This is a genomic window from Lentzea sp. NPDC051208 (assembly GCF_040682435.1).
In the GTDB taxonomy this organism is placed as follows: Bacteria; Actinomycetota; Actinomycetes; order Mycobacteriales; family Pseudonocardiaceae; genus Lentzea; species Lentzea kristufekii.
In genome coordinates this window covers 1-163,529 of record NZ_JBFBAW010000019.1, presented here as the reverse complement: position 1 = coordinate 163,529, position 163,529 = coordinate 1, and the positions used below count along the sequence as shown (strand labels likewise).

166 protein-coding genes and 1 pseudogene are annotated in these 163,529 nt (G+C 70.3%); 76 read left to right on the top strand and 91 right to left on the bottom strand.

Annotated features, from left to right (window positions below):
• Positions 1-174 precede the first annotated feature (174 nt).
• The 3 genes from AB0M48_RS36395 to AB0M48_RS36385 all read right to left on the bottom strand — a co-directional run bounded on the left by AB0M48_RS36395 (position 175) and on the right by AB0M48_RS36385 (position 2,825).
• On the bottom strand, positions 175-483 hold the full coding sequence (locus tag AB0M48_RS36395) for a DUF1540 domain-containing protein (protein ID WP_319988807.1): 309 nt from the start codon (positions 481-483) through the stop codon (positions 175-177).
• A 108-nt stretch (positions 484-591) separates the two neighbouring features.
• Positions 592-1,359, bottom strand: coding sequence for an amino acid ABC transporter ATP-binding protein (locus AB0M48_RS36390; RefSeq protein WP_363850771.1), 768 nt, complete (start codon positions 1,357-1,359; stop codon positions 592-594).
• Positions 1,356-2,825: an ABC transporter substrate-binding protein/permease gene (locus tag AB0M48_RS36385; RefSeq protein WP_363850768.1), complete on the bottom strand. Its 1,470-nt coding sequence runs from the start codon at positions 2,823-2,825 to the stop codon at positions 1,356-1,358. Before AB0M48_RS36385 ends, AB0M48_RS36390 begins: the two co-directional genes overlap by 4 nt.
• Positions 2,826-2,901: 76 nt before the next feature.
• Here AB0M48_RS36385 and AB0M48_RS36380 point away from each other — a divergent pair, with 76 nt between their 5' ends.
• A complete protein-coding gene (locus AB0M48_RS36380) occupies positions 2,902-3,672 on the top strand; it encodes an alpha/beta fold hydrolase (protein ID WP_363850765.1) in 771 nt (256 codons plus the stop codon).
• Here the strand turns inward: AB0M48_RS36380 and AB0M48_RS36375 are convergent.
• A complete protein-coding gene (locus tag AB0M48_RS36375) occupies positions 3,656-4,408 on the bottom strand; it encodes a class I SAM-dependent methyltransferase (RefSeq protein ID WP_363850762.1) in 753 nt (250 codons plus the stop codon). The two genes, AB0M48_RS36380 and AB0M48_RS36375, sit on opposite strands and share 17 nt — an antisense overlap.
• Before the next feature lie 95 nt (positions 4,409-4,503).
• Here AB0M48_RS36375 and AB0M48_RS36370 point away from each other — a divergent pair, with 95 nt between their 5' ends.
• The 5 genes from AB0M48_RS36370 to AB0M48_RS36350 all read left to right on the top strand — a co-directional run bounded on the left by AB0M48_RS36370 (position 4,504) and on the right by AB0M48_RS36350 (position 9,138).
• The gene (locus tag AB0M48_RS36370; protein ID WP_363850759.1) at positions 4,504-5,088 is read left to right on the top strand and encodes an NAD(P)-binding domain-containing protein; all 585 of its coding nucleotides are present in this window, start codon (positions 4,504-4,506) and stop codon (positions 5,086-5,088) included.
• A complete protein-coding gene (locus tag AB0M48_RS36365) occupies positions 5,085-6,104 on the top strand; it encodes an LLM class flavin-dependent oxidoreductase (protein WP_363850757.1) in 1,020 nt (339 codons plus the stop codon). The genes AB0M48_RS36370 and AB0M48_RS36365 overlap by 4 nt, the downstream gene beginning before the upstream one ends.
• A gap of 114 nt (positions 6,105-6,218) precedes the next feature.
• A complete protein-coding gene (locus tag AB0M48_RS36360; protein WP_363850754.1) occupies positions 6,219-7,010 on the top strand; it encodes a glycoside hydrolase family 20 zincin-like fold domain-containing protein in 792 nt (263 codons plus the stop codon).
• 203 nt (positions 7,011-7,213) lie between these two features.
• Positions 7,214-7,903: a response regulator transcription factor gene (locus tag AB0M48_RS36355; RefSeq protein ID WP_363850751.1), complete on the top strand. Its 690-nt coding sequence runs from the start codon at positions 7,214-7,216 to the stop codon at positions 7,901-7,903.
• On the top strand, positions 7,900-9,138 hold the full coding sequence (locus tag AB0M48_RS36350) for a HAMP domain-containing sensor histidine kinase (protein WP_363850748.1): 1,239 nt from the start codon (positions 7,900-7,902) through the stop codon (positions 9,136-9,138). The genes AB0M48_RS36355 and AB0M48_RS36350 overlap by 4 nt, the downstream gene beginning before the upstream one ends.
• Positions 9,139-9,381: 243 nt before the next feature.
• Here the strand turns inward: AB0M48_RS36350 and AB0M48_RS36345 are convergent, their stop codons facing one another.
• The 3 genes from AB0M48_RS36345 to AB0M48_RS36335 all read right to left on the bottom strand — a co-directional run bounded on the left by AB0M48_RS36345 (position 9,382) and on the right by AB0M48_RS36335 (position 12,086).
• Positions 9,382-9,771 carry a hypothetical protein gene (locus AB0M48_RS36345; RefSeq protein WP_363850745.1) on the bottom strand — a complete coding sequence of 130 codons (390 nt, stop codon included), beginning with the start codon at positions 9,769-9,771 and terminating at the stop codon, positions 9,382-9,384.
• A gap of 44 nt (positions 9,772-9,815) precedes the next feature.
• Positions 9,816-10,157: a hypothetical protein gene (locus AB0M48_RS36340; protein ID WP_363850742.1), complete on the bottom strand. Its 342-nt coding sequence runs from the start codon at positions 10,155-10,157 to the stop codon at positions 9,816-9,818.
• Positions 10,158-10,589: 432 nt separating this feature from the next.
• Positions 10,590-12,086: an aromatic amino acid ammonia-lyase gene (locus tag AB0M48_RS36335; protein ID WP_363850739.1), complete on the bottom strand. Its 1,497-nt coding sequence runs from the start codon at positions 12,084-12,086 to the stop codon at positions 10,590-10,592.
• A gap of 63 nt (positions 12,087-12,149) precedes the next feature.
• Here AB0M48_RS36335 and AB0M48_RS36330 point away from each other — a divergent pair, with 63 nt between their 5' ends.
• The 6 genes from AB0M48_RS36330 to AB0M48_RS36305 are packed head-to-tail and all read left to right on the top strand — an operon-like array spanning position 12,150 to position 20,188.
• On the top strand, positions 12,150-13,694 hold the full coding sequence (locus tag AB0M48_RS36330; protein ID WP_363850736.1) for an NAD(P)-binding domain-containing protein: 1,545 nt from the start codon (positions 12,150-12,152) through the stop codon (positions 13,692-13,694).
• Positions 13,681-15,054 (top strand): long-chain fatty acid--CoA ligase, encoded by a 1,374-nt coding sequence (locus AB0M48_RS36325; RefSeq protein ID WP_363850733.1) that lies wholly within the window; start codon positions 13,681-13,683, stop codon positions 15,052-15,054. The genes AB0M48_RS36330 and AB0M48_RS36325 overlap by 14 nt, the downstream gene beginning before the upstream one ends.
• Before the next feature lie 11 nt (positions 15,055-15,065).
• Complete coding sequence (locus AB0M48_RS36320) at positions 15,066-16,616, top strand: NAD(P)-binding domain-containing protein (protein WP_363850730.1); 1,551 nt, start codon at positions 15,066-15,068, stop codon at positions 16,614-16,616.
• Positions 16,613-17,608: an alpha-hydroxy acid oxidase gene (locus tag AB0M48_RS36315; RefSeq protein WP_363850728.1), complete on the top strand. Its 996-nt coding sequence runs from the start codon at positions 16,613-16,615 to the stop codon at positions 17,606-17,608. Before AB0M48_RS36320 ends, AB0M48_RS36315 begins: the two co-directional genes overlap by 4 nt.
• Positions 17,602-18,897: a cytochrome P450 gene (locus tag AB0M48_RS36310; protein ID WP_363850725.1), complete on the top strand. Its 1,296-nt coding sequence runs from the start codon at positions 17,602-17,604 to the stop codon at positions 18,895-18,897. The genes AB0M48_RS36315 and AB0M48_RS36310 overlap by 7 nt, the downstream gene beginning before the upstream one ends.
• A gap of 16 nt (positions 18,898-18,913) precedes the next feature.
• The gene (locus AB0M48_RS36305; RefSeq protein ID WP_363850722.1) at positions 18,914-20,188 is read left to right on the top strand and encodes a cation:proton antiporter; all 1,275 of its coding nucleotides are present in this window, start codon (positions 18,914-18,916) and stop codon (positions 20,186-20,188) included.
• Here AB0M48_RS36305 and AB0M48_RS36300 read toward each other — a convergent pair.
• The 3 genes from AB0M48_RS36300 to AB0M48_RS36290 all read right to left on the bottom strand — a co-directional run bounded on the left by AB0M48_RS36300 (position 20,163) and on the right by AB0M48_RS36290 (position 23,946).
• Positions 20,163-21,275 carry a glycosyltransferase gene (locus tag AB0M48_RS36300; RefSeq protein WP_363850720.1) on the bottom strand — a complete coding sequence of 371 codons (1,113 nt, stop codon included), beginning with the start codon at positions 21,273-21,275 and terminating at the stop codon, positions 20,163-20,165. The two genes, AB0M48_RS36305 and AB0M48_RS36300, sit on opposite strands and share 26 nt — an antisense overlap.
• A gap of 98 nt (positions 21,276-21,373) precedes the next feature.
• Positions 21,374-22,240, bottom strand: coding sequence for a hypothetical protein (locus tag AB0M48_RS36295; protein WP_363850717.1), 867 nt, complete (start codon positions 22,238-22,240; stop codon positions 21,374-21,376).
• A gap of 53 nt (positions 22,241-22,293) precedes the next feature.
• Entirely contained in the window at positions 22,294-23,946 is a 1,653-nt protein-coding gene (locus AB0M48_RS36290) for a choice-of-anchor B family protein (RefSeq protein WP_363850713.1), read from the bottom strand.
• A 132-nt stretch (positions 23,947-24,078) separates the two neighbouring features.
• Here AB0M48_RS36290 and AB0M48_RS36285 point away from each other — a divergent pair, with 132 nt between their 5' ends.
• The 3 genes from AB0M48_RS36285 to AB0M48_RS36275 all read left to right on the top strand — a co-directional run bounded on the left by AB0M48_RS36285 (position 24,079) and on the right by AB0M48_RS36275 (position 27,187).
• Positions 24,079-25,524 (top strand): phenylacetate--CoA ligase family protein, encoded by a 1,446-nt coding sequence (locus tag AB0M48_RS36285; protein ID WP_363850711.1) that lies wholly within the window; start codon positions 24,079-24,081, stop codon positions 25,522-25,524.
• Positions 25,525-25,656: 132 nt separating this feature from the next.
• Positions 25,657-26,082 (top strand): peptidase inhibitor family I36 protein, encoded by a 426-nt coding sequence (locus AB0M48_RS36280; RefSeq protein WP_363850708.1) that lies wholly within the window; start codon positions 25,657-25,659, stop codon positions 26,080-26,082.
• A gap of 199 nt (positions 26,083-26,281) precedes the next feature.
• Complete coding sequence (locus AB0M48_RS36275) at positions 26,282-27,187, top strand: helix-turn-helix domain-containing protein (protein WP_363850705.1); 906 nt, start codon at positions 26,282-26,284, stop codon at positions 27,185-27,187.
• Between the two features lie 106 nt (positions 27,188-27,293).
• Here the strand turns inward: AB0M48_RS36275 and lnt are convergent, their stop codons facing one another.
• From lnt to AB0M48_RS36250, 5 genes are all read right to left on the bottom strand, one after another.
• Positions 27,294-28,766, bottom strand: coding sequence for an apolipoprotein N-acyltransferase (lnt, locus tag AB0M48_RS36270; RefSeq protein ID WP_363850702.1), 1,473 nt, complete (start codon positions 28,764-28,766; stop codon positions 27,294-27,296).
• Positions 28,753-30,171 carry a polyprenol phosphomannose-dependent alpha 1,6 mannosyltransferase MptB gene (mptB, locus tag AB0M48_RS36265; RefSeq protein ID WP_363850699.1) on the bottom strand — a complete coding sequence of 473 codons (1,419 nt, stop codon included), beginning with the start codon at positions 30,169-30,171 and terminating at the stop codon, positions 28,753-28,755. Before mptB ends, lnt begins: the two co-directional genes overlap by 14 nt.
• Before the next feature lie 258 nt (positions 30,172-30,429).
• A complete protein-coding gene (locus AB0M48_RS36260) occupies positions 30,430-32,004 on the bottom strand; it encodes a sigma-70 family RNA polymerase sigma factor (protein WP_363850696.1) in 1,575 nt (524 codons plus the stop codon).
• A gap of 91 nt (positions 32,005-32,095) precedes the next feature.
• The gene (locus AB0M48_RS36255; protein WP_363850693.1) at positions 32,096-32,866 is read right to left on the bottom strand and encodes a glucose 1-dehydrogenase; all 771 of its coding nucleotides are present in this window, start codon (positions 32,864-32,866) and stop codon (positions 32,096-32,098) included.
• A gap of 46 nt (positions 32,867-32,912) precedes the next feature.
• Positions 32,913-33,494 carry a TetR/AcrR family transcriptional regulator gene (locus tag AB0M48_RS36250; protein WP_363850690.1) on the bottom strand — a complete coding sequence of 194 codons (582 nt, stop codon included), beginning with the start codon at positions 33,492-33,494 and terminating at the stop codon, positions 32,913-32,915.
• Positions 33,495-33,547: 53 nt separating this feature from the next.
• Here AB0M48_RS36250 and AB0M48_RS36245 point away from each other — a divergent pair, with 53 nt between their 5' ends.
• Both AB0M48_RS36245 and AB0M48_RS36240 read left to right on the top strand, forming a co-directional pair.
• Positions 33,548-34,570 carry an alpha/beta hydrolase-fold protein gene (locus tag AB0M48_RS36245; RefSeq protein ID WP_363850687.1) on the top strand — a complete coding sequence of 341 codons (1,023 nt, stop codon included), beginning with the start codon at positions 33,548-33,550 and terminating at the stop codon, positions 34,568-34,570.
• Positions 34,567-35,043 (top strand): GNAT family N-acetyltransferase, encoded by a 477-nt coding sequence (locus tag AB0M48_RS36240; protein WP_363850685.1) that lies wholly within the window; start codon positions 34,567-34,569, stop codon positions 35,041-35,043. The genes AB0M48_RS36245 and AB0M48_RS36240 overlap by 4 nt, the downstream gene beginning before the upstream one ends.
• Here AB0M48_RS36240 and AB0M48_RS36235 read toward each other — a convergent pair.
• Positions 35,036-35,875, bottom strand: coding sequence for a helix-turn-helix transcriptional regulator (locus tag AB0M48_RS36235; RefSeq protein WP_363850682.1), 840 nt, complete (start codon positions 35,873-35,875; stop codon positions 35,036-35,038). The genes AB0M48_RS36240 and AB0M48_RS36235 overlap by 8 nt on opposite strands.
• Before the next feature lie 100 nt (positions 35,876-35,975).
• On the opposite strand from AB0M48_RS36235, the gene AB0M48_RS36230 reads away from it, so the two are divergent.
• From AB0M48_RS36230 to AB0M48_RS36220, 3 genes are all read left to right on the top strand, one after another.
• A complete protein-coding gene (locus AB0M48_RS36230) occupies positions 35,976-36,740 on the top strand; it encodes an SDR family NAD(P)-dependent oxidoreductase (RefSeq protein ID WP_363850680.1) in 765 nt (254 codons plus the stop codon).
• A 46-nt stretch (positions 36,741-36,786) separates the two neighbouring features.
• Entirely contained in the window at positions 36,787-37,143 is a 357-nt protein-coding gene (locus AB0M48_RS36225; RefSeq protein WP_363850677.1) for a hypothetical protein, read from the top strand.
• A gap of 436 nt (positions 37,144-37,579) precedes the next feature.
• Complete coding sequence (locus AB0M48_RS36220) at positions 37,580-38,008, top strand: STAS domain-containing protein (protein WP_363850674.1); 429 nt, start codon at positions 37,580-37,582, stop codon at positions 38,006-38,008.
• Positions 38,009-38,453: 445 nt separating this feature from the next.
• On the opposite strand, the gene AB0M48_RS36215 is transcribed toward AB0M48_RS36220, so the two are convergent.
• The 12 genes and pseudogenes from AB0M48_RS36215 to AB0M48_RS36160 form a co-directional block, all read right to left on the bottom strand.
• Positions 38,454-38,984 (bottom strand): hypothetical protein, encoded by a 531-nt coding sequence (locus tag AB0M48_RS36215; RefSeq protein WP_363850671.1) that lies wholly within the window; start codon positions 38,982-38,984, stop codon positions 38,454-38,456.
• Positions 38,981-39,679, bottom strand: coding sequence for a hypothetical protein (locus AB0M48_RS36210; RefSeq protein WP_363850668.1), 699 nt, complete (start codon positions 39,677-39,679; stop codon positions 38,981-38,983). Before AB0M48_RS36210 ends, AB0M48_RS36215 begins: the two co-directional genes overlap by 4 nt.
• Positions 39,680-40,303: 624 nt before the next feature.
• A complete protein-coding gene (locus AB0M48_RS36205; RefSeq protein WP_363850665.1) occupies positions 40,304-40,813 on the bottom strand; it encodes a hypothetical protein in 510 nt (169 codons plus the stop codon).
• 140 nt (positions 40,814-40,953) lie between these two features.
• Positions 40,954-43,788: a helix-turn-helix domain-containing protein gene (locus AB0M48_RS36200; protein WP_363850662.1), complete on the bottom strand. Its 2,835-nt coding sequence runs from the start codon at positions 43,786-43,788 to the stop codon at positions 40,954-40,956.
• A 355-nt stretch (positions 43,789-44,143) separates the two neighbouring features.
• A complete protein-coding gene (locus AB0M48_RS36195) occupies positions 44,144-44,785 on the bottom strand; it encodes an SDR family oxidoreductase (protein WP_363850660.1) in 642 nt (213 codons plus the stop codon).
• 110 nt (positions 44,786-44,895) lie between these two features.
• Positions 44,896-44,949 (bottom strand): annotated as a pseudogene (locus tag AB0M48_RS36190) (hypothetical protein); the annotation flags it as partial.
• Positions 44,950-45,099: 150 nt separating this feature from the next.
• Complete coding sequence (locus AB0M48_RS36185) at positions 45,100-45,705, bottom strand: TetR family transcriptional regulator (protein ID WP_363850657.1); 606 nt, start codon at positions 45,703-45,705, stop codon at positions 45,100-45,102.
• Positions 45,706-45,877: 172 nt separating this feature from the next.
• A complete protein-coding gene (locus tag AB0M48_RS36180) occupies positions 45,878-47,275 on the bottom strand; it encodes a fatty acid desaturase (RefSeq protein ID WP_363850655.1) in 1,398 nt (465 codons plus the stop codon).
• A 63-nt stretch (positions 47,276-47,338) separates the two neighbouring features.
• Positions 47,339-47,635: a hypothetical protein gene (locus AB0M48_RS36175; protein WP_363850652.1), complete on the bottom strand. Its 297-nt coding sequence runs from the start codon at positions 47,633-47,635 to the stop codon at positions 47,339-47,341.
• A gap of 62 nt (positions 47,636-47,697) precedes the next feature.
• Complete coding sequence (locus tag AB0M48_RS36170) at positions 47,698-48,042, bottom strand: hypothetical protein (RefSeq protein WP_363850649.1); 345 nt, start codon at positions 48,040-48,042, stop codon at positions 47,698-47,700.
• Between the two features lie 44 nt (positions 48,043-48,086).
• Positions 48,087-50,438, bottom strand: a complete 2,352-nt coding sequence (locus AB0M48_RS36165; protein ID WP_363850646.1) for a VIT domain-containing protein — start codon at positions 50,436-50,438, stop codon at positions 48,087-48,089.
• Positions 50,435-51,001, bottom strand: coding sequence for a MerR family transcriptional regulator (locus tag AB0M48_RS36160; protein ID WP_363850643.1), 567 nt, complete (start codon positions 50,999-51,001; stop codon positions 50,435-50,437). The genes AB0M48_RS36165 and AB0M48_RS36160 overlap by 4 nt, the downstream gene beginning before the upstream one ends.
• 134 nt (positions 51,002-51,135) lie before the next feature.
• Here AB0M48_RS36160 and AB0M48_RS36155 point away from each other — a divergent pair, with 134 nt between their 5' ends.
• From AB0M48_RS36155 to AB0M48_RS36140, 4 genes are all read left to right on the top strand, one after another.
• Positions 51,136-52,119, top strand: a complete 984-nt coding sequence (locus AB0M48_RS36155; RefSeq protein ID WP_363850640.1) for a hypothetical protein — start codon at positions 51,136-51,138, stop codon at positions 52,117-52,119.
• Entirely contained in the window at positions 52,116-52,640 is a 525-nt protein-coding gene (locus AB0M48_RS36150; protein ID WP_363850638.1) for a GNAT family N-acetyltransferase, read from the top strand. Before AB0M48_RS36155 ends, AB0M48_RS36150 begins: the two co-directional genes overlap by 4 nt.
• 82 nt (positions 52,641-52,722) lie before the next feature.
• Positions 52,723-53,850: a BMP family ABC transporter substrate-binding protein gene (locus AB0M48_RS36145; protein WP_363850785.1), complete on the top strand. Its 1,128-nt coding sequence runs from the start codon at positions 52,723-52,725 to the stop codon at positions 53,848-53,850.
• 230 nt (positions 53,851-54,080) lie between these two features.
• The gene (locus tag AB0M48_RS36140; RefSeq protein ID WP_363850635.1) at positions 54,081-55,355 is read left to right on the top strand and encodes a putative glycoside hydrolase; all 1,275 of its coding nucleotides are present in this window, start codon (positions 54,081-54,083) and stop codon (positions 55,353-55,355) included.
• Between the two features lies 1 nt (position 55,356).
• Here AB0M48_RS36140 and AB0M48_RS36135 read toward each other — a convergent pair whose 3' ends face one another.
• Positions 55,357-55,953, bottom strand: coding sequence for a TetR/AcrR family transcriptional regulator (locus AB0M48_RS36135; protein ID WP_363850631.1), 597 nt, complete (start codon positions 55,951-55,953; stop codon positions 55,357-55,359).
• Positions 55,954-56,019: 66 nt separating this feature from the next.
• Here AB0M48_RS36135 and AB0M48_RS36130 point away from each other — a divergent pair, with 66 nt between their 5' ends.
• A complete protein-coding gene (locus tag AB0M48_RS36130; RefSeq protein ID WP_363850628.1) occupies positions 56,020-57,438 on the top strand; it encodes an aldehyde dehydrogenase family protein in 1,419 nt (472 codons plus the stop codon).
• 79 nt (positions 57,439-57,517) lie between these two features.
• On the top strand, positions 57,518-58,210 hold the full coding sequence (locus AB0M48_RS36125; RefSeq protein ID WP_363850625.1) for a hypothetical protein: 693 nt from the start codon (positions 57,518-57,520) through the stop codon (positions 58,208-58,210).
• Between the two features lie 140 nt (positions 58,211-58,350).
• Here AB0M48_RS36125 and AB0M48_RS36120 read toward each other — a convergent pair whose 3' ends face one another.
• The gene (locus AB0M48_RS36120) at positions 58,351-58,905 is read right to left on the bottom strand and encodes a CGNR zinc finger domain-containing protein (protein WP_363850622.1); all 555 of its coding nucleotides are present in this window, start codon (positions 58,903-58,905) and stop codon (positions 58,351-58,353) included.
• 54 nt (positions 58,906-58,959) lie between these two features.
• Between AB0M48_RS36120 and AB0M48_RS36115 the strand changes: the two genes are divergently transcribed.
• The 4 genes from AB0M48_RS36115 (at position 58,960) to AB0M48_RS36100 (ending at position 62,845) form a co-directional block, all read left to right on the top strand.
• Positions 58,960-59,931 (top strand): EamA family transporter, encoded by a 972-nt coding sequence (locus tag AB0M48_RS36115; protein WP_363850619.1) that lies wholly within the window; start codon positions 58,960-58,962, stop codon positions 59,929-59,931.
• 350 nt (positions 59,932-60,281) lie between these two features.
• Entirely contained in the window at positions 60,282-60,953 is a 672-nt protein-coding gene (locus AB0M48_RS36110) for a response regulator transcription factor (protein WP_363850616.1), read from the top strand.
• Positions 60,950-62,356 carry a HAMP domain-containing sensor histidine kinase gene (locus tag AB0M48_RS36105; protein WP_363850613.1) on the top strand — a complete coding sequence of 469 codons (1,407 nt, stop codon included), beginning with the start codon at positions 60,950-60,952 and terminating at the stop codon, positions 62,354-62,356. The genes AB0M48_RS36110 and AB0M48_RS36105 overlap by 4 nt, the downstream gene beginning before the upstream one ends.
• Before the next feature lie 27 nt (positions 62,357-62,383).
• The gene (locus AB0M48_RS36100; RefSeq protein WP_363850610.1) at positions 62,384-62,845 is read left to right on the top strand and encodes a DNA topology modulation protein FlaR; all 462 of its coding nucleotides are present in this window, start codon (positions 62,384-62,386) and stop codon (positions 62,843-62,845) included.
• A 57-nt stretch (positions 62,846-62,902) separates the two neighbouring features.
• On the opposite strand, the gene AB0M48_RS36095 is transcribed toward AB0M48_RS36100, so the two are convergent.
• The 6 genes from AB0M48_RS36095 to AB0M48_RS36070 form a co-directional block, all read right to left on the bottom strand.
• The gene (locus AB0M48_RS36095) at positions 62,903-64,573 is read right to left on the bottom strand and encodes a cellulose binding domain-containing protein (RefSeq protein WP_363850607.1); all 1,671 of its coding nucleotides are present in this window, start codon (positions 64,571-64,573) and stop codon (positions 62,903-62,905) included.
• Positions 64,573-66,834, bottom strand: coding sequence for a cellulose binding domain-containing protein (locus AB0M48_RS36090; protein ID WP_363850604.1), 2,262 nt, complete (start codon positions 66,832-66,834; stop codon positions 64,573-64,575). Before AB0M48_RS36090 ends, AB0M48_RS36095 begins: the two co-directional genes overlap by 1 nt.
• Before the next feature lie 242 nt (positions 66,835-67,076).
• Positions 67,077-68,450, bottom strand: coding sequence for an FAD-dependent oxidoreductase (locus tag AB0M48_RS36085; protein WP_363850602.1), 1,374 nt, complete (start codon positions 68,448-68,450; stop codon positions 67,077-67,079).
• A gap of 31 nt (positions 68,451-68,481) precedes the next feature.
• The gene (locus tag AB0M48_RS36080) at positions 68,482-68,670 is read right to left on the bottom strand and encodes a hypothetical protein (protein ID WP_363850600.1); all 189 of its coding nucleotides are present in this window, start codon (positions 68,668-68,670) and stop codon (positions 68,482-68,484) included.
• A 28-nt stretch (positions 68,671-68,698) separates the two neighbouring features.
• Positions 68,699-69,091, bottom strand: coding sequence for a hypothetical protein (locus AB0M48_RS36075; protein ID WP_363850597.1), 393 nt, complete (start codon positions 69,089-69,091; stop codon positions 68,699-68,701).
• A 98-nt stretch (positions 69,092-69,189) separates the two neighbouring features.
• Entirely contained in the window at positions 69,190-70,080 is an 891-nt protein-coding gene (locus AB0M48_RS36070; protein WP_363850594.1) for a DMT family transporter, read from the bottom strand.
• A gap of 77 nt (positions 70,081-70,157) precedes the next feature.
• Here AB0M48_RS36070 and AB0M48_RS36065 point away from each other — a divergent pair, with 77 nt between their 5' ends.
• The gene (locus tag AB0M48_RS36065; RefSeq protein ID WP_363850592.1) at positions 70,158-70,733 is read left to right on the top strand and encodes a helix-turn-helix domain-containing protein; all 576 of its coding nucleotides are present in this window, start codon (positions 70,158-70,160) and stop codon (positions 70,731-70,733) included.
• Between the two features lie 13 nt (positions 70,734-70,746).
• Entirely contained in the window at positions 70,747-71,502 is a 756-nt protein-coding gene (locus AB0M48_RS36060; RefSeq protein ID WP_363850589.1) for an NYN domain-containing protein, read from the top strand.
• A gap of 77 nt (positions 71,503-71,579) precedes the next feature.
• Here AB0M48_RS36060 and AB0M48_RS36055 read toward each other — a convergent pair whose 3' ends face one another.
• From AB0M48_RS36055 to modA, 9 genes are all read right to left on the bottom strand, one after another.
• Positions 71,580-72,602, bottom strand: coding sequence for an LLM class flavin-dependent oxidoreductase (locus tag AB0M48_RS36055; RefSeq protein ID WP_363850587.1), 1,023 nt, complete (start codon positions 72,600-72,602; stop codon positions 71,580-71,582).
• A gap of 58 nt (positions 72,603-72,660) precedes the next feature.
• A complete protein-coding gene (gene paaK / locus AB0M48_RS36050; protein WP_363850584.1) occupies positions 72,661-73,959 on the bottom strand; it encodes a phenylacetate--CoA ligase PaaK in 1,299 nt (432 codons plus the stop codon).
• Positions 73,960-73,986: 27 nt separating this feature from the next.
• Positions 73,987-74,763, bottom strand: coding sequence for an HD domain-containing protein (locus tag AB0M48_RS36045; RefSeq protein WP_363850581.1), 777 nt, complete (start codon positions 74,761-74,763; stop codon positions 73,987-73,989).
• A gap of 115 nt (positions 74,764-74,878) precedes the next feature.
• Entirely contained in the window at positions 74,879-75,967 is a 1,089-nt protein-coding gene (locus AB0M48_RS36040; protein WP_363850578.1) for a putative sulfate exporter family transporter, read from the bottom strand.
• Positions 75,967-76,098, bottom strand: coding sequence for a hypothetical protein (locus AB0M48_RS36035; RefSeq protein WP_363850575.1), 132 nt, complete (start codon positions 76,096-76,098; stop codon positions 75,967-75,969). Before AB0M48_RS36035 ends, AB0M48_RS36040 begins: the two co-directional genes overlap by 1 nt.
• Before the next feature lie 84 nt (positions 76,099-76,182).
• Positions 76,183-77,343, bottom strand: coding sequence for an NAD-dependent formate dehydrogenase (locus AB0M48_RS36030; RefSeq protein WP_363850572.1), 1,161 nt, complete (start codon positions 77,341-77,343; stop codon positions 76,183-76,185).
• A 109-nt stretch (positions 77,344-77,452) separates the two neighbouring features.
• The gene (locus tag AB0M48_RS36025; RefSeq protein ID WP_363850569.1) at positions 77,453-78,499 is read right to left on the bottom strand and encodes an ABC transporter ATP-binding protein; all 1,047 of its coding nucleotides are present in this window, start codon (positions 78,497-78,499) and stop codon (positions 77,453-77,455) included.
• On the bottom strand, positions 78,496-79,293 hold the full coding sequence (gene modB, locus AB0M48_RS36020) for a molybdate ABC transporter permease subunit (protein WP_363850566.1): 798 nt from the start codon (positions 79,291-79,293) through the stop codon (positions 78,496-78,498). The genes AB0M48_RS36025 and modB overlap by 4 nt, the downstream gene beginning before the upstream one ends.
• A complete protein-coding gene (gene modA / locus AB0M48_RS36015) occupies positions 79,290-80,066 on the bottom strand; it encodes a molybdate ABC transporter substrate-binding protein (protein ID WP_363850563.1) in 777 nt (258 codons plus the stop codon). Before modA ends, modB begins: the two co-directional genes overlap by 4 nt.
• Positions 80,067-80,234: 168 nt before the next feature.
• Between modA and AB0M48_RS36010 the strand changes: the two genes are divergently transcribed.
• The 4 genes from AB0M48_RS36010 (at position 80,235) to AB0M48_RS35995 (ending at position 83,589) form a co-directional block, all read left to right on the top strand.
• Positions 80,235-81,191, top strand: coding sequence for a threonine/serine dehydratase (locus AB0M48_RS36010; protein WP_363850560.1), 957 nt, complete (start codon positions 80,235-80,237; stop codon positions 81,189-81,191).
• A 135-nt stretch (positions 81,192-81,326) separates the two neighbouring features.
• The gene (locus tag AB0M48_RS36005) at positions 81,327-82,013 is read left to right on the top strand and encodes an ankyrin repeat domain-containing protein (RefSeq protein ID WP_363850557.1); all 687 of its coding nucleotides are present in this window, start codon (positions 81,327-81,329) and stop codon (positions 82,011-82,013) included.
• Positions 82,014-82,051: 38 nt separating this feature from the next.
• Positions 82,052-82,261, top strand: a complete 210-nt coding sequence (locus tag AB0M48_RS36000; protein WP_363850554.1) for a DUF2795 domain-containing protein — start codon at positions 82,052-82,054, stop codon at positions 82,259-82,261.
• Positions 82,258-83,589 (top strand): sodium:proton exchanger, encoded by a 1,332-nt coding sequence (locus AB0M48_RS35995; protein ID WP_363850551.1) that lies wholly within the window; start codon positions 82,258-82,260, stop codon positions 83,587-83,589. Before AB0M48_RS36000 ends, AB0M48_RS35995 begins: the two co-directional genes overlap by 4 nt.
• Positions 83,590-83,628: 39 nt before the next feature.
• On the opposite strand, the gene AB0M48_RS35990 is transcribed toward AB0M48_RS35995, so the two are convergent.
• Together AB0M48_RS35990 and AB0M48_RS35985 are read right to left on the bottom strand one after the other, a co-directional pair.
• Positions 83,629-84,219 (bottom strand): transglycosylase family protein, encoded by a 591-nt coding sequence (locus AB0M48_RS35990; protein ID WP_363850548.1) that lies wholly within the window; start codon positions 84,217-84,219, stop codon positions 83,629-83,631.
• Between the two features lie 270 nt (positions 84,220-84,489).
• Entirely contained in the window at positions 84,490-84,891 is a 402-nt protein-coding gene (locus AB0M48_RS35985) for a hypothetical protein (protein WP_363850545.1), read from the bottom strand.
• A gap of 115 nt (positions 84,892-85,006) precedes the next feature.
• On the opposite strand from AB0M48_RS35985, the gene AB0M48_RS35980 reads away from it, so the two are divergent.
• Entirely contained in the window at positions 85,007-85,966 is a 960-nt protein-coding gene (locus AB0M48_RS35980; RefSeq protein WP_363850542.1) for a YbdK family carboxylate-amine ligase, read from the top strand.
• A gap of 34 nt (positions 85,967-86,000) precedes the next feature.
• Positions 86,001-86,963 carry an iron-containing redox enzyme family protein gene (locus AB0M48_RS35975; RefSeq protein WP_363850539.1) on the top strand — a complete coding sequence of 321 codons (963 nt, stop codon included), beginning with the start codon at positions 86,001-86,003 and terminating at the stop codon, positions 86,961-86,963.
• Here the strand turns inward: AB0M48_RS35975 and AB0M48_RS35970 are convergent.
• Positions 86,885-87,112, bottom strand: a complete 228-nt coding sequence (locus AB0M48_RS35970; protein ID WP_363850536.1) for a CDGSH iron-sulfur domain-containing protein — start codon at positions 87,110-87,112, stop codon at positions 86,885-86,887. The two genes, AB0M48_RS35975 and AB0M48_RS35970, sit on opposite strands and share 79 nt — an antisense overlap.
• A complete protein-coding gene (locus AB0M48_RS35965) occupies positions 87,054-87,743 on the bottom strand; it encodes a HemK2/MTQ2 family protein methyltransferase (protein ID WP_363850782.1) in 690 nt (229 codons plus the stop codon). The genes AB0M48_RS35970 and AB0M48_RS35965 overlap by 59 nt, the downstream gene beginning before the upstream one ends.
• 111 nt (positions 87,744-87,854) lie before the next feature.
• Between AB0M48_RS35965 and AB0M48_RS35960 the strand changes: the two genes are divergently transcribed.
• A complete protein-coding gene (locus tag AB0M48_RS35960) occupies positions 87,855-89,045 on the top strand; it encodes a zinc-dependent alcohol dehydrogenase (protein WP_363850533.1) in 1,191 nt (396 codons plus the stop codon).
• 79 nt (positions 89,046-89,124) lie between these two features.
• Here the strand turns inward: AB0M48_RS35960 and AB0M48_RS35955 are convergent, their stop codons facing one another.
• Positions 89,125-89,568, bottom strand: coding sequence for a DUF4383 domain-containing protein (locus AB0M48_RS35955; RefSeq protein WP_363850530.1), 444 nt, complete (start codon positions 89,566-89,568; stop codon positions 89,125-89,127).
• 144 nt (positions 89,569-89,712) lie between these two features.
• Between AB0M48_RS35955 and AB0M48_RS35950 the strand changes: the two genes are divergently transcribed.
• On the top strand, positions 89,713-91,911 hold the full coding sequence (locus AB0M48_RS35950; protein WP_363850527.1) for a catalase: 2,199 nt from the start codon (positions 89,713-89,715) through the stop codon (positions 91,909-91,911).
• A complete protein-coding gene (locus tag AB0M48_RS35945; protein ID WP_363850524.1) occupies positions 91,908-92,324 on the top strand; it encodes an ankyrin repeat domain-containing protein in 417 nt (138 codons plus the stop codon). The genes AB0M48_RS35950 and AB0M48_RS35945 overlap by 4 nt, the downstream gene beginning before the upstream one ends.
• 46 nt (positions 92,325-92,370) lie before the next feature.
• Here AB0M48_RS35945 and AB0M48_RS35940 read toward each other — a convergent pair whose 3' ends face one another.
• From AB0M48_RS35940 to AB0M48_RS35900, 9 genes are all read right to left on the bottom strand, one after another.
• Positions 92,371-92,544 (bottom strand): hypothetical protein, encoded by a 174-nt coding sequence (locus AB0M48_RS35940; protein ID WP_363850521.1) that lies wholly within the window; start codon positions 92,542-92,544, stop codon positions 92,371-92,373.
• A 159-nt stretch (positions 92,545-92,703) separates the two neighbouring features.
• Entirely contained in the window at positions 92,704-93,090 is a 387-nt protein-coding gene (locus tag AB0M48_RS35935; RefSeq protein WP_363850518.1) for an ATP-binding protein, read from the bottom strand.
• Complete coding sequence (locus tag AB0M48_RS35930) at positions 93,087-94,634, bottom strand: fused response regulator/phosphatase (protein WP_363850515.1); 1,548 nt, start codon at positions 94,632-94,634, stop codon at positions 93,087-93,089. The genes AB0M48_RS35935 and AB0M48_RS35930 overlap by 4 nt, the downstream gene beginning before the upstream one ends.
• The gene (locus AB0M48_RS35925; protein ID WP_363850512.1) at positions 94,631-96,358 is read right to left on the bottom strand and encodes a hybrid sensor histidine kinase/response regulator; all 1,728 of its coding nucleotides are present in this window, start codon (positions 96,356-96,358) and stop codon (positions 94,631-94,633) included. Before AB0M48_RS35925 ends, AB0M48_RS35930 begins: the two co-directional genes overlap by 4 nt.
• Positions 96,355-97,383, bottom strand: coding sequence for an ATP-binding SpoIIE family protein phosphatase (locus tag AB0M48_RS35920; protein WP_363850780.1), 1,029 nt, complete (start codon positions 97,381-97,383; stop codon positions 96,355-96,357). Before AB0M48_RS35920 ends, AB0M48_RS35925 begins: the two co-directional genes overlap by 4 nt.
• A complete protein-coding gene (locus AB0M48_RS35915; protein ID WP_363850509.1) occupies positions 97,380-97,793 on the bottom strand; it encodes an ATP-binding protein in 414 nt (137 codons plus the stop codon). The genes AB0M48_RS35920 and AB0M48_RS35915 overlap by 4 nt, the downstream gene beginning before the upstream one ends.
• Complete coding sequence (locus tag AB0M48_RS35910; RefSeq protein ID WP_363850507.1) at positions 97,793-98,161, bottom strand: STAS domain-containing protein; 369 nt, start codon at positions 98,159-98,161, stop codon at positions 97,793-97,795. Before AB0M48_RS35910 ends, AB0M48_RS35915 begins: the two co-directional genes overlap by 1 nt.
• On the bottom strand, positions 98,161-99,012 hold the full coding sequence (locus AB0M48_RS35905; RefSeq protein WP_363850504.1) for an STAS domain-containing protein: 852 nt from the start codon (positions 99,010-99,012) through the stop codon (positions 98,161-98,163). Before AB0M48_RS35905 ends, AB0M48_RS35910 begins: the two co-directional genes overlap by 1 nt.
• Positions 99,013-99,350: 338 nt before the next feature.
• Positions 99,351-100,070: a GntR family transcriptional regulator gene (locus tag AB0M48_RS35900; protein ID WP_363850501.1), complete on the bottom strand. Its 720-nt coding sequence runs from the start codon at positions 100,068-100,070 to the stop codon at positions 99,351-99,353.
• Between the two features lie 105 nt (positions 100,071-100,175).
• Between AB0M48_RS35900 and AB0M48_RS35895 the strand changes: the two genes are divergently transcribed.
• The 5 genes from AB0M48_RS35895 to AB0M48_RS35875 all read left to right on the top strand — a co-directional run bounded on the left by AB0M48_RS35895 (position 100,176) and on the right by AB0M48_RS35875 (position 104,769).
• On the top strand, positions 100,176-101,432 hold the full coding sequence (locus AB0M48_RS35895) for an MFS transporter (protein WP_363850498.1): 1,257 nt from the start codon (positions 100,176-100,178) through the stop codon (positions 101,430-101,432).
• 19 nt (positions 101,433-101,451) lie between these two features.
• Positions 101,452-102,822, top strand: coding sequence for an acyclic terpene utilization AtuA family protein (locus AB0M48_RS35890; RefSeq protein WP_363850496.1), 1,371 nt, complete (start codon positions 101,452-101,454; stop codon positions 102,820-102,822).
• Positions 102,815-103,129, top strand: coding sequence for a DUF4387 domain-containing protein (locus AB0M48_RS35885; protein ID WP_363850494.1), 315 nt, complete (start codon positions 102,815-102,817; stop codon positions 103,127-103,129). The genes AB0M48_RS35890 and AB0M48_RS35885 overlap by 8 nt, the downstream gene beginning before the upstream one ends.
• 90 nt (positions 103,130-103,219) lie before the next feature.
• Complete coding sequence (locus tag AB0M48_RS35880) at positions 103,220-103,417, top strand: hypothetical protein (RefSeq protein WP_363850491.1); 198 nt, start codon at positions 103,220-103,222, stop codon at positions 103,415-103,417.
• A 68-nt stretch (positions 103,418-103,485) separates the two neighbouring features.
• Entirely contained in the window at positions 103,486-104,769 is a 1,284-nt protein-coding gene (locus AB0M48_RS35875) for a cation:proton antiporter (RefSeq protein WP_363850488.1), read from the top strand.
• 3 nt (positions 104,770-104,772) lie between these two features.
• On the opposite strand, the gene AB0M48_RS35870 is transcribed toward AB0M48_RS35875, so the two are convergent.
• Positions 104,773-106,002, bottom strand: coding sequence for a GAF domain-containing protein (locus tag AB0M48_RS35870; protein ID WP_363850485.1), 1,230 nt, complete (start codon positions 106,000-106,002; stop codon positions 104,773-104,775).
• A gap of 109 nt (positions 106,003-106,111) precedes the next feature.
• Complete coding sequence (locus AB0M48_RS35865) at positions 106,112-107,254, bottom strand: glutamate--cysteine ligase (RefSeq protein ID WP_363850481.1); 1,143 nt, start codon at positions 107,252-107,254, stop codon at positions 106,112-106,114.
• A 228-nt stretch (positions 107,255-107,482) separates the two neighbouring features.
• Here AB0M48_RS35865 and AB0M48_RS35860 point away from each other — a divergent pair, with 228 nt between their 5' ends.
• On the top strand, positions 107,483-108,919 hold the full coding sequence (locus AB0M48_RS35860; RefSeq protein ID WP_363850479.1) for an FAD-dependent monooxygenase: 1,437 nt from the start codon (positions 107,483-107,485) through the stop codon (positions 108,917-108,919).
• 319 nt (positions 108,920-109,238) lie between these two features.
• Positions 109,239-110,096 (top strand): GAF and ANTAR domain-containing protein, encoded by an 858-nt coding sequence (locus AB0M48_RS35855; RefSeq protein ID WP_363850476.1) that lies wholly within the window; start codon positions 109,239-109,241, stop codon positions 110,094-110,096.
• A 38-nt stretch (positions 110,097-110,134) separates the two neighbouring features.
• On the opposite strand, the gene AB0M48_RS35850 is transcribed toward AB0M48_RS35855, so the two are convergent.
• Entirely contained in the window at positions 110,135-111,124 is a 990-nt protein-coding gene (locus AB0M48_RS35850) for a hypothetical protein (protein ID WP_363850474.1), read from the bottom strand.
• A 65-nt stretch (positions 111,125-111,189) separates the two neighbouring features.
• Here AB0M48_RS35850 and AB0M48_RS35845 point away from each other — a divergent pair, with 65 nt between their 5' ends.
• The 3 genes from AB0M48_RS35845 to AB0M48_RS35835 are packed head-to-tail and all read left to right on the top strand — an operon-like array spanning position 111,190 to position 114,196.
• Entirely contained in the window at positions 111,190-111,660 is a 471-nt protein-coding gene (locus tag AB0M48_RS35845; protein ID WP_363850471.1) for a (2Fe-2S)-binding protein, read from the top strand.
• Complete coding sequence (locus AB0M48_RS35840; protein WP_363850468.1) at positions 111,657-113,684, top strand: molybdopterin cofactor-binding domain-containing protein; 2,028 nt, start codon at positions 111,657-111,659, stop codon at positions 113,682-113,684. The genes AB0M48_RS35845 and AB0M48_RS35840 overlap by 4 nt, the downstream gene beginning before the upstream one ends.
• Before the next feature lie 26 nt (positions 113,685-113,710).
• Entirely contained in the window at positions 113,711-114,196 is a 486-nt protein-coding gene (locus AB0M48_RS35835; protein WP_319986122.1) for a MarR family transcriptional regulator, read from the top strand.
• Between the two features lie 23 nt (positions 114,197-114,219).
• Here the strand turns inward: AB0M48_RS35835 and AB0M48_RS35830 are convergent, their stop codons facing one another.
• Positions 114,220-115,260, bottom strand: coding sequence for a LacI family DNA-binding transcriptional regulator (locus AB0M48_RS35830; protein ID WP_363850465.1), 1,041 nt, complete (start codon positions 115,258-115,260; stop codon positions 114,220-114,222).
• A gap of 204 nt (positions 115,261-115,464) precedes the next feature.
• Between AB0M48_RS35830 and AB0M48_RS35825 the strand changes: the two genes are divergently transcribed.
• The 4 genes from AB0M48_RS35825 to AB0M48_RS35810 are packed head-to-tail and all read left to right on the top strand — an operon-like array spanning position 115,465 to position 119,909.
• Positions 115,465-116,721: an extracellular solute-binding protein gene (locus AB0M48_RS35825; protein WP_363850462.1), complete on the top strand. Its 1,257-nt coding sequence runs from the start codon at positions 115,465-115,467 to the stop codon at positions 116,719-116,721.
• An 18-nt stretch (positions 116,722-116,739) separates the two neighbouring features.
• Positions 116,740-117,651, top strand: coding sequence for a sugar ABC transporter permease (locus AB0M48_RS35820; RefSeq protein ID WP_363850459.1), 912 nt, complete (start codon positions 116,740-116,742; stop codon positions 117,649-117,651).
• A gap of 4 nt (positions 117,652-117,655) precedes the next feature.
• The gene (locus AB0M48_RS35815; protein ID WP_363850456.1) at positions 117,656-118,543 is read left to right on the top strand and encodes a carbohydrate ABC transporter permease; all 888 of its coding nucleotides are present in this window, start codon (positions 117,656-117,658) and stop codon (positions 118,541-118,543) included.
• Positions 118,544-118,562: 19 nt separating this feature from the next.
• Positions 118,563-119,909 carry a GH1 family beta-glucosidase gene (locus tag AB0M48_RS35810; RefSeq protein WP_363850453.1) on the top strand — a complete coding sequence of 449 codons (1,347 nt, stop codon included), beginning with the start codon at positions 118,563-118,565 and terminating at the stop codon, positions 119,907-119,909.
• A gap of 52 nt (positions 119,910-119,961) precedes the next feature.
• On the opposite strand, the gene AB0M48_RS35805 is transcribed toward AB0M48_RS35810, so the two are convergent.
• From AB0M48_RS35805 to AB0M48_RS35795, 3 genes are all read right to left on the bottom strand, one after another.
• Positions 119,962-121,218: a S1 family peptidase gene (locus AB0M48_RS35805; RefSeq protein WP_363850450.1), complete on the bottom strand. Its 1,257-nt coding sequence runs from the start codon at positions 121,216-121,218 to the stop codon at positions 119,962-119,964.
• Between the two features lie 414 nt (positions 121,219-121,632).
• On the bottom strand, positions 121,633-123,096 hold the full coding sequence (gene crtI, locus AB0M48_RS35800; RefSeq protein WP_363850777.1) for a phytoene desaturase family protein: 1,464 nt from the start codon (positions 123,094-123,096) through the stop codon (positions 121,633-121,635).
• Positions 123,097-123,109: 13 nt separating this feature from the next.
• Complete coding sequence (locus AB0M48_RS35795) at positions 123,110-124,186, bottom strand: polyprenyl synthetase family protein (protein ID WP_363850448.1); 1,077 nt, start codon at positions 124,184-124,186, stop codon at positions 123,110-123,112.
• Between the two features lie 142 nt (positions 124,187-124,328).
• Between AB0M48_RS35795 and AB0M48_RS35790 the strand changes: the two genes are divergently transcribed.
• The 4 genes from AB0M48_RS35790 to AB0M48_RS35775 all read left to right on the top strand — a co-directional run bounded on the left by AB0M48_RS35790 (position 124,329) and on the right by AB0M48_RS35775 (position 127,456).
• Positions 124,329-125,255 (top strand): phytoene/squalene synthase family protein, encoded by a 927-nt coding sequence (locus tag AB0M48_RS35790; protein ID WP_363850445.1) that lies wholly within the window; start codon positions 124,329-124,331, stop codon positions 125,253-125,255.
• A 13-nt stretch (positions 125,256-125,268) separates the two neighbouring features.
• Positions 125,269-126,231 (top strand): DUF5914 domain-containing protein, encoded by a 963-nt coding sequence (locus AB0M48_RS35785; protein WP_363850442.1) that lies wholly within the window; start codon positions 125,269-125,271, stop codon positions 126,229-126,231.
• A gap of 80 nt (positions 126,232-126,311) precedes the next feature.
• Positions 126,312-126,599, top strand: a complete 288-nt coding sequence (locus tag AB0M48_RS35780; RefSeq protein ID WP_090063512.1) for a WhiB family transcriptional regulator — start codon at positions 126,312-126,314, stop codon at positions 126,597-126,599.
• Complete coding sequence (locus AB0M48_RS35775) at positions 126,596-127,456, top strand: MerR family transcriptional regulator (RefSeq protein ID WP_363850439.1); 861 nt, start codon at positions 126,596-126,598, stop codon at positions 127,454-127,456. Before AB0M48_RS35780 ends, AB0M48_RS35775 begins: the two co-directional genes overlap by 4 nt.
• On the opposite strand, the gene AB0M48_RS35770 is transcribed toward AB0M48_RS35775, so the two are convergent.
• The 7 genes from AB0M48_RS35770 to AB0M48_RS35740 all read right to left on the bottom strand — a co-directional run bounded on the left by AB0M48_RS35770 (position 127,450) and on the right by AB0M48_RS35740 (position 133,469).
• Positions 127,450-128,895: a cryptochrome/photolyase family protein gene (locus tag AB0M48_RS35770; protein ID WP_363850437.1), complete on the bottom strand. Its 1,446-nt coding sequence runs from the start codon at positions 128,893-128,895 to the stop codon at positions 127,450-127,452. The genes AB0M48_RS35775 and AB0M48_RS35770 overlap by 7 nt on opposite strands.
• Complete coding sequence (locus tag AB0M48_RS35765) at positions 128,892-130,103, bottom strand: NAD(P)/FAD-dependent oxidoreductase (protein ID WP_363850434.1); 1,212 nt, start codon at positions 130,101-130,103, stop codon at positions 128,892-128,894. The genes AB0M48_RS35770 and AB0M48_RS35765 overlap by 4 nt, the downstream gene beginning before the upstream one ends.
• Positions 130,100-131,623 (bottom strand): FAD-dependent oxidoreductase, encoded by a 1,524-nt coding sequence (locus tag AB0M48_RS35760; protein WP_363850431.1) that lies wholly within the window; start codon positions 131,621-131,623, stop codon positions 130,100-130,102. The genes AB0M48_RS35765 and AB0M48_RS35760 overlap by 4 nt, the downstream gene beginning before the upstream one ends.
• Positions 131,620-132,312 carry a class I SAM-dependent methyltransferase gene (locus AB0M48_RS35755; protein WP_363850428.1) on the bottom strand — a complete coding sequence of 231 codons (693 nt, stop codon included), beginning with the start codon at positions 132,310-132,312 and terminating at the stop codon, positions 131,620-131,622. Before AB0M48_RS35755 ends, AB0M48_RS35760 begins: the two co-directional genes overlap by 4 nt.
• Positions 132,299-132,616, bottom strand: coding sequence for a lycopene cyclase domain-containing protein (locus AB0M48_RS35750; RefSeq protein ID WP_363850426.1), 318 nt, complete (start codon positions 132,614-132,616; stop codon positions 132,299-132,301). The genes AB0M48_RS35755 and AB0M48_RS35750 overlap by 14 nt, the downstream gene beginning before the upstream one ends.
• Positions 132,609-132,935 carry a lycopene cyclase domain-containing protein gene (locus AB0M48_RS35745; protein ID WP_363850423.1) on the bottom strand — a complete coding sequence of 109 codons (327 nt, stop codon included), beginning with the start codon at positions 132,933-132,935 and terminating at the stop codon, positions 132,609-132,611. Before AB0M48_RS35745 ends, AB0M48_RS35750 begins: the two co-directional genes overlap by 8 nt.
• Before the next feature lie 72 nt (positions 132,936-133,007).
• A complete protein-coding gene (locus AB0M48_RS35740) occupies positions 133,008-133,469 on the bottom strand; it encodes a hypothetical protein (protein WP_363850421.1) in 462 nt (153 codons plus the stop codon).
• Between the two features lie 224 nt (positions 133,470-133,693).
• Here AB0M48_RS35740 and AB0M48_RS35735 point away from each other — a divergent pair, with 224 nt between their 5' ends.
• Positions 133,694-134,281, top strand: a complete 588-nt coding sequence (locus tag AB0M48_RS35735; RefSeq protein WP_363850418.1) for a histidine phosphatase family protein — start codon at positions 133,694-133,696, stop codon at positions 134,279-134,281.
• 102 nt (positions 134,282-134,383) lie between these two features.
• On the opposite strand, the gene AB0M48_RS35730 is transcribed toward AB0M48_RS35735, so the two are convergent.
• Both AB0M48_RS35730 and AB0M48_RS35725 read right to left on the bottom strand, forming a co-directional pair.
• The gene (locus AB0M48_RS35730; protein WP_363850416.1) at positions 134,384-135,823 is read right to left on the bottom strand and encodes a sialidase family protein; all 1,440 of its coding nucleotides are present in this window, start codon (positions 135,821-135,823) and stop codon (positions 134,384-134,386) included.
• Between the two features lie 231 nt (positions 135,824-136,054).
• The gene (locus tag AB0M48_RS35725; RefSeq protein WP_363850413.1) at positions 136,055-136,333 is read right to left on the bottom strand and encodes an isoamylase; all 279 of its coding nucleotides are present in this window, start codon (positions 136,331-136,333) and stop codon (positions 136,055-136,057) included.
• Positions 136,334-136,572: 239 nt separating this feature from the next.
• Between AB0M48_RS35725 and AB0M48_RS35720 the strand changes: the two genes are divergently transcribed.
• Both AB0M48_RS35720 and AB0M48_RS35715 read left to right on the top strand, forming a co-directional pair.
• A complete protein-coding gene (locus AB0M48_RS35720; protein ID WP_363850410.1) occupies positions 136,573-137,292 on the top strand; it encodes a DUF998 domain-containing protein in 720 nt (239 codons plus the stop codon).
• Between the two features lie 70 nt (positions 137,293-137,362).
• Positions 137,363-137,590: a DUF2188 domain-containing protein gene (locus tag AB0M48_RS35715; RefSeq protein ID WP_363850407.1), complete on the top strand. Its 228-nt coding sequence runs from the start codon at positions 137,363-137,365 to the stop codon at positions 137,588-137,590.
• On the opposite strand, the gene AB0M48_RS35710 is transcribed toward AB0M48_RS35715, so the two are convergent.
• On the bottom strand, positions 137,591-138,019 hold the full coding sequence (locus tag AB0M48_RS35710; RefSeq protein ID WP_363850404.1) for a helix-turn-helix transcriptional regulator: 429 nt from the start codon (positions 138,017-138,019) through the stop codon (positions 137,591-137,593). It lies immediately after the preceding gene.
• Between the two features lie 207 nt (positions 138,020-138,226).
• On the opposite strand from AB0M48_RS35710, the gene AB0M48_RS35705 reads away from it, so the two are divergent.
• The gene (locus tag AB0M48_RS35705) at positions 138,227-138,640 is read left to right on the top strand and encodes a DUF4383 domain-containing protein (protein ID WP_363850401.1); all 414 of its coding nucleotides are present in this window, start codon (positions 138,227-138,229) and stop codon (positions 138,638-138,640) included.
• Positions 138,641-138,803: 163 nt separating this feature from the next.
• Here the strand turns inward: AB0M48_RS35705 and AB0M48_RS35700 are convergent, their stop codons facing one another.
• A complete protein-coding gene (locus AB0M48_RS35700; protein WP_363850398.1) occupies positions 138,804-139,205 on the bottom strand; it encodes an ATP-binding protein in 402 nt (133 codons plus the stop codon).
• Between the two features lie 759 nt (positions 139,206-139,964).
• Between AB0M48_RS35700 and AB0M48_RS35695 the strand changes: the two genes are divergently transcribed.
• The 5 genes from AB0M48_RS35695 to AB0M48_RS35675 are packed head-to-tail and all read left to right on the top strand — an operon-like array spanning position 139,965 to position 142,840.
• Positions 139,965-140,648 carry a response regulator transcription factor gene (locus AB0M48_RS35695; RefSeq protein WP_363850395.1) on the top strand — a complete coding sequence of 228 codons (684 nt, stop codon included), beginning with the start codon at positions 139,965-139,967 and terminating at the stop codon, positions 140,646-140,648.
• The gene (locus AB0M48_RS35690) at positions 140,645-142,024 is read left to right on the top strand and encodes a HAMP domain-containing sensor histidine kinase (protein WP_363850393.1); all 1,380 of its coding nucleotides are present in this window, start codon (positions 140,645-140,647) and stop codon (positions 142,022-142,024) included. The genes AB0M48_RS35695 and AB0M48_RS35690 overlap by 4 nt, the downstream gene beginning before the upstream one ends.
• Complete coding sequence (locus tag AB0M48_RS35685) at positions 142,021-142,215, top strand: hypothetical protein (RefSeq protein WP_363850390.1); 195 nt, start codon at positions 142,021-142,023, stop codon at positions 142,213-142,215. The genes AB0M48_RS35690 and AB0M48_RS35685 overlap by 4 nt, the downstream gene beginning before the upstream one ends.
• Positions 142,212-142,556: a DUF202 domain-containing protein gene (locus AB0M48_RS35680; protein WP_363850388.1), complete on the top strand. Its 345-nt coding sequence runs from the start codon at positions 142,212-142,214 to the stop codon at positions 142,554-142,556. The genes AB0M48_RS35685 and AB0M48_RS35680 overlap by 4 nt, the downstream gene beginning before the upstream one ends.
• Positions 142,553-142,840 carry a DUF202 domain-containing protein gene (locus tag AB0M48_RS35675; protein ID WP_363850386.1) on the top strand — a complete coding sequence of 96 codons (288 nt, stop codon included), beginning with the start codon at positions 142,553-142,555 and terminating at the stop codon, positions 142,838-142,840. Before AB0M48_RS35680 ends, AB0M48_RS35675 begins: the two co-directional genes overlap by 4 nt.
• A gap of 57 nt (positions 142,841-142,897) precedes the next feature.
• Here the strand turns inward: AB0M48_RS35675 and AB0M48_RS35670 are convergent, their stop codons facing one another.
• Entirely contained in the window at positions 142,898-144,283 is a 1,386-nt protein-coding gene (locus tag AB0M48_RS35670) for an MFS transporter (protein WP_363850384.1), read from the bottom strand.
• Positions 144,284-144,410: 127 nt separating this feature from the next.
• Here AB0M48_RS35670 and AB0M48_RS35665 point away from each other — a divergent pair, with 127 nt between their 5' ends.
• Entirely contained in the window at positions 144,411-145,298 is an 888-nt protein-coding gene (locus tag AB0M48_RS35665; protein WP_363850381.1) for a LysR family transcriptional regulator, read from the top strand.
• A gap of 42 nt (positions 145,299-145,340) precedes the next feature.
• On the opposite strand, the gene AB0M48_RS35660 is transcribed toward AB0M48_RS35665, so the two are convergent.
• Complete coding sequence (locus tag AB0M48_RS35660; RefSeq protein WP_363850378.1) at positions 145,341-145,520, bottom strand: hypothetical protein; 180 nt, start codon at positions 145,518-145,520, stop codon at positions 145,341-145,343.
• A 179-nt stretch (positions 145,521-145,699) separates the two neighbouring features.
• On the opposite strand from AB0M48_RS35660, the gene AB0M48_RS35655 reads away from it, so the two are divergent.
• Positions 145,700-145,990 (top strand): hypothetical protein, encoded by a 291-nt coding sequence (locus AB0M48_RS35655; RefSeq protein ID WP_363850375.1) that lies wholly within the window; start codon positions 145,700-145,702, stop codon positions 145,988-145,990.
• A gap of 100 nt (positions 145,991-146,090) precedes the next feature.
• On the opposite strand, the gene AB0M48_RS35650 is transcribed toward AB0M48_RS35655, so the two are convergent.
• From AB0M48_RS35650 to AB0M48_RS35630, 5 genes are all read right to left on the bottom strand, one after another.
• The gene (locus AB0M48_RS35650) at positions 146,091-147,428 is read right to left on the bottom strand and encodes a PEP/pyruvate-binding domain-containing protein (protein ID WP_363850372.1); all 1,338 of its coding nucleotides are present in this window, start codon (positions 147,426-147,428) and stop codon (positions 146,091-146,093) included.
• A complete protein-coding gene (locus AB0M48_RS35645) occupies positions 147,416-148,024 on the bottom strand; it encodes a transcriptional regulator (RefSeq protein ID WP_363850369.1) in 609 nt (202 codons plus the stop codon). The genes AB0M48_RS35650 and AB0M48_RS35645 overlap by 13 nt, the downstream gene beginning before the upstream one ends.
• Positions 148,021-149,097, bottom strand: coding sequence for a TetR/AcrR family transcriptional regulator (locus AB0M48_RS35640; RefSeq protein WP_363850366.1), 1,077 nt, complete (start codon positions 149,095-149,097; stop codon positions 148,021-148,023). Before AB0M48_RS35640 ends, AB0M48_RS35645 begins: the two co-directional genes overlap by 4 nt.
• Before the next feature lie 126 nt (positions 149,098-149,223).
• Positions 149,224-149,532: a hypothetical protein gene (locus AB0M48_RS35635; protein ID WP_363850364.1), complete on the bottom strand. Its 309-nt coding sequence runs from the start codon at positions 149,530-149,532 to the stop codon at positions 149,224-149,226.
• A 45-nt stretch (positions 149,533-149,577) separates the two neighbouring features.
• The gene (locus AB0M48_RS35630; RefSeq protein WP_363850361.1) at positions 149,578-151,401 is read right to left on the bottom strand and encodes a LamG-like jellyroll fold domain-containing protein; all 1,824 of its coding nucleotides are present in this window, start codon (positions 151,399-151,401) and stop codon (positions 149,578-149,580) included.
• A gap of 361 nt (positions 151,402-151,762) precedes the next feature.
• Here AB0M48_RS35630 and AB0M48_RS35625 point away from each other — a divergent pair, with 361 nt between their 5' ends.
• Positions 151,763-153,274, top strand: coding sequence for an MFS transporter (locus AB0M48_RS35625; protein ID WP_363850359.1), 1,512 nt, complete (start codon positions 151,763-151,765; stop codon positions 153,272-153,274).
• Positions 153,261-153,878: a class I SAM-dependent methyltransferase gene (locus tag AB0M48_RS35620; protein ID WP_363850356.1), complete on the top strand. Its 618-nt coding sequence runs from the start codon at positions 153,261-153,263 to the stop codon at positions 153,876-153,878. Before AB0M48_RS35625 ends, AB0M48_RS35620 begins: the two co-directional genes overlap by 14 nt.
• A gap of 11 nt (positions 153,879-153,889) precedes the next feature.
• On the opposite strand, the gene AB0M48_RS35615 is transcribed toward AB0M48_RS35620, so the two are convergent.
• The gene (locus tag AB0M48_RS35615; RefSeq protein WP_363850774.1) at positions 153,890-154,810 is read right to left on the bottom strand and encodes an SDR family NAD(P)-dependent oxidoreductase; all 921 of its coding nucleotides are present in this window, start codon (positions 154,808-154,810) and stop codon (positions 153,890-153,892) included.
• A 95-nt stretch (positions 154,811-154,905) separates the two neighbouring features.
• On the opposite strand from AB0M48_RS35615, the gene AB0M48_RS35610 reads away from it, so the two are divergent.
• Positions 154,906-155,571 (top strand): TetR family transcriptional regulator, encoded by a 666-nt coding sequence (locus AB0M48_RS35610; protein ID WP_363850353.1) that lies wholly within the window; start codon positions 154,906-154,908, stop codon positions 155,569-155,571.
• A 9-nt stretch (positions 155,572-155,580) separates the two neighbouring features.
• On the opposite strand, the gene AB0M48_RS35605 is transcribed toward AB0M48_RS35610, so the two are convergent.
• Both AB0M48_RS35605 and AB0M48_RS35600 read right to left on the bottom strand, forming a co-directional pair.
• On the bottom strand, positions 155,581-156,525 hold the full coding sequence (locus tag AB0M48_RS35605; protein ID WP_363850349.1) for a sensor histidine kinase: 945 nt from the start codon (positions 156,523-156,525) through the stop codon (positions 155,581-155,583).
• Positions 156,522-157,439, bottom strand: coding sequence for an MEDS domain-containing protein (locus tag AB0M48_RS35600; protein WP_363850347.1), 918 nt, complete (start codon positions 157,437-157,439; stop codon positions 156,522-156,524). Before AB0M48_RS35600 ends, AB0M48_RS35605 begins: the two co-directional genes overlap by 4 nt.
• 122 nt (positions 157,440-157,561) lie before the next feature.
• On the opposite strand from AB0M48_RS35600, the gene AB0M48_RS35595 reads away from it, so the two are divergent.
• Positions 157,562-157,702 (top strand): hypothetical protein, encoded by a 141-nt coding sequence (locus tag AB0M48_RS35595; protein ID WP_363850344.1) that lies wholly within the window; start codon positions 157,562-157,564, stop codon positions 157,700-157,702.
• Positions 157,703-157,832: 130 nt separating this feature from the next.
• On the opposite strand, the gene AB0M48_RS35590 is transcribed toward AB0M48_RS35595, so the two are convergent.
• Positions 157,833-158,582 carry a class I SAM-dependent methyltransferase gene (locus AB0M48_RS35590; protein ID WP_363850341.1) on the bottom strand — a complete coding sequence of 250 codons (750 nt, stop codon included), beginning with the start codon at positions 158,580-158,582 and terminating at the stop codon, positions 157,833-157,835.
• A 138-nt stretch (positions 158,583-158,720) separates the two neighbouring features.
• Between AB0M48_RS35590 and AB0M48_RS35585 the strand changes: the two genes are divergently transcribed.
• Together AB0M48_RS35585 and AB0M48_RS35580 are read left to right on the top strand one after the other, a co-directional pair.
• On the top strand, positions 158,721-158,870 hold the full coding sequence (locus AB0M48_RS35585) for a hypothetical protein (protein ID WP_363850338.1): 150 nt from the start codon (positions 158,721-158,723) through the stop codon (positions 158,868-158,870).
• A gap of 155 nt (positions 158,871-159,025) precedes the next feature.
• The gene (locus tag AB0M48_RS35580) at positions 159,026-162,013 is read left to right on the top strand and encodes a substrate-binding domain-containing protein (protein WP_363850335.1); all 2,988 of its coding nucleotides are present in this window, start codon (positions 159,026-159,028) and stop codon (positions 162,011-162,013) included.
• Positions 162,014-162,023: 10 nt separating this feature from the next.
• On the opposite strand, the gene AB0M48_RS35575 is transcribed toward AB0M48_RS35580, so the two are convergent.
• The 3 genes from AB0M48_RS35575 to AB0M48_RS35565 all read right to left on the bottom strand — a co-directional run bounded on the left by AB0M48_RS35575 (position 162,024) and on the right by AB0M48_RS35565 (position 163,347).
• Positions 162,024-162,326: a hypothetical protein gene (locus AB0M48_RS35575; protein ID WP_363850332.1), complete on the bottom strand. Its 303-nt coding sequence runs from the start codon at positions 162,324-162,326 to the stop codon at positions 162,024-162,026.
• A 130-nt stretch (positions 162,327-162,456) separates the two neighbouring features.
• Entirely contained in the window at positions 162,457-162,693 is a 237-nt protein-coding gene (locus AB0M48_RS35570) for a hypothetical protein (protein ID WP_363850329.1), read from the bottom strand.
• Between the two features lie 252 nt (positions 162,694-162,945).
• On the bottom strand, positions 162,946-163,347 hold the full coding sequence (locus AB0M48_RS35565) for a PGPGW domain-containing protein (protein WP_363850326.1): 402 nt from the start codon (positions 163,345-163,347) through the stop codon (positions 162,946-162,948).
• Positions 163,348-163,529: the final 182 nt, after the last annotated feature.

Here is a 163,529-nt window from a genome sequence, read left to right as displayed (position 1 = left end):
AGCCGGAGCCTCGTTGCCTGTCCGGGCCACCACACCGATCACAGCCGAACCGTGATCAACACCCTCCGCCGCCCAGCCTTAAGTTCCAGGCATTGGTTGTACGGGGGCGTGGGGGAGGTGCCGCGACGGATCCTGCTGAGCGCGAATACGCCGCCAACGTTCTGTGTCACGCCACTAGCGCGGCTGGTAGGTCAGGCAGTTCGCGTGGTGGTCGCCTTCGCCCTGGCCGACTCGCACGCTCTGCGCCGTGCATTCCAGCGAGGCGTTGTGCACGCAGTCGGTGCGGGAACAGGCGCCTACCTGCGCGACGACCTTGTCCAGGCCGCCCTTCGTACCCAATGGGATGAAGGTGCCGCAGTCGGCAGCGCCGTTGTCACCGCGCACGGTGATCGCGAACGCGTGGCATCCGTCGTGGTTGTAGGAGCAGTCGTGCACGGTGCAATCGTGGACTGCGGGCATCGCCGGGTTCTCGAGGGTGGTCATGTCCGCTCCTGCCGTGGTGGGAAAGGTTCGGTAATCGCGACGATGCCACCACCGCAGGAGCCCCGCAATTCGACAGGAATTTAGGCGAGCCTATCCTCAAGAATCATTTCAGCCGTGGTCGAGAACGCGCCGCAGGAACCGCCGGGTGCGTTCTTCCCGCGGGTCGGCGATGACCTGACCAGGCGGTCCGTGCTCGACGATCACGCCTCCGTCCAGGAACAACACCTGGTCGGCGACCCGCTCGGCGAACCGGATCTCGTGCGTGACGATGACCGTGGTCCACCCTTCCGAGGCCAGGTCTTTGATCACCGCGAGCACCTCCCCCACCAGTTCCGGATCGAGCGCCGAGGTGGGTTCGTCGAACAGGACGACACGAGGTTTCAAAGCCAGTGCACGGGCAATGCCCACGCGTTGTTGCTGGCCACCGGAAAGCTGGTACGGGTACGAATCAGCTTTGTCCGAGAGGCCCACCTGGTCCAGCAGTGCGCGTGCCTCCCCCACGACCTCGTCCAGTGGGCGTTTCTGGGCGACGACCGGCCCTTCGGTGAGATTCTGCAGGACCGTGCGGTGCGGGAAGAGGTTGTGCGACTGGAAGACCATGCCGCTCTGCGCCCGCAGCCGCGCGCCTGCCGCCCGGCCTTCCTTGCCCGGTGGCAGGGCGGAGAAGTCGACCGACACGTCGTCGATGCGGACCAGGCCGCGATCCGGCGTGTCGAGGGCGTTGAGCGAGCGCAGGAGGGTGGTCTTGCCGGAGCCGGACGGGCCCAGCAGGACGGTCGAGGTGCCGCGCGGGGTGGTGAAGCCGATGCCGCGCAGGACGTCCAGGTCGCCGAAGGACTTGTGCAGCCCGGAGACCTCGATGCGGATGTCGTTCATGCGATCACGTACCTGTTCAGCCTGGTCTCCAGTCGTTTCTGCGCGGCGGACAGGGCCACGCAGACCACCCAGTAGTAGAGCCCCGCGAACGAGTACAGGGCGAGGAACTCGTTGCTCTCGGCCGCGGCCAGCTGGGACTCGCGGAAGAGCTCGGTCAGCAGCACGACCGATCCCAGCGACGTGTCCTTCAGCAACGACAGCAGCGTGTTGGACAGCGGCGGCACGGCGGTGCGGGCGGCCTGGGGCAGCACGATGCGGCGCAACGTCTGCGCGTAGCCGAAGCCGATCGTGGCCGCCGCCTCGAACTGCCCGCGCGGCACGGACAGGATCGCCGAGCGGATCACCTCGGCCGCGTAGCCGGCGACGTTCAGCGAGAACGCGACGACGGCGGCCGTGAAGGGCGGGAACTTCAGGCCTACCTGCGGCAGGCCGTAGAAGACGATGAACAGCTGCAACAGCAGCGGGGTGCCGCGGATGACCGAGATGAACGCCCGCGCGAGGCCGGACAGCACGCGGTACGGCGAGATCCGGGCCAGCGCCACCAGCAACGCGAGCGCGAGGCCGATCGCGAACGACAGCGCGGTCAGCGGGACGGTGACCTTGACCAGGCCCACGAACATCGGCCACGCCGTCGAGCGCAGGACGTCCCACGTGCTGCGCGGGCCACGTCCCTCGGACAGGTCCGCCGCGCCACCGTCCTGCACGGACACGTCGGCCTTGAAGTACTTCTGGGAGATGCCGCGCAACGTGCCGTCGGCCTTCAGGGCGTCGATCGCCTGGTTCGCCTGCGACAGCAGCGCGGCGTCGGCCTGGCGCAGGGCCAGCACCTGTTCGCTGCCCGCCTGGCCCGCGTCGCCCGCGATCTCGACGTCCTTCGAGCCGGTGGTGGCGAGGTAGTCGAGGACGGCGATGTTGTCGTTGACGATCGCGTCGACCCGGCCCTGCTGCAGCAGGGCGGCGGCTTGGGCGAAGCCTTCGACGGCCTCGACCCTCGCGCCGGCGTCGCGGGCGACCTTCGCCCAGTTGCTGGTGCTGGACTGGGCGGTGGTCCTGCCGCTGAGATCCGCGATGGACTTGATGCGGTCGTCGCCGGTGCGGCGGACGATCACACCGCGCGAGTAGGTGTAGGTACTCGACAGACCGTACTTATCGGCGCGTTCGGGGTTGCGCGACACCTGGTTCGCGACGAGGTCGATCCGTGAGGAGTCGAGGGCGGGGAAGATCGCGTCCCACTGCGTCTCGACGAACTCCAGCCGCCAGCCGGCCTTGGCGGCGATCGCCTTGACGACCTCGACGTCGTAGCCGGTCAGCTCCTGGGTCTGAGGGTCGTGGAACGAGAACGGCGGGTAGGTGCCTTCCGTGCCGACGCGGACCAGCGGCGGTTGCTCTTGTTGCGCGGACGCCGGTGCGGGGACGACGATCATCAGCAGCAGGAGCAGCACCGCGCTCCTGAACACTTGTCGCATCCGGGCAGGGTAGAGCGGACCGGGCGGGCGGTGCTGAAGATCCACTATGCGGGACGGGGCGTGCGGCATGGCAACGGTGACCACAGCGGACGGACAGCTGGTGTCCTACGTGGACCACGGCGGGGACGGTCCGGCGGTCGTGCTGCTGCACAGCTTCCTGATGGACGCGTCGATGTGGGCGCCGCAGGTCGAGGCGTTCGGTGACCGGTACCGGCTGATCGCGATCGACGAGCGCGGCCACGGTGCCACACCCGCGACCGCGCCGTTCGACCACTGGGACGTCGCCCGCGACGCGCTCGCCGTGCTCGACGAGCTGGGGATCGGCGGTGCGGCCGTCGCCGGCACCAGCCAGGGCGGGTTCGTGGCGCTGCGGATGGCGTTGCTGGCGCCGGAACGGGTGACGGCGCTCGTGCTGCTCGGGACGTCCGGCGAGACCGAGGACGAGCAGATCTCCGACGCGTACCAGCAACTCGCCGAGGTGTGGATCGCGCAGGGCCCGGACACGGTGACCGAGGCCGTCGCGAACATCTGCCTGGGCGACTACGACGCGTCCGGGTGGACGCCGAAGTGGAGCGAGGTCGAACCCGAACGGCTGCGGCTGATCATGAACGCCCTGGTCGGCCGTGAAGGCGTGCTGGACCGGATCACCGAGGTCGACGTGCCCGCGCTGGTGCTGCACGGCACCGCGGACCTCGCCTACCCCGTGGCGAAGGCCGAGGCTCTCGTCGCAGCGCTGCCCAAGGCCGAGCCGCTCGTGCTCGTCGAGGGTGGCGCGCACTTCCTGAGCCTCACGCACGCCGCGGACGTGAACCCGCACGTGGAGCGGTTCCTCAGCGCGAACCTCTGACGGCCCAGGCCTTCGCGGTCAGCTCGATCGGGCCCTGCGCCGGGAGACGGGAGCGGAGCAGTTCGCGGATGGCGTCGCGCTGCTCCGGCGGGAGCTTCGCGACGTAGGCGGGCGCGGCGCCCGTGCCGCCCAGGAACGGGTCCCAGAAGTCGGCGAAGTCGCGGAACACCGTCGGCACGACGATGCCCGTCACCTCGACGTCGCGCAGGCCGGCGCCGGTCCACAACGCGCGCAGGGGCTCGGCGCCGCTCACGGCGCTGAAGCGCAGTCCCTCGTCGTGCGCGGCCGCGGCGGGGTCGACGTCCATCGCGGCGTCCCAGAACAGCCGCATCATCTGCATGCCGCTCACGTAGTCCCACACGTACGAGCCGACGCACGGGGCCACGCGGGCGAACTCCCCCACGGCCTGGGCGGCGTCGGGCACGAACGTGAGCACGAGTCCGCTGACCACGACGTCGGCCGTGCGTTCGCCCAGGTCAGTGGCATCGCCGACGGCGAACCCGGCGTCGGGGACGCGGCTGCGGGCGCGGTCCAGAAAGCCCTTCGACGGGTCCACGCCGGTGACCGCGGCCGGACGGGTGTGCGCGAGCACGGCCTCGGTCAGCACGCCCGTGCCGCAGCCGACGTCGAGCCACGTCCGGCCGGGCGGCACGTCCAGCCAGCGCAGGAACTCCACCGCCACCAGCTGGCTCCACCGGCCGATGTACCGCTCGTACGCGTCACCCAGATCCCACACGCGTCGAAGGTAACCCAGCCGCCACCCCTGCGGAATAAACGGGGGCTGGTCCGGTTAAGCTAGGTGATACATCAACTAGCGAGGTCCGGTGTGCTGTGAAGATCGCTGTTCTCGGTGCGGGCCACGTCGGTCCCGTCATCGCCCGCCTGGCCCTGGCGGCGGGCTACGAGGTGGGCATCGCGGGCTCGGGTGACCCAGCGCGGATCGAGATGATCACCGAGTTCCTCGCCCCCGGCGCCGTCGCGCTGACGGCCGCCGACGCCGTGGCGGACGCGGACCTCGTCGTGCTGGCGATCCCGTGGCACCGCTTCCCCGCGCTCGAACCGGGGATGTTCGCGGGCAAGGTCGTCATCGACTCGATGAACCACTGGCCACCCGCCGAGGCTCCCCTGGGCACGAGCGAAGAGGTCGCGCGCCGGCTGGTCGGCGCCGACGTCGTGAAGACCCTGAACCACGTCGCCTACCAGGACATGGAACCCGCCGGTGGCCGTGCCGTCGGCATCGCCGGTGACTCGCCCGACGCCGTGCAGGCCGTCGCGGAGTTCCTGGAACGCATCGGGTTCGACCCGGTGCCGGTGGGGTCCCTGGCCGCGGGACGGCTGCTGGAACCCGGCAGCCCGGTGTTCGGCGTCGCGGCCCGCAGACAGGAATTCGAGAACTTCATCAAGGAGCAGTCATGACCACGTTCGGACTCGACACGTTCGGTGACGTCACCCAGGACGCTTCCGGCACCCCGCTCACGCACGCCCAGACGATCCGCGACGTGGTAGAGCAGGGCGTGCTCGCCGACCAGGTCGGCCTCGGCTTCTTCGGCATCGGCGAGCACCACACCCCGGACATGCCGCTGTCGGCCGCCGACGTCGTGCTGGCCTCGATCGCCGCCCGCACGTCGTCGATCCACCTCGGTTCGGCGGTGACGGTGCTCAGCTCGGACGACCCGGTGCGCGTGTACCAGCGCTTCTCGACGCTGAACGCGGTGTCGGACGGCCGCGCGGAGATCATCCTGGGCCGCGGGTCCAGTGTGGACTCGTTCCCGCTGTTCGGCTACGACCTCGCGGACTACGAGGACCTGTTCGAGGAGAAGACGCACCTGTTCGCCGAGTTGCTCAAGGGCGGCCCGATCACCTGGCAGGGCAAGACCCGTGCGGCGCTGCACGAGCAGGACGTCGTGCCCTACACCGAGCCGTTCCCGACGTGGATCGGCGTGGGCGGCAGCCCGCAGTCGGTGGTGCGCGCGGCCTCGTACGGCTTCTCGCTGATGCTCGCGATCATCGGCGGCCACCCCGGCCGGTTCGCGCCGTTCTCGGAGCTCTACAAGCACGCGCTGGAGAAGTTCGGCCGCGACCCGCTGCCGATCGGCATCCACTCCCCCGGTCACGTGGCGCCGACCGACGAGGAGGCGCGGGAGGAGTTCTGGCCGCACTACCTCGACATGATCGGCCGGCTCGGCAAGACGCGGGGGTTCGCCACGCCGACGCCGGAGTCGTACGCGCACGAGGTGGGCCCGCACGGCGCGCTGTTCGTCGGGTCGCCGGAGACGGTCGCGGAGAAGATGGCGCGCACCATGAAGAAGCTCGACGCGAGCCGGTTCGACCTCAAGTACGGGATCGGCGGGCTGTCGCACGGGTCGCTGATGCGCACGATCGAGCTGTACGGGACGAAGGTCGTCCCGTTGGTGCAGGACATGCTCTCCTGAGGTGAGCGGGGACGGTCGATGTGATCAGCGCGACAGGCACCGGAACCCCGTTCCGCGTCCGATCGCCGGAACTCAGCTGATACACCCAGCGTTAGCTCGCTGGAGAGGAAACCGGTGATTGTTCCCATGCCCACGAGCGCGCCCCGTCGCACGGGCTCGTTCGTACTGACCGAAGACGTGACCGTCCGGGTGACCGGGCAGGCGCGCACCGCGGCCGCGATGCTGCGCGAGCACGTCTTCCGGCAGACCGGCTACCTGCTGGCGGAGTCGCCCGACGGCATGCTGATGGTGTCGCACGACCCGGCCATGCGCGGGCTCGGCCCCGAGGGGTACGCGCTGCTGGTCAGCAACGACGCCATCATGCTGCGCGCGGGCACCCAGGCCGGGCTGCGGCACGGCGTGCAGACGTTCCGGCAGCTGATGACCGGCGACGGCACGGTCCGCGCGGCCGACGTGCGCGACTCCCCCGCGTTCGCGTGGCGCGGTGTGTCGAGCGCGTTGCTGGCACCGGCCGAGATGCGCAAGGCGATCGACCGGATGGCCGCCTACAAGCTCAACGTGCTGCACGTCTTCCCGGACGGAGATCCCGACGCGCTGCGCGACCTCGTCGAGTACGGTCGCGATCACGGCATCACCGTCGTGCCCGAGCTCGGTCCGGCAACGGTCGAGTTGCTGGAGCTGTTCCCGAGCCGCTGGGTGCACATCGGCACCGCCAGGCTGACGACGAAGTTCGCCGGTCTGCTCGAACGCCACGGCAAACTGCCGGTGCGCTGGCACGACGGGGACGCCGCCGTTCTCGGCCCGCACGGCAAGCTCGCCGAGGGGGACGACGGCCTGCGCGCCATCGCGACCGCGGGCTGGGTCGGCGAACTGCGCACCGCCTCGGCCGTGGCGCCCGCCTGGTAGGTCGTTCACAGTCGTCGCGTGATCGCAGGTCACGCGACGACCGCGGTTCACATGTTTATCTTTGATCAGCGGGCGCCCAGGGGCCGCTGAAGCCGCGCGACCGGCGATGTTGTGTCACAGCAGGCCTTCCGGTCACATCCGTGAACCTGTCCGTTGGCTGTTGCCCGCTGAATCGAAGCTGATCACGTGCGATCGTGGATTCCGTGCGGGCCTCTTCGAAGTCGCGGTCAGTCCAGCGGTTCCGGCTTTTGCTCGTGGACGACGACCGCGAGCTGGTGGAGTTGCTCGCCGCGGTGCTGCGCGGTGAGGGATACGACGTCGACACCGCCTTCGACGGCCAGCGCGGACTGCACCTCGCGCTCACCCGGCCCTACGACGTGGTGGTGATCGACCGCGTCCTGCCGGTCGTGGACGGGCTGGACCTGTTGTCCCGGTTGCGTTCCCGGTCCGTGCGTACGCAGGCCCTGATGCTCACCGCGATGGGGTCGGTGCACGACCGGATCGACGGCCTCGACGCCGGCGCCGACGACTACCTGGCCAAGCCGTTCGACCTGGGCGAGCTGACCGCGCGGCTGCGGGCGCTGTGCCGGCGGGCGGCGGAACTGGCCGCGGTCCTGCGCATCGGCGCCGGCCGCCTGGAGCTCGAACAACACCAGGTCGTGCTGCCCGACGGCGAGAAGGTGCCGCTCACCACCAGGGAGTTCGCGCTGCTGCGGGTCCTCGCCACACATCCGGAGACGGTGCACACGCGGGCTGCGTTGCGGCGCACGGTGTTCTGCGACGCACCCTCCCAGTCCATTGTGGACACCTACGTGCACTACCTGCGTTCGAAGGTGGGGCGTTCGGTGGTGCAGACGGTGCAGGGGATCGGCTACCGGTTGGGGGCGCTGTGAGGTCGTGGGCCGAGGCGGAGCGCGCGGAGGTCCGCCGGGCGCGGCTGAGGGTCAGCGTGCTGGTGGGCCTGGCGATCACGCTGATGATCACGTTCGTCGGCGTGATCGCCTACGTCGTCATCGCGCACGGGCAGGAAACCCAGGTGGCGCGCGAACTCCGCTACAACGTCCACTACGGCGTGCCGGGCGTCGCGCCCCGGTGCGCGTGGGTGTTCGTGCTGGAGGACGGCGTGCTGCACGAGGGTGAGCTCCAGGTGCCGGGTGGGTTCCCGCTGCGCGACGACATCGACGCCGTGCACGGCTCAGGCGTCGCCGTGTCCCGCGACGTCACCGCGAACGGCACGGAGTACCGGGTGCTCACGGCGCCGGGCGCGGACGGCACGACGGTGCAGGCGGTGTTCGACATGCGCTACCAACTCGCCGACCGCACGCACCTGTTGCAGGCGCTGGCGATCGCGCTGGCCTGCGGCCTGCTGGCGGCAGCACTGATCGGCCTCGGCATCAGCCGCCGCACGGTGGGCCCCTTGGCGGAGGCGCTGGCGAGACAACGCCGCTTCGTCACCGACGCGAGCCACGAGCTGCGCACCCCCATCGCCCGCGCCTACCTGCGCGCCCAACTGCTCGCCGCCCACCTGCCCGACGACCAGCGAACCGACCTCGACGCGCTGGCCAGGTCGATCCGCGGCCTCGCCGACGTGGTGGACGACCTGCTGGCCTCCGCGCAGCTCCCCCGGCGGCTCGACGGCAGACCCGTGGACCTGGCCGACGTGGCCGAAGCCGCCGTCGTCGGCGAGACCGAACGCGCCGCCGAGCGGCGGATCACGGTGTCGCTGGACCACCCCGGGCACCCGGTGATGGTGCAGGGCGTCGAGACCGGGCTGCGCCGGGCCGTCGACGAGCTGCTGGCCAACGCCGTCCGGCACACGCCGGAGGGCGGGCGGATCTCGGTGGGCGTGCGGAGTGGTGGTGGGACGGCCGAGCTGGTCGTGGCGGATGACGGCGAGGGGTTCGAGGCCGGGGAGGCGGAGCGGTTGTTCGAGCGGTTCCACCGGGGTGCGGGTGAGGGGCGGTTCGGGCTGGGGCTCGCGCTGGTGCGGGAGATCGTGACCGGGCACGGCGGGACGGTGGAGGCGGTGGGGCGGCCTGGGCTGGGGGCTCGGTTCACGGTGCGGATTCCGGTGGCCGGGGAGGGGGCGTTGGTGGCGCGGGAGGAGATCGCCAGCGCCTGTCCGTGAGGCCGGTGGTCACGGACGTTCGCCTGGGACCGGTGGTGTCGATCTCCTACCGAGGGACCGGGGTTCTCATGTCGGCCAGCCGGGCGTTGCTCATCCCGTAGCCGCTCTCGCGGTGATCGTGCTCGGCGCGGTCGCCGACGGCGTGACGCTGGTCGACCTCCACGACCGCATCCCGGCCCCCTGGGGACGCGTCGCCCAGGCCGAGCGGCGTTCCTCGTCACCACCGCGCGACTGGGCTCCGCCCTACCAGAGGGTCGCCGGCCCCGCGACGACCCAGCCGGCGTCGGTGGGTTTGACCCAGAAGCTCAATGCCACCTCGATCACCTCCGCGCGGTACGTGATCTCGACGTGGACCCGGTCGCCCGCGTGGTCCCCGGTGAAGTCCCCGAGATCGAGTTCGCGGAGCCAGGACAGGTCCTGCTCGGCCTCGGCGGCAAAGCTGGGAGGCGTGTCATCCGCACCGGCGCTCCGTCCGACCGAGCCCTTCCACAGTGCCTTGAGCACGTGCCGGCTCGACGAGCCGACGACGAGCTGTTCGGCCTCGGCCACCTCCCCGGCCTGGAGCAGGTCGAAGTAACGGCGGACGACCGCGTCGACGTCGGTCCTGGCGGGATGCTCCGTCCAGATCTGCACCGCGAGACGCTACAACACCGAGGGTGACCACTCGTGCAGCCGGCTCACACCCGGAGCAGGGTGTGCAGCTCGCCGAGCGGGTCGGTGGTGGCGAGCACGCGGGCGCCGTCGGGGAGCAGCAGCAGAGGGCCGTGCGAGGACCGCGCCGCGAGCAGCGCCTGCTCCCAGATCAGGACGATCTGGACGATGACCGCTTGGTAGGCGTGGTGGGCGTCGCTGTTGCGGGGCTTGCCGAACCGGCGGTAGATCTCCTTGTCGAGCACGTTCCGCCCTCGCTCGCGCCCCAGCCCGGCACCCGTGAACGTCGCCACGAACGTGCTGGCGGCGAGCGGGCGGATCGCCGCGCCGAGCAACGCTTCGACGCCGCCGACTGAAGTCTCGGTCATGAACGGCACGGTACCGACGACGTGGGGGACGTGGCGGCTGCCCGCGCAGAGTGACGTAGGCGAGATCAGAGCGTCGGCGGGTGGTGCGGGCGCTCGTGGTGGCGAGCGTGGAAGTCGGCACCACGGGAGGAGGAGTGCACCGCGATGACCACTACCCGCAAGCTCAGCGGCCGTGCCCGCAGGGCCGTGTTGCTCGTGGCACGTCCTGTCGGCAGCGGCGTGGCTCGGCTTCGGTCTCGCGCTCGGCATCCTCGCCGTGGCCATACTGTCCACAAAGGACTCCGGTGCCGCGGGCATCGCGATCCGGGCGGTGGACATGTTCGCTATCTGGCCTGTGCTCGGAGCGAGCGTCGTGTGCATGGTCTCCGGCGCGGTACTGGGCAGCGGCGACTCGGCAGCGGCAGGCCTTCGGCCACCGCCCGAGCCGCCCCCTCACCACTGCCTGCTGACCACCACCTCCGCCGCCACCCGGACGTCCGCGTCCAGCGGGCGGTCCGGGTCCACCGGCTCGATGGCCGAGGCCAGCGCGTCCAGCAACGCCGCGCACCGGGGTGCGGTCGGGCGGCGGCCGCCCACGTGCACGGCCTGGCGCAGGCCCAGGGCGAGGGAGCCGCACAGCAGGCGCAGCAGCTCCGCGAGGTCGTAGGCGCGCAGCGCTGCCTGGGTGCCGAACGGCACCACGTCCTGGTTGTGCAGGTTGGTCGGCAGGCTCTGGGTGCTGGCCGGCAGGACGCCGCGGCGGATCTCGGCGACGAAGGCGGTCGTGGCCAGTTGGACGCCCTGCAGTCCGTGTTGCCGGCCCGGGCCGGCGGCGAGCATGGGTGGGAGGCCGGTGTTGCGGGCCGGGTCGACGAGCAGGTCGAGTTGGCGTTCGGCCAGGTTGCCGAGTGAGGCCGTGACCATGGCCAGGACGTCGGCGGCGAAGGCGGCGGGCTGGCCGAAGAAGTTGCCGCCGTGGGCGATCAGGTCGTCCGCGGGGAAGAACAGCGGGTTGTCGCTGACGCCGGCCAGGTCCGAGGCCACGACGCTGTCGGCGTAGCGCAGGGCGTCCTCGGCGGCGCCGAGGAGCTGGGGTGCGCAGCGGATGCTGTACGGCTCCTGCAGGGCGCGCAGGCCACTGGGCGTGGTGCCGTCGAGCATGGAGCGCATCCGAGACGCGACGGTCACGGCTCCTGGGTGGCCGAAGGCGGAGATCAGGCGTGGGTCGGTGAAGCCGGGGTCGGCGCCGACGATGTCCACGAGCAGGCACGTCAGGTCGGCCAAAGCGACGTGCGAGGAACGCACGGACGACAGGGCGAGGGCCAACGCCGCCGTCGTGACGGAGGTGCCGTTGACCAGGGCCAGGGCGTCGCGGCCGTCCAGTTGCAACGGGGTGAGTCCGGCGGAGGCAAGGGCGTCGGCGGCGGGCCGGCGGACGCCGTCGAGGTAGGCGTGTCCCCGGCCGCGCAACGCCTGGGCGGCGTAGGCGAGCGGGATGAGGTCTCCGCTGGCACCGACGGAGCCGTAGCGCGGGATGGCCGGGACGAACGTCGTCGCGAACATCGCGGACAGGCCCTCGACGACGTGCGAGGACACGCCGGAGAGGCCCTGTGCCAGGGACCAGGTGCGCACCAGGAGTGCGGCTCTGGCGATGTCCAGGGGCAGGTCGGGGCCTTGGCCCGCGCCGAGGTGTGCGAGGGTGTTGTCGCACTGGTCGGCTTCGGTGGACCTGCCCGCGAAGCCCACCAGGGCGCCGAACCCGGTCTTGGCGCCGTACACCGGGCGCTCGTCGTCGGCCAGGACCGTGCGCAGGTAGGCGCGGCCTCGTTCGACTCGGTCGAGCACGTCGGATCCGACGAGCACGGGTAGCGGCCCGGAAGCGCGCAGCAGGTGCGGAACGGTCAGGGGTGAACCCAGGTCCACGGACGTGTCTGAGGCGGTCGCGGTCACCGCACGGACGGTAGGCAGCCGATCTCAGAAAGTTCTGAGATCGCGTGGGTAGCTTCCCCGTCCATGGCTCACGACTACCTGATCATCGGCGCGGGACCGGCCGGTTTGCAGCTCGCCGCACTGCTCGAGCGGGACGGTCGCGACTACGCCGTCCTGGAGCGCGGCAGCGGGGCCGGCACGTTCTTCACCCGCTACCCGCGGCACCGCAAGCTCATCTCCATCAACAAGGTCCACACCGGGTTCACCGACCCCGAGCAGCGGATGCGGATGGACTGGAACTCGCTGCTGCTCGACGACCCCGAGCTCCTCTTCACCCGCTACACGCCCCGGTACTTCCCGGACGCCGACGACATCGTCCGCTACTTCCAGGACTGCGCGGCGGGCCTGAAAGTCCACTACGACATCGATGTCACGAGCATCTCGCGCAACGGTGACGGGTTCGCGGCCATCGACCACACGGGACAGACCTGGCACGCGAAGAACCTCGTGATGGCCACCGGCGTCTCCCAGCTCCACGTGCCGCCGATCCCCGGCATCGAGCACGCCGAGCGCTACGACACCTTCGACACGGACCCGGAGTCGTTCACCGATCAGCGGGTGCTCGTGATCGGCAAGGGCAACTCGGGCTTCGAGACCGCCGACGCGCTGGTCGAGCACGCCGCCGTCATCCACGTCGCCGGACCGCACTCGGTGAAGCTCGCCTGGCAGACGCACTACGTCGGGCACCTGCGGGCGGTGAACAACAACTTCCTCGACACCTACCAGCTCAAGTCCGAGAACGCGGTCATCGACGGCACCGTCGAACACATCGAGCAACGGCCCGAAGGCGGCTTCCGGATCCAGTTCCGCTACGCGCGCTCGGCCGAGAGGACCCGCGAGCTGGAGTACGACCGCATCATCGCGTGCACGGGGTTCCAGTTCGACGCCTCGATCTTCGCGGAGGACTGCCGCCCGGCGCTGGTCATCAAGGACCGCTTCCCGCAGCAGACCTCGGCGTTCGAGTCGACGAACGTCCCCGGCCTGTACTTCGCCGGCACGATCACCCAGTCGCGGGACTTCAAGAAGTCGACCAGCGGGTTCATCCACGGCTTCCGCTACGGCGCCCGCGCGCTGCACCGCGTCCTGAGCGACCGCAACCACGGCACCCCGTGGCACGGCACCGATCTGGAGCTCTCACCCGAGGCGATCAGCGGGGCCGTCATCGCCAGGGTGAACACCTCGTCGTGCCTGTGGCAGCAGTTCGCGGTCATGGGCGACGTCGTGAGCGTCGACGACACCACCGCTCGGTACTCCGAGGAGGTGCCGGTCGCGTTCGTCGCGGACGGCGGCCTCGGCCCGGCCGAGCACCGGTTCGTCGCGACGCTGGAGTACGGGCCCGACCACGACACCGTCGACCCGTTCGACATCACCGTCCCCCGCGTCGCCGAGAACGACCCCGTCAACGCGGCCGGCGCGAGCTACCTGCACCCGGTGGTCCGCTACTACCGGCACGGCGTGCTCGCCGCGACGCACCACCTGGCCGAGAACCTGGAGAACCACTGGGACCTGCCGGAGGTGCACCAGCAGCCGCTCGTGCTGTTCGTGAAGGAATGCCTTGCCGGCGCGTGACACCGGGCCGTTCCCGCGGGCGGTGCTCGACGTGCTCGCCGCCGCCGCGGACCGGCCGGTGTTCGAGCACGGCACCCGCGTGGTGACCGGCGCGGAGTTGCTGGACCTGGTCGCGCGGATCGCGAACGGGTTGCGCGGCAAGGGTCTCGGCCCCGGTGACGGGGTGGCCCTGCTGCTCGGCGTGACCGTGGAGGCCTTCGCGACGATCCTGGCGGCCCACGCGGTGGGCGCGCGGGTGGCCGGGGTGCGGCCGGGGCTGACGGACGCGCAGGTCGAGCACCTGCTGAGCCTGGACATCAAGATCGTGCTCCGGGACGCCGACCTCGCCGGCCTGCTCGTCTCCTCCCCCGGTCCCCTGCGGTGCGACGGCCGTCCCGGCGACATCGCCCGGCTCATCCACACCAGCGGCAGCACGGGCGCTCCGAAGGCCTGCGCCCAGACCTACGCGTCCATGACCGACGCCTGGACCGCCCGTCCCGACGCCTGGCCTCCCGCGATCCGGGAGTTGGCGACCCGGCTCGACCGCTACCTCGTGTTCGGCTCGCTGTCGAGCCAGGTGATGTTCGAGTACGCGGTCCTCACCCTCACGGCCGGTGGCACGGTCGTCGTCGCCGACAACCCGGCCGACGCGATCACCCGGCTCAAAGCCACCGCACGCGTGATCACCGTGCCGGGCCTGGCGAAACTCGTCTCCTCCCAGAAGCGTGAACCCGCTGATCTGTCGGCGCTGCGGGCGTTGCTGGTGTCCGGCTCTCCCCTGACTCCCGATCGGCACCGCGAGGCTCTGGAGACCCTGGGACCGGTGCTGTTCCACGGTTACGGGCAGACCGAGACCGGCATGATCTCGATGGCCACGCCGGACGATCCCCCTGGCACGGTGGGAAGACCGCCGGTGGACGTGGAGATCCGCGACGGCGAGCTCTTCGTCCGCACTCCGGGCCAGGCCTGCGAGTACTGGGGCAACCCGGAGGAGTCCGCCGAAGTCTTCGTGGACGGCTGGGTCCGCACCCGCGACCTCGGCCGGTTCGACGCCTTCGGCTACCTGCGCCTGACCGGCCGGGCCCGCGACGTCGTGATCGTCAACGCGAACCTGCACTACATCGGCCCGATCGAGCAGGTGCTCGCCGAGCACCCGGACGTCGCCGAGGCCTACGTCGTCGCGGTGCCGGACGACGAGACCGGCGAGGCCGTGCACGCGTTCGTCGTACCGAAAGCCGATCGCGTTCCCGCACTCGACGAGCTCCAGGAGCTCGTGACCGAACGGCTGGGCGCGGCCTGCGCTCCCGTGCGGGTCACCGCGATCTCCGAACCACCCGTCGCTCCCAGCGGCAAACCAGACAAGCGTCAGCTGACTGCGTGAAGGAGAACGTCGTGTCCAGCGAGGTAACGACCGAATGTCTCGTGATCGGCGCCGGTCCGGCGGGACTGCAGGCTTCCTACCTGCTCAAACAGGCAGGACGCGACCACCTGGTGCTGGAGTCCGGCCAGGCCGCGGGAACGTTCTTCACCCGCTTCCCCCGGCACCGGCAGCTGATCTCCATCAACAAGATCCACACCGGCTGGGACGACCCCGAGCTGAACCTGCGCGTCGACTGGAACTCGTTGCTGTCCGACGATCCCGCGCTGCTGTTCACCGGCTACACCCCGCGCTACTTCCCGGACGCCGACGACATGGTCCGCTACCTCGGCGACTTCGCCGGCAAGTTCGACCTGCCGGTCCGCTACGACACCAAGGTCATCGAGGTGACCCGGCCGGACGACTTCGTGGTGCGCGACCAGCACGGCGGCACCTACCGCGCGAAGCGGATCATCGTGGCGACGGGCGTCTCGCAGCCGTACGTGCCGGACATCGAGGGCGTCGAGCACGCCGAGCACTACTACGACGTCTCCGTCGACCGGCAGGACTTCACGAACAAGAAGGTGCTGATCATCGGGCGCGGCAACTCGGCGTTCGAGACCGCCGACGCCCTCGTCGAGACCGCCTCGGTCATCCACGTCGCCGGGCCCGGTTCGCTGAAGCTGGCGTGGCAGACGCACTTCGTCGGCCACCTGCGAGCCGTGAACAACAACTTCCTCGACACCTACCAGCTCAAGTCGCAGAACGCCGTGCTGGACGGCCACATCGCGGGCATCCGCCGCGACGGAGACGACTACCTGGTGAAGGTCAGCTTCCAGCGGGTCGACGAGGTGATCAAGGAGATCCGCTACGACCGGGTGATCCTCGCGACCGGGTTCCGGTTCGACGCCTCGATCTTCGCACCGGAGTGCCGGCCGCAGCTGACGATCAGGTCGCGCTTCCCGGACCAGACGGCGGCGTGGGAGTCGGTGAACGTCCCGGACATGTTCTTCGCGGGCACGATCACGCAGATGCGCGACTTCAAGAAGTCGACCAGCGGGTTCATCCACGGCTTCCGCTACGGCGTGCGCGCACTGCACCGGATCGCCGAACAGCGCTACCACGGCGTGGACTGGCCCAGCCGCTCCGTCGACCCTGCGCCCGAGGCCGTCACCGAGGCGATCATCGAGCGGGTCAACCGGACCTCCGCGCTGTGGCAGCTGTTCTCGTTCCTCGCCGACGCCGTGCTGACCGGCGAGGACGGCTCGGTGCGCTACGTCGAGGAGGTGCCGGTCGCGCACCTGCACGAGGCCGTGGCACGCGGCGAGTTCGGCGACGTCGCGTCGTACCTGACGGTGACGCTGGAGTACGGCGCCGACCACGACAAGGTCAACCCGTTCGACATCACCGCGGGCCGCACCTCCCAGGACGACACCAGCGGGCTCGACGGCCGCTACCTGCACCCGGTCGTGCGGCGGTTCCGCGGCGGCGTGCTCGCCGACGAGCACCACATCACCGAGAACCTCGAGAACGAGTGGGACAGCGAGGCCGTGCACAAGGCCCCGCTGCGCGAGTACCTGCGGTGAACCCGGTGCTCGCGGAACTGCACGACAAGGCACGCGCGGTGCTCGACCCCGTTCACTACGACTTCTTCGCGGGCGGGGTCGGGGACGAGATCGTGCTCGCGGACAACGAGGCCGCGTTCCGGCGCCTCGCCCTGCTGCCGAGGGTGTTGCGGGGCAACGAGATCAGCCGGGACTTCCCCGTGTTGATCTCACCGACCGCGTTCCACAGGCTCGCCCACCCCGACGGCGAACTGGCGACCGCGCGGGCGGCGGGCGGAACGACGCTGGTGTCGAGCATGGCCTCGACCGTGCCGATCGCCGGGGTCGTGGCGGCCGCGACCGGGCCGGTGTGGTTCCAGCTCTACGTCCAGCCCGACATGGACGTCACGGAAGCCCTGGTGCGGCGGGCGGAACGGGCGGGGTGCGCGGCGTTGGTGGTGACGGTCGACTCCCCTGTCTTCGGCCGTCATCGGCGAGACATCGCGCACGGGTTCCACGACCTGCCCGCCGGGCTGGCCGCGGAGAACATGCGCGACCTGGCCGGGGTGGCTCTGCGGACCATCGAGATGTCGCCGGCGGTGTCGTGGGAGCACCTCGACCGCATCCGGGACATGACCGCGCTTCCGTTGTGGGTCAAGGGAGTCCTGCATCCGCAGGACGCGGTGCTCGCGGTCGGGCACGGCGTGGCGGGCATCGTCGTGTCCAACCACGGCGGCCGCCAGCTCGACCTCGTGCCGGCGTCGCTCGACGCGTTGCCCGCCGTGGTCGACGCGGTGGCCGGGCGGGTGCCGGTCGTGCTCGACGGCGGAGTCCGAAGTGGAGGGAACATCGCGCTGGCACTGGCGCTGGGAGCGTCGGCCGTCGGCATCGGCAGGCCCGTGCTGTGGGGACTGGCGGCGGACGGCGAGCAGGGCGTGCGGCGGGTGCTCGACGTGCTGCGCGACGAGTTCCAGCACGTCCTGGCGTTGTGCGGCGGCGAACTGACCAGGGACATGGTGGTGGCCCGGTGCTGAACTGGTTGCCCGGACGCGTGGTCGCGTTGCGCGCCAAGGTGTTCGAGAAGGTCAACGGCGACAACGCCATCACGTTCCCGAACGACCAGGTCGGCCCTGACCGCTTCCAGGAGCTCTACAGCCACCCCGCCGCGAACGGCCGCAGCAAGGGCGCCGGACTGTCGGACCTGTTCTGGTACTGGCTCTCCCCCGGCCCCGAGGTGCACCAGGAGCACCTGGAGGCCGGGCCGCGCTACGACGACGTGGCCCGCGCGACCCGCACCTTCCTCGCGGGATCGAGCGAGACGCTCTCGGCGGCCGCGACGCGCTGCACCGCCAAGGTGCTGGACGAGGTGATCACCGGCCGCGTCACCGCGGTGCGGTTGCGCGAGCTGATGATGCCGGTGTGGGCCGAGTACTTCTACGAGCTGGTGTTCGGCGAACCGTGCCCGCGCCACGCGCGCGACCTGATCGTCGCGCACGCCACCGACGTCGTAACCTCGTTGAAGTGCACCGGGTTGCGCCATCCCGCCCGCCGCGCCCGCCTCACCCGCTACCTGCGCGTCCGGCTCGCGGACGTCCGGCACCCGCTGCCCGCGACGCTGTCGGAGACCGACCAGGTGCACTACCTGCAGGGCACCTACTTCAACACCGCGGTCGTGCAGATGGCCGAGGCGATGACGCACCTGCTGCTCGCACTGGCCCAGCACCCCGAAGCGGCCCGGCGCGTCGACGACGACCGGTACTTCGCCCACGTCCTCGACGAGACCTTCCGGCTCTACCCGTTGTTCGGCATCGCCCACCGCATCACGACCGCGGACATCGAACTGGACGACCACACGTTCTTCCCCGCGGGTTCGGTGCTGTGCTTCAACTACCCCGCCTACCACGCCACCGGGTACGACCATCCCGACGTGTTCGACCCCGGCCGGTGGGAGAACACGGGGGCGCGCAACGAACACCACATCCCGTTCGGCGTCGCCGCCAACCGTCCGTGCCCGGCGTGGCGCCTGTCCCCCATCGCGATGCGCGCCTCCGCACGGGAAGTGCTGCGCCGCGTCACGCCGCACTCCTCCGTCACGCACACCCGCTCGTTGCCCAGCCGCGGGCCGTGCCTGCTCGTCCGCGACGGCCCGGTGCCCCGCTTCAGGCTTGCGGTGATGCGCGTGCGCGACCGCTGGGAGGACGTCTGGCGCAGCGTCGCCCAGCTCGTGCTCGGCACCGCGATGGTGCTGCACGCCCACCGGCTCCGGCCGGCCGGGCGCTACTTCGACACGCACGACACGCAGGGTTGCCCGGTCCGGCACTGACCCCAGGAGATCCCCGGTGAACCAGATCCACTTCGCGTTGCAGGTCTTCGCCGCGCTGGCGGTCGTGCTCGCCGCGACCACCGTCTGCGGACGGCTCGCCATGCTGGTCAAACAACCCAGGGTCGTCGGCGAGATGGTCGCCGGCGTCCTGCTCGGCCCCGCGCTGCTCGGTGCCGTCGCCCCCGGCGTGCAGGCCCAGCTCTTCCCCGCCGACGTCAAGAGCACCCTGTACGTCCTCAGCACGATCGGCCTGACGTTCTACATGTTCCTCGTCGGGTCCTCTTTGGACCACGGACTCACGACCGGTGCGAACGCGCGCAAGGCGTCCGTGCTCGCCATCTCCGGCATCGTGCCCACGTTCCTGCTCGGCGCGGTTGCGGCCCTGCTCTTCTTCGACTCGCTGAGCCCCGAGGGCTCCAGCCTGTGGGTGTTCATGCTGTTCGTCGGCGGCGCCCTGTCGATCACCGCGTTCCCGATGCTCGCGCGGATCCTGCAGGAACGCGGCATCGCCAACACCCCCATCGGCGGCCTCACCCTGGTCGCCGCCGCGATCGACGACGCGGTGGCGTGGGCGTTCCTCGCACTGATCATCGCGGTGGGCGCGTCCGGCAGCCCGTCCGGCGCGCTGCGCACGATCCTCGGCGCGGCGATCTTCGCGGTCGTGATGCTCACGCTCGGCCGCAAGTGGCTGGCCAAGCTCGGGGAACGCGCCGAACGCGACGGCAAGCTCAGCCGCGACATGGTGGCGGTGATCCTGCTGATCGTGCTGCTCGCCGGCTGGTACACCGACTACATCGGCGTCTTCTCGGTGTTCGGCGGCTTCATCACCGGCCTCGCGATGCCCAAGTCGCCGGTCGTGCGCCAGGAACTGGAGACCAAGCTCTCCGACCTCAACTCCATCCTGCTGCTGCCGGTGTTCTTCGCGTTCAGCGGCCTCAACACCCGACTGGACGGCTTCGGCTCGGGCGGCGCGCTCTGGTTCCCGCTCGCGGTGATCATGCTGGCCGCGTTCGCCGGCAAGTACCTCGGCTGCGGACTCGTGGTGCGCGCGCAGGGGTACTCGTGGCGCTACGCCTCCGCGGTCGGCGGCCTGATGAACGCCCGCGGCCTGATGATCCTGATCTTCATCAACATCGGCCTCGCCTACGACCTGGTGACACCCGAGATGTTCGCGATCCTCGTCGCAGTCGCGATCGTCACCACCGCCGCGGCGATGCCGATCTACCGCGCTTCGCTGCCCGACCACCTGGAGGCCGGGGCCGACGTCAGGACCCCGTCACCAGTTCGCTGAGCCGCCCGACGACGGCGGCCGGGGCCGGCATGTCCGCGATCTCGGCCGCCACCCTCACGGCGACCTCCCGTGCCGACGGGTCGTCGAGCAGACGGCCCGCAGCATCCGTGATGGCGTCCGCGGTGACCTCCTCGCCGACGAGCTTCGCACCCGCGCCGGTCTCGGCGAGCACGTCGGCGTTGACGAACTGGTCGGCGCCCTGCGGCAGCACCAGTTGCGGCAGACCGGCCGCGAGCGCGCCGAGGACCGTGCCCGATCCGCCGTGGTGCACCACGAGGCCGGCCTGCCGAAGCACCTTCGCCTGCGGCACGAACCCCGCGACGCGCACGTTCGCCGGAACGTCGCCCAGGAGCGCGGGATCGCCGGGACCGACCGCCACCAGGACGGTGACCGGGAGGCGGGCGAGGCCGTCGATCGCGCGCCGCAGCACGTCCGTCGCACCGGACGACATCGTGCCGAGCGTCAGGTACACCAGCGGTGCCGCCTCGATCTTCGGGAGCGGCACGTCCAGGTCGAACGCCGTCGGCCGCTGCCGCAGCACCGTCGGCAGCGCCGCGACGACCGGATCGCGCACGGTGTCCGGCCACAGGTCGATCGCGACGTCACCCATCATCAGGTCGGCGGGCGCGGTGCCGTCCCACATCCACGCCATCTCCCCCGCCGCCATCTCCTGGATCGCGGGCGGCATGGACCGGCCGATCACGTGCGACACGAACGGGATCCCGGCGTCACGAGCCGCCTTCGCGGCACCGGCGTCGCTCTGCTCGTAGACGACCAGATCAGGCTTGATCCGCGGCAGGAGTCCCCCGAGATCTCTGACCGTCGCCCGCGGCAGCACGTCCGCGAACATCGTGATCAGCAGCCGCGGCACCTCCGCGTCGCCGTGCCGCCCGCGTGCCTCCGCCTCGGCCTCCTCGATCGAGATGCCCGACGCGTGCGCCTCGAAACCCAGCCCACGCGCCTTCTCCACGAAGCTCGGACCGATCGCGAACACGACCTCGTGGCCTGCTTGTTGTGCCGCTCGGGCGAGCGGGACCAGCGGGAACAGGTGCCCGTAGGCGGGCCGGCACGAGAAGAGGATGCGCATCTCGTCCAGGCTAGCGATCTTCAGCGCTGGGAGTGGGCAGCTCCTCAACTCGGGTTAAGTTTGGTCAACACTGAAGTTATAGAAATTTGGGAGTTGACCTAGCCGACGTCCACCGTGAACGCCGCCCGGTGCAGCTTGCCGCCGTGGGAGAACTCCAGGAACAGCCGGTACTCGCCGCGGTCGGCGAAGACCGCCTGGAAGCTCAGCTCGCCGTTGTTCAGCGGGATCCCCGCCAGTTCGACGGGGTGCAGGTGCGTGGCCGACAGCAGCATGGTGTGGAAGCCGGTCATGTGGCCGTTGGCGCCGAGGTGCGGTTCCAATGAGCTGACCGGTGTGCCGTCCGGGGCGCGGATGGCCAGCCGCAGCGTCTGCGGGGTCATCGCCTTGGGCCGGGCCGGTTCGTCCACCCGCACCACGCTGTAGCCGTCGGTCGTCACCGCGCCGGCCTCGGGCGCGGGAACCGGTGCCGGTGTCGTGTCACCGGGGACGCTGAACGGCACGCCGAGCACAACGGGGTGGCGCGGGTCCGCCGTGTCGAGCGGCACGAACTCGGCGAACATCCGGTACGCACCGCCGTCGGGCAGGGAGAGCGTGGTGCGCCAGGTGTCGCCGTCCAGCACGGGGTGCAGGTGCTCGAAGACGAACATGTCCTCGCGGACGGAGAAGAAGTGCATCTGCTTGGTCTGGTTGTCCAGGAACCGGGTGACGGGCTGGCCCGCGCCGTCGAGGATCCGGAACGCCACCGGCACGGCGGTGCCGCGGGTCTCGGGCACCACGACGCGTTCGAAGCGGTAGCCGCTCTCCACATCGGACAGTCCGTCGCTGTGCGCGGCGGGGACCACGGCGCCCATGCTCTGGTGCTGCATCGGCGGTGCGGACCGGGCGAACACCATGATTCCGCCGCCTGCCACCACGGCGACGGCGAGCAGGGCGAACATCCAGTCGACCGGACTGAGCTTGCGCATGACAACTCCTCGCGGCGCGGGTGGACGGCGATGGCCGCCCACCCGCGTCAGGGTCAGAACTGAAGGCTCCACGCGTCGATGTAGCCGACGTCGGAGCTGGCGACGTCCTGCACCTTGAGCTGCCAGGAGCCGGCGGCGTCCTCGGTGCCGGCGTTCACCTCGTAGGTGGTCAGCACGTTGTCACCGGAGTCGTTGCCGGAACCCTTGAGGCGGAACGAGGTCCCGTCCGGCGCGACGAGGTCGATCACCAGGTCACCGCGGTACGGGTGCTTGATGTCCACGTTGACCTTCAACGCGGCCGGCGCCTTGCCGGGCACACCGGACACCGTCACGGACGAGGTCACCGCCGCTCCCCTGTCCGGGATCTGCACGTCGGTGGTGTTCTCGAACTTGCCACCGGCGGGCGGCGGTTCGACGGCGCCCAGGTTGGGCTTGACCACGACCAGGCCCTGCTCGATGCCGTTGACCAGGACGATGCCGCTGGCGAAGTACGGGTAGTTGCTCCACGCCCCGTTGAACTTCGCCTCGTTCGCCGCCGGGTAGATGTCGAAGAACCCGGCCTCCGTCAGCTGCGCCGAGGCGACGTTGCTGACGTCGAGGATGCGCAGCCCGGCCTGGTAGTTGGCCTGGTAGGAGTACTTGCCCTTGATGTACTGGTTGTGGTCGATCGCCGTGGCCGGCGAGTTGTAGACACCGGTGTGCACCGGGTTCGCGAGGCTCGCCAGGTCCCAGATGTAGGTCTTGGTGCGCTTGTCGGTGCCGCGCGACTCGTCCAGCTCGTCGTCGAGCAGGAAGTACCGCTGGTCCTCGGTCAGCCAGCCCTGGTGCGAGTACTGCGCGCCGGAGTAGGCCTTGCGCGCGATCTGGACCGGCTTGGACTTGTCGGTCACGTCGACGATCGTCAGCGTGTCCTCGTTGGAGTTGAAGCAGATCTCCCGGCCCCGGTAGGTCGCGTCCGGTCCGCGGTAGATCACGCACTGGTTGTCGTGCGTGTAGCCGTCCTGCGCGACGCAGCCCGCGTTCTTCGGCGACTTCGGCGTGCGGATGTCGACCATGTGCGGGCCGCCGCTGCACGTGTTGGAGCCGATCGCGTAGGCGTACCCGGTCTCCTCGTTGATGGCGATGTTGTGGGCCGGGCCGAACTCCTTGTACAGGACGTCGGCGGTGAACGTCTGCGGCGTGGTGACCGTCCGCAGGCGGGTCAGGTCGAACACCTGCATGCCGTGGCCGGTGATGAAGTCGGCGACGATGAAGGCGTGGTCCTTGTAGACCTTCATGTCGCGCCACGAGCTGCTGCCGCCGTTGGACGGCAGGTTGCCCAGGAACTTCGGCGACGTGGGCGTGCTGACGTCGACGAACGCAGTGCCGTTGGTGCGGCCGACGATCGCGTACTCCTTGCCGGAGGACGGGTCGGTCCAGCCCCAGATGTCGTTGCCGTTGCCACCGCCCATCGCGGACAGGGGGAGCACGCTGAGCAGGTCGACGTTCTTGCAGGGGTAGATGTCGGCCTTGCCGTTGACGCACGGGACGCCCGCGGCCTGGCCGGAGACGGCGTGCCGGTCGGCGGGCAGGTGGTCGGCCAGGAACGTCCTGGCGGCGGCCTGGCCTTCGGCGGTGTTGGGATCGTGGGCGGAGGCGCCCGTCATCGAGAGGGCGACCACGGAGACCGTCAAGACGGCCAGCGCCCCCATGCGCAGGGATTTCATGAAGTTGGACTCCTTTGCACCGGGAAGCAGGGGGTTCCCGGTCAACAACAGACGGTAGAAGCGGCGGGCACTCCCCGTGAACCGTCGTTCGTCTGGTCCGGGTGGAATGGATCAGATCGATACGCTCGGACCATGGACAGCAGCCGCCAGATCCGCGTGCGCCAGGCGTTCGACGACTTCTTCGCGCCGGGCGAGCCGAAGTCGGGGAGCTGGGTGCTGAACCTGTTCCAGCGGACGGCGCAGACGGTGCCCGCCTACCGGAAGCTCCTGCGGGACAACGGGATCGATCCCGCGGCGATCCGGACGTTCGAGGACTTCCAGCGGCTGCCGCTGCTCGACAAGGCCGGCTACCACGAGCGGTACCCGCTGCCGGAGCTGTGCCGCGACGGGAAACTGGAGAACTGCGACATGATCGCCGTGTCGTCGGGGTCGAGCGGCAGGCCCACGATCTGGCCGCGCGGCGTCGAGGACGAGCTGCACGTGGCACGCCGGTTCGAGCAGGTGCTCGTGGACGGATTCCACGCCGACGAGCGCAGGACGCTGGCCGTCGTGTGCTTTCCGCTCGGCACCTGGGTCGGTGGTCTGTTCACGCAGGCGTGCGTCCGGCACCTGGCGGCCAAGGGGTGCCCGATCACGGTGGTGGCGCCGGGCAACAACAAGGCCGAGATCCTGCGGGTGCTGCCCGAACTGGCGCCGCACTTCGACCAGGTCGTGCTGCTGGGCTACCCGCCGTTCGTGAAGGACGTCGTCGACACCGGGCTCGCGGAGGGCGTCGACTGGCCCGCGTACCGGATCAAGCTCGTGCTGGCCGGTGAGGTGTTCAGCGAGCAGTGGCGCGAACTGGTGTCGCGGCGCGCCGGCATCGCCGACCCTGTCACCGACATCGCTTCCCTCTACGGCACAGCGGATTCCGGTGTGCTCGGCAACGAGACCGCGCTCTCGGCGAGCATCCGCGGGTTCTTCTCCGACCACCCCGAGAAGGCCCGGGAGGTCTTCGGCGACTCGCGGCTGCCGACGCTCGTGCAGTACGACCCGGCGAGCCGGTTCTTCGAGGTGCACGACGGCACGCTGGTGTTCACCGCGGACGGCGGCATCCCGCTGATCCGCTACCGGATCGCCGACGAGGGCGGGGTTCTCGGGCACGCGGAACTGCTGGAGTACTGCTCCCGCAACGGCTTCACTCCGCCTGCGGGCCCGGAGCTGCCGTTCGTGTTCCTGTTCGGGCGGTCGCTGTTCACGGTGTCGTTCTTCGGCGCGAACGTCCATCCGGAGAACGTGACCGTCGGTTTGGAACAGCCCGGCATCAGCGACGTGGTGACGGGGAAGTTCGTGATCGAGTCGGTCGAGGACGAAGATCGCGACCGGTTGTTGCGGATCACCGTCGAGACCGCGCCGGGCGCTACGGCGGACGCGGCGGAGATCGCGGAGGCGGTCCGGGCCCAGCTGCTGCGGCTCAACAGCGAGTTCGCGCACTACGTCCCGGCCGAACGGCAGCTGCCCGAAGTCGTGCTGCGGCCGCACGGCGATCCGGAGTACTTCCCGGTGGGCGTGAAACACAGGTACACCCGACGATCCTGAAAAGCGCTATTGCGCCACGGAGCAATAGCTTTTCTCCGGTTCCCCTCCCTGCTTAAAGTGGCGCCCGGCGGAATTAACTTTGGGTTAGGGAGGAATCCTTTGAGGTTCGTTCGGCGTATTTTGCTGGCGTTGATGCCACTCGCCATGCTCTTCACCGTCGCTCTCGCGGCGCCGAGCGCGCAGGCGGAGGCTCCGGTCGCCGAGGCCGCCGCTGTGGGCGCGGCGTTCGACTCCGAGACCGGCCAGGCGCTCGCGGCCTGGGACTGCAACACCGGCAACATCTGCTTCTGGGACGGCTTCGGCGGCAAGGGCAGTCGCTGCATGTGGGACGTCGCCGACTCGGACTGGACCTCGGGCACCTACAAGTGCTCCTGGGCCACGGACCGCGAGGTCAAGTCCGTCTACAACCGCGGCACGTCCTCCGCCAAGGGCGTCCGGTTCTACCGCAACACCGGCTACAACGGCTCGATCGGCTGCACGAAGCAGGGCCAGAAGGGTGACCTCGCGGGCACCTACCAGGTCCGCTCGCACCAGTGGGTCAGCACCAGCTGCGGCTGATCTGGCCGGCTAGCACAAAACCGGACGCGGGACACTGGTCCCGCGTCCGGTTTTCGTTGCGCGATTCGGCGGAGTGACACGCCCAGTATCGTTGTGCGCGGTGACCTGGACTGGGGAGGTTGCTGTGTTGCGCATCCATTTTTCCACTGGCGATCTGGAGCGTACGCAGGTAGCGGAAAGGGTGGATCCACTCTGGGAAATGGTGTTCAGCTGGCTTCGGCTGACCGAACTGGACAGCGGATTGATGTTGCAGCCGTGGCTGCGTCAAGTCCGCCGCAACGGGGACCGGCAGGTGATCACGTCCGGCGTGCGCATGCTGTCCGTGCTCGCGCCGCTCGGGCCGTACTTCCCGGACTTCATCACACCCCCGGAGGGTGCGCAGGGTCTGGGTAGCGCGCTCGCGGCGATCCGGTCCACGCCCCGCCATCGGCTGCGAGAGGAGTTCCAGCGGCTGGAGGGGGTGCGGCCGGTTCCGGAGTGGACGCGTCCGCTGGCGGCGGGCGACGGTGAGTCCCTGATGGGCCTCACCGAGGCGCTCACCCGGTACCACCGCGAGGTGATCGAGCCGTACGGCGATCTGATCGACGAGGCGGTCGAGACCGACCGGGTGCACCGCAACGGTCTCGCCTGCGACGTCGAGGGGTTGCTGCGGGGCATGTGGCCGCTGATGAACTGGCGGGCACCGGTGCTGGAGGTCCAGTACGCGCACGACCGCGACCTGTACCTCAACGGGCGCGGGCTGCGGCTGGTGCCGTCGTACTTCTGCCGCCGCACGCCGGTCGCGTTCGCTGATCCGGGGCTGCCGCCGACCGTGGTGTACCCGTTGCACCACGACTGGACCTGGCAGCGGCAGCTCGCGAGCGGACGGCGCGAGCAGGGTGCGCTGGCGGCGTTGCTCGGCACGACTCGATCGGCGGTGCTGGCGGCCGTCGGTGCCGGGGCCACGACGACCGAGCTGGCGGAACGCCTCGGCGCGTCACCGTCGTCGGTCAGCCGGCACACGACGGTGCTGCGGGAGGCGGGACTGCTGACGACGGAGAGGCAGGGGTTGTCCGTGCTGCACCAGCGAACGCTGCTGGGATCGGCACTGCTCGGCAAGAACTGAGTTCACCGCACGCGAGACCGGAGCGCCGGAGAGGTGGTTGCGGTCGTGGGCGTGCGTTCCACCCTCCCGCGGGAGGGTGGAACGCACGCCCGTCGCGCGCGGTGGCTCAGTCCCGGGCGGCCAGTGCCCGTCGTGCTCGCTGCCGTGACCACAAGCCCGCCGCGCACGAGACGAGCGCCAAGCCCGTGAGCAGGACGTGGATCGCGCCGCCGAACCTGGTCGCGAACGTCACGTCCGTGCGCAACGGCACGGTGTCCACCATCAGGTCGTCGGTGAACATGCCGGTCGACCGCACGACGCTGCCGTCCGGCCGCACCACGGCGCTCACGCCGCTGATCGCCGCCACCACGACCGCGCGGCCGTGTTCGATCGCGCGCAGCCGGGCCATCCCGAGCTGCTGGTAGGTCATCTCGCCGCGGCCGTACCAGGCGTTGTTCGTCGGCACCACCAGGAGCTGCGCGCCGTCGGCGGCGCTCTCCCGCAGGACGTAGTCGTAGGCGACCTCGTAGCAGATGCCGACGCCCACGCGCGTGCCCGCGATGTCCAGCACGCCCGGTTCGGTGCCCGCGTCGAGATCGGGCTGGTCCGCGAACGGCGTGAAGATCCGGGCCAGTGGGCGCAGCGGGATGTGCTCGGCGAACGGGACGAGCTCCTGCTTCGCGTACGACTCCCCCGCGCCGGTCTCCGGGTCCCACGTGATGACGGAGTTCTGCCCGTTGCGCAGTGCGCTGACCAGCGTCGGCACGCCGAGGTCTGCGATGGCGGCGTCGAGGACCGGGTCGCGGTCACGGGTCCTGGTCGCGCTCTCCGGCCACACCACGAGGTCCGGCTTCGGCAGCGCGCCGCCGCGGACCAGCGCGGCCAGTTCGGCGGTCTTGCGCAGGTGGTTCTCGCGCAGGGTGGTGCCCTCGGTGAGCAGCCCGAGGCCGACGTCGGGCGCGTTGCCCTGCACGACCGCGACGGTCCGCTCGCCGGTCTGCGCCTCGATCGAGATCAACGGGCTCACGGCGAGCGCGGCGACGATCGGCACCAGCGCCCAGGCGCGCGTCCACCTCGGGAACCAGGCGGCCAGGCCGAACCCGGTGAACACCACGGCGAACGTCACCAGCGGCGCGCCTCCGAGCACGGCGAGCCGCGCGAACGGCCCGTCGACCTGGCCGAACGCGACGCGGCCCCACGGGAAGCCGTTGAACGGGATCAGCCCGCGCAGCGTCTCCTGCAGCACGAACAGCAGCGCCGCCCACACCGAAGCCGCCGGGAGCCGGGCGACCAGCGGGAACAACGCGCAGACACCGCAGATGAACAACGCCATCAACGCGCTGAGCACCAGCCACGGCCAGGGCCCGAAGTCGTTGCCCAGGAAGTGCTGGATCCACCACAGGTGCGGGAGGAAGAAGGCGAACCCGAACGCGAAGCCGAGGCCGGCGCTTCGGCGGGCGCCCGCGCCCTTCAGCACCAGCCAGAACACCACGAAGGCGGGAACCGCGAGCCACCAGAGCGTGCGCGGCGGGAAGCTCAGTGCCAGCGCGCCGCCGGCCAGCGCCGCCGCGCCGTAGCGGGCGAGGTCAGGCTTGCGCAACGGACACCCTCGCCCGGCGCAGGACGAGGTACGCGCCACCGACGAGTGCGATCCCGACGACGTAGGCGGCGACGAGCTCGGGCACGCGGCCCGCGAAGTTGCCCGCGAGCGGCGGCACCAGCAGCGCGAACACCCCGGTGAGCACGGCGACCCTGGTCCGCCACGTCCCCACCGGCAGGCACGCGGCCAGCGGCAGCACGGCCCACAACAGGTACCACGGCTGGATCACCGGCCCCAGCACCACGATCAGGCTCATCATCATTCCCAGCGACGTCACCTCGGAGATCCGCCCGCGCAGCTGGCGGCCCAACAGCACCGCCACTCCGCAGAGGATCAGCACGAGCCCCGCGATCCGTGCCGAGGAAAGCATCGCCTGCCCGGCTTGCGGGCCGAACACCGCACCCGCCAGATAGCCGGGCCAGTTCGTCGGCGCCATCCAGCTGTTGACCTTCGACGGCGTGCCGAGCGCCTGCACCCAGCCGAACCCGGACCCGCCGGCCAACGACGTCACGACCGACACCACCCCGGCGGCCGCGACCATGGCGAAGCCCGCCGTGACGAACCGCACCCAACCGCCGCCCAGCCTGCGCGCCAGTGCGGTACCGACGATCGCGAGCGCCACCAGCGCGGGCAGCTTGACCTGCGCACCCAGTCCGATGAGGACGACACCGGCCGTGTACTGCCACCACTTCAGTTCGCGCAGCGCGTGCAACGCGACGACGGTGCCGGACAGCATGAGGCCGAGCATCAGCGCGTCATTGTGGACACCGCCGATGAGATGCCACAGCACCAACGGGTTCATCACGCCCAGCCACAACGCCGTGCGCTCCTGCACACCTGCCATGGCGGCAAGCCGGGGCACCGCCCACACGACGAGCAGCAGCCCGAGCGCGGCGACCAGCCGGTACAGCCCGATGCCCAGGACGGGGTCGCCGCCGGTGACCTCGGTGATCGCCCTCTCGACGGTGGTGAACAACGGCCCGTACGGCGACGGCGTCTCGCGCCAGTAGACGCCGACGCGTGCCACGGCCTCCGCGCTCGCACCGGCCGCCGGGCTGACCATGTTCGGGTCGAGCCCGTTCGCGGCCACCTCGCCCTGGGCCAGGTAGCTGAAGACGTCGGCGCTGAACAACGGCGGCGCGGCCAGCAGCGGCGCGCACCACCAGGCCAGGGTCCGGCGCAGCCATCCGGGGTCCGGCCTGGTGCGGCCGAGCAGTGCCCACGTCAGCACGACCAGCCCGGCACCCGCGATCGCGACGCCCAGGGCCACCGCGCCGCCGGTTCTGGCGCTCACGGCCCAGGCACCGGCGGTGAGCAGGAGCGCACCGCCGAAACCCGTCCAGCGCAACAGTTCCGGGGTGTCGGTGACGACCGCGGTCGGCCAGCGATACGTGACGGTCTGCACGGGAGACACAGTGCTGGCCGGACAGATCGTCACGCGTCCGACCGTGGTCGCGTTCCCACGTACTACCTAGGGATGATCTTTTGGGTGCTGCGGGTTGACATCGGCCGGGTCGGTTCGCGGTCAGACGGGCGGATCGTGGTGCCGCCCCCGCGTCCTCATACTGGACGTATGGGGGCGTGGGGGCGGTGCCGCGAGCCGTCCTGCTGAGCGTGAACCGGGTCGCCCGATGTCAGCCCGCAGCACCCTGCGCGTCTCAAATCAACTTCCGGCGAAGTCGTGCGTCATCCACACGGTTCCCTTGGCGTCGCGGATCACGACGATGCCGATGCGGGTGGACGACTTGCTCAGGATGTTCTTGCGGTGGCCGTCGTTCGGCGGCTTCTCGTCGATCATGCCCTGGGTCAGGCCGAGCGCCATCTTGGAGATCGCCTCGACGTCGTCCTTGACCGGGCCGCCCATGCCGACGTTCTCCGCGACCGAGTTCCACTTCACGCCCGCCGCGGTGCTGCGTTCGCCGAGGCCGCTCTCGCCGGGGCACTGGTGCGACAGGCCGCAGCCGTTGCTCATCATCGCCCTGGTGTGCCGGTCGGCCGCGGTGACCAGTGCCGGGTCGACCGTCAGCGGGGCCAGGCCGACCTTCGCCCTGGTCTCGTTGATCAGCGCCAGGACGCGTTCCTCGGGCGTGGCGGCGCGGACGGGCTCCGGCGGCGCTGTCGTCGTGGTGGTCGTGGTCGCGGACGACGGTGCGCTCGACGCCGCGGACGTGGTCTCCGGCGGCTGCGACGAGGACGTGGTGGGCGCCAGTCCCTGCGTGGTGTTCGGCCCGGCCACGGCGGTAGGCGGGTCGGACGGCAGCAACACCATCGTGCCGACCACGCCGACGAGCGCGCACACGGCCGCAGCGCCCGCCACGGCGAGCACGGGCTTGCCGCTGGCGATGCCCGCGAGCTTGCCGAACACACCTGCGGGTTCGGCGAGGTGCGTGGGCACGGCGCCGAGGTCGGACTCGAACGCGACGGGGTCCGGCGTGACGTCCGTGAGCGTTTCGAGCAGCCGGGGCAGGTAGGCGGCCGGGACCACGAGCAGCGCGGCGCCGGTCAGGATGCGCTCGACCGGCATCGCGTCGTCCACGCCGCGACCGCAGCGCCCGCACTCGTCGACGTGCCGCAGGAGTCGCTTGCGCCACAACGGGTTCGGCTCGCCGTTCCAGCCCTGCGCGGCCCGGTCGAGCCCGGCGCAGCGCGGTTCCATCGTCAACGCGCGGACGAGGTGCCTGATCGTCTCCAGGCGGCCCTTCAGCCTGCTCACGCGCACCGTGACGGTGTGCGCGCCGAGGTCGAGCGCGTCGGTGACCTCGGCCCTGGTCAGCTGCCCGACGCGTTCGAGCGTCCACAGCGCCAGCAGTTCGCGGTCGCCCGGATCCAGCCAGCGCGCGGCCTCGTCGACCTCCCGGCGCTGCTGGGCGAAGTGCAACCGGGACAACGTGACCTCGACGAACTCGGCGCCCGGATCGGCCCGGTCGTACTCCTCCAGCGGGGCCGGGGCGAGGTCGCGGCGGCGGTAGTGCTCGCGGACCTGGTTGATGGTGACGGCGACCAGCCACGACCGGAACCGGTCCGGCTCCCGCAGCGCGTCGATGCCGCGGATCACGCGGACCATCGTCTCCTGCACCACGTCGTCGACGTCGGAATCGGCGTGCAGCGCCCGACCGGCGACGTTGTAGACCAGCGGCAGGCAACCCGCGACCACGGCGTCGAGCGCCGTCCGATCACCGGCCCGCGCGGCCTGCACCTGCTCCGCGTCCACCCGCCCCAGCCACTCCCGACCCGTCACTTCCGCACCCTTCGCCGACTGTCCTGTACGCCATGGGAGACCGGCGAGTCTCACCTCAGGTCACAGAAACCGGGCCGGAAGGTGACCGGGGTCACACGGCGACCACCGCCACTCCCGTGCGGCCGCCGTCGACGTCCAGCACGATGCCGTGCACGAACTCGGCTTCGTCCGAGGCCAGGTACACCGCCGCCGACGCGATCGCGTCCGGATGCCCGGAGCGACCGGCGGGCGTGCCGCGCATCATCACGCCGGCCATGCCGCGGGTCTTGTCGTCCCAGCCCGCCGAGGCGATGACGCCGGGCGAGATGGCGTTGACCCGGATGCCCCGCGGCCCGAACTCCGCCGCCCACGCCCGCGTGAGCGTCTCCATCGCGCCCTTGCTCGTGCTGTAGACCGCCCCGCTGGGAACGCCGAGCCTGGTGATCCACGAGCCCAGGTTGACGACGACGCCGCTGCCGGCGCCGATCATCGCGGGAACGAGGGCTTGCGTGAGGAAGAACGGTGCCTTCACGTTGACCCCGAAGACCCGGTCGAACGTCTCCTCGTCCGTTGCCGGGGTGGTCGAGGGCGGGTAGATGCCCGCGTTGTTCACGAGGACGTCGACGCGACCTCCCAGCAGCGCGGAGGCCTCGGCGGCGAGCGCGCGGCTCGCGGCCGGGGAGCCGTCGAGATCGGCGCGGACGAAGCCTGCCTTCCCGCCGTCCGCGCGGATCTGCTCGACCACCTCCGCTCCCCTGGTCTCGTCGCGCCCGGAAACGACGATGTGCGCTCCTTCGCGGGCGAAGGCGGCCACGATCGAGCGGCCGATGTTGCTGGTGGAACCGGTGACGAGGGCGGTCCTGCCCTCCAGTCGCTGTGTCATGTCCTCGAAGCTACGAACACTTTTTTGGACCAGCAAGTCCAGAAAACTAGCCCCGGAGGTGTTCGATCAACGTGTCGAGCGCCGCTTCGAGGTGCGCGACGCCACCGGTCGACATGAGCACCTGGACCCCGCCCTGGATGCCCGCGATGAAGGCGGCGGCGACCCGGTCGGCGTCGAGGGTCTCCCGGACCAGCCCGGCCGCCTGCATGTCGCCGATCCCCTTGCGCACGTGGGCCTGCCACCGACTCAGCAGTGCGCCGACCACCTCGTGCGCCCCCGGCGTGCCGCCGACCTGCCCCATCAGCACGCCGAGCGGGCAGTGCCGTCCCTGCGCGCGGTAGCGGGCGACCACCGAGTCGCGCCACCGTTCCCAGGCCGCCCACGACGTCAGCGCACCGAGGTGCGGCTGCTGGTCGTCGAGCACGCGGTCCGCCTCGTGGCGGGCGACGGCGAGGAAGAGCTCCTCCTTGCCGTTCGGGAAGTAGTGGAAGATCTGGCTCTTGCTCGTCCCCGTGATCGCCCGGATGTCGTCCAGCGTCACGCCCGCGGGCTCGTCACTGCGCAGGTAGGCCGCGGCGCCCTCGATGATGCGCTGCCTGGTAGCGCGCCCCTTCGTCGTCAGTGCCATGACCCGAGCGTAGGTTTTCTGGACCGGCTGGTCCACTGTGGTTGACTGGGGACATGCTGCCTTGGGAGGGACCGCTCGCCGGTCGGCTGGACCGGCACACCGTCGACTCGGCACTGCTGCGCGACAACCCGCTCGGCGATCCGCACGAGCGGCCGCTGTGGGTGTACGTGCCGCCGGGCTACGACTCGGGGACCGACCGCTACCCCACCGTCTACATGATCCAGGGCTACACCGGGCACCTGGCGATGTGGGCGAACCGGATGCCGTTCCGCCAGCCGTTCATCGAGACGGCCGACGCGGTGTTCGCGCAAGGAGCCCCTGGTTGCATCGTCGTCTACGTCGACGCGTGGACGTCGTACGGCGGGTCGCAGTTCGTCGACTCCCCTGGCACCGGCCGCTACCACTCGTACTTGTGCGACGAGATCGTCCCGTGGGTGGACGACCACTACCGCACGATCCCGGACCGCGAGTCGCGGGCGATCGCGGGCAAGTCCTCCGGCGGGTTCGGCGCGATGATCACGCCGATGCTGCGGCCCGACCTGTTCGGCGCGCTGGCCACGCACGCGGGTGACGCGCTCTACGAGCTCTGCTACCTCGCGGACTTCGGCAAGGCCGCGCGGGCGTTGCGCGGCTACGACCACGACGTCCAGCAGTGGTGGACCGACTTCCAGAGCCGTACGGCGTTCACCGAGCCCGCGGACATGGACCTGCTCGGGATTCTCGGTGTCGCCGCGTGCTTCTCGGCACGCGAGGACGGCACGCCGGAGCTGCCGTTCGACCCGGTCACCGGGGCGCCGATCCCCCAGGTGTGGCAGCGCTGGCTCGACTGGGACCCGGTGCGGATGGTGGCCGGTCACGCCGACGCGATCCGCTCGCTCAGGGCCGTGTGGATCGACGCGGGTACACGGGACGAGTACTTCCTCGACCTCGGCGCGGAGGCGTTCCGCAAGGAGATCGCCGCGGTCGGGCTTCCGGACGAGCGCGTGCACTTCGAGCTCTTCGACGCGGGACACGGCGCGATCGACTACCGGTATCCGCTGTCTTTGGCGTGGCTCGCGACTAGGCTCGCTCGATGATCAGCGAAGTGGCCCTGAGAGGCCTCGAGGACGCGGACTTGGACATATTGTTCGAGTTCATGCGCGATCCCGAAGCGGTGCGGATGGCCGCGTTCACCGCGGAGGACCCCGACGACCGCGCGGCGTTCGACGCGCACTGGCGCAAGATCCGGGACAACCCCGAGACCCTGAACCACGTCGTCCTCGGCGACGGCGTGGTGGTGGGCAGCATCGCCAGCTTCGTGATGGACGGCGACACCGAGATCACCTACTGGATCGACCGCGCGGTCTGGGGCCAGGGCGTCGCCGGACGGGCGGTGGCGTTGCTGCTGGAACGGGTGACGGTCCGGCCGCTGCACGCCCGCGTGGCCAGTGACAACGCGGCGTCGACGCGCGTGCTCACGAGGGCGGGGTTCGAGCCGGTCGGTACCGACGTCGGCTACGCGGCGGCCAGGAAGGCCGAGATCGAGGAGACGATCCTCGTCCTCAGCTGACGAACTTCTCCGTGCCCAGCACACCGAGCAGCTGCAGCTTGTCGAACGCCTCGGTGCGCGGCGGCGCGGTCAGCACCAGCAGCGCCTGCGACTGGTCCTCGGTGAACAACGCCTGGCAGTCCACCTCGATCTCGCCGAGCTGGGGGTGGATCAGCACCTTGTGGTCCTCGAACCGCTTCGCGACCTCGTGCCGTTCCCACAGCTCGGCGAACTCCGCGCTTTCCTTCTGCAGCGCGCGAACGAGCTCACCGGCCCGTGAGCGCGGGCCCATCGAGGCGTAGGCGGCGCGCAAATTCGCCACCTGCGTGCGGCCCTGCCGGTCGCGGTCGTGCTCGGGGTAGATCAGGCGCTCGTCGGGATCGGTGAACCAGCGGTAGATCCCGCTGCGGGCGTACCCGGTGAAGCGCGAGGAGTCGCCGTACAGCGCCTCGGCGAACCGGTTCTGCACCAGGATCTCGCCGAGGTTCGACAGGATCAGCGCGGGCGTGTCGTCGAGCCGGTCCAGCACCCGTTGCAACGCGGGCGCCACGTGGGTGGCGGTGGTCTGGGGCGACGGGGCGTTGCGACCGGCGACGCGGAACAGGTAGTCGCGTTCGTCGTCGGTCAGCCGCAGAGCGCGGGCCAGCGCGGCCAGCATCTGCTCACTCGGCTGCGGGCCGCGCTGCTGCTCCAGGCGCGTGTAGTAGTCGGTGGACATGGCGGCCAGTGCCGCGACCTCCTCGCGCCGCAGCCCCGGTGCCCGCCTGCGCGCACCCGCCGGCAGGCCGACGTCCTCCGGCCTGAGTTCCTCCCGGCGGCGCCGGAGGAATCCCGCGAGCTCCACCCGATCCATGACCCCAGTATCCGGGCCTGCGCGTCGTGAACCAGGGATCGCCGATCCCCCGATAAGGGCTCTCTGCCACAACGGCGGACACCGGCAGAAGCTCGATGCCATGGACATCACCGGAAACACCGTCTTCATCCCCGGAGCCACCAGCGGCATCGGCCTGGCGCTCGCCCTCGCGCTGCGGGAGCGCGGCAACACCGTGGTCGTCGGCGGCCGGCGCACCGAACTGCTCGACCGGATCGCCGCGGAGCACCCCGGTGTCGAGACCGTCCGGATCGACACCGCCGACGCCGCGAGCGTCCAGGCCGCGGCCAAGGACGTCATCGCCCGCTTCCCGTCGGTCAACGTGCTGATCACCATGGCCGGCGTCATGCGCGTCGAGGACTGGCACCGCCCCGAGTCGTTCCTGGAGTCCGCCGAGGACATCGTCACGACCAACGTCCTCGGCCCGATCCGCCTGATCGCCGCGTTCGTCGAGCACTTCCAGACGCTGCCGGACGCCACGATCATGACCGTCTCGTCCGGACTCGCCTTCGCGCCGCTGAAGATCACGCCGAGCTACAACGCGTCCAAGGCCGCGATCCACATGCTCAGCGAGACCCTGCGGCTCCAGCTCGCCGACACGTCGGTGAAGGTCGTGGAACTGGAGCCTCCGGCGGTGCAGACCGACCTGCTGCCGGGCCACGCGGAGAACGAACAGGCCATGCCGCTCGACGAGTACGTCACCGAGGTCATGAACATCATCGAGACGCAGCCCGACGCCCGCGAGATCCAGGTCGAGCGCGTGAAGTTCCTGCGCTACGGCGAGGCGCGCGGGAACTACGACCAGGTGGTCGCCGCGCTCAACGCCGAGGACCCGCACGGGAAGTGACGTCTCAGGCAGCTGCTGATCGTCAGCGCGCCGGTAGCGTGGGCTCATGCCACAGATCACCGTCGAGTACTCCGCTGAACTGAGCGAGGCGTTCGACCGCCGCGCCTTCGCCCTCGCCCTGCACCGGACCGTGGGGCCGCTGGTCAGCGCGGAGGTGGCGGCGTTCAAGACGCGGTTCCGCGAGATCGAGGAGTCCGTGATCGGCGACGGCTCGCCCGCGGCGATGATCCACATCAGGGTGGGGCTGCTGACGGGCCGGCCGGTCGAGCTCAAGCAGGAGGTCGGGCAGGTCGCCGTCGGGATCGCGCGCGATCACCTCAAGCCGGTGGAGGGGCTGCCCACCCAGGTGACGCTCGAGGTGTACGACCTGGACCGCGAGCAGTACCAGAAGTTCGTCCTATAGCACCAATGCCGCACTGACCTGCAGAAATGCAACTTTCGCAGCTCAGCGCGGCTCCGTTCGAATCCGCTGAGGAACGTACTTGCACGTTCAGCGCATGGTTCTGCTCCCTATTGCTCCCGGAACGTGCTCCCACGGCCGATGAACCCTCTGGTGGGCAACTCAACTTGGATACGTGCTGAGCTTCGCAGGTACGAGCTCGCGCTGCCTCAGCCGACCGACGAAGAAGCTCCGCGAACCAGCACATCCCCAAATGATGAAGCTGAAGCCTTTTGTTGGGGGAGGCGTCTTGCCTTACCACTGAACGAACGCGCACTGCCGCATATCGCACGCTCCGACACCACTCACTGCAAGGTGTTGAGGTGTCAGCTGCGTCCCGCACGGGTACAGACGGCAACGGGAGCGGATCCAGCGCGTGTCTGTGGGTTGAGGGAGCAGCATGCATGAAGAGGCCGAGCAGCCTTTGATCATGGTCGAGGTCACCACCGCTGAGGATGTGGTGATCGCCGTTGTGCACGGGGATGTCGACCATGACACCTTCCGAGAGATCCGGGACGCGCTGTTCACCTGCATGGCTGGCCGGGCCGCCGCGTTGGTGGTCGATCTCGACGACGTGGGATTCTTCGGCTCGATCGGCATCGCTGTGCTGCTCGAGACACGGCAACGCGCCGACCAGCTGGGCATCAGATTCGCCGTTGTGGCAGGACGGCGAACGGTGGCACGACCCATCCGGTTGACCGACACCCAGGACCTGCTATGCCTGCAGCGCACCCGAGAGCAGGCGCTGGCCGTGATACGCCGTTACCCTCGCATCACCGGCCGCCTGGACGACCCGACCGACATCGGGTTCGCGGGGGCGTGGCCGTAAGCCTCGCCACACAACCCGAATGCTAGTAGGCGACTGTCTTCCGCACTCCTGACGAACCATCTTCCGGCGACGTCGATTCGTACCGTGTCTGCCATCTTAAGACAGCCGTGAGAACGCAATGCCTTCGAAACGGAACGGCAGCCTGAGGGCAGTGCGGCGCGGTGGAGCGGTCAGGCGCGAGTCGTACTGCTGCCGATTGTCTCGATCAATGCCGATGCCGCGGTGCGGTTCTCTGGGTGCGTGCGTGGCGAGGCGGCTACCCGCCGGTGCACACGCTGACCAACCGCTGGTCGTCGAACATCGAAATCGTGGACGTGCGTCACCGACGAGTCAGGCGCCACCGTGTAGAACGTGGGCCGCGTCAACGACTACGGCACCGCGCAAGTCGCGGTGCGAGCAGTCGACGGGCTGGGTCGGCGGTGGGCCCGGCGGACTACGACGGCAGTCAGAGGAAGAAGCAGTCAAGAGGCTGGCCCTGGCGGGGAAACTCGAAGCCGCCCAACCCTGGTGGCATGTCGATGGTGCCGCGGCTGAACGCGACATGTCCTTTGCTCGGGTGGCAGAAGCTGAGGCCGCCTTGGTGGCCGATCCCGGGTTGTTCGAGTACCGAGGCGACCGCGCGCAGCTTGACTCCGGTGGGGTCGTTGCTGCGCCATTCCTCCACCATCGTGGTCGCGGAGGGAAGCGTAGGCAGGTTCGTCTGGGGAACGCTGCGGATGAACGGCGCCAGGGCTGCGTAGTCACCGGCGCACGCTGCTGCGTGCACGCCCGCGACGTCGCGGGCCTGATCAGCGGTGAACGGGTGGCCGCCGTCGTAGGCGAGGGCGGGTTGGCCGCATTGAGTTTGCGGCGCCGGTTGCGGTGGCGCTGCTCGCTCTCGGTCGCCGAGGAACAGGACGAGTGCCAGGGCGAGCGACACCACGATCGTCAGCGCGGCGAGTACCCGGTTGAGCGTTCTGTGCTGCTGCGGCCTCATCGGCACTCCAGCACTTGGTCCGTGCGGCACCGAGGCGCGTTCGCGCCGCCGACGACCCGGAACGATTTGCCGTTGTCCGGCACAGTCAGCCGGCCGGTCTGCCCGGCCGCCGACCACTCGAAGTGCACGACGAAGCTGCAGTCGCAGGACGCGGTGCGGGCGCTGAGAAGGAAGGTCTCGGCGTCGGTGCTGGTGATCTCGTACGGGAAGGAGATCGGATCGACGCGCCAGCCCTTGAGACGCGCCTGCTCTGCCGCGTCGGCACTGACCGGCTCGCCGACCGCCTTCGGCTGTGGCTTGTCCAGGTCGATCACGGCATAGCGATAGAGCTCAGTGTCAGCGCAAGGCGCGTCCAGAACGGTTCCCTGCGGCGGTGGGTTGCGGGCGATCACCTCGACGGCGATGTCGGTGATCGTCACACTGCGGTCGGCGTGCAGGCCCTGCAAGGTCACCAGGACCGGCCCATGGTTGGCGAACGCGCCATCGGCGAGGTAGTCCAAATCGGTCCACGACCGGAAAGCCTCGTCGCCACTGCGTAGCGCCCGAACCTGCTCAACGGACTTCGGGGTGAACCAGTCCGACCGGCATGGGTCGGTCACAGGCTGGACCGCCGCGAGCAGCGGACCTGTGGCATCGGCGGCGGCCGGCTGCTGCGGGTCGTCGTCATCGGCGAAGACGACCAGGGCGATCTCCAAGCCACGCACGAGGGGCTCTCACCGGTGCCACGACGGTCCCAGGCAGGTCGCGACGCTTGATCTACTGATGAAGTGTTTCTCCCGCCCCTCGCCGACATGAGGCGGTAGCGGCTTGGGCAGCAAGTTCGGGCTCGTCACCGATCGCGCACTGAGGCGGTGTGGGCCAGGACGACAGCGACCTTGTCCGGGCTGTCACGTTGCTCCACAAGCACTTCGCAGGGTCAGGACGCCACAGGCTCCGCGCGAACGCGGAGTTGCGAAACCCGTGGCCGACCTCCCCGATGGCCAGCACGTGTTTCTGACCGATGAGCAGTACCACATCGCCGGTGGCCACGCTGTCCATCCGCTTGTCATGTTTCGCCGTGACGCCCCAGAGCCGGGCGCGGCCGCTGGGATGCACGCGTTCAACCGGGCCAGAACCACCGGATCTAACAGCTCCGCGAAGCCGGAGGACCTGAACGACAATGGTGCACCACGTACTCGGTCCTCGAGCGCGAGGCGCGGCCCGAACCGGGTCTCAAGGGCGCCCAGTTCGGGCCGATACGACCCCGACACGGGTCTACGTCTGACGAGGGAGAGGTCACCGACTGGCGGGCGGCGAGGCGGACCCCCGAGAACTGCCGCTTAGTCGCGGTAGAACGTACCGACGTAATAGAACGAGCCATCGATGTTGGCCTTGAGCCAAATGACGACCTTGTTGATGCCACCCACCGGCCCTTCTTTGGAGGGATGGCCCGTGATCCTCTCGTTGTTGGCAGTTCGGGTGTCGGTGCCGAAATACCCGTTTGCCGTGTAGAAGTCGACGACGACGGTGGTGGACCCGGCATTCCTGTCGTCGAACAGGTTGACATCGACGGTGGCCGACCGATTCGACCAGTGCACCACTCCCGAGACGCAGCCGCTCTTGTTGTTGCATTCCTCGGGGAACGGGTCGGACGGGTAGGCGGCGGCAGCCGCCACGCCCGCCGTCGTGGTGACCAGCGCCGCCGTCACCGCCAGTGCCGCCCCGAGCCGCGTGAGAATCCGCATCTGTGGTCCTTTCCCGAACCCGGTGGCGGGTCCAGCCGAGTTCGCGAGCGGGGTGGTGAGCTGGAGGCCCTGTTTCGCGGTACGGCGCGTGAGGTTCTTGAACACGGTCGTCGTTCACCTTCTCTGATCGACATCTGCCCGATCAGGTCTAGGCCGTTCACGTTGTCCGGCGCCGAGCGCGCCGCTGCCGTACATCAACGACCTGACAACGACGGACCGGTGTGTGGCGGATCGAGCAGACTGATTCAGCCTGGGCACGGTGGCTGGTAGCGCAGGCCCGGGAAGTAGCGGTTCCACTCGGTCTCCGTGATGACGGTGCGGACGTCGTCGCAGGCGTGGATGACGGTCCGGTCGAGGTCGGTGTCCAGCAGCCGGGCCGTCTTGTCCCAGCCTCCGGTGAACAACGTGCGTCCGTCGGGGCTGAAGATCACTACCTCCACCGCGTCCGCGTGGCCGGAGAGGGTGACCGGACCGGTCACGTGGCGGAGGTCGGTCACGTTCCACAGGCGTACGGTGAGGTCATCTCCGGCAGTGGCCAGGGTGCGCCCGCCCGGGCTGAACGCCACCGAGTAGACGTTGTCGTTGTGGCCTTTGAGGGTGGCCAGTTCGGCCGGCCGGCGAGGGTCCGAGACGTCCCACAGCCGTGCGGTGCGGTCGTCCCCGGCAGTGGCCAGGGTGTGCCCGTCCGGGCTGAACGCCACCTCGTACACCCCGCCGTCATGGCCCGGAATGGTGGAGAGCTGCGCAGGCCGCTCCGGGTCGGTCACGTCGAACAGCCAGATGCCCACCGTGTCGCCGGCCACCGCCACGGTCCGGCCGTCGGGACTGAATCGGGCGTCGTAGAGTATGTCGACGAACCCGTCGACCACGGTGACCTGGCGTGGATTCGCGAGGTCCCACAGCCGTATCGTGCGATCCCAACTGGCCGACACCAGAGTGCGGCCGTCCGGGCTGAACGCCACTGAGTGGACGTTCTCGGTGTGGCCGGTCAGAGTGGCGATCTGCTTCGGATTCTGGAGATCGGTGATGTTCCACAACCGCACGTCGCGGTCGAATCCCGACGTCGCCAAGGTGCGTCCGTCGGGGCTGAAGGCCACCGAGTAGACCGTCTCGGTGTGACCTGTCAACGTGGCGATGTTCAACGGCTTTCGCAGGTCGGTGACGTTCCACAGTCGTACGTTGTGGTCGTCGCTGCCCGTCGCCACGGTCTTGCCGTCCGGGCTCACGGCGACCGCGATGATCTCGGCGGGGTGCCAGAGCACCGAGAGCGGCAGAGTACTGGCCAGGCCGGCCTTCGTGTGGGTGGAAGGGGCCAGTCGGTGGGCTGCCAAGGCCAGCTGAACGGCCAGTTGTGGGTTGGTCGGGTACAGCGCGGCGGCTTCACCTGCCACGACCTGGGCCCGGACGGCGTTATGTTGTTCAGTGGCCGTTCGTCGCGCGTTCCCGGCGACGATCGTGGCGGTGACGGCGACCAGGGACACCACGCTGAGCAGCACGACGAGTCTGCGGAGCCGACGGCTGCTGGTGATCTCGGCGGACCGGCTGGCTTTGAGGAAGTGCCGCTCTCGCGGTGTCAGAACGGCGTCGTTCTCCGCAGCCCAGCCCAGCGTCATCGCCAGGCGCGTGCCCCTGTACAGCGCGCCGCTGTCCTCGCCCACCGCCTCCCAGGCGTCCGTGGCGTCGGCGAGTTGACGGTGCAGGCGGAGGCTCTCCCGGTCGTCCCGCAGCCAGCCGTGCAGTCGTGGCCAGGCCCGGATCAACGCCTCGTGTGCGATCTCGACCCCGTCCCCGTCCTTGGTGAGCAGCCGCGCTGCGGTGAACGCGTCGAGCACGGCTGCGACGTCGGGAGCATCGCTGAGCTCGGAGATGTCCAGCCGTCGTTTCGTGTCCTCGGTGCCCTCGCCGAGTGCGACCAGCCTGCCGAACAACATCCTGGCCAGCTGCTGCTGCGCCTCATCCAGGCCCGTGAACACCTCTTCCGCAGTGCGGCTCAACGCGCCGTCGAGCCCGCCCGCCTGCTGAAACCCCGCGACCGAGAGGCGGTTGCCGCTGCGGCGGGTCCAGACCTCCAGCAGCACGTGTGACAACAGCGGCAGAACACCCGGCCTGCCATGCGCCTGCGTGATCAGCTCCGCCACCAGAGGGCTCTCCACGGTGCAGTTCATCCGCCTCGCCGGCGCCACGATGGCCTGGCGGAGCTCCTCCGCGCTCATCGGCCCGACGACGACCTGCCCGTCCGGCATGGCGTCGAGCAGCGCCGGATGTGCCGAGCAGTGAGCGAAGAAGTCCGACCGCATGCCGAGCAGGACGCGGCACCGGCTGCCAGGTGTGGTCGCTGCGGTGGCCAGCGCGGCGATGAACCTGGCGCGCTCGTCTTCGTCGCCGCAGAGCGTGAAGACTTCCTCGAACTGATCGATGACGATGACCGTCTCGTCGTCCGTTGACAGCTGCGACACGAACCGGTGCAGGGCTCGGTCGTCGCGCCACTCGTCCATCACCGTCCGCGCGGTCACGCCGAGTTTCGACGCGAGCACGACCGAGCACTGTTCGATCGGATGGGTCCCAGGGGTGAACAGCAGCGTTGTCTTCCCTGCAGCGGTGAGAGCTGGCACCACGCCCGCGCGCAGCACCGAAGATTTGCCCGATCCGGACGCACCGAACAGCAGCACCAGCCGTTGCCGTTTGCCGAGGACCTCGGCGACGAGCCGCTCGCGCCCGAAGAACAAATGCGTGTCATCCGGGCCGAACGCCCGCAATCCCACGTACGGTGCACCGCTGACCTTCTCGCCCGCGGATGTCATCGCGGAGTTCTCGTTGAGCTCGGCCGCGATCGCGTGCCACCGCTGTTCCCACTCGGCCTCGTCACCATCACAGGCCCGGACGAACGCCAGCGTCACCGCCAGGCTCGGCAGCTTCCGCCCGTTCGCCGCGTCCGACAGCGTGGTCGCCGAGTAGTGGGCGGTGCGGCCCATGTCCCGATAGGACGGGGTGCCCGCTTTCGCACGCAGTAGCCGCAGGTCGGCGGCGAACTCCACGAGCGACGAGCCGTCGCGGACCAGTTCACGTTCACCCCGCGGCACGGTCGATCATCCCCTCACGGCCTTTCAACGATCAGCCACTCCCCCGGCTGACCATTTCAGTGCACCTTGCCACCCGTTGCGGCGCAGTGACGTCGAAGCGTCACTTTCGACCAATAAGACCATCGATAACGAATCGATGCGAGCGCTGCGGCGCTGGCCGTGGCAAGCCTGAGTTCGGCCGGCTGGCCAGCTTCACCGGTGGTCCAGCCATGAACACCCTCGCAAGCCCAGAGCTGCGGACAGGCGGAACTCGGCAAGGCGAACGGTGGGACACCCGGAGCCACTGAAGGGGCACCTGACCAGCCTGAACACACTGGTGCGCCAGCAGACTCCAAAGGTTGAACACTACTGTTCGTCATCTAAGGCCAGCCGCGCCGGCGCAGTACCGCCAGAAGGCCGCCACGTCCCCTGGCTTCTCCGCGGTGCCCGGCAGCAGGTGCGCCGGACGTTCACGGCGGTCGTGCCAGAAGCGTCCGGCGCGGGGAGCGGGACTCGTCGCGGCGAGCCAGACGACCGTGTCCGCGCCTTCTTCTGCGGTGCGCAGGAACGCGCTGGTCAGCCGGTGGAACCCCGGCAGGGAGCCGGCGACACCCGGTGTGTCGGCCCAGCCGGGGTGCATGCCGTGCACGGCGATGCCCTCGGCCGCGTAGCGCTCCGCCAGCAGCGGCACGAGCGTGACCTGCATGCGTTTCGTGCGGGCGTAGGCGGTCGCGCTTTTGTAGGTGCCCTCGCGGTACTCGGGGTCGTCGGCGCGCAGGCGTTGGGTGTACATGCCGCCGGACGAGACGAGCACGACCCGTGGGTCCGCGGAGGCCGCGAGCCGTGAGCGCAGCAGGTCGGTCATCAGCAGTGGGCCCAGCACGTGCGTGGCGAACGTCAGCTCGAGTCCCTCGACGGTGACCGTGCGCTCTTGTGGCAGGACTCCGGCGTTGTGCACCAGGACGTCCACGCGGTCGATCTCCGCGGCGAACCGGCGCACGGACTCCAGGCTCGACACGTCGCAGTGCCGGACCAGGACGGTGGCGCCGGGGACCGCGGCGACGATCTCGGCCGTGCCGCCTCGCCCTTGCGTTCATCGCGCACCGCCAGCACGACGTCCGCGCCGAGACGGGCCAGTCCCAGTGCCGTCGCCTTGCCGATGCCCGAACCGGCTCCGGTCACGACAGCCCTGCCGCCCTGCAGTGCGCCGGGTTCCGGGCCGGACCAGTTCTTCGCGCGGAGCCGGTAACCCCACTTCGAGTAGCCGGGGACCACGAGCCGGTCGGCCGCGGTGTCGAGCACGCTGATCAGTTCGCTCACCACTGGTGTTCGTCAGCCGAAGCGGAGCGGTTTCCTCGCGGGCTCCTGCAACACCCGTGACGCCAGCCACGCGAGCCCGTCCGCGACGCCGGCCGGGGTGCCCGTCGGCTGGACGACGTGACTGAGCACCGTCCTCGTCATGAGGTCGACGAGCACCTCGATCTGCTCGCCCGTGAGGCCGGGGCGGTAGGACTCGACTCGTGCCGCGAGCATCGCCTTGACCTCGGTGAGCAGGGTTTCGGCCTGGGTGGTCAGCAACGGCACCAGCTCGGTGTCGGCGCCGTGCGTCGCCGAGGCGATGGCGCGGACCAGGAGGTTGCCGCGCGCGAGTTCCAGGACGTCGCGGACGGCGTCGTGGACGGCCTCGACGAGGTTGCCGGCGTGGCGGTCGAAGGCGGCGCTGATCGCCGTGAGGAACCGGCCGAGCTCGTGCGCGAGCATGGCGTCGGCGAGGGAGTTCTTCGAGCCGATCTCGTTGTAGACGGTCTGGCGGCTGACGCCGACCTGCTCGGCGAGCCGCGTCATGGTGACCGCGGCCCAGCCGTCGCGGGCCGTCATCTCGATCGCCGCCTCGACGATCGGCTGCCGGCGACCCGAAGCCGCCGCTGGAGAACCCATGAACAGATCTTAGGCCCTGTCCTGCAGGTCTCGTCCGCGATAGTCGCGGCCGAGGGCCCCGGAGACGGCACCGCCGCAAAGCCCGAATACGCCCGGTATGAGGCCCTTGCGGCGGCACCGCCTCCGTGACTCTCGACCGTGACTTTCATCGAACGGACCTGCAGGACAGGGCCTAAGCCGTGACCCGTCCCGGCGCGACGAAGTCGATCTTCTCGCGGACGCCGCAGTCCGGGCAGCACCAGGTGTCCGGGATGTCCGCCCACGCGGTTCCGGCGGGGAAGCCTTCACGCGGGTCGCCGGTCTTCTCGTCGTAGACGTAGCCGCAGCCGGGGCACATGCCGCCCGCCGTCGCGTCACCACGGCTGTCCGCGACGACGTCCGAGCCCGAGTCGGTGCCGCCGTAGCGGGCGAGCACCTTCGCGCGCTTGCCCGGCTGGATGTTGGCGCGGCCGATGTCACCGCCGAAGTGGCCGCGCACCCGCGGGTCCATCACGCGCCGCCACAGCGGTGGCACCAGGGCCAGCAGGATCATGCCCGCGTAACCGGTCGGCAGGACCGGCGACTCGGCGAAGTCGCGCAGCGTCTGGTAGCGCCGGGTCGGGTTGGCGTGGTGGTCGCTGTGCCGCTGCAGGTGGTAGAGCAGGACGTTCGTGGCGATGTTGTTGGAGTTCCAGCTGTGGCTGGGGTCGACCCGCTCGTACCGCCTGCGGCCCGGCGCTCCGACCATCTGCCGCAGCATCCCGTAGTGCTCCATGTAGTTCACGACCTCCAGCAGCGAGAAGCCGATCACCGCCTGGATCAGCAGGTACGGCACGATGCCGACACCGAGCCACACGATCATCGCGGCCCACAGCACCGCCGACATCAGCCACGCGTTGAGCACGTCGTTGCCCAGGCGGTACGGGTGCCGGTCGCGGCGCGCGTACCGCTTGCGTTCGAGCCGCCACGCCGAGGCGATCGAGCCGAGGACGGTGCGCGGCCAGAACCGGTAGAAGCTCTCCCCCACCCTGCTGCTCGCCGGGTCCTCCGGCGTCGCGACCCGCACGTGGTGGCCGCGGTTGTGCTCGATGTAGAAGTGGCCGTAGAAGCTCTGCGCCAGCGCGATCTTGGACAGCCAGCGCTCGTGGCTCTCCTTCTTGTGGCCCAGTTCGTGCGCCGTGTTGATGCCGATGCCGCCGATGCACCCGATCGACACCGCGAGGCCGATCTTGTCCACAACGGACAGATCACCGCGCGCGATCAGCCAGAACGCCACCACGAACCCGACGTACTGGATCGGCAGGAACAGGTACGTGATCCAGCGGTAGTAGCGGTCGTTCTCGAGCCGTTCGATGACGTCGTCCGGCGGGTTGCTGCGGTCGAGCCCGGCGACGAGGTCGATCGCCGGGACGATGAGCAGCACCACGATCGGGCCGATCCAGAACCACACGCCCCAGCCCGTCGCCGCGTGCATCCCGATGGCCAGGAACGCGAGGGACGGCACGACCAGTCCCAGCAGCCACAGGTACCGCTTGCCGTCCGTCCACCGCTCGGTTGAGCCGACGGGCACCGTTGCCTTCTTGTCGCTCATGCCACGCTCCTCTGGAGGTTGACAGAACGGTAGGGCACGTAAAGTCAGTTTGACAAGCGAGCGTCATTTGTAAACCGCGAGAAGGGTCGTCGCACGCCTTCGGTACGCAACGGCCGACACCGACACGCACACGGGCACGCTTGGGAGCACGGCATCGACTGCCGCGGCGATGTCGTGCACGGCCCGCTGCGGCGAACTTCCGCGCCACACCACGACTTCCACGTGGATCTCGGTGTCCGACGACAGCTCGACGCTGTGCACCGCCGGGTGGCACAGGGCGGTCTGCTCCACGAGCGACAGCCGCTGGTCCTCGGTCATGGGCGTGCGCAACTGGACGACTCGGTGGCTCGGGCTGGACAACGAGGACTCCTCGGGCGACTCGTGCGGGGGCGACTGTCAGGACCACGGAGGTTCCCAGTTCGTCACGCCCATTCACCGAATCGAGGTATCCCGAGCAGTCGTAGCAAAGCGAGCAGGGACTGCGAGTGGCTGTGCAGGTTCGCGACCGGGTAGGCCTGCATCGCGGTGCCGAAGTCGGGCAAAGCCCACGTCTCGCCGGGACGGTCGCTGTCCGGCGCGAGATAGCAGTCAGGGCCGGACAGGGTGCCCGTCCACACCTCCGGATAGGCGGCGGTGTGCGCGTGCAGCGTCTGCACCCAGTGCCTCGACGTCGGCGGGTCGATGACCGGATCCCACGGCCGGGGGCCTGCCCGGTACTCGAACGCGGGCAGGCCCCCGACCGTCGTCCACTCCCCGAACGCGCTCACGAAGGAAGCGTTGCGGCAGAACCCTCACACGGGCAATCGTCCGATCAGCGCCAGAACCTCCGGCGCCGCTCCGGCTCGGCGGGCGTCCCCTCCGCGACGAACTCCCGCAGCACCTCCAACGTCCGCGCCCACAGCCGGTCGACGTCACCACCGGCCTCGATCTCCACGAACAAGCCGCGTATCGGCCCGTAGGCCGGACCGGTACGACCGGCGATCAGGATGCCGAGCCGGCTGGCCAGGTCGGCGAGCAGGTCGCGGCGTTCCCAGGCCGGCAGCGACGCGTCCCTCTCCAGGCGCTGGATCTCCAGCGTGACGACCTCGCGCAGGTCGCCCGGGTCGACCGCCGGACGGACCGGCATCGATCCGGTCAGGGAGACCGCCGCCCGCTTGGGCGCGGCCGGCCCGGCACCCGCACGAGAGCGCGTGGCCCCCGGCGCGGGCGGAGGCGGCGGTACCGGTCCCGCGAAGGCGGCGGGCGCGGCGGCGAACGGGGCCGCAGCGGCGAAGGCGGGCGGGCCGCCGGCGAACATCGGCATCGCGCCGCCTGGTGCCCGCATCTCCCAGCCCGCGGGCTGTTCGACCGGCTGCACCACCCGGTGCACCGTCCCGTCGGACACGACGCGCTCGTCCACCGCCACGAACGCGGTGAAGCGGCACAGCACGCCGAACCGCAGCGAGGTCTCCACGATCGACGACTCCAGCGTCCGGTCGCCGGCCGCGTACCGGTCCTCCAGGTCACGCAGCGCGGCACGGGCCCACTGCGACCGCACGGCCGGCGAGGTGTGCCGCTGTACCGCCACCGTCTCCTGCCAGTCGGCGCCATCACGGGTACGGCCGCGCACGGTGTAGGACTCCGGTGCTGCGCCGCGGTACCGGCCGAAGGCGACCAGCGGCACACCCGGATAGATGGCGGTGGGCAGGCGGGGCAGGTCCGACCCCGGCGACACCACCACGTCGGTGATCACCGGGGCGCCAATCCGCCGCTGGATGTGCGTCATCGCCTCGTCGAGCCGGTCCTCGCTCTCGACGAGTTCGCACCGGCCCGCCCCGGCGGCGGCCAGCCTGCCGAGGAAGCCCGCGTTGACGGCGGTGTCGATGCCGACGGCGTGGATCCGCGTCCGGCTGATCAGCGGTGCGATGTCGCGCAGCATCTGGTCCTCGTTGCCGACCTGACCGTCCGTCACGAGCACGAGGACGGGGTCGCGCTCCGAGGCCGCGTCGGAGAGCAGGGTCAGGCCCTGCCGCAACGGCTCGTACATCTCCGTGCCGCCGCGTGCCTGCACGGCCGCCAGGTGTTCGACGGCGCGGAAGCGGTGGCGGTCGGTGGCCGTGACGAGTCCGGAGCCGAGCGTGTCCGGCCGTTCCAGGTGGTGGTCGAAGGTGATCACGGAGAACGTGTCGTCGGCGGTCAGCGTGTCGACGATGCGGGCCGCCGCACGCCGGGCCGCGACCATCTTCCAGCCCGACATGCTGCCGGACCGGTCGAGCAGCAGCACGACGTCACGGGGGCGGACCGGGGCCTCGGTCTCGGGCGGCAGCACCGTCAGCTGGTAGGTGCCCTCACCGCTGTCGTCCTCGTCGGGCACGCACACGACCGCCGGGCTGTTCCCGTTGTACGCCAGGCGCAGCACGAAGTCGCGGTCGACCCGCTCCCCCGGCGAGACCGACACGGTGTTCCCCTCGGTGACGACGGTGTGCAGGCTCGACCGCACCTCGCCGAGTTCCAGTCCGGCGGGGTCGATCTCCACGTCGATGCCGAGCCGCACGGGGTTCGGGAAGCCCGGCAGCAGCACCGGCGGCGTGATCCGCGAGGCGTCCGGCACCAGGTCCGTGTCCTGGGCGTGCCCGTCGCCGACGGACGGTCCGGGCAGTGGCGAACCCGGCACGTAGCGAGGTGCCACGACGAGCGGGAACCGGAACGTGGCCGCGCCGTCCTCGAACACCAGTGGCCCGACCAGGGTCAGCTCGACGGTCACCCGTTCACCGGCGGGGATGTTGCCCACGCGCATGGTGAAGACGTCCGGGCGCTCCTCCTCCACGATGGACGCCCTCTTGCCCGCCGCGATCGCGTCGTCGTACGTCTGGCGGGCCTGGGCGCGTTCCTGCAGATCGGCTTCCACCGTGCGGTCGCCGGCGGTCATCTTCATGCCGGTGACGGCGGCGCGGTCGGGTAACGGGAACACGTAGGTCGCTTCGAGAGCGGTGTCGTGGGTGTTCACGAACCCGGTCGTCAGGACCACGCGGCCGACGAGACCGGTGATGGAGGCTCGCACCCCGAGGCGCTCCAGCGGCAGGTTGCCGCGTTCGGTGCGCAGTGCGCCCAGGCCCGCGTCCTCGGTCGTCCGGCCGATGCGGTCGGCTTCGGCGGCCTTCATCGGGGCGACGGAGATGGTCATGACGATTCCCTTTCGTCGAGCAGGCCGCGGGCGGCGAGCAGGTCGAGCAGTGGCCGGGCGACGGCGGCGATGTCCGCGCGGTCGGCGGCGGTCGGCGTCCCCGGCACCAGGACGACGGCACCTCCCCCGAGCGCGACGCCGGTCAGCGCGAACGCCTCGGCAGGTGCGGGTGGCGCGGCCGGTGCGGCAGCGGGTTCGGCCCAGAACCTGGGGCGAACGGCCTCTGGCGGTGGTGCTCCAGCCGTGGAGAGCAGATCTTCCGGCACGCGGGCGATGGCCGCCAGCGTCGTGTCGGTGGCGCCCGCGAGTTCGGCTTGGACTTCGGCCAGCGTCCTCCCCTGCGACTGCAGTCTCTTCACCGCCACCAGCTGGAGCAGGTGGCGCTTCTCGTACAACGCGGTGCGGCCGCGCATCGCCGACGGTCTGTCGACCAGCCCCGTCGTCGCGTACCAGCGGACGGCCCGCTTGTCGGGCACGTCCCGGACGCGTCCGTTGGGCGCGCCCGAGTACTCCGCCGCCAACGCGGCGGAGACGCGGTCCAGCAACTCGTCGAGCGTCCACACCCCACGATAGTGACACTGCAACCGTGACAGTGTCAACGTCGTAAACCTGATGATGTTCACGCCGGGTAGCCGGGTAGGGTCCGGCGCGTCCGCGTGCCCCTGCAAGCCCCCACACATGAGGACGGAGAGCACGAGTGACCACGGACGAGGTCGGCACCCTGACCGACCACAGCGCCGAGTTGGCCCGGCTGAAGACGCAGAAGGCCAAGATCCAGCACGCGCTGGAGCACCTGCCGCGCGGCTGCACGGTCGAGGACGTTCGCCGCTGGCTGCACAAGCAGGGCCAGGCGGTGCCCACCAGCTCGCACACCAGGGCGATCGTGAACGAGTGGCGCGCTGCCAACGACATGACCGACACGAGCGGTCATGTGCTGCTCACGCCGGAACTGATCGCCGAGCTCGACAAGGCGGAGATCCCCTCCCCCGCTCCGGAACCGCCGGCCGAGCCGTCGAAGCCCGCCGGTGCCAAGGGGTTCTACGCCGTCGCGCTGATGAGCATCGGCGTCAGCGTCGACACCTCGTGGCGGTTCTTCGAACAGCGCCTGGGCATCACCGACGTCGTGGAGCGGGTCGTCCTGTTCTCCGTGATGGAGGCGGCGCTCGTGGCGTGCGGCTGGGCGATGCGCGGTGGGGTGCGCCAGAACGGCCGTCCCGGTCCTGCCCGCCTCGTGGCGTGGGCGCTGACGGCGTTCGCCGCGTTCGCGGCCTTCAGCCTGTCCGGCCCCGTCGCCGGCACCGCCCGCGTCCTGCTCGGACCGGTCCTCGGCCTGGTGATGCTGCACCTCGCGCTCGGCATCGAGATCCGCGCCGCGCGCCGGCGCACGACCACGTGGGCACGCGTCGGGCGTGAGCTGCGCGAACGCGTGTTGTCGTTGCTGGGCCTGGGCGACGACGACCGCGACGCCCTGGCGCGCACCCGTGACAAGGCGGCGTTGCGCGCCGCGAAGCTCGCCGTCGCCGGCCCGTGGACGCCGCGCCGGAAAGCCCGGCTGCGCAAGGCGCTGCACGCCTCGCACGTCGCGCACGACCCGGTGCAGCGTGATCGGATGCTGCGTGAGCTCGGGGTGCTCCAGCACGCCGACGAGCTCGCCAAGCTCACCCAGCCGTCGCCGTGGTGACTCCCGTCCTGATCTCCGACACGGCGCTCGCCGCGGAGATCGCCGCCCTGATCAACCGCGTGTACTCCGAGGCGGAAAAGGGAATCTGGCTTGAGGGCCAGTCCCGGACCACCGAGGCCGAGGTGGCGGAGCTCATCGCCACCGGGCAGATCGCGGTGGCCTGGTCGGGCGATCGCGTCGTGGGTTCCGTGCGCGTGCACGAGATCGAGGACGGCGTGGGCGAGTTCGGGATGCTGGTCGCCGCGCCGGAGGAGCGTGGCACCGGCATCGGCAAAGACCTCGTGTCGTTCGCCGAGAACTGGGGCCGTGAGCAGGGGTTTCGTGAGATGCAGCTGGAGTTGCTCGTCCCGCAGACGTGGGAGCACCCGGTGAAGGAGTTTCTCCGGGCCTGGTACACCCGCATCGGCTATCGGCTCGTGCGCAAGGACGGTCTGGAAGCCGCGTACCCGTTCCTGGTGCCGCACCTCGCGTGCCCGTGCGACTTCCTCGTCTTCCGCAAATTCCTCGATCCCAATAAGTGAACTCTCAACCGGTTTGATCGGCGTGCGAGGTAGCGTCCGCCTCTCAAAGCCGAGTTAGAGGAGACGAACCGTGCGTCGTCGTATGCGTGGCACCGCCGTGGCCGCGATCGCGCTGACCAGCCTCATGGTGGTGAGCGCCTGTGCGAAGGACTCCGGTGGTGGCACCCCGCCCGCCGCGTCGGGCAGTGGTTGTGAGTTCTCGGCGCCGCCCACGGCGCCCGCCACGTCGAGCACCAGCGCCGCCAACGACAAGAAGGTCGACGGCAGCGCGTTGAAAATCGGTCTGGCCTACGACATCGGTGGCCGTGGCGACGCGTCGTTCAACGACCTGGCCGCCGCCGGGTTCGACAAGGCGATCAAGGACATGGGCGTCAAGAAGGAGAACACCCGCGAGCTGTCCGCGGCGCCGAACGAGGACGAGTCCGCGAAGCAGACCCGGCTGCGCCAGCTCGCGTCCGAGGGCTTCAACCCGATCGTCGGCGTCGGCTTCGCCTACACCGAGTCGCTCAAGGTGGTCGCGCCGGAGTTCCCGAACGTCAAGTTCGGCCTGGTCGACTCCGCTGTGGACGGTGTGTCGAACGTGACGCCGCTGGTCTTCGCCGAGCAGGAGGGCGCGTTCCTCGCGGGCGTCGTCGCCGCGTACCAGAGCAAGAAGTGCCACGTGGGCTTCGTGGGCGGCGTGGACATCCCGCTGATCCAGAAGTTCGAGGCGGGCTACTACCAGGGCGCGAAGACCGCCGCGCCGAAGGTGTCGATCGACAAGAAGTACATCACCCCGGCCGGCGACTTCACCGGTTTCCAGGACCCGCCCAAGGGCCAGGAGGCGGCGAAGGGCCTGATCGACAAGGGCGCCGACGTCGTCTACCCGGCGGCCGGCGCGTCCGGCATCGGCGTGTTCGCGGCGGTGAAGGAGGCGGGCGTGCTGGCGATCGGCTGTGACGCCGACCAGTACAACCAGCCCGCGCTCGCGGCCAACCGCGACGTCATCGTGGCCTCCAGCCTCAAGCGCGTGGACGTCGCCGTCTACGACTTCTTCGAGGCCGCCGCGGCGAACGACCTCGCGTCGCTGCCGAAGGTCTTCGACCTCAAGTCGAACGGCATGGGGTACGCGACGTCGGGCGGCAAGATCGACGCGAAGCTGCAGGGAATCCTGGAGGGCTACAAGGCCCAGATCATCGAGGGCAAGATCAAGGTCGCGGACGCGGTCTAGCGGCCCTGCGGTCGAACCGCCGAGCGCGAAGATCACCTCGACGGGGTGGTCTTCGCGCTTCCCGCGGCCTGGTCGTCCTGCAGTGGATCACCCGGCCAGGAGCGGCGGTGGTACTCACCGTGTCATTTCCCCGACGCCGCCACACCACAACAGGTGGTTTACGACTTCGCCGCCACGCCCTCATCCCGCAATGGGTACCTCGCTCGCAGGACTTCGGGCGAGGAGGGGCGATGCTTGAGAAAACAGGCAGGCTGCGGAGGATTCTGCTGGCGCTCCTGCTCATCGGACTCTTCCCGCCCGCGGCCGAAGCGGGTGAACCCGCGCCCGTCGGACGTGTCCAGTCCTTCTGGCTCCACCTCAACAGCACACCGGTGTCCGACGAGACGATCGCCGTAGAGGCCAAGCGCCGCGCCCACATCGTGCTCAACGCCTGGGAAGGCGACCTGCTGAAGAAGCTCAAGGCGGCGAATCCCCAGGTCAAGGTCTACGTCTACAAGGACCTCTCCTCCACCCGTTCCTACGCGTGCAAGCGAGGCAAGGACGACGAGCACCTGCCCGCCGGCCTCGGTTACTGCTACGCGCGCAAGAACCACCCTGAGTGGTTCCTGAAAGGTCCGAACGGGAAAGAACTCGCCTACTCCGGCTACGAAGGCCATTGGCAGATGGACGTCGGAAATCCCGAATACCGCAAAGCCTGGGTGAGCAGCGTCGTCGCGACGTCCAAATCCACCGGATTCGACGGGGTGTTCCTGGACAACGTCCTCTACACCTGCGACGCCTATCATTCCGGCGTGTGCCCGGCGAAATATCCGGACAACGCGTCGTTCCAGCAGGCCTACAAAGGCATGCTCGCCGACATCAAGACCAGCTTCACGGCCGCGGGCCTGCTCTCGGTCGGGAACCTGACCAACGCACGGCTGCAGGCGGGCGGATGGGACGCGTACGGCGCCTATCTCGACGGCGCGTTCGACGAGTGGTGGCTGACGTTCTCCAGCGACCGGCTCCTCGAGGACTACCCGGAGGGCTGGCGCCGGCAGGTCGCCGAGATCGCCGTCAACGAGGCGAACGACAAGATGACCTGGGTGCAGCCGCACTTCGAGGTGGGCGACCCCCAGGCCTTCCGGTACGCGCTGGCCAGCCTGTTCATGACCACCAGCGGGCACGCCGCGATCGCCGAGATCGAGAAGACCGACGGCTACGCGGACCCGACGCCGTGGCACCCCGAGTACGACTGGCACCTGGGGCACCCCGTCGGCGCCTACCGCGCGGTCGCGAACAAGGTGTTCCGCCGGGACTTCACCTGCGGTATGGCGCTCGTCAACGCGAACCCGACCGGCAGCCGGGCGGTCACGGTGCCGCTGTACCGCGCCTATCGGGACCACGAGGGCAAGCAGGTCACCTCGGTGAGCTTGCCGGGCACCACCGGTGTGGTGCTGCGGGCACATTGCCCCGTCACGGCACCGGAGGCGCTGTTCCCACCGGAATGGACACTTCCGTGGCCGTAGATCAGGCGAGGTTGATCGCCGCGAGCAGCAGGGGGAGCTCCGCCTCAGCGGCGTCGTGGGCGCCGGACTCGACGAAGACCGACCGGGCCAGGGCGGTGCCGATCAGCACCAGCGTCAGCACGTCGATCTGCGCGCCGCCCACGGCGTTCGCGAGTTCCCCGCGGCCGGTGGCCCGGTCGACGAGGGCCCCGAGCTCACCGCGGACCGACTGGTAGACGTCGTCGTGCAGGATCTGGCGCAGCTCCGGGTCGTGCGCGGCCTGCCCCATCAGCGAGAGCAGCGCGGGGCCGGTGGCGGCTTCCAGGATCTTCCGCTTGCGCGCCAGCAGTTCCCGCAGGTCGCTCTCGAGTGCGCCGGTGTCGATCCCGGCCAGCTCCGCCTGGGCGATGTGCCGGGCGACGGCTCCGGCGAGTGCCTGCTTGGACGGCCAGCGGCGGTAGAGGGACGCGGTGGAGGCGCCCGCGCGCTTGGCCACGGCGGTCGTGGTGAAGGAGGCCCATCCCGACTCGGTGAGGACCTCGATCGCCGCGTTGATCAGGGCCGCGTCCACCCGCGGGTCTTTGGGGCGCCCCGGTGCCGCCTCGGCCTTCGTCGTCATCCCGCCCAGCATACCGCGACAAAGAAACGAAAAGGATCTGTTTCGTAATGGGGTAGGGTGAGGTGCATGCCCACGACGACAGCCGACCTCGCCGCGACCGTCTCCGGCGCCCGCGAGGTGTTCGACGCCGGCACCACCCGTCCCCTGGCCGCCCGCACCGCCGGTCTCCGGGCGTTGCGCGCGTTGCTCACCGAGAACGAGGCCGCGTTCGAGGCCGCCCTGTGGAGCGACCTGCACAAGAACGCGGGCGAGGCGCAACTGACCGAGATCGGCGTGGTGCTGGCGGAGATCGGCCACACGATGCGGCACCTGCGGAGCTGGTCACGGTCCCGGCGCGCCCCGGTGCCGCTGGGCCTGTGGCCGGCACGGGCGCGGCTGGTGCCCGAGCCGCTCGGCGTGGTGCTGGTGATCGCACCGTGGAACTACCCGATGCAGCTGCTGTTCGGCCCGCTGGTCGGCGTGCTGGCGGCGGGCAACACGGCCGTGCTCAAGCCGAGCGAACTGGCGCCGGAGACGTCGGCGCTGATCGCGAGGCTCGTGCCCGCCTACTTCCCCGACGGCACCGTGCGCGTGGTGCAGGGCGGTGTCCCGGAGACGACCGAGCTGCTGGCGCAGCGGTTCGACCACATCGTGTTCACGGGCAGCGGCACGGTCGGCCGGATCGTGATGCGGGCCGCGGCCGAGCACCTGACGCCGGTGACGCTGGAACTGGGCGGCAAGTCACCCGTCTGGTTCGACGACGACGCCCACCTCGACCAGGCGGCACGGCGGCTGGTGTGGGCGAAGTTCACCAACGCGGGCCAGACGTGCGTCGCTCCCGACTACGTGATGACCACTCCCGACCGGATCCCCGCACTCGTGCAGGCGCTCCGGAAGGCGATCGCGGACCTGTGGGGTGCGGACCCGCGGGCGAGCGAGGACTACGGCCGGATCGTGAACGAGCGGCAGTTCGACCGGCTCGTGTCCCTGCTGGACGGCACCAACGTGGTGATCGGCGGCGACCACGACCGGGCGGAGCGGTACCTCGCGCCCACGGTCGTGACCCTGAGCGGCGGCCGCCTGTCCGTCGGCCCGGACGCGGCCCACGCTGTGCTGCGGGAGGAGATCTTCGGCCCCGTCGTCGCGGTCGTCGCGGTCGACTCGGCCGAGCAGGCGATCGACGTCGTCAACGCCTGGGACAAACCCCTCGCGCTGTACGTGTTCACGTCGTCCTCCCGCACCCGCCGCCTGTTCGAGCAGCGGACGTCGTCCGGCGCGGTGGTCCACGACGCGGGCCTGATCCACGTGGTGGTGAGCGGGCTGCCGTTCGGCGGCGTCGGTGCCAGCGGGATGGGCGCCTACCACGGCCACTACTCGTGGAACGCCTTCTCCCACCTCAAGCCGGTGCTGCGCAAGCCGCTCGCGTTCGACACGCTCCGCCTCGCCCAGCCGCCGTTCACCGGCTTCGCGAAACGCCTCGCCCAGCGCATGATGCGCCGCGGGTGACGTGACGGCCGCCGTGGCCTCCGGGGAGATCATCACCGTTCCGCCGCGCTGAATGTCCTTGTTCTGCTTGGATTGCGCGGTGTCCTGGGACTGGGTCGAGCGGGTGTCGTGGGTAGCGGGAATCGTCAGCGCCGTCATCGCGCTCATCGCGTCGCTGATGGCGTCCCGTTCCGCCACGCTCGCCACCCGCCAGGTGGCGATGCTCGTCGCGGCGGCCACGGACAAGCCGGAGCTGCTGCAGAAACTCGAACTGGAGGCGCGGGAGCGCTCGGAGGCCGTGCGGCGCAGGGTGCGCGCCGTGGTGGTGTCGACGGCGACGACGATCGCGTCGCTGGGGGTCGTCGCCCTCGCCGCCGTCATGCTGGCGAACCTGCCGGACCACGTGAGCACCAGGGTCGTGGGCGGTGACGCTCCCCGGACCGTGCAGGAGTGCGCCGGCGGTTCGGACGCTGTCGTCTGCGCTCCCGTGCACGTGTACGAACTGGCGGCCAGGACCAAGGTGGAAACGCGGTTCGGCGGGGTCGGCCGCACTCCGGCGCGCACGGGACACGGCGGGCTCTCGGTCGAACTGCGGGGCTGCGAGTCCGAGGTGAAGTGGCACGTCACGCTCGACGGCAGGACCGTCGCCGAGGCCGTGTCACGCGATGTCCTGGTGCACACCGAGTTCCCGATGACGAGCGACCGCGACTACACCTTCGTCGCCGAACGCGCGGGCTGGGACTGCGCCACCACGGAACTGCGCGTGCGCACCGGGTTCACCTTCGACGACTAACGTTCCTGGTTGAGAGACCCGGCCAGGCGGCGCGTCCTGCTCTGGATGGCCGCGTCGAGGTTGTGGCGCGCGGTGAGGACGATCTCCGTGGCACCTGCCTCCACGTAGGCGCGGCCCGGCGAGCATCGAACGCCCGCGTCTCACCGGCCGTCCGCACGCCGTTCGCGGAACGCGATCATGTTCATCCGGTTGCCGCACCGCACGCTGCAGAACCGCTTCAACCCGTTGCGGGACAGGTCGAGCAGGAGCCCTTCGCAGTCGTCGGCCGCGCAGACCCGCAGGCGGTCCATCTCGTTCATCCGGATCACGTCGATGAGGGCGAGCGCGGCCTCGACCCGCATGCGTTCGGCGAGGGGTGAGTTGGGCTCGGTGGCGTGCATGTGCCAGTCGAGGTCGTCGTGCCGCACGAGGTGCGGCAGTGCCTTCGCGTCGCGCAACATCTTGTTGACGGCCTCGACCGCGTCATCGCGACTGAGCGACCACACGCGCCGGAGCAGCGCGCGTGTCAGGTGGACGTCCCGCAGCTCCGCCTCGTCGCCGTCGATGCGCCCCGTGTAGCGGAACCGGCTGAGCAGGGCCGCCAGCTGGCCGACGGTGGCCAGCTCGTCGTCACCACCGCGCGAGGCCGACGGGTCCGTGTTGCACAGCGCCACGACGAACGCGAGCGACTCCTCCGTGTCAGGGGCAAAACGCAAATTGACTCCTTACCGAGACCGGCCTAGCGTCAGGGGCGTAGGTCAGGTTAGGCCATGACACCGTTCGGAACCGGGAGGCACGCGACCATGGGGATTCCGTCGAAGTCCACGGGCCTGATCGCAGCGGCGGTCTCGTTCATCTCGTTCGGCACCTCCGGCGCGTTCGTCAAACCCCTGCTGGAGGCCGGCTGGTCCCCCGCGGCCGCCGTCACGGCCCGCGCGCTCACCGCCGGCCTGGTGCTGCTGCCGTTCGTCCTCGTCCTGATGCGCGGCCGCTGGTCGTTGCTGCTGCAGGCCCGCTGGCCCGTGCTGGGCATGGGCCTGGTGGGCGTGGCGATCACCCAGGTCCTCTACTTCGCCGCCATCCAGCGGATCCCGGTCGCGACGGCACTGCTCATCGAGTTCCTCGCGCCGCTCATCCTCGTCGGCTTCACCTGGGCGGTCAGCAGGCGAACGCCCGCCCCCGTCGTCCTGATCGGCTCGGTGCTCGCGGTCGGCGGCCTGGTGCTGGTCATCGGCCCCGGCGCGATCCAGGCCGTCGACCCGATCGGCCTGGCCGCCGCCTTCGGTGCCGCCATCGGGTGCTCCGTGTACTTCGTGATCGCCGCCCGCCCCAACAACGGCCTGCCCCCGGTGGCGCTGGCCGGAGCGGGACTGCTGCTCGCCGCACCGGTCCTGGCCCTGATCGGCGCCACCGGCCTGTTGCCGTTCACCGCCACGTTCGGCGACGTGCCGCTGTTCGGCGAGCCCACGCCCTGGTGGGTGCCGCTGCTCGTCGTCGCGGTCATCGGCACCGCGCTGGCGTACGCCAGCGGCATCACCGCCTCGGGGATCCTGGGCTCACGGCTGGCGTCGTTCATCGCGCTGCTCGAGGTCGTGTCGGCCTCGCTGTTCGCGTGGCTGTTGCTGGGTGAGGGTCTTTCGCCGTTGCAGCTGCTCGGCGGTCTGCTGATCCTGGGCGGTATCGCCTCGGTCCACGCTGAGCGTCAGAAGGTGGAACCGGTCGCCACACCCGCGCACGTCTAGAGCCTGTGTCGAAGTCCGGTTCGATGAGAGTCGCGCTTGAGGTGGTTTCTGGTGGTGCGGCCGGATGGCCCGCATACCGGTGTTGTACGTGGGTCGTCCGGCCGTGCCGCCAGGGGCCGCCTCGGGCCCGGCTGTCGCGGATCAGACTTCGGCACAGGCCCTAGTTCCGGCGCTCACAGGCAGACCAGAAAGTGGCAGCACCGCTCCCCCCTCGGCGCCGCCACCTTCTCCCCGATCGTGGAACCCCCGATCCACGCTGCGCAGCCTGCCAGGGTGAACCTGAAAGGACGCTGAAAGATCCTGAACCGGATTTCAGGACGCGATCATGATCAATGCGGCACTCTGCTGCCATGCGCGTGCTCGTGGTGGAAGACGACCCCCGCCTCGCCGACCTGCTCACCCGCGGGCTGACCGCGGAAGGGTTCGCGGTCGACGTGGAACGCACCGGCACGGACGGGTTGTGGCGGGCGCGCGAGCACCCGTACGACGTGATCGTCCTGGACATCATGCTGCCCGGCCTCAACGGGTACCGGGTCTGCCAGGCGTTGCGCGACGCGGGCGTGTGGACGCCGATCCTGATGCTCACCGCGAAGGACGGCGAGTTCGACGAGGCGGAGGGTCTCGACACCGGCGCGGACGACTACCTGACCAAGCCGTTCTCCTACGTGGTGCTGGTGGCGCGGCTCCGGGCGCTGGCGCGGCGGTCGCGCACCGCCCAGCCGGTGCTGCTGCGGGCGGGCGACCTGGTGCTCGACCCGCTCAGCCGGGAGTGCCACCGGGGCACCACGCGGATCGACCTGAAGGCGAAGGAGTTCTCGGTGCTGAACTTCCTGCTCAGGCACGCGGGCGAGGTCGTCACCAAGTCGGAGATCATCGACGGCGTGTGGGACGCGGCGCAGGACCCCGACCCCAACCTCGTCGAGGTCTACATCAGCGCGCTGCGCCGCAAGATCGACACACCGTTCGACCGGCGGAGCATCACCACCGTGCGCGGTGTCGGCTACCGGTTGGTGGACCGGTGAAATCGTTGCAGGCCAAGGTGACCGTGCTGGCCACGGTGGTCACCGCGCTGCTGATCGGCCTCGCCGGGCTGCTGATGCTGGTCTCGCAACGCGCGGAGATCGCGACGCAGACCGCGGACAGCTCGCGCGTGCACTACATGTGCTCGAGCACGCGGTGCGTACCGCTGCAGAAGAACGCGACCGCCGCCACGCCAGGTGTGCTCGTCCGGTACGCGAGCACTGAGGTGCGGCCGGTCCTGTCGCTGTGGCCGTTCAGCGGCAGCGGTGAGACCCGCTCGCAGCAGATCGGGGAGGGGCCGCACCGCAACGACGAGGACGCGAGGTCGATCGCCTCTCAGGCACAGCAACAGCTCGACCGCGCGACGTTGTCCCTGATCGGAGTGCTCGCGTCGATCACCGCGCTGGTGTCGGTCACGGTGCTCGCGGCGACCAACAGGGTGCTGCGGCCGGTCGAGACGATGCGGGCCGAGGTGGCCGAGATCAACGAGCACAACCTCACCCGGCGCGTCCCGGTGCCGTCGTCCGACAACGAGATCGCCCGGCTGGCCGCCACGCTGAACGAGACGCTCGACCGGGTGCACAGCACCGTCGAGGACACCCGCAGGTTCGTCGCGGACGCCTCGCACGAGCTGCGCAGCCCGCTGGCCGCACTGCGAGCAGAGCTGGAGATCGCGCTGTCGCACCCGCACCTCGCGGACTGGCCCACCGTCGTGAAGTCGGCGCTGGAGGACGCCGAACGCCTGCAGGAGCTGACCACGGACCTGCTGCTGCTGGCCAGGCTGGACTCCGACGCACTCGACAAGCAGGACACCGTCGACCTCACCGCCGTCGTGCGGCGCGAGGTCTCCCGCCGGGCCGCGGTCACCCTGGAGGCGGACGACCAGGTGATCGTCCCCGGCCGGCGCGCCCAGCTGTCCCGGCTGCTCGGCAACCTGCTCGACAACGCCGAACGCCACGCGGGCACCGCGGTGATCGTCCGCCTAAGCGGCGGCTCGTCCGCGACGCTCGAGGTCATCGACGACGGCCCCGGCATCCCCGAGGCGGACCGCGACCGCGTCTTCGACCGGTTCACCCGGCTCGACGAGGCCCGCACCCGTGCCGCGGGCGGCGCGGGCCTCGGCCTCGCCATCGCCCGCCGCATCGCCACCCGGCACCACGGCACGCTCGAAGCCACCGATGCCGAAGGGTTCCGCGGGATCCGTTTCGTGGCAACGATTCCCACCGGCATCCCGCAGCCGAGGAAAGCCACCGCCCTGGAGCAGCGCATGGGCGACGAGGTGTGGCAGTTCCTCAACGGGTCGATCGTGCCGACCCACGGCCACATCCCCGAACCCCGGCCGGTTCCGGTGCCGGAGCTGGACTGGGACCTGATCTTCGGCGAACACCGGCCGGTGCACGCGTGAGCCGGGGCGCCTGACACGATGACGGTCATGGAACGCGTCGTCATCCTCGGCCGTGGCGGCGCCGGGAAGTCCACCCTCGCGACAAAACTGGGCACCGCGACCGGCCTTCCCGTCATCGAGCTCGACAAGCACTTCTGGGGACCGGACCTGGAACCGACCCCGCACGACCTCTGGGCCATCGTCCAGGGCGAGCTCGCCGCCGAAGACCGGTGGATCATGGACGGCGACCTCGGCCCCCACGACGTGCTGGAAGTGCGGCTGGTCAGGGCGGACACCGTGCTCCTGCTCGACTACTCCTTCCCGCGCTGCGCCTGGCGCGCACTGCTCAGGTCCCGCGAGACCGCCGACTTCTGGCGCTGGGTCTGGTCGTGGCGTCGCAAGTCCCGGCCGCTCCTGGAGAACGCGATCGCGGCCCACGCCGGCAACGCGCGGCTGCACGTCTTCCGGAGCCCGCGCGCGACGGCTCGTTTCCTGGCACAGCACTCGTGACACGAACGTGCCCGGCGTCCACAGTGGAGCGCCGGACACGTTCGCGACAGGGAGGCGTTACGGGGTCACCGGGGCGTTGGTCAGGCCCTTCACCGCTCCGGTCACGGTGTTGGAGGAGTAGACGACGTTGGGCATCGCCGCGCACTTCGACACCGAGGTGATGTTGATGGCGTACTGGCCCACACCGCCGAGGTCCGAACGGTTGTCGCGCCAGGTGTTGCCGCACCCGTTGGGCAACGTGGGAGTGGTGCTGGTGTTGTGCGTCTCGTAGCCGTGGGCGAAGGTGCCGGGGCTGCGGAACGTGCCGGAGTTGTCCTCGATCAGGTAGCCGATGCCCTTGACGTCGACCCAGGAGTCGGCCGAGTTCTGGCCGGTGATGCCCTGGCCGTCGAACGTGTTGCCTCGGATGACGCCGTCGTAGGTGCCCTCCTTGACGTCGATGGCCTCGGCGGTGACGTTCGGGCCGATCCTGTTGTTCAGCACCTGCACGCGGTCGCTGCGGTCGATGCCGCCGTTGTTGCCGTGGCAGGCCCAGTTGGAGTTGGCGGAACCGAGGTACACGCCTTCGCCGTAGCCGGGCTGGACGAGGCCGGTGTCGGTGATCGTGGAGTTGCGGATGACGCCGTCGGCCGAGGAACGGCGGAAGTGGACCGCTTCCTCGTCGAGGTGGTGCACCGAGACCGCGTCGATCGTGGTGTGGTGCGAGTTGTCGAGGACGATGCCCTTCTTCGACTCCTGCACGGTGAACCCGGTGAGGTTCCAGTACGGGGAGCCGAAGAGCCACAGGCCGTAGCCGGAGTCCCAGCCCGCGGTGGGCGTGGGGCAGGACGGGGCGACGCCCGTGGGGCCGTCGTTGATGAGCACGGCGTCGCGCGGACCGCTCAGGGTGATGCGCTGGGACGCGGTGCCCGCCCGGCCGTTGGCCACGAAGGAGCCGCGGTACGTGCCCGCCGCCATCCTGATCGTCTGGCCCGGGGTGGCCGCGGCCAGTGCCGCCTGGAGTTGTGCCGCGGTGGACACGTCGACGGTGCCGCCACCGCCGCTGTCCTGACTGGTCGTCGCGCTCACGGCGGTGCTCGCCGCCGACCTGTTGCCCGCCGCGTCCTTCGCGCGCACCGAGAACGAGTACGCGGTAGCCGGCGACAGGCCGCTGACGGTCGCCGCCGTGCCGGTGACGGTCGTGCTGACCGCGTTGCCGAGCAGCACCTCGTAGCCGGTGACGCCGACGTCGTCGGCGGACGCCGTCCACGCGAGCGACACCGAACTCGACGTCACCCCGGTGGACCGCAGCCCGGCCGGCACGGTGGGTGCCTGCGTGTCGGCAGGCGGGGTGGTCCCGCCGCCGCACGGCACGCCGTTGATCGTGCAGTTCACCGGCAGGCTGCCGCCGGACGCGTTGAAGCCGAACTTCGCGCTGGCACCGGGTTTGACGGCGCCGTTGAAGCTCGCGTTCGTGAACTTGTGGTGCTGGCCGGTCGAGGTGCGGACCGAGCTCCACGAACTGGTGATCGTGGTGCCGGACGGCAGGTCGAACTCGACCGTCCACGACGTGCTCGCGGCGTCACCGGAGTTGGTGATCGTCACGTCCGCGCCGTAGCCGCCGTTCCACACGGACGTCTGGGTGACCGCCACCTTCAGCACCGGTGCCGCGGCCTGTGCGGACGCGCCGCTGAGCAGTGCCGCGACGGTCGCGGCCACCCCGGCCAGTGCCAGTGCCCTGGTGCCCATCAGTTGCCTCCGCAGGAGTTGCCGTTCACCGTGCAGCCGGCGGGAAGACCGGTGCCCGACGCGTTGAAGCCGAACTTCGCGCTGGCGCCCGGCTTGATGGCACCGTTGAAGCTCACGTTCGTGAACTTGTGGTGCTGGCCGGTGGACGTGCGGACCGAGCTCCACGAACTGCTGACCGTGGTGCCGGACGGCAGGTCGAACTCGACCGTCCACGACGACGTCGCGGTCGCGCAGCCGTTGGTCAGCGTCACGTCGGCGCCGTAACCGCTGCTCCACACCGAGGTCTGCGTGATCTTGGCGGTGAGGCACGAGCCCGACGGCGGAGTGGTAGTGGTGCTCGTCGTCTTGGTGGTGGTCGTGGACGACGTGGTGGTGGTGGTGGTAATGCTGGTCGGAGGGGTTCCGTTGACCGACTTCAGGAACAGCGACGCCGCCGGGTCGGTCTTCGTGGCGTCCACGCCGTGGCCGCCGGTGAAGTCGCGCTGCTCGTTGGAGGCCCAGTCGGTGATCGGCGTGCCGCCGACGTCGAGGTGCTGGTAGCCCGTGCCGTTCCAGCCGAACTGGTAGATCCGCGCGTGGTCGGCGTAGTAGCCGGTGAACGGGCCGCCGGTCGCGGTCTGCTTCGTCATGGTGTTGTTGAAGAAGACGTTGCGGGGCCCGGTCGCGCCGGACCACTTGACCGCCTTCTTGCCCGCACCCCACCAGATCGGGAACCAGTTCGAGTTGTCGGGACCGCCGCCGCCCTCCTCGCCACAGTTGGCGCGGCAGTTGCCGGACCGGTGGGCGTAGGGCACCCGGACGGTGTTGAGCTCGAAGAGGTTGTTGCGCTCCCAGCCGCCGTGCAGGTTCAGGTCGGAGTCGAAGTCGTTGCCGATCACGACGTTGCCCGCGGCGGACCACTGGAACGTGAAGTGCCGCAGGTTGCGGGAGGTGTTGCCGGCGTAGAGCGAGTCCCAGACGCGCGAGCCGCGGAAGTAGCCGTTGCCGCCCTTGCCCTTGTTCCACGAACCGTCGAGCTCGTTGTCCACGATCTGCAGGTTCTTGGCCTCCTCGGTGACGATCGGGTGCGACCCGGTCATCTCCGCGCGGACGCCCTTCACCCACGAGTTCGCCGCCCACTTGAAGACGATGCCGTGCATCTGGGCGGCGGGCGCCATGTTGCCGTAGTTGTTGACCGAGTCGGCCTGGTCGAGACCGGGCATCGCCTGCGTGAAACCGAAGTTCTCGAACCCGACGCCGACGACCGGGTCCACCAGCGGCGACACCTTCGAGTCGTACGCCGTCCCGCCGATCGGCGGTGAACCGTCCGACGTGGAGTTGACCGGAACGTCGAACTCCAGCGGCTTGTCGAGCGTGACGGTCGTGCCCGACACCGACGCGACGGTGAAGATCTGCTGCCGCATGTGCATGTTCAGCAACGGGTACGGCGTGCTCGTGGCGAACTGCTGCTCGTAGAACCTGACCGAGTTCGCGGCACGAACGTTGACGAACGTGCCCGGCTTGATCGCGCTGACCGAGGCGACCGTGATGGCGCGGTCGCCGGCCTTCGCGGCGGCACTCACCTTCACACCGGCCTTCCAGTGCACGTTGACCGTGCCCTCGAAGATGTCCTTGCGGTTCTCCGGCGCCGCCGCGTAGTCGCTCGCGTAGCTCGAATGCACGCCGCGCGACTGCACCCGGAACAGGCCGCGGCCCGGCCACAGCCAGCCGCCCTTGCCCTGGCCGGACGTCATCCCGTCCTCGTCCCAGTCGGAGCCGTCCGGGGTCAGGGAGTCGTACAGGGTGTTCGCGTCGGGCCTGAAGGTGATCCTCGTGGCGTCCCTGCCGGCGCCGCGGATGATCAGGTAGTCCGCGTCCGCGTGCAGTTCGCGCGAGACTTCCAGCTCACCGGCGGGAAGTGTGATCAGGCTGAGCGCGGAGTAGCTCGCCGACGGTGAACAGGTCGTCCTGATCGAGTCGATCGCCGCCTGCAGACCCGCCGAGTCGTCCTGTCCGTCATTCGGCTTCACGCCGAACTGGCTCGCCAGTTCCGCGGCGGTGATCTGGCACGCCGCACCGGGGTTGATCTCGTTCTGGCCGGGGAGGTTCTGACCACCCCGATAACCGGCTTTGCTCCAGTCGTACAACCCGCTGACGGGTGCCCGGCGATTGCCCGCCGAGGTGTCCAGTCCGGTGAGCGCGCCCGCGCCAGGGGCCGCGTCGGCCGCGTTCACCAGCACGGCGATGCCCGCCGCGGCGACTGTGCCCACGATGCCGAGCACCGCTGCTCGTCGTAGGCCTTGACTTCGGGACACGCTGCCTCCAGGGACTCTTCGTGACCGCGGTTGTGGGGCGGCTCACACCGCGGTTCCGAATTGTGAATAGCCCACGAAGTCCCCGTCAACAATTCGTGCGTAATTCGCCAGAACGTTCGAGCATGTGAACATCAGATATGTGAATTAGGGAATCGGCAACGTTTGCAGAAGTCTATTCAGGCGCTTTCACGCCTCCGCCGAACAGGAATTCATCTCGCGGCCTTCAGCGCGGCGATCACCTCGTCGGCGGCACGGTCGCCCGAGGTGATGGCGCCCTCGACGTGGCCGTTCCAGACCGACGCGGTCTCGGTCCCCGCCCAGTGCAGCGCGCCGGTCGGGGCGCGCCAGCCGTGCTCGCCGTACTCGGTCCAGCCGCCGGGGTACACGAAGCACGCGTAACCGCCGATGGTCCATCCGTCCTCGGACCAGGCCATCTCGGCGTAGTCGACGGGCATGCGCGCACGGGCGCCGGCGACGTCCGCCAGCGCCGAGAGGACGTCGGCCCGGCGAACGTCGTCCGGTGCGGCGGCCCAGCGGACGACCCGGTCGCCGTGGATGAACGCGACCAGCACGCCTCGGGACGCGTCCTGCGGCGAGTTGTCGAACACCGCTCCCACCGGGTTGCGGCCGTGGAGGGTGGCGATGCCGGAGCGGTCCTTCTTGCGCCAGAACGGTTCCTCGTAGACCGCGTGCACCTTCGCGACGCGTCCCATCGGCGTGTGACCCGTCCAGCCGCGGCGCGCGGGCGGCAGCGCGGGCTCGAAGCCGATGCGTCCCAGCGCGGCCGGTGGCACGGTGACGATCACCCGCCGCGCCGCCACCACCGCCTTGCCGGTGATCACCTCGACACCGTCGTCCGTGTGCCGGATCGTCAGCACCGGCTCGTCCAGCCGCACGGTCAGCGACGCGGCCATCGCCAGGGCGAGAGCGTCCGCGCCGTCAGCGAAACGGGAGTCCTGCCCACCTCCGGGGGTCTCCGTCAGCTGCTCGAACCCGCCCGCCGAGGCGACGTGGAACAGCACGTGGAAGAACGAGATCTCCCTCGGCTCGCAGCACCACACGCGCTGCACCGCGTGCGCCAGCCTGCGCAGCGCGTCCTCGTCGTCGGTCTGCGAGTGGAAGAACTCCTCCGCGGACATCGAGTCGAGGACCTCGAAGTTGGGGGTGAACCAGGGCTGGTCCAGGTCGACGGTCAGCGCGAGCTCGTCGAGCGCCGCGGTGACGCGCCCGTGTTCGGCGACGCCGGGGCCGGACTCCGGCATCGAGCCGGAGTGGTCGTTGCGGGTGCCGTCGTGCCAGATCTCGACGTGCCGACCGGTCTCCCAGGTCGGGAAAGTCGCGCACTCGAACCGCTCCGCGAGCTCGTGGAACCGCTTCTGGGACGGGCCTATCCACTGTGCACCGTGGTCGACGCGCACGCCGGACGGCAGCACCTCGCTGACCACCCGGCCGCCCACGCGGTCCGCGGCCTCCAGGACGACCACCTCGAGTCCGGCGGCCGCCAGGCGGGACGCGGCCGCGAGGCCCGCGTAGCCGGCGCCGACGATCACGACGTCGGCCGAATGCTGCTCCAGTCCAGTCACGACGCACACGATCGCAGAACGGACCCGGCAGTCAAGGGAGGAGCCGGTGGACCGCCGGGAGCAGGAACGATCCCGGCGGATCGCGAACGTGCCGGTCCCCGAACCGCCACGCGCAGGTCAGGCCGCCGTCGCGGAGGCAGTCGAGCAGGGCCCGGCGCCGCTGCCGGCGCAGGAACGACCTCGCCACCTGCTGCCCGGCCCAGTCCGCGGCGTCCGCCATCAGGCCACGGGCGCGGCCCAGCGGACCGTCAGAAGTCGTCGCCGCTCGTCAGCTCGTGCTCGATCGCGTCCGCGCGGCCGACCAGCAACGCAAGCGGGCGCTCGAACTCCTCCCGCACGCTCAGGTCCTCCAGCGGCACCACGTGCTTGAGCAGCGCGAGACCGTCCACCACGGCCGCCCCGCCCACCTGCGACTCGCCCGCGAGCTCGAGGAAACGGCGCAGGTCGACGTCCGCGGCGCGGCCGACGGCCGAGGAGATCTCCACCCACGCCGCTCCGCCGAGGTCCGGCAGGTGGTGCACGGCGACCTGTTGCGTCCGCGCGCCGTCCGTGTCGAGGCGGAAGCGCAGCCAGTCGTCCGACTCCTCCAGCACCTCGTACCGCAGCCGGACATAGTTGATCACTTCAACCCAGGACGTCACGCCCGGTTCCGCCTCTCTCAAGCCCGTTGCCACCACCACCGTAATGCGGGAACAGGGCGTTCGTGCCACTTTGGCGGATCGTGTCGCAACCGGGCCCGTCACCCGAACTGGACCAGCAGTGAACCCGCCACGAGCAGCGCGAGTCCGGTGACCCGCGCGGAGGTGAACGGCCTGCGGGGCATCCGGAACAGTCCACAGTGGTCGATCACCGCCGACGCGATCTGCTGCCCGGTGACGGTGAGCGCGACCGTGGTCGCCGCACCGATCTCGGGGATCAGCAAGAACGTCGCGGTGACGTAGGCCGCCGCGCACCCGGCGCCGAGCCAGCCCCACCACGGCATGTCCCTGAGCGGCACCAGCTTCGGCGCCGGGGTGCGGTTGAGCAGCAGCACCACCGCGATGGCCAGCGTCGCCACGACGAAGCTGATCAGGGCGACGGCGATCGGCGCGTGCAGGTCGGCGCGCAGCCTGGCGTTGATCGCGCCCTGCACGGGCAGCACCGCGCCCGCGGCGATGCCGAGGCCGACCCAGCCGGCCCGCGCGGCCCGCAGCGGCCGCGAGAGCACGGTGATGCCCGCGAGCACCGCCAGGGCACCGATCACGATGCCCGCGGACAGCGGCTGCCGCGGCACGCCGAGCAGGCCGAACAGGTCCAGCGCCACCGACGCGAACACCTGGCCGGTCACGAAGAGCCCGACGGTGGCGAGCGCGCCGAGTCTCGGGAACAGCAGGATGCCGCTGGTGATGTAGAGCGGGCTGGCCAGTCCGCCCGCCAGGTGCCAGGGCTCGACGTCCGGCACCAGCGCCACCGCGCCGATCGTGCCGGTCGCCGCGGCGAGCACCGCGAGCACCGCCGCGGCGAGTCCGAGCTGCAGCGCCGACGCTCCGTACGGCGTGCCCACCGCCCTGGTCAGCCGCAGGTTCGCCGACGCCTGCACGGCGAGCAGGCATCCGACGAGCAGCGCGGATCCCAGAAGCACGAAGTACACGACAACCCCCAAGTAAGTGGACACAGTGTCCGCTAATCAAGAGTAGGCATGAAGTGGACACACTGTCCAGTTAGTTGATGATCGAGTACGATCCGCTCATGGCCAAGGAACGGGCTGACGCCGCGCGCAACCGGGCGCGGGTCCTGGCCGCCGCCGAGGACCTGTTCGCGGCCAAGGACGCCCGCCAGGTCACGATGGACGAGATCGCCCGCGCCGCCGGCGTCGGCCGCGCCACCCTCTACCGCCGCTACCCCGACCCGTCCTCCGTCGCCGCCGCACTGCTGGACGAGCACGAACGCGTCCTGCAGGAACAGCTGATGGGCGGTCCGCCACCGCTGGGGCCGGGGGCGCCGCCCCACGAGCGCCTCGCGGCGTTCTACGCGGCGATGACGGGCCTGCTCGAGCGGCACCTGCACCTGGCGCTCGGAGCGGAGACCGGTGACGCCCGGTTCCGCACGGGGGCCTACGGTTTCTGGCGGCTGCACGTGCTGACGCTGCTGCGCGACGCGGCCGTGCCCCACCCGGAGGGCCTGGTCGAGGTCCTGCTCGCACCGCTGGCCCCCGAGATCTACCAGGAACAACGGCGGCGTGGCCTCTCCCCGCACCAGATCACCGCCTCGCTGACGTGGCTCAGCCGGCTGCTGGACACCTGAAAGGCGAACGACCGTGGCCACTGCCAATGAGAGCGCCGTCAAACTCGCGGTGCTGATCGACGCGGACAACGCCCAGCCCTCGATCACCGAGGCGCTGCTGGCGGAGATCGCCAAGTACGGCACCGCGCACGTCAAGCGCGCGTACGGCGACTGGACCGGCACCAACCTGAAGGGCTGGAAGGACCACCTGCTGGCCCAGTCGATCCAGCCGATCCAGCAGTTCGCCTACACGACCGGCAAGAACGCGACCGACGCCGCGATGGTCATCGACGCGATGGACCTGCTGTACTCCGACCGCTTCGACGGCTTCTGCATCGTCTCGAGCGACTCCGACTTCACCCGCCTCGCCGCCCGCCTGCGCGAGTCCGGCCTCACCGTCTACGGCTTCGGCGAACGCAAGACGCCCAAGCCGTTCGTCGCGGCCTGCGACAAGTTCATCTACGTCGAGAACCTCGCCTACCCCGAGGCCGAGGCTCCCACCGAGACGCCGATGACGCGGAAGTCGACGGTGTCCGTCGCCCAGCTCAAGGGTGACACCACCCTCGTCAAGCTGCTGCGCAACGCCGTCGAGGCGGCGTCCGACGAGGACGGCTGGGCCTCGCTCGCCGCGGTCGGCAGCATCATCACCAAGCAGCGCCCCGAGTTCGACTCCCGCACGTACGGCTATTCGAAGCTCAGCGACCTGATCACCGCGACGACGCTCTTCGAGGTCGATCGCCGCGTTCAGGGCAAGAAGTCGGCGGTCTACGTGCGCGACCGCCGCCGGTGATTCTTCTCGGTCAACACTGAAGCAATAGAGCTCGCTGATCCGTTCGCTGCGAACGGGTCAGCGGGTCTTGTCCCCCGTCAGCGCCAGCCCAGCGCCGGCGCGACGTGCGTCAGGATGTTCTCCAGGACGTGCACGTTGAACTCGACGCCGAGCTGGTTCGGCACGGTCAGCAGCAGCGTGTCGGCCTCGGCGATCGCCTCGTCCCCCGCCAGCTGCTCGACCAGCACGTCGGGCTCCGCCGCGTAGGAACGGCCGAAGATCGCCTTGTTCGGGCCGTCGATGAAACCGACCTGGTCGGTGCTCTTGCCGTCGCCGCCGAAGTACATCCGGTCGAGGTCCGTGGTGAGCGCGAAGATGCTGCGCGACACCGAGACGCGCGGCTCGTGCTCCCAGCCGGCCTCGGTCCAGGCCTTGCGGAACGCCCTGATCTGGTCGGCCTGCTGCACGTGGAACGGTGCGCCGCCCTCGTCGAACTTCAAGGTGGAGCTCATCAGGTTCATGCCCTGCTGGGCAGCCCAGGCGGCGGTGCCGTTGGAGCCGGCGCCCCACCAGATGCGGTCGCGCAGGCCCGCCGAGTGCGGCTCGATGCGGAGCAGGCCGGGCGGGTTCGGGAACATCGGGCGGGGGTGGGGCTCCGCGAAGCCGCCGCCCTCCAGCACCTTCAGGAACAGCTCGGCGTGCATGCGGGCCATGTCGGCGTCGGTCTCGCCCTCACCGGGTCCGTAGCCGAAGTGCCGCCAGCCGTCGACGACCTGCTCGGGCGATCCCCGCGAGATGCCGAGCTGCAGCCTTCCGCCGGCGATGAGGTCGGCGGCGCCCGCGTCCTCGGCCATGTACATCGGGTTCTCGTAGCGCATGTCGATCACGCCGGTACCGATCTCGATGCGGTCGGTCTTCGCGCCGATCGCGGCGAGCAGCGGGAACGGCGACGCGAGCTGCCGCGCGAAGTGGTGCACGCGGAAGTAGGCACCGTCCGCGCCCAGCTCCTCGGCGGCCACGGCCAGGTCGATCGACTGCAGCAACGTATCGGCCGCCGACCTCGTCTGCGAGTGCGGGCTGTCCGTCCAGTGCCCGAACGACAGAAAACCGATCTTCTTCATGCCGTCCAAGATAGTTCAATCTTCAAGTAAATGCGGTGACTCGTGCGTCACGTGCTGATCAGCGCTTCGGCCGGCGGTCCACGATCCGCTTCATCTTGCCGACGGACCGCTCGATCCCGCCCGGCGCGACGACGTCCACCGCGACGGTGACGCCGATCGAGTTCTTCACCAGCCGCCGCAGCTCCTCCCCCGCGTCGCCGGCCGCGGCGTCCTCGCGGTGCTCCACGAGCACGGTGAGGTCGTCGAGGTTGCCCGTGCGGCTCAGCACGCACTGGAAGTGCGGCGACAGCGTGGGAACGCGCAGGATCAGCTCCTCGATCTGGGTCGGGAACAGGTTCACGCCGCGCAGGATGATCATGTCGTCGGTGCGGCCGGTGATCTTCTCGATCCGGCGCATGCTCCGCGCCGTGCCCGGCAGCAGGCGGGTCAGGTCGCGGGTGCGGTAGCGGATGATCGGCATCGCCTGCTTGGTCAGCGAGGTGAGGACGAGCTCGCCCTCCTCGCCGTCGGGCAGCACCTCGCCGGTGACCGGATCGATGATCTCCGGGTAGAAGTGGTCCTCCCAGACGTGCAGGCCGTCCTTGGTCTCCACGCACTCGCTCGCCACGCCCGGCCCGATCACCTCGGACAGTCCGTAGATGTCCACCGCGTGCATGTCGAGGCGGCGTTCCATCTCGTGGCGCATGTCGTTCGTCCACGGCTCGGCGCCGAAGATGCCGACCTTCAGCGAGGTGGTGCGCGGGTCGACGCCCTGCCGCTCCATCTCGTCGATGATCGAGAGCATGTACGACGGCGTCACCATGATGACGTCCGGCTCGAAGTCGCGGATCAGCTGGACCTGGCGCTCGGTCATGCCGCCGGACACCGGGACGACCGTGCAGCCCAGCAGTTCCGCGCCCGCGTGCGCACCGAGCCCGCCGGTGAACAGGCCGTAACCGTAGGCGTTGTGCAGGACGTGCCCGGCCCGGCCGCCCGCGGCGCGGATACTGCGCGCGACGACTTTCGCCCACGTGTCCAGGTCGGCTTTCGTGTACCCGACGACGGTCGGCTTGCCGGTCGTTCCCGACGAGGCGTGCACGCGGGCGACCTCTTCGCGCGGGACGGCGAACATGCCGAACGGGTAGTTGCCCCGCAGGTCGGACTTGGTCGTGAAGGGCAGCTTCGCCAGGTCCGCCAGCGACTTCACGTCGTCGGGGTGCACACCGCTCGCGTCGAGAGAGGCGCGGTAGTGCGGCACGTTCTCGTAGGCGTGGCGAACCGACCACCGGAGCCGTTCGAGCTGCAACGCCCGCAGCTCGTCGATCGAGGCGGTCTCGACGGGCTCCAGGTCGCCCGGCCGCGGGCTGAGGTCCAGCATGCCGCCACCGTAGACGACCGTCTCGGGTCAGGAAGCGCGGCGGAGCAGCCGGTGCGTGCGCCGGACCGCGGCGAGGCGTTCGTCGCCGTTCATCGCGAGCGCGCGGACCACCGGGTCCTCCGGTCCCCTCCGCTGCCGGATCTCGGCGAGCCTGCCCTGCACCGTCGTCGGGCTGCCGTCGGGGCCGGTGCTCATGTCGCAGTACCAGAGCGCGTCCCGCAGGCGGCCGCGGTGGTCCGGGAACTCCCCGAGCTCGCCTCCCAGGCCGACGAGCTCGGCGACGGCCGCCGCGCCGGAGTGGTGCGCGACCAGGCCGCAGATCCGTTCCGAGACGCCCGCCCGGCGCAGGTAGCGGGCCCCGTCGAGCGAGTGCAGGCCGGTGTCGCTCACCTCGGCGGCGTAGCCGATGTCGTGCACCCAGGCCGCGGCGACGAGCAGCTCGCGTTCCTCCTGGGGCAGGACGCGCGCCACGTGTTCGGCACGGCGCGCCACTCCGGCGGTGTGCGCCCAGCGACGGGGCAGTTCGGCGGCGAGCAGGCGGCGGGCGGTGTTGCGCGCCCAGGTCGACAGGAACGTTCCCTCCGTCGCCTCGACGGGGAACGCACGCGCCGATGCCCGCACCTCACGGGCCACGAACAACGGCACGTAGTCCTGCAGCCGCGCACCTCCGAACCGTGCGCGCGCACGTTCGATCCACTCGTGCACAAGGCTCGGTGGCACGTCGCCGTACTCGCGAACCAGCTGGGACTCCAGGCGCCGGATCTTCTCGTCCGCCTGGCTCACAACCTCGGCCGTGGTCGTCACCCGTTCACCGTAAGCTCTGGCGAACCGCCTCGGCCACCGTCGTTCTGCGGGCTTTGGATCACACCGGCGCCGGCCTGCCGCCGCGCAGGCGAAGCGGTTCGGCGCGCGTGAGCCACTAGCCGGTGAAACTCGCGAACAGCACGCTCGCCAGCCCCAGGCCCACCAGCAGGTTGACCACCGTCGCACTGGCGAAGACCCCGATCGGCTTCCACCCCGCCTCCCGCAGCGGCGCGACCCGGAACTCCAGTCCGATCGAGACGAACGCGAGGATCAGGAACAGCGTGCGCAGATCGTTCACGGTCGTGATCACGGTCTTGTCGCCACCGGACTCCAGGAAGACCGTCGCGACGACCGACGCCGCCAGGAAGCCGAGCACGAACTTGGGGAACCGTTCCCACAGCGCCCGACCGCTGACCTTCGTCTCGCCGGTGCGCTCGACCTTCAACGCGAAGTAGGCCGTCAGCGCGACCGCGACGACGCCGAGCAAAGCGTTCTGCGTCGTCTTCACGATCGTCGCGATCTGCAACGCCTCCTCACCGACGATCGCGCCCGCCGCGCTGACGGCGGCGGTGGTGTCGATGTTGCCGCCGATCCACGCTCCCGCCACCGGTGCCGGGAGGCCCAGGGCGTCCACGGCCAGTGGCAGCAGGAAGATCGAGGGCAGCGCGAAGATGATGACCATGCTCGCGGTGTACGCGAGCTGTTCACGGCGAGCCTGCACCGCGCCTGCCGCCGCGATGGCCGCGCTCACGCCGCAGATCGACACCGCCGAGGCCAGCAGTGCCCGCAGCTTCGCGTCGATGCCGAGCTTGCCGCCCAGCCACCACGTGAAGCCGAACACGAGTGTGATCAGCAGGAACGCCTGGGCGATGGCCGGTCCGGCGGCTTTGACGATCACCGCGAAGTTGATCGACGCGCCCAGCAGCACCAGACCGGTCTTGATGAAGAACTCGGTGCGGAACCCCGCGGCGAGCCGGTCCCGGAACCCGAGCCCGGTCAGCACCGCGTTTCCCAGCAGTCCCAGCAGGATCGCGTAGACCGGGTACTCGACGCTCTTCGCGACGCCACCGAGCCAGGTGCCCTTCGTGAACACCGGCACCTGGTGCTCCAGGTACCGGGTCAGCGCGCCCAGCACCACGACGACCACGACACCGCCGACCGCCCACGCCACCTGGGACCGTTGCCGCGTCTCGACTTCCGTCATCACGGCACCAGCCAGCCGGGCACGATCCGCGCCAGCACCAGTGCCAGCAGCACCAGGCCGGCGATCGTCGCCGCCCAGTCCTCGTTCAACGCGATCCCGCGTTCGCGGTCGACGCCGTCCTCCGCGCTCATGCCGCCCCCTCGTCCGCTCGGTGGTGGCGGCAATGGTCGGAGCAGAACACGGGCAGCGGCAAGGGCTCCCGCGATGTGGAACGGTCAGCCGTTGGTCGAGTACGAGTGCGCGCCCGTGCCGGCGAGCTTGCCGCCGTCGACGATCAGGTACTCGTCGCGGATCGCCCTGCCCGCGAAGAACGACTCCAGGATCTCCCTGGTGCCGGCCGCGTACCGGGTCTGCGCCGACAGCGAACTGCCGGAGATGTGCGGGGTCATGGCGTGGTTCGGCATGGTGCGCCACGGGTGGTCGGCCGGGGCGGGCTGCGGGAACCACACGTCGCCCGCGTAGCCCGCGAGCCGGCCGCTCTCCAGCGCGCGGACCACGGCCTCGCGGTCGGCGATGCGGGCGCGGGCGGTGTTGATCAGGTAGGCGCCGCGCTTCATCGTGGCGATCAGGTCGTCGCCGAACAGCCCCTCGGTCTCGGGGTGCAGCGGCGCGTTGATCGTCACGACGTCGCAGTGCGGCACCATGTCCGCCGTCGTCGGGTGGAAGGTGAGGTTCAGCTCCCGCTCGACGTTCTCCGGCAGGCGGTGGCGGTCGGTGTAGTGCAGGTGCACGTCGAACGGGGCCAGGCGCCGGAGCACCGCCAGTCCGATGCGTCCGGCCGCGACCGTGCCGACGTGCATGCCCTCGACGTCGTAGGACCGCGCCACGGCGTCGGCGATGTTCCAGCCGCCGTCACGCACGATCTGGTGCGCCGGCACGAAGTTGCGCACCAGGGTGAGGATCGACATCACGACGTGCTCGGCGACGCTGATGCTGTTGCAGTACGTCACCTCCGCCACCGTGACGCCGTGCTCGATCGCGGCGTCCAGGTCGACGTGGTCCGAGCCGATGCCCGCCGTCAGCGCGAGCTTGAGCCGCGGGGCGCGCGCGAAGCGTTCGGCCGTCAGGTAGGCAGGCCAGAAGGGTTGGGAAATAACGACGTCCGCGTCCGCGAGTTCCCGGTCGAACGCCGAGTCCGGGCCTTCCTTGTCGGACGTGACGACCAGGGTGTGGCCCTGGCTCTCCAGGTACCGGCGCAGGCCGAGCTCACCGGAGACGCTGCCGAGCAGGGTGCCGGGGGTGAAGTCGACGGCGGACGGCGCCGGCAGCGTCTGACCACCCGGATACGCGTCGAGGCGCGGCAGTCCGTCCCGCGCGTAGGTGGCCGGGTAGCCGTCGACCGGGTCGTCGTAGAGCACGCACAGGACCTTCGCCATTGTCGTTCCCCGTTCGGAAGTTGTTGTGGTGCCTCGACCTTCCTCCCGGAATCGGCGCGGTGTCCAAGCGAACGTTCCTATCGCTTCATAGCCCGCGGCTATCAAGCGGTCAGGCCGGGTACACGTGGATCTCGGTCGCCTTCACCGCGGCCCACAACGCGTCTCCCGGCCGCAGCCGCAGCTCGGCGAGGGTGGCCGTGGTGATGTCCGCGAGCACGTTCGGCGCGCCGTCCAGGCGGACGCGGGTGGTGTGCGCGTGCTGTTCGATCCCCTCGACCGTGACCGGCCAGACGTTGCGCGGGCTTCCCTCCGGCCGCTCGGCGTGCAGGCTCACGGCGTTGGGCGGGAACACGACGTGCACCGGACCGTCGACGGGCCGGGGAATCGTGAGCGTGCCGCCTCCGTCCAGGTCCGTTTCGGTGCCGGATGCGGTGCCGCGGTAGAAGTTCAGGCCCACGAGGTCGGCCACGTAGTCGGTGCGCGGCTGGCGGGCGACCTCCGCCGGCGGTCCCGTCTGCACGGCGCGGCCGCCTTCCAGGATCACCAGCCGGTCGGCCAGCACCATGGCGTCCAACGGGTCGTGCGTCACCAGCAGCGTGTGGCCGCCGAAGTCCGCGAGGTGCCGCCCCAGTTCGGAGCGGACCTGCAGGCGGGTGCTCGCGTCCAGCGCCGCGAGCGGTTCGTCGAGCAGCAGCAGGCTAGGGCCGGTGGCCAGGGCACGGGCGAGCGCGACCCGTTGTGCCTGCCCGCCCGACAACGAGCGCGGCTTGGTCTGGGCGTAGCCGTCGAGCCCGACCCGGCCGAGCCAGCGCGCCGCCTCGGCCCGTGCCTCGTTCCGGCGCGTGCCACGGGCCCTGAGGCCGAACGCGATGTTCTCCAGCGCGGACATGTGCGCGAAGAGCAGGTAGTCCTGGAACACCACGCCGATCGGCCGTTTCTCGGCGGGCAGGAACGCGTCCGCACCGTCCCAGGTGGACTCACCGACGGTGATGTGCCCCGACGTCAACGGGAGCAAGCCCGCCAGAGCGCGTAGCGCGGTGGACTTGCCGGCGCCGTTCGGGCCGAGCAGTGCGACGACCTCGCCCGGTGCGATGGTCAGGCCGAGGTCGAGGGTGAAGGTGCCGCGCGTGACGCGCAGGTCCGCGTTCAGGGTCACGTCGGCCCGCTGATCCACCGGTCGCGCAGACCGGCCAGCACTCCGACGGACACCAGCAACAGCACGATGCTCAGCACGATCGCCGCGTCCGGATCCGTTTCCAGGGCCAGGTAGACCGCCAGCGGCATGGTCGTCGTCTCGCCGGGGAAGTTGCCCGCGAACGTGATCGTCGCCCCGAACTCCCCCAGCGCCCGCGCCCAGCACAGCACCGCGCCCGCCACCACGCCGGGCAGCACCGACGGCAGCGTCACCCGCCGGAACGTCAGCCACCGGGAGGCGCCCAGGGTGGCCGCCGCCTCCTCGTAGCGCGGATCGGCGGCCCGCAACGCGCCCTCGACCGAGATCACCAGGAACGGCATCGCCACGAACGCCTCCGCGACGACGACCCCGGCCGTGGTGAACGGCAGCGAGATGCCGAACCAGGCGTCGAGGTGCTCGCCGATCAGCCCGCGCCTGCCCAGCACCAGCAGCAGCGCGACACCGCCGACGACCGGTGGCAGCACGAGCGGCACGGTGACGAGCGCCCGCAGGAATCCCCGTCCCGGCAGCCCGGACCGCGCCAGCAGCCAGGCCAGCGGGATGCCGAGGAACAGGCACAGCACCGTCGCCAGCGAAGCGCAGACCAGCGACAACCGCAGCGCCTCACCGACTTCCGCGCTGAGCGAAGTGGACAGTGAGGTCCACGGTGTCCTGATGAGCAGCCCGGCGAGCGGCACCAGCAGGAACGCCAGGCCGATCACGGCGGGCAGGACGAGGACGACGGGCAGCCGTCCGCGTACTCGGTCGCGCGTCACGGGCTGTCGAACCCCGCCTCGCTCAGCACCGCGCGGCCCTCGTCCGACAGCACGAAGTCCACGAAGGCCTTGGCCGCCACGGCGTTGCGCGCCCGGGCCAGCGGGGCGATCGGGTAGTCGTTGACCGCCTGCGCGGACTCGGTGAACTCGACGCTCTCCACCCTGTCGCCCGCGGCTTTCACGTCCGTCCGGTAGACAAGTGCGCCGTCGACCTCGTCGAGCGAGACCTTGGTCAGCACCGCTTTGACGTCCTGCTCCAGCGTGTCCGGCGCGGGCGTGACCTTCGCGAGCTCGAAGACCTTCTTCGACGCGGCACCGCACGGCACCTGCTCGGCGCACAGCGCGATCTTCCTGCCGGTGTCCGCGAAGTCCGCGAGCCCGGCGATCCTGCCGGGGTTGCCCTTCGGCACCGCGATGGCGAGCCTGTTCCGCGCGAACGTCCTCGGCGCGTCCGTGATCGCCTTGGTGTCGGTCACCTGCTTCATGTTCGCCGGAGCGGCGCTCGCGAACACGTCGGCGGGCGCACCCTGGTTGAGCTGCTGCGCGAGAGCCGAACTGCCGCCGAAGTTGAACCTGACCCTCGTGCCGGGGTGGGCGGCCTCGAAGTCCTCGCCCAGCCGGGTGAACGTCTCGGTCAGCGACGACGCCGCGAACACGGTCACGTCACCGGTGACGGCCCCGGACGCGGTGGCGGCCTGGCCGCCGGAGCCGCACCCCGCGAGCACCAGCGCGGCCGAGAAGGCCACGAGCACGCTGTTCGCGATTCTGGACATGGTCCGAGCCTCCAGGCGGTCGACCTCGTCGCCGATCCGCAGATTCGGCCCTCCCCCATCTTAGGTTCCGCTTCTACGGATGCAATGGCCACCCTGAGGAGCTTTTGCGGATCACTATGGCGACCTGCTGGGAGCGGCGTGCGGTCCGGCTCACCCTAGGGTGGTGCCATGGCGGAGCTGCTGACCATCGACGACGTCCGGGCCGCGGCCGAGGTGCTCGACGGACGGGTGCTGCGCACGCCCACGCTCCCCTCGCCGGGACTGTCCGCGCTGCTGGGCGTTCCGACGACGGTGAAGCTGGAACTGTTGCAGCGCAGCGGTTCGTTCAAGACGCGCGGCGCGTTCGCGAAGATCCTCTCGCTGTCCGCCGAGGACCGGGCGGCCGGTGTGGTCGGGGTCAGCGGCGGCAACCACGGGATCGCGCTGGCCGCCGCCGCGAGTGAACTCGGCGTCGCCGCGACCGTCGTAATGCCCTCCACGGCGCCCGCGCGCTCGGTCGAGCTCGCGCGGGCGTCCGGTGCGGACGTGCGGCTCACCGACGGCCTGGCGGCGGCGTTCGCGCTGCTGAACGACCTGGTCGAGGCGGGCGCGACGCTCGTGCACCCCTACGACGACCCGGTCGTGGTCGCCGGCCAGGGCACCGCGGGCCTCGAGTTCGCGACCGACGCGCCGGACGTCACCGACGTGCTGGTGAGCATCGGCGGTGGCGGGTTCATCTCGGGCGTCGCGACGGCGTTCCACGCGCTCGTGCCCGGCGTGCGCGTGTGGGGCGTCGAGGTCGAGGGAGCGGACGCGATGCACCGCGCACTCGCCGCGGGTGGCCCGGTGGAGATCGCGCCGACGTCGATCGTCTCGACCCTCTCGGCGCCGCACGTGTCCCAGCTGACCTACGACCACACCGCCGCGCTGGTCGAGGACGTCCTGGTCGTGTCCGACGCGGACGCCGTGCGGGGGTCGGTGACGCTGGCCGAGACGCAGAAGGTGTGGGCGGAGCCCGCCGCCGGGTGCCTGGTGGCGGCGGCGCCCGCCGTGCTCGAACGGGTCGGTCCCGGTGCGCGGCTGGGCATCGTGCTGTGCGGCGGCAACGTGACGTTCGCGGACATGGTCCGTTGGACGAACGCCTGAGGGTTGTTCCGCACTCCCAGGAGGTCGAGGGTCATGCTGTGTCCGGATCGGCGCCGGGCAGCTCGTGGAACTGACCGATGCGCCCGGCAACGTTCTGAGCCACAGCACCGGCCCCTCCGACCGCGGAGGACGACGGTGCGACACGACGATCCGCTGGCTCTGACCGTCTCCGCCGCGACCCGCGACGGCGACCTCACCACCTTGCGACGACTGCTGGCGGACGACGCGGGCCTGGCGACCGCGCGGATCGTCGACGAGCACGGAGGTGCGCGGACCCTGTTGCACGTGCTGACGGACTGGCCCGCTCATCGCCCCCGCAGCGCACAGACCGTGGCGGCGCTGGCCGCGGCCGGCGCCGATGTCAACGCACGGTTCCAGGGCGCGCACGGCGAGACACCGCTGCACTGGGCCGCCAGCGCAGATGACGTCGAGGTGCTCGACGCGCTGCTCGACTCCGGTGCGGACATCGACGCCGACGGAGCGGTGATCGGCGGCGGCACTCCCCTGGCCGACGCGCGGGCCTTCGCCCAGTGGCGCGCGGCCCACCGGCTCGTCGAACGGGGCGCGGCGGTCACGCTGACCGACGCGGCGACGCTCGGGCTGTCCGACCGGCTCCACGCTCTCCTCGACGGTGCCACTCCAGATGACGTGAACATCGCGTTCTGGGGCGCCTGCCATGGCGGTCAACAGGAGTGCGCCGAGCGTCTGCTGGCGTCGGGTGCGGACGTGCACCGGCTGCCGCCCTGGGAACCCGTCACGCCCGTGGATGCCGCTGTGCGCAACGGTTTCGACGACCTCGCGGCGTGGCTGCGCGGCCGCTGAGCTGGTTTTCGCAGCTCACCCATGGGTACTCGGCCGCCATGGAGACCACAGGGGAGGACGAGGAGACCGAGTTGCGGCAGGTGCTGGACGAACTGTCCTATCCGGCCGACAAGGTGCGCATCGTGATCTGTGCCGAAGTCCACGACCTCGGGATCGACGTCCGCCGCCGGCTGCACCACCTGCCCTACCGCCACTACTCCTCTCCGTCCGAGGTGCTGGCCGTGCTGTCCGACCCGGACCGGTCGTGACCCCGTTGGCCGACGACGACCGGCGCCGTTTCCCGGCACGGCTCCCGTTCGCCGCGCTCGCCACCCTCCCAGGGGCCTACCTGGGGGCGGCGGAGTACCTGGGGTGGCCGCATCCCGACGTCGCCGCCCCGCTGGCGGCCCTGGTCTTCGGCGTCGCCATCGTGGGCGCGGCGTTCGTGCTCGCCTGGGCCGCCGAGGCCGCCCAGGTGGACGTCAGCGCCGGACTGGCCATCGCCGTGCTCGCGCTCGTCGCCGTGCTGCCCGAATACGCGGTGGACCTGGTGTTCACCTGGGAGGCGGGCCAGGAGTTCGCCCGCGAGGGCACCTGCGTGCCCCCTCCGGGTGAGGCGGACCCGTGTTCGCTCGCCCTGGCGAACATGACCGGTGCCAACCGGGTGCTCGTCGGGTTCGGCTGGCCCCTGGTCGTGCTCGTGGGCGCGCTCGCCGTCCGGCGGGCGCATCGGGAGAGCGCGTCCACTCACGAGGGTCGGATCGAGCTCGCGCCGGTCATGTCGGTCGAGGTCGTGTTCCTCGCACTGGCCACCCTGTACTCGCTGAGCCTGCCGCTGCGCACGTCCCTCACGCTCGTCGACGCCGCGGTCTTCCTCGCGATCTTCGCGGGCTACGCCTGGCGGCTGTCCAAAGCGCCCGTGGAGGAGCCGAAGCTGCTCGGCGTGTCCGAGTGGGTGGGCCGTCAGGAACGCAAGCCGCGGCGGTGGTGGGTGATCGGCATGTTCACCTTCGCCGGCATCGTCGTCCTCGCCACGGCCGAGCACTTCGCCCAGAACCTCGTGGACACCGGCACGAGCCTCGGCGTGGACGAGTTCCTGCTGGTGCAGTGGGTGGCGCCGCTGGCGAGCGAGTCGCCGGAGCTCATCGTCGCCTGCCTCTACGCCGCCCGGCTGATGGCCTCGCACTCGCTGGGCACGCTGCTGTCGAGCAAGGTCAACCAGTGGACGCTGCTGGTCGGCACCATCCCGATCGTCTTCGCGATCTCCAGCGGCGGCACGCACGGCCTGCCGCTCGACGGCCACCAGCGCCTCGAACTGCTCCTCACCGCCACCCAGTCGTTGTTCGCGGTGAGCATCCTCGCGAACCTCGGTCTCACCACGATCGGCGCCACGACCCTGTTCGTCCTGTTCGCCGCCCAGTTCACGGCCAGCATCACGTTGCCCGACGCCGCCAACCGCGTGGTGATCCTGGTCCTGTCCGGGCTCTACGTCGTGCTGGCGGTCGGGCAACTGGTGCGCCGCAGGCACAGCGGCGCCCGCACCGCTCGCGACGGCGTGGTGACCCCGTTGCCCGAGCTCGCCGGCAGGTCCTCGTGACGGCGCGGGACCTGTCACCGACAGGTCCCGCGCCGGACGTCACTTCGTCGCGATCTTGTCGCCCGGCCTGATGAGGTCCGGGTTGGTCAGGAACCGGGCGTTCTTGGCGACCAGCGCCTGCCAGCCTCCCTCGACGCGCAGCTCCTCGGCGATGCCGCTGAGCGTGTCACCGGACTTGATCGTGTAGTCGCCGTCGGGATTGCTCGTGGACGGCGCGGCCACCGGGGCCACCGGCACCACGCGCGACGCGGCCTTGCGACCGGCCGGGCTGTGGCCCTGGCGCGCTGGTTGCACACCGCCAGTGGCGCGGCGTCCGCACACGCCCCACGCTCCCAGGCCCTGGGTCCGCAGAACGTTCTCCGCGACGCGGATCTGCTCCTCGCGGGACGCCTGGTGGGCGTGGCCGGAGCCGCCGTTGGCCTGCCAGGTCGACTGGCTGAACTGGAGTCCGCCGTAGTAGCCGTTGCCGGTGTTGGTCGACCAGTTGTTCCCGCTTTCGCACTGGGCGATCCGGTCCCAGTCGACCGGGGCCGAGGCTGAGGCGACCGTGCCGGCCGCTGTGACGAGAGCCGTCGCGGAGAAGGCGATGAGCACGACGCGACTGGTGATGTTGCCACGAAGATGACGCATGTCCCTTTGGCACCCCGTCCCGCTCCCGCCCGCGAGGGCGCCTGTCCGACGGGGGATTCGTCCATGGCATGGACAGGGCGCGCCGCTGGACAGGTGAGCGCACGGCATACCCTGGTGCTGCGGCGGTCTCGCGACCGCTGGGCAGGACCGTAAGAACGTCGCGCCGGATCCGCACGGCCGGAGGCGGGCAAGATCACCCGATAGGTGATGATCCCGGGATCGGTGTGTAAACGGCCGAAAACACGTTTTCGCTCACCCCGTCGCACGGGGTCATCGGTCGGTCCTGCCGGGGTTCTCCGAGTACGCGGCGGCGCTGAGCCGCTGACGCTCGCGCTTGAGCTGCTTCTCGAAACCGTGCCGCTCGCCGTCCGCCAGGTCGTTCCGCACGGCGCGTTCGACGTCGCGGAACACGTCGTGGTACATGTCGTCGTACTCCTCGACGATCTGGAAGGTCCACCGTCCAGGAAGGACGTTGCGGCCGAGCAGCTCCCGTTGCACGCGGTTCGCGTGCTCCCCGTGCCCCGCCTCGCGCAGCGCCGTGACCGCGTCACCGAGCTCGAAGTCGGCGGTGCCGGTGAGCTGGTGGAACGAGTACAGGTGACCACGCGCGCGTTCGGTGGTCTCCAGCGCCTTGCGGAGCTTGCCGAGAGCCTCGACCGTTTTGTCGTCCATACCGGCCCGAGTACCCCGTTGTGGTTCACCCCTATCGCACGGGGGTACTCGGGCAGCGATGTCCAGGAAGAGCGGAGATGGGCACTTGCGTGCTGCGTGTGCTGACACCGTTGGGGTGGAAGAGGAGTTCCTGCTCGTCGACGCGGCTTCCCAGCGAACGGTGATGCGCGCGCACGCCGTGCTGGCGCGGGTGCGGGACACCGAGCTGACGAAGTTCCACGCGGAGCTGGCCGGAACCCAGGTGGAGGCCGCGACCGGGCCGTGCACCAGCGTCGCCGCTCTGGGCGAGGCGCTCGCGCAGGCCCGGTCGACACTCGCCGGCGCGGCCCGGGCGGAAGGCCTGGAGCTGGTCTCCCGTGGCACGCCGGTCAAAGCCTCGACGCATTCGGTCGTCGCGGACGGCGCACGGTTCCACCGCGTCCTCGACGCGTACGCGGGCGTCGTCGAGGACTACGAGGCAAGCGGCTGCCACGTGCACGTCGGTGTGCCGGACCGCGAGACCGCGGTGGCCGTGGTGAACCACGTGCGGCCGTGGCTGCCGACCCTGCTGGCCCTGTCCGCCAACTCCCCCGACCACGGCTACGCGAGCTGGCGGATGGTGCTGCAGTCGAGGTTCCCCGGCTCGGGCGTGCCTCCGCTGTTCCGCGACGCGCGGGACTACGACGCCCACGTCGCCAGGATGGTGACGTGCGGGACGCTCGTGGACGCGGCGCAGTCGTTCTGGCTCGTGCGGCTGGCCTCCCGGTGGCCGACCGTGGAGTTCCGCGCGGCGGACGCCGCCACGGAGGTCGACGGCGCGATGGTGCAGGCCGCATTGTCCCGTGCGCTCGTCCACGCCGCCTATGAGGACGTCCAGAAAGGCGTGGAACCTCCCGCGGTGCGCGACGACGTGCTCGCCGCGGCCGTGTGGACGGCGTCCAGGTACGGCATCGACGGCGCCGGGGTCGATCCGTGGCAGGAGTGCCGCGTGCCCGCCACCGTCCTGCTGGACGCCCTGGTCGAGCACGTGACGCCCGCGCTGGAGGAGCGCGGCGAACTCGCACTCGTGCGTGAGCTCGTCGCCGCGCGGGTATGACTCCTGAGTGCAACTACCATCGCCACGCGGCCCCTTGTCCGAGCAGGTCGTCGCCACGCTGAAGGGCGAACCGGACGGACGTGCCATCGAGTTCACCGACGCCGACCCGTACGGCGAGGACCTGACCATCGCCCTGCACACGTTGTACGAGCTGCATTACGGCGGTTTCGACGGCGTGCACCCCGGCTGGGAGTGGGATCCGGAACTGCTGCGGCTCCGGGCGCGCATCGAGGACGTCTTCCTCACCCGGCTCCGGTCCGACGTGGACGGCGGCGACGACCTCGACGCGGCCCTCGGAGACCTGCTGGTCGAGCACGTTCCCGGCAGCGGGGTGTCACACCACCTGCGCGACGACGGGACGTGGGACCAGATGTGCGAGTACTTCGCGCATCGTTCGGTGTACCACCACAAGGAAGCCGACCCGCACGCGTGGGTCATCCCCCGGTTGCGAGGCAGGGCGAAGGCCGCGCTGGTGGCCGTGGAGTTCGACGAGTTCGGCGGCGGGCGGGCCGACCGCATGCACTCCCGGCTCTACGCCGACCTGCTCGAGGGCGCGGGGATGTCCTCCGACTACCTGCACTACCTCGACGACGTGCCGGCGCCGGCCATCGCGATCGTCAACATGATGTCGCTGTTCGGCCTGCACCGGTCATTGCGCGGCGCCCTGGTCGGTCACTTCGCCGCGGCCGAGATCACGACGGCGCCGAGTGCCCGGCGCATGGCCCAGGCGTTGGAGCGCCTGGGCGCCGACCCGCGATGTGTCGAGTTCTTCACCGAGCACATCGAGGCCGACGCCGTGCACGAGCAGATCATGCGCAACGACGTCATCGGCTCGTTGCTGGAGCAGGAACCGTCGCTCAGGGCCGACGTCGTGTTCGGCATCCAAGCGACGGAACACCTCGAGTCACGCCTCGCGGCTCACCTGCTGTCGTCCTGGGAGGCGGGCGAGTCGTCACTGCGGACCCGCCTGCGGTGGCTGGTGTCGCAGAACGGATAGCGCTTGCTGCGCCGGCACGCGCACACCGCGACCACGAACCGGTCGCTGGTGTGCGTGACGCCGTCGTCCGTGACGAGCTCGACCGGTCCCTCAACCAGCACAGGGCCGTTCGGCACGATCGTCACCCTGCGCGAGCGGGCTTCGGTCACCTCGGATCACCACCAGTTCCTCGTCGCGCTGTCCGGGCTCGATCAGTCCGTGCCGTTCCAGGAACGCCGTCCTGGACCGCATGACCGGCCCGAACGGCACCCGGCGCCGTTGCACGACAGAGGCTTTCAGCCCGCACTCGCGCAGCTGCTGCAGCGTCGTGTCCACTCCGCACAGTGCGGAGTGGACCATCAGCAGCACGCCACCGGGCGCCAGCAGGTCGAAAGAACGGGCGCACAAGGGATTCAGCAGCTCGCGACCGTCCAGACCGGCGTCCCACGCCCGCGCCCGTCCTCGCGCGGCGCAGTTCGCGGGCACGTACGGCGGATTGGCCAGCACCAGGTCGAAGCTCTCGTCGCGCACGACGTCGAGCACGTTGCCCTGGCGGACGCGGATCGGCGTGCGGTTCATCACCGCGTTGATCCGCGCCGTCCACACGGCACGCCGGGAAACGTCCACGGCGGTCACATCGGAGGCACCGGCGCGCATGGCGGCCAGCGCCAGGGCGCCCGTGCCGGTCCCGATGTCCAGAACGCGGGCGCCCTTGGGGATGGCTGCCGCGTGGAGCGCTTCGAGCAGAAGCGCGGTGTCGTCTTGGGGCGCGTACACGCCCCGCGTCCTGAGCAACATCACGAACCTGGAATCGGCCTGCCACAACGCCTTGAAACAACGTGACTCAGCGTGTTTGCGCGCCGGTCACCAGGGCACCCGCCCCACTACTGTGATTTTTGGGAAGGAGCGCCGATGAAGGCGGTCACCTGGCACGGCAAGCGCGACGTCCGGGTGGACACTGTGCCCGATCCGCGGATCGAGTCTCCGACGGACGCCGTCATCCGAGTCACCTCCACGGGTGTGTGCGGCTCGGATCTGCACCTGTACGAGGTGCTCGGCCCGTTCATGACCGAGGGCGACGTCCTGGGACACGAACCGATGGGCATCGTGGAGGAGGTCGGCGCGGAGGTCACCTCGCTCAAGGCCGGAGACCGCGTGGTCGTCCCGTTCAACATCTCCTGCGGCCACTGCTTCATGTGCGACCGCGGCCTGCAGTCGCAGTGCGAGACGACCCAGGTCACCAGCGAGGGCAAGGGCGCGGCGCTGCTCGGCTACACGAAGCTCTACGGGCAGGTGCCCGGCGGCCAGGCCGAGTACCTGCGGGTGCCGCAGGCGCAGTACGGGCCGATCAAGGTTCCGGACGGGCCACCGGACGACCGGTTCGTCTACCTGTCCGACGTGCTGCCGACGGCCTGGCAGGCGGTGGAGTACGCCGAGATCCCGGCGGGTGGTTCCGTCGTGATCTTCGGTCTCGGGCCGATCGGGCAGATGTGCGCCCGCGTCGCCCTGCACAAGGGCGCCGGACAGGTCATCGGGATCGACCTCGTGTCCGAACGCCTGGCGAGGGCCGAGGCGCACGGGGCGACGGTGCTCGACACGCGCGACCACGACGACATCGGCGACGCCGTCCGCGCGCTCACCTCGGGCCGGGGCGCGGACTCCGTCATCGACGCGGTGGGCATGGAGGCGCACGGCGCACCGGCCGCCCGGATCGCGCACAACCTGGTGGCCGCACTGCCGAAGGCCGCCGGTGCGCTGATCACCGAGAAGGCGGGCATCGACCGGCTGAGCGTGCTGTACGCGGCCATCGACTCGGTGCGGCGCGGCGGCACGATCTCGCTGTCCGGCGTGTACGGCGGCATGATCGACCCCATGCCCATGATGGAACTGTTCGACAAGCAGGTCAGGCTCCACATGGGACAGGCGAACGTGCGCCGCTGGGTCGACGAGATCCTGCCGCTGCTGTCCGGCACCGACGATCCTCTCGGCGTCGACGACTTCGCCACCCACCGGCTGCCGCTGCACGAAGCACCGCGCGCCTACGAGATGTTCCAGAAGAAGCTCCACGGCGCCCAGAAGGTTCTGTTGCAACCGGCGGGCTGAGAAGCCGCCTCAGCGAAACGGTGGGCATCGCGTCCGCGATGCCCACCGTTTCGTCGTCACCGGGAATACCGCACCCCGATCAGTGCCTGCGCGCGACGCGGCCGCGGCCCAGCGCCAGACCGAGGGCGACCATGCCAATGCCCAGGAACAGGTGCAGCCAGTTGTCGGCCGTGTTGAACGGCACGAAGTTGGCGGCACTGTCGTGGTCGATCACCAACCCGTACAGCCACAGCACCAGGTAGACGGCTCCACCGCCGACGAGGTACCAGTACGCGCCTCCGGCCGTGCGGGCCATCAGGAACCCGGCCACGCCGAAGGCGAGGTGGACGATGTTGTGGAAGACCGACACCGCGAACACGCCCAGCAGCATCGCCTGGGACTCGTGGCCGGCCAGCTCCAGTGCTTCGTAGTTCGTGGTCAGGCCGGGGATGAACCCGGCGATGCCCACCAGGGTGAACACCGCGGCGACGACCATCGCGGCGGTCTGGATCGTGCCACGCCGCGCCGTTTCGGTTCGGGACATGACGACTCCCTTGAATGTGAGCCCGTTTCGGACGCGATCGGCTACCCCTTCGAAAACACTCCAAACGGTTGTGTGCCGAGTGGTTGGCATCCGCGAATCACCGGGTACTGCCTGAGTGACATTCCTGTGCGGTAGGAGGAAGCAGTGGCGAGCAAGAAGCCGGGCAAGGTCGTGAAGGCGGCGGTGGAGAAGGCGGTCGACAAGGTCACCGAGCTGGTGAACCCGCCGATCCCCGGCGCCCCGAACAGCGAGCCGCCGTCGCTCGAGGAGCCGACCGAGCCGCGGGGGCCGTTGCCTCCCAAGCACGACCAGACCGGGCCGGAGACGGTGTCGCCTACGGGCGCCCCGACCGGCGCACCGAAGCTGTCCCAGGGCCAGCAGGGTGAGTTCCTGACCACCTCCGCCGGCGCGCGGCTGCGCGACACCGATCACTCGCTGAAGGCCGGAGAGCGCGGGCCGACGCTGCTGCAGGACCACCACCTGCGCGAAAAGGTCATGCACTTCGACCACGAACGCATTCCGGAGCGAGTCGTCCACGCGCGTGGATACGGGGCGCACGGCACGTTCGTCGGCTACGGCACTGCCACGAACGTGTGCATGGCCGGGTTCCTCGGCGACGGCGTGGAGACGCCCGTGTTCGTGCGGTTCTCGACCGTGCTGGGCTCACGCGGGTCGGCGGACACCGTGCGGGACACCCGCGGGTTCGCGACGAAGTTCTACACCCAGGAGGGCAACTTCGACCTCGTGGGCAACAACATCCCGGTCTTCTTCATCCAGGACGGGATCAAGTTCCCGGACGTGATCCACGCGGGCAAGCCGCACCCGGACCGGGAGATCCCGCAGGCGCAGAGCGCGCACGACACGTTCTGGGACTTCGTGTCGACCCACACCGAGGCCACCCACCACGTCATGTGGAACATGTCCGACCGCGGCATCCCCCGGTCGTACCGCACGATGGAGGGCTTCGGCGTCCACACGTTCCGCCTCGTCAACGCCGAGGGCGAGACCGTGCTCGCGAAGTTCCACTGGAAGCCGAAGCTGGGCGTGCACTCCCTGGTGTGGGAGGAGGCCCAGATGGCCGGCGGCTTCGACCCCGACTTCCACCGCCGCGACCTCGCCGACGCCATCGAGTCCGGCGCGTACCCGCAGTGGGAGCTCGGCCTGCAGATCATGCCCGACACCCCGCAGCAGACCTTCGAGGGCATCGACCTGCTAGACCCGACGAAGATCGTCCCGGAGGAGCTCGCCCCGGTGCAGCCGGTCGGGTTGCTGACGCTCAACCGCAACCCGCAGAACTTCTTCGCGGAGACCGAGCAGGTGGCGTTCCACCTCGGCAACCTGGTGCCGGGCATCGACGTCACCGACGACCCGCTGCTGCAGGCCCGGCTGTTCTCCTACCTGGACACCCAGCTGACCAGGCTCGCGGGACCGAACTTCAACCAGATCCCGATCAACCGCCCGCACGTGCCGGTCAACGACATGTTCCGCGACGGGTTCCACCAGCAGGCGGTGCACGCGGGTGTCGCCCCGTACCGGCCGAACACGCTCGACGGCGGCAACCCGTTCGTCGCGAAGGCCGAGGACCGGCCGCTCGTCGAGGTGGCGCAGCCGTTGCCGCGGGCGGTCAAGGTTCGCGAGGCACCGAAGTCGTTCGCGGACCACTACACGCAGCCCAGGCTGTTCTGGCAGAGCCTCTCGCCGGTGGAGAAGGAACACCTCGTCGCCGCGTTCACCTTCGAGCTGGGCAAGTGCTACGAGCAGGCGATCAAGGAACGCGAGCTGCTGGTGCTGGCCAACGTCGACCCCGTCCTGTGCGCCGAGGTGGCCAAGGGGCTGGGACTTCCGGTGCCGGCCCAGGCGAAGCTGAGGAAGGTCACGCCGAGTCCGGCCCTGTCGCAGGTCGGGCGGACGTGGCCGACGGACGGCCGCCTCATCGGAATCGTGGTCGACCCGGCTGATCTCGACGGTGTGCGCACGGTGCGAGAGACCATTCTCGCGGGCGGAATGGTGCCGTTGCTGATCGCTCCGACCGGTGGGCCGCTCGGCGACAGCGGTCTGGTCGCGCAGCGCACGTTCCTCACCGCGCGCTCGATCGAGTTCGACGCGCTGCTGGTCGCGGGCACCGCCACCGACCCGCGCGTCAGCCTGATGATCCAGGAGTGCTTCCGCCACGCCAAGGCCATCGGCGCGTGGGGCACCGGACGCACCACCGTGGAGGCCGCCGGCTGCGCGACGGGACCGGGGATCGTGCTCGGCGACAGCCCGTCGAAGGTCCTCGCGGAGGTGACCACGCTGCTCGGCGCCCACCGCGTGTGGGACCGCTTCCCCCCGGCCATCGCATGACCGGCCAGGAAGCGCTCACCGAGGAGGAACTCGCCTTCCTCCAGTCGATGTTCGACCTGGCCCGTGACGGGGACGCGGTGCGGCTGGCGGAGGCGGTCGACGCGGGAATACCGGTCAACCTCACCAACGGTGCGGGTGACTCCCTGCTGATCCTCGCCGCCTACCACCGCCATCCGGAGGCGGTCCAGGCGTTGCTGGAGCGGGGCGCCGACACCGGCCGGGTCAACGACCGGGGGCAGACCGCCCTGGGAGCGGCGGTGTTCCGGCGCTCGGAACGCATCGTCCGCCTGCTGCTCGCGGCCGGGGCGGACCCGGCTCTCGGACCGAGGTCCGCGCTCGACGTCGCCCGGCACTTCGACCTGCCGGACATGCTGGCGCTGCTGACCCCCGTCAGCGGAGCAGCTACGCGGTGAGAGCTCGTGCGGGCGGGGCGGCACCGAGTCGCCCCGCCCGCACGAGCTACTGGGGAGCGATGTCCACGACCAGCGGCCACATCACCATGTCGAGCGTCAGGTCGTTGCGGATCAGGGGGATCCAGCGCAGGTTCGTGCCGGGGTCGACGATCTCCGGCCCGACCGCGACCGCACGACGGAACGGCGGCTCCGCGGACGGCGAGGGATCGAAGTACGTCACGACCGCACCGTTCTCGAGGTGCTCGGTGACGGTTCTCCCGCTCGCGGGTACCGGCTTTCGCCCTTCCGGCGGCCCCGGTGGTTCGCCGCGGGACGATGATGGTGTGGTGGCCATGGCGAGAAATACCCCGGCGGAACCGGGGTAACCGCGACGACCGGGTCAGGTTCCGGCGCACTCCACCAGGGCGAACACCGTCTTGCCGCTCGCACCGCACGGACGGCAGCCCCACTCGCGCGAGAGGTCGTCCACCACCACGATCCCCCTGCCGCGGGTCTCCCCCAGGCGGGAACGGCCGTACACCGGTCGCACCACGGACTCGTCGTCGACCTCGACCATCACCGCACCGGGCTCCTGGCCGCGCAGGACCCGCAGGTGCCCGGTGCTGGAGGTGTGGTCCAGGACGTTCGCCACGAGTTCGGTCACCACGAGCTGCACGTCGTAGAGGTGGTCCTCGCCGAGGTCGGACAGGGCGGCGGCGAGATCGAGGCGCAACGAGGCCATCGACATGCCCGCCCGCAGCGGCAGGTCGACCGCGTGGGCCGTCATCCGCGCCGTCGCAGCAGGAGCAGGGCGATGTCGTCCTGCTTGCCCTGCCCCAGTTCGGCGAGCAGCCGGTCGGCGAGATGGTCCATGTCCTCGGTGTTCGACATGGTCGCGCGCAGCTTCTCCATGCCCTCGTCCAGATCCATGCCCGGCCGTTCGACGAGGCCGTCGGTCGTCAGCACCACGGTGGTCTCCGGCGGCAGCGGCAGCACGGTGGCCTCCGGCCGTTCCAACCCGATGCCCAGCAACGGCCCGTGCACGCTGACGTAGCGAGCGCCCCGGTCGTCGACGACCAGAGGCGGCACGTGACCGGCGTTCGCGACGGCCATCGTGCCCGCCTCCAGGTCGACCTCCAGCAGGCACATGGTGGTGAGGCCGCTGATCGGGTGGAACCGCTCGAGCAGGGCGTCGACCCGGCGCAGGACCTCGGCCGGCCGATGACCCTCCACGGCGTAGGCGCGCAGGGTGTGCCGCACCTCCCCCATCACCGTCGCGGCCTCGATCGAGTGGCCGCACACGTCACCGATGGCGATCAGCAGGTTCCCGCCGAGCTCGATCACGTCGTAGAAGTCGCCGCCGATCTCGGCGTTGCTCGACGCCGGCACGTACCTGGCCGTCATCGGCAGTTCCGGGCGGTGCGGCAACGTGCGGGGCAGGAGGCTGCGCTGCAACGTGAGCGCGAGCGAGTGCTCCTCGGCGAACGTGTGCAGGCCTTCGGCGGCCAGCGCGGTCGCCTGGGCGAGCTGGCGCAGCAGGTTCCGGTCGTCGTCACCGGTCACGGCCCCGGGCCCGACCACGATGCCGATGGGTGGGCGGCGCGGCTTCGTGCGCGCGACCACCGCCAGCGCCGATCGTTGCCACGGCACGGCACCGGCTTCGACCACGGCGACGCCGACTCCCGGGCTGAGCGCCGACATCCACTGCTCGACGTCCTCCGGGCGAGGCCGGGCCTCGGTGCCCGCCGTCACGACGCAGACGGCACCGGACGGGGCGGTGAGAACGGCGGTCGCCTCCGTGTCGAGCACGTCCGCGGCCCCGATCGCGGCGGCTTCGGCCAGGGCGTCGAACGTGGTCGCGGCGTTGACCGCGAACGTGGCCGTGGTCAGCCTGGTCAGCCGGGCGGCGAGGTGTTCGGCGAGGGCGCGGGCGCGGTGGTAGCGCAGCGCCGCCTCGACGTTGGCGAGCAGCTCCCCGGGGTCGACGGGTTCGGTGAGGTAGGCGTCGGCGCCGCGGGTGAGCCCGATGACCTTGTCCTCGGGCTCGATGTAGGTCGCCGAGAGCATCACGACCGGGATCGAGCGCGTGCGCGGATCGGCCTTGATCCGCTCCGTCACGTCGTACCCGCTCATGTCGGGCAGGTGCACGTCGAGCAGGACGAGGTCGAACGAGTCGGACTCCAGCGCGATGAGCGCCTCCGCCGCCGTGGTCGCCTCGACCACCGTGTGGCCGCCGCGGCGCAGCCAGCTGCAGGCGATGAACCGGCTCGCGTCCAGGTCGTCCACCACGAGAACCCTCGCCGGGCCGCCACCCATGGCCGTCGGGTTCATCGGTTGTCCGTTCCGCGCGCCGTCAGCTGAGCGTCCCTGATCGCGCGGCTGACCGTCTCCGGCGAGATGCGGGCCGAGTGCAGCATCGCGGCTCCGAGGCTGTGCACGCTGCGAGCGAGACCACCGGGGTCGTCGCCGCACACGATGACGACCGGAACCCCGGCCAGCTCCGGGTCGAGCCGCAGCACCGACAGCACCGCGCTGCCGCTCATCAGCGGGGCGCTCGCGCTCATGAGGACCAGGTCCGGACGCCGTGACTTCGCCACGTTCAGCGCGGTGCGGCCGTCCTCGGTCTCGATCACCTCGGCGGCGATGCCGGCCAGGGCGTCGCGCAGCTGCCTGCGGCACTTCTCGTCGCCGTCCGCGATCAGCGCGCACGCGACGGACGCGGGCTGGACGAACTCGTCCTCGGCGGTGGGCAGGGTCAGCACGACCTCCGTGCCGACGCCGGGTGTGCTGTTCAGGGTCAGGCTCCCGCCGAGGATCTCGGCGAGCTTGCGGGCGTAGGACAGGCCGAGACCGGTGCCGCTCGCACCGATCTGCAGCTCGTTCGGCACCTGGTAGAACTCCTCGAACACCCGGTCCTGCTCCCCAGGCGGGATGCCGATGCCGGTGTCGGCGACCACGAACCGGACCTCGCCGGGGCCGGGTCCGGCCTCGGCGGTGAAGCGGATCTCGCCCCGTCGGGTGAACTTGACGGCGTTGGACAGGACGTTGCGCAGGATCCGCACGAGCATCGTCTCGTCGGTGACCAACGGCCGCAGGGCGGGAAGCGCGTCCACCACCAGGCGCACGTCGTCGGAGCGCAGCAACGGCCGCACCGCCGACCGCAGTTGCGTGACCACGTAGTCGAGCGCGACGGGTGCCATCCGCGGTCGCAGGCTGCCCGACTCGGCCTTCGCGGTGTCGAGCAGTTCGTTCACCAGCGCCAGCAACGTCGCCGCGGACTCGTTGATCAGGTCCACGTGGTGGTGCTGGTCGTCGGTCATGGGGTCGCCGCCCGGTCCGCCGAGCAACCGGGTCAGGCCGACCACCGAGTTGATCGGCGCGCGCAGCTCGTGGCTGATGTTGGACCAGAACCGGATGCGCGCGGCGGCCGCGTCCCGCAGTTCGGCGGACTTCGCCTCCAGCTCGGCGTAGAGCGCGACCACGCCCTGGTTGGTCTGTTCCAGCTCGTCGGACAGCTCCTGGTAGAGGGCCACGACGCCGCGGTTGGTCTCCTCCAGCTCGGCGTTGAGCCGTTCGAGCTCCTTGCTCTTGGTCTCCAGGTTCTCGAGCGTCTCCAGCAGTTCCTGGTTCTGAGCGCGCAGCTCGTCGAGCGCGGTGGTGCCCGTGTCCTCGCGCAACTCCCGCAGCAGGCTCTCGTCGAGCACGACCGCGTGCGGCACGTTCTTCACCAGTGTGACGTCGGTGGCGCCCATGACCAGGTCGTTCATCAGCCTGCGGGCCGTGTCCCAGCCAGGACCGCTGTTGCTCACCGGCTCCTGCCAGGACAGCTCGACGAGCAACGCGGGGACCGGCCCCTGCCGCAGCCGGAAGACCGCGGTCGTGGCCACCTCCTGCCGCACGAGTTCCCTGCCGACGTCGCTCAGCGCCGTCGCGACCCGGACCTGGTTCTGCCCGTCGAGACCGGCCGCCGCCGCGACCTGGCGGCCGCGCTGGCGCAGCAGGAACACGTCGCGCTCGTCGACGATCAGCAGCCGCAGCAGGTCGGTGGTGGTCATGCCGGTCTGGCCACCAGCACGCAGGCGTCGTCGTGACGCACGCCCGCTTCGCGCAGCAGCGTCGCCGCGATCAGCACCGGCGGGTCGTTGATCAGGTCACTGCCGTGCTCGGCGCCCCAGCGCTCGGTGAGACCGTCGGAGTGCATGGCCACCACCGCCCGTTCCGGGAGCGCGTAGTCGAACGTGCGGATCGTCCGCGCCTGGTGGCCCGCGACCCCGGGCACCGAGATCATGCCCTGCTTGCGGCCCTCCACCAGCACCGCGGCGGCGATGTTGCCCAGTCCGCAGAAGCGCACGGTCCGGCGGACCAGGTCGATGTCCGCGATCGCCACCGCACCGCCCCGCGTGCCGCGCAACGCCGCGTGCAGACGGGCGACCGCCTGGTCGGGCGGCAGGAACGGCTGTTCGCGGAACACCCGCACCGCGGTGGCGGACGCGTCCGCCGCCAGCGGCCCGTGCCCGGACCCGTCGCACATCATGAGCGTCATCCGGTCCGTGCTCCGGCAGACCGCGTAGGCGTCACCGCACACTTCCTCGCCCTTGATCGGCCTGGTCATCCCGGCCGCTCGTTCCTCACCCCACTCGGGTGCCCGGTCGAGCTTGGGGGCGAACCGCGCCACCAGCGCGGTCCCCTTGCCCGGACGGGAGGACATGGCGCAGGACGTCGCCAGCCGGGCCACGGCGCCGAGCCCGACGCCGAGCGTGCCGGTCGTGGACTGGCCGTCCTCCCACGCCAGCGCCATGTCGGCGATGCCGGGGCCGCGGTCCACCGCGACGATCTCCACCGCAGCGTCCCGCTCCCCGCGCACCGTGCGGATCAGCACCACGCCCTGTTGCGCGTGCTTGTGCAGGTTCGTCCCGATCTCGGTGGCGGCGAGGCCGATCTCGGCCGCGCGCGTGGCGCTGAACCCCAGCCGCTCGGCCAGCGACGTGGCGGTGCGGCGGATCCTGCCCACCTGGGCGGTCTCCTCGACCGGCAGCCAGACCTCGTCGCGCACCAGCGGAAGGCAGCTCGCCGTGGTCATCTCTTCCACTTGACCACCGTCACGACCGTGCCGCGGCCGACCTCCGTGTCCAGCTCGAACTGGTCCACCAGGCGACGTGCGCCGCTCAGGCCCAGACCGAGGCCGGACCCGCTGCTCCACCCGTCGGCGAGCGCGAGCGACAGGTCGGGGATGCCGGGTCCCTCGTCGTGGAAGGAGGCCCGCACGCCCGTGCGGCGGGCCTCGCTGATCTCCTCGACGCGGGCGAAACCCCCGCCGCCGTAGATGAGCGTGTTCCGCGCGAGTTCGCTCGCGGCCGTGACCAGCTTCGTCTGGTCCACCAGCGAAAGCTTGGTGTGCTGCGCGTACGTGCGCACGAGCTGGCGCACGCGGACGACGTCGTCGTCGCCTCTGATGGGCACCACCTCCGGCCCGTCGGACCGGGGCGGCATCAGGTGTCCCGTCCGCGACCGAGCTGTCCGAGGATCTTCATCCCGCGTTCGAGGTCGAGTGCGGTGCGCACACCACCCAGGGTGAGCCCCAGCTCCACCAGCGTGATCGCCACCGCCGGACGCATGCCCACCACGACGGTGTCGGCGTCGAACAGGCGGGAGATCGACGCGATCGTGGCGAACATCCGCCCGATGAACGAGTCGACGATCTCGACCGCCGAGATGTCGATGATCACGCCGTGGGCTCCGGTCGCGCAGATCTTCTCCGCCAGGTCCTCCTGCAGCGCCAGCACGCTCTGGTCCTGCAGGTCGATCTGGATGGAGACGAGCAGCACGCCGCCGATCTTGAGAATCGGCACGCGTTCCATCAGACGGCCTGGCTGCGGACGACGTCGACGCCCTCACGGCGCAGCGCGTGCCGCAGCGCGTCGGCGAGGGAGGCCTTGGTGACGATGTCGCCGAACTCGATGCCCAGCGCCACGATCGTCTGCGCGATCTGCGGGCGGATGCCGGACACGATGCACTCCGCGCCCATCAGCCGGGCCGCGACCACGGTCTTGAGCAGGTGCTGCGCGACCTGGGTGTCGACCGCGAACACACCGGTGATGTCGATGATCGCGTGCTCGGAGCCGGTCTCCACCAGCGCTTCGAGCAGCTTCTCCATCACCACCTGGGTGCGGGCCGAGTCGAGGGTGCCGACCAGGGGCACCGCGAGCACGCCCTCCCAGATCTTCACCACCGGGGTGGTGAGCTCCAGGAGCTGCTCCGACTGCTCCCTGATGATCTCGTCGCGCGCGCTCGCGTAGAACTCGAACGTCAGCAGCCCGAGCGCGTCCAGCAGCCCGGAGAAGGCCATCTGCTGCCGGTACACCTGCGGGTCGTCGCTGGTCTCGGTGAGGTCGAAGACCACGCGCTTCAACGAGAACAGGCTCGACGCCGTCTCGGTCGGGGTGAAGCCCGCCCGGACCCTGGCGCGCGAGTACTCGTCCAGCAACGAGCGCAGGTCGCCGAACTCCGGCCCGCTGATGTCCCGGCCGTCGTGGCCGGCGAGAGGCAGCAGTGCCGCGAAGAACTCCTGGAAGTCCCGTTCGAGCTCCGCCCGCGTCGATCGCCCGCGCAGCAGGGCGCCGGCCGCGTCCACCCACTTGTCGACCAGGGGCTCCGCGTTGGTCCGCAACAGGTCGGTCAGGCTGTGGGCACGCTCTGCTTCCGCAGTCACTCAGGTCTCCTCGAGCAGTCGGCAGTCTCGGACCGCGGTGATCTCATCGGTCACCCGTGGCCGTGCAGCAAGGACTGCGATGCGCCGACTGCTTGACGTTCGCGGCTGCCGCGCGAACCCTACATGCCGGGATCCCGGACCTCGGCGCGCCGGTCGGCGTGCCGAGTTCGCCGTGGCGGGCGGTCTCGCGGCGGGAGCTGGCCCCCGTCGTGCGGCCTCAGACGTTACCGGTCCGCTGTTCGGAACGCCCGTTGAAGCAGGTGCGGCAGACCTCGCCGCCGTCACGGACCAAGCCGTGACCACCTTTCGGTCCACACCTGTGCCGCAAACCGCGCGGCTCAGCGCGTGGAGACCTGCCCGGGTTCGCGCCGCAGGTCCTCGAGTCCGCCCCGGACGTCGTCGAGCGCGATCCGTTCCGCGGCGGCCGAGTCGCCCGCGCGCAGGGCTCGGACGAGGGCGCGGTGGGTCGTGTAGCGGTCGAGGCCGTACTGATGGTTCGCGAGGACCCGTTCCACCGTGCGGGTGCGGCGTTCGGTTCGGGTGAACACCCTGGTCTGCCCCAGGAGCCGGACCAGGACGGCGTTGCCGGCGCAGGCCGCGACGGCGTCGTTGAAGCGCTGCATGGTGTCCAGCAGTGCGTTGAGGTGCTTCTCGACGGGGCGGCCCTCGGCGTCGCGCTGCTTGATGACGATCAGCAGGTCGTCCGCCTCGTCGAGGAGGGCGTCGAGCGCGTCGAGCTGGGCCGTGCTCGCGCGGCGGGCGGCGAACCGGGCGATGAGGCCGCGCAGCGCGATCTCGACCTCGGCCAGGTCCTCGACGGCGGACGCGCCGATGTCCGCGACGACGACCGTGCGCGGACCCGTCCTCTCGATCAGGCCGTCCTGCTCCAGCCTGCGGATGGCCTCGCGCACCGGGGTCGGGCTCATCGACAGCCGCTCGGCGAGCCCGCGTTCGGTGATCTTCTCGCCGGGCGCCAGCTCACCGGCGGCGATGGCGTCCTGGACCGAGCGGTAGGCGCGGTCGGCGAGCGTCTCGCGGGGATCTTCGTCGGCCGTCACGAGTACGGATACTACGACTAACAGCGAAGCTATTGCTTGACCATTTTGCTATAGCATCTTACTTTGAGACCGCCGTGACGCAGTCCAGAGCCAACGGAGGCTTCCGTGACATCACTCGCCGCACCGGCGGATCGGCGGCTCGCCCGACGCATCACGTTCTTCGTCGCGCTGGCCGTGTTCGCACAGGAGGCGACCTGGGACTTCTACGACGCCCAGGTGCCGCCGCTGCTCCGCGAGCACATCACGAGCACGGCCGTCGTCGGCCTGCTCATGGGCATGGACAACCTGCTCGGCGTCTTCGTCCAGCCCTGGATCGCGAACCGCTCGGACAACACCCGCACGCGGTGGGGCCGCCGGATCCCCTACCTGGCGGTCGGCATGCCGCTCGCGGCGGTGCTCTTCACCCTGATCCCGCTCGCCGCGGCGTTGCCGGCGCTGATCGCGATCATCTTCGTGTACTCGTTGGTGGGCAACAGCTTCAAGCCGATCGCCCAGGCCCTGCTGCCCGACTTCATCGAGCCGGACCGGCGCGGCAGGGCCAACGCGGTGGTCAAGATCGCGTCCGGCCTCACGGTCATCGTGTCCGCGCTCATCAGCGCGTTGCTGGTCGACGACCACCCGAAGCTCGCCTTCACCGTCCCCGCCGTGCTCATGCTGGCGTGCACCGCGGTTCTCGTCCTGCGGGTGCGGGACAACAGTTCGCGGGGGTACCAGCTGGCACTCACCGAGGACTCCGCCGACGAACCGGCTGTGCGGCTCCGCGACGTCGTCAAGGACATCGTGCGCGATCCCAACCGCAGCAGGCTGCTGGTCGTCGTGTCGGTGCTGCTCTTCGCGTCCGCCTGGTTCTCGTCCCGCTCCCTCTTCACCCCGTACGGCATGGAGACCCTCGGGTTGTCCCGTGGCACGGCCGGTTCGCTGACCTTCCCCAGCGGCGTCGCGTTCCTCCTCGCCGCCTATCCCGCGGCGCTGCTCGCCGAACGCATCGGGCGCATCCGCACGATGACCATCGGAATGGTGGTCTTCGGCGCCGCGCTGGCCCTCGGCACCGTCGTGCCGACTCCCGCCGCCACCGTCGCCGCCTTCTGCGTCGCCGCCGCCGGCGCCTCCGGGTTCCTGATCAACGCCGCCGTCGTGCTGTGGAACCTGGCGCCGTCCGCTCGCGTGATCGGCGTGTACACCGGCCTCTACACGGTGAGCTGGGCCGTGGGCGGGTTCATCGGCCCCGGACTCGTGGGCGCGATGGTCGACGTCACGGGGTGGCGTTACCTGCTCCTCGACATCGCCCTGCTCGCCGCGATCGCCGTCGCGGTGATCCTGCGCGTCTCCGTGCTGAGCCGACGTCACGCGACTTCTCTCTGAACACGCAGAAAGGACACCAATGGAAGCCGTCCGCGTCCTGTCCCCCACGGGCATGCTCGGCGCCGGGTTCGCGCAGTCCACAGTGGACCGCGGCCTCGAACTCGGTGCCGACGTCATCTCCGTCGACGCCGGCTCGACCGACTCCGGCCCCCACTACCTGGGCTCCGGCACCGCCAAGACGACCGCCGCCGCGATCGCCCGCGACCTGCGGATCCTGCTGCCGGCCTCCGCGCGGGCCGGGATCCCGCTGATCGTCGGGTCCTGCGGCACCAGCGGCACCGACTCGGGCGTCGACTGGGTCGCCGGAATCGTCGAGGACGTCCTGCGCGAGGAAGAGCTCGACCTGGCCGTGGCGACGATCTACAGCGAGCAGCGGGGCGGTTTCCTCACCGAACGCCTGCGGGCGGGCGCGGTGCACCCACTGGTCCCGGCCACCGCGCTCGACGAGGCCACGGTGGACGGTTGCACCCACGTCGTCGGGATGATGGGCCACGAACCGATCGAGGAGGCGCTGCGCGGCGGTGCCGACGTCGTGCTCGCGGGCCGGGCGACCGACACCGCCGTCGCCGCCGCGTACCCGCTGATGATGGGCATGCCGGCCGGTCCGACGTGGCACGCCGCGAAGATCGTCGAGTGCGGCGGGCAATGCACGACGAACCCCCGCACGGGCGGTGTGCTCGCCACGATCGACCAGACCGGTTTCACCATCGAACCGCTCGACCCCGACGCCGCCTGCACGCCCATCTCCGTCGCGGCGCACATGCTCTACGAGACGGTGAACCCGTTCCGGATGCGCGAGCCCGCGGGCGAACTGGACGTCGAGGCGGCCACCTACACGGCGCTCGACGACCGGCGCGTCCGCGTCGAGGGCTCCCTGTTCCACCCGGCCGCCCAGCACACGGTGAAGCTGGAGGGCGCCAGGATCACCGGCTACGAGACGATGTCGTTCACGGCCATCCGCGACGAGCACATCCTCGCGAACATCGAGGCGTGGACCGACCTGTTCGTCGAGGTCTTCACCGGACGCGTCGCGCAGACGCTCGGCCTCGACGGCACCCAGTACGCGTTCGACCTGCGCCGCTACGGCCACGACGCCGTGCTGGGCAAGCTGGACCCGGCGAGCCGGCCGCCCCGCGAGATCGGCGTCATGCTCCTGGTCCGCGCCGCGACCCAGGAACTCGCGACCGCCGTGGCCAAGGTCGCCAACCCCCTGATGCTGCACCTGCCGACGCCGGACATGAACTACCTGCCCAGCCTGGCGTTCGCGACCTCACCCGCCGAGACCGAGCGCGGGCCCGTCTACGAGTTCGTGCTCCACCACGTCGTCGACACCCGCTCTCCCACCGAGATGTTCCGCATCGAGCACCGGAAGGCCCCCGCCCATGACTGAGTCCCCGCAGACGTTCGGAGACCTCGCGCTGGAGGTCCGTTCCAAGAACGCCGGGCCGTTCTGGGTGACGATGGAGGTGTTCCTGCGCGACGAGGCGGGCTACACGCGGGCGGCGGTGCTCAGCGAGGAGACCATCGCCCGGCTGTACGACGTGCGCGCCGAGGACGTGCAGATCTTCCGGATCCCGGCGCTGAACGTCGTGAAGATCTCGTTCCCCCGGCCGGTCGCCCAGGGCGGGTTGCTCGATCGCGACATCCACGCGGGACAGCACCACGTCCCGCTGGCCTCGCTGCCGGTGCCGGGCTGAGTCAGATCTGGATCACTCCGGCTCCGGGGTGCTGTTCCACCAGCCTCGCGAGGTCGGCGGCGAAGATGGTCTCCTGTCCTCGCCGAACTGATGATCCGCCACATCGACCGCGGCACCTGGACCCACGCTGCGGATCATGCTCGAGGAGGACCAGCTCTCCGCGGAGCTGCGCGAGACGATCGCGGCAACGCGAAGAGCGCCGCGTTCCCGCAGCCGGTCGCGATGGAGACGTTCGAGAACGAACTCGTCGACATGGTGACCCGGTACCTGCGCGGCCCGTCCGCCTGAGCAACGGTTAGTCGTGCGACCTGCCGGGTACCTGTGCAGACCTCCCACGGCTCGACGAAAGGCAGACGGTGGAACCAGGACCGTTGCTGTACGCCGGCGCGGGCTTGGCGACGCTCGCCGCCGCACTGCTCCCCCGGTTGCTCGACCGCGCACCGGTCTCCATGCCGATGCTCTTCCTCGGCGCCGGCGCCCTGACGTTCACGGTGGCCGACCAGCTGCCCGATCCCGACCCCGTCGCGCACAGCGGCGTGCTCCTGCACCTGACCGAGATCTGCGTGATCATCTCCCTGATGGGCGCGGGCCTCGCGCTGAACCGCCAGGTGAGCCTGCGCGGCTGGGCGAGCACCTGGCGGCTGCTCGCCATCACCATGCCGCTGTCCATGCTCGCCGTGGCCCTGCTCGGCTGGGGTGCGCTGGGCTTCGGCGTCGGTGCATCGGTCCTGCTCGCGGCCGTGCTGGCGCCCACCGACCCGGTGCTGGCCAGTGAGGTGCAGGTCGCCGAACCCGCCGAGCACCCGGATTCCGACGAGGACGAGGCCCGGTTCGCACTGACCTCGGAGGCGGGGCTCAACGACGGGCTGGCGTTCCCCTTCACCTACGCCGCCATCGCGATCAGCGTGGCCGGGGCGGCGCCGTCGCAGTGGCTCGCACACTGGCTCGCGGTGGACGTGCTCTGGCGGCTCGCGTCCGCGGTCGCCATCGGCGTGCTGATCGGCTGGGCGCTGGGCAAGCTGTTCTTCTCGGCGCCGTCGGAGAAGTTCCGCCTGGCCGAGCACGCGGAGGGCTTCGTGGCGCTCGCGGCGACGTTCCTCGCCTACGGCATCACCGAACTGGTCGAGGGGTACGGGTTCGTCGCGGTCTTCGTGTGCGCGTGCGCGATCCGGTCCGGGGAACGCCGGCACGGCTACCACCAGGTCCTGCACCGCTACGTCGAGCAGGCCGAGCGCATGCTCACCGTGCTGATCGTCTTCCTGCTCGGCGGTGCCGCCGCCACCGGTCTGCTGGCGGGCGTCGGCTGGCGGCAGCTCCTCGTCGCCGCGGCGGTGCTGCTGCTCGTGCGGCCGCTGGCGGGGTGGATCGGGCTGCTCGGCGGCAAGACCGGTCCGCGCGAACGGACCGTGATCGCGTTCTTCGGGGTGCGCGGCGTCGGCTCGTTGTTCTACCTCGTGTACGCCCTGCAGAACGGCGAGTTCGCCGAGCAGACCGCGCTGTGGCAGATCGTCGGGCTCGTCGTGATCGGCTCGATCCTCCTGCACGGGCTCTCCGCGACCCCGGTCATGTGGCTGCTGGACCGGAAACGACGGCAGAAAGCACAAGCGCGCCACGAGGAGACCTCGGACACCCACGTGTGAGGTTCAGCGGTTCAGGTACGCGGCCAGCCCGCCGAGTTCCTCGCTCGCGATGAAGACCGAAGGCACGTGGATGAGGATCTCCTCGACGTGCGCGGCGCAGCCCCACGCCGAGTCGCCCCACGAGTCGGCGACCTTGATCTCGGCGGGCAGGGCGCACCCGGCCCTGCCGCCCAGCTGGCAGAACTCGGGATGCGGTGTCTTGGCCTGCACCGCCGCGGCGACGCGCATCTGTGCGGTCAGTTCCGCGGCGGCTTCCGCGCGCTGCTCGGCTTCGGCGCGCAGTTCCCGCTCCGCCCGCACGGCCTCGGCCAGCGCCGCGCGGGCGGATTCGACCTGCGCCTCGGCGGCCTGCCGCGCCACCTCGTTGTGGTGGCGCTCGATGGCCAGGGCCGCGGTGCCGGCGAAGACCCGGATGAGGGCGAAGTCGTTCTCCTGCGGGACACGCGCGGTCGGGTGGTACATCGCGAAGGTGCCCAGCAGGCCGCCGTCGCGGGCGAGGATCGGCGTCGACCAGCAGGAGCCCAGTCCGGCCCGCTCCGCCAGATCGCGGAAGTCGTCCCAGAACGGGTCGGTGGCGATATCGGTGACGATGACCGGTTCACGCCGGTGGGCGGCCGTTCCGCAGGAGCCGACACCTTCGCCGGTGGCGATGCCGTCGATGGCCTCGTTGTAGAAGTCCGGCAGGCTGGGCGCGGCACCGTGCCGCAGGTGCAGGCCGTCGGGCTCGGCGAGCAGGACGGACACGAACAGTTCCTCCGGCGCCAGCTCCTCGATGCACCGGGCCATCCCGTCGAGCACCTCGGTCAGCGGCGCCTGACGGGCGATCTGCTCCAGCAGCGCACGGTGCTCGGCCATCAACCGCTGGGCGTGCTTGACCTGGGTGGTCTCCACGCCGATCACCCGGACCCCGAGCACCTCGCCGCCGTCGTCCCGGCGCGGCTCGCACGTGAGGTCGAAGAACACCTCGCGCGCGTCCGGGCCGCTGCCCATCAGGACCCGCACGTCACGGCGGACGCGGGCCTCGCCCGTCCGGTACACCTCGTCCAGCAAGGTGGACAGGCTCGCACCGTCCTCGCCGAAGGTGGTGAGGAAGGCCGGATCGGCCGTCTCCACCACCTGGTCCGGGCCCGTGAACGTCGCGAACACCGCGGTGGACTGCCCGAACAGAGCGCGCAGGTCCCCGTCCGTGGCCGCCGCGTCCGCGGTCTGCTCCTGCATGCCGAACGCCCTCATGGCCGCCCTCTCGCCATGCGCCGCAGGCTCGCTGTTCGACCTCGGACGCGGTCTTCTCCACTGGGACCATCATGATCACCGAAGATCGTACGCACCACCGGACGGCGCCTCAGGAGGCAGCCGTGTCCCGGGGTTCGGCGCGGTCGGCGTTGTCGATGTCGAGCACGCCCAGCAACGATCCCACCTGCCCCGTGCGGAACGCCTGGCGCTGGCGCTCGGCACCCGTTCCCGGACCGTCCAGCAGTCGCAGACCTCGTTGCACCGCAGGCAGGTCACCGTTGGCCTCGAACACCGGGGTCAACCGGGTCACCAGGTCGTCCAGCTGACGCCGCAGCGGCCTCGGCTCACCGGAGAGCACGTCCAGGGTGCTGCCGCGCAGGCCTTCGTTGGCGGCGCCCCAGCACGCCTGCCGCAACGTCTCCTGCGGAACCGGCTCCGGCTCCACACCGCGTTCGACGTCGACGATCGCCTGGGCGACCAGCGCCCGGACGAGCGCCGCCAGCAGCACCGCCTCGTCCACGGTCGCCGCGACGTCCGAGACGCGCACCTCGACGGTCGGCAGCTCGGTGGCGGGCCGGACGTCCCAGTAGATCATCGCCCGGTCGAGGGCGGTGCCCGCCTTGATCATGGTGTCGCAGACTTCCTCGTAGTGCTGCCACGAGGTGAAGACCGGCGGCGGCCCGGACACGGGCCAGCGCGACCACACCGTCGAACGCCAGCTCGCGAAGCCGGTGTCCTCTCCGCCGGAGAACGGCGAGTTCGCGGTCACCGCGGACAGCACGGGCAACCACGGGCGCACGTGGTTGCACACCTGGACCGCGGTCTCCCGATCGGGCACGGCCACGTGGACGTGGCAGCCGCAGATGAGCTGTTGTTCCGCCAGGGCACCGAACTCGCGCGCGATCCGCCGGTACCGCAGGCTGTCCGTCACCTCCCCGGTCGCGTCTCCCAGCGGAGGCGCGCCGACGGCGATGGCCCGGCACCCCACGGTGCGCGCGGCCTGAGCGACCGAACGGCGAGCCTCGACCAGTTCACGCCGGGCCTGCTCCACGTCGCGGCACACCGTCGTGTTGATCTCCACCTGGGCACCGGTGAGCTCGCGCTCCAGTTCGAGGCCGAGTTGCTCGCGCGCGACCGCGACGACCTCGTCCGCCCGGTTCACCGGAACCCCGGTCTCCGGGTCCACCAGGAGAAACTCCTCCTCCACACCGACCGTGGGACACCACATGTCCTTCGATGGCGGTCTCGCCACGTCACACCGTCCTGCTGATAGGGGACCGGCGAATACCCTTTCGTGTCAGAAAGAAAACTTCGGATCCGGCCGTCGGCCGACAGGGTCAGCGTGATCGGCCGTCTGGCCGCACAGACAGCGGAAGCAGCCGGGCCGACCGCATTTCCACTCGCATATTTCGGTTGCGGCACTCCCCCACCGCGCCCAGACTCACCGGCTGATGCCGAGGCCTGCGAAAATGGGTGGTTCATGTTCGATGTCGTCATCGCCGGATGCGGGCCGACCGGCGCGATGCTGGCCGCCGAACTCCGGCTGCACGACGTGCGAGTGCTCGTCGTGGAGAAGGAGCCCGAGCCCGTTTCGTCGTTCGTTCGAATAGTCAGTCTGCACATTCGCAGTCTCGAGATCCTGGCGATGCGCGGGCTGCTGGACCGTTTCCTGGAACGCGGCAGGCAGCGCCCTGCCGGAGGTTCCTTCGCCGGCATCCCGAAACCCACGCCGGAGGGCCTGGACTCGGATTTCACGTCGCTGCTGGGGATCCCGCAGCCGGTCGCCGAAGGTCTGCTCCGAGATCAGGCGGTCGCACTGGGCGCGCAGGTCCGGCCCGGTCGCGCGGTGACAGGGCTCGAGCAGGACGACGAGGGCGTGACGATCGAACTGGCCGGCGGCGAGCGGCTGCGGTCGCGTTACCTGGTCGGCTGCGACGGCGCGCGCAGCACCGTGCGCAAACTCCTCGGCGTCGGCTTTCCCGGCGAACCCTCCCGCAACGACACGCTGATGGGCGAGATGGCGGCAGCCGTGCCGCAGGAGGAGATCGCCGCCAAGGTCGCCGAAATCCACGAGACCGGCAAGCTGTTCGTTTTCAGCCCTTTCGGCGAAGGGATCTATCGCGTCGTGATCCCTGCCGCGGGAGTCAGCGAGGACCGCGCGGAACCGCCCACCATCGAAGATTTCGCACGACAGCTGAAGGCGATCGCCGGAACTGATTTCGGCGTGCACTCCCCCCGCTGGTTGTCCCGTTTCGGCGACGCCACCCGGCTGGCCGAGCGCTATCGGACCGGACGGGTGCTGCTCGCCGGTGACGCCGCGCACATCCACCCGCCCGCCGGCGGCCAGGGCCTGAACCTCGGCATCCAGGACGCGGTCAACCTCGGCTGGAAGCTCGCCGCGCAGATCCGCGGCTGGGCACCCGGCACGTTGCTGGACACCTACCACTCCGAACGTCATCCGGTCGCCGCGGACGTCCTCGACAACACCCGCGCCCAGGTGGCGCTGGCGTCCGGCGAACCGGGCGCGCAGGCCGTGCGCAGGCTGCTCACCGAACTGATGGACATCAACGAGGTGAACCGGCGGCTGGTCGAGAAGATCACCGCGATCGGCGTCCGCTACGACTTCGGCCCCGGACCCGACCTGCTCGGCCGCCGCCTGCGCGACACCGATCTGGCGCGAGGCCGCGTCTACGACCACCTGCGCGGAGGGCGCGGCCTGGTGCTCGACCGCACCGGACGCCTGACCGCCGACGGCTGGACGGACCGGGTCTCCCTCGTCGCGGACGCCACTGCCGCCGTGGACGTCCCGGCGCTGTTGCTCCGTCCCGACGGCCACGTCGCCTGGATCGGCGAGCACCAGCAGGACCTCGACGACCACCTCAAGCGCTGGTTCGGCGAACCTGTCGCCAGGGCCTAGGAATCGCTCTCCGACTTCACGCCTCCGGCCACGTCGAAGCGGTGTCCACAGTGGGCATCGTCTCCACCCGCACAGCGAACAGCTCCGCACCAGGCTGTCGGGCCAGATCACCGGCTCGTACTGATCGCCACCAAGCGGTGTGGGCGGAGCACCGGCGGGGTACTGACACAACGCCGAACACGCGCGCGTGTTCGCACGGAGGACCCCCTCGGGAGGTCCGGCCGGGGCCGGTGCGGAGAGTTGAGACCTTGCAGCTGTCCGTCGCCGGCCCCGGTTTCTGCACGGCGGCCACGGGCCACGCGTCACCGGTAGCCGTACGATGCGCTGGACGCGCGTCGAGCAGCCGGCGGCGGGGACTCCACCAGCCGATGAAGGGCGCCGCGGCATGGCCGACCACGTGCAGACGGGATCGATGAGAGCGGTCGACGACGAACGCCCGGATCCGGTGTCACGCCTGGACGAGGCGACGGAGGCGTTGACCGCGCTGCGGGACGCGTTCACCGGCGAGGAGTCGCTCGACGACGCCTTGCGGCGGGTCGCGGAGACCGCGGCCAGGGCCGTTCCCGACGCCGACGCGGTGACCGTGTCCGTGGTCACGGCGGACCAGCCGCACACCGCGGCGGCCACGGACCGGCGCCTGGTCGTGCTCGACACCGAGCAGTACGACTCCGGCCGCGGGCCCTGCCTGGAGGCCGCGCTCGAACTGAAGCCCGTGCGGGCGGTGATCGGTGAGCACAGCGAGCTGTGGCCGGAGTTCGAGGCCGCCGCAAAGAAAACCGGTGTCCGCGCGTACCTGTCGGTGCCGGTCGTCCTGCCCGGCTCGGACGACACCGGGGCGCGGCACATCGGGACGCTCAACATCTACAGCTACACCGCGGCGGCCTTCGACCCGTTCGACGAAGGACTCATGCGGCTGTTCACGGCGGCCGCGTCCGCGACGATCACCAGCGCCCAGCGGTGGCGGCACTCGCAGGACCGGGTCGGGCAGCTGGAGCAGGCCCTGGAGTCGCGGGCCGTGATCGAGCAGGCCAAGGGCGTGCTGATGGCGGTGCACACCTGCGACGCGGACGAGGCGTTCAAGATGCTCGTCGAGCAGTCGCAGCGCGCGAACGTCAAGCTGCGCGGCGTCGCGGCGACGCTGCTCGAGTCGGCCAGCCGGCCCGCGAAAGAGCGATGAACCGCGAGCACGCCTGACGCCAGGGGTGGCTCTGCTCCTCATGATCGGCCGAGGCGGGCGAGTCTGATGCCCGCCCAGATCAGCAGGGCGAGCACGGCCACCAGCAGGTACTCGATCAACGGGATGCGCACGACCTCGTCGATCCTGCCGAGACCGCGCCAGGAGTAGACCGCGAGCGCGCCGGCCACGAACGTGCCTCCGATCCACCACCGTGCCGCCGCGCTGAGCCCGACGCCGTGCATCTGGGTGAGCACGAAGATCGCCACGAAGCCGAAGAAGAACATCGGCCACATGCCGTCGGGGCCGGAGTTCATCACGGCGACCAGCGTGCCGTGCACGGCGACGAGCAGTTCGAGGGTCAGCGTCCACCAGCGGTTCGTGTGGGATGTCGTGAACATCAGACTGCTCTGCACCAGCAGCAGGAACATGTAGAAGAACCCGATGAGGTGCCCGCTGCTCGACTCCATCGGGTGGTACCAGAACGTGTAGATCGCGGCCCAGCTGAACAGGTAGCCGTGGTAGCGGCGCGCGAACGAGACGACCTGCTCGGAGATCGGCGCGCTCCAGGTCAGCACCAGGCCCCGGCGGCGGTTCTCCATCAGCAGGACGACCACCAGCAGCAGGACGACGGAGCCCTGCGAGCTGAAGATCGAGACGTCCTGGGCGAGACCGTCGTAGAACACCTGGGTCTGCAGCGCGTGCAGGCCGATGAACGCGCCGTTCGCGGCGAGGGCGACGACGTTGGCGCGGTGCAGGCCCGTGGTGTAGCGCCGGATCCGGGTCTGCGCGTAGTAGATCAGGCCCCACGACACGAGTTGGTGCGCCGCGTAGCCCACCCAGGCGGACGCTCTGCTCCAGAAGGTGGGGTCCGGCAGCTTCCAGTAGTACCAGGAGGCACCCTGGTCGGGTAGCAACGCGACGCCGTGCAGCCGCTGGCCCAGCAGCCACACCAGGCCGGTGAGCAGCGCACTTGCCACCACTCCCCACACGAGGACACCGCGGCCGGGCCGCCGCAATTCGTTCAGCATGCTGAGCATTATGCAGTGCCCGGCGTGATACGTTCAGCGCGCTGAGCAAATCAGGAGGGATCGCGGTGGCCCGATATCTGTTGCGCGTCAACGGTGAACGGCACGAGGTCGACGTCGATGGCGACACTCCCCTGCTGTGGGTGTTGCGCGACGAGCTGGGGCTGACGGGGGTCAAGTACGGGTGCGGGGTCGGCCTGTGCGGCGCCTGCACGTCCCATGTGGACGGTGCGGCGGCGCGGCCCTGCGTGCGCACGGCGGCCGACAGCGCGCAGACCCGGATCACGACGATCGAGGGGTTGTCCCGCGACGGCGACCACCCGGTGCAGCGGGCGTGGCGGGAGCTCGACGTGGCGCAGTGCGGCTACTGCCAGCCGGGCCAGGTCATGGCCGCGGCGGCGCTGCTCGCCCGTGATCCCGACCCCGACGACGCGGCGATCGAGGAGGCCCTGCGCGACAACGTGTGCCGCTGCGGCAGCTATCCCCGCATCCGCGACGCCGTGCGCCGCGCGAGCCGGATCATGCGGGAGGAACGATGATCAGCAGGCGGACGTTGTTGCGCGGTGCGGGAATCGGCGCGCTGGTCGTCGCGGTGCCGGTCCCCGCCCTCGCCGCCGAGGGGCTCGTGCCGAACGTCTTCGTGCGGCTGGACGACGCGGGCCGGATCACCGCGACCGTGCCCCGCCCGGACACCGGTCAGGGCGTGCGGACCGTGGTCGCGCTGATGGTCGCCGAGGAACTGGCGGTCGAGGCCGGCGACGTCGCGCTGGAACAGGCACACGGTGACACCGAACGCTTCGGCTCGCAGGCCGTGGCGAACTCGACCTCGGTGCGGCAGCTCGCCACCCCGATCCGCACGGCCGCCGCGACGGCGCGCTGCCTGCTGGTCACCGCCGCCGCGCAGCGCTGGCGCGTGCCGGTCGCCGAGTGCACGGCGAAGGACGGCGCGGTGTGCCATCCGCGCCGGGGGAAGCTCCCCTACCGGGCGCTGGTCCGGGCCGCGGCCGCACTCGATCCCGCCACCGTGCCCGTCGAGCTCACGCCACCGGAGAAGTGGCGGCTGCTCGGCAAGACCCGCGGCGGACGCGTGGACGCCCGCGACGTGGTGACCGGCCGCACGAGGTACGGCATCGACTCCCGGCCACCCGGAGGCCTGGTCGCCGTGGTCGCCCGCCCGCCGTGGATCGGCGCGGTCCCCGACGCGGTCGACGACACCGCGACCCGCGGCCTGCCCGGCGTGGTCGACGTCCTCACGCTCATCGCCCCGGCCGACGGACAGGGCGGCGTCGCGGTCATCGCCCGGTCGACCCACCAGGCGTTGCGGGGCCGCGACGCGCTGCGGATCACCTGGCGCGGCGGGACGCCCACCGCCGACAGCCGCGCGTGGCTCACGGACCTGCGCGCGGCGTTGCCCGCGCAGAGCCCGATCGAGGGCGTTCAGCAGATCTACTCCATGCCGTTGCTCGCGCACGCGCCGATGGAACCGATGAACGCCACCGCGCACGTCCGTCCGGATGGCGTGACCATCTGGGCTCCCACGCAGGATCCCGGCGGACTGCGCACCCAGCTGGCCCGCCAGCTCGGCGTGCCCGCCACGTCCGTGCGGGTGGAGGCGACGGCGTCGGGAGGAGCGTTCGGCCGGCGCATCGAACCCGACCCGGTGCTGGAGGCCGTGGCCTGCTCACGGCGGGTGGGAGCCCCGGTCCAGGTGCTGTGGACCCGGGCCGACGACATGCGCAACGACTCCTACCGGCCGATGTCGGTGCACCGGATGTCCGCGGAGATCGGCTCCGGCGGCGTGCCCGTCCGAAGGGCTCACGAGGTCGCCACCTGGCCGTTGACCGTCCTGCCGTTCTTCGCCAACCCCGCCCTGATCAAGGCCAGCGGCGACCACTTCCCCTACACCGTGCCGGGCGAGGTCTCGGTCGTCGTGCGGCCGGCACCGCTGCGCACCGGGTTCTGGCGATCCGTCTACGCGGGACAGTTCGTCTACGCCGAGGAGAACTTCCTCAGCGAGATCGGCAGGAGGTCCGGCCTGGACCAGGTCGCACTGCGCCGGTCACTGCTGCCCGCTGGCTCGCGCCTGCACAAGGTGCTCGACGCCGTCGCCGACCGTGCCCGCTGGACCAAGCCGCCCGCACCCGGCACCTCGCGCGGTGTCGCGTGCCTGGAGGAATACGGTTCCGCGATCGCGGTGATCGCCGTCGCCGAGCCGGAGTCACGCCGCGTGCTGCGCGTGCACGCGGCCGTCGACGTCGGCGTGGCGCTGCACCCGTCCGGCGTCCGCGCCCAGGTCGAGGGCTGCGTGGTCGACGCGCTGTCCACAGTGCTCGGTGCGCAGATCACCGTCCGGGAGGGTGCGGTGGCGGAGTCGTCGTTCGGCGACTACCGGTGGGCGCGGATCGGCCAGACACCGAACATCGACGTCACCATCGTGCCGTCGAACGCCCCGCTGGGTGGCCTCGGCGAACTCGCCTACCCGCCCGCGGCCGCCGCCATCGCGTCGGCGATCGCGGGCGACACGCCCGTGACCAGCATGCCGTTCGGGACCGCCGTGGGGTGATCGGGCGGGTCTGGGATGATGGGGCCGTGGCCGAGGGAGACGAGCTGGCGGTGGCCGACCGCCCGGACCAGGTGGGCGCGGACGTCGCCTCCTGGCCCACCGGCAGGCTCCTGTCCGTGGCGGCACGCGTCGTCGAGAAGCGCTTCGAGGACTTCCTGGCGACCCGCGGCCTCACCCACGCCGGCATGATCACCCTGCACCACCTGGCCGACGGCCCGCGCTCGCAACGCGAACTAGCCGTGCTCTGCCGCGTCACCGACCAGACCATGAGCCGCACGATCGACCACCTCGACCGAGGCGGCCACGTGGTGCGCAGCCAGGACACCAAGGACCGCCGCCGGACGTCGGTGAAGATCACTCCAGCGGGCCGCCGCGCCCTGGCCGCCGCCCGCCGCGAGGAACGCGAGTCGGACACGCTGCTCGGCGCGGTGGACGACTACGACCACTTCCGGCACCAGCTGATCGCGCTCATCGCGGCGGCGACGTCCACAGAGGACCAGCGCCCGCAGTAGGACGTCCGGCAGGCACTTCGACCTCACACCTGGCGCGCTCCGCAGGAATCCCTGACCACCAGCTGAGCCGGAAGAACCACGGGCCCGTCCGGCCCACTCCCGGTGATCATCGCCATGATCGCCTTGGCCGCCGCCACCCCGAACCCCGGCTTGTCCTGCGCCACGGTCGTCAACGCCGGTTCGACCACCGAGGCGATCTCGATGTCGTCGAACCCGACCAGCGCGAGGTCCTGCGGCACCCGCAACCCGGCAGCACGGGCCGCGAGCAGCGCACCGACCGCCATCTCGTCACTCGACGCGAACACCGCGGTAGGCGGCTCGTCCAGAGCCAGAAAGCGTTGCATGGCAGCGGTTCCGCTCGCCCGGTAGAAGTCGCCGGCGACGACGTAATCAGCGAGTGGCTCCACACCCGCGTCCCGCAACGCCTCGCGGTAGCCCGAAAGACGGGCCTCGGACGGCTGGTTCCCCGGTGGGCCGGTGATGGTGGCGATCCGCGAGTGGCCGAGGCCGACGAGGTGGGCGACGGCCGCTCGGGCACCGCCGGCGTTGTCCGACGTGACGTAGGTGGCTCGGGGCCCCTCGACGGCCACGTCGAGCGCCACGCACGGGACTCCGGACTGGGCGAACGCTCCGAACGCCTCGGCGTCGGAGCCGCTGTCGATCAGGACGAGCCCGCCGAGGTGGTGGCGACGGGTCATGTTCACGTAGCCGACGGGGTCCGCGAGCGACGCGCCCACCTCGCGGGCGTCGCCGCTCGTCGCGAGCATCAGCAGGTGGTAGCCGTGCGCGCTCAGCGCGGACTTCAGGCCTATCAACAGGTCCTGCAGGTACGGGTGCCGCCAGCCGGGCCTGCGGTGGTCGGTGTCCCAGACCAGTCCGATCATCGTCGACTGCTTCGTCGACAACGCGCGAGCGGACTCGTTGGGCCGGTAGTCCAGCTCTTTCGCGACGCGCAGCACGCGTTCCCGCGTGTCCTCGTTCACCGTTTCCGGCTGGTTGAAGACGCGCGACACCGTCGCCACGGACACGCCGCAGAGCTGGGCGATCTCTCGCCCGGTCGCCATCGGACCTCCCGTTTCACCGTAAGCGGTTACAGAGACCCTAGGAGCAGCACTTCTCCTAGTCAAACGCCCGCAGGAGTTGATCTGTTTATCGTTTCGTTACTTGACTGGAGACCTGTAACACCGCTGTCATAGGCGCCACACAAATCTTCCCGGAGAACTTCTTCTCTGGTTCAGCGCGCCCAAAATTCGACGGAGGCCAGGAAAATGCGCCCCAAAGCACTCGCACTCGGCTGCGCCGCCCTGGCGACAGCCGTGGTGCTCAGCGGTTGCGGCAGTGACACCGCGTCCGGTGGCAAGACCAAGCTGACGATCGGGCTGTTCGGCAACTTCGGGTACGCCGAACTGCTCAAGGAGTACGCCGCGGCGCACCCGGACGTCGAGATCTCGGACCGCACCGCGTCGTACTCCGACCACCACAAGAACCTCGCCGCGCACCTCGCCACCAGCAGCGGCGCCGCGGACATCGAGGCGGTCGACACCGGTTACATCAACCAGTTCAAGGCCACGCCGGACAAGTTCGTCGACCTCAACACCAAGGGCGGCGACCAGCTGAAGGACCGCTGGCTGCCGTGGAAGTGGGAGGGCTCGCTCAGCAAGGACGGCAAGCAGATCGGCTACGGCACCGACGTCGGCGGCCTGGCCATCTGCTACCGCCGCGACCTGCTGCAGAACGCCGGGCTGCCGGCCGACCGCGACCAGGTCGCCGCGCTGTGGCCGACCTGGCAGGACTTCATGGCCGCCGGCAAGAAGTTCCAGGAGAAGGCGCCCGAGGGCGTGAAGTGGTTCGACGGCGGTCCGACCGTGCTCAACGCGATCGTCGGCCAGGCGTCCGTCGGCTACTACGACAAGTCCGACAAGATCGTCGTCGGAGAGAACAAGGAGATCAAGGCCGGCTGGGACCTCGTCGTCGACGGCGTGCAGTCCGGTCTGTCCTCGAAGCTGCTCTACTCCACGCCCGTCTGGAACACCGGTTTCAAGCAGGGCCAGTTCGCGACCGTGACCTGCCCCGCCTGGCAGATGGCGAAGATCAAGGACCAGGCCGGTCCGGAGGCCGCCGGCAAGTGGGACGTCACGTCCGTGCCGGGCGGTGGCGGCAACTGGGGCGGCTCGTACCTCACCGTTCCCAAGTCGGGCAAGAACGTCGACAAGGCCGTGGAGCTGGCGGCGTGGCTGACCGCGCCCGAGCAGCAGGCCAAGGTGTTCAAGAGCGCCGGGCTGCTGCCGTCGATCCCGAAGCTGTACGAGGACCCGTCGATCATCGACTACAGGAACCCGTACTTCAACGACGCCCCCATCGGCAAGCTGTTCACCGACGCGGCGAAGAAGCTGAACCCGCAGTACCAGGGTCCGAAGGCGGGCGACATCCAGACCGCGATCGGCAACGCGATGCAGCGCGTGGAGCAGGGCAAGCAGAACGGCGAGGACTCGTGGCGCCAGTTCGTCGGCGACGTCCAGAAGTGACGCGCTGACATGGTCTTGATGGACAAGACGGCCAGAAGGCACCGGTGGGACACGAAGTTCGCGCCGTACGGGTACGTGGCGCCGTACTTCCTGATCTTCGGTGTCTTCGGGCTGTTCCCCCTCCTCTACACGATCTGGGTCTCGCTGCAGGACCGCAACCTGCTCGAGTCCGAGGCGGCGACGTTCGTGTGGTTCGCGAACTACGTCAAGCTGATGGCGGACCCGTACTTCTGGAACGCCATGGGCAACACGCTCAGCCTGTGGCTGCTCACCACGGTCCCGCAGATCCTGTTCGCGCTGTTCATCGCACAGCTGCTCAACCGCAAGGTCCGCACCCGCACGCTGTTCCGGATGGGTGTGATCCTGCCGAACATCACCTCGGTGGCGGCGGTGACGATCATCTTCGCGCAGCTGTTCGGCCGGGACTTCGGCCTGGTCAACTGGGTGCTGGACCTGTTCGGCGCGGGGCAGATCGACTGGCAGGCTGGCACGGCCAGCTCTCACATCGCCATCGCCGTGATGGTGGTGTGGCGCTGGACCGGCTACCACGCGCTGATCTTCCTGGCGTCCATGCAGGCGATCCCGTCGACGCTGTACGAGGCGGCCACCCTGGACGGCGCGAGCGGCCGTCAGCAGTTCTGGCGCATCACGGTCCCGTTGCTGCGGCCCCAGATCATCTTCACGACGATCATCGCGACGACCGGCAACATGCGGCTGCTCGCCGAGCCGCTGCTGTTCAACCCCGGCGCCGCGGCCGCGACGGGCGGCTCCGACCGGCAGTTCCAGACCGCCGCGCTGTACCTCTACGAGCAGGGCTTCACGAAGTACGACTTCGGCTACAGCTCGTCGATCGCGGTCGTGCTGGCCATCACCACCGTCGTCGTCGCCGGTCTCGGCTACCTGGTGACCAAACGGATCCGGACGGAGTGACCCCATGACCGCTGTGCTGGAACGTCCCGCACCGGTGCGGCCCACCGGTCCCGCGACGAGGGCGCGCAGGCTGGCCCGGCGCGTCGCGGGACCGTGGACCTACGCCGCCCTGATCGCCGTGCTGGCGGGGTCGGCGTTCCCGGTGTACTGGTCGTTCGTGGTGTCCTCGCAGACACCGGACGCGATCGACAGCGTGCCGCCCGTCCTGGTGCCGGGCGGGCACCTCTTCGCGAACATCGCCCGCGTCTTCGACACCACCGACTTCGCGCTGGCGATGGTGAACTCGATCGTCGTGGCGGGCACCGTGACCATCTCGGTGGTGCTGTTCTCGACGCTGGCGGGCTTCGCGTTCGCCAAGCTGAAGTTCCGCGGCCGCAACGTGTTGCTGCTGCTCATCATCGGCACGCAGGCGATCCCGACCGAGCTCGGCATCATCCCGCTCTACATGATGATGGCCGAGTTCGGCTGGGCCGGCGAGATCCACGCGGTGATCGTGCCTGGGCTGGTGACCGCGTTCGGCGTGTTCTTCATGCGCCAGTACTTCGAGCGGGCGATCCCGGACGAGCTGCTGGAGGCGGGCCGGATGGACGGCTGCGGATCGCTGCGGCTGTTCTGGCACGTCGCACTGCCCGCGGCCCGTCCCGCGGCGGCCGTGCTCGGCCTGTTCACGTTCATGCAGGCGTGGAACGACTTCTTCTGGCCCCTGGTCGTCCTCACGCCGGAGAACCCGACCGTGCAGACCGCGCTGTCCACTTTGGCCAGTGGCTACACCACCGACTACACGCTGGTGCTGACCGCCGCCACGATCGGCACGGTGCCCGTGCTGGCCGTGTTCCTGTTGTTCGGCCGTCAGATCGTCGGCGGCATCATGTCCGGCGCCGTCAAGGGCTGACTTTCTTTTGGAGACTGCTGTGAGCTTTCCGGACGGTTTTCGCTGGGGCGTGGCGACCTCGGCCTATCAGATCGAAGGAGCGGCACGGCTCGACGGCCGCGGTCCGTCCATCTGGGACACCTTCGCCCAGGTTCCCGGTGCCGTCGCGTCCGGCGACACCGGGGACGTGGCGGCGGACCACTACCACCGCTGGGCCGAGGACGTCCAGCTGCTCACCGGCCTGGGTGTCGACGCGTACCGGTTCTCGGTCTCGTGGTCGCGGGTCCTGCCCGAGGGGCACGGCAAGGTCGAGCAGCGCGGTCTCGACTTCTACCGGCGGCTCGTCGAGGCGTTGCTGGGCAAGGGGATCGAGCCCTTCCTGACGCTGTACCACTGGGACCTGCCCCAGGCGCTGGAGGACGAGGGCGGCTGGCGCAACCGCGACACGGCCCTCAGGTTCGCCGACTACGCCGCCATCGTGCACGAGGAACTCGGTGACGTGGTCAGGAAGTGGACCACTCTGAACGAACCGTACTGCTCCTCGATCATCGGCTACGGCGAAGGCCGGCACGCCCCCGGCGCGCGCGAGGGCCACGGCGCACTGGCGGCGGTGCATCACCTGCTGCTCGGCCACGGCCTCGCCGTGCAGTCCATGCGGGCGAACGGGTTGCCGGAGCAGGAGTTCGGCATCGTGCTCAACCAGTCCCCCACCGTGCCCGTCACGGACTCGCCCGCCGACGTCGCCGCCGCGAACCGCCAGGACGTCCTGCTGCGCCGGCAGTTCACCGACCCGCTGTTCGGCTCCGCCTACCCGGAGGAGCTGACCTCGATGTTCGCGGACATCAGCGACTTCTCGTTCCGGCAGGACGGTGACCTGGAGATCATCGGGCAGCCGCTGGACTACGTCGGCCTCAACTACTACTACCGGCTGCACGTCGCCGACGCGCCGCACCGCGAGCCCGACCCGGCCAAGCGCACGGCGCACGACATCGGCGTCGACACGACGCAGCTGCCGGACGTCCCGCGCACCGGCATGGGCTGGCCCGTCGAACCGGCCGGCATGACGACCGCGCTGGCGGACCTCAAGGCACGGCACCCCGGCCTGCCGCCCGTCTACGTCACCGAGAACGGCTGCGTCTACCCCGACGTGGACGGCTTCGAGGACACCGACCGCATCGCCTACCTGCGCGACCACATCGCGGCGGCGCAGGCGGCGGACGTGGATCTGCGCGGGTACTTCTGCTGGTCCCTGCTCGACAACTTCGAGTGGGCGCACGGCTACAAGCACCGGTTCGGCCTGGTGCACGTCGACTACCAGACGCTGGAACGCACGCCGCGGGCCAGCTACCGCTGGTACCGCGACTTCATCTCGGCCGCACGCGGGTGAGCACCGGACGACCGGCCGGCACGACAGTGCCGGCCGGTCGTCGGTCAGCGCATCACCAGAGCGTGACTCCGTACACGGACTGGTAGTAGGGCAGGCTGATCGCGGCCGGGTAGTACCAGGACACGTTCGGCTGGCCGACCGCCTGACCGCAGCGGTACTGGCCGTTCACCAGGTACAGCTGGGCGCCGCTGGTGACGCCCTCGGCGGTGCGGGTGCCGGAGTTGCGGTAGTTCGAGCCACCCGAGTCACCGCGCTCGACGCAGGCGCTGTGCCGGGTCAGGTCGTACACCGTCTGGCCGCCCGTGTAGGTCACGGTCTGCCGCTTCGCCGTGATGACACCGCAGGTGAGCTTGGTGGTGACACCGGACTTGCAGATCGCGGTACCGACCGGCGAGTCGCTGTACCCGCTGACGGTCACGACCCCGCCCTGCGACGGGTTGACGTCGACCCAGGGCCCCTGCGTCCACGCGCCGGTGTTGGTCACGCGCACCAGGGCGTCGTCGTACGTCGGGAAGAACGCCGACTGCACGGTGCCGATCTGCGCACCGGTGTAGCCGTACACGGCCGTGCCCGCGGGGCCGCAGTGGCCGGCGGTCAGCACGTAACGCAGGCCGTTGCTGACGTTGCGCACGTTGAAGCCCGCCGAGCAGTACCCGCCGCCGAAGGCGCCGTAGTACAGGACGTCGCCGCCGTCGAGGAACGCCGTGGTGGACGGCTCGACATCGGTGTACTCGACCTTCACGGCGTCGCCGTACTTCTTCAGACCCGCCACGGCCTTCTCCGACTTGCCGGCCAGCGCGACGACGGTCACGGCGTTCGTCCGCGGGTCGACCGACCAGGAGGTCAGGCCCTTGACCGCGTCGGACGGGGCACGGCCGGGCTTGGTGCGGCTGCCGTCGTCCTCGGCCCGGCCCGCGAGCGAGTCGAGGTCCTTCTTGATCTTTTCCAGGTCGGACTCGCTGTGCCTGACCACGTGCGCCCGCGCGCCCGCGGCCCGCACCTCGCCGGCCCTCGCCGCATCGGTCACGGCGACCGCGAGCTTGCCGGAGTCCGCGTCGAACCACGCGCCACCGAACGCCGTGCCCAGACGTCCCTTCAGGACGTCGTCGAGCCGGTCGGCGTCGTCCTGCTGGGCCGCGCGTCTGGCCGCCTGCCCGGCGGTGAGCCCCAGATCCCGCTGCATCGCCGACACCACGTCGGATGGCAGGTCGGCGGCGCGTTCCGGGCCGGCGGTGCCGACCGCGCTGCCGGCGAACCCGAGCGCCACGGCCGACACGCCGATCATCAGAGTGCGGAAACTTTTTCGCATTTCTCTCACTTCCACGAGGTGTTTTCTACCCGGCTTCGCATATGCGGAACCTGACCACGCTGAGAGAAGTCGCTGTGCAGGATCGAACGTTTCAAGCAATTTTCGAGAGCACTCGTACGGCGCAATTTTCAATTCAGGATCCCGATGCACCGAAAAGCACTATCGACAATGAGGAGCATCGACGGCATGGCAGCTCAGCAGCCATGCCACAGCAACGGGGTACCACCGTTACGCCGCCGGACGAATCGGCATGACGAATACCGACATAGCACGCACGACAATGGCCGCAAGGGTGAATTCGCTTTTCCACACCCAGAGCGACTTCTGCGATCACAGAGCGTGAAAAACCCGTTCAGCATTTGCGGGACAATCCCACGAATACTTCGAATGCGGTGAAACAGCGTCGAGGGAGTTCTACCGGTGGCGCAGCCGTTGGGCGGCGAGCTTGCCCGAGATCAGCACCGGAGGAATGCCGACGCCGGGGGTGGTGCCGCTGCCCGCCAGCACGACGTTGCCGTCGCGGAACGGCAGGTTGCCGGGGCGGAACGGACCGGTCTGGGCGAACGTGTGGGCGGCGGAGAACGGCGTGCCGGCTGCCTGGCCGCCACGTGCCCAGTCGTCCGGTGTGACGACCGCGAGCGGCTCGGCGTCGACGACGAGCTTGCGCGCCGACATCTCGTCGACGAGTTCCCCGGCGTAGCGGTGTGCCAGCGCGTCCCAGCGCAGCGGGGCGGCGTCGAGGTTCGGGCAGGGCGCGAGCAGGTACTGCAGGTGCCTGCCTTCCGGTGCCAGCGCGGGATCGGTCAGGGTGGGCGTGGTGAGCAGCAACGACGGATCGCTCATCAGCTTCCCCTGCCGGATGATCTCGTCGAAGGTGCCGTTCCACTTGTCGCCGAAGGAGATCGTGTGGTGGGCGAGGTCGTCGGCCACGCGACCGGAACTGAGGTGCACCACCACCGCGGACGGCGACCAGCGCAGCGGCACGACCCGGCGCGGTTCGCCGCGCAGCAGCCGGGTGCTCTGGGCGGGCCCGGTGGCCAGGACGACGGCGTCGCAGGCGATCCGGGTGTCGGCCGTGCGCACCGCGTTCACGCGGTGACCGACGCGTTCGAGCTCCTCGACCTCGACGCCGTAGTGGAACACGACCCCGGCTTCGGCGGCCGCGTCGGCCAGCGCCTGCGGCACGGCACGCATACCGCCGCGCGGGAAGTACACGCCCGCAATGGTGTCCATGTAGGCGATGACGGCATAAGCGGCGAGAGCGTCCTTCGGGGCGACGCCCGCGTAGAGCGACTGGAAGGTGAAGACGCGCCGGAGCCGGTCGTCGCGCAGGAACCGTCCCACCGCCTTCGCCAGCGAGCCGAAGCCGCCGAGCCGGGCGAGCCTCAGGAGGTCAGGCCCCGCCAGGTCGAGCGGCGAGTCGAAGCTCGCGCCGATGAACCTGTCGCGCTCCACCTCGTACAGCTTGGTGAGCCACGCCCGCAGGTCGCGGTACCCCTGGGCTTCGCGGTCCCCCGCGAAGTCGCGCACCGCCTGCTCCATGCGGTCCGCGTCGGTGTGCACGTCCAGCGCCGTGCCGTCGGCGAACGCCGCGCGGTAGGCGGGGTGCAGCGGCAGCAGTTCCAGGTGGTCCTCGCGCTTGTGGCCCACCGCGGCGAACGCGTCGTCGAGCAGTTCCGGCATCGTCAGCACGGTCGGGCCGGTGTCGATCCGGTGACCGCCGACGTCGAGCCGGCCCGCGAGCCCGCCGGGGTGCGGCTGTCGTTCGACGACCGTCACCTCGTGCCCCGCGCCGCGCAGGTGCAGCGCCGCCGAGAGCCCCGAGAGTCCCGCGCCGACCACGACCACCCGGTCAGTGCGGCCTTTCACCACGTGCACCACTGCGTTCCCCTCAGGTCGTTCGCGTCACTGCACGGTCAGCGAGGCGCGTGAGTTCATGACGCACGTCGCTGGGGATGGCCGCGCGGTCCAGCGCCGCCATTCCGGACCCTGCCAGTTTCTCAATGTGCTTCTCCACGGCGGCGACGGCTCCGAGTTCCACGAGCAGCGCGCGCACGTCGCCGACGGTCCGGTCGCTGACGCTGCCGCTCTCCAGGCATCGGCGGAGCAACCGCTGCGCGGCGGGTTTGCCCTGCGCGCGGGAGAGGGCGATGGACATCAACGGCGTCCGCTTGCCCTCCTTCAGGTCCTCCCCCACCGGTTTCCCGGTGACCGAGGAGTCGCCGAACACACCGATCAGGTCGTCTCTCAGCTGGAAGGCGACGCCGATGTCGTGGCCGTAGGCACGCAGGCAGTCCACGACGTCGTCGTCGGCTCCCGCGAGGGCGGCGCCCAGGTGCAGCGGCCGTTCCACCGTGTAGGCGGCGGTCTTCAGCGCCGCCACGCGGACGGCGTGCTCCAGCGACTCCTCGCGTCGTGCGACGGCGAGGAGGTCGAGGTGCTGGCCCATGATCATCTCGGTCCGCATCGCCTGCCACGGCCCCCAGGCGCGGCTCAGCGCCTCGGCGGACAGGCCGGCGGTCACCAGCGCGTCGTCCGCCCACGCGAGCGCGAGGTCGCCGACCAGGATCGCCGCGGAGTCGCCGTACTGACGGGCGCTCGCGGCCCACCGTTCACGCCGGTGCCGCGCCGCGAAGGACTCGTGCACCGACGGCTTGCCCCGCCTGGTCGCCGAACGGTCCATCACGTCGTCGTGCACGAGCGCGCAGCACTGCAGCAGTTCCAGCGCCACCATCGCCCGCACCACGGCGTCCACCGGCGGCGAGCCGCCTCCCGCACGCCATCCCCACCAGGCGAACGTCGGCCTGATCCTCTTGCCACCGGCGAGGATCAGCTCCCGCAGCTCGGCGGCGAGCTCGGGAGCGAGGTCCTGCCTCGCGAGCAGGAAGTCGTGCAGTGCGCCGTCGAGCAGGACGCGGAAGTCGTCAACCTGCGACGTGCGGGCGTCCACGCTGGTCAGCAGCGACATCGGCGTTCCCCCGGGAGTGGTCGGTGTTCGGCTTTTCGAGCTAAGCAGCGCGGCGGGGGATCTGCATGATGAGCACCGCCGTTGTGCGAAGGGCAACTCGCGGAATTAGCGTGGAGGAACCTCCTCCGCGAAAGGACAGCTGATGTCGGCTGAACGCGAACTGGACGCCGCGGGTGTCACCGCGCCGGCGTTGCGCGACGCGTACCGGCGCTGCCGTGAGCTCAACGCACAGCACGGCCGGACCTATTACCTGGCAACCAGGTTGCTCAGCGCGGAGCAACGGCCCGCCGTGCACGCGCTGTACGGGTTCGCCCGGTGGGTGGACGACGTGGTCGACGACCTCCACAGTGGACCGGACGAGAAGTCGGCCGAGCTCCTGGCGATCGACGGGCGCCTGCAGGCCGCGCTGAGGAACGGGGCGACGGACGACCCGGTGCTGGCGGCGCTCGTCGACACCGTGCACCGCTACGACATCCCGGTTCGGCATTTCCAGGACTTCATGGAGTCGATGCGGATGGATCTCACCGTCACCGACTACCCCACTTTCGCCGACCTCGAACAGTACGTGCACGGATCCGCCGCGGTGATCGGCCTGCAGGTGCTCCCGGTGCTCGGCACCAGCGTGCCCCGCGAGGAGGCGGAACCCGCGGCGGCCGCGCTCGGCGTCGCGTTCCAGCTGACGAACTTCATCCGCGACATCGGCGAGGACCTCGACCGCGGCCGGGTGTACCTGCCCGCCGACGAGCTCGCGGCGTTCGGCGTCGACCGGGAACGACTGCTGCGCGCGCGGGCGGAGGGCCGGGCCGACCGGCAGGTGCGGGCAGCACTGCGCGACCAGGTGCGCAGGGCGCGGCAGGTCTACGAGCGGGCCTGGCCGGGCATCGGCATGCTCGCGCCGCGCTCCAGGCCGTGCGTGCTCACCGCCTACCGGCTCTACGGCCGGATCCTCGACCTCGTCGAGCACGCGGACTGCGACGTGCTGTCGCGCCGCGTGGTCGTGTCGAACGGCAGGCGCCTCGCCGTCGCCCTGCCCGCGCTGGCCAGGGCGGTGTTCGCCCGTGCGGCCTGAAGAGAGGAAGACCATGCGCGACCGGATCCCGCTGCGGGTCTACCACAGTCCACCGTGGCGCGAGCAGCGGCCGACGTGGCAGGACGCCAAGCCCGCGCTGATCGAGTCGGCGCTCAAGCGCGCCACCGCGCGCCCGTCCGGCAACTGGTTCGTCGCCGGTGCGAGCCGCGACGTCGTGAAGGGCAAGCCGTGCGGCCGCACCATCGCGGGTCAGGAGGTCGTGCTCTGGCGCGGGCCGCACGGTGTGCTCATGGCCGGTTCGGGCTCGTGTCCCCACCTCGGCGCTCCGCTGTGCGACGGCGCCGTGGCCGAGGGCAAGCTGATCTGCCGCTGGCACGGCCTCGCGCTCGACGGCACGCGGTTCGGTGCCTGGACGCCGTTCCCCGCGCACGACGACGGCGTGCTGGTGTGGGTCCGCCTCGACCAGGCAGGGGGCGAGGAACCCCTGTCCGCCCCGGTGCTGCCGGAGCGCCCGCCCGCCGGATCGATCGACGCGGTGGCCACGCTGATCGGCCGTTGTGATCCCGAGGACGTGGTCGCGAACCGCCTCGACCCGTGGCACGGCGCGTGGTTCCACCCCTACTCGTTCGCGAACCTGCACGTGCTGGAGACCCCGACCGAGTCGGACGACCGCTTCCTGGTCGAGGTGACGTTCCGGCTCGCCGGGCGTGTCGGCGTTCCGGTCGTCGCCGCGTTCTCCTGCCCCGAGCCGCGCACCGTCGTGATGCACATCGTCGAGGGCGAGGGCGAGGGCAGCGTCGTCGAGACGCACGCGACCCCGATCCGCGACGGCCGCACAGCGGTGGTGGAGGCGACCATCGCGCACTCGGATCGTCCCGGGTTCGCGCTGGCCAAGCCCGCGGCGGGAGCGTTGCGGCCGATCATGCGGTGGGCGGCGGCACGGCTGTGGCGCGACGACCTCGCTTACGCCGAACGCCGGTACGAACTACGCCGGAAGGGTCGGTTCCCGGACTAGCCACCCCGAGTTGCGTCGTTTCTGAGTCGATTTTACGATGGTGTCCCATCGAGGTCGACTCACCGGAGGACGTGCTCGTCATGCCTGAACTGTCTCGTCTGCCTCAGCCGGTCGCGGAGTCGTGGGACTGGCAGCTGGCCGGTCTGTGCCGCGGCATGGACAGCGCCTACTTCTTCCACACCCCGAACGAACGAGGGTCCGCGCGAGACCAGCGCGAGGCCGCGGCCAAGGCCATCTGTCAGCGCTGCCCGGTCATGGAAAAATGTCGGTCGCACGCCCTGGAGGTCCACGAGACCTTCGGCATCTGGGGCGGACTCGGTGAAAGTGAGTTGAGGGCGATGCTCGCGAAGCGCGCACGTAGGACGTGACGTACACGCCACGCGCTGTGGCGGGCATGCTCGGCATCGCCCCCACCACGCTCAGGACCTGGGACCAGCGCTACGGCCTGGGGCCCTCCGTTCGCACCGACGGCGGCCACCGCCGTTACGAGGAAGCGGACATCGAGGTGTTGCGCCGGATGGTGGCGCTGACCGCGCAGGGCGTGGCGGCCTCCGCCGCGGCGGTGCTGGCGCGCAAGCAGCCGGTGGCTGCGCCCAGCGGCCGGCGCACCCCGATCGACCCCGCGGTGGCCCTGACGGCACAACGGAGCTTCCTGGCCGCCGCGAAACGTCTCGACGAACCCGCGATGGCCGACCTGGCCGCGAAGCTCCTCGGCGCGCACGGTGTCGTGGCCGCGTGGGACGAGGTGTTCGTACCGGCGCTGGTCGAGCTCGGTGAACTGGTCGCCGCGAGCGGCCAGGGCGTGGAGATCGAGCACCTGGCGAGTGGATGCATCCTGCACGCACTGCGCGGCATCCCGCGCACGAGCAGTCTTGGGCCGTTGTCCGCGCTGCTGTCGTGCGCACCGGACGAGCAGCATTGGCTTCCTCTGGAAGCGCTCGGTGCCGCACTGTCCGAACAGGACCACCGGTGGGGCAACCTCGGCGCGAGGGTGCCCGCCGAGGCGTTGTGCGACGCGGTGGCGCGCTTGTGTCCCCAGGTCGTGCTGATCTGGGCGCACCGGCAGGACCTGGCGCTGCGCGTGCCTCTGGAAGATCTCGGCACGCGCTCGGGGGCGGTGATCGCGGTCGCCGGTTCCGGGTGGGACGGCGTGGCGCTGCCGTCGTTCGTGCGCCGGCCGAAGTCCCTGGCCGAGGCGGTCGGGCTCGTGGTGGACCGTCAGTAGATCTGCCGGTCGCGTTCCCCCGCCCGGACCTCGTCCAGGTCGGAGAGTCGCCGCAGCCCCTGCACGGCTCGCGTCATGCGGTGGTTGCCGCTCACGCGGTCCTCGTGCCTGTCGAGCCACGCCCAGTACCCCGCGGTGAACGGGCACGCGCGTTCTCCCGTGCGCCGCTTCGGATCGAACCAGCACGTCCCGCAGTGGTCGGTCATGCGGTTGAGGTACGCGCCGCCGCTGAGGTAGGGCTTGGTCGCGATCACGCCGCCGTCCGCGTGCTGGCTCATGCCGATCACGTTCACCGGCATCACCCACGGGAAGCCGTCCACGAAGGACGTGACGAACCAGTCGTTGAGCGCAGCGGGGTCGTAGCCGCGTTGCAGCGCGTGGTTTCCGAGCACCATCAACCGTTGGATGTGGTGCACCCAGCCGTGGTCTCGGACGCCTTCCAGCGCGGTCCGCAGGCACGCCGCGCGCACCGCGGCCGGGCGCAGCTCCGCCCACCACGACGGCAGCTCGGCGGTGGCGCGGAAACCGTTGCGCCGCCGGTACTCCGGGCCGAGGTGCCAGTACAGGTGCCACACGTACTCACGCCAGCCGAGCACCTGCCGGACGAAGCCCTCCACGCTCGCCAGCGGCGCGTCGCCGGCGCGGTAGGCGTCCTCCGCCGCGTAGACGACCTCCAGCGGGTGCAGGAGCCCGTGGTTGAGCGGCACCGACAGCAGCGAGTGCGCCATCGTCCAGTCCTTGGCCAGCACGGCGTCCTCGTGCGGACCGAAGTGCGGCAGGCGGTCGCGGACGAAGATCTCCAACGCGCGGAGCGCCTCTTCGCGTGTGATGGCGAAGCGGCGCGGGCCGTCCCTGCCCACCGTGGGCAGATCCATCGCGTCGAGGTCCGCGCGCACCTGCGCGTCGATGTCGTCCTCTTCCGGCCACCAGGGAGCCGGAACGTCGAGCCGCCCGCGTTTCGGTGGTGGTTCCCGGTTCTCGGCGTCGAAGTTCCACCGGCCGCCCACCGGGACCTCGCCCTCCATCAGCACGTCGAAGCGGGTGCGCTGGTAGTGGTAGAAGTCCTCCATCAGGAACCGCTCGCGCGTCCCCGCCCACGCGGAGAACTCGTCGCGGGACAACGCGAACCCAGGCGTGGGCAGCACCTCCACCCCGAGCTCGGTCAGCATCTCGAGCGCGGCGGCGGAACCCGGCTGGTAGGCGACCAGCGGCCGTCCGAGGTCGCGGATCACCTCCCCGTACGTGTTCGCCCGCACGAGGGTGATCCGATCGGGGAACTCGGCGGCGAGATGACGCATGCCGGACAGCACGAGGTGCAGCTTCTGCCGGTGGTACGGCTTGCGGCGCAGGGCGGCCGCCGACTCGATCAGCACGATCTCGTCGTGGCCGGAGTGGAACTGCGGTCCGAGCTGATCGCCGAACAGCAGCAGCGTCGTCACCGGTCACCGCGCAGGTCGGCCAGCACGGCGTGCGCGGCCCTGCGTCCCGAGTGGAGTGCTCCCTGGATCGAGCTGGTGTCGCGGTGATCACCGCACACGTACCGGCGGCCGCCCGCGCGAACGGACTGCTTCAACCGGTGTGGCGCGGTCATCGCCGGGATCGCCTGCGGGATGTCGTAGCGCCGCAGCACCTCCCACCGGCTGGTGTCCGTGCCGTACAAGCGATTCAGGTGCGCGCGCACGGCCTGCTCATCGGCGTCGCCGAGCACCGAGGCCTGCACCAGCGGGGCGTGCGGCGAGTACGGGCGTGACACCTCCGACATCACCGCCGTGTTCACGACCGGGCCGCCGCCCGCGTCGACGACCAGGCACCCGTCGCGCAGCGGGGACCGCGGCGAGCGGAAGTACCACGTGGTAACGCCGTTCCAGCGCGGTTCGGCCAGCCCCGGCAGCAGGCGGGCCGCGGTCGTGCCGTCCGTCGCCACCACCACGGCGTCGGCGGCGATCCGGCCGCCCTCCTCCAGCTCCACACCGGTGTCGTGCACGGCTCGCACGGCGGTTTCCAGCTGGACGACGTCTTTGGGCAGCCGTTCCGCCATCGTCTTCGGCAACTCCCCCATGCCGAGCGCCGGTACCGCGGCACCGCCACGGGCGAAGCTGCGCCACACCAGGTGGAAGAACCTCGACGACGTGCTCAGCTCCGGTTCCAGGAACACACCGGACAGGAACGGCCGGAACACCGCCTCGACCGCGCGGTCGGTCACTCCGAGCCGTCGCAGCGCCTCGCGCGTCGTGCGGTCCGGCGCGGTGAGCAGCGGCCGCACCGGCCCGAAGGCGTCCGGGCCCGAGAACCGGGCGATCGCCGCCACGTCCCGCGCGCTCAGAACGTGCTGGCGCAGGAACCCGTCCCAGGCCGCCGGCCCGCTGCGGGGATCGGCGAGCAGGTCGTGCCTGCCGTCGTCGTGCACGAACACACCCGGTCTGAAGTGCCGCAACGGGAACGGGTCCAGGTTCAGCCGCGCCAGGTCGGGGTAGGCGGGCAGCATGATCTGGAAACCGCGGTCGAACCGCACGCCGTCCTCGACGTCGGTCCGCACCCGGCCGCCGACCTCGTCGCCCGCTTCGAGCACGGTGACCTCGACGCCCGCCTCCGCCAGTTCCAGCGCGGCGCTCAGGCCCGCCAGACCGGCTCCCACCACCACGATCACAGCGTCCTCCAGCGTCGGGCGGCCGCGCGCAGCAGCGGAACGCGGCCCTCGGCCGGCACCGTCCACAGGTCGGTGCCCGCGACGCCCCAGCGGCTCAGCAGGTGGTTGGCGGCCGCGAAACCGGTGGTGGCCGCGCGTTCCATGAGCGCGACCGGCAGATCGATGCGCACGAGATCGCCCGCCACCACGAGGAAGTCGTCCGGTGTGGTGACGCCCGGCCGTCCGGCGTACCCGCCGGCCGGGAAGAGCGGGCAGTCCTCGCGCAGCTCGTGGCGTTCGTCGACCACCCCCGCCTGCTTGGTCTCAGGGTAGACCTCGGCGAGCTGTTCCCAGAGCCGGGCGCGCGCGTCCTGTTCGTCCACATCGGACGGCAGCGCGTAGCCGTGCAGTTCCACCACGGAGCCGCCCGTGCGTGCGGCCCAGGCCCGTGCCTCGTGCTCGTAGTGGTTGAGCACGCTGATGTTGTCGAGCAGGTCGTGGCCGCCGGTGCCGAGGAAACCGGGCCGGTCCGCGTCCACCGGCGTGTCCAGCCAGTACCTCGACACGAGGAACCGCGGCGCGGTGCGCAGCGCGCCGACCTTCTCGCGCCACGCGGCGTCGCCGAGTGCGGGCGAGTCGCCGACGAGGGCCCGCAGGCCGGGGACGTCCGCGGCGAGCACCACGGCGTCCGCCTCGATCGCACCGTCGCCGATGGTGACGGAGAACCGCTTGTGCTCGCCCGGCAGCACGGACCTGACCTCGGTGCCGGTGCACACCGTCGCGCCCAGCAGGCCGAGGTGGCGGCGGAGCGGTTCCCACAGTCCGTGCGGGAACGGGTCCGCGGCCACGTCGAACAGCAACCCTTCGCTGGAACCGAGGAAGTAGATGTGGAACATCACCGCGAGCTCCGCGGCCGACATGCGGGTCGGGTGGGCGAAGAAGCTGCGGGAGAACACCTCGAAGGCGAGGGCGTGCGCGGCCTCGGGGAACCGGATGCGCTCCAGGTAGGTCGCGGCGTCGATGCCGTCGAGCTCCTCGTACACCCGCGGCACCGACACGTCGAGCAACGACAGCGCGGCCCGCGCGTTGATGCCGGGCAGGTCGCGCCACCGGAACGTGGGGCTGCCGCGCAGGAACGCGAGCGCGTTCCACGGCACGGCCTTCGGGAGGTTCGCGAAGCCGTCCCGGTGGCCGGAGGCGTGTTGCAACGGGTAGTCCGGCACGGCGACCAGGGCACGTCCGGCCGGGTCGACGCGTTCGAGCAGGGACCGGAGGTTGTAGTACTGCCGGAAGAACGCGTGGAAGCCGCGCGTCATGGTGGCGTCGCTGCCGTCCGCGAGCCTGGTGCTCCACCCGCCGACACGTCCGCCCAGGTAGTCCTCGCGTTCGCACAGCACGACCTGCGCCCCGCGTTCGGCGAGCAGCGTCGCGGCGGAGAGCCCGGCGATGCCCCCGCCCACCACGGCGACGACGGGTGCGGTCCCGTCGAACTGCGCACGCCCGGCCGGCGCCGGGATCCGCACGGCCTTGCGATCCCTCACCGCTGCTCCTGTTCCGGCACGTGGCCGCGGAAGGTGTGCACCACACCGAGTTGCAGGCCCGGTAGCGGCGCGCTGCGCACGCCGACGAAGCCGTTGCGCCGCAACCGGTCCCGCAGCGCCGTCGCCCCGTCAAAGTCCATCACGCTGCGCCACAGGTAGGTGTAGAGCGAGCGGTCGCCGGTGACCAGCCAGCCCGCCGGCACGATGAACCCGCACAGCAACGTCCACACCGCCGTGCTCACCGGGGAGTCGCGCACCGAGTACTCGTGCAGCACCAGCGTTCCGCCGGGTTTCAGCAGCTTCCTGATCCGGGTGAGCGCCGGGTCCGGCTCGGGCAGGTTGCGCACCAGGTACGCGGCGAACACCGCGTCGAACCGGCCCTCGTCCACGTCTTCGGCGCGGCTGTGCACGAACCTCACCGTGGAGGGCCAGCGCTTCTCCCGCGCCCGCGCGATCATGCCCTCCGAGGCGTCCACGGCGACGATCTCCACGCCGGGCGCGGCCGCGACCAGCGCGGCTGTGGAGGCGCCCGTGCCGCAGCCCAGGTCGAGCACCCGCATGCCGGGGCGCAGGCCGAGAGCCAGCGCGGAACGGCGCAGCGCCTGGTGATAGCCGGGGTTGAGCCCGACGAGGAAGTCGTACCCACGGGCCGCCCGGTCGAACTTCCCCGGTACCTCAAGCTTGTTCACGTGCCGGCCTTCCCCGTTCCCACAACAACAACACGGCGGTGACCATGGCGAACCCGTAGAGGAAGTCCTCCACCGGGATGTCCCACGGCACTCGCACCCCGGTGATCGCCCAGTCCGCGTACAGCACGACGGGCGCGTCGAGCTTCGTCAGCCATCCGTCCACCGGCACCTGGAACGCGAGCACGATGACCATCGTGATCCAGTACGCCGGACGCTTGAACAAACCCGTGCGCAGCAAGAAGAACTCCAGCAGCAGCACGACGACAACCGCCGCCATCGCGGCGAACGAGTACTCCTCAACCATCCCGCGACCAGCGTTCCGAATGTCCGCGGACGGCCTCGTAGGTCAGCACCGCGCAGAGCGGGATCGCCACGAAGAACAGAATCTCCTCGATCGGCAGCACGCCTCCGATCAGCACCCCGGTCGTCGCCTCGGGGTGGAAGCTCCAATGCCCTCGCACGATCGCGACGACGTCCCAGACGACGAGGACGAGCAGCACGGGCGCGATGGCGCGCACCAGACGCGGGCCACGGCGGTAGACACCGCGTCCCATCCACTCCAGGGGCAGCGTGATGAGCACGCACGCACCCAGCACCATCAGGTATTCGTACTGGCTTCGCATCACCGACCTCCCACGACGACCGTATGGGCGGCGCGACAAGTCTGCACAACGGCGAGTCGTCTCGGCAGATCGTCAGGTCGGTTCCGCCTTGGAGATCGCGTAGTAGGCGTCCACGGTGTCGCCGTCGATGCCCACGTAGACGTCGACCCACGCCGCCGCGGCGCGCACCAGCACCAGCACCGCGTCGAACTGCTGGTCCTCCGTCAACGTCCCCAGCACCCCGGCGACACGCCGGTCGTCACCGCACGCCAGACCGCTCAACACCTCCGAGGCCACCTCGGCCGCCCGAGCGCAGGTCGCGTCACCTCGCGTGGCCGGCACGGAGATCGGAATGCGGACGGACGGCTCGAGCGAGCCGCGCGGAACGCCGCGCAGCAGGATCGCCGCGCACGTGTCGATCGCGACCACCCGCGTCCGCTCGTCCGACACCAGGCACCGCACGGCGTCGACGGACCAGAGGTGATCACGCCTGTTGACGGCGCCCACCGCGGCCAGGGTCAGCTCCCTGGCCTGCACTTCATCGAGTCGATGCATCGACTCCCGGTCTCCTTCGCGATCGGCCCCGACTGCGCCCCCGCACATGGATTTCTGTATTGCTACAACCGCAACTCAGCCATGTTCAAACGACCCTGCCCCCGCTGCATGACGAGTGGCCCGCAGTTCACCCGTCCGCAGCAGCGCATCCGATGACACAATCAGTCGTACGCCGCTCCGGATGTTGATAACATCCGGATGTTGACGACCTGGGAGAGTTCACGATGGCGATTCGGCACCTCTACGTGGTGCGCCACGGCGCGGCGGACCCCTTCGGCGAACTCATCGGCACCGGCGTACGACAGGCGCACCTGCTGGGCGAGCGCCTGGCCCGGTCGCCGATCGACGCCGTCCTGCACTCGCCCCTGGCCAGGGCGGCGAGCACAGCGCAGATCCTGGGCGAACACCTGCCAGGCGTCCCCGTCACCGAGGCGCCGGAGCTGGTCGACCACGTACCGCACGTACCGGCCGATCCGCCGCCCGCGTGGGCAGGCTTCTTCGACGGCTACGACGCGGCGGAAGCAGCCGCCGGCGCAAGCCTCGCGGAAGCGTTGACCACCCGATTCGCGCGCCCGGCAGAGACCGAGTCCCACGAGGTCCTGGTCACGCACGCCTACCAGGTCGCCTGGCTGGTGCGCCACGCCCTGGGCGCACCGCCGGACCGGTGGCTGGCGATGAGCTGCGGCAACACCGCGCTGACGGTCATCCAGTTCCGCGACGGCACGCCGCCGGCCTTGCTGCTGTACAACGACATGAGCCACCTCCCGGAGGAGCTGCGCTGGACGGGCTTCGGTCCGGGCACCCGGCCCTGAGCAGCTCACCGGCCGAGGAGCTTCACGTCGAGCTCGCCCTGCGCCGAACGCGTTCGGCCCGTGTGACGGGTGCGGGCAGGCCGCTCGCACCCGTCGCATTGGTCAGCTGTGGTTCAGCCGCACGGCGTGTACGTCGGCTCCGTCGCCGATGGTCGAGGTGAAGAACGCGATGGTGTGGTTGCCCGAGATCGTTTCGAGGCCCATGTAGTCGCCGAGGAACAGGCCGCGCGGGTCTCCGGGCGCGAAGTACGAGACCGGTGCCCGGTAGTGGTCGAACGGCCCGTACAGGTGCTGTTCAGGCTCCCAGGTCCGGGTGCCGTTCTGCGAGTGGCGGACCCACATGTCGGTGGTGGCGACGCCGTCACCGAGGACGTTGTTCCGGTCGTCCCAGTAGGTGAGGGTGACCATGCCGGTGTCCGACACGTCGATCGCCTGGTTGTACGACTGCACACCGGGTCCACCGGTGGCGACCACCGCCGGGGCGCTCCAGTGCCTGCCGCCGTCGGTGGACTTGGTCAGCACCACCTTGTTCAGCGCGGTGCCGAGGCCGTCGGCCCAGACCACGTAGATGGCGCCGGTGGTCATGTCGACCGCGATGTCCGGCAGGTAGTCCCCGGCGCGGATCGGGAAGCCGTCGTCGGGCACGAACAGCTGGGTGGTTCGGATCGGCGAGATCTTCACGGGCGCCGACCAGTGCAGTCCGGCGTCGCGGGAGCTCATGACGCCGATGTAGACGCCGTTGTCGTTCAACCCCGCGCCGGTGAACAGGTTCGCGGTGACGTTGTACAGCGTGCCGTCCGGGCCGACCGCGATCTGGTTGCCCTGGAAGTAGGAGTTCGAGTCGCGCATCGGCACCGGCGTGGACCACGTCAGCCCGCCATCGGTCGTGCGGGAGATCATCGGCTTGCCGCGATAGGCGAACGAGTGGAGGTCGGCGGCACCGCTCTGCCTGCCCTCGTTGGGATAGCTCACGCGGTTCCAGGTCGCGTAGGCGTGACCGGGGCGGGTCGGGTCCCCCGTGACGGAGACCTTGTCGTTGGTGACACCCCGTTCACCGGTGTCCTCCTGGAGGATCCGCGGCGGCCGCCACGTGCCGGTGTTCCGGTCGAAGCTGGTCACCGAGATCGCGGACAGGCCGAGGGCGCCCGAGTCGATCGGCTGACCGATGAAGTAGGCGTTGCCCACCTTGTCGTAGGAGACCCATGGGTCGGTGACACGACCGAATCGGGCCGGGCCGCCCTGGCAGCCGCTCCACGGCACGTCCGGCAGCTTGCTCCACGAGGTGCCGCCGTCGTGGGTGATCCACGAGGTCAGGCCGCGTGCGCCGCCGTCAGGCCAGCGGTCCTGCTGGGCCACGCCGATCATCTCGGCCGGGTCGACGGGGTTGACCGCGACCTGCGGCTCGACCTCGGCGTTGTCGTAGGCGCTCGCGAAGTCAGCCGACGCCCCGAAGGGACAGGCCGTCAGCGCCGAGGCGCCGCTGACCAGGACATCACTGCCGAGTGAGAACGGCGCCGCCGACGCCCCGGTTGCTGTGCTCAAGACGATGAGAGGGACGACCGCCGCAGCCGCGGTGAGCCGTCTGGTCGCATGCATGGTGGTACCTCCGCATGTCCGAATACCCCCTCACGGGTGAATCGCCGCAGCGGGGCGGATCGTTGCGCCTGCCTTGGTGCGGGTGGGGCGGCGCAACGCGGACACCGGATTCGAAGTCCACCAGGGTGAAGGGTGCGTACGGCTGAACCTTCACTCGCCGGCTGACTCGTGACCCCGTCAGACGGTGATCACGCAGCCGTGGTCGTCCTGGGCCGCCGCGTCCGAGTCGTCGAACCAGTGGCCGTTCGAACCGAGGTAGCGGAAGCGCAGCGTCGTGCCACGCGGAACGACGACCGCCGCGGTGCGGTGGCCGTTGGAACGGGCACGGAATTCGGTCGCTCCCGGCGTCCAGCCGTTGAAGTCGCCGACCACGCTCACCGGTCCTGGCGGCTCGTGCCGCGGCAGCGTCCAGGTCACCCGCACGTGCTTGTCCTTGGTGGGTACGATTCGAATCATCCGCTCGTCGTTCCTTCCAGGTGTTCCACTCGCGACGCTGCGACAGCCTGCCGGTCTTGTCCACATCGGACGAGTCGGCGCGCCTGAGGCGGGCGTGAGGTCGCCGGATCGAGTGATCCCGCGAAGGTCGTATCTCGTCAAGATCCGTGATGTCCGGTCCGCGGCCTGAGCGAGTCACTTGGCGGGGCAGAATTCCCTCGAGGACACCGACCGGTGACCGGTGCGGTTGAGGAGCGAGAATGGCGCGACCGGGCGATCTGCGACGGGAACCGTCGGTCACCGCGGCGGTGCTGTGGGCGTTGGGAAGTACCTGGTACCTGATCTCGGAGGCCGTCGCGGCGTCCGCGTTCCCGGACTACAGCTACACCCGCGACTACATCAGCGATCTCGGCGCCGTGCGAGAGGGGCCGCTCGGCGAGCGGCAGATCGACTCTCCCCTGGCGGAGGTCATGAACCTGGGTTTCCTGCACCAGGGCCTCTTCTTCTTACTCGGAGCGGTGTTCCTGGCGCGGGCTGCACCGGGCGGCCGGGGGCGTTCGGTTTTCCTGGTGCTGGCAGTCGTGCACGCGGTCGGCAACGGCCTGGTCGCCATCTTCCACAGCGGTCACACCGATGACCTTGCCGCGGCCCTGCATCCCGTCGGAGCGGTCATGGCCATCCTCGGCGGTAACCTCGCGATCGTCGCCGCGGCTCTCCTGGTCCGCCGCCACGCCGTAGCCCGGATCGCCGGCTTCGCGTTGGGCGGCGCCGGCCTCACCTCACTGCTCGCACTCGGCTTCGCCACCGCCTCCGGGACAACCTTGTTGTTCGACAACGGAACGTGGGAACGCGGCTCCGTCTACGCGATCACCACCTGGCAGCTCGTCGCTGCGACAGTCGTCCTCACCACCAGGTGCTGCCGGACCGGGGAGGCCCCGTCCTCCGGCTGCTCGCGCAGAACTGACACGATCATCGAGTGAACTGCGTTGTGTCGAAGATCCGATTCGTGGGCATCCGAGTCAGGTCGAACACAACAGTGAGGAGACCGTGATGAAGGGTGACGTCGAGACCTACCACGAGAACGGGACCTGGAAGACCAAGGTCGAGGGCAACTCGCAGGCCTCCAGCACCCACGACACCAAGGACGAGGCGATCACGAAGGGCCGCGAGATGGCCGTCGACCGCGGAGTCGAGCACATCATCCGCAACATGGACGGCACGATCAGCGAGCGGAACACCTACCCCCGGCGCCGCGACCCGCAGGACATTCCGGGCTGATCACGTGGTGGCCGTGAGGTCGACGTCTGCGAGCGCGCGTTCGAGTTCACGCCGGTTCTTGGCACCGAGTTCGTTGCGGATGCGGGTGACGTGGTGCTCGACTGTCTTGGCCGAGATGAACAGCGCGTCGCCGACTTCGCGGTAGGTGAGCCCGTCGCGCACCAACGCGGCGACCTCCTGTTCGCGCTCGCTCAGGACTTCGGGGCCGCCGTTGCCCCGGCCGCCGTTCGTGCCGTGGAACTGCCGGGCGATGTCGAGCAGCTGGGTCATCGCCTTGCGGTCGGTGGTGTGCATGGCCGCGTCCGCCGCGTCCGCTGCGTCGTCCAGCGCCGCGAGGTGTTCCTTCGCCGCTGGGCGGTCGCCGAGCAGAAGTGTGGTGCGGAAGGCGTTCCACCGCGGCAGGGCTGACCACAATGGAGGGTTGCCCAACGGCTTCGACCTGAGCCTCTGACCACACGTTCGCAAATGCCGCCCCGACCGCGCGCCGGGGCGGCATCGGCGCGTTCGCCAGCCGAAGGCGGTCACCACCTCCAATCCACGGCGGCCCGAGCACCGAATCACCCTTGTCGCTTCACGTCACGGGTTCCGGAGGTGAGTCTCTTGACTCCATCACGCTCTTCCCGCTCCAGCCACGACGTGGCATTCCGCCGGCCGGTCCAGCTGCTCGCAGCGGTGGTCGGTGTCGTGTTCCTGCTCGTCGGCATCCTCGGCTTCGTCCCCGGCATCACCACGAACTACGACCAGCTCTCCTTCGCCGGTCACCACGCCGGTGCTCTGCTGCTCGGCGTCTTCGCGGTCTCCGTGCTGCACAACCTCGTCCACGCCGCGTTCGGCGTCGCGGGCCTGCTGATGGCCAGGACCGCTCGCGGGGCCGCCGCCTACCTCGTGGGCGGCGGTGTCATCTACCTCGTGCTCTGGTTGTACGGCCTGGTGATCGACCACGACAGTGCCGCGAACTTCGTCCCGGTCAACACGGCCGACAACTGGTTGCACCTCGGTTTGGGCGTGGGCATGCTCGCCCTCGGACTGCTCACCGGCCGGAGCAGGTGATCGACCTCCGATGACCGGGGCACGTCCCGGCCGTCGTCTGCGGACGATGAGGACGCCACGCCGTGGTTTCGGCGCCGGCGTCCTCGTCGTGTTGCCGGTACCGGTCAGTCGAGCGAATCGCTGACGAAGTGCTGTCCCCGCCGCAGCCGCGGGACGCCCGCGCTCAGTCGGCCTTCAGGCTCCGGACCTCTGCCCACACCGTCTTGGCGACAGTGCGCCGCCTGCAACCCCAATGGGTCGACAGGCGGTTGACGATCACCAGGCCGGCACCGTCGCACTCCGTGTGGCTGTGCCGCCCGAGCACCGGCAGGCGCGCGGGACTTCCGTCCTCGACCTCGATCCTGATCACGCTTCGCTCCCGCACCAGCCGCACGCAGAGGCGGCGCGGACCGTCGGCATGGCGGTACGCGTTCTCGACCAGCTCAGTCATGATCAGCAGGGCATCCCCGACGCGGGCTTCGTCGACGTCGGCGAGCGCGTCACGGAGCCTGCGGCGGTCCTCGGCCACCGACAGGTCGCCGTCGGGCAATTCGCGTTCGACGAGCACGTCCGTGGAATCACTCACGTGCTCTCCCCTCGCCGAGCCAGGTGGAGAGCACGCTCTCCCCGAAACGATTGATCCAAACAAGTTCGGATCTGCGGACTTTCTCCCACTTGTCCGTCTGGTCATTGCGGAAAGATCTAACACAGTGCCGTTCTCGCAAGAAAGGCGGGCTCGAAGTGATGATGAGCGAAGCGCCGGCCGAGCCGGCGGTGGCGGGAGCGGAGACGCCTTCGAAGGCAGCGCCCTCCGTCTGCGCGGAGTCAACATCCCCGACCGGCGATCAGCGGTTCTGATCCGGTCGGACAGGTACCAGGCGGCGCTGCGACGGATCCCGCGCTGAAAGTAGGAGATCCTGCTGCTCAGGCGCCCTCGACGCGCTCCACGACGTGGCGTCCGGGACGCGTCGGAGCTGAGACCGGCAGGGTGAATGCCGGCTGAGGGTTCGGCCAGCGTTCTCCCTGAAGGTGAGGTTCTGGTGCGGGCATCCGCTGCACCAGCTCGTGCCCGCACCGCCCAGCTTGCCCGAACAGGCGCGTCTCCGACCTTGCGGACTCCTTGCAAAACACGCGAGACGGGAATGGCATCGATTCCTTCCGATGATGACGGGCCGGCGATCTGTAAGCATTCCGCAAGGTCGGTGGCGATACTTTGTTCGAGGTCTTCGCCCGCATTCCGCTCTCGCCGTCCGGTCTGGGTCCGACCGTGCGACGTCCCCCGAAGCCGCCGCGCGAGGTGACCGGTGGAAAGCTGCTCCGGCAAGGGAGTGAGGACACAGAGGACATGAACTATCGCGTGCTGCTCGTCGAGGACGACGAGCGCATCCGGCAGGCGCTCGGGCTGGCGCTGGGCGACGAGGGGTTCGACGTCGTCGAGGCGGCGTCCGGCGAGGAAGCGCTGTACCGGCTCGACAACGACGTGTTCGACGTCGTGCTGCTGGACCTGACACTGCCCGGTGTCGACGGCCTGGCCGTCTGCAAGGCGCTGCGGTCCCGCGCCGACCTCCGGATCATCATCGTGACGGCCCGCACGGGAACCGCTGACGTGATCGCGGGGCTGGAGGCCGGCGCCGACGACTACGTCACCAAACCGCTCGTCGCGAGCGAGCTGTCGGCCCGGATCCGGGCTTTGCTCCGGCGTCGGCGCACTGACCTGCAGAACGCCGTGTACCGCATGGGCGACGTCGAGATCAGGCCCGACGAGGGCGTGGCGCGCCGCGCCGGCGCCGACCTGCGCCTCACCAAGACGGAGTTCCGGCTGCTGGCCGAGCTCGCGACGGCAGAGGGGCGGATCGTGACCAGGGAGCAGCTGCTTCGCCGTGTTTGGGGGTACGACTACTACGGCGACACCAGGCTGCTCGACGTCCACATCCGCCGGCTGCGCTGCAAGGTCGAACGCGATCCCGATGCTCCCGAGCTGGTGCTCACGGTCCGCGGTACGGGCTACCGGGTGGATCGGACTCCGTGACCGGCCGCAGACGTCCGCGGCTCTCCCTGCGCTGGCGGCTCGCCGCCGCGTTCGGCCTCGGCTCGTTCCTGCTGTCCAGCGTGCTGGCGATGGCGACGTGGAACCTGTCCTCCGGGTATCTGCTGCGGCAGCGGGAGCAGAGTGCGGTGCAGCAGGCCGAGGTCAACGCGAACGTCATCGACGAGGAGTTGCGGCGCGGCGGCGAGGGACTGGACAAGCTGCTCACCGGTCTGACCACGGGCCCGGACTCGACCATCCTGCTGTACCGGCCGCACGAACTGCGCTCCAGCGGACGCCAGGTCGACCCCTCGGTCCTTCCGCCGCGGCTGCTCGAACTGGCTCACAGCGGCATCGCCGCGAGGCAGCGGCTCGTGGTCGACGGCGTCCCGGTCATCGCCGTCACGTTGCCGATCACCACCGGCGACGTGCACTACGTGGAGTTGTCACCCACTCTGCAGCTCGACCGCACGTTCCGGTTCCTGAGCGCCGTGCTCATCGCCGGAACCGTGATCAGCGGAGTGCTCGGCGTCGCGTTGGGAGGGTGGGCGGGCAGACGGGCGCTGCGCCCGCTGACCGAGCTCACCGCCGTGGCCCACCGCGTCGCGGGAGGAGATCTCCGGTCGCGCATGCCCGAACGCGCGGACCCCGACCTCGCGCCGCTGGCGCGGACGTTCAACAAGACCGCCGACGAGCTCGAACGACGGGCCTTGCGCGACGCCAGGTTCGCCGGTGATGTCAGCCATGAACTCCGCTCGCCGCTCACCACCATGTTGAACGCGGCCGAGGTCCTGCGCCGCCGGCGTGAGGAGATCCCTGGCACGGCGGGACGAGCGACCGATCTGCTCACGTCCGAAGTGGACAGGTTCGCGCGCATGGTCGTCGACCTGCTGGAGATCTCCCGGCTCGATCAGCAGGAGGACGACCGCGCGCTGGAGCCGGTCGACCTCGGCGGGCTCGTGCGCAACGTACTCGCCACGCGGTCCGACGCGGTCGTCCCGGAGGTCGAGGTGGACTCCACCGCACCGCTCGTGATCGCCGACCGCCGTCGTCTGGACCGCGTGGTCAACAACCTGCTCGACAACGCCGAGCGTCATGCCGGTGGCGCGGTGCGCGTTGCCGTCCTCCGCAACGACCGCAAGGTCCGGCTCGAGATCGACGACAGCGGTCCCGGTGTCCCGGCCGAGTTGCGTGAACGGATCTTCGAACGGTTCGCGCGCGGCGCCCAGGCCGGTAGCAGGGGTGCGGATTCCGGCAGTGGGCTGGGGCTTGCTCTCGTCGCAGAACACGTGCGCCGGCACGACGGTCGCGCATGGGTGCAGGACCGGCCCGGCGGGGGCGCGCGTTTTGTCGTCGAGATCCCGGAGGCCACCGCATGACGAGCCGGACACCGTTGGCGTTGCTGATCGTCTGCCTCACGACCGGCTGCGGGGTGTCGGCGCAGGACGAACCCGTCCTGATCACCTCCACGCGCTCCGCCGAGCCCACCCCTACCATCACGATCAAGTCCACGGTGGCGCCGGCCACCACGTCGACCACTGCCGCGCGCGACAGCCAGGAGAGGCGATGACGGCCGAACAACCGGGCCAGGAGCCCGACTACCGGTTCACCCTCGCCAACGAGCGCACGTTCCTGGCCTGGATCCGCACGGCACTGGGGTTGCTCGCGGCCGGCGTCGCGGTGCGTCAGTTCGTACCACCGTTCGACTGGGCCGGAGCCACCACCGCGCTCGCGCTCGCGTGCATCGTCCTGGCGGCGATCGTCGCGGCCACCAGCTTCCCGCGGTGGCGGCGCGCTCAGCAGGCCATGCGAGCGGGAGCCGCGCTGCCGCCCAGTCCCATGGTCGCGGTGCTGGCAGCGGGCGTGTTGTCGCTCGCCCTGCTCGCCGCGGTACTGGTGATCGCCGGATGAACCGTGACGCCGGCCTGCAACCGGAACGCACGAACCTCGCCTGGCACCGCACCGCGCTGTCCGCCGCCGCGTGCTCGCTCCTGCTCGTAGGCGCGGCGGCGCGACACGGCTGGGGCCTGGCGACCCTGCCCGCCGCGTGCACCGCCGGGGTGTCGGTGACGCTGGTCCTGCTCGCCCGGCGCGGACAGCTCGCCGCCCGCCCGCGAGTCCTGCTCGCCCTCACCACCCTCGTCATCGGTGCGTGCGTGTCCGCCGTCCCGCTCGTCCTGGGCAACGGGAGCTGACGCCGGCACCTCGCTACGCCGGGCCGGCACGAAGTACGCGACCGCTTCGAGGAACACCTAGCGCGTGTGACGTCGCGCGCCCAGCGTCACTCCGAGTCCCAGGACGGCGAGCGTCGCGGCGACGCCGAAGGTCCAGTGCGTCGCGCGGGCCGACTCGACCGGTGTCGCCGCGGTGACGTCGGTCGTGCCGGCGGCGAAGGCGAACACCGCTCCCATGACCGAGGCCCCGGTGATGAGGCCCAGGTTCCGCGAGAGGTTCAGCAGGCCGGACACCACGCCCCGCTCGTGCGCGGGCACATGTCCCATCACCGCCGTGTTGTTGGCGGCTTGGAACAACGCGTAGCCGGAGGTGATGGCGACCAGCGGGAGGAGGTAGCCCAGGACGCCGGCCCCCGTGGGCATCACGGACAACGCCGCCGTGCCGCAGAGGACGCCGCCGAGTCCTACGACGACCACCGCGCCGCTGCCGAAGCGGTCCGCGGCACGCCCGGCCGGGACACCGCTGAGAGCCGACACCGCGGGGCCGGCCGACATCACCAGGCCGACCAGAGCCGGTGCCAGGCCGAGCGTCGCGGCCAGGTGGAAGGGACCCACCACGAGGGTCGTCATGACGATGGTCGTCACGAGCGCGCTGGAGGTCAGGCCCGCGGCCAGGACCGGGTCGCGGACCATCGCGATGTCGACCAGCGGGACCGCGACCCGGCGCTCGACGAGCACGAACGCCACGAGACCGGCCAGTGCCGTGACGAGCAGTCCGACCGTGAGAGAAGCGCTTCCGACGGTCACGGCCACCGCGTAGGCGCCCAAGGCGATCGCCAGCAACGCCGTGCCCACAGCGTCGAAGCGGGACTTGGCGGGCGACCGCCGGGACCTGGGCAGGACCTGATGGACGAGAGCGAACGCGAGAACACCGAGCGGCACGATGACGAGGAAGATCGCACGCCACCCGAAGACCCCGACGAGAACGCCACCCAGGGCCGGCCCCAGCGCCGTGCCGACCGCGGACGTGGTTCCCAGCAGGCCCATGGCCGCGCCAGTGCGCCCATCAGGCACGGCGTCGGCCGCCATCGCCATGGTCAGGGCCATCATGCACGCGGCACCTGCTCCCTGCACCGCCCTGGCGGCGATCAGGAACGGCAGGTCCGGGGCCAGACCGCACAGCAGCGTGGCGACGGTGAACACGGCGATGCCACCGAGCAGGACGCGGCGGCGGCCCAGGGTGTCACCCAGCCGTCCGGCGCCGACGATCAGCGTCGTGGTGGCCAGCAGGTAGGCGATCACGACCCACTGGACGGCGCCGAACGGCGCGTCGACCGCCGTGGCGATGTCCGGCAGGCCGACGGTGGCGATGCTGGTGCTCAGCGACGGCAACAGCATCGACAGCGACAACGCGGTCAGCGACCACGTGAGAGCCGGTTGTGTCGTCTTGTGGAGTGATCTCAAGGGCTTGGCACCTTCGTGGAGTCGGGGAGGTGCGATCGACGCTAGGTCCGTGCCTGACCTGGCGGAAGGCGCAAAGATGGAAAGGTGTTTGTGCACGCGACGCCAGGTCACGTGCGACTCTGTGCGCATGGCCCGCGACCTCAACCTCCTGGTGACTCTCGACGTGCTGCTGGAGGAGGGCAGCGTCACCCGAGCCGGCGAAAGGCTCGCTCTGAGCCCTTCGGCGATGAGCCGCGCACTCGCGCGCCTGCGCCGCGCCACGGGCGACCCGCTGCTGGTGCGGTCCGGTCGCGGGCTCGTGCCCACCCCGCGCGCGATCGAGTTGCGCGACCGCGTGCACGGCCTGGTGCGGGAAGCGGAGGAAGTGCTGCGGCCGGTCGCGGAACTGGACCCGGCCACGCTCGACCGGACGTTCACCCTGCGCGTGGGCGACGGGTTCGTCGAGCGGTTCGGACCCGGGTTGGTGGCGGCGGTCGGCTCGGAGGCGCCCGGCGTGCGGCTGCGGTTCCTGCGGAGGGCCACGAAGGACACCGGCTCGTTGCGCGCCGGAAGCGTCGACCTGGAAACCGGTGTGATCGACCGGCCGCTGACGCCGGACGTGCTCAGCGAGCCGCTGCTGACCGACCGGTTCATCGGGGTGGTGCGCGCCGGACACCCGCTGACCACCGGCGAGATCACCGTGGCCCGCTACGCCTCCGCGCGGCACGTCCACGTCGCCCGGCGCGGCGTGGAGGAGGGCCTGGTGGACGAGGCGCTGCGCCCGACCGGTCTGCGGCGCGACATCGTCACCGTCGTGGACGGCTTCGGCGCCGCCCTGGCGCTGGCGAGGGCATCGGACCTGGTGGCCACCGTCGCGGAACTCCACGCCGCTCCCCTGTGCCAGGACATGCACTCCTTCGCGCTGCCCTTCCCGCTGCCCGAGGTGACGGTGTCCTCGCTCTGGCACGCCAGGTTCGACGCCGACCCCGCCCACCGATGGCTGCGCACCCTCGTGCGGGAGGCCGTCAAGGCGTGACGACACGGCCGGGCACCTGCGGACGAGACGGCGAACGGTGAATCAGCTGTCGTCGTGGACGACCCAGACGTCCATGTCCCCGACGATCCGGGCTCCTTCCAACACGAGCAACCGCGATCCGGGATGCAGGCTGGGCCGAACCAGGTCGCGCACCAGAAAGTCGATCTTGCAGGTACGACTTCCGTCCGCAGGCTCTTCCAGCTGTTCGACCAGGATGCTCAAGTGGTCGGCCGATCCGGCTGCACCTCACTCTCGCCACCCGACCGAACACAGCACTCAATCGTGTGACGGTGCGAAGGTGCGGCGCAACGACGTGTCAGGTCGTGCGCACTCCTTGCCGATGAGCCGTAGGGCCCGAGCTGTCGGGCTTCATCGTGATCAACGGCCTGGAGGCCCTACCCATGCGAATGCTCGGGAAGCTCGTCGTCGCGTCCGTCATCGCCGGAGGCATTGCGTCCGTCGCGTCGACTGCCAACGCTTCCACCGCCACTCCGCGGAACCTGATCGGAAATCAGCTCGGTGTGATCGACATCGCGAGCCAGAACTCGGGGGTCGACAACGGCAACACGGACGGCTCCACCAGTCACAGCACGAACCTCCAGAACTCTGCGCAGCAGATCGTCACTGATGCCCAGTCCATCGATGTTGTCGCGGACATCGAGGTTCTGGAGAAGCCTCTCGTCCTCGTCTGACGGGTAGCCGTTCGGCCGGGCCGGCTTCGGCTGCGCACACCCGCAGGTTCGGCCTCCTGCAGTTCGGGGAGCCCAGCTCTTCGAGGCCGCGCACGACTTTCTAGCGCCGCCTGAGCACAGCGTGCGCGGCCTCGAGTCGCTCAGCCTCGTCCCGCTCCGAGCGGTCCCCCGACACCTCGTCCGCCCACCCCAGCAACCGTCCCAGGTGCTCGTCCGCCCCTCCCGCGACGATGCGCGGCGTGCCGGACACGACCTCGCCGCCGGTCCCGTCGATGGTGAGCATCGCGCCCACTCCGGCGGTGTGTCCGCCCAGCGCTATGGAGTCGCTGCCCACGACGAGGTTGGCAACGCCGACGACGGCGGGTTTTCCCATCGAGCGGGCGACGACGGCCGCGTGGCTCGCCGGGCCGCCCCGGGCGGTGACGATGCCGGTGGCCGCCGCCAGGCCGCGGATGTCCTCCGGTGACGTCTCCGGGCGCACCAGGACGACCGGGCCTTCGGCGGCCATGCGCACCGCCTCGTCGGCCGTGACCGCGACCCTGCCCGCCGCGACTCCGGGGCAGACGCCCAGTCCGCGCGCGATGACGTCGGCATCCGGAGCGATCCGGGGTACACGGACGTGCCGGAGGTCGTGCGGTGCCACCCGCAGGAGTGCTTCGTCTCGGGTGATCGCGCGGGCGTCGGCCAGGTCGGTGGCCAGGCGGACGGCGGCGGCGCCGGTGAACCTGCCCGGCCGCACCTGCAGCAGCCACAGCGCACCCGACTCGAAGGTGAACTCGACGTAGCACGCGTCGCGGTAGTGCTGTTCGATGCGGTGCAGGGCGTCGAGCAGATCGCGCCAGATCGCGGGCTCCCGGTCCGCGAGTGTGTGCAGGGGCAGGGTCAGCGACCGGCCCGAGACGACGTCGTCGCCCTGGTGTCCGAAGAGGACTTCGCCGAACGGCGCGTTCTCGCCGGTGCCGGGGTCGCGGCTGAACGCCACACCGGAGCCGCTGTGACGGTCGCGGTCGCCGAACACCATCCGTTGCACGATCACGGCCGTGCCCAGGTCGTGCGGGATGCCTTGCAGGGTGCGGTAAGTGCGGGCGCGGGGTGTGTTCCACGACGAGAACACCGACTGCAGCGCCTTGTGCAGCGAGTCCGGCGTGGGGCGAAGGTTGAGGATCGTGTCCATCATGCCGGGCATCGACACGGCGGCTCCGGAGCGCACCGAGACCATCGACGGTCCCAGCGTTTCGACGGCGGAAGCCAGTTCGTCAGCGAGACCGTCGGGAAGCCGGCCCGTGCGGAGGAAGACCCGGCAGGCCTCGGTGGTGACGACGACACCGGCGGGCACCGGCAGGCCGAGGCGGTGCAGCAGCACGAGGCCGTGCGCCTTGCCGCCCACGACCTCCGGCGGTTCGCCGAGCGCGCCGGAGAGGTGCCTCACCCAGCCCATCGTGCGATCCCCAGGGTGGCGAGCAGGTCTTCGTGCAGTTCCGCCCAGATCGCGTGGTAGGAGTCGATGGTGTCGGCCAGGCGTTCCCGCTCCCCCGCCTGAGCGCGGTCCAGGGCTTCGGACAGGCGCGCGTCGTACCGGCCGAAGCGCGGCGCGGCGGCGGCGAGAGCGGCGATCACCACGACGGCACGGGCGTGGAAGTCGCCGAACAGGGCGAGGACGCGGGCGTCGTAAGCGGTGTCGCTGTGGTCGTTGACGGCCGTGACGCCGTCGGCGGACCGGATCTGCCATGCCGTGCACAGGTCGAGCAGTTCGGGGTTGAGCACGAGGAACGCGTCGAACGCCTCGGCCAGCGCGGGACGGGTGCCGGCCGACTCCAGGTCGGCCTTGATCCGCTCCGCGTCGGCGGAGCGGCCGGACTCCGTCAGCGCCCACCCGCCGAAACCCCTGTGGTGCGTGACGAGACCGGCGACCTCCAGATCGATCAGCTCGGACTCCACATCGGACTCCTCGAGCCCCGTGAACGAGGCCACGCGGGTGAGTCCGGAGGTACCGACGCAGCGCAACGCGTGCAGCACCGACAGATCCCTGCTCACGACGTCGCCTCCCGCCTGCGCGCACCAGCCGCGTACCCGGCACCGCGGCCGTGGGCACGCGCGACGATCACGCCGTCCCGCACGCTGACCGCGGACTCGGTGTCGTCGCCGGCATCGGTGAGGCCGATCGCCGACGCCACCAGCGCGTCGTCGTCGAGCACCAGCCGGACGTGTTGCCAGGTCTCGGGCGCGAACACCCGCCTCAGACAGCCGACGGCGTCCGCCACCCGGAGCCGGACGAGGCGCCCGGTCTCCTCCCGATCGCCGGTGACGACGGCCAGCGTGACCTGTTCGCCGGGCTTCGCGGACCGCACGGCCTCCTCGGCCGCGCCGAGACGACTCGCGCCCAGCACCACCACCAGTCCGTTCGCGAGATCCACCTGCTCACCGCTGATCTGATCCACGAGCCCCTCGGGCGCGGTCCAGGCGTCCGCGCACGTCCGCGCCGGGGCCACGTACGGCAGGTGCGGCGGTGCCCAGGCGTCCTCCAGATCGATCTCGGCCAGGTGCCTGCACGCGTGCGCGACGTCGAACGGGTCACCGAACCCCGGCGACGTCTCCGCCCGGTGGCCGGCGCCGTCCAGCATCGTCAGCACCAGCTCCGCCAGCCGCACCCGCCGGGCCGGCGCGCCCCGTTCGAGGGCGACGGCCAGCAGCAACGTCTCCAGCCGGGCGAGCTGCGCCAGCACGGCCGGACCGCGCTCGTCGTCGAAGACGCCGTCCAGCGACCGCAACTGCAGCCGGCCGCCCGGCGCCGAGTCGCCCACCAGCGGCAGCCGTTCGAGCCAGACCCTCGCGAACACCCCCAGCGCGTCGACCCTCGACGTCGGCGACACCGTCGCCCGGGGTTCGCCCGCCGAGACCTTCTCGATCAGGTCGATCAGCACCGCCAGGTACAGCGCGCGTTTGCTCGGGAAGTTCGAGTACACCGCCCCGCGGGTCAGCTCCGCCCGTTCGGCGATCCGGTCGACCTTCGCCGGCTGGAAACCGTGCTCGGCGAACTCCTCCCTCGCCGCCGCCAGCACCGCGGCACGCGTGCGCGCCTGCTGCTGCACCCGAGTCAGCCGAACCATCGCCACTCCCGCCGAACGCAACTGAGATGTTGTGAACATCCAGATTACATCAACGTCCGAGTGACGCTTTCAGTCGCGTGCCTCACGAGCGGGAACTGCGGTCGAAAGGGGCCGGACCCAGGGCTGCTACTGGGCGGATCGGAAGGCGCCTAGTGATCGCTCGTGAACGCTCGCCGCCCACCGATGAGCTCGAGCGCACATCTCCGCCTCCGAACCGCGGAGGTGTTCCACGACCGTTTCTTCTCGCCACAGCACCAGCGCGACGACCTTGCTGTTCACCGGGGTCAGGCCGATCCGCCACTGCTGTCCGTCCACTCGGACCAGTCGCTCGGCGGTGAGCCACCTGCCGAAGTCACCCAGATCGATCTTCCAGGCCTGCGACGTGGCGGCCAGCTCGGCGATCGACCGCGGCGGCGCGGAGTTCGTAGCGGTCACCAGATCAATTTAAGCCGAAAGCATTGCCGCGGCTCGCCGCACCGGTCAGGTGCTGACGCGTGCGGTGAGGAACTCGTTGTGCCGCAGAGGCCTGCTGACGATCCGCGTGTCACCGATCGCGCCGTAGAAGCCCTGCCCGTAGCGCAGGGCGAACTGGGTGGCTCCGATGACGAAGGGCCTGCCCTGGGTGGTGATGCCGCGGGAGTCCTCTGCGGCGTTGCGGGCGATCTTGGCGCCGTCGACGTACATGGTGGTGCGGCGACCGTCGTTGACGACGGCGACGTGGGTCCAGCGACCGGTCGGGATCGCATGGCTCCAGGAGGTGGGATCGGCGTCGCCCGGGACCGGGTAGACGACGAACTGGAGGAAGCGTTCGCCGGAGACGTTGAGGCTGCAGGTCGGTTCGTCGTCGGACCAGCCGCTGTGCTTGCCGGCGTCGCCCGCGCGGCCTTCCCAGCTCAGCACGCCCATGAAGGCGTGGTCTCCGACGAACGGGCTGGGGAGCTTGAGGAACGTCTCGATGGTGTAGCCGGACTCGAACTTCATGCTGTTGAGCGGCGCGGCCGCCGAGGTGCGCAGGACGGCGCCGCGGTCCGGGCCCTTGCCGCCGGCGAACGAGAGGCTGGCGTGGGCGGGCTGGGCGTCGTGGTGGTCGCGTGACCACGTCAGGACGTCAGGTCCGCCGGCGTGCAGGTGCTGGACGGTGAGGTCGTTGCCGTGACCGGTGAGGTCGCGCGCGACGGTGCCGGGCGGAACAGGGCCGGGTGCCGCGACGGGGAGGCCCTCCTGGTCGAAGCGCCAGTACGCGGCCGTGCCGCGGACCAGCACGGCGCGTGCGGGCCGGGGATCCGGGAGCGCGGGTGGGGCGAAGCCGGCGAAGCGGCGGCGGAAGTCGATCTCGACGGTGAACCTGTCGTTCTCACCGCTCAGTTGTGCCGTCTCGGCTTCCGGGAGGGTGTCGCGGCGGGTCAGCAGCCACGGCGAGAAGGTCTCGACGTCGATCACGTTGCGGGCCAGGTCGAACGAGTAGAACCGGACCATGCCCGCGCCGCCGTAGTAGCGCTCCTGGTAGTTGGTGATGTGCGAGTGCACCGGGTTGCCGTGGTCGTTGGTGAGCGTGACCCGCCCGGACGGCCAGTAGTGACCGTTGAGGGTGAGGAAGATCTGGTCGTTGCGCCGGATCAGGTTGTCCCACAGGTGTTTCCCGTGCGCGGACAGCTCGGCCTGCGGCGAGCCGGCGACGAGGTCGTGGGTGGTGAGGATCGTGGGCAGCGTGCGGTGCTCGTCGAGAACCTGTTGTGCCCACTGGATTCCCTTGTCCGACACGCGCCAGTCCAGTGCGAGCAGCAGCCAGCGCCGGCCGCCCGCGGTGATCACGTGGAAGCTGTTGTAGCCGTCGGGCGCGAAACCACCGAACGTCTTCATCCGGGCGAACCGATCAGGCCCGAACGTCCGCGAGTACGGCGTGGGGCCGCGCTGGTCGTCGCCCCGCACGTCGTGGTTGCCGGCCAGCACGCTGTAGGGCACCTGGTTGCCGATGGCACCGAAGACCGAGTCGGCGAGCCGCATCTCGTGCTCGGTGCCGTGCTCCGTCACGTCACCCAGGTGCGCCATGAACACGATGTTCGCTTCGCGGCGGCGTCTCGCGAGGGCGCGCAACGCTTCCCGCACAGGTTCCGGGTCCGAGCCGCCCTCGTCCAGGAGGTACTGCGTGTCGGGCAGCACGGCGATCGTGAACCGCGAGTCGTCCGTGGACGGTGCCGCCTCGGCCGCGGGTGCCCCCAGCAGCGCGGCCGCGGCCGGTGCCGCGAAAGCCGCCTGCAGCAACGTGCGGCGCCCCAGAGCGGGTGTCGCGGAATCCTGTGTCATGTCGTCCTGCTCCCCTGGCGGCGGTCCGGTGCGAAGACAGCCTGCCAACCCGGCCGGGCGAAGTGTTGAACGAGCACTGCACGCCGGCTGAAGTCTTGGAAGCGCTCTCATGACCGCAGTCACCCCACGAGGCCCCACAGGTGCCGACCGCGCGGACGGGCGGGCCCAGGCGATCGTCGCTGACTTTCAGCACCGACTCCCGGCGACCGGCACCGGCCTTCGGCTACCGTGGGCATGGCCAGCCGGACCTGCGGTTCTACTACCACAGGATGATTCACAAGCGCCTGAAAGATGACGTGCCGCGGACCGGAATTGGCCAGAGTAGAACCGTGCATCGCCCTCTGCGTAAGGTCAACTGGTTGTGACCGTTCCTCCCCGAGTGCTGGTCGGCAGGCGCTGGCTCGTGCTGGCGATCTTGTGTGCCAGTCTGCTGCTGGTGTCCGTGGACGCGACCGTGCTGCACATGGCCTTGCCCGCGTTGTCGGAGGACCTGCGGCCCACCGCCACCAGCCAGCTGTGGATCATCGCGGTCTACTCGCTGGTCGCGGCGCCCCTGCTGCTCGCCTTCGGCACGTTGGGTGATCGTTACGGCCGGCGACGGATTCTGGTGCTCGGGTACGTCGTGTTCGGGCTGGCCTCGCTCGCCTGCGCGTGGGCACCCAACGTCGCGGTGCTGATCGCCGCGCGGGCCGTGCTCGGCGTCGGCGGCGCGATGATCATGCCGGCCACGCTGTCGCTGTTGCGCCAGGCGTTTCCCGACCGCGCCGAACGCCAGACGGCCATCGGCATCTGGAGTGGAGTGGCCGGTTCGGGGGCGGTGCTCGGGCCGCTGCTCGGTGGCTTCCTGGTGGAGACGTTCTCCTGGCACGCCGCGTTCCTGATCAACGTGCCGGTGATGGTCCTGGCGATTCCGCTGACCTACTGGCTGATCCCGGAGTCGGCGGACCCGCCGGACGGGCCGTGGGACGTGTTCAGCGCGGTGCTGGCCGGACTGGGCGTCATCGGGCTCGCCTTCGCGGTCAAGCAGACCCCGCACGGCGGGGCGATGTACGTGCTCGGCCCGGTCGCCGGGCTGCTCGGAGGCCTGTTGCTGCTGGCGTTCGTCCGGCGGCAGCGAAAACTGCCTGTTCCGCTGCTCGACGTGACGCTGTTCCGCGACCGCGCGTTCAGCGTCGCGGTGGGCAGCGTCCTGCTGGTCATGACCTCGCTGGTCGGCCTGGGCCTGCTGTTCGCCCAGTACCTCCAGCTCGTACTCGCCCTGCAGCCCATGCCCGCCGCGTTGCGACTGATGTTCGTCATGGCGTCGGCGGTCATCGGCAGCGTCGTCGCCGGGCCGTTGCTGCAGCGGTTCGGGAATCGCCGGCTGACGGTCGCCGGGTTCGCGGTCAGCGCGGTGGCCCTGTCAGCCGCCGCCGCCGGTCTGACGGTGACCGAGAACCTGTGGCTGCTCGGGCCGGTGCTGGCGGTGACCGGGTTCGGCGTCTCGATCTCGCTCACCGCCGCCTCCGACGCCTTGCTGGCCGCCGCACCGGCCGAGCAGGCGGGCGCGGCAGCCGCCGTGGAGGAGACCGCCTACGAACTCGGCGCCGGGCTCGGTGTCACGGTCCTGGGCAGCGTCGCCACCCTGATCTACACGGCCAGTCTTCCCGGCGCGGCGGCACAAGCGCGCGACGGCCTCACCGAGGCGACGGCCGCCGCCGCCGAACTGCCGCCCGAAGCGGGTTCTCAGCTGCTCGAACTGGCCCGTGCCGCGTTCGTGACCGGCCTGCGAGCCGCCATGGTGGTCGGTGCCGTCCTGTTCGTCCTCGCCACCGTCGCCGCGGCACGTGCCCTGCCCACAACGAAGGAATCACACAACGATGACCGAGCTTGATCTCAAGACCAGCACGACACGTCCGGCCCAGCCGGGTGTCAGCGGCGGCTGGCGCACACCCGATCGCCTGTACCGGTTGATCAGCAGCCCGGTCCTGCGCATGCTCCTCGGCTGGGACCTGCCCCGCCACGACCTGCGCGTGATCAACCGCCGCCCCGGCACGGTCTGCCTCGAGGTCGGCAGCGGAGGCGGCTTCTACACCACGGCACTCAAGACCCACCTGGGCAGCGAGAACAGCCTGATCGCCCTCGACCCGTCACCGTCGGCCATGCGATCGCTGCGGCACCGGCTGGACGGCGTGCCCGGTGCGCGAACGTCCTACCTGGCCGGTGACGGCTGCAAGCTTCCGCTGGCCGACGACCAGGCCGACACCCTGTTCTACGGTTACAGCCTCGAGGAGATGCCCGACCCGCTGGCGGCCATTCGCGAGGCGCACCGGGTACTTCGGCCAGGCGGGGAACTCGTCCTGTTCCTCTGGCGCCCCGTGTTCACCCGGCATCGCCGCCGCCCGGTCGTCGCTCTGCTGGACGAGCTCTTCGAACGCCGGCGCGCCTCGGCCGGCCCGCAGAACATCCGCCTGATCTACCGGAAGTCCGCCGAGTGACGGCGTGAAGCTCACGCCGTGGCGACCGCCTGATTTACCGGGAACCGCACGCCGGTGAGGTCTTCCGAGACGGCCCAGAGGCGTTGCTGCACGGTCAGGTCGTAGGAGTCGGGGCTGGACGTGACCAGCCGCGGGTGGCCGCGCCGCTCGGCGAGACCGTCGGGCCCGTAGTACTGCCCGCCGAGGACGGACGGGTCGGTGGCGGCCCGCAGCGTGGGAAGCGCGCCCGCCGTCGCGGGCTGGGTGATCACCGGAGCGAGCCAGGTGATCAACCGGCGGGCGACCGGCGAGGTGTTGCGGGCCAGTTCGGTGTTGGAGATACCGGGATGCGCCGCCACCGCGGCGGTGGTGCCGTGCGCGGCGAGCCGGCGCTGCAACTCGTAGGTGAACATCAGGTTGGCGAGCTTCGACTGGCCGTAGGCGGCGGACCGGCTGTAGGAACGTTCCCACTGCAGGTCGTCGAAGTGGATGGCGGCGTTGATGCGGTGACCGGTGCTGCTGACCGTGACGACCCGTGAGCCGGGCACCGGCAGCAGGTGGTCGAGCAGCAGGCCGGTGAGCGCGAAGTGGCCCAGGTGGTTGGTGCCGAACTGCATCTCGAAGCCGTCGCGGGTGGTCTGCTTCGGGGTGTACATCACGCCGGCGTTGTTGATCAGCAGGTCGATCCGCGGGTGGGTGGCACGCAGGTCGGCCGCGGCGGCGTGCACCGATTCCAGCGAGGTCAGGTCGAGTTCCCGCACGGAAACATCACCGTTGATCCGGGCGGCGGCCAGCTCGCCCTTCTCGGTGTCGCGCACGGCCAGCACGACCGTCGCGCCGCGTTCGGCGAGCCGCCGGGCGGTCTCGAAGCCCAGTCCGGTGTTGGCTCCGGTGATCACGGCCACCCTGCCGTCCTGGCGCGGGATCTGCTGCTCGGTCCACTTCATCACGATCTCCTAATGTACCGCCGGTAACTTACGCCTCGAACGGTAATGTACCGCCGGTACACTGTCAAGGTACCGGCGGTACCCAAGCTAGGATCTACGTCATGACGTTCCAGCGGGCGCGCACCGAAGAGCAGCGGGAGGTCCGGCGCCGGGCGATCCTCGAGACGACCTCGGCGATGCTGAACGAGATGCCGGTGGCCGAGGTGACCTTGAACGAGCTGAGCCGGCGGGTCGGCCTGGCCAAGACGGCGGTGCTGCGCTACTTCGAGTCCCGCGAGGCGGTGCTGCTCGACCTGATGGACGACCGGACGGCGACCTGGCTGGCCGAACTGGAACAGGACCTGGCGAGCGGCGTCGACCTCGGGCAACCCGCGGTGCCACGAGCAGAGCAGACGGCCGACGTGCTCAGCCGGTCGCTCGCCGCCCAGACGGCGCTCTGCGACCTCTACGGCGCGCAGGGCGGAGTGCTCGAGCACAACGTCTCGGTCGACGTGGTCCGCCGGCACAAGCAGGCCTCACTGAGCAACCTCGCGGTGATGGCCGGCCTCGTGCGGCGGTACCTGCCCGAGGTCGGCGACCACGCCGAAGAGTTCTGCCTGACCGTCCTGCTGACGGCCGGCGCACTGTCCGCCTACACCTCGCCGCCGCCGAGCCTGCTCGCCGTCTACGAGTCCGAGCCGGCACTGGCGGTCCACCGCATCGACCTGCGGACAGCCCTGCGGCGCGCGATCATCACGTCGCTCGTGGGCGTGCTGCCGCGCTGCTGAGCCCGGTCTTCAGGAGACGATGCGCAGGAAGACGTGCGTGGTCGTCCCGTACGGGACGGTGTGGACGCGCACCAGGTCAGCGAGCTGGTTGATCAGCAGCAGGCCGCGACCGCCCTCCTGCTCGAGGGTGGCGGGGCGGCGGCCGGCCAGAGGGTCGGTGAGGTGGCCGTCGTCCTGCACCGTGCAGACGAGGTAGGTGCCGTCCTGCCAGACGCTCAACAGGCAGGCGCCTCCGGCGTGCCGGAGGCTGTTGGCGACGAGTTCCGTGGTGATCAGAGCGAGGTCGGCGGCGCGCGTGCCGGACAGGCCGAGGTGGCCGGCGTGCTCGGTGGCGAAGCGGCGGGCGTCGCGGACGCCGGCGGAGGTGGTGATCTGGAGCGTGACCGCGTCCGGGGAGACGTCGAAGGGCTGGTTGTAGCGGTGGACGACGGCGTCGGGGGCGTAGTGGTCGCTGCCGTGGCGGCCGCTGGTCTTCCACACCAGCGGGTGGGTGGCCAGCGCGTCGGTCACGACGTGCTCGTCGAGCGAGGCGGTGTCGTAGGGGCAGGCGATGGTCACGTTGCGCCCCGCGAAGGCGATGTTGATCAGGGCTTCGTGCTGGGCGCAGGCCGGGTACTCGAGTTCGGTGCGGCCGGCCCAGATCGGTTCACCGATGATGCGGACGTGCTTGCCGCGGTGGCTGTCGGCGAACCGGCGCAGCACGGCGGGGATGATCCGGCCCGGGTTGCGGCCCTCCACCTCCATGTCGAGCAGCAGCACGTCACCGGCGGCGGAGCCGAGGCCGTCGCGCAGCAGCCGCAGTTGCCGGGCGGGCACGGAGGCGGCGACCGGGTGGTCCTGTTCCAGCCCTTCCACGATGAAGGGCACCAGCAGTTCCAGGTACTCCTCGTCGGAGGCGTAGAACACCGCGGGGTGGACGAAATCTCCCAGAGGGGGAAGGTCGGTGATCGTCATGCGGCGCTCTCCACTCGGACGTTGGTGATCTCGAGCAGGTTCACCAGTTTGGACGCGCCGGGCCAGGAGGTGCGCAGCACGACGGAGGCGTCCTGGTCGGCGGCGTGCCGGGACAGGCGCAGCAGGTTGCGGTGGTCGAGGAAGGTGAGGCCGGTGGCGTCGAACACCAGCTGCCCGCCGTGGGGCCGGAGGTCGGCGCGGTGCAGCGCGAGGGCGAACAGGTCCTCGCTGAACTGGTCCACCTCGCCGGCGAAGGCGGTGGTCTCGTCGTCAGCGGCGTGCAACCGGAAGCCGGGAGAAGCGGTGTTGGCGTTGGGGTGCAGGCAGGCCAGCTGCGCGAACGCGTGGTCGTCGACCTTGTCGGCGGAGTAGGCGCACATCGCCGAGAACGGCCGGTCGACCATGTACCGGTCGATCCGGTGCTCGTATCGGGAGAAGGCGTCCAGCTGTTCCGGGGTGCGCACCAGCGAGGTGCAGTCGGCCGCCACGCGCAACCCGGCGAACCCGGCCGCCAGGGCCGCGTCCGTCGCCGCGGCGTAGGCCCGCACCTGCGTCGCGGGGTCGATCACCGCACCTACCGGGTAGGTGGTGTCCAACGAGGCGACCTGTGCGGTCCCGGCCTTCAGAGCTTCGTCGATCCCGTCGATCCCGTCGAGGTCCCGGACCAGGACGTCGGGATCACCGGTGCCGATGTAGCGGACCTGGTAACCGAGGGTCAGCCCTTCGGACAGGAACTCGCGGACCCGGTCGTGGAAGTCGTGCTCGTCGCGGTACCGCCAGCACAGGTGGTCATGAGGTCCGAACCCGCGCCCGTGCACGGCGAACCCCGATTTGCGCTTGTACGTCACCTCGACCAACCTCTCCCCTGCCGCGCGGCCGCCCGCCCCGGCCACCGGCCTGACGGGAGGCGGCACCAGATCACCTGGTCGCGGTCGTCCGGAGGCGGCTGGGAGACCGACCCGAGCCCGATCGAGCCGGGTCCAGGTCGTCGACGCGTCTCCTCGTAGAAGATACTCGCGCCCGACGCAGCCGTGCGATGGAGCCGTCGGTCACCGAGGTCGCGGTCACGACGTTCCTCGCGGCGCCGAACGTGCTGGGGTGGACCGGCGAGCGCTGCCAGTTGGTCCACCACTTCCGCGAGTGGCTTCCGGGTGTCGATCTCGATGATGGCCGATGACCGGAGCAGCGGCTCCATCTCGGTCGGGTCCACCACCCCGATGTCCCCGCTGTTCCAACCGGCCCAATGCCGTCGACTTCCCCGTGCCGGACATGCCGGTCACCAAGATCACCGCCACGTTCCCCACCTCTCAATCCCGTTGCGCGAGAAGCGAGAACGAGTTCGGCAGTTGCCCTTTCCACGCGGCCGCCGCGACGCCGTCAGGCCGCCAGAACGGCTCGGCGTACTCCGCGACATGCGCGATCCGCAGGCCGGCGGAGATCACCGCGTTGATGATCTCGCCCAGGCTCGCCTGCCACTCCACCGCTCCGTTCGCGGGGAAGGTGTCGTTGACGTGGGAACGTGCGAAGTACCCACGATCAGGTCGAATCCGGGGCTCGTCCTCATCCCAGGTCCACAGTGGAACCGCCGGATGTGCCTCGTGGACGAACAGGAAGCCTCCCGGCCGCACCAGACGAGCGGCGTCTTTCGCCCACGCACGCAGATCAGGCATCCAGATCAAGGCTCCCTTGCCGGTGTAGACGAGGTCGGCACACTCGTCACGCAGCGGAGCACCCGGCAGTTCCGCCACCACGTAACGGCAGGCCGCACCGAGCTCGTCCGCCCTGCGTTGTGCCGCGGTCGTTGCTACCTCGCTGAAATCGACGCCCAGCACCGACCTCGCGCCGGCGGCGACCAGGGCGATGTCGTCCAGTCCGTGACCGCTCTGCAGATGAACGACGTCGGGTGCGGACGTGAGCGCGGGCTGCAACAGCTCGAGTTCGCACGGGAGTAGAGACGACCCGCTCTTGGCTTGGTCAAGCAGATCCTGGTACTCGCGGACGTGCTTCTGCGACGCCGTCTCCCACGCGAATCGATTTCGCTTGGTGACAGGTTCCATGCTCGTACTGTCCGCACCTTCCTTCACCAGGTACAGCGAATTTCCCCGCCGAACGCTCGTCGGCACCGGGTTGGATCCGGACGACGGTGGGTAACACGCGGTACACCACAGCACTTCTGGAAGCGATCGGAAACACCCATGAACTCGTACGCGCCGGACACCCTGTTCAGTCACCTCGAGACGCACCAGCCGGACGTGACGTCTGGTCCGGCCCGCTTGGACCAGCCGACCTGGACGAACCTGTTCCAGGAGCCGCCGGCCGCGGCAGGAACGTCCTCGGAGAACTGACGAGGCGGTGCACGTGACGACGAGTGGCATCAGCTCCGGTGTGATCGGCATCAGCTGGGAACGGCCGGACTGATCATGACGGGTTTCGTCGGCTCCCCACCGCCCGTATCATTCGACGCCGGCTCTGACTACGGTCCGCGGGAGACGTCGAGACAGTGCGGCCCACCATCGGCATGATCACGGCAGGCCCGCTCATCGAGCTCGCCGGTGAGCAGTGGCAAGGCGTCAGCGACGGCGTGGCCGCCGGCGGCTGCGACCTCGTCTGCTTCGTCGGCACCGAACTGGCCCATCCGGACCGCCACAAGCGGCAGGCCAACGCGGTCTACGACCTCATCGCGCCCGACCGGATCGACGCGCTCGTCATCTGGACGACGCGGATCAGCCAGCAGATCGGCGAGGCCGCGATGCGCGAGTTCGCTGACCGCTACGCGCCGATCCCCATCGTCAGCGTCGAGGCGCACCTGGCGGACTGGCCGACGGTGCTGATGGACAACCGCGGTGGCATGGACCAGGCGGTCAGCCACCTGATCGAGGTGCACGGCCACCGGCGGATCGGATTCGTCCGGGGCCCGCTGGCACATGTCGGTGCGCAGGACCGCTACCAGGGCTACGTGGACGCGCTCACCCGCCACGGTCTGCCCGTCGAACCAGGGCTCGTGACCGCGCCCGCCCCGTCGTGGGATCCCGCCGCCGCGGCGGACGCGGTCGCCACGATGCTGGCCGAGGCCGGGGAACCACCTGAGGCCTTCGCGGCGGCCAACGACGAGTTCGCGCTGGGCGTCGTGACCGCGGTGCAGGAGGCGGGCCTGCGCACGCCCGAGGACGTGGCGGTCGTCGGGTACGACAACCACACGTGCATCCGCTCGAACGATCTCGGTTACCAGGCACCCGCGCGGCCGGCCTCGGGCGGCGTGCACCGCCGGGTCAACATCGACGCGGGAACGCCCGCGCTGACGACGGTGCGCGCTCCGTTCCACGAGATGGGGCGCCGGGCCGCCGAACTCGCGCTCGCGTTGGTCCGGGGTGAGCCCGTACCCGAGCTGGAGATCGTTCCCACCGAGCTCGTCGTCCGCCACTCGTGCGGCTGCATCCCTTCGGGCAACGGAATCTCCGCACCGGCACACGGCGAGGTCGCCGTGCCGGAGCACGACACCGCCGAGGCGGTCGCCGCGAACCTGCGCCGAGGGCTCGGTCCGAAGTCGGCCGTGCTGCCGATCGGGTGGGCCGAACGCCTGATCCGCCTGTTCCTCGACGCCGGACGGCCAGAGGGCTTCCTCGGTGTGTTCGCGGAGTACCTCCGTGACAGCGCCCGCGCCGGATGCGCGGCGCAGTCGTGGTGGGCGCCGTTGTTCTACCTGCGCCGGTTCGCTGTCGCGCGCGGCGTCGACGAGGGCGCGATCGAGGACCTGTGGCTGCGGGTGCAGCTGATGGTGTCCGACGTGGTCGAGCGGGAGAGGACGTTCGAGTACCTGCTGCACGAACGGCAGGACCAGACCGTGCGCGAGGCGGGCCAGCGGCTGATCGTCGCGCGGGACGTCGCCGAGCTCACGGACGCGCTGGTGGCCGAGCTGCCCAGGATGGGGATCCCCGGCTGCCACGTGATGACGTTCGAGTCGACCCGTGAGCGGGCGCGCCCGCTGATGTCGTACGAGAACGGCGAACTCCGGCCGGAGCGCACGGCGCTGACGTTCCGGTCCACCCGGCTCACGCCCCACCGGATCGACCGGCAGGCGCCCGGCAACTTCGTGGCGGCCGCGCTCTTCGGGCTCGACGAACAGCTCGGGTTCGTGCTGTTCGAGGTGGGCGCGATGCCGGGATGGGTCTACGAGGCGATCCAGCAGCAGCTCAGCAGTGCGTTGCGCGGCATCAGGATGCTCGAGCGGGAACGGCAGGCCCTCGCCGAGGCAGAACACGCGCGGCGATCACTGGAGCTGGCCCACGCCGAGCTGGAGGACCGGGTGCGGGAACGCACCGCGGCGCTGGTCGACGAGATCGCCGAGCGCGAACGGCTGGAGGCACAGCTGCGGCACGCGCAGAAGATGGAGGCGATCGGCCGTCTCACCAGTGGCATCGCCCACGACTTCAACAACATCCTGACAGTCATCAACGGCAACAGCGAGGCGTTCCTGCGGCGCTGTTCGCCGGACGACCCACGACGTCCGGAGATCGAGGACATCCAGCACGCCGGCGAACGGGCGGCGACCCTGACCCGCCAGCTGCTCGCGTTCACCCGCCAGCAGGTGCTGGACCCCGAGTGTGTGGACCTCAACGCGACGATCACCGAGGTGCAGGCGATGCTCGCGACCCTGATCGGTGAGGACGTGGAGCTGGCACTGGACCTGCCCCCGCACGTGTCGCCGGTCTGGGCGGACGCGGGGCAGCTCGAGCAGATCCTGTTCAACCTGGCCGCGAACGCCCGTGACGCGATGCCCGGCGGCGGTGTGCTCGGCATCAGCACGGACAACGTGCACCTCGACGCCCGCCACGCAGGTCGCATCGTCGGTGTGGGCCCTGGCGATTACGTGGTGCTCAGCGTGAGCGACACCGGCACGGGCATGGACGAGGCGGTCCAAGCGCAGATCTTCGAGCCGTACTTCACCACGAAACCCGTGGGCAAGGGCACCGGCCTCGGCCTGGCCACGGTGTTCGGCATCGTGCAGCAGAGCGGCGGTCAGATAGATCTGACGAGCTCGCCCGGCGCGGGCACGACGATCTCCGTGTACCTGCCCCGTGCGCGGACGACCGCCGCACCGCTCCCCCGAGCCACGCCGCGAACGTCACCGCACCGGGGCTCGGAAACCATCCTGCTGGTGGAGGACGACAGCCAGGTGCGCGCCGTGACGCGGCACTCGCTGGAACGGTTCGGGTATTCGGTGATCGAGGCGCGCAACGGCCTGCAGGCGCTGAAACTCATGGACACCCACGACGACATCGACCTCGTCGTGACCGATGTCGTGATGCCGAAGATGGGCGGGCCCGAGCTCGCGGCCACGGTGGGGCGGATCCGGCCTGCTCTGCCCGTGCTGTACGTATCGGGCTGCACGACCGCGGAGGAGCTGGAGGACACGGCGGTTCTGCTCGCCAAGCCGTACGCGGAGACCGAGCTGCTGGACGTGGTCCGCAGGCTTCTCGACCAAGCGTGATCGGTGCGGCTCAGCGTTCCGAGTCGTCCTCGTGGAAGTGCTCACCCTCGATGTCGGGGTTCACGCACGGTCCGGCGTCGTTGCTGGACAAGGCCGGCGCCGCGAGGACGTTCACGTCGACGTGGCAGACGGTGATGTCACCGAGCAGTTTGGCGTCCTTCAGGTCGACCAGAGCCACCTGATGGTCGTGGTCGTGTTCAGGGGCGAGGTCTGTCATGTCCTCCGTCGCACCGCCCTCTGTCGCCAGCGCGGGCGTGCCCATCATCAGAAAACCCGCACCCACAGCAGCCGCGGTAAAAGCCTTTTTCAGCATGACGATCTCTCCTCGCGAACCCGTCGTTCGATCGGCCGGTGCTGCGAAGGAGGAACGGAGCCGGCACCTCGCCAAAGCTCCGTTCCCCGGCCGCAGGACGGCGCGCCGTCACAACGGGCGCCGCCTCACGTCACTCGTCGTCGGGGTTGGCGCAAAGGCCGCTGTCGTTGTCGGACAGCACCGGCACCGCGATGACGTTGACGTCGATGAAGCAGGCGTTCAGGTCGCTGAGCACCTCGGACTCGTCCAGGTTGGCGATGCCGAGCTGGTCGGTGATGTCCAGCTCGGGGGCGTCGGCCAGCGCGGTGGAACCGAAACCGAGGAATGCGCCCGCAATAGCAACGGCCGCTCCTGCCTTCTTCAGCACAAAAGTCTCCTTCGTCGAATCTCAAGAAAGAAAGGTGTTGGCTTGCACACCTTCCGCAAGTCCGGGCAGACCGTATCCAAACGATCAACAGACACCAAATCGCCAATCACCCTTTGGCGTGAACGGTCCAATCTGGATCACACTTTCGAGTGGCGCCTTGTTGCCGGCGTTTGGCATTCATCCGCCCGATGATCAGGGCAAACAAGTGGCCGCCTCGTCGGCACCCCGCTATCGGGTGAATGATCTTGGAAGCTAGCTCTTGGGCTTCCCCGCGGTGGAACGAGCGCGAACGTTGCGCCAGCTCCAAGCCAGCAACCCGAGCAGGAAAAGCCCGGACAGGATCAGGCTCGTACCGGTGCTCCACCCGGCCAGAGGCAGCCACCGCACCAGGCCCCACACGACGCCCGCTGCGACCAGAGCCAAACCCGCCGTTACGGACACGGCGATGCGCAGCGGCGATGCGACGCTGTCCTCCGCCGCTTTCATGGCGCGCTCGCGGACCGGGTCGACGTAGCGCTCCAGCTTCGGGAACTCCGACGCGAGAGTGATCAGGCCGGCGAGCACGAGCAGCAGCCCTGGGCCCGGCAGCACCAGCAAAGCGATGCCGACCAGGAGCAGCACGCCTCCCAGCACCACCACGCCCAGCCGCTTCATCGCAACCTCCTTCGCCGCCCCCAGTGTCTCGGCTGCGGCTCGCCGCCACACCTCGAACTTCCCGCCTGCTCGTGATCGGCGGCGGGCCGCTAGGGCGTGTCCCGTAAGTCTCGTCCGCGATAGTCGCGGCCGAGGGCCCCGGAGACGGCACCGCCGCAAAGCCCGAATACGCCCGGTATGAG

What these genes read in the sequence shown, in the direction of transcription:
- AB0M48_RS35790 (WP_363850445.1), top strand. Translation starts at nt 124,329, where the DNA reads ATGTCGGCTGAACGCGAACTGGACGCCGCGGGTGTCACCGCGCCGGCG.
- AB0M48_RS35750 (WP_363850426.1), bottom strand. Translation starts at nt 132,616, where the DNA reads ATGGTTGAGGAGTACTCGTTCGCCGCGATGGCGGCGGTTGTCGTCGTG.
- AB0M48_RS35565 (WP_363850326.1), bottom strand. Translation starts at nt 163,347, where the DNA reads ATGAAGCGGCTGGGCGTGGTGGTGCTGGGAGGCGTGCTGCTCCTGGTC.
- AB0M48_RS35665 (WP_363850381.1), top strand. Translation starts at nt 144,411, where the DNA reads ATGGCCCGCGACCTCAACCTCCTGGTGACTCTCGACGTGCTGCTGGAG.
- AB0M48_RS35885 (WP_363850494.1), top strand. Translation starts at nt 102,815, where the DNA reads ATGACTGAGTCCCCGCAGACGTTCGGAGACCTCGCGCTGGAGGTCCGT.
- AB0M48_RS36115 (WP_363850619.1), top strand. Translation starts at nt 58,960, where the DNA reads ATGACACCGTTCGGAACCGGGAGGCACGCGACCATGGGGATTCCGTCG.
- AB0M48_RS36135 (WP_363850631.1), bottom strand. Translation starts at nt 55,953, where the DNA reads ATGACGACGAAGGCCGAGGCGGCACCGGGGCGCCCCAAAGACCCGCGG.
- AB0M48_RS36280 (WP_363850708.1), top strand. Translation starts at nt 25,657, where the DNA reads ATGCCACTCGCCATGCTCTTCACCGTCGCTCTCGCGGCGCCGAGCGCG.
- AB0M48_RS35605 (WP_363850349.1), bottom strand. Translation starts at nt 156,525, where the DNA reads ATGACGATCACCGACCTTCCCCCTCTGGGAGATTTCGTCCACCCCGCG.
- AB0M48_RS36340 (WP_363850742.1), bottom strand. Translation starts at nt 10,157, where the DNA reads ATGACCGAGACTTCAGTCGGCGGCGTCGAAGCGTTGCTCGGCGCGGCG.
- AB0M48_RS35640 (WP_363850366.1), bottom strand. Translation starts at nt 149,097, where the DNA reads ATGGTTCGGCTGACTCGGGTGCAGCAGCAGGCGCGCACGCGTGCCGCG.
- AB0M48_RS35990 (WP_363850548.1), bottom strand. Translation starts at nt 84,219, where the DNA reads ATGCGTCATCTTCGTGGCAACATCACCAGTCGCGTCGTGCTCATCGCC.
- AB0M48_RS36010 (WP_363850560.1), top strand. Translation starts at nt 80,235, where the DNA reads ATGGCGGAGCTGCTGACCATCGACGACGTCCGGGCCGCGGCCGAGGTG.
- AB0M48_RS36295 (WP_363850717.1), bottom strand. Translation starts at nt 22,240, where the DNA reads ATGCGCAAGCTCAGTCCGGTCGACTGGATGTTCGCCCTGCTCGCCGTC.
- AB0M48_RS36110 (WP_363850616.1), top strand. Translation starts at nt 60,282, where the DNA reads ATGCGCGTGCTCGTGGTGGAAGACGACCCCCGCCTCGCCGACCTGCTC.
- AB0M48_RS36225 (WP_363850677.1), top strand. Translation starts at nt 36,787, where the DNA reads ATGCCACAGATCACCGTCGAGTACTCCGCTGAACTGAGCGAGGCGTTC.
- AB0M48_RS35910 (WP_363850507.1), bottom strand. Translation starts at nt 98,161, where the DNA reads ATGGAACGCGTGCCGATTCTCAAGATCGGCGGCGTGCTGCTCGTCTCC.
- AB0M48_RS35650 (WP_363850372.1), bottom strand. Translation starts at nt 147,428, where the DNA reads ATGGGCTGGGTGAGGCACCTCTCCGGCGCGCTCGGCGAACCGCCGGAG.
- AB0M48_RS35595 (WP_363850344.1), top strand. Translation starts at nt 157,562, where the DNA reads ATGGAGCCGTCGGTCACCGAGGTCGCGGTCACGACGTTCCTCGCGGCG.
- AB0M48_RS35850 (WP_363850474.1), bottom strand. Translation starts at nt 111,124, where the DNA reads ATGCTGAACGAATTGCGGCGGCCCGGCCGCGGTGTCCTCGTGTGGGGA.
- AB0M48_RS35785 (WP_363850442.1), top strand. Translation starts at nt 125,269, where the DNA reads ATGCGCGACCGGATCCCGCTGCGGGTCTACCACAGTCCACCGTGGCGC.
- AB0M48_RS36245 (WP_363850687.1), top strand. Translation starts at nt 33,548, where the DNA reads ATGCTGCCTTGGGAGGGACCGCTCGCCGGTCGGCTGGACCGGCACACC.
- AB0M48_RS35930 (WP_363850515.1), bottom strand. Translation starts at nt 94,634, where the DNA reads ATGAACCCGACGGCCATGGGTGGCGGCCCGGCGAGGGTTCTCGTGGTG.
- AB0M48_RS36035 (WP_363850575.1), bottom strand. Translation starts at nt 76,098, where the DNA reads ATGAGCGCGGAGGACGGCGTCGACCGCGAACGCGGGATCGCGTTGAAC.
- AB0M48_RS36330 (WP_363850736.1), top strand. Translation starts at nt 12,150, where the DNA reads ATGGCTCACGACTACCTGATCATCGGCGCGGGACCGGCCGGTTTGCAG.
- AB0M48_RS36285 (WP_363850711.1), top strand. Translation starts at nt 24,079, where the DNA reads ATGGACAGCAGCCGCCAGATCCGCGTGCGCCAGGCGTTCGACGACTTC.
- AB0M48_RS36185 (WP_363850657.1), bottom strand. Translation starts at nt 45,705, where the DNA reads ATGGGTTCTCCAGCGGCGGCTTCGGGTCGCCGGCAGCCGATCGTCGAG.
- AB0M48_RS36235 (WP_363850682.1), bottom strand. Translation starts at nt 35,875, where the DNA reads ATGGATCGGGTGGAGCTCGCGGGATTCCTCCGGCGCCGCCGGGAGGAA.
- AB0M48_RS36000 (WP_363850554.1), top strand. Translation starts at nt 82,052, where the DNA reads ATGGAGACCACAGGGGAGGACGAGGAGACCGAGTTGCGGCAGGTGCTG.
- AB0M48_RS35855 (WP_363850476.1), top strand. Translation starts at nt 109,239, where the DNA reads ATGCGCTGGACGCGCGTCGAGCAGCCGGCGGCGGGGACTCCACCAGCC.
- AB0M48_RS35720 (WP_363850410.1), top strand. Translation starts at nt 136,573, where the DNA reads ATGGCGCGACCGGGCGATCTGCGACGGGAACCGTCGGTCACCGCGGCG.
- AB0M48_RS35945 (WP_363850524.1), top strand. Translation starts at nt 91,908, where the DNA reads ATGACCGGCCAGGAAGCGCTCACCGAGGAGGAACTCGCCTTCCTCCAG.
- AB0M48_RS35955 (WP_363850530.1), bottom strand. Translation starts at nt 89,568, where the DNA reads ATGTCCCGAACCGAAACGGCGCGGCGTGGCACGATCCAGACCGCCGCG.
- AB0M48_RS35880 (WP_363850491.1), top strand. Translation starts at nt 103,220, where the DNA reads ATGATCCGCCACATCGACCGCGGCACCTGGACCCACGCTGCGGATCAT.
- AB0M48_RS36395 (WP_319988807.1), bottom strand. Translation starts at nt 483, where the DNA reads ATGACCACCCTCGAGAACCCGGCGATGCCCGCAGTCCACGATTGCACC.
- AB0M48_RS35795 (WP_363850448.1), bottom strand. Translation starts at nt 124,186, where the DNA reads ATGTCGCTGCTGACCAGCGTGGACGCCCGCACGTCGCAGGTTGACGAC.
- AB0M48_RS36065 (WP_363850592.1), top strand. Translation starts at nt 70,158, where the DNA reads ATGATCGAGTACGATCCGCTCATGGCCAAGGAACGGGCTGACGCCGCG.
- AB0M48_RS36055 (WP_363850587.1), bottom strand. Translation starts at nt 72,602, where the DNA reads ATGAAGAAGATCGGTTTTCTGTCGTTCGGGCACTGGACGGACAGCCCG.
- paaK (WP_363850584.1), bottom strand. Translation starts at nt 73,959, where the DNA reads ATGCTGGACCTCAGCCCGCGGCCGGGCGACCTGGAGCCCGTCGAGACC.
- AB0M48_RS36290 (WP_363850713.1), bottom strand. Translation starts at nt 23,946, where the DNA reads ATGAAATCCCTGCGCATGGGGGCGCTGGCCGTCTTGACGGTCTCCGTG.
- AB0M48_RS36255 (WP_363850693.1), bottom strand. Translation starts at nt 32,866, where the DNA reads ATGACACAGCGACTGGAGGGCAGGACCGCCCTCGTCACCGGTTCCACC.
- AB0M48_RS35745 (WP_363850423.1), bottom strand. Translation starts at nt 132,935, where the DNA reads ATGCGAAGCCAGTACGAATACCTGATGGTGCTGGGTGCGTGCGTGCTC.
- AB0M48_RS36130 (WP_363850628.1), top strand. Translation starts at nt 56,020, where the DNA reads ATGCCCACGACGACAGCCGACCTCGCCGCGACCGTCTCCGGCGCCCGC.
- AB0M48_RS35780 (WP_090063512.1), top strand. Translation starts at nt 126,312, where the DNA reads ATGCCTGAACTGTCTCGTCTGCCTCAGCCGGTCGCGGAGTCGTGGGAC.
- AB0M48_RS35620 (WP_363850356.1), top strand. Translation starts at nt 153,261, where the DNA reads ATGACCGAGCTTGATCTCAAGACCAGCACGACACGTCCGGCCCAGCCG.
- AB0M48_RS35935 (WP_363850518.1), bottom strand. Translation starts at nt 93,090, where the DNA reads ATGACGGCCCACGCGGTCGACCTGCCGCTGCGGGCGGGCATGTCGATG.
- AB0M48_RS36030 (WP_363850572.1), bottom strand. Translation starts at nt 77,343, where the DNA reads ATGGCGAAGGTCCTGTGCGTGCTCTACGACGACCCGGTCGACGGCTAC.
- AB0M48_RS36180 (WP_363850655.1), bottom strand. Translation starts at nt 47,275, where the DNA reads ATGAGCGACAAGAAGGCAACGGTGCCCGTCGGCTCAACCGAGCGGTGG.
- AB0M48_RS35695 (WP_363850395.1), top strand. Translation starts at nt 139,965, where the DNA reads ATGAACTATCGCGTGCTGCTCGTCGAGGACGACGAGCGCATCCGGCAG.
- AB0M48_RS36385 (WP_363850768.1), bottom strand. Translation starts at nt 2,825, where the DNA reads ATGCGACAAGTGTTCAGGAGCGCGGTGCTGCTCCTGCTGCTGATGATC.
- AB0M48_RS35610 (WP_363850353.1), top strand. Translation starts at nt 154,906, where the DNA reads ATGACGTTCCAGCGGGCGCGCACCGAAGAGCAGCGGGAGGTCCGGCGC.
- AB0M48_RS36215 (WP_363850671.1), bottom strand. Translation starts at nt 38,984, where the DNA reads ATGAGGCCGCAGCAGCACAGAACGCTCAACCGGGTACTCGCCGCGCTG.
- AB0M48_RS35655 (WP_363850375.1), top strand. Translation starts at nt 145,700, where the DNA reads ATGCGAATGCTCGGGAAGCTCGTCGTCGCGTCCGTCATCGCCGGAGGC.
- AB0M48_RS35630 (WP_363850361.1), bottom strand. Translation starts at nt 151,401, where the DNA reads ATGACACAGGATTCCGCGACACCCGCTCTGGGGCGCCGCACGTTGCTG.
- AB0M48_RS35685 (WP_363850390.1), top strand. Translation starts at nt 142,021, where the DNA reads ATGACGAGCCGGACACCGTTGGCGTTGCTGATCGTCTGCCTCACGACC.
- AB0M48_RS36080 (WP_363850600.1), bottom strand. Translation starts at nt 68,670, where the DNA reads ATGGCGGACGCCGCGGACTGGGCCGGGCAGCAGGTGGCGAGGTCGTTC.
- AB0M48_RS35805 (WP_363850450.1), bottom strand. Translation starts at nt 121,218, where the DNA reads ATGCGAAAAAGTTTCCGCACTCTGATGATCGGCGTGTCGGCCGTGGCG.
- AB0M48_RS35860 (WP_363850479.1), top strand. Translation starts at nt 107,483, where the DNA reads ATGTTCGATGTCGTCATCGCCGGATGCGGGCCGACCGGCGCGATGCTG.
- AB0M48_RS35735 (WP_363850418.1), top strand. Translation starts at nt 133,694, where the DNA reads ATGGCGATTCGGCACCTCTACGTGGTGCGCCACGGCGCGGCGGACCCC.
- AB0M48_RS35840 (WP_363850468.1), top strand. Translation starts at nt 111,657, where the DNA reads ATGATCAGCAGGCGGACGTTGTTGCGCGGTGCGGGAATCGGCGCGCTG.
- AB0M48_RS35915 (WP_363850509.1), bottom strand. Translation starts at nt 97,793, where the DNA reads ATGCCGCCCCGGTCCGACGGGCCGGAGGTGGTGCCCATCAGAGGCGAC.
- AB0M48_RS36240 (WP_363850685.1), top strand. Translation starts at nt 34,567, where the DNA reads ATGATCAGCGAAGTGGCCCTGAGAGGCCTCGAGGACGCGGACTTGGAC.
- AB0M48_RS36040 (WP_363850578.1), bottom strand. Translation starts at nt 75,967, where the DNA reads ATGACGGAAGTCGAGACGCGGCAACGGTCCCAGGTGGCGTGGGCGGTC.
- AB0M48_RS36145 (WP_363850785.1), top strand. Translation starts at nt 52,723, where the DNA reads ATGCGTGGCACCGCCGTGGCCGCGATCGCGCTGACCAGCCTCATGGTG.
- AB0M48_RS35740 (WP_363850421.1), bottom strand. Translation starts at nt 133,469, where the DNA reads ATGCATCGACTCGATGAAGTGCAGGCCAGGGAGCTGACCCTGGCCGCG.
- AB0M48_RS35820 (WP_363850459.1), top strand. Translation starts at nt 116,740, where the DNA reads ATGGACAAGACGGCCAGAAGGCACCGGTGGGACACGAAGTTCGCGCCG.
- AB0M48_RS35680 (WP_363850388.1), top strand. Translation starts at nt 142,212, where the DNA reads ATGACGGCCGAACAACCGGGCCAGGAGCCCGACTACCGGTTCACCCTC.
- AB0M48_RS35825 (WP_363850462.1), top strand. Translation starts at nt 115,465, where the DNA reads ATGCGCCCCAAAGCACTCGCACTCGGCTGCGCCGCCCTGGCGACAGCC.
- AB0M48_RS35725 (WP_363850413.1), bottom strand. Translation starts at nt 136,333, where the DNA reads ATGATTCGAATCGTACCCACCAAGGACAAGCACGTGCGGGTGACCTGG.
- AB0M48_RS36300 (WP_363850720.1), bottom strand. Translation starts at nt 21,275, where the DNA reads ATGCGCATCCTCTTCTCGTGCCGGCCCGCCTACGGGCACCTGTTCCCG.
- AB0M48_RS36095 (WP_363850607.1), bottom strand. Translation starts at nt 64,573, where the DNA reads ATGGGCACCAGGGCACTGGCACTGGCCGGGGTGGCCGCGACCGTCGCG.
- modA (WP_363850563.1), bottom strand. Translation starts at nt 80,066, where the DNA reads ATGTCCAGAATCGCGAACAGCGTGCTCGTGGCCTTCTCGGCCGCGCTG.
- AB0M48_RS35575 (WP_363850332.1), bottom strand. Translation starts at nt 162,326, where the DNA reads ATGCTGAAAAAGGCTTTTACCGCGGCTGCTGTGGGTGCGGGTTTTCTG.
- AB0M48_RS35675 (WP_363850386.1), top strand. Translation starts at nt 142,553, where the DNA reads ATGAACCGTGACGCCGGCCTGCAACCGGAACGCACGAACCTCGCCTGG.
- AB0M48_RS35715 (WP_363850407.1), top strand. Translation starts at nt 137,363, where the DNA reads ATGAAGGGTGACGTCGAGACCTACCACGAGAACGGGACCTGGAAGACC.
- AB0M48_RS35960 (WP_363850533.1), top strand. Translation starts at nt 87,855, where the DNA reads ATGAAGGCGGTCACCTGGCACGGCAAGCGCGACGTCCGGGTGGACACT.
- AB0M48_RS36390 (WP_363850771.1), bottom strand. Translation starts at nt 1,359, where the DNA reads ATGAACGACATCCGCATCGAGGTCTCCGGGCTGCACAAGTCCTTCGGC.
- AB0M48_RS35815 (WP_363850456.1), top strand. Translation starts at nt 117,656, where the DNA reads ATGACCGCTGTGCTGGAACGTCCCGCACCGGTGCGGCCCACCGGTCCC.
- AB0M48_RS35925 (WP_363850512.1), bottom strand. Translation starts at nt 96,358, where the DNA reads ATGACCACCACCGACCTGCTGCGGCTGCTGATCGTCGACGAGCGCGAC.
- AB0M48_RS35590 (WP_363850341.1), bottom strand. Translation starts at nt 158,582, where the DNA reads ATGGAACCTGTCACCAAGCGAAATCGATTCGCGTGGGAGACGGCGTCG.
- AB0M48_RS36365 (WP_363850757.1), top strand. Translation starts at nt 5,085, where the DNA reads ATGACCACGTTCGGACTCGACACGTTCGGTGACGTCACCCAGGACGCT.
- AB0M48_RS35870 (WP_363850485.1), bottom strand. Translation starts at nt 106,002, where the DNA reads ATGAGGGCGTTCGGCATGCAGGAGCAGACCGCGGACGCGGCGGCCACG.
- AB0M48_RS36100 (WP_363850610.1), top strand. Translation starts at nt 62,384, where the DNA reads ATGGAACGCGTCGTCATCCTCGGCCGTGGCGGCGCCGGGAAGTCCACC.
- AB0M48_RS35830 (WP_363850465.1), bottom strand. Translation starts at nt 115,260, where the DNA reads ATGGCGACCGGGCGAGAGATCGCCCAGCTCTGCGGCGTGTCCGTGGCG.
- AB0M48_RS36275 (WP_363850705.1), top strand. Translation starts at nt 26,282, where the DNA reads ATGGTGTTCAGCTGGCTTCGGCTGACCGAACTGGACAGCGGATTGATG.
- AB0M48_RS36220 (WP_363850674.1), top strand. Translation starts at nt 37,580, where the DNA reads ATGCATGAAGAGGCCGAGCAGCCTTTGATCATGGTCGAGGTCACCACC.
- AB0M48_RS36140 (WP_363850635.1), top strand. Translation starts at nt 54,081, where the DNA reads ATGCTTGAGAAAACAGGCAGGCTGCGGAGGATTCTGCTGGCGCTCCTG.
- AB0M48_RS35920 (WP_363850780.1), bottom strand. Translation starts at nt 97,383, where the DNA reads ATGACCACGGCGAGCTGCCTTCCGCTGGTGCGCGACGAGGTCTGGCTG.
- AB0M48_RS36165 (WP_363850646.1), bottom strand. Translation starts at nt 50,438, where the DNA reads ATGACCATCTCCGTCGCCCCGATGAAGGCCGCCGAAGCCGACCGCATC.
- AB0M48_RS35585 (WP_363850338.1), top strand. Translation starts at nt 158,721, where the DNA reads ATGAACTCGTACGCGCCGGACACCCTGTTCAGTCACCTCGAGACGCAC.
- AB0M48_RS36230 (WP_363850680.1), top strand. Translation starts at nt 35,976, where the DNA reads ATGGACATCACCGGAAACACCGTCTTCATCCCCGGAGCCACCAGCGGC.
- AB0M48_RS35890 (WP_363850496.1), top strand. Translation starts at nt 101,452, where the DNA reads ATGGAAGCCGTCCGCGTCCTGTCCCCCACGGGCATGCTCGGCGCCGGG.
- AB0M48_RS36250 (WP_363850690.1), bottom strand. Translation starts at nt 33,494, where the DNA reads ATGGCACTGACGACGAAGGGGCGCGCTACCAGGCAGCGCATCATCGAG.
- AB0M48_RS35985 (WP_363850545.1), bottom strand. Translation starts at nt 84,891, where the DNA reads ATGGACGACAAAACGGTCGAGGCTCTCGGCAAGCTCCGCAAGGCGCTG.